Source organism: Mesorhizobium sp. AD1-1 (genome assembly GCF_020164655.1).
GTDB lineage: Bacteria > Pseudomonadota > Alphaproteobacteria > Rhizobiales > Rhizobiaceae > Mesorhizobium > Mesorhizobium ciceri.
In genome coordinates, this window is sequence record NZ_JAIUGP010000008.1 from 1 (window position 1) to 227108 (window position 227108).

Consider the following 227108-nt stretch of genomic DNA (forward strand, 5'->3'; position numbering starts at 1 on the left):
GCTGGCGGCAAGGGTGGCTCCTTCCATGCAGTTGATGTCGCCTGTCAGCGCTTGAACGCCCCCCTCTGTCCTGCCGGACATCTCCCCCTCAAGGGAGATTGGCTGTGTCACCGGCGACACCTTTTCTTTCAACATTTGGGAACTGGCGAAAGCAGGAGGAACAGTCGATCTCCCCCCTTGAGGGGGAGATGTCCGGCAGGACAGAGGGGGGCGCTGTCCCGCCGGCTTTGCCAATCGGCCGATCCCCGCCAAACCCCTACTTCGTCTCGCCAATCCGCTCCGCCTTGTCGAGATTGTCCTTGCCGATGACGATTGGCGTCAGCAGCACCAGCTTCTCCTTCGGCTCGGTCTTGTCCTTGGCAAAGGCCACCGCGATGCGCACCGCAGTGCGCGACTGCTCGCCGGGGAATTGCTCGACCGTGCCCGCAAGCTTGCCGTCGCGCACGGCGACCAGCGCTTCGGGCAGTGCATCGAAGCCGTAGATCTTGACGTCGGTGAAGTTGCGCGCGGCACAAGCCTCCATGGCGCCCAGCGCCATGTCGTCATTGGCGCAGACGATGGCGTCGGGTTTGCCGTTGGCGGCAAGGCCAGCCTCGGTCACCGACAGCGCCTCGGCGCGGGCGAAGTTGGCGGTCTGCTCGAAGACGATCTGATACTTGTCCTTCAGAGGATCGAGCACATTGTGCACGCCCTTGTTGCGGTCGATCGCCGGGCCGGCGCCGGGCTGGCCCTGCAGATGGAACAGCTTGGCACCGTTGGGAAACGCCGCCACCACGGCGTTGGCTTCCGCCTCGCCGCCCTTCACATTGTCGGCGCCAACATGGGCGAGGATGCCCTCGACGCCGTCTACGCGGCGGTCGATCGTCACCACGGGAACGCCGGCCTTGACCGCTTCTTCGATGGCCGGCGCCAGGGCGTTGACGTCGAGCGGCGAGATGACGATGGCGTTGACCTTCTGCACCAGGGCGGCCTCGATGTCGGCGGTCTGCTTGGTGGCCGAGTTCTGGCCGTCGCTTTCGGTCAGATTGACGCCTTGCGTGGCGGCTTCCGCCTTGATCTCGTTCAGCATGTGCACGAAGAACGGAAAGCCGAGACTGGGCACCGAGCCAAGGATAGTGAGCTTGTCCTGCGCAAACACAGAAGGCGCGGCAACCATCATGGCGCCGAAAGCCGCGGACGACAGCAGGAATTCACGTCTGTTCATGGGATCCTCCTCCACAAGAACGCACGACCCGAAAACCGGGATCGGTTTCAGGAAGGATCATGCGTCGGTTCAAAGTGTGGAGCATCCTCCCTGCGCCCGAAAACGCATGCCGCTCCAGCTGGCCGCCGCTGTAAAAAGAGCCTCCCACCGACGCCTGCGCAGGGATGCTAACCCAGGGCCAACCATTTGTGCAACATCGATATAACAGCGGTGCCAGGCAAATTATCGGAATTGTCGGATTTTGGATTTCCGGCGTGGGGGCCGCTTTGTCGGAAGACCTCCAATGCAAGGCCGCCCCTCTGCTTCTCAATCCAGGAACGCCAGAACACGCTGCCAAAGCAGCGCCGCGGCTGTGTCGTTGTAGTCGGGCAGAGCTGGATCCGAGAAATAATGTCCCGAGTTTGGATAGCGGAAGATCCGCACATCGGTTTGCGCGGCCTCGGCGGCGTGCTGCCAGGCGCGGACATCCGGCTCGGGGAAGAACGGATCGGTGTCGGCGACATGCAATTGAACCGGCAGGCCGGGCCGGATGTTCGCAGGCACGGTTGCCAGCCCATGCAACAGCAGCACCTTGGCCGTCAGCGGCCGCAAGGCCCAGACTGACGCGACCACGCCTGCACCCATCGAAATCCCCGCCAGCACCGTATCGCCGGGCGTCGAGGCCAGGGCATCGCGCGCCCTTTGGCAAATGACCTCCCAGCCGATCCGCGCCTTGATCGCGAAGCCTTGCTCGAGATCGTCCGTCGCCACGCCCGCATAGAGGTCCGGCAGCGAAACGGCGTGACCGGCGGCGCCCAGCTTTCCAGCGAGATGCCGCTCGTGCTCGCGCAGCCCCAGAACCGAATGAAACAGGATTATGTTCGCGGACATCCGGTCATGATACCTGCCGGCACATGCCGTCTCAACGGCTGGGTACGTCATGAGGCGTGCGGCTTCCATTCTCCCCGCGTGGCACTACTTTGGACTGAACCCAAAGCACTCGACTGGAGAACAACATGAAGCCGCAAATCATCTGCCATATGCTGGCATCCCTTGACGGCAGCCTCCACCCCAGCCGCTATACCTCGAGCCCCGATGGCACCCGGGCCGAGTGGTCGAGCCTCTATGAGCATATCCATAATGATCTCGCGGCTGATGCCTGGATCGTCGGGCGCGTCACCATGGCCGAGATGAGCAAGTCCGGCGCGCATCCGCCGGCCAATGCCGGCAAGGTCGACCGGCCCTATCATTTCGCGCAAATAGGTGCGGACAGTTATGCCGTGGCGCTCGATGCCTCGGGCAAGCTTCACTTTTCCAAACCCGACATCGGTGGCGACCATGTCGTGGTGCTGCTTGGGCGCGACGTTGCCGACAGCCATTTGGCAGAGCTTGCCGCCGACGGCGTGTCCTATATCGTCGCGGAAACCGCCGATGTCGATCTCGCCGCGATGCTTGAGGTCCTCGGACGCGAACTCGGCATAAGCTGGCTGCTGCTCGAGGGCGGCGCCAGCATCAACGGCTCCTTCCTCGCCGCCGGGCTCGTCGATGAATTGAGCCTTCTCGTTGCACCCGCGATCGACGGGCGGGCCGCCAATCAGGGTTTCGTCGAGTTCGGCGAGAGCGGCCTGGCGGGCAAGACGCAGCTGTCCCTGAAGAGCTGCGAGGCGCTGGCGCATGGGCTCGTCCATCTGCGCTACGCGGTCAGCCCTGGAGCATAATCCCGAAAGGTCGCGGCGTGGCCCAGGGTCTCCGCGACGGAGCTGCGCTCCTGCTTCGTCCAGGGATGACGAAGTCAGAGACTTCGGCTCACCTCGAGCGTTGCTAAGCGCATCAATACCGCATGGCGTCGAGATCGGCGATCAGCGTCGGGCCGGTGGGGTGCCAGCCGAGCCGTGCCTGGGTCAGAGCGCTGGAGGACGGCAGATCCATCGGCGCGAACATCGCCATCCAGCCGAAATGCTCCGCCGCCTTTTCCGGCGCAATGGAAACCACCGGCAATTTCAAACCCCGGCCGAGCGCCTCGGCGATAGCGCGCACTTCGACACCTTCCTCGCCGACCGCGTGATAGCGCGCGCCCGGCTGCCGCTTTTCCACGGCGAGCCGGTAAAGCCGCGCCGCATCGAGGAGGTGGCCCGCGGAGTAGCGATTGCGGCCTTCGCCGACATAGGCCGAGACGCCCCTTTCACGCGCGATCTCGATGAGCGGCGTGATAAGGCCTTGCTTGACCGGATTGTGGACCTGCGGCAGCCGCACCACCGACACATTGATGCCGGCGTCCAGCAAGGCATTGCCGGCCAGCTCCGAGGCGATGCGCGGATTGGGATGACTGGCGTTGAAGACGTCCTCGATCGCCAACTGGCCATGTCCGGGGCTGCCCATGCCGACGCCGGAGGTGATCACCAGCGGCCGGTCGGAGCCGGCGAGCGCGGCGCCCAGTGCGGCGATGACGCGTTTGTCCTTTTCGCAATTCTCGGCAAACCGCGAAAAGTCGTGGTCGAATGCCGTGTGGATCACGCCGTCCGCCTTGGCCGCGCCATCGCACAGCCCTTCGGGCTCCTCGAGCGTTCCGCGATGCACTTCAGCACCGGCGGCGGCCAGCGCCTCGGCGCCGGCGTCGGAGCGGGTCACGCCGACCACCTGGTGGCCTGCCTTGATGAGTTCGGGAACGATCGCCGAACCGATGAAACCGGTCGCGCCGGTGAGAAAGATACGCATGCAAAATCTCCTGTACAGTTGCCTGCGTAATATTGCTGGTCTATTATTCTATTAAAGTAGTGATCTTATCGTGGTATAATGGCTAACAGGATGCCCTCCAATTCCGGCTCACTAGCAGCGTTCCTCAAAGACCGGCGCACCCGGCTTGATCCCGCATCATTCGGGTTTTCCGGACGCAGACGCACGCCGGGGCTGCGCCGCGAAGAGGTCGCACAACGCGCCAACATCAGCCCGACCTGGTACACATGGCTGGAACAGGGCCGCGGCGGCGCACCCTCGGCCGATGTCCTCAACCGCATCGCCAAGGGGCTGCTGCTGACCGAGGCGGAGCGCGAACATCTTTTCATGCTCGGGCTGGGGCGCCCGCCCGAGGTCCGCTACAGGGGCGTCGAAGGCGTCAGCCCCCGGCTGCAGCGCCTCATCGACACGCTCGATGCCAGCCCCGCCATAGTCAGGACCGCCACCTGGGACGTCGTTGCCTGGAACCGTGCCGCGAGGGTCGTGCTGACCGACTACAGCACCCTGCCCGAGGGCGAGCGCAACATTCTGCGCTTCATGTTCCTCAGTCCCCATATCCGCGCCAGGCAGCACGACTGGCAAAACCTCGCCCGTTTCGTGGTGGGCGCGTTCCGGGCCGATGCGGCACGCGCCGGTGCTGTCTCCGAGGTGCGTGAACTCGTCGACGAACTCTGCAGCGCCAGCCCCGAGTTTGCCGCCCTGTGGCGGGAAAACGGCGTGCTCAGCCATGGCGACGGGACAAAGCGCCTGAAGCACCCGGAACTTGGCGATATCGAACTGGAATATTCGGGCTTCGCGGTCGACGGCCGGCCGGATTTGAGCCTGACCGTCTACAACCCGGTCGACAGCGCCGTCGCCGACCGTATTCGCACGCTGGCCCTCACCCGACACCCCAAAGAGTAAGGGCGGGACGACCTATCCGCTGCGATGACTCCCGCCCGCTCTCAAGCGCGCTCGCAGACCGCCTTCAGGATCTGCAAGGTCGGTCCCCAGTAGAGATTGGCGTGCGGACGGATCGCCGGTTCGGCGAAGTCGCTGAGCGTCAGTGTCAACAGTGTTCCCCCATCCGCCGGCGCCAGGTCGAAGCTGACCACGGTGTGATTTTCGGGCACGTCCGCCAGACGCGAGGCCGACAGCGTGCTCCAATAGCTGTAGGCGAAGCTCATTCCCGGCTCAAAAGTGCGGATGGTGCCGTGGTTTTCGAACGGTATTCCGTGCAGCAGTCCGCGCATGACGATCGCGCCGCCGGCCTGCCCTTGCAGGCTGACGGTCAACTCCTCGTCGGACATCCATTGCGGGATCATTTCTGGCGTCGTTAGTATCCGCCAGACCTTGGCCGGCACGGCACCGATGACGACGGTCTTGGTTATCGGCGCAGCGGACTCACTCATGGGGTGCAGATTATAGCGGATGCGGCGGCGACAATATCGCTGTTCCAGGCGGTACGGATGCCGCCATTGCCCCTTGCCCTGTATAGGAAGACAGCACCACGCTTGCGAAGCCATTGCAGCCCGTGGCATCTGTCGGCTCCACCAGCGCAGACGGCACCATGACACCACGGCAGACACGGCAGAGCGGCAGGCAGGGGGCGCCCGGCGTCAGTCTCAACCGGGCGCTGTCGAAGCTCGGCCTGTGCTCGCGCACACAGGCCGAGGTGCTGATCGCCGAAGGCCGCGTGCGCGTCGGCGGCAAGGTGGTGCGCGATGCGGCGCTGCGCGTCGACCTCGACCGCGACCGCATCGTCGTCGACGACAGGCCGGTGGTTGCCGAGCGCAAGGTCTACCTCATGCTCAACAAGCCGCGCGGGCTGGTCACCACCCGCGACGACCCGCAGCAGCGCGACACCGTCTATGCCTGCCTGGAAGGGCTCGATCTGCCCTTCGTCTCGCCGGTAGGCCGGCTCGACAAAGCCAGCGAAGGCATGCTGCTGATGACCAACGACACCCGGTTTGCCAACCGGCTGATGGACCCGGCCTCGCATCTGCCCAAGACCTATCACGTGCAGATCGGCACGGTGCCGGACGAGGCGATGCTGGAGACGTTACGCGCGGGCGTGACCGTCGACGGCGAGACCCTGACCGCCAGCTCGATCGAACTCTTGCGCAGCGGCGGCCGCACCGCCTGGCTGGAGATCGTGCTCGACGAAGGCCGTAACCGCCACATCCGTCGCCTGCTCGCCGCGCATGGCGTCGAGGTCCTGCGCCTCATCCGCATCGCTATCGGCCGCCTGCCGCTCGGCGACCTCGCCAAGGGTACGGCACGGCATTTGACAGCAGAAGAGTTGGCGCTGCTGAGGGGGTAAGCAGGGCGTGCCGCTGGTGCAGGCGCACGGCGATCCTTCCTGACGGAAAGCTGTCAGCAGGCCTGGCCTATAGGTCGGATGGGAGCCGGCCACGGCTTCAACGATCAGGGAGCCAATGCAATGAATTTCGTCTCCGTCCGCATCATCACGTCGGACGTCCAGCGTCTCGTTCACTTCTACGGTGAGATCACCGGCATGCCCGTGACGGTGTACACGGAAGACTTCGCCGAACTGGCGACGCCGACCTGCACGCTGGCGATCGGCAGCACGCGCACCTTGATGCTGTTCGGCGGCGACATCGCCCGCCCCGCCGACAACCACACCGCCATCATCGAGTTCCGCGTCGGCGACGTCGATGCTGAATTCGCCAGGCTCTCGGACCTCCTCAGGAATATCACTGTGCAGAAGCCGACCACCATGCCCTGGGGCAACCGCTCGCTGCTGTTTCGCGACCCTGACGGCAATCTGGTGAATTTCTTCACGCCGGTAACCGCTGAGGCGATCAGGAAATTCGACAGATAGGCGTAAGCGGCGCCGCTGGCCGAAGCTGCTCTATTTCTGGTTCCATTTCCGGATGACCGGCTCGCTCAAATCATGCTCGTAGCCGAGCACGCTGATGCTGGCCGTATCGAGCACGAGCAGCGCGCCGCCCTCCGGCGGCAGCCCGATCCAGCGCGCCGCCAGCACGCGCAGAAAATGCGCGCTGGAAAACACCAATATGCTGGCATTGGCCTCGCGCAGCCCAGCGATAATCCTGTCGGCCCGCGCGCCGACATCGGCCGCCATCTCGCCCTTTGGACACCCATCGCGAAACACATTCCAGCCGCGGCGCTCGGCCAGGATCTGTTTTGTCGTCAGCCCCTCATAGGCGCCATAGTCCCACTCCTGCAGATCGTCCTTCTTGACGCTCTGCGCGCCGAAGCCGGCCAGTACGCTGGTGTTGTAGGCGCGCTGCGACGGGCTCGACCATACGGCCGAAAAAGACAGGCCCTCGAGCCTGTCCGCGAGACCCCGCGCGGCGGCCTCGCCAACCGGGGTCAACGGCATGTCGGTGCGGCCGGTATGCTGCCCCGAAAGGCTCCATGCCGTTTCACCATGCCGGACCAGATGGATTTGCGGATACGGGTTGCTCATGGACTGCCTTTCAATGTCACCGGCACCTTAGGCGACGATGCGGCAAAGGGGAATCCGCTTGGTACAAGACTGCGTGGTCGCCTGGCCTTGATCCGCGGCGGGGCCGGCCCTGTGATCGGCCCGAGGCCGCAACTATATCAAGGCCAGCCCCTCCACAAGGCTCCCGCCACCTCAAGGGCATCGGCCCTTGCGCAACAGGTCATGTCATCATGTACAAACATTTGCTCATCGCCACGGACGGATCGGAACTGGCCGACAAGGGCGTTACCCACGGCCTGACATTGGCCAAGGGCCTCGGCGCCTCTGTTACTTTCATCACCGTCTCCGAACAATTCCCGATCTTCGCCTGGGGCGGCGCCATGGCCGGCTACGCCGCCGGCGATGAACTGGCCGCCTATCAGGAAGAAGCGCGCAAATACGCCAAGGAAGTTCTCGACAAGTGCAAGGCATCGGCCGACGCCGCCGGCGTCTCGGCGGAGGTCGTGCATGTCGAGGACAAAAGGCCCGCCGAAGCCATTCTGGAACTGTCGCAGGCCCTGGGCTGCGACCTGATCGTCATGGCTTCGCACGGCCGCCGCGGACTAGGCAAGCTGCTCCTCGGCAGCCAGACGGCGGAAGTGCTGTCCTACACGGAGATCCCGGTGCTGGTCGTGCGGTAGGGCTACTACGGATCGCATGCTCCATCGAAGCGGGTAATGACAATGTCGTTACGCTGTGCTAGATATGCGCAACGAAGGAGCCGTCCATGCCAACGTCACATCATCCGGTGCCGAAGAGCGTTCCGCTCAACATCCGCGTCAAGCCGGAAGTTCGCAATCTGATCGACCGCGCAGCCGAATTGCTCGGTAAGAATCGCACCGACTTCATGCTTGAAGCCTCGCAACGCGCCGCTGAGGAAGCGTTGCTCAACCGTCTCGTGTTTACCGTCGAACCGGATGTCTACGCTGCGTTTCTGGCACGCCTCGACGCGCCGCCGCAGCCCAACGACCGATTGCGCCGCACGATGACGACAAAGGCTCCGTGGGAAGCTGCGTGACGCTGTCGGTCCCGGTTCCACTCGCGGATCATCACGAACTCGGGGAATTTTCGTCGGGCATTACAGCGCTCGACGATTGGTTGAAAAAACGTGCTCGCACCAATCAAGCGGGCGGTGCATCCCGGACCTATGTGACTTGCAAAGGCAACCGTGTGATTGGCTACTATGCCGTTGCCAGCGGCGCCGTGAAAATGGTCGAAGCTTCCAGCCGTTTCCGGCGCAACATGCCCGATCCGATCCCCGTCGCAGTGCTAGGCAGGTTGGCCGTAGACCAAGCCTATCACGGTCGGGGCATCGGTCGGGCGCTGGTAAGGGATGCCGGTCTACGAATTCTCCAGGCTGCTGAAATACTGGGCATCAAAGGCATAGTGGTGCATGCGATTTCCGACGATGCCCGAGCTTTCTACATCACCATCGGGTTCGAGCCCTCGCCGGTCGAGCCGTTGACACTCATGGTCACGCTCGCTGATCTCAGCGAAAGCATTGGCTGACGACTTCCTGCCAGTGCTCTGGGGAAGTCCGGCGCCTAGAACACCAACTCCCCCACGAGATAGACCCCAAGCGCCAGCAACCCCGCGAAGAACACTTTGCGGAAGGTCTCGACGCTCATCTTCTGGCGCAGCGCCTGGCCGGCGAACATGCCGGCCAGCGCCGGCACAAGGGCTGCGACCGACCCCACCAGTTGCGCACTCGGCGACGCCAGGGCGCCTGCCTTGAACAACCCGATGGCGAGCGCCGCCGTCGACACGGTGAAGGACAGGCCGAGCGCCTGGATCAGGTCTTCTTTCTCCAGCCGCAGCGACTGCAGATAGGGCACCGCCGGGATGACGAAGACGCCGGTGGCGCCGGTGACCAGCCCGGTCGCCACCCCGACCAGCGGTGACATCAAGGCTTCGCGGCGCGCCGGCGTGGTGAAGCCGGCTTTGGCGAGGCCGAGGATCGCATAAAGCACCAGTGCGGCGCCCAGCCCCACTGAGGCCGCGCCCGTATGCGTGCCGGTCAGCAGGCCGGCGCCGGCAACGGTGCCGAGCATCACGCCGGCCATCATCGTCCACAGCCGCTTGCACAGCCGGGCGAAGGACGGGCCGGTCAGCAATTGCCAGAGGTTGGTAACCAGCGACGGGATCAAGAGCAGGGCAGCCGCCTGCGCCGGCGGCATCGTCACCGCCAGCAGGCCCATCGCAACGGTCGGCAGGCCCATGCCGACGACGCCCTTGACGAAGCCGGCGGCGAGGAACACGGCGCCGATCCAGGCGAGGATGCCGGCGCTCAGCATGATCGTATCTTCAGGGCCGGATCAGTCATGCAGCAGCATATCGGTTGCGTCGGCATCCGGGCTGGCGGCCTTTGCCGGCGCCGCATCGCGGCTGGTGGATACGACCGTCGCCGCGCATCCCCGCAGGCCTGATCCCGCTCGCGCCATGGCAAGGCCGGCCACCGCAATGGCCAGCACGATCGCCGTGCTTTCAAGAATGCCGAGCCGGCCTGATGTTCGTTCGTTCATCGCAATTCTCCTTCGAAACTGTTTGACGAAAATCCTGGCCGATCACAATGTGGAAGTTGCGCTGCCAGCCTTCGGCCACGACGAAGGCTGGTTGGCCGACCGCCTTCCCGGCGCTGAATATTCGCAGGAGCAAGAGAATGCGCTTCGATCTGGTCGATCTCCGCCTGTTCCTGCTGGTGGCCGAACGCGGCAGCATCACCCATGGCGCCGAGCTTGCCGGACTGGCCCTGGCGTCGGCCAGCGCCCGCATCAAGGGCATGGAGGAGCGGCTCGGCGCGCCGCTGCTGGAGCGCCGGCGCCGTGGGGTGGTGCCGACGGCGGCCGGACAGGCGCTGCTGCATCATGCGCGCGCGGTGCAGAACCAGATCGAAGCGATGACCGGCGACCTCGCCGCCTATGCCACCGGCCTGCGCGCCCGCGTCCGGCTGATGGCCAACACCGCCGCCACAGCCGAGTTGCTGCGCGAGATCCTGCCCGCCTTCCTTGTCGCGCATCCCGGCATCGACATCGAGCTCGACGAGCGCCCCAGCCATGAGATCGCGCAAGCCGTGGCCAGTGGTGCGGCCGATCTCGGCATCGCCGCCACCTGGGCCGGCCTTGCGCACCTCGAGCAGAAACCGTTCTTCATCGACCGGCTGGTGGTGATCGCCGCGCGAAACCGGCCCGGCCTTGAAGGCCGCACCGTCAACCTCACTGAGCTTCTCGGCGAATCTTTCGTCGGCCTCAGCACCGGCCATGCGCTGCAGGAGCACATCGCCCGCCAGGCGGCCCGCCTTGGCGGCCATCTGCATGTCCGCATCCGCGTTCCCGGCCTCGACAATGTCTGCCGGCTGGTCGCGCAAGGTGCCGGCATCGCCATCGTGCCGGAAAGTGCCGCCCGCCGCTCGGCGCGGACGCTACGCACACTGCGGCTGACCGATGATTGGGCAACGCGCCAGCTCAACCTCTGCGCCCGCCGCTTCGACGAGTTGACACCGCAGGCAAAATTGCTCGCGACAGCGCTGGCGTGAGCCGGACAGCGAGCACCTATCCTCATCAGCGCTGAATCATTGCCTTGCTTTTCAAATATTCGTGACGTAGCTTGTTTGCACATTGGCAAAAAAATCGCCAAACTTTTTTCCTTTTGTGAAAGACGGGGACTTTGCGGGAACATCTCGATCTGACCGATCGGCGGCTGGTCAAACAGCTGTCGCAGGACGCCCAGCCGGGCATCAACCGGATCGCCGAGATATTGGCGATTTCGGTGCCGACGGTGCGCTCGCGGCTGCGCAACCTGCTCGACCGCAACCTGCTCAAGATCGTCGGGCTGCTGAACCTGACCGAGCGCCCCGAGCTGATCTCCGCCATTGTCGGCATCAATGCCCAAGGGCGCGGCCGGGCCCGCGAACTGGCGCAGCGCATTGCCGAACTGCCCTTCGTCAATTCGGCCTCGGTGGTCACCGGACGCTTCGATATCATCGTCGACGTGACGGTGGCCGGTGACGTCGCCGATCTCTACCGCGTCACCAGCGAGCTGATCCCCGGCGCCGGCGAGCCAGGCGAAGTCGTGCGCAGCGAGACATTCGTCGTGATGGCGTCCTGCAACAAATGGGTCAGCCTGCCGGAAGGCTGCTGGTCGGACGATCGCAAGGAGCCGGCATGAAAATCGCGGTACTCGGCGGCCTCGGCCTGCAAGGCCGGGCGGCAATCGCCGACCTCGTCGCCAGTGACGGCGTCGAGGAAATCGTCTGCGTCGATACCGCAGCGGACGGCCCGGCCCGGCTTGCCGGCCTGACCGATCTTGCCCGCGTGCGCTTCGTGGTGCCTGAGGGCGCGATCGGCCAGGCCCTGGCCACTGTGCTTGATGATGTCGACGCCGTCATCGACCTGTTGCCGCAGCCGCTGATGCGCGAGGCGGTAAAGGCCGCGATTGCCACGCGCACGCCGCTGGTCACCACCAACTACGCCAAGTCGATCGCCGACCTGGCGCCGGCCGCCGAACAGGCCGGTGTCTCGATCATGACCGAATGCGGGCTCGACCCCGGCATCGACCTCGTGCTCTACGCGCGCGCCGCCAGGCAGTTCGACTCGATTTCTTCGATCGATTCCTATTGCGGCGGCATCCCCGAGCCGAAGGCGATGGCCAAGCCGCTGTGCTACAAGGTGAGCTGGAATTTCGACATGGTCCTGGTCAGCCAGAACCGCGACAGCGTGATGATCGAGGACGGGAACCGTGTCGCAGTGCCTGCCGGCCAGCAGCACGACAATCCGTTCATCCATGAAATCGAGGTTGCCGGCCTCGGCAGGCTCGAAGCCTTCCCCAATGGCGACGCGCTGCACTATGTCGAGATGCTGGACGCCGCAAAAGGGCTGCGCCGCTCCGGCCGCTACACACTGCGCTGGCCGGGATGGTCGGCCTTCTGGGCGCCGTTGAAGGAACTCGGTTTCCTCTCTGAGGACAAGGTGCCCGGCACCTCCAACAGCCCGCGCGAATTCCTTGGCCGGCTGCTCGGCCCGCAATTGCAATACGGCCCCGGCGAAAAGGATCTTTGCGTGATGCGCAATGTCTTTTCCGGCCTCGAAGGCGGCCGCGCCAAGACGGTGACGTCGGACCTGATCATCGAACGCGATCTCGTTTCCGGCCTGTTCGGCATGAGCCTCGGCGTCGGCTATCCCGCCAGCATCGTGGCGCAGATGCTGGCGAGGGGCGAGATCACCAGACCCGGCTTTTTGAACCCGCTGCTGGATGTGCCCGACATCAGGTTCTTCGATGAATTGGCCAGGCGTGGCATCACGGTTTCCGAGACGGTGGCACGGGACTGAGGCGAAAGATTTTCGAACGGTGGCTGCCGCCGGCAACGGCGCTGCCGCTCAAAAAGGAGCCCAAGGAGAACCGCGGGCACACATTAACGACAACAGGGAGGAATACCGAAATGAAGATTGCCAGACTTTTCATCGCCGGAAGACTTTTCATCGCCGGGCTTGCGCTCGCCGGGCTCACCGCTGCGGCCAGTGCGGGTACGCTCGACGACATCACCAAGCGCGGCGAATTGCGCGTCGCCGTGCAGACCCAGGGACCGCCCTTCTCGCTGGTCGGCGCCAATGGCGAACGCACCGGCAGTTCGGTCGAACTGGCCGAACTGATGGCCAAGGAAATGGGTGTGAAAATCACCTTCCTCGACTTCGACTGGGATGGTTTGATCCCGGCGCTGCTGTCGGGCAAGGCCGACCTGCTGGTTGCCGACATGACACCGACGCTGGCGCGCGGCATGAAGGTCGCCTTCACCACGCCTTACATGTACACGGGCAGCACCGTCTTCACCAAGGCCGACAGCAAGTTCAAGACCACCGAGGACTGCAAGGCCAAGGGCACCAAGATCGCCGTGCTGCTCGGCGCCACCGGCGAGAAGGAAGCCAAGAAAGCCTTCCCCGATGCCGACATCAAGAGCTACAAGGGTGGCGGTCCGCTGCTGCTTGACGCCGTCAACAACGGCCAGGCCGACTGCGGCGTCAACGACGTCTCGGCGGTCAAAGGCCAGTCGACCGCCTATCCGGCCGGCACCTTCACCATCATGCCGGACCTTCTGTCGAAGGAGCCGCTTGCCTTCGCCACCCGCTATGATGAGCCGGACCTGTTGATCTGGATGAACCTGTTCCTCAACCAGGTCACTATCGACGGCCGACTGCAGAAGAACCTCGACTACTGGGTCAATTCCGACGCCTGGAAGAAGGATCACTAAGCAGCGATAAATCCAGGCGGTTTCGCGCGCATCTTAAACGCCGCGAAGCCGCCCGGAATTTCGTTTCATCTGTCGTTGCCTGCGCTCTGGGGATTTCACCCAACGATGCTCGAAAATTTCAGTTTCCGCACCATCGTCGAATACCTGCCGTTGTTCGGACAGGGCCTGGTCACGACCGTTTGGCTGTCGGCGCTGTCCTTTGTCGGCGCGCTCATCGTCGGCATCGTGCTGTGCGCCATGAATCTGCAGCGCGGCTGGCTGTTTCGCGCCCCGGCCAAGGCCTATATCGATGCGGTGCGTGCCACGCCCTTGCTGGCGCAGCTCTATTTTCTTTATTTCGGCCTGCCCCGGCTCGGCTTCGTTCTGCCGGAACTCGTCGTCGGCATCCTCGCGTTGTCGCTGAACAGCGGCGCCTATATCGCTGAAATCATTCGCGCCGGCATCCTGTCGATCCCGCGCGGCCAGGTCGAGGCCAGCGTCGCTTCGGGCATGACCTATGTCCAGCGCATGCGCCTTGTCGTCCTGCCGCAAGCCTTCAAGGTGACGATCCCGCCGCTGCTCGGCCAGGCGATCGTGCTGGTCAAGGATTCCGCCCTTCTGTCCCTGATCTCGGTTTCGGAACTGACGCGCGCCGGCCAATTGCTCGCCTCCGACCGCTTCATGCCGGCGGAAGGTTTCCTCACCATCGCCGCCTTCTATCTGCTGCTCTATTACGGCCTGAAAGGACTGGCTGGGCTCTCCAGCCGCTGGCTCGGCACAGCGGGGGCGCGGACATGATCTGGCAACAACTGCAAAGCCTCGCCGGCTCCTATCCACTGGCCCTGCGCGGCCTCGGCATGACCGTGTTGCTGTCGCTGATCAGCCTGGTGCTCGGCACGCTGCTCGGCTTCGCCCTCGGCATCCTGCGGACCGGCGGCAACCGTCTGATCTCGGGTTTGATCGGGGCCTGGGTCGACCTGATCCGCGGCACGCCGTTCCTGGTGCAGATCTTCCTGATCTTCTTCATCCTGCCTGAGTTCGGCATCGAACTCGATGCCTTCACCGCCGGCATCATCGCGCTGACCAACCTCGCCGCCTGCTTCATCTGCGAGATCGTCGTCGCCGGCATCCGCTCGGTGCCGACAGGCCAGGTCGAGGCGGCACTGGCGTCCGGCCTGTCGCGCTGGCAGCGCATGCGCCAGGTGGTGCTGCCGCAGGCGATGCGCATCGTGCTGCCGCCATTGGTCGGGCAGTATGTGCTGCTGATCAAGGATTCTTCTGTCGTCTCGGCCATCGGATTGACCGACCTCACCCGCGTCGGCTGGCTGGTGGTGCAGCGTGTGCCCAACGGCCTGCTGGTGTTCTTCCTCGTCGGCGTCGGCTATTTCATCGTCTGCTATCCGCTGATCATGCTGGCCCGCCGGCTGGAGCAGCGCATGGGCGCGGCGCATGCCGAGGTGCAGTTGTGACTTCCAACCCCAAAGGTCCAGAAAACATGACCAAAACGGGCCTTGCCAAAACCGGCATGATCGACTTTCGCGGCGTCAACAAATGGTTCGGCTCGCTCAACGTGCTCAAGGACATCACGCTCAGCGTCGAACCGCGCGAAGTGGTCGTCGTCTGCGGCCCGAGCGGCTCGGGCAAAAGCACTCTGATCCGCTGCGTCAACGGCCTGGAGGCGATCAAGAACGGCGACCTCGTCGTCGACGGCCAGCGCCTGGGCGACCCCGCCACCAACATGACCCGGCTGCGCACCGAGATCGGCTTCGTCTTCCAGTCGTTCAACCTCTACCCGCATAAGACGGCACTCGAAAACGTCACGCTCGCCCCCATCCATGTCCGCAAGATCCCGCGTGCCGAAGCCGAAAAGGCCGGCCGCGAATTGCTGGCCAAGGTAGGCCTCGCCGACAAGGTCAATGCCTATCCAGCACAGCTCTCCGGCGGCCAGCAGCAGCGCGTGGCGATCGCGCGTTGCCTCGGCATGCGGCCCAAAATCATGCTGTTCGACGAGCCGACCTCGGCGCTCGATCCCGAGATGATTTCCGAAGTGCTCGACGTCATGGTCGCGGTCGCCGAGGAAGGCATGACCATGATGGTGGTGACGCACGAGATGGGCTTTGCCCGCAAGGTCGCCCAGCGCGTGGTGTTCATGGACGCCGGCGCCATCGTCGAAAGCGGCACGCCCGACGAGTTCTTCTCACACCCCAAGACCGACCGCAGCCGCGCTTTCCTGAGCAAGATTCTGCGGCACTAAAGGCGGGCGGTCAGGTCGCCTCTTCCGCGCTGCCGCCAATCGCAAACGCTGCCTGGCCGCCGCGCCGCCTGAGCAGCGCGATGGCGAGGAAGGCGATGACCCCGCTCGCGGCGACGACCACCAGCACCCACAAGGAATTGGCGACGGATGTTCGTGTCATCATGAAGGCGAGCGCGAACGGCGCGAAGGCCGAGGTGAACTGGCGGGCAGCGCTCGCCCATCCCAGCCGCGCGCCATAGCCTTCGCGGCCGAAGAGTTCGAGCGGCAAGGTGCCGCCGACGATGCTGGTGAGGCCGGAGCCGAGGCCGAACAGGAACACGAACACGAAGGCGCCGGGCAGCCATGGCGTGGTCAGCAACAGCGCACACAGCCCGGCCGTGAGCAGTGACGCGGCAATGACGGCAAGGTGCGTCTGCTGCAGCCGCCCGCCAAACAGCATGTTGATCAACCGGCTGGCGACCTGCGCCGGCCCGAACAGGGTCGAGACGAAGAGGCCTGCGGTGCCGAGCCCAAGGGCCGCCGTCAGCGGCACCATGTGGATGAGGATCGCCGACAGCACGAAGCCTTCGGTGGCGAACCCCGCCAGCATCAGCAGGAATGCGGCCCGGCCGCGCCGCGCATCGAGCGGCATTCCCGCTTCATCGGGAGCGGAACCGCGCTCATGCGGCGTGACCGTTGCGTGGCGACGCGACAGACGCATCAGCCAGGCGTGGATCGGCAGGCATAGGCCGAGATTGAGAGCGGCGAACAAAAGGTAGACCTCGCGCCATGTGAGATGCGCATGCAGCGCCGAGGTCAGCGGCCAGAACAGGGTAGAGGCAAACCCGGCGATCAGCGTCAGATGGGTGATGCTGCGTTGCGGCCGGGGAACCCCGACCTGCACGATCGCCACGAAGGCAGCGCTGTAGAGGACGAAGCTGGAGGCCAGTTCCATCGCCAGCAATCCCAGAACGAAGCTCACGCGGCCGGGTGCGACGGCGCACAGCGCCAGCGCCACAGCCGCCGCGACCGAGCCGACGGTCATGATGCGACCGGCGCCGAAGCGGTCGGCCCACCGCCCGGCAGTCGGCGCGAACAGGCTGCCGGCAAATAGCGAGGCCGACAGGGCTGCGAATACCCAGCCTTCCGTGAGCCCGAACTCGCGTGCCATTGCCGGCGCCAGCATCGAGAAGCTGTAATAGAGCGTGCCGTAGCCGATGATCTGGGTCAGCCCAAGCGCCCAGATCGCCTTGCGCAGGACGGACCGGTCAGGCATCGATGCCGGCCGATACGGCTCTTCTCGGCTCGGCATCGGTTGCGCAGCCGCAACCCGACGCGCCCGTTGCCTTGGCGGCCGCATCCCTGACGCAGCAGGCATCGACAGCGGCGGGGGCAGGCCCGCCACAGCAGCCGGCGCTTTCCGATACCGTCGCGACACCGACGGCGCTGCACACGCCGGTCTCCGGCAGCACCAGCCGCACCTCGCGGGCCGCGGCATGGTCTCCGGCAATATCGGCCACCACCGAGCGGACCTGCTCGTAGCCGGTCGCCATCAGGAAAGTCGGGGCACGGCCGTAGGATTTCGAGCCGACGATGGTGAAACCGGGTTCGGGATGCGCGAGTTCCGCAATGCCATGCGCGGGAACCGTGCCGCATGAGTGGAAGTTCGGATCGATCAGCGGCGCCAGTGCCGGCGGCGCTTCGACGACGGGATCGAGCGCGATGCGGATTTCGCCGAGGAACGACAGGTCTGGCCTGAAGCCGGTGGTGACGACGATGCGGTCCACGGCCATGCTGAACGGCTTGCCGGCGAGGTGGGCGTCGACGGCAAGCTTCTCGCCTTGCGTCTCGATGCGGTCGACGGCGAAGCCCGTCAGCATGTTCAGCCTGCCGTCCGCCATCGCCTGCCTTGCGGCCAGCCCAAGCGCACCACGTTCCGGCAACTGGTCGTTCAGCCCGCCGCCGAGCAATCTCTCGATGTTGGCGTGCCGCAGCGCCCAGAAGATTTCGGTGCCAGGCGCGCCATCCTGCAACTCCATCAGCGCCAGCGCGACGTTGATGGCCGAGTGCCCGCCGCCGATGACCAGGATGCGCTTGCCCGCATAGTCTTCTCTCGCCTTGCCGACCACGTCGGGAATGCCATAGGCGATGCGTGCCGACGCCTTGCCTTCGCCGGCAACCGGCAGCCCGTCGATGCCGATCGGGTTTGGCCGCCACCATGTTCCGGATGCGTCGATGACGGCGCGTGCGAGAAAGCGGTGCTCACCGCCGCCATCGCGGTAGCGGATGACGAAGGGCGCGTCCTTGCGGCCCTCATTGGCGACCTTGTCGTGCCCCTGACGGGTGATCGCGGTGACCTCGGCGCCGAGCTTCAAATTGGCGGCGATCGCCGGAAGCCGGCCAAGCGGCGCCAGATAGTCGCGCACGATCTCGCCGCCGGTCGGCAGGCCCTGGCTGTCCGGCGACGTCCAGCCGGAGCGGTCGAGCAGCGCCCGCCCCGCCGCGTCGATGTTGTATTCCCAAGGCGAGAACACCCGCACATGGCCCCATTCGAGCAGTGCGGCCCCAACACTTTCGCCGCGCTCCAGGATGAGTGGACGGATGCCGCGCTCGACCAGATGCGCCGCGGCGGCAAGGCCGACCGGGCCGGCGCCAATTACCGCGACGGGAAGATCTGTCATCATGTCCATAGGTTCGATCCTTCCGGTATCTTCGAATTATACGCGCAGAAAAATCAGGCCAGTGCTTTGCCGACGGCGGGCGCGCAGGCAGCATCCGCGCAGCACTCGTCGGCGAGATAGCCGATCAGCGCATTCATGCCGGGGTAGTTGGCGCGGCAGATCAGCGTCGTCGCTTGCCGTTCCTGCGTGACAAGCCCGGTATCGACCAGCCGTTTGAGGTGATGCGACAGCGTGGAGGACGGAATGTCGAGCCTGCCCTGGACGCTGCCGACGGCAAGCCCGTCATCACCGGCGCGTACCAGGATGCGATAGAGCTGAAGCCGAGTCGGATTGCCGAGCGCTTCGAGTTGGGCTGCTGCTTTTTCGAGTCTCATGGAAATAAGCTACGCAGCACTTTTCGCGCCGTCAACCCAATTTCGAAAATTATGGAAATAGCGTCAACCGGGGCGCTTGCCCGAGGCGTAAATGACCACCTCGCCATCCTCCTTGGTGAACGCGCCGATCTCCGGGTTGGGCAGGATGTCCAGTACCTTTTCCGACGGCCGCGCAAGGACGACGCCGAGCGGACTGACGACGATCGGCCGGTTGATCAGGATCGGATGTGCCAGCATGAAATCGAGGATCTGCTGGTCGGACCATTTCGGGTCGGCAAGGCCGAGTTCGGCATAGGGTGTGCCCTTCTCGCGCAGCAGGTCGCGCGGTGTGATGCGCATCGCCGCGATCAGGTCGACCAACCTTTGGCGCGATGGCGGCGTCTTCAGATATTCGATCACCTCCGGCTCCTCGCCCGACTGGCGGATCATGGCCAACGTGTTGCGCGACGTGCCGCAATTGGGATTGTGGTAGATGGTGATGGTCATTTCGAGACCCTCTCAACCGATATGGTATTCCGGACGGCGTCGCCCATCTCATACCAGCCCTTGCTGCGGTTCACGATCCACACCACCGACAGCATGACCGGAACCTCGATAAGCACCCCGACCACGGTGGCAAGGGCCGCGCCAGAATTCAGCCCGAACAGCGCGATCGCGGCGGCCACCGCCAGCTCGAAGAAGTTCGACGCGCCGATCAGCGCCGATGGTCCAGCCACGCAGTGCCGTTCGCCGCTGAGGCGGTTGAGCAGATAGGCAAGACCGGAATTGAAATAGACCTGGATCAGGATCGGCACCGCCAGCAGCACGATCACCAATGGTTGCGCGATGATCTGCTCGCCCTGGAAGCCGAACAGCAGCACCAACGTCGCCAGCAAGGCAACCAGCGACAGGGGCTGCAGCGTGGCAAGCAGGGCCTCAAGCCCGGCCTGTCCCCTCGCTGCCAGCAGCCGGCCACGAACCAGTTGCGCGACGATCACCGGCGCGACGATGTAGAGTGCGACCGACAGCATCAGCGTGCCCCATGGCACGGTGATCGCCGACAGGCCGAGCAGCAGGCCGACGATTGGCGCGAAGGCGACGATCATGATCGCGTCGTTGAGCGCCACCTGCGACAGCGTGAAATTCGGCTCGCCGCGCGTCAGGTTCGACCAGACGAACACCATCGCCGTGCACGGTGCCGCGGCAAGGATGATCAGCCCGGCAATGTAGGAATCGATCTGCACGGCGGGCAGCCACGGCCGGAACAACCAGCCGATGAAGAGCCAGCCCAGCAGCGCCATCGAGAACGGCTTCACCGCCCAGTTGATGAACAGCGTCACGCCGATGCCGCGCCAATAGGTGCCGACCTTGGCTAGCGAGGCGAAATCGACGCGCAAGAGCATCGGCACGATCATCAGCCAGATCAGCACGGCGACAGGAATGTTGACCCTGGCGATCTCGGCCGACGCGATGGCGCCGAACACGCCCGGCAGCAGATGGCCAAGCGCGATGCCCGCGACGATGCACAGTGCCACCCACACCGTCAGATATTTCTCGACGAAGCCGATGCCGGGCCGCACCGCCTCAGCTGTGTTCAGAGCATGATCGGTCATGATGGCTTCCTTGTTCGAACGGCGCGCGGCGGACAGTCACAAGCCCCTCAGCAGTCACAGGTCACGGCATTGATGACCGGGCGGCAGAGCTCCGGCGCGCCATTGCAGCAATCTTCCATCAGATAGGCCAGCAGGTCGCGCAAGCCGGTCATGTCGGCGACATAGCGCACGGTCCTTCCGTCGCGTTCGGGACGGATCAGCCCGGCATGGGCGAGCACCTTCAGATGCGCCGACATGGTGTTCTGGACCGTGTCCAGCCTCGTTGCGATCTCGCCGGCTGGAATGCCTTCCGGACCGGCACGCACGAGCAGCCGGAAGACATCCAGCCGCGTCTCCTGGCCAAGTGCGGCCAGCGCGTTCAAAGTGCCCTTCCTATTCATATATCCGAATCCTTGGATTTATGGATTCGTGAATATCGACTCCCCCACGATCTGTAAAGGATGTCCGCCGCTATGATGTGACGGCAAGCACCTTTCCCGTATCGTGCTGGCGCACGAAGTCCACCCGGGCACCGTCCCAGTGGTAGCTGTAGTGGCGGCCCTGCACTGGAACGGCAATGACGTCGGGCCAGAAGATGCCGATGCAGCCGCCGCCCGGCATGCGCACGCTGTTCCACACCAGCCCGTCGCTGCCGGCTGCCCGCAGCGCCCGCCCTTCCGCCTGCGAGGCGGAATAGTCGTCCGGGTCGAGCACGCCGGGCACGGCGTTGACGTCATCGAGATCGCGGTCGACGTTGCCGATCAGCACGCGGAAATCCGCCGTCCAGCCCGGCCCTTCGTCTGTGGCGCGCATGAATTTCTGATGGTGGTGGATGGTCTCGGCAAGCGCCACCTCCTCGCTGTCGCCGGCATAATAGATCCCGTAGCTGCCATCCGAGAAGCGTCCCGGCCGCAGCGTCGAACAGTGCACGAAGGGCGCCATCACGAAGCTGGCGCCGGGGCCGGAAACCCGCCTTGCGGCCGAAACCTTGCCGAGATCGCCAATCTCGAACCTTATGCGCGGGTTGGTCTTCGCCTCGACGGCGGCCAGCGCCTCCCAGTCGCGCGGGTCGGCAATGTCTTCGAACAGGTCGATCGGTGGGTGGATGGAACGGATGATGCGGAAGGTCTTGTGCCAGTCGACGCGGCGACGGACCGCAAGCCCACTCACCATGCACCACGCTCCGCATCGAGCCATTCGCGCATCGCCGAGAGATCGGAGATTTCGCCGCGCAGCATCAGGTCGAGCGCCGACTGGCCGCCAAAGGTGGCATTGGGCTTGCGGATCCAGGCATAGCCGCGCGCCGGCTCCGTGAAAAGGTAGCGCAGGCCCTTGTGGATGCCCATCAGATGCGCCATGCGGGTGCGCAGGTCGCGGTCGATCCTGCCGATGCCACCTTCCTTCGCCCCAGTCTTCCAGCGTGCCCAGGTCCGCGCCGACATGCCGCCGAGCAGGATGCAGGCCTCCAGGTCGGTGAGATTCCAGGCCTTGAACAGATTGACCGTGGTGCGCGCCAGCGCGCCCGCTTCTTCATCCGAGATAGCGGCTCCGAACGTGGCCGGCGTGGTGACGATGGACTGAAGCTGCATTGCGTTCACCTTGCTGATTGGCAGATATATAGCATGTATTTGCCAATTGGCAAGAATGCGGAGATGGCAAGGCTTGGCTGCAAAATGAAAAGGCGCGGCCCACACCGCAGGCCGCGCCCTTTATTGCATCACACTGTACGGTGCCTACTCAGCCGCCTCATATCCCGCGATGCCCTTGATCTCGAGGAAATCCTCAAGTCCGTATTCGGCATATTCGCGGCCATTGCCCGACTGCTTGTAGCCGCCGAACGGCAGGCCGGCGTCCCACTGGGGATAGTTGATGTAGACATTGCCGGTGCGCATGCGCGCCGCGACTTCGCGCGCCTTCTTCATGTCCTTGGCCTGGATGTAGGAGGCGAGGCCATAGACGGTGTCGTTGGCGGTCTCGACCACCTCGTCGACGCTGCCATAGGGCATGATCGCCAGTACCGGCCCAAAGATCTCCTCGCGCGCGATGCGCATGTCGTGGGTAACGTCGGCGAACACTGTCGGCCTGACATAGTAGCCGCGGTTGAGTTCGGCCGGACGGCCGGGGCCGCCGGCGACCAACGTCGCACCCTCGTCGATGCCGGCCTGGATCAGGTCCTGGATCTTGTCGAACTGAACCTGGCTGACGACCGGGCCGAGCTTGGTGCCGGCAGCGTCGGCCGGACCGACGGTGAATTTTTCCGCCGCAACCTTGGCATAGCGGGCCGCCTCGTCATGGCGCTCGCGCGGCACGAACATGCGCGTTGGCGCGTTGCAGGACTGGCCGCTGTTGCTGAAGCAACCGGCCACGCCCTTGCTGACCGCGCTTGCGAGGTCGACGTCGGGGAACAGAATGTTGGCCGACTTGCCACCAAGCTCCTGATGCACGCGCTTGACCGTGTCGGCAGCGGCCTTGGCCACCAGGATGCCGGCGCGGGTCGAACCGGTGAACGACATCATGTCGATGTCAGGATGGCTGGACAACGCCTGGCCGACGCCCGGTCCGTCGCCATTGACGAGGTTGAAGACGCCCTTCGGCACGCCGGCCTCGTCGAGGATCTCGGCGAAGATGATGGCGTCGAGCGGCGCGATCTCGGATGGCTTGAGCACCATGGTGCAGCCGGCGGCGAGCGCCGGACCCACCTTGCAGGTGATCTGGTTGAGCGGCCAGTTCCACGGCGTGATCAGCCCGACGACACCGATCGGCTCCTTGACCACGAGATGATTGCCCTTCACGTGGCGGAATTCGAAAGCCTTCAGCGTCTCGGCCATTTTGGTCAGATGCGCCAGCCCAATGCCGACCTGGCTGTCCAACGCCATCTGGCGCGGCGCGCCCATCTCGCGCGACACGGCAATCGCAAGATCGCCACTGCGCTTCTTGTAGACCGTGATGATGCGGTTCAACAGGTCGAGCCGCTCGCCGACCTCGGTGAAACCAAAGCTGTTGAAGGCGCGCTTGGCGGCAGCCACCGCCTTGTCGACATCGGCCTTTGAGCCGAGCGAAATCTGCGCAAAAGCGTCCTCATTCGAGGGATCGATGACGTCCAATGTGTTGGGCACAACAGGATCGACCCACGCGCCATCGATGTAGAACTGCAGATTGTGTGACATCGTTTTCTCCTTGGCCGCATGGTCGCGCCGGGCCGTCATATCTGGCTGGAGATAACGATGCACAAACGCCGCTGTCAAACACAACCCCCGAAGTGGTTGAGCCAGTGCGGCAGTGATTGAGCCAGAGCGGTTGGGCAGCAACCAGCTTGGTGAGGATGGACTACAGCAAGGTATGCCCGGCCTCGACCAGAAACCGCCTCGCCGCGGCCTGATCCGTGGCTTTCACCAGGAGATGGTCGCCATCGAAAGTGGACACCACGAAGATGCCCAACCCGTTTTCCGACAACGGCCTGATGACCGACAGCACGATACCGGTTTCGTCGAAGGCGAACGGGCCCAGGAGCTTGAAGGCCACCCAGTCGATATCCTGCTTGACGGCATGCGGCACGCGGTCCTGCAGGCAAACGATCGAAAGCTCGTCGTCGGTCCTTGTGATGCTGACGAAGCCTGGTCCGTCCGCCCAACCGGGAATGGTCTCGCCCGCCGCCAGCCGGGAAACCGCGTAAGACCCCGGGAGTTGCTTAAGCCTGACCTTGGCAGCCATTATCGAAATCCTTCCTCAGATCGCCGGTGATCCCGCTAGCCTCTTGCTCATATAGACCGTCATGCCGCCCATGAACGGCTCGTCCCGATCCACGATATAGCCCTGCCTCTTGTAGAGCGATACGTTCGCCTCGAACGCGCCATTGGTCAGCAGGCGAAGCTCGTCGCGGCCCGACTCGATCGCCTTGCGCTCGGCCCACTCCAGCAACAGCCGGCCAATCCCCCTGCCCTGCGCATCCGGTGCGACACACACATTCTCGATCCACAGGTGATCCTCGGCCAGCATGGTTTCAATCATTCCCACGATCCGATCATCCTCGACGGCGAGATCGAACGGATGCTCGGCAACAGCCTTCTCGTAGTCGGCGCGCATCGGCAGAGGCTCGCGGCCGATCACCGCTACCCATTTGGCATAGGCGGCGCGCACGATATCCCGGATCGCGGCGGCGTCAGCGGGCGCGGCCGGCCGAAGCCGGATGGAAGAATTGTTGGTCATCAAACTGCTCCAGACATGAAAAATCCCGCCGGCGGTTTCGCGGGCGGGGCTGGAAACGAAAGAACCGGGTCTATCCTGCCGGTCTTTGTCGTCGCGCAATCAGCTTGCCGCTCCGCACTGTGCAGGGGCGACGTCGCTTGGTGTTGGCGGGCGCGAAAACGAACATGGCGCCAAGTTGGAACAGGAAGCGCGGCGATGTCAAGGCGACCGCTCGATCGACAGTGTCTCGAATGGCGACAAGATTCTGGTCCTCGCGCCGCAGGGCATAGAATCGCTATATGCTTTGTGCCAACGGCAGCTGATCGATGGGCAAACTATGACCGGGACGCTGAACAAAGCGGTGCGGATGGTGGCCATCCTGAACCTGGCCTATTTCGGGATCGAATTTGCCGTAGCCGTTTGGATCGGATCGGTATCGCTGTTCGCGGACAGCATCGATTTTCTGGAGGACGCATCCGTCAATCTCCTGATCATGGTCGCGTTGGGCTGGACCGTCCGCAATCGAGCGCGGCTCGGAATGGCGCTGGCCGGGATACTTCTGATCCCCGCTTTGGCGACCCTTTGGACAGCCTGGGAGAAATTCAACATTCCAATTCCGCCAACTCCCGTTCCGCTAACGCTCACAGCGGCTGGCGCGATGCTCGTCAACCTGTCGTGCGCGCTCATGCTCGCTCGCTATCGCCATCACAGCGGCAGCCTCACCCGCGCCGCCTTCCTGTCGGCGCGCAACGACGTCCTGGCCAATGTGGCAATCATTGCCGCCGGCCTGGTCACGGCATTTGTGTGGAATTCGGCTTGGCCAGATATTGTCATTGGGCTGGCAATCGCCGTCATGAATGCGGATGCTGCCCGCGAGGTTTTCACGGCCGCAAGACGCGAGTTCGCAGAAGGCCAAATTTCAAACTGAAACGCTGCCGCCCGATCCGCGCACGATCCCCTCAACTCCTGCGCCGTCGGCCGGAATGGCTACCCGGTCGTCGAGTGCCCGCAGCCTGCGCCTGGCTCTAGCGATCGATCCTTGCTTCCTGTTGCGGAGAATAGCGCGCTCCCTGTACGGCGATCACCGAGACCGCGTCCTCGATGTCGGCAAGATCGTTCGCCGTCAGCGCGACAGTGACCGATCCGATGTTCTCTTCGAGGCGATTGAGCTTGGTGGTGCCGGGGATCGGAACGATCCAGGGCTGTATCTGCCAAGCGCGGGAGCGATATCGGAGAATGGGCTTTTCAGCCTTGGAACATCGGTCATGTTGGTCTCCTTCGTAGAGTTCGGGCGTTGAACTCGGCGCCACGCGCCGATACCTGGTCAAATCCCGTATTGTTCGTCGCTGACATGCTCCAACCAGTCGACGACCTTGCCGTCGAGCGCTTCGGCGATAGCGATGTGGCTCATCGCCGTGGTCGGCGCGGCGCCATGCCAATGCTTCTCTCCGGGCGCGAACCAGACGATGTCGCCGGGCTGGATCGATTCGATCGGGCCGCCCTCGCGCTGCGCCAGGCCGGCGCCCGACAGGACGATCAGCGTCTGGCCGAGCGGATGCGTGTGCCAGGCGGTGCGCGCGCCGGGCTCGAAAGTCACGGTGGCGCCGCCGACCCGGGCGGGCTCGCTGCCCTTGAACGGCGCGTCGATGCGCACCGCACCGGTGAAATAGTCGGCCGATCCCTTGGCCGAGGCCTGAGAGCCGTTTCGCGTGATGTCCATGGTTTTGTCCCTTCCTGGCAACAGCCATGACACGACCGCCCGGCTTTAGAGACGGCCGGAGGTGCCCGGTGTGATAACGCCTATCTAGGGTCTGCGATTGGTGCCGATTAGGTGCTATATCCAGCATGATCTTATGAAGGGGGCTCATGAATGCCACGTGACAACCTGAATGAGCTAACCGCCTTCCTCGCTGTGGCGCGCGAGGAAAGCTTCACCAGGGCGGCGGCCAAGCTCGGGGTTTCCCAATCGGCGCTCAGCCACATGGTGCGGGCGCTGGAGGAGCGGCTGGGTGTACGGCTCCTGACCCGCACCACGCGCAGCGTGTCGCCCACCGAAGCCGGGGAGCGGCTGCTTCGCACCGTCGGGCCGCGGCTGGACGAGATCGAGACCGAGCTCATTGCCTTGAGCGCATTGCGGGAAAAACCCGCCGGCACCATCCGTATCAGCGCCGGTGAGCACGCCGCCGATGCGGTCCTGTGGCCGGCGATCGCCCCGCTGCTGCCCGACTATCCCGACATCAAGGTCGAGATCATCGTCGACTATGGACTGACCGACATCGTCGCCGAGCGCTTCGACGCCGGCGTGCGGCTGGGCGAACAGGTGGCGCGCGACATGATCGCGGTGCGCATCGGCCCCGACATGCGCATGGCGGTGGTCGGCTCGCCAACCTATTTCGCTACCCGACCAAAGCCGCGCACGCCGCAGGACCTGACCACCCACAATTGCATCAATCTGCGGCTGCCCACCTATGGCGGGCTCTATGCCTGGGAGTTCGAGAAGGCCGGACGCGAGCTGAAGGTTCGGGTCGAAGGCCAGCTTGTGTTCAACACGGCCGCGCTGCGCATGAACGCGGTGCTCGCCGGCCTCGGCCTTGCCTATCTGCCTGAGGAGCAGGTGACGGCCCATCTGGCCAACGGCCGGCTGGTGCGTGTGCTCGCCGACTGGTGCGGGCCCTTCCCCGGCTACCATCTCTATTACCCCAGCCGCCGGCAAGCCACGCCGGCCTTCTCGCTGCTGGTCGAAGCGCTGCGCTACCGGGGCAAGGAGTAAGTCGGTGAGCAGCTTCCACCCGGCTTTGACTCGCCGCCGCCTGCGGTGACTATCCCCGGAAATGGTCGCGGAACCATTTCCGCGGCACCGCGTTCACTGCGGTTAACTGGAACTCCTATACGTGGCGCAAGTGACGAAAACCTCGAGCTCGACCTTTGATCTGCCCCACCAAATCCTCGATAATCTTCCCGTAGCAATCTACACCACCGACACCGAAGGCAAGATCACCTATTTCAATCGGGCCGCGGCAGATTTCGCTGGGCGCGAACCCGAGCTCGGAAAAGACCAATGGTGTGTGACGCACAAGCTGTTCACGACCGACGGTGAAGTGTTGCCGCATGACCAATGCCCGATGGCTGTCGCGCTAAAGGAGAACCGGCCGGTCAGAAACCAGTCGGCTATCTCCCAACGCCCGGACGGCACGCGTGTGCCGTTCCTTCCCTATCCCACACCGCTTCATGACGAGCAGGGCAGACTGGTCGGCGCCGTCAATATGCTGTTCGATCTCACTGACCGCCATCATGCCGACGAGGCCAGGCATCATCTGTCAGCCATCGTGGAGTCTTCCTTCGATGCCATCGTCAGCAAGGATTTGAACGGGGTCATCAGGAGCTGGAACTCAGCCGCCCAACGTCTGTTCGGTTACACCGCCGACGAAGCAATCGGAAGGTCGGTAACTATGCTGATACCGGACGACCATTTGGACGAAGAGCCGCGCATATTGGAGCGCATCCGCAAAGGCGAGCAGGTCGAGACCTACGAAACCATCCGCCGCCGCAAGGACGGCAGCCTTGTGCCCGTATCCCTGACAATCTCGCCGGTGCGCAACGCCGTCGGGCAGATCGTCGGCGCCTCGAAGATCGCCCGCGACATATCAGTAGCCAAGGAGAACGAATATCGCATCCGCATGCTGATGCGCGAGGTCAACCACCGGGTGAAGAACCAGTATTCCGTCATCATCTCGATGATCCGGGAGACCAGCAAGCGGTCATCGACGCCGGCCCAGTTCGAACGTCAGGTGCGCGAGCGCATCATGGCGTTGTCGCTCTCGCATGACCTTCTGGTTTCCGGCGACTGGAAGGGCGCCACGATCTTCGAACTGCTGCTTGCGCAGGCCAAACCGTTCGGCAACGAGGAGCGGATCTCAATGTCGGGCCCTTCCCTGACGCTGAGCCCCAATGCCGTCCAGTACCTCGGCATAGCGTTTCATGAACTCGCGACCAATTCCGCTAAATACGGCGTCCTTTCGGCCGCAGACGGAACGATAACGGTGCAATGGAAGGTAACCGGACTGGTCGGCCAGAAACAGTTCCAGCTGATCTGGAAAGAGAGAGATGGTCCTGAAGTACAGACGATCGGCCATGGTGGTTTCGGCAGCATGGTGCTGCGGCGCGTCGCTCCAGCCGCGGTGAGCGGCACCGGTGTTCTCGAGCATGATAGCCACGGTGTCACCTGGACGCTGCAAGCACCGTTGACCCAACTTGAGGCTTCGGTTGACAGCGAGCACGTTGATCAGCGTGCATTGGACCAGGTGATGAGCGGACACGAATTCGGAATTGTTCCCTGAACTTGGGCACTGGCAACAGGACTACGGCCCGCTACGTGTTGCTTTTATTGTACGTCCTGGCCTTCAGCCCTGTCGCAATATGGCGGGCATCAGCACCGGAGCCATCGCCGTGACCGTGACCGACCTCTATCGAGGCTACATCGCCTGCCTCAACAATCAGGACTGGCAGAAGCTGCATCGCTTCGTTCATGACGAGGTGCACTACAATGGCGACCGCGTCGGACTGTCGGGTTACCAGGACATGCTGGAGCGCGATTTTCGGGAAATCCCAGACCTCTATTTCGATATCCAGTTGCTGATCGCCGAACCGCCGTTCCTAGCCAGCCGGCTTCAGTTCAACTGCACGCCGAAGGGAACCTTCTTCGGGCTCCCTATAAACGGCAGGAAGGTGTCCTTCAGCGAGAACGTCTTCTATGAATTCCTCGACGACCGGATCAGGAACGTCTGGTCGGTGATCGACAAGGCCGCGATCGAGGCGCAGCTTTAATCCAGGTCGCCCAGAAAGCGACGTCTGCGCGGCAGCGTCCGTTGATCGTTCGTAAAAATCGATCATTCTAACGAAAATAATTCGTTGGAAAGATTGGTTTAGGAATGGCATTCTCCCGGCATACTCGCCTGGAGCATTGCATTGTCTTCCGTTTCCCACTTCGCGAACGATATTCCAAAAAGCGCGTTTCCTGCCGATGTCGCGCAAGGGCGAAAATCCCTTAGCTGGAATGGCATCGTCCCCGGCATCGTGCTGGTCACGATGATCACTGCCGTCGCCTTCTCGGCGCGCAATGTTTCCGGCTTCGCGCTGTTCAGTCCAATGATCCTCGCCGTCGTCGCCGGCATGATCTACTCCAACGTGCTCGGCACGCCCGTGCACGCCAAAGCCGGTATCGCATTCTCGCAAAAGCGCCTGTTGCGCTTCGCCATCGTGCTGCTCGGCTTCCAGCTGACGCTCGGCCAGGTGGTCTCGATCGGCGCCGGCGGCGTCGGCATTGTCGCGGCGACGCTTGGCGCCACCTTCGTTTTCACCATCACGCTTGGCCGGCTGATCGGCGTCGACGCCAAGCTGGCGCAGTTGATCGCCGCCGGCACCTCGATCTGCGGCGCTTCGGCCATCGTCGCCACCAACATCGTCACCGATGCGCGCGACGAGGACGTCACCTACGCCGTCGCCTCGATCACCTTGTTCGGCACCGTCGCCATGCTCGGCTTCCCGCTCATGGCGCCCATGCTCGGCCTCGACCAGCACACTTTCGGCCTGTGGGCCGGCGCCTCGATCCACGAGGTGGCGCAAGTCATCGGCGCCGGCTTTCAGAACGGCACCCAGTCCGGCGAGATCGCCACCGTCGCCAAGCTGACCCGCGTCGCCATGCTGGCGCCGACGGTCGTCGCGCTCGGCCTGATGGCGCGCGGCAGGAGCAGCAGTGAGGTGGCGGCGCGGCCGCCCATGCCGTGGTTCGTCGCCGCCTTCGTCGCTGTCGTGGCGTTGAACAGCTTGGTCACGGTGCCCACCGAGGTGAAATCGGCAATGGCGCTCGCCACCACCATCATGCTGACCATGGGCCTGGCCGCCATGGGCCTGCAGGCCGACATCTCTCAGCTGCGCTCGCGCGGCCTGCGCCCGCTGGCGCTCGCCTTCTCGGCCTTCCTGTTCATCGGCTGCTTCAGCCTGATGCTGGTGAAGTTCGCCTGAGCTTGATCGCCGGCACGCAGACGGCACAAGCGAGTTTGGGAATCAAATCACATCGGCTACGGTCTGCCGCGCATCAACACGCGAGCCCGCACCCGATCCATGCCGTTTGTTCCCTTACCCTTCGTCGTCGCCCTGTCGCTGTTCATCCTGCTTTGGGTCGTCGCCAGCCGCCAGGATGAGGCAGCACCGAACCTGCCGTTTCTCGCCCTGATCCTTGTTGCAGCGTTGCAATCGGTGCTCACCGGACTGCGCTGGGGCTATGGCATCAGCGAAGTCGGCTATATCGCCCCCGTATCCGCCGCGATCATGCCGTCTCTGCTCTACGCCGGCGTATCGAGCCTGGTTCGCACCAGCGACCGCCGGTGGCCGGCCCTGCTGGGGCTCCACGCGACACCCGCGGTCATCATCATCATGCTGATAATCTTTTGGCGCGAGGCGATCGACGTGGCGCTGACATCAATCGATTTCACCTACGCCGCCGCCATTCTCTGGCTGCTTCGCTCCGGCGCCGACGGGCTTCGCCTTGCGCCCTTCGACGGCGCGGTCCCGGTCTCCAGGGCCATCCTTTTCGCGGCAGCTACGCTGTGCCTGTCGGGAGCCGTCGACATGCTGGTGTCCTTCGATCTGGCGTCGGGACATGGCGCTCGCGCGGCAACCGTGATCGGCATCGGCAATCTTTTCATGCTCGTCATTGTCGGCGTGGCGGCGGCTGCGGCCAGCCAAAGCCATGTCCCGCTCAATGCCGCCGAGCCCGTCGAGAGTCCGTCCCCACCCGACGCCGGCGAGAACGCCGATGCGATCGCCAGGGTCAACGAGTTGATGCAGGAGAAAAAACTATATCGCGACGCCAATCTCAACCTCAACCGGCTTGCCCGGCGCGCCGGAATTCCAGCACGGCAGATCTCAATGGCGATCAACCGGGCCACGGCCAGGAACGTCTCGCAATATGTCAACGGACACCGCATCACCGAGGCCTGCCGGCTGCTGAGCGAGACCGATCAGTCCGTGACGGAGATCATGTTTGCGGTCGGCTTCCAGACCAAGTCGAACTTCAACCGCGAATTCCGCCGCGTCACCGATATGACCCCGCTCGCCTGGCGGGACCGGAACGCGCCTGACGCGGCGCCCTCGCTTGCGAACCGGCGGGCGGCTGAAATCGGCAGCGCCGTTCCGCACTGAACGGTACTCAATCGCGATAAAGCACGTCCTTGATCGCGATCAAGGTCGCGGACCTCGCTCCGATCCGCTGACATCGGGTCGCTAACACTGCAATCGAACATGACCGCCAGCTTGCCCGGACGCTGTAGCCTCCGGCCTTGCCACCTATAGGGCGCGTTCGACAACGGAGATTTCAATGAAATTCTGGACTATGCTCTGCGCCGTCGCTGTTTCCACGGCGCTCATCCAACACCCCGCAGACGCCGGCGACAATGTCGGCGTTCGTCAGTTGCCTGCCCCATCCAAGGAGCGCGGCATCGATCTCGATGTGACGGTCTGGTATCCCGCGCAACCGGGCGGCGAGATGGTTATATCAGGCGACACCGCGCTTTTCGCCGGAACGGCCGCCATGCGCGATGCGCCTATCGCTGGCGGAAAATTTCCGCTTATCCTGCTTTCGCATGGCGCTGGCCTGGCGGGAACTCCACACGCCCTGAGCTGGATTGCAACGCCTCTGGCCAGGCAGGGATTCGTCGTCGCCGCTCCCACACACCCGGGAAATACGGGGAAAAACAGATCCGCCGCCGAGACGATGAAACTCTGGTTGCGGCCCGCCGATCTCACGGCTGCCCTGACCGCGACGGCGAAGGACGCTTTCTTCGCAGGGCACCTCGAACAAGGCAAAGTAGGCGTCCTCGGTCTTTCCATGGGCGGCAACACGGCGCTGGCGATAGCCGGTGCCCGCATCGATCCGAAATTGCTGGCGGCCTATTGCGATACGGACCTGCTCAATGCCTCGCTCTGCGACTGGGTCAGGCAAAGCGGCGTCGATCTTCACGCCATGGATTTGCAGGCCGCCGGTCGGGACAACCGGGATGAGCGCATTCATTTCGCCATGGCGATCGATCCTGCCCCATCCGATGTCTTCGATGTCAAAAGCTTTGCCGGTATCAAAATTCCGGTCGCTATCGTCAATCTTGGCCGACCAGGAAAGATTCCCGTGACCGCCGACGCATCCGAGATCGCAAAAGCAATTTCAAAGGCGAGCTATGCGACGATCGCGGATGCGAGCCACTACAGCATGTTCGGCGAATGTAAGCCCGGCGCTGCCGGCATCATTGCGGCCGAACAGATCGGCGACCCGGTTTGCGATGACGGTGGAGCACGATCGCGCGGTGATATTCACGCGCAACTGATCGACATGACGATTGCAGCTTTCAATCGCGCGCTGAAGACCGAGCCGTAGGACGCAGCTCAGTCCTCGAACGAACTCGCCGCGGCATAGATCGCCGCCAGCGTCTCGATGCCGGCCTGGTCTGCCTTGTCGAAGCGGCCGGGCAGCGGGCTGTCGAGATCGAGCACGCCGAAGACGCCTTCATCGTCCTCGAGCAGCACCACCAGTTCCGAGCGCGAATCGGCATCGCAGGCGATGTGGCCGGGAAAATCATGCACGTCCTTGATCAGCATCGAGGTGCCGAGTTCGACCGCCGTTCCGCACACGCCCTTGCCGACGGCGATGCGCACACAGGCCGGCTTGCCCTGGAACGGCCCGAGCACCATTTCCTCGTCCGACTGCAGGAAATAGAAACCGGCCCAGTTGAGGTCCGGCACCATCTGGAAGATGAGTGCTGCGGTGTTGGCGGCGTTGGCGATCGAATCGCGCTCACCCTCGAGCAGCGCCTTCAATTGGGTGGCGAGGTCGCGGTAGAACGTGGGCTTGTCTGAGGTGTCGATGGCCTTGGCCGCAAACATGAACGTGTCTCCGTGTCGGGGATGGCGGTTCGTCCGTTCGCTTGCCAAAGTCCGGCGAGCTCCGCAACCAGACGGCCGCCTGGACAGTCTAGCGTGGATTGCGTCCCATCCGAAAGCCGCAAGATCATGATTGCCTCCCGGCACTGAGCCGGGCGACTGCGTCAACTTTGCGATGATCATCTTGAGAATCGTGGGGGCCCCGATCGGGGCCGCCATTCACATCTCCAACAGATCGGACAAGTCCTGGGTTTTAGTAGCCGCCCATGCCGCCACCGCCGCCACCCGCAGGTGCTGCATCCTTGGCCGGAATGTCGGTAATCATCGCTTCGGCGGTGATCAGAAGGGCTGCGATCGAACCGGCATCCTGGAGTGCGGTGCGCACCACTTTCGCCGGATCGACGATGCCTGCCTTGATCATGTCGACATAGACCTCGTTCTGGGCGTCAAAACCCTGATTGTGGTCCTTGCTGTCGGTGAGCTTGCCGACGACGATTGAGCCTTCGACGCCGGAATTCTCGGCGATCTGGCGGATCGGCGCTTCGAGCGCCCGCAGCACGATCGTGATGCCGGCCGTGACATCGGCATTGGCGCCGGTCAGGCCGCCAAGCGCCGAGCGGGCACGCAGCAGAGCCACGCCGCCGCCGGGCACGATGCCTTCCTCGACCGCCGCGCGGGTGGCGTTCAGCGCATCGTCGATGCGGTCCTTCTTTTCCTTGACTTCCGACTCGGTGACGCCGCCGACGCGGATGACGGCTACGCCGCCGGCGAGCTTGGCCAGCCGCTCCTGCAGCTTTTCCTTGTCGTAGTCTGACGTCGTCTCCTCGATCTGGCCCTTGATCTGAGCGACGCGCGCCTGGATGGTCGCCTTGGTGCCGGCACCGTCGATGATCGTGGTGGTGTCCTTCTCGATCAGCACGCGCTTGGCGCGGCCGAGCATCTCGATGGTGACGTTTTCGAGCTTGATGCCGAGGTCCTCGGAGATCATCTGGCCCGACGTGAGCACGGCGATGTCTTCCAGCATCGCCTTGCGGCGATCGCCGAAGCCAGGCGCCTTGACGGCCGCGACCTTGAGGCCGCCGCGCAGCTTGTTGACGACCAGCGTCGCGAGAGCCTCGCCCTCGACGTCCTCGGAGATGATCAGCAGCGGCCCGCCGCTCTGCACCACCGCTTCGAGGATCGGCAGCATCGCCTGCAGATTGCCGAGCTTCTTCTCGTGGATGAGGATGTAGGGCTCTTCCAGCTCGACGCGCATCTTGTCGGCATTGGTGACGAAATAGGGCGAGAGATAGCCGCGGTCGAACTGCATGCCTTCGACGACGTCGAGTTCGGTCTCTGCGGTCTTGGCTTCCTCGACGGTGATGACGCCGTCATTGCCGACCTTGTCCATCGCCTTGGCGATCATCTCGCCGACGCTGGCATCGCCATTGGCGGCGATGGTGCCGACCTGTGCGATCTCGGCCGACGACTTGACCTTCTTGGCGCGCGCCTGGATTTCCTTGACCACGGCGGAAACCGCCTGGTCGATGCCGCGCTTCAAATCCATGGGATTCATGCCGGCGGCGACCAGCTTGGCGCCTTCGCGCAGGATCGAGGCGGCCAGCACCGTGGCGGTGGTGGTGCCGTCACCGGCGAGGTCGTTGGTCTTCGAGGCCACTTCGCGCACCATCTGGGCGCCCATGTTCTCGAACTTGTCGGCAAGCTCGATTTCCTTGGCGACGGTGACGCCGTCCTTGGTGATGCGCGGCGCGCCGTAGGCCTTGTCGATGATGACGTTGCGGCCCTTGGGGCCGAGCGTGACCTTCACAGCATTGGTAAGGATCTCGACGCCGCGCAGCATGCGGTCGCGCGCGTCGGTGGAGAATTTGATTTCCTTGGCAGACATGATTTTTATCCAGTACGTTCGGAGAAAATAAGGTCAGGCAGCTTTCTTGGCGGCCACGGTCTTGTCAGTTGCAGCGGTCTCGCCCTTGTCGATGATGCCAGTCTCGTCCTTGTCGATGACGCCCATAATGTCGGCTTCCTTCATGATCAGAAGGTCCTCGCCGTCGATCTTGACCTCGGTGCCCGACCATTTGCCGAACAGGATGAAGTCGCCGGCCTTGACGTCGAGCGGAACAAGCGCGCCGTTTTCGTCGCGTGCGCCAGGGCCGACAGCGATGACTTCGCCCTCCTGCGGCTTTTCCTTGGCAGTGTCGGGGATGATGATCCCGCCCTTGGATTTGATATCGCCTTCGGCGCGACGAATGACGACGCGGTCGTGGAGTGGCCGAAATTTCATGGGAACTTTCTTTCTGGGGGCCGGCACAGGCGGCCACGCCCCTCCTCTATAGACGCGTTGGCACTCGATAGATAGGAGTGCCAAAAATTATTCGCGTACCAAATTAAATATTCAAAAGTATTATTTCAGCTGGCCGTTTCGTGATATCCGCAGAATGTCAAATAATTCAAAAGATTGAATTTTGCCGATCGAGTGCCTATTTATCGGACAAGTTCACTTTCACGATTTCAGGCACAAGGGAGATTTCTTCGATGGCCGAAGGCAATCAGACGATCATGGAAAAAGCTGAAGCCCGCTTTGTCGACAAGCAGAAGAAGACAGCGGAGAAAAACAAGGCGACCGCCGAATATATGTCCGAGGCAAGAGCCAGGGAGATCAAGACGGCAAGGCTGAGGGAGCTTCGGCTGGCCAAGGAAGAGGCCGATCGTGTCGCCGAGGCCCTCAATCCGACGCCGAAGAAGAAGCGGGTGACCAAGAAAGTCACGGAGGCCAAGACATGAGCCTCACCTTCCCCAACCGCAGCCGCAGCTATGACGAGGCGGGCCAGCGCACTCGTTTCGTCGGCCATGACGGCATGTTCCAGATCTCGTTCTCCGTCGCCGCCGACGCCATGGCCAAGATGCGGCCGGGAACCGCGGCCGATGAAGCCGGTTATCTCCAGACATTCGACACCGAGAGCAGCGCCATCCGCGAAGTGGCGTCGAAGGCCTACGACCGCACCCACAAGAGCATGTATGTGCTGACGGCGTCCGATTTCGGCTGATCAGTCCATTGCATGTCGCTCAAAACGACGATTAAAGATCCATCTCCTCGACCATCGCGCGTATCTTCGCAGCCTTTTCGAAATGGTCGAGGCGGTGGGTTCTGATCCACCATTCGGCGGCTTCCATCAGGAGTTCGGGGTTGTCGTTTCTGTTGGCGAAAAACGCATAGAACGACACGCCGACGCCGGCCCCCTTCTCGGAGATCTTGCGGTCGCAAATCTCCAGTATCTTCTGCTTCAGGCTGGCTCTCACGGGAATCCCTTGATCTGCGATGCGGCAGGCTTCCGCCGGCGGGCCGCTACGGATCAGGCCTTGCGCTCGGCCCGTTCGCGGCGTTTGACATCGCGGACATTCATCTGCACGACCATGTCCTCGGCCTCGCGCGGCCCCATCCCGACCATCACCTTTTGCCGGACCACCGCAGGCTGGCCGGTGAAGACATCGATGATGCTCCAGCTCTGGGGAAGCTCCATACGCAGCGTGTAGCGGTTGGCCATGCCGGTCAGCCTTGCATCGTGAAAAACACGGCGCCCAGGATCAGCACCGTCCAGGCGACGACCGACAGTTTCAGCACCATGCCGCCATGCACGGCCAGAAGCTTCCGCAGGTGCGACACACCTGCCGACGAGGCCGGTGCCGCCGCCAGGGCGGCAGGAGCCTTGAGGCCAAGTTTTCCAAAGACGGGCAGCAGCGACGGTTCACGCACGAAAGGCCTCGAATGTCAGGGAAAAGCGAAGCAAGAACGCTCGGCTCCCTTCCATACCACTCTTTTCGCGCGTGCCGGCATGCCAAATGCAAGACAGGACTGCTTTAACGTCCGGTCCGCACCGCCTTCGTAACGCACAAATCTATTCGTGGGGACTGACTGCCCTTGGGGCAGATTGGGACTGCTGTTCGACGCGAAATTTTGGAGGCCTCGCCTCGGAATCGAACCGAGGCTTCAGAGATTTGCCGTCTCCAGCGTAGCCGCTCCGCCACGAGGCCATGGCTGTTGAAGTAGCGGCCAAATATTTACGGAAAGGTTAATCCCGAGGGACTGTTCAGAATTTTCGGCACGATCTTCAGAACGTTCGCCAGCACATATTGCGGCCAGGTTTGCTGCCCGGCAGCGCCAACCCTTTGCCGGACCTCGCATCCCGCGCACGCTGCGATCCTTCACGCCTCAAGCGGCAGCCCGCCCCGTCTCGACCGAGGGCCTCCAGCACTGCGACTGGCGCTCTTCCCCTGAGCTAAGTGCTGCCGGCGCTGCTTTAACCCGCGTTTGCATTCGAAGGAAGAGAGCAGAGGCCCAACCAGCTTTTCCCTTGAACGGCGATCCAATCTGGTCTAGCCTCAGCTGAGAAAAGGTTTTCTCAAACAATTTCAGTCGGGCTCGGCCACCTGCCGGGCCTCTTTCAGATCGGTAAGAGAAAACCTTTTTCCAACTAAGGACTCTCGGCGCGATGCCATCGGACGATCTGCCTGTTCCGGTCTTTTCCAAGCCAGTCACCTTGCGTGACGTGGCCGCGCAGGCCGGAGTCAGCGTCGCTACCGCATCCAAGGCGCTCAACAGCCAGGGCCGGATGACAGCCGAGACGCGCGAACGCATTCGCGAGACCGCCCGGCGGCTTGGCTTCCGGCCCAACAGCCTGGCGCAAAGCCTGCTCCGACGCCGCAGCTTCACCGTCGGCCTGCTCACCAACGATACCTATGGCCGCTTCTCGCTGCCGCTGATGTCGGGCATTTCGGACGCGCTGGTCGACAATGGCGTCTCGGTGTTCCTGTGCAATGTCGAGGAGGATCCGCGGCTGGGCCAGATGCATGTCGACGCCATGCTCGACAAGCGCGTTGACGGCATCATCGCCACTGGCAAGCGCATCGATCGCCATCTGCCCGTCGACCTCTCCAATCTGCGCGTCCCGGTGATCTATGCCTTCACGCAGCCCGACCCCGACGCCGTTGCATTCGTCTCGGACGATGTTGGCGGCGCCCGGCTGGCCGTCGAGCATTTTTGCCGGCTTGGCCGCAAGCGCATCGCCCACGTCACCGGGCCGGCGAGCTTTGCCGTGGTGCACGCGCGCGTTCAGGCTTACCGCGACGTGCTCGCCGAAAACGGCCTGACGGTCAGCGAGCCGCTGCTCGGCTCCTGGTCGGAAGCCTGGGGTCACCAGGCGGTTGCGCAACTGTTCGACGGCAAAAGCGAAAGGCCGGACGCGGTCTTCTGCGGCAACGACCAGATCGCGCGCGGCGTCATCGATGCTCTGCGCGAACGCGGCCTCGACGTCCCCAGTGATGTCGGCGTCATCGGTTTCGACAATTGGGAGATTGTGGCCGAGGCGACGCGCCCGCCGCTGACCTCTGTCGACATGAACCTGGTCGCGCTCGGGCGCGAGGCCGGGTTGACCCTGCTTTCGCTGGTCGGCGGCAAGCCCGCCGCGCCCGGCATTCGAAAACTGCCGTGCCGGCTGGTGGTGCGGCAGTCATGCGGCCATCCGCCGGGTGGCTGAAAACGAAGCGCCGCGCAATCGGCGCCAAGCCGCGGACCGCGGCCAACCTTGGAGGAGGAGAACATGAGGAACCTGATTGCCAAACTGGCCCTGGCCGCTGCCGTTCTGGGCGGCGGTCTCGGCACTGCCGCCGCCGAGACGGCCAACATATGGGTGCGCGCCGACGGTTCGAATTTCATGCCGAGGATCGTCGATGCCTACAACAAGGCGCACACCAACCAGGTCAAGCTCGATATCATCCCCAATGCCGAGATCATCCCCAAATACGGTGCCGCGGCCGCCGGCGGCACAGCGCCCGACGCGCTGTCGCTCGACCTGATCTACACGCCCTCCTTCGCCGCAGCCGGCCAATTGGAGGACATCACCGACTGGGCAAAGTCCCTGCCCTATTTTGCCAGCCTGTCGCCGGCGCATGTGAAGACCGGCACCTACAAGGACCACATTTACGGCCTGCCCTTCTCCGCCGACGCCTCGGTGCTGATCTGGAACAAGAAGCTGTTCAAGCAGGCCGGCCTCGATCCCGAAAAAGGCCCGGCCAACTGGGCCGAGATCGCGGCCGATGCCGAGAAGGTCAACGCGCTCGGCGGCAACATCAAGGGCTTCTACTTCTCCGGCAATTGCGGCGGCTGCAACATCTTCACCTTCACGCCCCTGATCTGGGCGTCTGGTGGCGACATCCTGAGCGAAGACGGCTCGAAGGCGACGCTGGACAGCCCGCAGCTGCGCGGCGCCATCGATCTCTACCGCTCGATGGTCAAGAAGGATCTGGTACCGGCAGGCGCACAGACCGACACCGGCGCCAATTTCTTTGCCGCCTTCGCCGCCGGCAATATCGGCATCTCGCCGTCCGGCGCCTTTGCCATCGGCGCGCTCAACACCCAGTATCCCGACATCGATTACGGCGTCACCTTCCTGCCGGGCAAGGACAGCGGCTGGTCGTCCTTTGCGGGCGGCGACAATTTCGTCGTCACCAAGGGCACCACGAAACTGCCCGTGGTGAAGGAGTTCCTCGACTTCGCCTATTCGCTCGAGGGCCAGACCATCCTTGCCAAATACGGAAGCCTGCCGGTGCGCGGCGACATCGCCAAGGACGCGTTGAAGGATCTCGATCCGCGCTACCAGATCGCCGCCGAAGCCATGGCCAAGGGCAAGACGCCCTATTCGGTGGTGTTCAACGACCTGATCAACTCCGCCAACGGCCCGTGGACGCAGATGATCAACGAGGTCTTCTTCGGCGACGATGTCGATGGCGCGATAGCCAATGCGCAGGAAACGATGCAGTCGATCATCGACCAGGCGCCGCAGAAGTAGCGGACGCCTGCCGGCCGCCCGCCTGTCTCCCTGGGCGGGTGGCCGGATACCGCATCGCCAACGGCAGGGCTATCGCGTTGAGAAAAGACCCCCTCATCCGGCCGCTTCGCGGCCACCTTCTCCCCGCTGGGGAGAAGAGGCTGGCACCATCCCCGGCAACCTCCTCTCCCCTCGGGGAGAGGTCGGATTGCCCCGAATTGCTCTCTTCAATTGGGTTGGCAATCCGGGTGAGGGGGTTCTTTGCCAATGTCCCAATAGCATCGAGCGCGCAGCCATGACCGTCATCACCGCAGCAACCCCTGCCCCGCCCCGCGCCCGCAGGGTCGCCAGCCGCCACCAATGGATCGGCCTGCTCTATGTCGCGCCGGCTGTCGCGCTGGTCGTCGTCTTTTTCCTGATCCCGCTCGGCATGACGGCGTGGATGTCGCTGCACAACTGGCCCCTGATGGGCGAGCACAGCTTTATCGGCCTCGGCAACTATGTCGCCATCCTGCGCGACACCCGGTTCTGGAACGCGCTGCGCTTCACCGCCTACTACACCGTGATCGTCACCATCGCGATCTTCGTGGTAGCGTTTCCGCTGGCGCTGTTCGTCGAGCGGCCGCGGCCGCTGACCAATCTTTACCGGACGATGTTCTTCATGCCGGCGGTTGTCGGCTTTGCCTCGGCCAGCCTGCTCTGGTCATGGCTATTGAACGTCGATTCCGGCCTGTTCAGCCCGGCCGCCTACGACCTTGGCCTGATCGACAGGAAGTTCAACCTTTTGGCCACCTTCCAGCCGGCCTTCTGGTCGATCATCGCCATGGTCGTCTGGAAGGTCGCCGGCTTCACCATGATCATTCTGATGGCCGGCCTGCAATCGATCCCGCAGGATCTGCAGGAGGCGGCCGTCATCGACGGCGCCGGTCCGTTCGCCAGGTTCAGGGCGATCACTTTGCCGCTGATGCGCCGCACGCTGGCGCTGGCCCTGATCCTGTCGGTCGCCGGCTCGATCCTCGCCTTCGACCAGTTCTACATCATCCTGCGCGGCGGCCCACGCAACCAGACGCTGACGGCGGTCTACTGGATCTTCAATCAGTCCTTCGTGTCGTTCAAGCTCGGCTACGGCGCGGCTTTGTCGATGGTGCTGCTGGTGATCCTGGTGGCGCTCAGCCTCGTCCAGCTGTGGCTGCTGCGCAAGCCGGAGGGGCTCGACTGATGGCGCAGGCCGCTTCCCGCAACCGCCGGCTCTTGAGCCGCATCGGCGAGCATTCGACCGGCATCGTCGCCTCGGTGCTGTTTGCCGCGCCGATCGTGTGGGCGGTGCTGTCGGCGTTCAAGCCAGCGACCGAAGCGCGCCTGCCGCCGCTGCCGCCCTGGCCGACATCAGGCTTCTCGCTGGAGAACTACGCCACGCTCAACAGCTTCGGCGACGGGCTGTGGGTCTCGGCGCAAAACAGCATCTACGTCTCGGTGATGACCGTCGTGCTGTCGGTCGCCGTCAGCGTGCTGGCCGGCTACGGCTTTTCGCGGTTCCGGTTTCCGTTCAAGGACCTGTTCTTCATCCTCATCCTGTCGACGATCATGATCCCGTTCCAGTCGATCCTGACGCCGATCTTCCTGGTGCTGACCAAGCTTGGCCTGCACAACACGCTGACCGGCCTGGTCGGCGTTTATGTGACGCTGCAACTGCCGTTCTCGATCTTCATGATGCGCAACGCCTTCGACGCGGTGCCGCGCGAGATCGAGGAAGCCGCCCGCATGGACGGCGCCGGCAATCTCACCATGCTTTGGAAGGTGATGCTGCCGCTGGTCTGGCCGGGCGTCGTCACCATCGCCCTGTTTGCCTTCCTCGGCGCCTGGAACGAATTCCTCGCCGCCCTCGTGCTGATGACCGATCAATCCAAATTCACGCTGCCCGTGATGATGACCGCACTGCAGTCGGGCCGCTTCGGCGCCATCGACTGGGGCGCGGTGCAGGCGGGCGTCACCGTGATGATGGTGCCGTGCCTCATCCTGTTCCTGGCGCTGCAGCGCTTCTACATCCGCGGCCTGATGGCCGGGGCCGTCAAATAGAATGGAGTAAATTCATGACCGCATCGCCATCCGCAAAAACCGGGAAACCGAAGCTCGCCTTCCGCCCGCTGCCGGTGCCGCAGGTCGACGTGCACGGCTTCTGGGGCGATCGCGCCGACGCTGTCGCCGCCCGCACCGCCGATATCCTTTACGAGCGCTGCTTGGAGGCCCGCATGCTGGAGCAGATCGATCCGGACCGTCCCTCGCCCGGCATAGTCATCCCCTTCCACTCGCCCTCTCCCGACGAAGCCGACCGCCAGGGCGCGGAATTCACCGGATCGACGGTGACCACGCAGATGTTCTGGGATTCCGATCTCGGCAAGACGATCGAGACCGCGGCCTATTCGCTGTACCGGCGCAAGAATCCCGAACTGGAGAAGAAGATCGACGCCGTCATCGACATGTATGGCAGGCTGCAGCAGGAGGACGGCTATCTCTCCAGCTGGTACCAACGCATCCAGCCCGGCAAGCGCTGGACCAATCTGCGCGACTGCCACGAGCTCTATTGCGCCGGCCATCTGATCGAGGGCGCGGTCGCCTACTACCAGGCGACGGGAAAACGCAAGCTGCTCGATATCATGTGCCGCTATGCCGACCACATCGCGTCGGTACTCGGCCCGGAGCCCGGCAAGAAGAAGGGCTATTGCGGCCACGAGGAGATCGAGTTGGCGCTGGTCAAGCTGGCACGGGTGACCGGCGAGCGGAAATATATGGAGTTGGCCAGATACTTCATCGACCAGCGCGGTCAGCAGCCGCATTATTTCGACGAGGAGGCCCGCGCCCGCGGCGCCGACCCGAAGGCCTATCATTTCAAGACCTATGAATACAGCCAGTCGCATATCCCGGTGCGAGAACAGAACAAGGTCGTCGGCCATGCTGTCAGGGCGATGTACCTCTATTCCGGCATGGCCGATATCGCGACTGAATATGGCGATGATACGCTGCGAGCAGCACTCGACCTTCTGTGGGACGATCTCACCACCAAGAGTCTCTACATCACTGGCGGACTGGGGCCGTCGGCGCACAATGAGGGCTTCACCAGCGACTACGACCTGCCCAACGAAAGCGCCTATGCCGAGACCTGTGCGGCGGTCGGCTTGGTGTTCTGGGCCAGCCGCATGCTCGGCATGGGGCCGAACGCGCGCTACGCCGACATGATGGAACGCGCCCTCTACAACGGTTCGATCTCGGGCCTGTCGCTCGACGGCTCGCTGTTTTTCTACGAGAATCCATTGGAAAGCCGGGGCAAGCACAACAGGTGGAAATGGCACCGCTGCCCGTGCTGCCCGCCCAATATCGGACGCATGGTCGCCTCGATCGGCAGCTATTTCTACAGCCTGGCCGACGATGCGCTGGCCGTCCACCTCTATGGCGACTCGACCGCGCGCTTCGATATATCGGGCGTCCCGGTGAGCCTGACACAGGTCAGCAGCTATCCCTGGGACGGCGCCGTCGACATCATGCTCGAACCGCGGGCGCCGGTCGAGTTCACTTTGCACCTGCGCATTCCCGCCTGGAGCGCCAGTGCCGGGTTGAAGATAAACGGCGAAGCCATCAGGCTGGCGGATATCACCAGCGACGGCTACGCCGCGATCAAGCGGACATGGAAAAAGGGCGACAATGTCCGGCTCGATCTCGAAATGCCGATCGAGCGGCTTTATGCCAACCCGCAGGTGCGCCAGGATGCTGGTCGCGTCGCGCTGTCACGCGGCCCGCTGATCTATTGCGTCGAGGCATCAGACAATGACAGCCAGCCGCATCGCCTGACGCTGCCGCGGACGGCCACCATCGAAGCGCAGCACCGGCCGGAACTTCTCGGCGGCGTGGTGACGCTGTCGACCGCGGCACTTGCCGATGTCTCCGACGGCTGGCAGGACGGGCTCTACAGGCCCGAGCCGCCGGCCACCGCCGAGACGCAACTGACCGCCATTCCCTATTTCGCCTGGAACAACCGCGAGCCCGGCGAGATGCTGGTATGGCTCAGGGACGGCTGAACGAGGTCGGTGTATCGGCGATGACCGATCCAAGCTCAGCCGCGGTCGATGCCGCGGTTTCGGGCTTTTGGTCCATATAGCGCAGACGCAGGCGCAGGAATGGCGCCTCGACGCAGGTATAGCTGAGATAGCCGATCGGGATCGTCGCCACGAAGCACAATGCGGACCAGAGGCATGCGACGTAGAAATTGCTGATGCTCATGACATTCGTGTCTATGAACGCTGCCAATTGCATGACGAAGAACAGGTGCAGAAGATAGATCGAATAGCTGTAGGCCCCAGCCTTCTCCAGTACCCTGAATGGCGGGCTTGTTCGCTTTCTCGAAAAGCTCGTGTCGTAGTAGGCGATGCCGAATGAATAGGCTGTCGCCTCCAGGGTCGGCAGGATGATCCATATCCAATGAGGCGACGGATAGCGGCCCAGTTGGTAAAATCCGCCGGCTGCATCGAACCACCAGAAGAACCCCGAAAAAGCCATGAGAACGGCCAGCGCCAGCCAGTGTTGGTTCTTCGCGTGGGCACGCAGGTGAAAGGCAAGAATGCCGGCCAGGAACTGATCCGCATGGCCTATGATGGTTGCGGACGCCGCCGACTGCACTTCGCCGATCTGCACATACAGGACGGACCTCAGCACAATGGCTGCCGCGATGAACAGCAAGGGCGCGAACACAAACCGCCTGGATACCATCAACAAGAACGGCAGCAACAGGTAGAAGTGCGCTTCGATCGTTATCGACCAGCCGCCATTCGGGAGGGTGGGAAAAAGAAACCCCAATCCGACGCCCGTGAAATACCCGTCGAGGGACTGGCCGGCCACGTACCTGCGGCAGGCCTCGATGCATAGCATGGCCAGGAGAAGCGGAAGCAGCCTGAGGGCCCTGTTGGCAAAGAAGGGCAGATAGTTGATCTGCTTTCCATCGAGCAGCTTGGCGAACAGGTAGCCGGAAAGCGCCATGAACAGGGAAACGCCAGTATGCCCTTCATCCAGAACGCTGAAGATAGGAAGAGCCGGCACGAAGTCATAAGGCACGGGGCCTTCAGGAGAAGCATGAAGGAAATGCCAGGTAAAGACAAGAAAGGCCGCCAGGCCACGAACATGATCCAGCGCTGGGTAATGCTCTCCGGTCGAGGATTTCATGATTGGCCCACGCGCACCGTGTCCTGCGCCGGTGTTCAGGTCATCGTTGGGCGAGAACTGTTTTCAATTCATTAAACCCTCACTGCGGAGACTTCCGAAATCAGAGATTTGCTTCGCAAGGTGCTGTGGCCTGCAAGCATCCGGAGCCAAACACGACTGAAGCGTGCCGCGTCTGAGCGGATCACTTCTGGGCGGATCACTTCTGAGCGACGGTCAGCCCGATCTCTTCCGCCACCAGTTCCTGCAGCCGCCACAGATTGCGGTCGCGGATGCCGCAGGCTTCGAGGTGGCGGATCGTCTCGAATAGATATTGCGCGCCCGAGCCCCAATGACCGACGGCTGTCACCAGCGTCGCCGCGATCGCCTGCTTGTCGAGCTTGCCGGCATAACGCGGATTGGCGGGATCGACGACGAAGCCAAGCGCGCGACATGGGCCGCCTTCGGTCCTGACCTGCAGCAAGCGCAGCACGTTGACGGCGGGCAGGATGGTCATTTCGCGGCGCAGCAGCGCTTCGAGGTTGGCCGCCACCGGTTCCGCGATCTCGAACACCACGCCCTGGCACTGGCCGCCGCGATCGAGCGCCATCATCAAGCCGGGCTGCTCGACCGTGCCGCGAAAACGCTGCACCGTGAAGCAGAACGAACGATGCCAGCCGCTGGCCACCGCGCGTTCTCCGCCCCTCACCTCGCCGGCGGGCTTCCACAGCAGCGAGCCATAGGCAAATAGTTTCAGCGGCCCGGCCGGAGCGCCGGCCAGCACCTCGTCGCGGATACGCGCATAGTCGGCATCGGTCATGTGAACCATGCCCGGCGTCGGCCCGGCATCCTCGACAGCACGCATAGTGCGCGCGACCAACGCCTCGGTCAGCGCCATCGGCGTGTTGCGCGGCACGGACTTGCGCGGCGATATGGCAGAAATCGGCTGGTTCATTTCATACCCTCTACCGTCGCCGTCATGTTGCCGAAGGCAGAGGGATTCTCAAGGGTCCATGTGACCGGCGCAAAATTCAACGGCCGATGCCGGGCGGGTGACCCTCCCGCCCGGCATCCAATCATTCTAGTGCTTGGTGCTCTTGCCGCCGATGGGGATGCGCCTCATCTTGTTCTGTGCCTTCTCGGATTTCGGCAAGGTGACGAACAGCACGCCGTTGCGGAAATCGGCAGCGACCTTGTCTTCTTCGACTTCGAAGCCGATCGGAATGCGACGTTCGAAGCGGCCGTAGAACCGCTCGGAGAACTGACGTTCCTTGTCGTCGGTTTCGGCGTGTTTTTCGCCGCGCAACGTCAGGACGCCGTCATCGAGCAACACCTCGATGTCCTTTTCCTCCATGCCAGGTATCTCGGCGGTCACGCGGATTTCCTTGTCCGTTTCCGAGATTTCCACGCTAGGCCAGCCACCGCCCGCTGAAGAGAGCCTGCCCAAGGATGGAAGACGTGAACCGAAACCGCGGAACATGTCGTCAACAAGGCGGTTCATCTCGCGATGCAGGCTCATGAATGGGTCCTGATCGCGGTCGCCTGAGAGGGTCTGAACCTGGTTTGGATCGCGACCCCATGGCATCAGATCACGAATGGTCATTGCATTTGCTCCTTTCTTGATCCTGTCTATCGTTCGTTTGCATGCTCTGGTTGCCATGCTCGGACGATGCGCGTCTGCGCCATTGGCGCTCCGGTCCAGTTGGAAACGCCTGGATCAGTGGCGGGGGCTCGCGCACCTGAGCCTGCCCGAGGGCCACCGCCCCTGACCCGCGCGGCGCCCGTGAAGCCGGCGCCTCGTCGGCACTGGTGCGGAGGATTTTGGACTCCGTCGCGGGTGGGTCAAGACCTCGTAATGTAATGTGATTGGTGCATGCAGGTGCCTGCGTCACCGGTGCTGTCCACATCAGTCGTGCCCTTCGATCGGCACTTCGCGAAACAGTGGTCAACCGCCAGCTTGATGTCTGCTGGACCGGAGCCGCCTCGGCCTCAACGCGCGGCTGGTCGGCTGGATCGGCGGTCTCGAGGACAGGGAACAATGCCGCTGGCAGGCCGTTCTGTTCCTTGCCGGAGGATGCCATGAACGACGCGTCGGCACAGCCCGCTGCCCCCGTGCTTTCATCGGCGGAGCGTGTCAACACGCTGTCGCATTTTCACCGCGCCGAGATCGCTCGCATGGCGGGATGGCGCGACCGGCTGGACAGGACAACCAACTGGGCAATCACGGTGGTGGCGGCGCTGCTTTCGGTATCGCTGTCGACGGCCAGTGCGCATCACGGCGTGCTGCTTTTCGCCATGCTGCTGATCTTGCTGCTGCTATGGATCGAGGCGCGCCGCTATCGGTTCTTCGATTTCTATCGGGCGCGCGTACGCCAGTTCGAGCGCCACTATTTCGCGCAGATCTTTTCCCCACAGCCCGACTTTGCCTCGGACTGGCTGCTCATCGTCGGGGAAGGCCTACGCGCGCCGAAGTTCCTGCTGTCGCAGCGCGTCGCGCTGGCCCGTCGGCTGCGGCGAAATTACATCTACCTGTTCCTGATCCTCTTGCTGGCCTGGGTGCTCAAGATATCCACGCCCAGCCTTCAAACCGTGGGCGTCAGGACCGGCTTTGCCGGTTCGCTTCGCGAAGCCGTAGACAGCGCCGCCCTTGGCCCCGTTCCCGGTGTGGCGATCGTGGTTGTCGTGGCCGCATTCTATGTCGGGTTGCTTGCCATCGTCTTTTTCACGGCCGATAACGACGGCGAACTGTCCTTTGGCGACGTGCATGTTTGACGTTGATGCCCGGCAACACGCCGCTGCAACGCAAACGGCGGCCCGCGCGCTGAGATGGTCGGTCCGCCGAGACGTTTGAGGGAACGGAACTTCGCGCCTAGATGCCGAAGAACTGCTTGCCAACCATGTAACCCAGTGCCGCCACGACCAGCGGAAACAGCGCCGGCGCGGCTTTGCCCAGAAGGGAGACCTGCGGGTCCTTCGCCGGCGTATGACGTGCATTGCCGAGATTCTTGGTCATTGCTTGCCTCAGGTTCGAAAGACTCATTAGCAAATGCTGATTAACAGCATGGCCGCATTAACGGCTTGATAGGAAATCAACTCTGATCAGATGCAAATTCTAATGATCGGCACATGAACGGCAAAGACGCGCTGCCCTATTTGGCGGCGTTCCAAGCATTGACGGGGACGCGCGGCCGTTCGCGGCAATCGACAAAAACACGCCCGAACAACAAGATGGCTCAGGAACTCGATTTAGCAGGTGAGCGCCAGCTCCGAAGCCGGTGCAGTTCATCCGCCGCCTCGCCCGAGCTCGGGGTCGAACGCATGTCCGCGGCGTAGGCAGGCCGCCTCCCGTCAAAAAATTCGCAAACCAATGTCGGACTGGCTAGGCTTCGTCCGTCCTTGGGGTATCGAACAGGCATTCATGAAAGGATCCAGCAATGCCCGGCACCGTACGTTTGCACCGCGTTCTGACGACCAGCCCTGAAAAGGTCTATCGCGCCTTCGTTGAAGCGGACGCGCTGGCCAAGTGGCTTCCGCCAAACGGCTTCACCTGCACGGTCCATAATTTCGAGGCAAAGGTCGGAGGCACGTTCAAGATGTCGTTCCGCAATTTCACCACCGGCGACAGCCACGCCTTCGGCGGCGAATACCTTGAACTCGTTCCGGGCGAGCGCCTGCTCTACACCGACAGGTTCGACGATCCCAACCTGCCCGGCGAGATACGGGTGACCGTGGTCTTGAAAAAAGTGTCGGTCGGCACTGAAATCGACATCACCCAGGCCGGCATTCCGGACGTCATTCCGGTCGAGGCCTGCTATCTCGGCTGGCAGGAATCGCTCAGAAATCTGGCAAAGCTCGTCGAGCCCGAGATCAATCAGTAGGCTGCGGATGGCCGGGAGAACGGCCGTTTCTGGCCTGCCGAAGCCTGAAACTTGGACTGTGGCGGGAACTGCCCTTTGTCGCTAGCAATTCATCATTGCGGCACCCCTGTGCCTGGACGTGTCGATGAAGAATGCAGCGGAGGTTGAAAAAGCATGACTCTGACCAACCGAGACATCGTCGAGTTGACGGCGTGGCGGCGCCAGCTGCACCAGTATCCGGAAATCTCGAATGAAGAGGAGAAGACGGCAAAGGAGGTCGTCGCCTTCCTCGCCGATACGGGGCCGGACAAGGTGCTGACACAGCTCGGCGGGCACGGCGTCGCGGTCACATATGACAGCGGCAAAGCAGGGCCGACGGTGCTGTTCCGTTCGGAACTCGATGCCTTGCCTATCGAAGAACTTTCAGGCGTGCCGCATGCGTCGCGCGTGCCGGGCAAGTCGCATATGTGCGGCCATGACGGACACACCGCCATCCTGGCATCCCTCGGCCGGCAGTTGGGGCGCGAGCGGCCTGCAAGTGGCCGCGTCGTGCTGATGTTCCAGCCGGCGGAGGAAACCGGCAATGGCGCAGCCGGCGTCGTTGCCGATCCCCGCTTCGGCGAGATCGCGCCGGATTTCGCTTTCTCGCTGCACAACCTGCCTGGCGTGCCGTTCGGCGAGGTGCGGCTCAAGCCCGGCGTGGTCAACTGTGCGTCACGCGGCATGCGCATCGTGCTGGAGGGCAAGACCGCCCATTCATCCATGCCGGAGACCGGCACCTCGCCGATGCTGGCGATCAGTGAGCTGATGCCGGCGCTGCCGGCGCTCGGGCGCGGAACCTTCGCCGACGACGACTTCTCCATGCTGACCGTCACCCATGCCGCGATGGGCGAAGCCGTGTTCGGCATCGCGCCTGCTCATGCGCAGGTCTGGGCAACGCTGCGCACCCGGCGTGACGAGCGCATGGCGAATCTTTGCGCTGCTGCCGAAGCACTGGTCGCCAGGATCGCCGGCGAGCATCGCCTTACCGCCCGCTGGGACTATCACGAGATCTTCGTCGCCAGCGTCAACGCGCCGGACGCGGTGGAGCATCTGCGGCGCGCGCTCGATGAAGAGGGCGTATCGCACGGCGAAGAGGCCCTGCCGATGCGCGCCTCGGAAGATTTCGGCCTGTTCGGCCATAGTGCCAAGTCGGCGATGTTCTTCCTCGGTGCGGGCGAGCGGCACCCCGCCTTGCACAATCCCGACTATGACTTTCCCGACGACCTGATCCCGATCGGGTCGAGGATCTTCATGCGCACGGCACGCAATCTCCTGGGCTGACCTCCGCCAACTCCAACGCCGAAAGGAACATGCAATGCCAAAGATACCGAAGAACACGATTTGCCTTTGGTTCGACAAGGACGCCGAGGCTGCGGCGCGCTTCTACGCAGAGACCTTTCCCGACACCAGCGTGGGCGCCGTTCACCGTGCGCCGAGCGATTTTCCGTCCGGCAAGAAAGGCGACGTGTTGACGGTCGAATTTACCGTCGCCGGCATTCCCTGCATCGGATTGAACGGCGGCTCCACATTCAAGCAGAACGAGGCCTTCTCGTTCCAGATCGCCACCGACGATCAGCAGGAAACCGACCGCTACTGGAATGCCATCGTCGGCAATGGCGGCCAGGAGAGCGTGTGCGGCTGGTGCAAGGACAAATGGGGCGTGTCCTGGCAAATCACGCCGCGCACGCTGACCGAGGCCATGGCGGCCGGCGGCGAGGAAGCCAAACGCGCCTTTGATGCGATGATGGAGATGACGAAGATCGACGTCGCGGCGATCGACGCAGCCCGGCGCGGCTGACCTCGATCGCGGCTGAGTTGCTATCTGACCTTGATGACGACCTTGCCCTTGGCGCGTCCTGTTTCGACATAGGCCAGCGCCTCATTGGTCGCCTCGAAGGGAAATATCCGGTCGACGACCGGGCGGATCGCGCCGGATTCGATGAGCGATGCGATCTTGCTCAGCTGCTCGCCCTGCGCCCACATGAAAAGGAACGAGAACGTCACGCCACGGCGCTTGGCTTTCGCTCGAATACCGCGGCTCAGCAGGCGAAGCACCAGCCTCAGCACCACGTTCAGTCCCTTTTCCCTGGCAAATTCCGGATCCGGTGGGCCGGAGATGGAGATGAGCTTGCCACCCGGTTTCAGCACATTCAGTGATTTTTCAAGTGTCTTGGCGTCCTGGCTGTTCAAGACGACGTCGTAGCCCGAAAGGACTTTCTCGAAATCGTCTTTCCTGTAGTCGACGACGATATCGGCGCCGACCCCCTTGACCAGACCGGCACTCGCCGCGCTGGCGGTGGTCGCAATGGTCGCGCCGAGATGCTTTGCCAGTTGGATGGCGAATGTCCCCACGCCGCCGGAACCGGCTTGAATGAAGACCTTCTGTCCCTTCTTCAGCTTGGCCCTTTCGACGAGCGCCTGCCAGGCGGTCAGGCCGACCAGCGGGATCGAGGCCGCCTCCTCCATGCTGAGGTTCCCGGGTTTCAGGGCCACGTCGGCTTCATCCATGGCTATGAACTCGGCGAACGTCCCGATCCGGCCATCGCGCGGCCGCGCATAGACGTCGTCGCCGAGTTTGAATTTGCGGACTTTCGATCCCACGCGCACAACCCTCCCGGCCACGTCGTGACCCAGGATGAAGGGCCGGCGATAGGGCAGGATCAGCTTGAACTCTCCGGTTTTGACCTTGGAATCGAGCAGGTTCACCGCCGCTGCGTGGACCTCGACCAGGACATCGCTGTCCCCGAGTTTCGGCTCCGGCATTTCGGCTAGCCGCAGAGTGCCGTTCTTGCTGTACTTGTCGACGACGAATGCCTTCATGGCAGTGACTTTCTGAGAGTGATTTTGGTGTGTCGCATGTGCGTGAAATCCTCTGCTCGCTGCGTTCAAACGGGCAGGCGGAATTGTTTCCGCAGGCTCTTGTCGAATATCCCCGCGGGAGCAAAGCGACGCAGCAGGCTGACCTGGCGCGCAGCCTTGCCGGCGGTGTAGCGCCGTTGCGGACGGGCATCGGTCGCTGCCTTGACGACCACTTGCGCCACCACTTCCGGCCGGTCGGCGACAGGCATCACGTCGCGAAGCAGCGCTTCCAGCGTAGCTCGGGCTTGATCGTATTCCTGCAACGGCGAATCCGGCTGGATCCCGTTCTGGTCGAAGACAGTACGAACGAATGCCGGCTCGATGACCGAAACGCGGATGTTGAAGGCGCGAACCTCGTGGTCGAGCGATTCCGAATAGCCCTCGAGCGCGTGCTTGACCGCCGAATAATGCGCTGAATACGGCGCCGGCACCAGTCCCAGCACAGAGCCGATATTGATGATGCGCCCCTCGCCACGCTGCCGCATCGACGGCAGCACCGCATTGGTCATGCGGATAACGCCGAACAGATTGACGTCGAACAGGGCCTGCACCTGGGCAATCGAGAATTCCTCGGCGCCTCCAAGCTGGCCGACGCCGGCATTGTTGACCAAGAGGTCGATCCGGCCGGTCTGCGAGAGCACCGTCGAAACGAGTGCGGCAACGGCCTCACTGTCGGTCACGTCGCAGATCAGCATGGTCACCCCGTCCGGATCGTTGCCGGCCTTGCGCCGGCTGGTTCCGAAGACGGTGAACCCGGCCCGCGCAAGAGCTTCGGCACTGGCGCGGCCAATGCCCGAAGAGGCCCCGGTCACAACGGCGGTTTTTCCGGCATTCGTTTTCATTTCGTGCTCCAAACTCATGGGGGGCTAGCTTTTTTTCATCCGTTAAATTACAGTCGTAATATCAGATTATGACCATAATGCAATAGCAGAAAGGAATAGCAGCCATGCGCTACGAAAAGGGCAGGAAGGACGCCTCGCGCGGCCGGATCCTGGAGGTCGCCGCGGAACGCTTTCGGAAAAACGGCATAGCGGCGTCCGGACTGGCAACCATCATGGGCGACGCCGGGCTGACGAACGGGGCTTTCTATCCCCACTTTCAATCAAAGGCGGCGCTTGTCCGTGAAACGGTCGCTGCAGCTCTCGAGGATCAGTCCGACGAGATACGGCAAGCATTGGCCTCCGGCGGCTTGGCAATGGCCATAGACACATATCTGTCGGCGGCGCATCGGGATAACCCCGGGAAGGGCTGCGCCTCTGCCGCCTTGCTGGCGGAAATCGCCCGTGAGCCACCCGAAACGCGTCAGCTTTATACCGAGCGTTTGCTGACCCAGGTGCACCAGGTGTCGGTAGAGCTGCCGCCGCAAACTCCTGATCCGGAGGGCGTTGCGTTTGCTATCTTTGCGACCCTCATTGGCACGCTTCAGCTGGCCCGTGCCGTGGAGGGAACGGAATTGTCGGATCGTATCCTTGCGGCAGGGAAAGCTGCGGCGCGCGCGCTGATCGAGCAGAGTTAAGGGCGTACCACGCGTGGGCACGTCAAAGTCATTCTCATGCGGTATGACGCCCAGCCCCGCATCGGCCCCTTGGCAGGAACAGCACCGCCCGTATGATGGTCAGATGCGCGCCCGCTCTTCAGTGCCCGGTGCCGCGACCGAAGGACCTGGCGTCCTTGGCCAGCACCAGCTCGGCATCGTCGGTAACATAGCTGACATAGCGATAGTCGCGGATGAAGCTGATCTGACCTTCTCGCCACTCCAGCCACATGAAATGACGCGGTTTCTGGTCGGCATGGCTTTCGAACACAGCGATCACCTCGCGGCCGTCGAGCCAGGCCGGCGTCAGCCACACGCGGTCGCTTTTGGCGTAGATCGTGAAGAACACGCCGACATCCGCCGCACCCGAGCGCGGCGCATGCAGGGACTGATGAAGCCTGACGTCGTCGGCAAGCAGGGCGCGCAAGCCGTCCCAATCGCGCTGGTTGAACAGGGTCGCATAACGGACCACGGCGGCCGACGCGATACGCGCATCGGGAGCCGAGCTGGCCTGCGCACTGACTTCCCTAAGCCGGGCGCGGCCGCGCGCCAAGTGCCCTTTCACCGCATCGACCGTGATGCCGAGCAAAGCAGCGATCTCGGCCAGCGGCTCGTCGAGCACATCTCTGAGGATGACGACGCTGCGCTGGAGCAGCGGAAGCTCCGCGAAGCGCGACACTGCGGTCTGTATAGCTTGCCTGCGCATCAGCGTCTCCACCGGGTCGGCTTTGGTGTCGTCGGCAATTTCAAGCGCCGCCTCGATAGGCTCCGCCGCGCGGATCGCGCGGCTGCGCAGCAGGTCAAGCGCACGGTTGTGGGCGACGCGGAACAGCCAGGGCCTGAGCTGCGGCACCTCGCCCAGCTCATTCAGCGCAACGAAGGCCCGCGCAAACGTGTCCTGCACGACATCCTCGCCGTCGATGACCGAGCCCATCAGGCGCGCGCAATAGCGGTGCAGCTCTGGCCGCATGGCGGCGGCAAGGGCAAGCAGCCCTTCCCGTCGGTCGCGGTCCACGGCAGGATCTCGTTCGCTCAAGCCGCAGCCCCCTCCATCACGGTTACGCCCGCGTCGCCATTGAGGCCGAAGACGATGCCCTCGGCATATTGCGGGTCTTCCAGCACGGAAACCACCCTGTCGCCGAAGGTCCGGGGCGGCATCGGCGCACCGAAGCGGGTGACGAATTGTTCGGGCGTGATGCCCATGGATCCGGAATAGGCGCCGGCCGCCGCATCGCCTGTTCCGGTGCCGAGGATCATCTGCCGCGGCACGATCGCCTGAAAGCGGATGCCGAGCTTCTTCTCCAGCGAAACGCCATTGGCGTACTTCGCCATGAACCACAGCATGCGCTTGGCGCCGCCATAGCCCCCCGACATCTGCGACCCGGTGACGGCGGCACCGCTCGATCCCACCAGAACACGGCTGCCCGGCTTGAGCGGCAGGTTGAGCGCCGCCTGCAGCCAGTATAGCCCGGCCTTGACGTCGGTTTCCCAGGCGATTGAAAAATCTTCCCAGCTCAGTTGGTCCAACCGGCCCATCCGGGGCGTGGCACCAGCATTCAGGACCACGACGTCAGGACGAACCTCGCTAAGAATGCGATAGGCCGCGCCCTCCTCCGCAACGTCGGCGCGGATAGTGGCGACCCCAAGCCGCGCACCGACCGCATCCAGCGCCTCGACGCCACGGGCAACGACGGTCACGCTGGCGCCCTGTTCGACCAGCGCCTCGACCAATCCGAGGCCAAGCCCACGGCTGCCACCGGTGACCACGATTTCTTTATTCCTGAGGCTCATCGACCCTGCTCCTTAGCTTCACTGTAGCTAAGACGTTTGAGGGTCGGAAAAAGAGCCAAGGTTTGGCGAGGCGCGCTGTCGCGGCGACGATCCGCGACATGCCGGCAATACTGGCGATCGGGCGGAAAGCTGCCTGTCCGCTTTCGACCTAAAATGCGATGCCCGATATTGGACGCAGTAAGATTAGAGGCTGCCGGCGATGAAAGCGCTGCCGGTCCATGCTGCGGCATCCCAGCCGGATATGTTCAGAAGTCGAGAGCGACCATCATGCCGCGGACTTCGGCCATTTCCAACAGCAGGTCTTGGAGTCTTTCGTCCAGTGCGGCACCGGTCAGCGCCAGAAGCTCGGTGACGCTCTCTCTCATCGATATGACGGCGGCGCCTGTCTTCTCGGCGAGCAGCCGTCCGATGGCAGCTCGGATCAGGTCGTCCTGATCAGACATTGCTTCACCTCCCAACGCACTGCAACCTCCCCTTGCTTTCCATGCCTCACCGCCGCTTTCGACAAAAGGGCGTGATTTCCCATACCGTACGATTTTGATGCGACATCGGGCAGCTTTGCTCATGCCAGCAGATCGTCTCGATGAGCCCGCCAGTCGTTCAAAACCGACAATGAGGGCAGCAGCGAAAAATGGCCGGGCTGGACCGTTTCAACCGCTGCAAGCAGCGCCAGTGGCACTTCGTGCCGATAAAGCCCAATGCATACGTCCCCTTTGGCCGTTGCCGGCAATTCCGTGACGGTGTCGAAAATCGAAAACGTACCCGTTGGCTCTTCCACGATTTCGAAACGCCCCACCCCAAACCTCCCTCTGCACAAAAGTAGCGACCAACGCGGACATCCCCCTAGTGGTTCCCTAGGCCGGCAGTTTTTTTCGCGCCTTGGTTGTAGCGCATGCCGGCAGGACAGTCATGCCCGCAGGGCGCGCAATCAAAAATCGCTACGCACATTTTAAATCTTGACGCGTGTCAATTTTTTATAAAACATGCGCAAATGCCGGCATGGCATCGGCCGGCGCTCTGGGAGGAGCAATGCCTGACATCGAAAAGCGCCCGAACCGGGGCTGCAGTCCGCACATCCGCAGGCCGGCAGCAGTCCGTTGGCGGATCGTCGCGCCAGGGGCCGGGGTCGCTTGCGCGCCGTCGGACATTGCAGTCGCCGGACGGCGACATTGATGCAGCCCATAAACAATCAGGAGGAGGAAAAACCATGCGCATGTTCAATTGCCTGAAACTCGGCACGAGCCTGCTTGGCGCCGGCATGCTTGCAACCATCGTCTCGGCACCCGCCCAGGCCGAGGATACGGCGAAAGTCGCGGCCATCGTCAAAGGCCTCGACAATCCATTCTTCCAGACCATGCAGAAGGGCATCGAGGAGCAGGCCAAGGCCAACGGCGTCAGTGTCAGCGTCCAGGCCGCCGCCAACATGGGTGACGCCACCGGCCAGGCCGACCGCCTGACCGCCATGGCCATGCAGGATTTCGATTGCTACCTGGTCAACCCGATCAGCGTCTCCAACCTCGTCCAGGCGCTGGTGCCGGTCGCCCAGAAGAAGAAGCCGATCGTCAACATCGACTCGACCATCGACCCCGAGCAGGCCAAGGCCGCCGGCTTTGCCGTCTCGACCTATATCGGCACCGACAACGTCGCCGCAGGCGTGCTGGCCGGCGAAGAGATGCTGAAGCTGGTGCCTAAGGGTTCCAAGGTCGCGCTGGTCGCCGGCATCGTCGGCGATGTCGGCTCCAACGCCCGCATCAAGGGCTTCAAGCAGGCCGTCGAAGGCAAGCTCGAAATCGTGGTGATGGTCAGCGCTGACTGGGATCGCGAAAAGGCGTTGACCGCCGCCACCGATATCCTCGCCGCCCATCCGGACCTCGCCGGCTTCTTCGCCGCCAACGACATCATGGCCCTTGGCGTCGAGCGCGCCGTGCGGACGTCGGGCAAGGACGTCAAGGTGATCGGCCTAGACGGCATTGTCGATGCGCTGAAGTCGATCGCATCAGGCGAACTCACCGCCACCGTCGCCCAATACCCCTATGTCGTCGGCGCCATGGGCGTCGAAGCCTGTGCGGTCGCGGCCAAGGGCAAGGAACTGCCGGCCAACGTGCCGGCACCTGTGCTGTTGATCAACAAGGACAATGCCGAAGCGTCGCTGAAGAATTTTCCGCGTCCCGGCGGCGACTATCCCGATCCCTTCCGCGAGATGCTGAAGTGAGCACACCTGCAGACAACGCGCCCGCCGCCCATTCGGCGGGTGCGGAGGAGAGCCGTCCCTCCCTGGCGGCTCTCCTCCTCGATCCCTCCTTCTGGGCCGACTGGGCATCCGTCGTCGGCCTGGTCGGCCTCGTCATCGTCTTCGGCATCGCCCAGCCGGTCTTTCTCAGCGTCGCCAATCTGCAGGCGCTGCTGCTGGCGGCTGCGATCCTGGTCGTGCTGTCGATCGGCCAGACCTTCGTCATCGCCACCTCGGGCATCGATCTGTCGTTGGCGGCAGCCGTCATGCTCGGCGCCATCATCCTCGGCCTCGTCAATGCCGCCGGCTACGGCATCTTCATCGCCTGCGTGCTCGCGATTCTCGCCACCAGCGCGGTGGGCTTCCTCAACGGGCTGATCATCACAGCAGGCAAAATCCCCGATTTCGTGGTGACGCTCGGCACGCTGTCGGGCATCACTGGCCTTGGCCTCATCCTGTCGGGCGGTGAACCGACCATGGTCGGCTCGACCTTCCTGCTCAGGCTCGCTTCCGGCTCGTTCGGACCGTTCGGCTATCCCGTATGGGTGGCGATCGCAGCCGTCAGCGTCGCCCATATCGCGCTCTACCACACGCGCTTCGGCGTGCATCTGCTGGCCACTGGCGGCCAGGCCGAAAGTGCCGGCGCGCTCGGCATCCGCACCAACCGGGTCAAGATCGCCGCCTATACGATTTCCGGTCTCTGCGCCGGCATCGCGGCCATTCTCCTGGTCGCCCGCATCGGCTCGGCCGAACCGCAGATCAACACCAGCCTGCTCTTGAATTCGGTGGCGGCGGTGGTGCTGGGCGGCGTCAGCCTGTTCGGCGGCCGCGCCAGCATTCTTGGGCCCGCCATCGGCGCGCTGATGCTCACGGCACTCGTCAATGGCCTGACCTTGCTCAATGTGTCGGCTTTCTACCAACCGCTTGCCGTGGGAGCCATCGTGGTGCTGGCGGCGCTGATCATGCGGTATCAGAAATGAGCGCTCCCCATCACATCCCCGCCGCTGAGGCGATCATCGCCTGCGAAGGGCTGAGCAAGCATTTCGGCGGCATCCGCGCCTTCACCGACGTCGCCTTCCAGGCCCGCCGCGGCGAGGTCACCGCCGTGATCGGCGACAATGGCGCCGGCAAGTCGACGCTGGTCCGCAGCCTGGTCGGCGTGCATCAGCCCGACGCCGGCGATCTGTTCTTCGACGGCCGGGCGCGGCCCTTCGCCAATCCCGACGAGGCGCGCAAGGCCGGCATCGAGACCGTGCACCAGAACCTGGCGCTGATCGACGAACTGACGGTCGCGCAGAACCTGTTCCTCAACCGCGAGATCGTGCGCCGCATCGGTCCCTTCGCTTTCCTCGACCGCAAGGCGATGAAACGCGAGGCCCGTTCCATGCTGTCGCGCCTGTCGATCAACGTGCCGTCAATCAACCAGCGTGTGCGGCGCCTGTCGGGCGGCCAGCGGCAGGCGATCTCGATCTGCCGCGCTGTCGGCTCCGGCGCCAAGCTGGTGGTGATGGACGAACCGACGGCAGCGCTTGGCGTGCAGGAGACGGCCAATGTCGAGGCGCTGATCCGGCGCCTGCGCGAGCAGTCGGTCTCAGTCATCCTGGTCAGCCACAATTTCGATCAGGTCCGCCGCCTGTCCGACCAGATCTGGGTGATGCGGGCGGGAAAGATGGCGGCGACCGTGCGCGCCTCGGAGACATCAGGCAACGAGCTCGTCGCGCTGGTCACCGGCGCGGCATAGTCCTGCAGCATCAGACTTGAAATCAAAGGGAGTTTGCCGGTGGCACCAATTCGTGTCGGACTTATAGGTCTTGGAGAGGTCGCCCAGTCGATCCATCTGCCGGTGCTGAGCGATCAGCGCGAGCGCTGGGTGATCGCGGGCGTGTACGACGTGTCGCCCAGCCTGGTGGCGCTGTGCACCTCGCAACACCCGACGGCAAGAACCTTCGAGACGGCCGAGGCGCTAATAGCGTCACCCGACATCGACGCGGTGTTCGTGCTGTCATCCGACGACACCCACAGCCGCTTCGTGCACGCGGCGATTGCCGCCAACAAGCACATCCTGCTGGAAAAGCCCGCCTGTCTGACGGTGCGCGAGATCGACGATCTGCTGGCGCTGATGCCGGACTACGACAAGACCCTGTTCGTCGGCTATATGCGCCGCTACGCGCCGGCATATCTGGCCGCCAGGGACGAGCTGCCGGCCTTCGCCGACATCACCCATGTCCGCATCTTCGACCTGATCTCGGAGGGCCGGCATTTCCTCAAGAAGAGCCAGAACGTCCTCTATCCCAACGACATAGACCCGGCCCTGCTGGCGCGTGGCGCCAAGGAGCGCGACGCGCTGATCCGCGAAGTCGTCGGTGCCGACGCGCCGGCCGACCTGGTGCGCGCCTATCGCGGGCTGACGGCGCTTTCCTCGCACCACATTTCAGCGATGCGCGGGCTGATCGGCGAGCCGGCGCGCGTGCTGGCCGCGCACCGCACCAATGGCGGCGCCAACACATCGGTCACCTTCGACTACGGCCATTTCGCTTGTCTCTACGACGCGGCGGTCGACGATCTCGGCCTGTTCGACGCAATGATCGAGGTGCGCTCCAACACCAGGCGCGTGCGCATCATCTACGACACGCCCTACATCCGCAGCCTGCCGACGCGGCTGGAGGTCACCGATGCCGGCCCGCTCGGCCCGGTGACGAAAGCCTTCGGCCCTCTCTACGGCGATGCTTTCTCGAATGAACTCGAGATTTTCCACCGCCACATCGCCGAAGGAACAAAGCCGCTGACCGACCTCGCCGATTCCCGCCGCGACCTGGCGCTGATGGCCGAAATCATCGAGCGTATGAAGGAGAGCGGCCAGCGTTGAGGCGCTCCCTACTGCCCTACTGCCCTACTGCCCTACTGCCTTATTTCCCGCAGTGATGATCGTTGATCTTGTTCAATGCATTCGCGTCGGGTCCAACGCGATGGTAGGAGCACGCGCCAGCCGCCGTCGTCACCAACTGCTGATCGTAGTAGTGCGGGCCGCCGAACAGGATATCGATGAGATCGCCTTCGGCGGGAACGTAGCGTTCGGAGTGGACCCGGCGGTCGTGATGCCGGTCGCCAGCCAAGGCCGGGGCGCAAAGACTCGCGCCCGTAGCAACCGCGAGAGCTAGGATCGCAACGCATTTCGTGGTCATCGGCACACCCTTCTGGCCATTCCGGAATCGCACCATACATCCAAAACCGCCAGCCGGACAAAAGTTCCGAGAAGACCGCGATAGGCTCTTGCCGAAGCCTGCGGCCTCGCTCATCCATGGTGCGTGGAAATGTGGGATCCGTGATGACCGACGCCAGCCTTCACCTCGTCGAAGCGACGATCGACCAACTGCGCCGCGCGCTCGATGACGGCACCGTCACCAGCGTCGAACTGGTCGGGGCGTATCTGAGGCGCATCGCGCATTTCGACCGGCACGGCATCAGCCTCAATGCCGTCCCAGTGCTCAACCCTGACATGTTTGAGCAGGCGGCGGCCTCCGACCAGCGGCGCCGCAACGGCGCCGTGCTCGGACCGCTCGACGGCATCCCCTACACCGCCAAGGACAGCTACAAGGTTGCAGGCCTGACGGTGGCCGCCGGCTCGCCGGCCTTCGAGCATCTCATTGCCAATGAGGATGCCTTCACCATAGCCCGGCTGCGCGCCGGCGGCGCGGTGCTGATCGGGCTGACCAACATGCCGCCAATGGCCAATGGCGGCATGCAGCGCGGCGTCTATGGCCGCGCCGAAAGTCCGTACAATGGCGATTATCTCACCGCCGCCTTCGCATCGGGTTCGTCCAATGGCTCCGGCACGGCGACAGCGGCCAGCTTCTGCGCCTTCGGGCTTGGCGAGGAAACCTGGTCGTCCGGCCGCGCGCCGGCCACCAACAATGCGCTGGTCGCCTACACGCCGTCGCGCGGCGTCATTTCGGTGCGCGGCAACTGGCCACTGGTGCCGACCATGGATGTCGTCGTGCCGCATGCGCGCAGCGTGCCCGACATGCTCGAACTGCTCGACGTGATCGTCGCCGACGATCCCGAGACACGAGGCGATTTCTGGCGCGCGCAGCCCTGGGTCAAGCTGCCGAAAAGCTCCGATGTGCGGCCGCCCCGTTATACCGATCTCGCACTGGCGGGGTCGTTGAAAGGCAAGCGCCTGGGCGTGCCCAGAATGTATATCGGCCGCGACAGCGAGGCCGATGCGCCGATCGAAACCCGCGCCTCGGTGCTTGCCCTGTGGGAGCAGGCAGCGGCCGATCTCAAGCGGCTTGGCGCCGAGGTGATCGAGGTCGATTTCCCCGTCGTCTCCAACTACGAGCGCGACCGCCCCGGGGCGCGCACCATGGTCGAGCGCGGGCTGGTGCCGCAGGACTTCGCCGAGCGCGAACTCTGGGATCTCAGCATCTGGGGCTGGGACGACTTTTTGCGCGCCAATGCCGACCCGGCCGTGCCCGATCTCGTCTCCGTCGACGGCCCAAAGATCTTCCCGCAGCCGCCCGGCACGCTGCCCGACCGCTATGAGGGCGGCTTCGATCTGAGAGAATATGTGGAACGGGCCCGGTCCGGCGTCACGCCGTTCGCAGACATTCCAACGCTGGAAGACGGACTGAAGGGCCTCGAAGCGACAAGGGGGATCGATTTCGAGGACTGGCTGGACGGCCAAGACATCGACGCCGTGGTGCTGCCCGCCGCCGCCGATGTCGGACCGGCCGATGCAGACATCGACGAGGCATCCGCCGCCCTTGCCTGGCGCAATGGCACCTGGGTCGCCAACGGCAATCTGGTCTGGCGCCATTTCGGCATCCCGACCGTCACCGTGCCGATGGGAACCATGGCCGATATCGGCATGCCGGTCGGCCTGACCTTCGCCGGCAAGGCCTATGACGACGAAAGGCTGCTGCGCATGGCCGGCGACTACGAACAGTCGACCCGGCGCCGCACCCTGCCCCCACGCACGCCGGAACTGACTGAAGATGTATTTTCCCGCCGGCCCACGCAAACCGGTAGCGGCAAGGCACCTCCGCTCGTCATTGCGCTTGCCGCCGAGACGCGCACGACCGGCGATCAGGACGAGATCACCATCACCCTCGACCTGCCGATCGACGCCGAGGCGGAACACGCCAGCGTCAAGGTGCATGTCAACGGCGAGCCTGTCGCCATCCAGCGAAGCGGAGCGCGCTGCTGTGGACAGGCATTGGTTCCGGCCGCAGAGCACCAGCGGTTCCACAGCGTCTGGCGTGGCTCGTATGGCTCGATCGTGACGGCTATTGTGCGGCTGGAGGATGGGCGCAGCGCCGGCGCCTATCTGTTTACGGGCGGGATTGGATGAACGCCAGCAGCTAGGAAGGCAGCGAAGTCAGCCATTCTTCCCAAAATTCCTGCTGCATATGGACGAAAACCGGAACCACGTCGACGCCATCATCAAATATGTCGACCAGATCGCTCTCTTGCGGAAATTGCCCCGTCTTCACCTTGCAGGCTATCAATCCGCGACTTTTCTCCATCACGGTATTTTCCGGATAAACATTGGCGCTTGCTCCGTAACAGAAGGGTAGCAGGCCATCGACTTCGAGTGCCTGACGGATTTGGAACAGAGCCTCGAAAAAGTCTTCCTCTTCTGCCTCGATCACCTTGTCCCGATAACTGCATTTCAGATTGCAGGCAGCGCCGTTCACGTGCAGCGTGAACACGGCTTGCTCGTCGTCACCAACGGAACCTGCTCCGATCAGAAAAACAGTACGCTGATGGTCCATCTCATCCCCCTCGCCATGTGACGGGATGGTAGTACGACAACGGCCGCTTTCCAGCATGGCAGGGATTGGGACGCGGCCGCACTCCCTGCCGTCGTCATCCGCTGGCCGGGCGTCCCGCCGCAAAGGCAAGGTCCCGCCGAATGACATCCCGCTTGTCTTGCGACAGACCGGCAAGCAGCTTTTCATCGAGGCAGCCTGCTCGGATGAGATGAGTGAAGACATAAAGGAGCTGCGAATAGCGGTAGTCGAACGTCCGATCGATATCCCGCCGCTGTTCACGCAAATAGGCTTCCAGCTCCCACATCTGGGAGGGAACCGTCACCGCACTGGCCTTGCTCTTGAATTCGGCCATCGTCTTTGCGAGGGCCGCCTCAAGAGCCTTATCGAAGGCGTGGCGGGCGAGCTTCTTTTCGGAAGCGGACCAACTGGAATCGTTCATTGGATATCTCCGTAGATTTCCTGTGAATTCCATCAGATTTTCACGAACTTCGCCTGCTTCTACCCCCGCGCCGCCCAAAGCAAACCCCGCTCCACCATCAGCGCCATTTCCGGCACCGCGAACTCATCCGCCGTGTGACCAAGGGAACTGTAGAAAACCTTCCCCGCCCCATAGCGCCGTTTCCAGACGACCGGCATGACGACGCCGCCTATCCCCGGAAAATGCGCGTCGGTGAAGGTGGTGGTCGCCAGCACCTCATTGCTTGGGTCGACATGCATGTAATATTGCTCCGACCGGTAGGCGAAATCGCTGATGCCTTTTGTGATCGGATCGTCCGGCCGGGTGATCGCGACAGTGTAGTCGATGATGTTGCCGGGATGCGCCACCCATTGGCCGCCGGTCATGAACTGATAGTCAGGCTCATTGCGGAAACTGTCGCCCATCGTGCCGTGGAAACCGCCGAGCCCGCTTCCCCCGCGAACCGCAAGCGTCAGGTTCTGCAACTCGGCCTTTTCGATCGTCGACATCGTGATGACAGGCACGATGAGATCGAAGGAAGCAAGCTCCGGACCGGCGAACATCGCCGTGCCCTCACCCAGCGTGACGTCGAAGCCGTTTCGCTCAAGCAAGGTGCGAACGAGCTTCGCGCTCTGCTCCGGCGTATGGCCCTCCCAGCCGCCCCAGGCGATCAAGGCCTTCTTTGGCATTGTGTACCTCCCTGGAAAACTCGGCCCTGATCGATCCGGCGTCAGCGCCAGCCCAGCGCTGGAGCGACATGGGTCAGGATCGCCTCGATGACATGCGCGTTGTAGTCGACGCCGAGCTGGTTTGGAACGGTGAGCAACAGCGTATCCGCCTCGGCGATCGCCTCGTCCTGCGCCAATTCCTTGATCAGCACATCCGGCTCGGCCGCGTAGCTGCGCCCGAAAATCGCCTTGGTGTTCTCCTCGATGAAGCCGATCTGGTCGCGGCTCTCATTGCCGCGGCCGAAATAGGCGCGGTCGCGATCGTCGACCAGCGCGAAGATGCTGCGGCTGACCGAGACGCGCGGCTCGCGCTTGTGGCCGGCTGCCTTCCAGGCCTCGCGATAGATGCGGATCTGCTCGGCCTGCTGGATGTGGAACGGCTTGCCACTCTCGTCGAATTTGAGCGTCGAGCTCTGCAGGTTCATGCCGAGCTTGGCTGCCCATTCCGACGTGGCGTTGGTAGCCGCACCCCACCAGATCCGCTCGCGCAAACCCTCCGAATGCGGCTCGAGGCGCAAGAGGCCGGGCGGGTTGGGGAACATTGGCCGTGGATTGGGCTGGGCGAACCCCTCGCCGCGCAGCGTCTCGAGGAAGACCTCGGCGTGGTGCCTTGCCATGTCGGCGTCGCTCTGCCCTTCCGGCGGCGCGTAGCCAAAATGGCGCCAGCCATCGATCACCTGCTCGGGCGAGCCACGGCTGATGCCGAGTTGCAGGCGCCCGCCGGCGATGATGTCGGCGGCACCGGCATCCTCGGCCATGTAGAGCGGGTTCTCGTAGCGCATGTCGATGACCGCGGTGCCGATCTCGATGCGGCTGGTCCTGGCGCCGACCGCCGCCAGCAGCGGGAACGGCGACGCGAGCTGGCGGGCGAAGTGATGCACGCGAAAATACGCGCCGTCCGCGCCCAGCTGCTCGGCGGCGACAGCCAGCTCTATGGATTGCAAAAGCGCGTCCGAAGCCGAGCGCACTTGCGATTGCGACGAGGGCGTCCAGTGCCCGAACGACAGGAACCCGATTTTCTTCATAATCATGCGATATAAGGATGCGCGTCAGGCTTCAATGCAAAAGAGATTTTTTGGCGCCCGGATCAAGGCTCATGCATCGCTATTCTCGAAGGCGCCAATGCCTTGTGCGATCAGGTTGGTCGCCATCACCAGCGAGACGATTGCCCCGGAATTGAAGACGACGACCCACCATTTTCCGCCGGTCAGGAAGCCATAGCCGTCGGCGACGGCCAGTCCCCAGTCGGCCGATGGCGGCTGAATGCCGAGGCCGAGAAAGCTCAGCGTCGCGATCGAGAAGAACGCGTAGCCCAGCCTTGTGACGAGTTCGATGAGGATCGTTTCCCTGATGTTGGGCAGGATCTCCAGGAACATGATGGCGAGCGGGCCTTCACCGCCAAGCCGCGCGGCGCTGACATAGTCGCGCTGCTTCTGCTCACGCACGGCGGCGCGAACGGTGCGCGCCACCAGCGGCGCGTAGGCGATGCCGATCACCAGGATGACGGTCAGGTTCGACGGGCCGATCGCCACCAGCGTCATGGTGACGAGAACGATGAACGGAAACGCCATCAGCGTATCGAGCAGCCGCGCGCCGATGGCATCAGTGAGGCCCTCGAAATAGCCGAGCACCAGGCCGATGATGCTGCCGGCGGCAACCCCGGCCAGCGTCGCCAGCGGCGCAACCAGCAGGATGTCGCGCGAACCGACGATGATGCGGGACAGCACATCGCGGCCGAGCTGATCGGTCCCGAACCAGTGCAGCGCATCGGGCGGCGTCAGCGTCGCCAGGAAATCCTCGGCATAGGGATCGTAGGGAACGAAGAGGTTGCCTGCTATGGCGCAAGCGACCCAGAACAAAAGCAGCAGCAATCCGACCACGACCGACGGCGGCAATCCGGCGAAAGCACTGCGAATCCGGCGCACTGCCGAAAAGCCCGCCACGGCGCGCTGCAGTGCGGGAAACTCGGCCAGATCCGTCATGGCGAGGTCCGGCGGCGTTGCCGCGGATCGAGCAGCGCCAGCAAGAGGTCGCCGGCCGCCGCCGACAGCACGAAGATGGCCGCCATCACCAATACGCCTGCCTCCAGCATCGGGAAATCACGGGCCTTGGCCGCGTTCAGGACCAGATTGCCAAGTCCCTGGATGCCGAACAACGCCTCGATCACCACCAGCCCACCCAGCATGTATCCGGTCTGCGTCGCCAGCACCGCGACGGTCGGCGTCAGCGCATTGCGCAGCACGTGCCGAAAGATGATCTCGCGCCGCTCGAGCCCTTTCAGGACGGCGGTGCGCGTGTAATCGGCGGCGATCGCCTCGATCACGCCTGCTCGCGTCATCCGGGCGATATAGCCGGAAAGGTTCAGCACCAGCGGCAGCGCCGGCAGGATCAGATAATAGCCATGCGTCCAGAAGCCCGCGCCATCGGGCGCAACTCCGGAGATCGGGAACCAGTTCAGCCACAGGCCGAAAACGATGAGCAGCATCAGGCCGGAAACGAAATCAGGCACAATGCCGAAGGAGACGCCCGCCATCACGATCAGCCGGTCGATGAGGCGGCCCGCATTGAGACCGGCGATGACGCCGGCACCAACGCCGAGCGGCACGAGGAAGAGCAAAATAATCCCGGCAAGCGCCGCGGAGCGCTTGAGGCTTTCCAGCACGAAGGGCGCCACCGGCCCGCGCATCGACAGCGAGGTGCCGAAGTCACCGGTGACCGCTTTGCTGAACCAGAGCCAATACTGGACGAGAACCGGCTGGTCGGCGCCTAGCCGCTTGTTCAGTTCCGCCACCGCTTGCGCGTCGGCAAAAGGCCCGAGCATGACACGGCCGACATCGCCGGGCAGGACCTGCCCGGCGAAGAACACCAGAATGCTGACCAGCCACAGCGTGAGGACAAGTGTGCCCACACGCGCTGACAGAATGCGACCGGTCAGCATGTCGCGATCATGCCTGGACGAAGGAAACGCGGTCGAGCAGGAGATGCGAAATTGCGGTGAAGCGCACGCCCTCGACCTTGGAGCTGACGATGCGGCTGTATTGCGAGAAGTAGCTGATGATCGCCGGCGTCTCGTCGAGCAGCAAGGTCTGGATCTTGCGGGCAACAAGGCGCTGTGCCTGCAGGTCGCGCGCCTTCGAGTAGTCAAGCAGCAGCGCGTCATAGGCCGGGTTGTTGAAATGTGCCGCATTCCAAGCTCCCGAACTCTTTAGCGTGGCGTTGAGGAAGATGTCGGGCGTGCCGCGGTGGCCATAGTCGGTGATGCCGAGCACCGAATCCAGCCATGGCGAACTGCCAAACGTCGCCGAGCCGTAATAGGCGTCCTGCGGCAGGACATTGAGCTTGACGTCGATGCCGGCCTTCTTGGCGAAGTTCTGGATGATGACCGCATAGTCGGGAATGTCATAGGCGCGTTCGGTGGTCAGCGTCACCTCGAAGCCGTTGGGCACGCCCGCCTCGCCAAGCAGCCGCTTGGCCTCGGCAATGTCCTGCTTGCGCTGCGGCACCGATGGATCGGCCGAGGGGAAGATCGGCGCGAACGGCGTGTCGTTGCCGACGATGGCGCGGCCCTTGAGCAGGCCCTTGACCACAGCCTCTCGGTCGATCGTGAGCGCCAGCGCGCGGCGGATGCGCTTGTCGGTAAACGGCGCCTGATCGGTCCTGAGATGCACCTGGTCGTGCGAGCTCGCCTGCACGCTCAGCAGCTTGAAGTTGGGATTGCCCTCGATCGCCAGCTCCAGCCGCGTCGTGCTTGGGATCACGTCGAGCTGGCCGGCCTGCAAAGCCAGCACCTGTGCCTGCTCGTCGTCGAAGAACTTGATCTCGATCCGGTCGGGCAGCGCCTTGTCGCCCCAGTAATTCTCATTGCGCACGAAGCTGGCGCCTTGCTTGGGGCGGAAGGATTCGAGCTTGAACGGACCGGTGCCGTTGAAAGTCTTCTCGAAATCACCGGCATAGTCGGCAGGCAGGATGACGGCATTGTAGACGTCGGAGGAGACATAGAACGGGAAGTTGCTGTTCGGACCGTCGAGATCGAAGGCGACGGTTTCGTCGTCGACCAGCTTGGCGCCGCCCTTGGACAGGATGCCCTTGTAGGCGGACAACGCCGACGAGCCGCTGGCCGGATCGACCAGCCGCTCGAAGCTCGCCACAACGTCTTTGGCGGTGACCGCGCGGCCATCGTGGAATTTTACCCCTTGCCGCAATTTGAAGGTCCAGCGGCTGGCCGTCTCGTTGGCCTCCCAGGACAGAGCCAGCTTCGGCTGCAGACCATCCTTCGGATCGTCGAGGATCAGATACTCGCCGACCTGGCTGATCACCCCGATGCTGGCCGGATCGGTGACCGAAACCGGATCGATCGCCTTGGTCGGCTGGCCGAGCCCGACGCGAACCGTGCCGCCGCCGGCAGCCGCGGCGCGCGCGCCTCCCAATCCCTGCGAGGCGGCAAAGCCGGTCAGGCCGAGCAGTGCGGCATATCTGAGGAGATCGCGGCGCTTGAGAAAGCCGCCCTGATGTTCGTCGACGGCGACATTCCAGATGTCCCCCGACAGATTGCGAACTGCGTCGATATCTCTGCGTCTGGTCATTTTGAAACCCCTGCTTTGAAATGAAGATTGAAAATCTATGCGACGGGCTCGCCGTCGAGATGGATGCGGTCGACGGCCTGCGGATAGAAGGCGATGAGGCCCTTGATCTTCGGCATTTCCTCAATGGGATCCCGGTAGCTCCAGGCGATATCAGGGCGCACCGAACCGTCGCTCAGCAGGCCGGACCAGTAAGAGGCGATGCCCTTGTAGGGACATCGCGTCGTGGTGACGGACGCCGTCAGCCGCTCCAGCCGGATGTCTTCCGCGGGCAGATAAAAACGCGTCGGCAGATGCGTCTCGAACAGCAGCACCGGGCGGTGGCTGTCGGCGATCGGCTCGCCGTCGAACCAGATCTGCAAATGGCTCGAGCTTTGCAGAACATCGATGCGTGCATAGGGATCGCGGGCGTGGACGAAGACTTCCTCTTCCTCCTCGAACCACTGGTCGACGGCCTTCCAGGTGAATGCAATGCGGCCGGCCAGCGGCGCCAGGTTTTCATCCGGCGGCGACACGAACGACCACGCCGCGTTGGCGCTGCGCCTGTCGCCGCTGTCGATATCCCAATAGGCGGTCTCGCCACCGACCGGATGCGGCTCGCGATGCAGCGAAGGTTTCAGCACCGATGGGTCGACCGCTGACGGCGGGAAGAAATAGATCGGCAGGAAATGGTTGGAGCGCAGCACCAGCACGTTGCGGCTGTCGGCGATGGTGCGGCCGCCGAATTTGACGCGCACACGCTTGGGGCTGTGCAGGACATTGACGAGCTGCGGCGCGGTCGCTTCGCGTGGCTGCAATCTTGGTGCGACGGTCATGATCGTTCTTCCGGTCAGGACACGGCACGCGCATTGTCGCGCTGCTCGGCGAAGCGGTTGGCGGGCCGCGCCAGGCCGAAACGGTCGCGCAGCGTTCCCGGCCCGTATTCGGTCGGGAAGACGCCGCGCCGCTGCAGCTCCGGCACCACCTGTTCGGCAAAATTCACCCAGTCTTCTGGCAGCAGCGGGAACATCAGGTTGAAGCCGTCAGCGGCACCCGAAACGAACCAGTCCTGCAACTGGTCCGCGATCTGTACCGGCGTGCCGGCAACCGTCGGCACCGAACCGCTGTTGGCGAGCTTGCGCGCGATCTCGCGCAGGCTGAGATTCTGCTTCGCCCACTGCTTGACCCGGTTGAGCGATGTGCGCCCGCCATTGAACGTGCTTTCGTCCGGCAGCGGCGGCAGCGGCCCGTCCGGCGGGAACAGCGACAGGTCCAACCCGCTCCAGCTCGACAGAAGGTCGATGCCGACCTGATCCGGCAGCAAGGTCTGCAGGTATTCTTGCTTTTCCCGGCCTTCCGCTTCGGAGGCGGCGACGATCGGCAGGATGCCGGGCAGGATCTTGAAGCTCTCCGGCCGCCTGCCGTGGCGGGCCAGCCGCTCGTTGATGTCCTGACGGTATTTGATGCCATCCTCCTTGGTGCTGTAGATGGCGAAGTGCGCATCGGCCTGGGCGGTGGCGAAGTTCTTGCCATCTTCGGACGAGCCGGCCTGGACGATTAGCGGATGGCCTTGCGGCGGCCGCGAGACGTTGAGCGGCCCACGCACCTTGAAGTGCTTGCCCTTGTGATCGATGGGATGGACCTTGTCGGGGTCGGCGAAATGGCCTGACGCCTTGTCGATCAGCAGCGCCTCGTCTTCCCAGCTGTCCCACAGCGCCTTGACGATATCGAGGAATTCGGCCGCGCGCTCATAGCGGAAAGCATGTTCGATATTGCCGTCGCGGCCGAAATTGCGCGCCTCCTCATCCATGGCCGAGGTGACGACGTTCCACGACGCCCTGCCCTTGCTGATATGGTCGAGCGAGGCGAACATGCGCGCCACATTGTACGGCTCGCTGTAGGAACTCGACGCCGTGGTGATCAGGCCGATATGCTTGGTCACGCTAGCCAGCGCCGATAGCAGCGTCAGCGGTTCGAGGCGGGCATTGGCGTAATGGGCGACGCCGCTCTTGACTGAATCCCAGATCGACACGTGGTCGGCGACGAAGATGGTGTCGATCTTGGCGCGTTCGGCCGCCTGCACGAGATCGCGGTAGAATTCGAAATCCAGCACCTCCCGCCCCGGCGCCCTCGGGTGGCGCCACGACATCCGATGATCGCCCTGCGGGTTGAAGAAGAATGCGCTGAGGATCATGTGGTCTCGAGCCATGCCGGGCCTCCTTCCAGATCTACTCCGGAGACCGTCGCGCTGCCTCGGCAGATGGCGACAATCTCTGCTGATGCGAGAAAGGTAGATTGCGCTCCGGCTTAATCCGAGTAATTTTATAGAGATAATGCATTGCGAAAGCGGAAGCGATTGCCCTCGATGGCGGCGCTGGAAGAAAGTGGTTTCAAGTCCCCATGTCCTCCTCGGTTCTGAACGTAGACCAGCTGTCCGTGGCCTATGACGGGCGCAAGGGATCGCATCCCGCCGTCAGCGGCGTGTCACTGCACATCGGCGAAGGCGAAGCGCTCGGCCTGGTTGGCGAGTCGGGATCGGGCAAAAGCTCGGTGGCGCTCGCCATATTGCGCTATCTGCCGAAAAACGCCTGCATCACTGCGTCGGCGCTGGAATTCCAGGGCCGCGAAATCCGCGACCTTTCCGCCGAGCAGCTGCGCCGGCTCAGGGGAAATCATATCGCCGCCGTCTACCAGCATCCCGGTGCTGCCCTCAATCCAAGCATGACGATCGGCCGCCAGATCACCGAGACGGTCATGCGGCATCGCCCGGTTCGCCTCGAAGAGGCGCGCGGGCGCGCCGCCGAACTGCTCGGCCGCGTCCGGGTCAGCCATCCGGAGCGGGTGCTGGATCTCTATCCGCACGAACTCTCCGGCGGCATGCAGCAGCGCGCCAACATCGCCATTGCCATTGCGCTCGACCCGTCGCTGCTGGTGCTGGATGAGCCGACGACGGCGCTCGACGCCAGCGTCCAGTCCGAGATCATCGCCATCCTCTCCGACTTACGCAAGGATCACAAAACCAGCATCCTGCTGATCAGCCACGACATCAATATGATCCGCCGCTCCTGCGACCGGGTGGCGGTGATGCAGGCGGGAACCGTGGTCGAAAGCGGCGTTGCGAGCGATGTCTTCGACAACCCCTCTCACGCCTACACCAAGGCGCTCATCGCCTCGATCCCGGCGCTCAACTACACCAAGCGGGACGGAAGACTGGCGGAGACGGACGGCGTGCCAGCGCACCCAATGGCCCAAGGCGAAGACGCCGGCCTGCCAAAAGAACGCCGCATCGCGATCGCCTGCAAAGGCATCAGTCATGCCTTCGGCAGCCAGCCAGTGCTGCACCACGTCGATCTCGACATCGGCCAGGGCGAGACCTTCGGGCTGATCGGCGAGTCCGGTTCTGGCAAGTCGACCCTGGCACGGATCGTCACCGGTCTGCAGACGCCAAGCGCCGGATCGGTCGAACTGTTCGGCAGGACGGTCGCGCCGCGCGTCGAGAAGAGAAACCTTGCCGAACGCCGCGACGTGCAGATGGTCTTCCAGTCGCCGGATCGCACGCTCAATCCGCGCCAGCGGATCGGCACGATCCTCGGCCGCCCGCTGCGCAGGCTCGCCGGCCTGCGCCGCAGCGAAGTGAGAGCCCGCGTCGGCGACCTGCTGCAATCGGTTCGCCTCGCCGGCGCCACGGCCGAGCAGAAGTCGCGTTCGCTGTCCGGCGGCCAGCGGCAGCGGGCGGCAATCGCGCGCGCCTTCGCCGGCGTGCCGAAGGTCGTCGTGCTCGATGAACCGACCTCCGCGCTCGACGTCTCCGTCCAGGCGACCGTTCTCAACCTGCTCAACGACCTGCAGCGCGACAAGGACACGACCTATCTGTTCATCAGCCACGACCTCAGGGTGGTGCGCTACATGGCCGACAGGATCGGCGTGCTCTATCGCGGACGCCTGGTCGAAACCGGCTCCTCCGACCAGATTTTTCGCGGCCCCAACCACCCCTATACGGCCCTGCTTTTGGCTGCGTCCTCCGACGAAGCTGCGCCGAGACTATCCGCTCCAATCGAGATCGAGGCAGCCGGCGTCCCGAATACGGGGTGCTCCTTCGCCGACCGCTGCCCGCTGGTCCTGCCCGACTGCCGAAAGGCGGAGCCGCCGGCCCGAGAGGTCGCGGCCGGCCACCGGATCGCCTGCTGGCGGCACGGCCAGGGTTTTTGAGCGGCTCAACAGCAGTCCGAAGGTCCGCCGCGGCGGGGTTTTTGCGGCAAGCAGATGGTCGATGTACGAACCTCTCTGACGGCTGCCGCCAAGTTCACGCGGCTATGCCGGGGTTGGGAGCTTCCTCGCATACAATTACATTCGTTTATGCTAATATATTTCAGCCATGCACATTCGTTCATGGCGAACATGTGGGAGGATGCGATGAAAACCATGAATCGCAGGTCTGCAATTGCTCTCGGTGTGACGGCTGCCGCGATAACGCCTCTGTTCACCCTGGCGGCATCAGCGAAGAAATACGGCCCGAAGGAAGGCAAGGAGATTGCGCCCGGTGTCAGGGTGGTTGAGGTCAGCACCGGCAACTCCGACATTCCCGCCTACAAGAGCATCGCAATTGTCGACGTGGTGTTTCAGCCCGGCGCACACGCGCCTCAGATGGTGATGGACAACGATATGGTCTGCACCATTGCTTCAGGTGCGTTCACGATCAAGAAGGCCGACAAGGAATTCAAGCTCAAGACGGGTGACATGTACACCTGCGCCAAAGGCAAGACCGACGAGGCGACAAATACAAGCAAGGAGGTCGGCGTGCATCGGATCGCCGTCCTGATACCTGCCTAGCAAACCGGATTCCGGCCGGATGGAAGGTCGCATGCCGTCCGGCCGGCGCTTGCGTACAGCCGGGCGCTGGCCTCGTCCGGCCAACGCCCTTCGGCAAGATCGGCAGGATTCCGCCGCTGGTGCCAGCCGGGTCACAGCCGCATGTTCGCTTTCCTTCAGGCACAGTGCGATGCCGGCATTGGCTCTTGAAGGGCCAAGCCAGACCCGCGTAACATAGCGCCAAGTCAACCGCTCACATTGAGTCTGCTTTATTAGTCCGGGCTAACGTCCGGATTGGTTTGGATATTTTCCTTGAACACGCAAGCAACCAGCAGCGCGCCGGAGCGCGGCAAATCGTTTGCTCACGTCGCGGAAGCGTCCTGGGGCAAGGGCCTCAGCACCTTGCTTCGTATCGTGCGCATGACACTGCGCCATCCCTGGCAGGTCGCCATCACCATCGTCTCGACCTTCATTGCCGCGACGCTGCAGCTTTTCATTCCACGCCTGCTGGGACGCGCCATCGACCAGGCGCAAGGTGTGATGGCCGCGGGTGCCGGAGCTGCGGCGGAACAGGCGCTGTGGAACACGGCGCTGACGCTGCTCGTCGTCTCGATCCTGCGCGGCCTCTTCACCATGGCGCAGAACTACTATGGCGAGGCCGTAGGCCACCGCACCGGCTATGAACTGCGCCTGGCTTTCTACGAGAAGATCCAGCGCCTGAGCTTCGCCTACCACGACAGGGTCCACACCGGCGATTTGATCACGCTCGGCCTGCTCGATCTCGACGGCGTGCGCATGTTCTTTTCAACCGGCATCCTGCGCGTCGTCCTGCTCGGCGTGCTGATCGGCGTCGGCGCCTATCTCCTGATCAGCACCGATCTCATGCTCGGGCTGCTCAGCCTGAGCTTCGTGCCGTTTGTTGCCTGGCGGTCCTCGGTCACCCAGCTCAAACTGCGCAGCACCTGGCTGACGTTGCAGGAGCGGCTGTCTGTGCTGAGCCGGGTGATGGATGAGAACCTCGGCGGCATCCGCGTCGTGCGGGCCTTCGCGGCGCAACGACATGAGCTCGACAAATTCGACCGCGCCAAGCTGTCGGCGCTGGAGCTTGCCAATCGGCGCGTCGACATCCGCGTCTCCAACACCAGCGCCATGAATTTTTCCTTCCTGGTCGCCATGGGGCTGGTGCTCTGGTTCGGCGGCCAGAAGGTGATCGCGGGTCAGATCAGCGTCGGCACGCTCGCCCAGTTCCTTACCTTCATGACCATCCTGCAGATGCCGGTGCGCCAGCTCGGGCTGATGGTCAATTCCTTCGCGCGCGCCTCGACCTGCGGCAGCCGGCTATTCGAACTGCTCGACGCCGAACTCGACATCGAGGACGCGCCCGGCGCCAAGGATCTCGTCGTCACCGATGGCGTGCTGCGCTTCCACAATGTCGGCTTCCGCTACGAGGGCGCGGGCGACCGGCCGACTCTGTCGGGCATCTCCTTCGAGGCGAGGTCCGGCGAGACCATCGGCATCGTCGGTCCGCCGGGTAGCGGCAAGTCGACCATCGCGCACCTGATCCCGCGCTTCTACGACGTTACGTCAGGTGCGATTACCATCGATGGCCAGGACATCCGTGACGCGACGCTGCAATCGTTGCGCAAGGCGGTCGGCGTCGTGCAGCAGGACGCGTTCCTGTTCACCACCTCGATCGAGAACAACATCGCCTACGGCAATCCCTGGGCGCGCGAGACCCGCATCGGGCAGGCAGCCGAGTACGCCCAATTGCACAATTACATCATGGGCCTCCCAGCCGGTTACACCACAGTCGTCGGCGAGCGCGGCGCGTCGCTTTCCGGTGGCCAGCGGCAGCGCCTGACCATCGCCCGCAGCCTGATGCTGCGGCCGTCCGTGCTGGTCTTCGATGATTCCACCGCGGCCATCGACGCCGGCACCGAACAGCGGATCCGGGCAGCGATGAAACGCTTCGCCAGGGATCGCGTGACACTCATCATCTCGCACCGGCTGAGTTCGCTGATGCATGCCGACCAGATCCTGTTCGTCGAGGGCGGCCGGATCGTCGAGCGCGGCATGCATGAGGAGTTGCTGGCGCTCGGTGGACGCTACCGCGCGCTCCATGACCTGCAGTTGCGGCCGGACGATGAGCGGCCCGTGGCGGGAGCCGCGTGATGCAGACACCGGCCGACGACGAGGAGGAAGACACCAGCGGGCCACCGACAAAGGCGGTCGTGGGCTCGCACCGCGACGACGAAGAGGTCTTCGGCAAAGCTTATGACCCTCGCATCGTGCGGCGTATCTGGAGCTTCGTGAGGCCGTATCAGAACCGGATTTTCATCTCAGTCGCCGCGGTGCTGGTGTTCACGCTGACGCAACTGGCGATCCCGCTGGTCATCCGCTACGCCATCGACCACGGCATGACGGCTGGCAAGCTCGACCAATCGGTGATGATCGCCGCGATCAGCGCTTTCGCCGTGATCATCCTGATCAACTATGCTGCCAGCTATGTGCAGGAAAGCGTCGTCGGCAAGGTGGCCGAAAACGTGCTGTCGGACCTGCGCCGCGCCATGTTCAGCCATCTGCAACGGGTCTCGCTGAGCTTCATGGACAAGACCGAGGTCGGCCGGCTGATGTCGCGCCTGCAGGGCGACGTCAATTCGATGCAGGAATTCCTCGAAACATCGGTGATGTCGGTAGGCGACATCGTGCTGTTGTTCGGCATTGTCAGCGTGCTTTTGTGGCTCGATTTCCGGCTGGGCCTGCTGACGCTGTCGACCATGCCGGTGCTGTTCATCGTGCGCCTTTTCTGGCTGCCGCGCGCCAAGGTCGCCTTCATGGCCGCGCACGAAACCAACTCGATCGCCAACGGCGCACTGGCCGAAGGCATCCATGGCGTGCGCACGGTGCAGAGCCTCGAGCGCCAGCACGTCAATTTCGACCTCTACGACGAAAAGGTGCTGGCCAACCTCAATGCCCATTTGAGGTCGGCGAAATACGCGCAGGTGATGGTGCCGATCGTCGACACGCTGACCGGCATCGCCATGGCAACTGTCATCGTCGTCGGCGGGTCGATGGTGCTCTCGCACAGCCTCGACATCGGCGTCATGGTGGCGTTCCTGTTCTACATCCAGCGCTTCTTCGACCCGATCCGCTCGCTGACCATGCAATACAGCGTCATGCAGCGAGCCATGGCTTCGGGCCAGCGCATCTCCGAAGTGCTCGACGTACCGGTCGACGTCAGCGACAGGCACGGTGCCGTGGCGCTGTCGCGCGACATGGACGGCTCGGTCGAGTTCAGGAACGTCACCTTCGGCTATAGGCCGAACCAGCCGGTGCTGAAGAACATCTCCTTCCGCGTCAACCCGGGCGAGACCGTGGCCCTGGTCGGCCCGACCGGATCGGGCAAGTCGAGCTCGATGGCGCTGGTGCACCGCTTCTACGATGTCTGGTCGGGTGAGGTTCTGGTCGGCGGCCATGATGTGCGTGACCTGACCCAGGATTCGCTCGGCGATCAGGTCGCGATGGTGCTGCAGGAGCCGTTCCTGTTTTCCGGCTCGGTGCTGAAAAACATCCGCTACCACAAGACATCAGCCAGCCGCGAGGAGGTGGTCCGCGCCGCACAAGCCGTCGGCGCGCACGATTTCATCGAGAACCTGCCAGATGGCTACGATACCGAACTCGAGCAGCGCGGCGGCAATCTCTCGCTGGGCCAGCGCCAGCTGATCAGCTTTGCGCGCGCGCTGGTGGCGGATGCAAAGATCCTGGTGCTCGACGAAGCCACGGCCAGCATCGATTCCTACACCGAGATGCTGATCCAGAAGGCGCTGATCACGCTGCTGGAAGGCCGCACCGGGCTGGTCATCGCCCACCGTCTGGCCACCATCCGCGGCGCCGACCGCATCATCGTGCTGCAGAACGGCGAGATCGTCGAAAGCGGCAACCACGAACAGCTGATGGCAAGAAAAGGCCTCTACGCCCGCCTCTACAACATGAACTACGCCTCGTTCGACGACATTTCGGAAGGCGAGCTGGAACTGGACGCGGCAGTCGGCAAGGCGACGTGATTGGACCTGCAAACGACCGCAGGCGCCTAGGCCATTTCCGGGCGTTTTGAACCCTCGCGGATGGCCTTGTGCACGCCGCGTTGCAGATCCATGAATACAGGGCTTTCCATCACCTCTTCGCGGCGCGGGCGCTCGATATCCACGTTGAATGTCTGCGTGATACGTCCCGGGCCGATGCCCATGACGACGATGCGGTCCGACAGATAGACGGCCTCCTCCACATCATGGGTGACAAACAGGACGGTCAACCTGTGTTCCTCCCAGATCTGGGTCAGCAGTTCCTGCATCTGATGCCGGGTCAAGGCATCGAGCGCGCCGAAGGGCTCGTCCATCAACAGCATCTTGGGCCGGTAGGAAAGCGCACGCGCAATGGCGACGCGCTGTTTCATGCCGCCCGAGAGTTCGGCCGGATAGCGGTCCGCACTACCAGACAGCTTGACGAGTTCGAGATGCTCCAGCGCGATCCTGCGGCAGGTCGGGCGATCGTAACCAGCGGCCTTGAGGGCAAACTCGATGTTCTGCCGCGCCGTCAGCCAGGGAAGCAGCGTGTAGGACTGAAAGACGACGCCACGGTCGAGACCAGGCTGCAGGATCGGCGCGCCATCGATGCTGAGATCGCCCGCGTCGAAGTCCTGCAGTCCGGCCACGATCGACAGCAGCGTGCTCTTGCCGCAGCCCGACGTGCCGACCAGGGAGACGAACTCGTTGTCGGCAAGATCGAGGTTGATATCGCGCAGCACTTCCGTGCGCCGTTCGCCCGTGCCGAAGCTCTTTTGGAGGCCGGCGATCCGCAATTTGGGGCTCATCGGCTGGACCTCATTGCGAGCGGCCCTCTTGCTTGAACAGCACCTTTTCCAGCGCCTTCATCACCTGGTCGGTGATGAGGCCGAGCAGGCCGAGCAGCAGGATGTAGCCGATGATGGTGTTGGTCTGGAAATAGCGCTGGGACACGGTGATGCGATAACCGAGCCCCGAAGTGGCGGCGACGAGTTCGGCCAGCACCAGCCAGGTCCATGCCCAGCCCAAGCTGATGCGCAGCGTATCCCAGATGCCCGGCAAGGCACTGGGCACGACGATGCGCGTCAGGATCTTGCGATCCGGCAGGCCGAGCGTGCGCCCAAGGCCGATGAAATCGGCTGGAACCCGTTTCACATTGTCCATGATCATCAGCACCTGCTGGAAGAACGTGCCGATAAAGATGATCAGGAATTTCTGCGAATCGCCGGTGCCGGCCCACAGGATGGAGAGCGGCACGAAAGCGACGACCGGCATGTAGCGGATGAAATCCACCAGCGGCTCGATGGCCGCTTCCCAGGAACGGAAACTGCCGATCAGCACGCCGATCGGTATCGACAGGGCCGAGGCGATGAGGAAGCCGATGGAGATACGGTACATCGAGGCTTTGAGGTCCAGCCACAACGTGCCGTCGGCCGCGAGCTTGGCGATCTGCATAGCGACGCTGCCCGGCGATGGCAGGAAGATCGGCTTTACCAACCCCAGTCCGGTCGCCGCCCACCAGGCAAGGCCGAGCCCGACGAACACGGCCACCGCGATCACCAGGAAGCGCGACCTGGCGATGGGCACGCCGATGCCGGAGGATCGGCGACGCCTCGCCTGTTTCGTGGGACGAGCCGGATCCGTTTGAGCGGGACGCTCCCCGGGCATCTGCGTCACCACCGCGATCCGGCCTTGGTCATTCCGCCGCCTTGACGAATGACGGGTCGATCATCTGCTCCGGCGTCACATCGGCCTGCAGCAGCTTGGCGTTCTTGGCGGCGGCTTCGACATCGGCGAAGGTCTTGGTGGTGAAATCACCGGTCAGCGCCGCCTTGTTTTCGGCGAGTGAGTAGTAACGCACGCCGTCAAAGGCGGTGTTGAGGTCCTTGACGTCCGAACCGACAGCCTTGGCGATGATGGCGCGCCCACCGGGCGTATCGGCATTGTAGTCCTTGAGCGCTGCGTCCCAGCTCTTGATCATGGCCAGCACTTGGCCGGGCCGCGACTTGATCACCTCGTCACGCACCACCAGCACGTCGCTGATCAGGCCGGGATCCTCGCCGGCGGTGAACAGCAGCTTGAGGTCCTTGTTCTGCGCCATGGCGACGGTGAGGTACGGTTCATAGGTCACCGCGACCGGCACCTGGCCGGCGATCAAGGCGCTGCCGGCGTCGGACGCAGGCATCGGAACCGGCTTCACATCGTCGATCGACATGCCGTTCCTGGTGAGCGCGTATTTGAGCAGGATGTCGCTCGTCGTGCCTTCCTCGAAGGCCACCTGCTTGCCCTTGAGGTCCGCGATGGAGGTGACGTCCTTGCCGGCGATGATCGCGTCGGCGGTCATGGAGACGTCGAGCAGCAGCACGATCTTCACCGGCAGGCCGGCCGCAACCATGCCCATCGCCGTGTGGGTGGCGATGTTGGCGGCGTCGAGCTGGCCGCTTGCAAGTGCTGCATTGATGTCCTTGTCCTCGGCGAAGTTGACGATCTGGACGTCGCTCAGCCCGTTCGTCTTGAACAGGCCCTTGGCCTCGGCGACATGCCACTGGCCATAGCCGAGCCAGGGCTCGATGCCGATCTTGAACGCTCCTGCCTCGGGCGTGGTGGGAATGGCCGCGTCGGCCGCGTAGGCCGCCGGGGCGGCGGCGAGCCCGATGGCGGCGGCCATCACGAGCGCGCGAAATTGTCCTGTTAGGTTACGCATCATCCTTGTTCCCCTTGATGATCGGACCGCTTTTTCTGACTGAGGTAGCCGGTCCGGTGAGACTGCGGGTTTCTGCTCTTGCGGCACTGTGCCTCGGCGTCTTACCTGCCACTTCATGGTGAAGTGCGCGGATATTTCAGCGTCAGCGGGAGCGGATGTCAAGGCTAAAATACATACATGCATATACAAGTTGGAAAGACTCAATTTTTACGCTCTCCGGGATCGATCCGGTCTAGAAAATCGGTCACCCGATCGGTTCCGGCAACAGGTTCGCTGCCGACCATGACCGCCACCGAAAATGCAATAAGGGAAGAAACCGGCGTGTGGCTGCGCGCCCCGGCGCGCAGGTTCATGACCAGCGTCGGCGACAGGAAGAGACCGGCCCGGAGCACCGCGCGCCAATCGGCCGGCAGCATGCCGCGCCGTTTGAGCTCAAGCAGCAATGGCCGCCACAGCGCTGTGGCCTTGACCTCCAGCAGGTCGCGGCGGACGGGGCTCAGGTCCCAGTCCGTGTCGACATGGAGCAGGTTTCCGTCCAGCCGCGCATGGGCGCGAAAAGCCTCGGTCGCGGTCGCCGGATCATAGAGCCAGAACGGGTGGGCGAAGATGTTGTGGAACGTCGCCTTCACCTCCGCCAGCAGCGTCGGGATATGCGAGCCTGCAAAGGCAGGATCGAAGAAGGACAGCTCCGCCCTCCCCGCCTTCGCCGTGTACCAGACATTGGCGTTGTGGGCGTCACCATGCGCGACCACGCCGCCTGCATCGGCAAGCCGGTCCGGCCGCAAGCGCACTGCGGCGGCATCGAAAAGCTCACCGACGCTGTCGGTGTACTGCTCGCCATTGATGACGAATTTCAGCCGGGAAAACCGATCCCAATCCAGCTCGGCACCGGGAAAGACGAACGGCTTGCCGACATAGAAATCGGCCAGCCGGCCGCCTGGCGGCAAGCGCGTGTCGGCATCGATCAGCCGCTCATGAAACAGCCTGTGGATCGGTTCCGCCGCCACGTCCTCGACGGTTACCGGATGCAGCGTTTCGAGATAGACCTTGAGCAGCCTGGCCGACAGGTCGCGCTCGGCAAGAACGGCTTCTCGCCGTTTGCCGGCGTCGTCCTGCGCATCCAGCGCGAACAGCACATCCGAAAACCTCGGATCCGTGCGCCGCCGATAGACAAGGATCTGCTCGCCCGGTTGGGCCGACATATGCACGGGTTGATCAACCGGCAGGCCGGCGCGCGACAGAATCTCGGCGCGGTAATACTCGCCCGTCATCGCCTCTTCCCGCTCCTCCTGATGGAACTTGAAGAAGTAGGCCTTGCCGTCGTCCTCGAAGAAGCCGTTCAACGAATTGAGGCTGTATTTATCGAAGTTGATGCGGACATTGCGGGGACGCATCGCGAACAGGTCGCCCAGCAATGCCGCCAGCGCGCTTTGTGCTTCGGCAACATCATGCTGCGCGAGTGCCCGGATCCGCGCCGTGCGGCTCGGCGCCGGCGTCATCTGTCGCTCTTGCATTCGACCTGCTTCCGTCAGCTGCTTTTTGAAGGGGAATAGCGGCTGCCGAGCGAGTAGCGGCTGCCGGCATAAGTCAGCTTGCTGATCGTCGCCACCACCGCGCCCGTCCATGTCCGGCGGTGCAGGAAAAGGCAGCAGGCGCCGACATCGATGCCCAGATGCCGCGCCGTCTCGGCATCCGCCGGGATGGCGGAAATGATATGCTCGACCTCGGTCACCGGGGTTTTCTGCATGAGGTAGTCATAGGTCGCCGTCTTCGAAAAATCCTGCTTGTCATAGTCGGGGATAAGGCTCGGATTGACGAAGCGCTCTTCGAGCTGCACCGGCAGATCGTTCTCGAAATTGACGACGACGGAATGATAGATCGAGACGCGCTTTGGAAATTCGAACGACAGCGCCAGCTCTTTTGTCGGCATGATGGTTTCGAGGACGAGGACTTCGGAACGATGTCTGTTGCCGCGCTCGACGATCTCGGCTGCGATGTTGTTGATCTCGATCAGCGTCGACTGTGGCCGCGGTGGCGCGATGAAGGTTCCCACACCTTGCAGGCGGATCAGAAACCCGGCCGAGGTCAATTCTCTGAGCGCCCGGTGAACCGTCATCCGCGAGACGCCGAGTGAAGCGACCAACTCATTCTCGGACGGCAGCTTGCGATCTTTGCCCCACCGGCCCGTTCCGATATTTGCCAGGATGTAGTCCTTCACCTTCTCGTAAAGAGGGCTGGCGGTGTCGGGCAAAGTGATCATTTCAAAAGTCCTTTCCGGCGATTCATCGGAAATCACGACTCGACAGGTTGCCGCATGCGGATGATTGTTTTCAAGCCGTCGCTGCGCCCCGCCAACAGCCGCTCATAGGCAGCCGGAATGTCATCCAGGCCGATCTCCTGGTCGATCAGCGCCAGCAGCGGTTCGCTCAATTCACCCAGCATCCGCACGGCCTCGGGCAGTTCGTCGGCAAAGGCATGGCATCCCAGCAACCCGATTTCGCGTTCGACCAGCGTATTGGGATCAATGTCGAGGCGGCCATGGAAGATGCCGACCATGGCGATCGTACCGCCGGGATCGAGAACGCCGAGCAGCTGATTGAGCGCCGCGACGCTGCCGGTCGCCTCGATGGCCGCGAGCAGCGGGGCATTGGCAGTTGCGGCGGCAACTGCGTCCCGGCTCAGATCGACGATCCGGGCACCCGTCACCCGCGCCACCCGGGCACAGCGGCTCTGGTTGCGGTCGGCGATCAGCACGGTGCCGGCGAAGGTCCGCGACAACAGCAGAGCGGCAAGACCGCCGATCGGCCCGCAACCGACGACCAGCACGGAGCCTGTCGTTTTCGGCAGGCGCCGCACCGCGTGCAGCGCCACCGCCAGCGGCTCGGCCATTGCCGCGACCCGCTCGTCGAGCCCGGCACCGATGATATGCAAAAGCCGTGCAGGCAGCACCGCCTGTTCGGCAAAACCGCCGTCGCAGACCTCTCCGACGAAGCCCAGTGACGCGCAGAGATGACGCCTGCCGGCTTGGCATTGCGCGCAGTCTCCGCACCAGAAGCGGGAATCGGCGACAACCCTGTCACCGATAGCGAAGGCGTCGACGCCCGCGCCGGTGGCGGTCACCGTGCCGGTGAGTTCATGGCCGGCCGTCGAAGGCGACCGGCTTATCCACTGTCCCGTGCGGAAATTATGCAGGTCCGAACCGCAGATGCCGGCGGCATCGACCCTGAGCTTCACCCAGCCTGCATCCGGCGCGCCCGGCGTCGCGATGTCTTCGACGCGCAGATCGCAGGGCCCGTAAAGTCGTGCCGCCTTCATCGCGATCGGTTCCGCTCAGCCGGCAAGATAGCGGTCGCGGATCTCCGAGACCGCGTTCTCATGCGAGCTGAAGCCCTCGTAGCGGGCGAGCCTGCGGGCGTGCAGAGCGAGTTCCGGATAGGCCACCGAGGTGACATAGCCGATCGACGAGCGCTTGACGAAATCCGTCACCGAAAGCGGCCCGTAGGTCCGCGCCCAACGGCTGGTCGGCAGCACCGCATTGGGTCCAAGCACGAAATTGGCCAGCGTCACCGGCGTGTGCGGCCCCATCAGGATTTCAGCCGCCTCGGTGATGCGCCCGAGATGCGCGAACGGCTCCTTCGACAGGATCTCGAGATGTTCGGGCGCATAGTCGTTGATGAAGCGGTAGCTGTCTTCCAGCGACCCGGTCAGCACAATGCCACCGCGCTTGCCGGTCAGCACCGCGCGTGAAAACTCGACACGCTGCTCGGTCATCCGCGACCAGTGCTCCGGGATTGCAGCCAATGCGGCTTCGGCGACCTTGCGGCTGTGCGTCACCAGATAGGCCGAAGAATCCGGCCCGTGTTCGGCTTCGATCAACAGGTCGAGCGCAGCAAGCCCGCCGTCGACGCTGTCATCGGCAAAGATGATCGCTTCGGACGGCCCGGCCGGAAGGCCTGTGTTGATGACCGACGACAGCACGCTCTTGGCCGCCACCACCCAGGGGCTGCCGGGGCCGACGATCTTGAGCGCGGGCTTCACCGTCTCCGTGCCGTAGGCGACGGCGGCAACTGCCTGAGCGCCGCCGCATTTGTAGACGGTTCCGACGCCGGCGAGGCGTGCGGCGACCAACGTTGCCGCGTCCACCGAACCATCCGATGTCGGCGGCGTCACGATGGCGATTTGCGGCACGCCGGCAATCACCGCCGGCACCGACGTCATCATCGTCACCGATGGGAAAGCACCCTTGCCGCGCGGCACGTAGAGCGCAACGGAAGCGATCGGCGTGTACCGGTCGCCGGCATAGGCGCCCGGCCGGACTTCCTTGAGCCACATCGTTTCCGGCTTCTGCTCCTCATGGAAATGCCTGATGTTGTCGATGCCGAACTGGATGCTCTCGACGACGTCCTTTTCCACCTTGTCGAACGCCGCGTCGAACTCGGCTTCCGACACCTGCAGCTCGCCCTCGGCGACATTGGCCTTGTCGAGTTCCCTGGCGAAGCGGATCAAGGCGGCGTCGCCTTCGTCCTTGACGGCCTGGATGATCGGCCGGACCTTCTCGACGAAGACCGTCAGATCGGCCTCGGCGCGCTTCAGCAGACTGGCGCGCTGGTCGGCATCGATGGATGACAAATCGTGGAAGCTGATGTCGGACATGGCTGCTCGTTCTCCTGGAACTCTTGGAACGCAATCACGGCTGGCGCAGGCCGGCCATATGCTGCGGGCCGACAGGTCGACCCTGGACAAGGATCAAAGCCGTCGAGAGGCTTCACTCGGCCAAAAGTATATACATGTCTATGTGACGGTCGCCAGCGATTTTTCCGTCATCCTTCCCGTCGAAACTACCGAGACAAACCTGCCTCATCAGATCGAGGCGAGAAAGCCGCCGTCGACCGGAATGGACTGGCCGGTTATGTAGGCCGCCGCATCCGAAGCGAGGAACACGGCGATGCCATGCAGGTCGGAGAGATCACCGAAACGCCGTTGCGGGATCTTGGCCAGCATGGAGTGCTGCCATGCCTCGTTGTTGTAAAAAACGTCCGTCATCGCCGTCCTGAAATAGCCCGGCGCGATGGCGTTGACCCTTATGCCAAGCTCCGCCCACTCGGCCGCAAGCGCCCGCGTCATGCCGAGCAGGCCGGACTTCGACGAGCCATACGGCACCGCGGTTGGGATTCCGACTTCCGACGTCAGCGAGCACAGGTTGATGATGGTGCCGGGACGGCCGGCGTCGCGCATCTGCCGCGCGGCGGCCTGGGCGCAGAAGAACGCTCCCTTCAGATTCGTGTCGACGATCCTGTCCCACAGCGCCTCGTCGACATCGAGCGAGGGCCGCACCTCCTCCATCCCGGCATTGTTGACGAGAATGTCGAGACCACCAAGCAGGCTGGCAGCCTCGTTGGTGGCTGCGCGGCAGCGGCCGACATCGGTGACGTCGAGAGCGACGGCATGCGCCACCCCACCGGCCGCGCGGATGGCGACCGTCGTGTGCTCCAGCGCGGCCAGGCTGCGCGCCGTGACCGCGACGTCGGCGCCGGCAGCGCTCAGCGCTTCGGCGATGCTGCGCCCGATGCCACGGCTGGCGCCGGTGACAAGCGCCTTCCTGCCGGAGAGATCGAAGAGAGAAGCGTTGCGCATGTGATCCTCCTGGTCGGTGTCGGTTTCCGCTTCGGCGTAGAGACTATCAGGTCAGCTTACATATACAAGCATATACAAAGCATTTCAGCTGCGGTACGGATGACGAAATCCACCGCAGAGGAGCCAGCCCGTGTCGAAAGCCTCGGATATGGTCCGCACCGAAGTCAACCGCCTGTCGCCCTACAATTCCGGACTGACCATTGACGAGGTGCGGAAACGATACGCACCGGCCAGAATCGCCAAACTGGGCTCGAACGAAAACCCGCTCGGGCCCAGCCCGACCCTCGCCACGACGATGCATGCCGGCTCCGAGATGTTCCGCCTCTATCCGGACCCTGCCGGGCGCAAGCTGCGCCAGGCGATCGGCGACAAATATGCCGTCGCCGAGGACCAGATTATCCTCGGCAACGGTTCCGAAGATCTTCTCTCCGTCATCAGCCGCGCCGTGTTGCGGCCGGGCGACGCCGTCGTCACGCTCTATCCGTCGTTTCCGCTGCATGAGGACTACACCACGTTGATGGGCGCTACCGTCAAGCGCGTTGTCGTCAACGACGATCTGACCATCAATGTCGATGCGCTGGTCGAGGCGGTGCGCGAACGGCCGCGCATGCTGCTGTTCTCGAACCCGATGAACCCGGTCGGCAGCTGGCTCTCCGGCGGCGATCTGTCGAGGGTTCTGGATGCGACGAGCGACGAGACGCTGATCGTCATCGACGAAGCCTATGCCGAATATGCCAAGGGCGACGACTATGCGTCATCCCTGCCCTATCTGGGAAAGCTCGACCGGCCCTGGATCGTGCTTCGGACCTTTTCCAAGGCGTTCGGCCTGGCCGGATTGCGGATCGGCTTCGGCATCGTCGGCGACCCGGAGCTGCGCGCGCTGCTGGACCGCGTCCGCACGCCTTTCAACGCCAACGGCATGGCCCAGGCCGCAGCATTCGCGGCGCTGGCCGATGAAGAACACCTCGCCAGGGTCGTAGCTCTGGCCAGGGCGGAGAGAAAACGCGTCGAGACTTTCCTGGCAAGCAAGGGCCTCGACGTCGCCGCCTCCAGAGGCAATTTCCTGTTCTTCAACTGCCGGCAGGATGCCTCCGTCTTCGTCGAAGGCCTGCTGCGGCAAGGGGTCATCGTCAAACCGTGGAAGCAGCAGGGCTTTGACACCTATGTGCGTGTCAGCATCGGCTCGACTTCGGAAAACGACCACTTCATGGCCGCTCTGTCGGCGCTGTTATGAATGCACGTCTGGGCGGATCGCTCCGCGCTTGGGAGCCGATCGCTGCCGCCCTATTTCGCCCAAGGCCTTGACCGACGCTTGGCTTGGCTGCCGTGCGGATCGTCGATGACCACAGCGTATTTATTTGGCTTCGGACCAGCCGCAGGCCTTAACTTTCGCAGCGTGGGTTTTTACATCCGGGGGGTCTGCAAACGATCGACGCTTGAGGAGGCTCCCTTGCAGCAGCCAGATGACATAGCCGCCCGCCGATTGGGCATTCTCATCGAGCAATATGTGGAAGCGCGTAAAAAGCGCTATGACTATGTGTCGACCGAGCAGGCCTATCGGGCCATCCGGCAGGTCCTCAAACCCGCCATTCCCGATCGCGAGCTCGACGACATGGTCGCCTCACTTGCCGTCAAGAACGGCCTGGCGGTCGTCTTCGATCGTCAAACCAAAGCATCGGCCGATGATGTTCCGAGGCCAAGCCCCTAGATCGACGCACATCTGCCGGCGCCGGGCGCCATATCAATGCGGGGCCAAACGCATCGTTCGGCCCCGCATCGATGTGCATCGCCGGAGGAACCTGCGACACACCTGCGCCGTGAGCCTGTGTGCCGCAAGCCGACGGGCGTGGCGGCTTCAAGCGGCGGTGCTGACCTGGCCCGGCTCGAGGATCGACTTGACCTTGTCGGCGACGGCGCGTCCCAGATCGGCGTTGTTTGCGGCGGTGAAATGAATTCCGTCGACACCGTCCGTGGTGAGGTAATCGCCGGCATTGAGGAAATCGATCTTCATGAAATCGGCCATCGCCTTGTACTGCCTGGCCAGGTCCCTGGATTTTTCGTGCCCGCCGCCGAACATGCCCTCGAACCATGGATCGGGCATCGGGGTCAGCGGCGGCGGCGCAATGACCAGCGCCTTGGGGGCCGGATAAGGGGTGCCGATGCCGCCGGCACTGGTCAGGATTTGCCCGACCAGTTTCGCCATTCCATTGGCGATCTCATAAGGCGTCCGGCGGAAATAGGACTTGGTGTCGTTGGTGCCGAGCATGACGATGACCAGGTCCAGCGGCAGATGGCTGGCGATGGCCGAGGGCAGGTAGTTCGCCCCGTTCAGGCGCGGATCGTTGGGGTCGTCGAGACAGGTCGTGCGCGCGCTCAGGCCTTCCTCGATGATGTGGTAGCCCCCTCCCAGCGCCGCCGCCATCACACCGGTCCAGCGCTGGTCATAGGGGTAGCGGTAGGTCGGCGACCCCTCCTTGACCGGAACCCAGCCCCAGGTCAGCGAGTCGCCGTAGCACATGATGTTTTTTGGCGGTGACATCCATGTTTCTCCATCTGTTTGCAATTGTCTGAACGCGTGGATTTGTCGGTCCCGGCGAACGCCGGTCGGCTTGCTTTTCGCCGTCTCAGGTCAGGGGTTTCGCACCCGCACTCCGTAGAAGATCGCGGCACCCAGGATGATGACGCCCTGCGCGATAAGCTTGCCGGGCTCGTCGATGCCGAGCACGGTCATCACCACGAACAGCAGAGCAAAGCACAACGCCCCGAAGAAAGGTCCCCAGACGCCACCGTCGCCGCGACCGAAGACGACGCCGCCGAGGATCGTTGCCGCGACCGCCAGGATCGGCAGGTCGAGGCCGACACGGACGCTGCCGACGGCGATCGAACCGGTCTGTACCAGGGCCGCGATCGCCGCGATCAGGCCGGCGAGCGTGTGCGCAAGGATCACCGTGCGCTGGACCGGCACGCCGGAAAAATGCGCGGCTTCGGCATTCTCCCCGACCGAGGCGACGTAGCGGCCAAAGACGGTCCGCGACAGCAGCAGCCACACCAAAGCGGTCAGCAGGACCCAGAACAGCACCGGCGTCGGAACCGACAGGAATTTCGTGTTGTAGAGGTCGTTGAACAGCTTCGGCACATCGCCGGGCGGATTGCCGCTCGACAGGAACTGCACCAGCCCGACCAGGATGATGCTGACCGCCAGCGTGACGATGACCGCCGACACCCGCCGGCTCCCTATCATGAAGCCGTTGAACAGGCCGATGACGAGGCCGGTACCGAGCGCCAGCACGACGAAGAAAGGCATCGACGCGCCGGGGAAAGTGCCTGACGAAATGAAATAGTTGATGAGCAGGATGATGCCGCCGCCGGAAAGGTCGATCGACTTCACCCGCATGACGACGAGCTGCCCCAGAACCAGGATGCCGAGCGGGACGATCTGCCTGACGAAGATACCCATGATGTTGAGGTTGAGCATGTTCGGCCGTGCGACCCACAGCGTGGCCAGCAGCACGAGGAAGACAAAATAGGACGGCGGTATGCGCAGCAGGCGCCGGGCGATCGGATTTGCGAGAACGGCAGCCATCTTTCAGAGCCCCATCTTCTTGCGGGATTGCAGCCCGACCACCGCCAGCAGGATGCCGCCCTTGATCGCGGTCTGGACAAACGGCGAGACGTTGGCGAGGTTCATGCCATTGGCCAGCAGCGCCATGACCAGCGCGCCGATCACGGTGCCGTGCAGGCTGCCTATGCCACCGGAAAGCTGGGTGCCTCCAAGCGCCACGGCGGTGACGGTATCGAGTTCGAAAAGCAGCCCGACATTCGGATCGCCCGACACGATGCGCCCGGCCAGGAAGACACCGGCAACGGCTGCGAAACAGGAACAGATCACATAGGCGAGGATGATGTTGCGGCGGTCGGAGACGCCGAAATTGCGGGCAGCACTCTCGGCGCCGGACGCGATGCCGCCGCCGATCGCAAACAGATGCAGCCCATACCGGGATCCGTAGAGCAGTTTCCACGCTGCCAGGATCACGACGATGCCCCAGAAAACCGGATAGGGAATGCCGAGGAAACTGCCCGAGACGGCATCGATGACGATCTCCGGCACCGTGCCGCCGGAGACGGGCCGCAGGATGCGCGTGATGCCGAGCACGATGTACTGCGTCGACAGCGTCGCGATGATCGGATGGACGTTGAAACGGGTGATCGCCAGACCGTTGATCAGCCCGATGACTGCCGCCAGCACGAAGACCGCCGGGATCAACACAATCGCTGGCTGGTCGAGCGCCAGCACCGCGGTGGTGAAGCTGATGACCGAGCCGACCGACAGGTCGAGCCCGCCGATGAGCACGACGACGAGCTGTCCGATCGCCGCGATGATCAGCGGCATCGCCTGGGCAACCAGGTTGAAGAGGTTTTCGGCCGTGGCGAACTGCGTCGTCTCGACGGTCAGCCACAGCGAAATGAGCAAGGCGACCAGCAGCGGCAGGCCCCACAGGCCCTGCCGCGTGTTCCGGCCATTCAGGATGTTGAAAACCGAACGAACCATGGCAGGCCCCTAATGCTGGCGCGTGGAGCCGCCCATGAGGGCCGCGTCGAGAATCTTGTGTTCGCTCGCCTGCGCTGCCGGCATTTCGGCCACGATCGTGTCGTGATGGACGACGTAGATGCGGTCGCAGAGCCCGATCAGCTCGATCGTCTCGCGCGACAGCACCAGCACCGCGCCGCCCTTCGCGGTGAAGTCCCGCAGAAGATGGTAGATCTCGGACTTGGCGCCGATGTCGACGCCGCGCGTCGGCTCTTCGACCAGCAGAAGATCGAGATCGGCGGCAAGGTAGCGGCCGAGCAGAACCTTTTGCTGGTTGCCGCCCGACAGCGAACCGACCGCAGCCGACAGGCCCGCCGCCTTTATGTTCATGACCTCCATCATGCGGGCGATGACGTTTCGATATGGCCGCGCCGGCGCAAGTTCCGGGCGCCTCGAATGCAATCCGATGGCGATGTTGTGGGCGATCGGCAAAGCGAGGAAGAGCCCCTCTTCCTTGCGGTCCTCGGGAACGAAGCCGACCTTCAGCTGCTGCAAATACCGAACGCCCGCCGACGCCGGGAGCGGCATCTTCAGCGCCTTGCCGTTGATGGAAATCGTCCCGGCGAAGGGATGGTAGCGGCCAATCAGCGATCGCAGGAAGCGCTGCTGGCCCTGCCCTTCCAGCCCGGCCAGGGCGACGATCTCGCCCTTGTGCAAAGTCAGCGAGAGCGGCTGCGATGTCTCGGTGATCTTGAGGTTTTCGACGCGCAGTATCTCATCGCCTACATCGCCCGTACGATCGGGAAAAAGGTCCTGGAGTTCGCGTCCGACCATCATGGCGATGAGTTCGTCGGTGGTGATCTCGGACACCGTCTTGGTGCCGACCAGTGCGCCATCCTTCAGCACCGTCACCGTGTCGCACAACTCGAAGATCTCCTCCATGCGATGCGAGATGTAGACGATGGCTTTTCCCTTGTCGCGCAGCCGGCGGATGTTGCGGTTGAGCACATCGACATCGGCCGCGTTGAGCGCCGCCGTCGGCTCATCGAGGATGAGCACGCTGGCGTCGGCCTGGATGCAATGCGCGATCTCGACGAATTGCCGCTCGGCGATCGTCAGGTTGGAAACGAGTTGCGACGGGTCGAGCGTGAGGCCGAGTTCGCCAAGCGCCCTGGCGGTCTGGCTTTTCATCGCGGGATAGTCGATCGAGCCAAACCGGGTCGTCGGCTCCCGGCCGAGGAACATGTTCTCGGCGATCGACAGATTGGGCAGCAGCGAATGCTCCTGGAAAACGGTCGAAATGCCGGCATCGAGCGCGGCGCGCGGCGACTTCAGATCGAGCTTCTCGCCGCTCATGAAGATCTTGCCGGAATCGGGCTGATGCACGCCCGCCAGAATCTTCATCAACGTCGATTTGCCGGCACCGTTCTCGCCCATCAGGGCATGGACGCTGCCCGCCTTGAGGTCGAGGGAAACGGAGTGGAGCGCCTTGCTCCCTCCGAATGCCTTCGAAATGTGGGACATCTCGACAAGATTGGTCACGAAACCCTCGAACGAACCGGATTCAACACATGGAACGGCCTGCGGGGAATGTTTGTCCACTCCCCGCCAGCCACGGCGCCGTCACTTCTTGCCGTAGTATTCCTTGAGCTTGTCTTCCGGCAGTTCGCTTGGCCACCAGACATTGGCGGTCAGGTCGTCGCGATAGTATTTCTTGGCCTTGTCCTGGTCCCATCCGTCGGGATTGTAGACATAGCGCTTGTAGAGCTGCTTGCCTTCCAGAAGGGCAACGGCGGCGCGCACGCCGGCAGCGCCCTGGGCGGGACTGTATTCCGGAGAGATCGACTTGAACCCATCCGTAATCCACTGGCCGAAATAGCCATTGTTGCCCTCGCCCGAAATCGGCGGAATGGGTGTGCCGAACTGCTTGAAGACATCGACGCAGGCGCGCGTCATGTCGGCACCGGACGACCAGATGCCGTCGACCTGCGGATTGTTCAGATAGAGCGTCTCGCACAGCTTCTTGGCCTTGTCGTACTGCCAGTCGCCATGCTCCTCGGCAATGATCTGCACATGCGTGCCCTTGAGCGATTCCAGGAGGCCGTTGTAGCGGTTGGTGTCTTCCGGATGGCCGGCCAGGCCACGCAGGACCCAGATCTTGCCATTGTCACCGACGGTCTTCACCAGCCAGTCGCCCATCACCTTGCCGAAGTGCTCGGCGCCGCCCTGGATTTCGGTGGTGTAGGCGTCGGAATCGATACGCCCGGTGTGAAGGATGACCGGGATGCCGGCGGCGACCGCCTTGGCGATGCTGGCATTGGCCGACGTGCTGGTCACCGGTTGAACGATGATGGCGTCGACATGCTGTGCGATCAGGTCCTCGATATCGGCCACCTGCTTCTTCTGGTCGAAGCCGGCATCGAGCAGGATGAATTTCGAGATGCGCTTGTCCTTGGCCGCGGCGTTCTCCGCCTCATGCGCCACCTGCACCGTCCAGGTGTTTGCGTTGACACCGAAGTCGCTCATGCCGATGACCCAGGGCGGGTCCTTCTTGAACGCACCGGCGGCGGTCATGCGCGTGTCGTCGGGGCGCGGCGCCACGCCGTCCATCAGCTTGACGTCTTGCGCATGCGCCAAGGACGTCACGGCAAGCGTGGACGCAACGAGCATCCCCAGGCCGACGGTTTTCAGCAATCCTAACATTGAACACTCCTCCTTGTGGTTGCTCCGGCCTACAAATTCGTATGGCCACGAGACGCTCTCCCAATGCATGCCCCCGTCACAAACCGACCGATGCGCGCAATTCTCCCGCCCCCGAACACATGCGTGTCGAAGCCCAACTTCTGCTGGACGATGATGACGGTCGAGAACTCCTCCGGGCACTTTAGAAGCACAGCGGATTCGCCCTGTCAATAGTTAGTCAGGTTGAATGACTATTCCCTTGCTTGCCTTTCACCGCTCCACTATCCATCATGAATGGCGCTCGCCGGCTTCGGCGCGCAGTCTGTCCCGGCGGGAAAAACATGCGATCAGTCTTGTGCTACGGCGACTCCAACACGCACGGCCAGATCCCCGGCAGGGGGCCGCTCGAGCGCTATGGTCCGGGTGAACGCTGGCCGGGCATATTGCGTTCTCAGCTGGGCCCTGACTGGTATGTCATCGAGGAGGGGTTGAGCGGCCGCACCACCGTCCACGACGACCCGATCGAGGGCGCCCACAAGAACGGCCGAACCTATCTTCGTCCTTGCCTGCAGAGCCATGCGACGCTCGACCTCGTCATCATCATGCTCGGCACCAACGATCTCAAGATCCGCTTCAACAAGCCGCCGTCGGAAGTGGCGATGGGCATCGGCTGCCTCGTCTACGACATCAAGGAGCTGGCGCCCGGTCCGGGCGGCACCACGCCCGAAATCATGATCGTGGCGCCGCCGCCGATGCAGGACGACGTCAAGGAATGGAAGTCCATATTCGCCGGCGCGCCGGAGAAATCGCGCCTGCTCGCGCTCGAGTTCGAGGTTCTGGCGGACTCGCTCGAACTCCACTTTTTCGATGCCGGCTCGGTGGTGTCGTGCAGCGAAGCGGACGGCTTTCACATCGATGCCGAGGCGCACAGATTGCTGGGCACCGCGCTCGCCCGCGCGGTCGATGCCATCGGCTGGAGCCGCTCGACATGAGCAACCATACCGCCGCCAGGCAACGCGCTCTTACCGACGGGGCGACCTTTGCCTGACATGAGATTCGCACCACCCAATCCCTTGCGCATCGCCGATCGTGCGAGCGGGCTGAATGCATTGAGCGTCCGCAGCTACAACGAGCGGCTGGTGTTATCCCTGCTGCTTCAGAACGAAGGCATTTCGCGGATGGAAATCGGCGAGAAGACCGGCCTGTCGGCGCAGACGGCTTCGGTCATCGTTCGCTCGCTCGAGCAGGAAGGCCTGGTCTCGCAGGGCGAGGCGCAGCGCGGCCGCGTCGGGCCGCCGACGATCCCGCTTTCGCTCAACCCGGAGGGCGCCTATGCGGTTGGCGTCGGCTTCAGCCGGCGCAGGATCGACATCGCGCTTATCGACTTTATCGGCACGGTGCGCTTCCACACGCAGTTGCCGGCGGATGAAGCCAATCCGTTTCCGCAAAGCAGCGATCTGTTCGGCGCGATCGGGCAAGCCATGACCAGCCTGCCGGTCGAGGCGCGCAGCCGGGTTGCCGGCATCGGCCTGGCGGTTCCCGACGATGTCGACACGATGGCTGCAACCCGCAACGGATCGAGCACCTCGCTCAAGGCCTTGCAGGCCGAGATCGAGGAACAGATCAAGCTGCCAGTTTTCGTGCAGAACGACATCACAGCGGCAGCCGGCGGCGAGAGCATGTTCGGCGTCGCAAAGCCGCTCAACGATTATCTGTTCTTCTATCTCGGAGCACGGCTGCAGAGCAGGCTCATCCTCAACCACCAGATCTACAAGGGAAACTCCAGCGCCAGCTTCGATCACGGCCTGATGCGCCTGGAGAGCGAATTGGCCATGCGCGGGCGCCCGTCCGAAATCATCTGGAGCAGCAGCCCTGAGTGGCCCGATCTGGGCGAGGCCTACAGCGCATGGCTGGGCGAGTGTTCCGACCGCCTGAAAGCGTCGATCTCCGCGCTGACCCAGTTTGTCGAGTTCAGGACGGTCGTCCTGTCCAGCTATGCGCCGCAAAAGATTGCCGAGGCCTTGTGCGACGACATCGGCCGGGAATTCCCCGGCATCGAAGCGCTGCCGGCGCGCGTCACCATCAGCCCGAAGGCCGTCGGCGCGGCAAGCCTGCCATTCAGTTCGCGCTTCATGATCCAGTGATCGAGCTGAACCGGGTTGCCGGTCGGCCGATCATGCCCCTCTGCAGGTCCATCGATGATTTTCAGGTGACCAGGCGAATCCGCTTGCCAGGACGCCCCACTTAATAGCATGTTAAGTGAACCCTGAGATCGCCATGAAAATCGCTGCGGATCACGCACTCAACGACAATGCCGCGACCAGCGCCGAAGCGCGCCGCTCGACGGTATTGGGCGATCGGATCAAGGCCTATCGCACGACGCGGCGCCTGACGCTGCGCCAGCTCGGCGACATGATCGGCACCACCGCCAGTTTCCTGAGCCAGCTCGAGCGCGGCCTTTCCGGCGCCAACGCCAGCACGCTGATGCTGATTGCCAATGCACTCGGCATCAGCCTCGCCGATCTTTTCGACGAATGCGAAGTGTCGCCGCACGCGGTGCTGACACGCAGCGAGCGGCCGGCGCTGCCGACCAGCGAAGGCTACCGCAAGACGCTGCTGTCGCGCCGGCCGATCCGCGAGATGGAAGTCTATTGCGGCGAGTTCGCCGTCGGCGGCTCGACCGGCGACGTGCCCTACACGCACGGCAACGCGAGCGAGATGTTCCTCGTGCTGCGCGGACGCGTGCAACTGACCCTCGGCGAGGAGAGCTTCACCCTCGAAGAGGGCGATAGCATCGAATATTCGACCTCGATGCCCCACCGGACGATCAATGTCGGCGATACGGTGGCCGAAGTGCTGTGGATCATTGCGCCGCCGACCAGCGGCGCCGTCGACCTCGACCAATATGTAGCCCGGAAAACGCTCGCGCCCGGCCTACCAAAATCAAACAGCGAGCCATCGGAGGGTTAGAAAATGGGAAGCAGATCAAGATTGGCCGGGTTCGTCGGCGCCGCCGCACTGGCCTTGCTTGCGGCCGCCGCTCACGCGCAGAACGCACCGCCGGCCGGGACCGTGGTGGACGGCTCGCTGAAGGGAAAGACGCTGACCTTCGTCTCCTATGGCGGCATCTACCAGGACGGCCAGGTCGCCGCCCTCAAGGAATTCGTCGACAAGAGCGGCGTCAAGCTTTTGAATGACGGGCCGACCGAAATCGCCAAGCTCCAGGCGCAGGTCGAATCAGGCAATGTGACCTGGGATGTCGTCGATACGGACGATTTTCCGCCCTTCGTGCATTGCGGAAAACTGTTCCAGAAGCTGGATTTGACCAAGCTCGACATCTCGCACATCCCGCCCGGACAGGTCGGCGAGTGCAGCGTGCCGGCGATGAACTACGGCATGGTCCTGATGTACAAGAACGACACGTACAAGGACAATCCGCCGAAGGACTGGAAGGACTTCTTCGACACCGCGAAATTTCCCGGCACCCGCGCCATCGACGGCAGCGGCAGCCCGCTCGGCGGCCTGATCGAACAGGCCATCCTGGCAGACGGCGGCAAGGTCGACGCCATGACGCCGGCCGACATCGACAAGGGCATCGCCAAGATCAAGGCGATCGGTCCCGACACCATCTTCTGGAAGACGGGCGCAGAATCCCAGCAGCTCGCCGAATCCGGCGAGGCCGACATGATCATCATGTGGACCGGCCGCGCCATGACGGCGGTCAAGAACGGCGCTGCCTACACGCCGGTGTGGAAGGACTGGCTGGTCGTCATGGACCAGCTGACCATCCCGGTCGGCGCCAAGGACACCGACGCTTCCTACGCGCTGATCAACGCCTATCTCGGCAAGAAGTCGCAGGAGATCCTGACCGAGCAGACCTCCTACTCGCCGATCAACAACGAGGCACAGCCGAAGGTCGACGCATCCGTCGCCGCCTTTCTGACCAACACGCCGGACCACGCCAAGCTCGGCTATCAGCAGAACATCAAGTTCTGGGTCGCCAACTTCGCCGCCGCGTCCGACAAGTGGACAGCGCTGATGGCCGGCAACTGAGCCGGCTACCGCTGAGGTGACGGCGTGAGCCAGACATCGCATACGCCGACGGCCGGGGGTGATCATCCTCGGCCGCCAGGTGCCGTGCGGGCGCCGCAGCGGCGCCCGCACCTTGCTGCCTATCCTTCGCTGCTGGCGATGCCCGCCTTGGCTTTGCTCATCGCCGCGATGGGCTATCCCTTGCTGACCGTCACGCTGCGCAGCTTCTCGGACCCATCTTGGGGCTTGCAGAACTATGTCTGGTTCTTTTCCACCCCGGTGAACGTCACCGTCCTGTGGCGCACCTTTTCCATCGCAGCCTGGGTCACCATCGTTTGCGTCATCGCCGCCTACCCCTATGCCTATCTCATGACGGCGGTCGGACCGCGCCTGCGGCTGGTCCTCATCCTGTGCGTTTTGGTGCCGTTCTGGGTCAGCGGCGTGGTGCGCACCCTGGCCTGGGTCATCCTGCTGCAGGATTCCGGCATCATCAATTCGGTCATCAGGCTGCTCGGCTTTGACGGCGTGAAGCTGATCCGCACGCAGACCGGCGTCGTCATCGGCATGGCGCAGGTGCTGCTGCCGTTCATGATCCTGCCGCTCTATTCGGTCATGCGCGGCATCGATCTGCGCCTCGTGCAGGCGGCGCGCAGCCTTGGTGCGCGCCCGGCACGCGCCTTCCTGCAAATCTATCTGCCGCTGTCGCTGCCCGGCGTTTTCGCCGGCGCCATCATCGTCTTCATCCTGTCGCTCGGCTTCTACATCACGCCTGCCCTGCTCGGCGGCCCGCGCAGCACCATGCTGTCGACGCTGGTGCAGAGCCAGGTGCTCAGCCTGCTCAACTGGGGCCGCGGCGGCGCCATGGGCGTCGTGCTGCTGGTCGCGACCTTCGTGCTTCTGGCGCTCGCCGCCCCGCTGATGCGCCAGCGCCACAAGCAGGCGTCCAGATCATGAGACTGGCACCATCCCGCCTTCTGCTCGGTCTGTTCTGCCTGCTTGTCGCCGTCTGGCTGGTGATGCCGACGCTGGTCATCATCCCGATGTCATTCAACGAGAAGAAGTCGCTCGCTTTCCCGCCGTCCGGTTTCTCCTGGCAATGGTACGAGAATTTCTTCACCAACCCCGATTGGCTGTCGAGCTTCTTCAATTCGCTGAGGGTCGCGGGCCTCGTCGCCGTCGCCGCCACGCTGATCGGCACGCTGGCGTCGCTCGGCCTCAGCCGCATGAAACATTCCGGCGCCGGCCTGCTGCGCGCCATCCTGATCACGCCGATGATCGTGCCCGGCGTGGTGTTGGCGATCGGCATCTATGCCGTTTACCTTGATTACCAGCTCGTCGGCACCACCACCGGCTTCGTAATCGCACATACGATGCTGGCGATCCCCTTCGTCATCATCGCCGTGTCGGCAAGCCTCGAAGTCTTCGACGCGCGGCTGGAGACGGCGGCGGCAAGCCTCGGCGCCAACCGCTTCACCACATTCCGCACCGTGACCTTGCCGCTGATCGCGCCCGGCATCCTGTCCGGGCTTTTGTTTGCCTTCGTCACCTCCTTCGATGAGATCATCGTCGCGCTGTTCATCACCAGTCCCTACCTGAAGACCTTGCCGGTGCAGATCTTCACCAGCATCACCCGCGACGCCGATCCGACGGTGACGGCCGTCGGAACCATCATCTTCATTGCCACGACGCTGATTATCAGCGCCGGGCTGATCATCAGCTCGAAATCGACGAGGAGTTGAGATGACTGCGAGGAAACGCGGCGCGGCCATCGACATCAAGGGCGCAACCAAGCGCTACGGCAATTTCACCGCACTCGACGATGTCAGCCTGCATATCGAGCCGGGCGAGTTCATGACGCTGCTCGGCCCCAGCGGCTCGGGCAAGACCACGACGCTCAACGTCGTGGCGGGCTTCACCGACCTCACCTCCGGCGACCTCGCCGTTGGCGGCAAAAGCATCGTCGCCCTGCCGGCCCACAAGCGCAACATCGGCGTTGTCTTCCAGCACTACGCGCTGTTTCCGCATATGACGGTCGGCAAGAACGTCGCCTATCCCCTCACCTTGCGCGGCATGGACAAGCAGGCGCGCGACCGTCTCGTCGTGCGCGCGCTGGACATGGTCAAGATGTCCGACTTCGCGCATCGCTATCCCTCCGAACTTTCCGGCGGCCAGCAGCAGCGCGTGGCGCTGGCGCGCGCCATCGTCTTCGATCCGCCGCTGCTGTTGATGGACGAACCGCTCGGCGCGCTCGACAAGAAATTGCGCGAATGGCTGCAGCTAGAGATCAAGCGCATCCACCGCGAACTCGGCACCACCTTCGTCTATGTGACGCACGACCAGGAAGAGGCGCTGGTCCTGTCCGACCGCATCGCCGTCTTCAATCAGGGCCGCATCGAACAGGTCGGAACCGGCCGCCAGCTCTACGACGAGCCAACGACCCTGTTCGTGGCCAAGTTCATCGGCGAATCGACCAGTTTGCGTGGCACCGCCCAGACGTCCGGAAGCGAGACCAGCCTGACGATCGCCGGCCAGAAGATCGTGGCCAACGGCAAGCTCGCCAGCGGCCGCAAACCGGTGGTCCTGCTGCGGCCGGAGAAGCTTTTGCTTGCCGGCACCAACACGCCTCCCGCCGCCGGGCAGAACAGCCTCACCGGTCAAATCAGCGAGGCGATCTATCTGGGCTCCGGCTCGAAATACCAGGTGACGCTGCGCGACGGCTCGGTCGCCATCGTACGCTCGTCGCTGGAAGCCACACCGTTCTCGATTGGTGACACGGTCGATCTGCGCTGGTCGGTCGTCGATGCAAAACTTCTTGCCGACGACGATCGCGCCGACATGACGATGACCTGATCGCTCTTTCCCCGCAGGATTTTTAGACATGGACGCCAAAGTCAACGGCAACGTCTCGTTCTGGTATGCCGACATCGGCCTGCCGGCCTATCGCGCGCCGCTTCCGGGCGATCTCGAAGCCGATGTCTGCATCGTCGGCGCCGGCTACACCGGCCTGTGGACGGCTTATTACCTGAAGAAGGCCGATCCATCGATCCGCATCGCCATCGTCGAGCGGGAGTTCGCCGGCTTCGGCGCGTCGGGCCGCAATGGCGGCTGGCTGTCCGGCGGCTTCAGCTGGTCGCGCGAGAAATATCTGCAGACCTCGACGCGCGGCGCTGTCATCGACATGGAAACGGCCATGCATGGCACGGTCGACGAAGTGATCAAGGTGACCGAAGCCGAAGGCATCGATGCCGACATCCGCCGCGTCGACAATCTGACGGTGGCGACCAACCCGCCGCAGCTCGAACGGATCAACGCCGCCTATGCCGATGCGATCGGCTGGAGCGTGCCGAGCGAGCGTGTCAGCCTGATCGGCCAGGCAGAGGCCAAGGCCCGCATCAACATCAGGAATGTGCTTGGCGGTTATATCCACCACGGCACCGCGCGTGTGCAGCCGGCCAAGCTGGTGCGCGGCCTGTCCGAAGCCGTCGAGCGGCTCGGTGTGCCGATCTACGAGCAGACCACCGTGACCGGCATCGAGAAGGGCAAGGTCACGACGAACCGCGGCACCGTGCGCGCGCCGATCATCATCCGTGCCACGGAAGGGTTCACGGCCGGCATACCAGGCAATGAACGGCTCTGGCTGCCGCTCAACAGCGCGCAGATCATCACCGAGCCGCTGCCGCAATCACTGTGGGACGAGATCGGCTGGGAGGGCCATGAGCTTCTGGGCGACTCCGCGCACGCCTATTGCTATGCGCAGCGCACCAGGGAAGGCCGCATCACCATGGGCGGACGCGGCGTACCCTATCGTTACGGCTCGCAAACGGATGTGCGCGGCCAAACGCAGCAGGCCACGATCGAAAGCCTGCACGCGATCCTCACACGGCTGCTGCCGCAGACTGCGAAGCTTCGCATCGACCACGCCTGGTGCGGCGTGCTGGGCGTGCCGCGCGACTGGTGCACGACGGCAGGGCTCGATCCGCAAACCGGCATCGGCTGGGCCGGCGGTTATGTCGGGCTCGGCGTCTCGAGTTCCAACCTTTCGGGCCGCACGCTGCGCGACCTTATCCTGCGCCGCGACACCGAACTGACCCGCCTGCCCTGGGTCAACCGAAAGGTCAGCAAATGGGAGCCCGAGCCGATGCGCTGGCTCGGCGTCCACTCGATGTATCAGCTCTATCGCGTCGCCGATGAGCGCGAGGAAGCCGGCCTCCAGCACACGTCGAAACTGGCCGCGATCGCCGACCGCATCACAGGACATTGAGAGACTGCCATGACCGACTTCCAGACCTTCGCCCACCTCGCCTCCATCGACCTCGGCGAGGCTGAGCCCAAGCCGACCTCGATCAGCGGCGATCAGTTCGAAGCCTCGACGACGCTGTGGACCTCGCCGGATGGCGCACTGGAAGTCGGCGTCTGGGAGTGCACGCCGGGCCGCTTCACGGCCTCGCGCGAGACCAATTCCGAAACCTGCCACATCGTGTCAGGCCGGGTCTCGCTGCATGGTCCCGATGGCCGCAGCGAGGACGTTGGTCCGGGCGAAATGCTGGTGCTGCCGAAAGGCTGGAAAGGCGAATGGACGATCCACGAGAAGACGCGGAAGCTCTACATCCTGCACTTCGAAGCGTGAGCCGGCTGGAACAGCCGCTACTCGTCGTCTGAACGATCACCCCCGGTAACGATCGGCTTGCCTTCTATCACACGCCGCAAGGCGTCGTTGATGCGGTCCTGCCAGCCGGGTCCATCCTCCTGGAAATGGTCCAGCACGGCGCGGTCGATTCGGATCGAAACAAGCTCCCTGACGCCTGGAGCGGCCGTGGGCTCTCGGACCGGGGCAGCCGGCTTCTTCACCGGCTTGAAAGCCGCCTCGGCGGCCGCCATCGGATTTGTCGGTCGGCGCGGGGGATTTGCCATTGGATGACCCTGACTGAGGATGATTCGTGCGCGACGTAGCACGCCTGAGCCACCATAGCCCAACCAGCACCGTCGCGCAGGCCCCTTTTGGTCAGGACGATCACTCGGCTGCTTGGAGGCTCTGTGCGTCGATGATGACCCTGATCTCGGCGCGGCAGGAGCCGCAATTCGTGCCGGCATTCAGGGCCGCGCCGATTGCCGCGACGCTGCCGCAGCCGCGGCGTACCGCTTCCGTGATCTGGTTGGCGCCAACGCCGAAGCAGGAGCAGACGATGGCGCCGCGATCGACGTCGACCCCGCCCGGCCGCCCGGCCACGATCGCCAGCCTGTCGCGCCGGTCGACATGATCGACACTCAACTGTTCCGCCGCCCAGCCGCGCGACACGGCGACCGGGCCGGGTGCGACGAACAAGGCCCCGGACAGTTGGTCGCCGTCGAAGGCGGCGATGCGATGCTGGCCGGCGTCGCGGTCATGATAGGCGAGGATTTCGGCGCCCACTGGCGCGCCGAACAGTGATCCGGCAAAGCCGGCCCAGTCGATGTCGTCTTCGGCAAAGGCAAGTTCGACCCGCCAGCCGCCCTTGCATTTGGCCACGGCCCAGTAGGCCGCGGTATCGGGCTCAGGCCTGCGCCGCGTCACCGCGAAGCCGAAGGCCTTGGCCGCGAATTTCTCGATACGGGCGGCGACATGTTTCAGCGCCGGCTGACCGGAAATGGGATCGGTCAGCGGCGCGGTCAGCGTGTCGAGCCGGCCCTTTGCCGAGAACTGATCGGTCCAGTGCATCGGCGCAAACAGGCTGCCCTGGCGCTGGCGCGCCGTCACCAGCGCGCGCACCAGCACATCACCGCGCGGGCTGGAAACGCGCGCTATGTCGGCGTCACCGATGCCGAAGCGCTGCGCATCCGCCGGGTGGATTTCGACGAAGGGCTCGGCGATGTGCTGCGAAAGCCGCGGGCTTTTCCCCGTCCGCGTCATGGTGTGCCAATGGTCGCGGATGCGGCCGGTGTTGAGGATCAGCGGATAATCGGGGCTGGTGCGGATTTCCGTGGTGGGACGGATGGCGATGAAGCGCGCCTTGCGGTCGGGTGTGAAGAAGTTGCCGTTGGCGAAGAAGCGAGCCTGGAGCCCAGTCGTGCCGACCCCTTCTGGCCAACCTCCAGCTTGAGCGCCCCCCTCTGGCCTGCCGGCCATCTCCCCCTCAAGGGGGGAGATTGGCAGCTTCGCCGACTGCTTTCGCTTTGCGACGTTGTGAATTGGCGAAGACGGCCATGACAGCCGATCTCCCCCCTTGAAGGGGAGATGGCCGGCAGGCCAGAGGGGGGCGCCTTGGCTCGGCGCTGGCCATTGGAACGGCTCAAGCGCCTTATATCCCTCCGCATCAACCCCGGCATAAGCCCCGATGTCGAAATCCCGCGCACCATCATTCTCGAAACCCGACAGCGCGGCATGCTCGGCAAACACCTCCGCCGGCGACGCGTAGGAAAACGCCTCACCAAACCCCATCCGTTTGCCCACCTCGGCAATAATCCGCCAGTCAGGCAGCGCATCTCCGGGCACGCACAAAAAAGCGCGCTGGCGCGACACACGGCGTTCGGAATTGGTGACGGTGCCATCCTTCTCGCCCCAGGCGGCGGCGGGCAGCCGGACATGGGCGTGGCGGACGGTATCGGTCCGGGCCAGCACGTCCGACACCACCACGAACGGGCACGCCTTGATCGCCGCTTCGACGGCATCGGCGTCCGGCATCGAATCGACCGGGTTGGTGGCCATGATCCACAGCGCTTTGATGTGCCCGTCGGCAACCGCCTTGAACATCTCGACTGCCTTCAGGCCGGGCTTTCCGGCAACGGCCGGCGCGTTCCAGAAGCGCTGCACGCGGTCGCGATGATCGGGGTTTTCGATCTCCATATGGGCAGCCAGCATGTTGGCCATGCCGCCGACCTCGCGCCCGCCCATGGCGTTGGGCTGGCCGGTCACCGAAAACGGCCCTGCCCCTGGCTTGCCGATGCGGCCGGTGGCCAAATGGCAGTTGATGATGGCATTGACCTTGTCGGTGCCCGAAGACGACTGGTTCACCCCTTGGCTGTAGACGGTCACGGTCTTGGAGGTCGCCGCGAACAGGCTGTAGAACCGGTCAAGCTCGTCCTCGCTCAGGCCCGTGGCGGCGGCGACGCCGACCAGGTCGAGCGCCGATGCGGCGAAAAGCGCTTGCCCGAAGCCGGTCGTGTGCGTCGTGATGTAGGCGCGGTCGAGCGCGTTGTGCCGGCCGAGATAGGCGAGCAGCCCGGTGAACAAAGCGACGTCGCCATCGGGCGCGATCGCCAGATGCATATCGGCAATGTCAGCGGTCATGGTGCGGCGCGGGTCGACCAGAACGACTTTCATCTCCGGCCGCTTTTCCCGCGCCGCCGCGATGCGCTGGTAGAGCACGGGATGGCACCAGGCGAGGTTGGAGCCGACCAGCACGATGAGATCGGCGAACTCCAGATCGTCATAGGTTCCCGGCACGGTGTCGGAGCCGAAGGCACGGCGATGGCCGGCGACCGAGGAGGCCATGCACAGGCGCGAATTGGTGTCGATATTGGCCGATCCGACAAAACCCTTCATCAGCTTGTTGGCGACGTAATAATCCTCGGTCAGCAATTGGCCGGAGACATAGAAGGCAATCGCATCGGGTCCGTGTTCGGCAATGGTTTGCGAAAAGGTCGAAGCGACGAGGTCGAGCGCCTCATCCCAGCCGGCGCGGCGGTCGTGGATCTCGGGATGGAGCAGCCTGCCGTCGAGGTCGATGGTCTCGGCCAGCGCCGAGCCCTTGGAGCAGAGCCGGCCGAAATTGGCCGGATGGTCGGGGTCGCCGCGGACGGACACTTGCCCGTCCGCAGCGACCTTCGCCAGCACGCCGCAGCCCACCCCGCAATAGGGGCAGGTGGTCCTCACCTCGCGCGCTTCATCGATCTCCATGGGTTCAGGCCGCGCGGCTGGCCAGCGCTTCCAGCGCAATGAACAGATGCTCGCCTTCGATCCGCACCGGAATGGTGCGCACCGCGCCCTCGTCGGCGCCGAGCGCCTTGCCCGTTTCCAGCGAAATCACCCAATTGTGCAAGGGACAGGTCACCGCCGTGCCGTGCACGATGCCCTGGCTGAGCGGTCCGCCTCTGTGCGGGCAATGGTCGTCGATGGCATAGACCTGATCATCGGCGGTGCGGAAGACGGCGATCTTGCCTTCCGGGGTGGCGACGCAGCGCGCGCCGCGGCGAGGGATGTCGGAGATAGAGCCTATTGATACCCAGTTCATGATGGTCACTCCGCCGCCTGCGCAAATCCGACCGAAGCCATCGGCCGGAATTCGTGCTTGTCCTTGCCGGAAACGCGTTCCGACCACGGGTCGACCTGGGCGAATTTCTGGCTGAAGACGAAGCGGTCGTAATAGGCCTTGCGCTTCTCGCCATCGTCCATGATCTGGCGCTTGATCTCGGGGATGCCGATGCGCTTGGCCCATTTGTAAATGCGCTCGAGATAGCGGCCCTGCTCGCGGTACATCTGCGTCAGCGCCACGATGTGCTCCAGCGCCTCGTCCTCGGTCTTGACCATGCCCAGCACCTCGGTGCCCTTGATGTCGAGGCCGGCCGCGCCGGCGAAATGTATCTCGTAGCCGGAGTCGACGCAGATGACGCCGACATCCTTGCAGGTCGCCTCGGCACAGTTCCTCGGACAGCCCGACACCGCCATCTTGACCTTGGCCGGCGTCCACGAGCCCCACATGAATTTTTCGATGCGCACGCCAAATCCCGTCGAATCCTGCGTGCCGAAGCGGCACCAGTCCGAGCCGACGCAGGTCTTCACCGTGCGCAACCCCTTGGCATAGGCGTGGCCGGAGACGAAGCCGGCCTGGCCGAGATCGGCCCACACCGCCGGCAGGTCTTCCTTGCGGATGCCGAGCATGTCGATGCGCTGGCCGCCGGTGACCTTGACCATCGGGATTTCAAACTTGTCGACAACGTCGGCGATGGCGCGCAGTTCAGCGGCATTGGTCACCCCGCCCCACATGCGCGGCACCACCGAATAGGTGCCATCCTTCTGGATGTTGGCGTGGACGCGCTCGTTGATGAAGCGCGACTGGTAGTCGTCGGCGTAGTCGTCCGGCCAGTCGCAGACGAGATAGTAATTGAGCGCCGGCCGGCATTTGGCACAGCCGCAGGAGGTCGTCCATTCCAGTTCCTGCATGACGGCGGGAATGGTCTTCAGGCGCTTGGCGATGATCAGCCGGCGGACCTCGTCATGACCGAGCGTCGTGCAGCCGCACATCGGCTGCACCGCCGCTGGATTGTATTTGTCGCCGATGGTCAGCACCATCAGCTTCTCGACCAGCCCGGTGCAGGAGCCGCAGGAGGCCGAGGCCTTGGTGTGGGCGCGCACGTCGTCGAGCGAGGTCAGGCCCTTGGCCGTGATCGCGCCGGTGATCTTCCCCTTGCAAACGCCGTTGCAGCCGCAGATCTCCGCATCATCCGGCAAGGCTGCAACGGCCGCCATAGGGTCCAGCGGGGCACCCCCCTGGTAGGACTGGCCGAAGATGAGCGTATCGCGCATCTCGGATATGTCGGTCTGCTTTTTCTTGAGATCGTTGAACCAGGCGCCGTCCGCCGTCTCGCCATAGAGCACGGTGCCGATGATGCGGTCGTCCTTCAGCACAAGTCGCTTGTAGACGCCGGCCGCCGCATCGCGCAGCACGATCTCCTGGCGGTCCTCGCCCTCGGCGAAGTCGCCGAGCGAGAACAGGTCGATGCCGGTGACCTTGAGCTTGGTCGGCGTGTCCATATGGACGAAGGCCGCCGCTTCGTTGCCGGCAAGCTGGCTGGCTGTGACGCGCGCCATCTCGTAGAGCGGCGCGACGAGGCCATAGACCTGGCCGTTGACCTCGGCACATTCGCCGAGCGCGTAGATGTCGGGATCGTTGCTGCGCATGCCGGCATCGACGACGATGCCCCTGTTAACGGCGATGCCGGCCTGTTTGGCCAGCGCCGAATTCGGCCTGATGCCGACGGCCATCACCACAAGCGTTGCTGGGATAATGGTGCCGTCAGCAAGTTCCACCTGCCCGACCTTGCCGTTGCCGGTGATCGCCTGGGTGTTGGCCTTGGTGATGACCTTGATGCCGCGCTGCTCCACCGCACGCTGCAAGAGATAGCCGGCGGCCGGATCGAGCTGGCGCTCCATCAAGGTCGGCATGACATGCAGCACGGTGACGTCCATGCCTTGCGCGTTGAGGCCCGCCGCCGCCTCCAGACCCAGCAGGCCGCCGCCGATGACCACCGCCTTCGCGCGCGACTGGGCAGCGAGCATCATCGCCTGCACGTCATCGAGATCGCGATAGGTCAGCACGCCCGGCAGGTCATGGCCCGGCACCGGAATGATGAACGGTACCGAGCCAGTGGCGATGACGAGCTTGTCGTAGGGCTCGGTGACGCCGTGATCCGAGGTGACGGTCTTCGCCGTCCGGTCGATGGCAACGATCTTGTGGCCCTTGTAGAGGGTGATGTTGTTGGCGATGTACCAGCCGTCGCCATGGATGATGATCTCCTCATAGGCCTTCTCGCCCGACAGCACCGGCGACAGCATGATGCGGTCGTAATTGACGCGCGGCTCGGCGTTGAAGATGGTGACGGTGTAGCGGCCCGGAGCCTGTTCCAGCAGGTGCTCCAGCATGCGCCCGGGGGCCATGCCATTGCCGATGATGACAAGTTTTTCGCTCATGGTGCTACTCCGCGGCTTCGACGAAGCGGTGGCGTTCGTAGAGGAACTTCAGAACCGCCTCGCGGCAGCGCAGGAAGGTCCGGTCGGAAGAGAGTTCGACGCGCCGGCGCGGCCGCGCCAGCGGCACGGCAAGCACTTCGCCGATGGTCGCCGCCGGACCGTTGGTCATCATGACGATGCGGTCGGAGAGCAGCACCGCCTCGTCGACGTCATGGGTGATCATGATCGTCGTCGAGCCGAGCCTGGAATGGATGTCCATCACCGCGTCCTGCAGATGGGCCCGCGTCAGCGCATCGAGCGCGCCGAACGGCTCGTCGAGCAGCAGGATCTTCGGCTCCATCGCCAGCGCCCGGGCGATGCCGACGCGCTGCTTCATGCCCCCGGAGATTTCCGCCGGGCGCTTGTCCTTGGCATGCGCCATCTGCACGAGGTCGAGATTGCGCATGATCCAGTCATGCCGCTCGACTTTGCTCTTCGAACGGCCGAAGACCTTCGACACCGCCAGGTTGATGTTTTCGTAGACGGTCAGCCACGGCAGCAGCGAGTGGTTCTGGAACACCACGGCGCGTTCCGGTCCAGGGCTGTCGACCTCCTTGTCCTCGAGCAGCACGGCGCCGGCCGACACCTTGGTCAGCCCGGCGATCAGATTGAGCAGGGTCGACTTGCCGCAGCCGGAATGGCCGATGATGGAGACGAATTCGCCCTTGTCGATGGTCAGCCTGATGTCCTTCAACACCTCGCTGACCTGAGCACCACGCGTGAAGGATTTGTCGATATGGTCGAGCTTCAGATAGGCCGTCATCGCCCCTCTCCTCACTTTGCCGTTGTGCCGCGGGTGACGAAGGCGCCGACCGCCGCGACCAGCCGGTCGAGGCAGAAGCCGGTGACGCCGATATAGGCGAGCGCGACGATGATGTCGGGCAGCCGCGACGAGTTCCACGCATCCCAGATGAAGAAGCCGATGCCGACGCCGCCAGTCAGCATTTCAGCGGCGACGATGGCGAGCCAGGACAGGCCGATGCCGATCCTCAAGCCGGTGAAGATGTAAGGCGCGGCGGCCGGCACCATGATCTTGACGAAGAATTCGAACTGGTTGAGCCGCAGGATGCGCGAGACGTTGCGGTAGTCCTCGGGAATGTTGCGCACGCCGACCGCGGTGTTGATGATGATTGGCCAGATCGAGGTGATGAAGATGACGAAGATCGCCGACGGGCTGGAATCACGGAACGCCGCCAGCGACAGCGGCAGCCAGGCCAGCGGCGGCACCGTGCGCAGGATCTGGAACACCGGGTCGAGGCCGCGCATCGCCCAGATCGACTGGCCGACCAGCGCACCGAGCGCGACGCCGACGACCGCCGCCAGGCCGAAGCCGACGGCGACGCGCTGCAGCGAGATCAGCACGCGCCAGGCCAGACCTATATCCTGCGGGCCATTGTCGAAGAACGGATGCGCTATCAGGTCGTAAGCCTCGTTCCACACCTGGGTCGGCGGCGGCAGGCTCGATGTCGGCGACGAACAGGCGATCTGCCAGACGACCAGCATCAGCGCGATGACGATGATGGGCGGCACCAGCGCGCTCGCCAGTTTGCCGGCGATGGCGAGCGGCTCGAAGCGGCGCCGTGCCTTGGCAGTGAAGGCGATGACCTCCGCCGGCTTGGCGGGAAAGGCCTTCACCTTGGTGTCCTCGATAGTCTGGATCGACATGTCTGGGGAAAACTCCTTGGGGGCAGGTAGTGATCGCAAGCGGCGCATGCGCGCCGCTTGCGATCAGGCTACGCCGATGCCTTGATCTTCAGGCTGTCGAGATAGGCGGACGGGTTGGCCGGATCGAAAATCTTGCCGTCGAAAAAGGTCTCGACGCCGCGCGACGACGACGCCGGAACGTCGGCTGCCGCGACGCCGAGATCCTTGGCCGCCTCGCGCCACAGATCCTCGCGGTTGACCTGGTCGACCAGCGCGTTGATGTCGGTGGTCGGCGCGAACTTGCCCCAGCGGATGTTCTCGGCAAGGAACCACGCATCATGGCTCTTGAACGGATAAGAGACGCCGCCCTTCCAGAACTTCATGGAGAGATCGGTGCCGTTGGCGACGCGGCCATTGCCATAGTTGATGTCGCCCTTGAGGCGGCCGATGATGTCGGCGACGGGCACGTTCATCCATTGCCGCTTGCCGATGATAGCGGCCATCTCGTCCTTGTTCTCGGTGGCCTCGCACCATTGCTGGGCTTCCATGACGGCCATCAGGATCGCCTTGGTGGCGTTCGGATATTTCTCGATGAATTCGGCGCGCAGGCCGAGCGCCTTTTCGGGATGGCCCTTCCACAATTCGCCTGTCGTGGCGGCGGTGAAGCCCACGCCCTGGTGGACGAGTTGCTCGTTCCACGGCTCGCCGACGCAGAACACGTCCATATTGCCGACCTTCATGTTGGCCACCATCTGCGGCGGCGGCACGACGATGGTCGAGACGTCCTTGTCGGGATCGATGCCGCCGGCGGCCAGCCAATAGCGCAGCCACAGATCATGCGTACCGCCCGGGAAGGTCATGGCGGCCTTGATTTCCTTGCCGGTCGCCTTCTTGGCAGCGAAGGCGTCTTTCAGCTTCGAGGCGTCGAGGCCGACACCGGTGCCGGCATATTCCTGGGCGACCGAAATGCCCTGGCAGTCGTAGTTGAGCCGAGCCACGATCGCCATCGGCATCGGCTGGTTGTTCTGCGTCACCTTGCCGGTGTGCATGAGGTAAGGCAGCGGTGTCAGGATATGAGCGCCGTCGATGCCGTTGGCCGCGCCGCCGAGCATCAGATTGTCGCGTGTCGCACCCCAGGAGGCCTGCTTGAGCACCTCGACATCGGGCATGCCGAACTTGGCGAACAGCCCCTTCTCCTTGGCGATCATCAGCGGGGCCGCATCGGTGAGGGCAATGAAGCCGAGCTTGGCGCCGGTGACCTCCGGAGTGGCGGTCGCGGCATAGGCGCCGGAAGGGAAGAGCTTGCGGGCCGCCACGAACAGGCCGGCCGTCATCGCGCTGCTGACCAGAAAATCGCGGCGCGTCATGTCCTTGAGGGTCGTTCCAGTCCTGATCCGTTTCGTCATCGTCGTCTCCGGTTGGGCGCGGCTTGGGATCCGCGTCGTCGATTGCGTGTTGATCAAAACAAAAAAGCCGCCAGCCAGGTCTTCGCGTCCGGGTGACCGGGAGCGCGCTTTAACCTGAGCGGCAGCTTTGCCTGTGGCGCCCGCCATTGGACGCCTGTTCCGTGACCCGCGAAGGGCCTGTCTATTTCAAAGCAGGAACCGTGCCAGTTTTGAGAGAGGTGAAAAAGGCCAATGAAATCAGCAGCCCGCGCTGATCGCCGGCGCATCGAACCCTATGGCCGGAAGGCCAAAGATTGTTCATTAGGGCAATCGCGCGCACAATTTTTGTGCAATGCACAAGGATGGCGCGGAAATGATCAGGCCTGAATCTCGGCAGATTTCTGGCCGGTAATGTACGCATCGATCTCGTCAGGATCGAAGATCTGACCGTCGAAGAAACCGTCCGGACCGAGCACAAGGCCGGCGCCTGTCGCGCCGACCGCGGTGGCAATTTGGAGCGCACCCTCGACTTTCGAATTGGCGCCGGGAAGCGCGACGCCGAGCGGCTTCAGCGCCGAACGGTAGAGGTCGGGACGGTAGCAGTCGCGGGCGATGGCAAGGCTTTCAGGCGTGTGCGCCACGTGCCCCCAGCGCACCATCTGCGTGTAGAACCACAGCGCATGGCTCTTCCACGGAAAGTTCGCCGCCTTATCGAAGGGGAGGAAGAAGTCGTCGATGGTCCGCTCCGCACCGCCGCCCAGTTGGAGATGGCCGGTCAGGATCGGCATCTGCACGGTCGGCGGCAGGCCGAGGAAGCCGGCCTGCGCCATCACCCCGGCCAGTTCGCCATGGTTGGCCGGATCCTGGCACCAGCGCGCCGAGTGATGCAGCGCGCGCAGCAGCGCCGCCAAGGCCTCGGGGTTTTCGTCTGCCCAAGCCTTGCGCACGCCGATCACCTTCTCCGGGCTGTTGCGCCATATCCGCGCCTTGACGGTGACGATGTGGCCGGTGCCGGCGGCCACCGCAGCGCTGTTCCAGGGTTCGCCGACGCAGTAGCCGTCGATACGGCCGGCGGCCAGCGCATCGGCCATGAAGGGCGGCGGTACGATGACGATCTCAATCTCTTGGCTCGGATCGATGCCGCAGGCGGCGAGCCAATAGCGCAATTCGTAATTGTGCCCGGAATGCGGATGCACCACGGCAAAGCGCAGCGGATCGCCACCGGCCGCAGCGCGCTCGCGAATGAGCGCGCCAAGTGCGGCACCGGCGCGCGCCGGGTCTAGGTCGGCCTCGGCGCCGTGTGCCGCCATACCGGCCCAAACGGCATTGGAGATGGTGACGCAATTGCCGCCGAGGCCGAGCGAGAACGGCACGATGGTTTCCGAGGCCAGCGGCGTCAGCCCGAGATTGCAGGCGAGCGGCATCGGTCCCAGCATATGCGCGAGATGGAAGTGGCCGATGGCGATGCGGTCGCGGATGTTGGCCCAGGATGTCTCGCGGTGCAGCTTCAGATCGATGCCTTCTTGCGCGGCGAAGCCAAGCTCGCCGGCCGCGACCAGCACGGCGCTGTCGAAAAGCGGCATGAAGCCGGCGGTGATCTGGTGCTCGGCAGTCATGCTCATTCGTCCTCCGCCGGTCCCAGCAGCCCCGCGGCAGTCACCAGGCTTTGGGCGATGTCGCCGATCTTGCGGTTCTGGTTCATCGCCGTCTTGCGCAGCAGCGTGTAGGCCGCCTCTTCGGAGAGGCCGCGCGATTTCATCAGGATGCCCTTGGCACGGTCGATCACCTTGCGGCTCTCGAGCTCGCCGCGAACCTCTTCCAGTTCGCGTGCCATGCGCGAAAAGGCGTTGAAGCGGCTGACCGCCATGTCGAGGATCGGCTTGACGCGCTCTTGCCGCAGACCGTCGACGACATAGGCCGAAACGCCGGCATCGACCGCCGCCTCGATCGAGGCCTGGTCGGAGCGGTCGACGAACATCGCGATCGGCCGTTTTACGGCACGCGACAGCTGGAACATGTTTTCCAGCATGTCGCGATTCGGGTTTTCGAGATCGATGACGATGACATCGGGTTCGATCTCGGCGATCCGCCGCGCAATGCCGGTCACATCATGGATGACGGTGACCCGCTCATGGCCGGCCTCGCGCAAACCCGCCTCGATGATCGCGGCGCGGATGCGGTTTTCATCGATCACCAGGACGGCGAGTGCGGTTCGAACCATGCCTGCATTGTGACCAAGCGAAGCAATTGTGCAATGCGGTATCGAGAGAGAGCGGTGCTCGCTACGCCTTGGCAGGCCTATAGAGGCGGACGCTGGAAATGGATAACTGTGATTTTGGCGGCAGTAGGACCGACTGCGGCTAACGCATTCACTACGTCAATCGGTTTGAGACGACCGGAACAGCAACTGGAACCAAGGCAGAGATCAAGCAGCCTATGGCGCTGATCGCGTTGAGATTACAACGGCGGCAACGGCACCAGATCTGAGGACGAAAAATGATCGACAAGAAATCTGAGACTGAAGCTGAAAAAGAGATCTGTGAAGTCGTGGGCCGAATCGTACTCATGGCTTCACTCTTAGACAATCAGTTAAATGCCGTCTTGGTGGCAGCTCTATCTCTTGGCGGGAAGGCGCTGACACTCGCGGTTGTCGCTGCCCTGGACCCGGCCCGAAAAGTTGAAATCCTGAAGGCATTTGTCACGCAGATATCCAACGACGAATGGAAGAAGCCAGTCCTGCGTTACGCAGACGGCGTTGAAAAAGTAAACCGGGCTCGGAACCTCGCCGCCCACAGTATGGTTATCGACAGCGGTGGAGAACATGTTCTAGCGACCAATAGCGTTGCGAAATTATTGAAGGCTACTGATCGTAAAAGCCGAGCGATCAAACGTGTGCCGCTCAACACGCTGAGCAATGCTTCAGATCTCGCGCTGAAAGTCTATAAAGAGGGTGAGAGCGTTATCGCCAATTTTGGTCGAGTTGAGTTGGAGAGAAATCGACGGGGAGCAGCGGCGCAACGCTAGATCATTCGGAATCCAATTGTCTGCGGCTTCGTTGGATGCCAATCAGCCGATCATGAAAAGAGTCGCACTACCGATATCCTAGATCGGCCGAGGCTTATGTGCGTCGCGCCGACCGCTAAATAATCATGCCGGGAAATGAGCTTCTTTGATGAGTTGGAATATTCTCGCTGCGCTTCCGAACATCGTCGTCACAGACCCGATTGAGGGAGAACAATTCTCCATGATCGGCAGCGATGACGCGCGCCTGTCCGATAATTTTGGCCTGCAGCCAAATCTAAAAGCATTCTTCCGAAGGTTTACAAACAGCCACGGAGTGAGGATTACGCCCGCAGCGCTCGTTGCGAGATCTGATACGCCCGCCGAGTTTCTCAACAGCGAAGCTGTCTCGGGTTTTCGAGATGCCGTTGCCGCGTCCATCATCCCATTTGCACGCGCTGCGGCCATAACTCATCGCAATTATTCCCGACCGATGTACTCTGACTCTTTCGATCTTTATCCTTGGATGGTCGATCGGAATGGCGAGCACCTCATCGCGAACACTCCGGCCGTAAGCGCACTTCATCAGATCAAAGGATTTAGGGGGCTTTCCTCGCCAGGACTTTCGGTCGTCCAGATTCGCGATTGGGACATTGATGAAGCGTTACTAAAAGTTTTGCTAGACTGGTGGAGGAAGAGATTTTCCGGCGGAACGCCACACTGGGAACAACTTGCGCTATTTCGCTCTCTGAACGCTGCTAATGCCGCAATGCAAATGCCGCAAAGCGCGGGCGCCACGATATATGACTGGGGCCGATCCCTGTCGCTTTGGATAAGCGCATTTGAGATACTCGTGCACCCTGGCCCTGGCGGTGAAGCCAACCGCGCGAAAGTATTTGCATTGATTGAACGCGGTGAATGGGAGCGTGAAGCAGTTCGCGAAAAAGTCCATGATGTGCGGTTGAGCAAAAAGAGCGTCGTAAGAAAAGCATTTCCCAGCTATCTGTATGCTCTCGCTTACCAAGCGAGAAACAATTTTCTCCATGGCGAGCCAGTTGGACGGGAGCACTTGGTTTTACCTTCCGGTCAGCCCGTTGGGTTTTTGGTCTCGGCGCTTTATCGAAACGCAATTGCGACATTTGTAGATCTGACAGCTACCGTAAGCATCGACGGAAAGGCGTCTGTTGGAGCAATCGCACAGGCAATATCTGAAATGTCCGACCGTCGAAGAGTTCCGCGCACTGTAGAGGATGCCTTCATTAAGGCCATGGCTCCTAAGCCGGAAACCGAAGACGACGATGAGTAGCGACAACAGCCATTCCCGCAGCTATGCACTTTAAAAGAACCTGCTGGTCGAGCACTGCCGCGGCGCTGAAATCCGCCCTTCACGCGATGACCCTGTCGCCTGCAGCGAACCGCAGGCGCCCTATTCCGCGGCCAACGCCGTGACCTCGCGGCGGAAGGGCAGTGCGTCGCCGATATCGGCTTCATCCAGCTCGCGCGCGAAGCGGTGGCCGGCATAGGTTGCCCAGGCGATCGGACCCGGCGCCTCGGCATCGCCGATGATTTTGATCGAGCGGATTCCGCTGTCGGCCCATTCGTCCCGCCGCGCCTTCAGGCCTTGCCAGACGCCATCGTCCTGCTGGCGCGATGTCACCAGCACCACCGCGTCGGCAATGATGTCGCTCCGGGCGCCTGTATAGGCGCAGACTGTGATAACACCGCCCGGCACGATGCGCGTCACAGTCCGGTTCAGCACGATCTCGACGCCGCGTTCGGCCAGCCGGCGATGGATGGCGCCCTGCTCCAGCGTGTTGCGGGTCCAGTCGGATACATAGGCCGACGGCGTCACCAGCGTCACCTTCGCGCCCTGGCGCGCCATCAGCTCGGCCAGAACGCCACCCATGTAGTAGTGGTCGTCGTCGAACAGCACGACACTGCCGGTCGGCACAGTGCCGGCCATCAGATCGTCCGGCGTGTAGACCGGCATGGCCGGGTCGATCGGCATCGACACGACATGCGCGCGCGCCACGCCGTCTCGGCGCCATGTCGAGCCGGTGGCAAGCGCAATGTTCTGAAAGCCGAAGTCCAGTATCTCCTGCGCCGACAATCGGCTTTCGAAATAGACGTCGACATTGGACATCTGGCTGATCTGGTACTGGCGGTAGTCGCGCACGCGTCCCCATGCCGAGAGACCAGGCAAGCGGCACTCGCGCGCCACGCGGCCGCCGAGTTCGGTGCCGGCTTCGGCGATGGCCACCTGATAGCCGCGCAGGCCGAGCGCACGCGCCGCCTCCAGCCCGGCCGGGCCGGCGCCGACGATCAGCACGCTGTCGCTATCGCCCTTGGCCTGCATGCGTTCGGGATGCCAGCCCTTGCGCCATTCCTCCATGAAGGTTGGGTTCTGCGTGCAGCGCGAGATCGACATGGTCATGTCGCCGGTGATGCAGATGTTGCAGCCGATGCATTCGCGAATGTCCTCGATGCGCCCCTCCTCCACCTTCTTCGGCAGGAAGGGATCGGCAATCGATGGGCGCGCGCAGCCGATGAAATCCAGCGTGCCGGACTTGATCATCTTCACCATCACATCCGGCGAGGTGAAGCGACCGACGCCGACGACCGGCTTCGAGGTCAGTTTCTTGATGCCGGACACCAGGCTCTCCTGCGCGCCCTCCTCCTTGAACCGCGACGGCCCGGAGCAGTCCTCCCAAGCGCCATGCGCCAGGTCCCAGAGGTCGGGCAGATCGGCATGCATCTCGATCATGTCGCGCACTTCGGAATTGGCAAAGCCGAGCTCACCGATCATCTCGTCCAGCGACAGCCGCAGCGTCAGGCCGCACGTGTCGCCGATAGCGTCCCTGCCCTCTTCGATCAGCTCACGCATCAGCCGCGAGCGGTTCTCCAGCGAGCCGCCATATTCGTCGCTGCGCTGGTTGGTGGCCGTGGACAGGAAGTGCTGGATGATGCCGAAGCCATGCGCGCCGTAGAGGCACACCAAATCGAAGCCCGCGAGCCTCGCCCGTTTGAAGGCATTGCGATGCCAGCGGCGCAGGTCGCGAATATCCTGCTTGTCCATGGCGCGCGCCTGCACCGGATCGTTGGTGAAGGTGCGGATCGGCAGGGCCGACGGCCCGCGCGGCACTTCCTTGGTGTAGAGGTTCGGCCCGTTGATGCCTGAGTAGGCCAGCTGGATGCCGGCCAGCGCGCCATGCTGGTGCATTGCCTTGGCCATCTTCGCCAGCGCCGGAATATCGGCATCGTCCCACAGCCTGAGCTCGATGAAGGGCGTGATCTCCGATGTGTGGTGCATCTCGGTTTGCTCGGTGAAGATGACGCCCCAGCCGCCTTCCGACTTGATGCGGCGCATCTCGGCCGCGGCCGAAGGGTCGCGATAGCCGCCGCCATTGCAATGCGGCACCTGATAGAAGCGGTTCTTGGCGGTCACCGGACCGATCTTCACGGGCTCGAACAAAATATCATAGCGCGGATCGCGCATGGAACGTGCCTTCCTGCCAGCGTCGCCCTGCAGCACGCCCGATCATGGTTTCGAGGCGTGACGCAAGCCGGCCAGCCCAGTGGGTTGATGCCGTGAGACCATTCATAAGTTGCGGCAAGCGCCGGAAAACAACAGATTTCTTCTGTGCCGGTTAGGCCGCGCCTAATCGCACACATCCGGATTAGCATCCGCTGAATCCCGACTGAGCCAAATGCGACTTCAAGGCCCCGGCCACGCGATGCTAGAAGTACCGACGGCCAATGAGACACAAGACGCATGGACAGCATCCAGACCCTTGAAAAGCTGCTCGCATTCCCGACGGTGAGCCGCGACTCGAACCTCGCCCTCGTCGGCTACGTGGCGGACCTGCTGGACGCGCACGGCATTGCCAGCCGGGTCATCCACAGCGAGGACGGCCACAAGGCCAACCTCTTTGCCACCATCGGACCGACTGATGCTTCCGGCATCATGCTGTCCGGTCACACCGACGTCGTTCCCGTCGACGGCCAGGCCTGGACGCTGCCGCCCTTCGAGATGACGAACCGTGACGGCAAGCTTTACGGACGCGGCGCGGCCGACATGAAGGGTTTTGTGGCCTGCGCGCTCGCCGCGTGCCTCAAGGCCGCGAAAATGACGCTGAAGACGCCTCTGCACCTGGCACTCTCCTACGACGAGGAGATCGGCTGCATCGGTGTGCGCAGCCTAATCGACATGCTGCAAGCGGCCCCGCATCGGCCGCTGCTATGCATTGTCGGCGAGCCGACCGATATGCAGGTGGCGACGGGGCACAAGGGCAAGCTTGCCGCACGCGCGCTTTGCAAGGGGCGCGAAGGCCATTCGGCGCTGGCCCCGCTGGCGCTCAACGCCATCCATCTCGGCTGCGACTTCGTCGCCGCCTTGCGCCGCGAACAGGACCGGCTGGTGCGCGATGGCGCCCGCGACGGCGACTACGACATATCATACACGACCGTCCATGTCGGCAAGATCAACGCCGGCGTGGCGCTGAACATCGTGCCGAACCTTTGCCAGGTCGACTTCGAGATCCGCAATGTCGCGGCCGACGACCCGCACGAGATTCTCGACCGCCTGCGCAAGGAGGCTGCTCATATTGCTTCCGAAGCCTCGACTATCGCGCCCGAGGCAGCAATCGACATCGACATCACCAACACCTATCCCGGCCTGGACACGCCAGCCAGTTCGCAAGCCGTCGCCTTCGTCAAATCGCTGACCGGCGCCAACAACACCATCAAGATGGCCTTCGGCACGGAAGGCGGCCTGTTCAGCCGCGATCTCGGCACGCCGACGGTCGTGTGCGGACCGGGGTCGATGGCGCAAGGGCACAAGCCGGACGAATTCGTCAGCGTCGAGCAGATGCGCCGCTGCGACAACATGCTGGAAAAATTGCTGAAGCGGCTTGCCGACCAGCAACTGGCGTAAGCGGGCGCTACTTCTGCGGAAGCGCTGCCTGGCCGACGGCCCGCTCGGCGCCGAACACACCTTGCTCGACGACAAAATGCCGGCAGTGGTCGATGAACGCCTGGGCGGATTGCGTACGATGTTCGGAATTGGGCAAGGCGACGCCCATGGTCAGCGGCCGCAGGTCACCGTCCAACGGCACGAAGACGAGCGGCTTGCCGTCCGGCGCCAGCGTGTTGAGCGGCCGCATGTTGGCGATGCCGTAGCCGAAGCCGTTGGCCACCATGGAGCGCATGACCGCAATGTCGCCGGTGCGCTCGGCAATATTGGGCCGGATCCCTCGCTGGTGGAATGCCGACAGGAAATATTCGCGGCTGTACGGCAGGTCGAGCAGCACCATCGGCTCGTCGGCCAGTTCCTCCGTCGTGATCGACGCCTTGGTCGCGAAACGATGGCCCGCCGGCAGCATGACATAGGCCGGCACCAACATCAGCGGCTCGAAGGTCATATCCTGCGACAGTTCGAGATCGTAGGTCAGGGCAAGGTCGATTTCACCGCGCTGCAGCATCTCAAGCAATTGCCCCTGATTGCGCTCGAACTGGCGCACGCGCACATCGGGATAAGCGCGCTCGAACCGCATGCGCAGCGCCGGCAGCACGATCTGCGCAAAGGTCAGCAGGCATCCCACCGCCAGCGGGCCGCGCACCTTCTCGGCAAAATCGCCGGCGACGTCATGCAAGGCATCGGCATCGTTGAGCAGCCGGGCGGCTTCCTTGAGGAAGATGCGGCCACCGGCGGTGAGCGAGAGGCCGTGCGAATGCTTGCGGACAAAAAGCTGGACACCGAACTCGGTTTCCAACTGCGCGATCGAGGCCGAAATCGATGGCGGCGACACATTGACCTGCTCGGCCGCCTTGGCGATGGAGCCGGCTTCGCCCACGGCAACGAAATATTCCAGCTGTCTGAGCGTGAAGCGTAGCGGCATGGCTGGCTATGTTGCCGGTTTGAGGGCTTCGATCAAGCCTAATGCATGTCGCGCAAAAGTGGCCCCGGTTTTGCGCAAACGACATGCATGGAGCAAAGGCCTAAAGCGCATCGCTTGAATCCGTTCGATCGCGATGCGCTCTAGGCGCCCATCAATATTTGATCCATGTCGTTTTGAACGCGGTGTACTTGTCGAGCGCATGCAGCGACAGGTCGCGGCCGAAGCCGGATTGCTTGAAACCACCGAACGGCGTCATCGGGCTCAGAGCGTCGACCTTGTTGACGGAAACCGTGCCGGCCTGCAGCCGCCCGGCGATGCGGTGCGCGCGCGACAGGCTGTCGGTCCACAGCGATGCGGCGAGCCCGTAGGGGCTGTCATTAGCGATGCGGATCGCGTCGGCCTCGTCGTCGAAGGCAATGACCGAAAGCACCGGCCCGAAGATCTCGTCGCGGGCAATCGGATCGGCAGGCGCGACATCATCGAAAATGGTGGGCTGGACAAAGCTGCCGCGCCCATTGACCGTGACCAGGTCGCCGCCCGCGACCAGGCGCGCGGTCTTTTTACCGGCCTCGACGAAGCGCATGACGTTGGCGGCGTGGCGACTATCGACCATCGCGCCCATTTTCGAAGTCGGATCGAGCGGATCGCCGGGCTGCGTGGCCGCCGCACGCTGCACCAGTTTCTCCACCAGGGCATCCTTGATGCCGCGCTGGACGAGCAGGCGTGAATTGGCGGAACAGACCTCGCCCTGGTTGAAGAAGATGCCGAAGGCCGCCATATCGGCCACCACATCGAGATCCCCGCAGTCGGCAAAGACGAGGTTGGGGCTCTTGCCGCCGGTCTCCAGCCAGACCTGCTTCATGTTCGACTGCCCGGAATATTGCAGGAACATCTTGCCCACCGCGGTCGAACCGGTGAAGGCGAGGCAATCCACATCCATATGGCGGCCAAGCGCCTGGCCGGCGGTTTCGCCAAGGCCGGGCACGACATTGAGCACGCCGGCAGGCAGGCCCGCCTCCATCGCCAGCTCCGCCAGGAGCAGGGCCGACAGAGGCGACTGTTCGGCGGGTTTCAGCACCACCGAATTGCCCGCCGCCAGCGCCGGTGCGCATTTCCAGGTTGCCATGTCGAGCGGGAAGTTCCACGGCACCACCGCGCCGACCACGCCAAGCGGCTCGCGCCGCACCAGCACCAGATCGCCTTCGCCGGTCGGCGCCACCTCGCCATAGATCTTGTCGATGGCCTCGCCATACCATTGGAAGATCGCCGCCGAACCGGGGACGTCGACCGAGGCCGCATCCCTGACCAGTTTGCCCATGTCCAGCGATTCAAGCAGGGCCAGTTCATGCAGGTTGTCGCGCAGCAGCTGCGCCAGCCGCAGCAACACCTCCTTGCGGTGCGCCGGGCTGGTGCGCGACCAGACGCCGGCGTTGAAGCTGCGCCTAGCGGCGGCAACCGCCAGATCGATGTCTTCCTCGCCGCAGGACGCCACTTCGGCCAGCACCTCGCCGGTTGCCGGATTGACGCTGGCAAAGGTCCGGCCCGAACGCGCAGCGACCGTCTTGCCGTCGATGAACGCCTTGTCACGAAAACGGATCGCGGACGCCTTGCCGATCCAGTCCTTGTGGCTGAGTTCACTCATCGCAGGTGACCCCTGTCTTGACTATTCGTCGCCCGGCACGCCGTAGCTCGGCGCATCGGATGGGTTGATCGCGCGGGTCACATAGGCATCGAGCTGTGGCTTGTAGAGTTGCCACAGCGCCGCCAGTTGCTCGATAGGACAATCGTCGGTCCAGTCGCAGCGCAGGTCGGCGACCGGCCACGCCACCTCACGCACCAGCTTCATGCCGGCGGAATGGACAGGGCCAGCCTCGCCGCCGGCTGTCAGCGCCGCGCGCATAGTCGCGATGAGGCGGTCGCCGAGATGCCCCTCCGACGCCAGGAAGGCCTCGACCATCGCTTGCGGCACGCCATCATGGGCCAGCATGTTGCCGCCGCAGGCGACATTGTCAGCTCGCGCCTCCGCCCAGATGCCAAGAGCTTTGGGACCCGAATGGATCGCGGTCGCTCCAGCGGCGTCGACAGCCAGCACCTGCCGGTATTCGGGATAGGCACCGGTGCGCTTCAATATGGCAATCGCCTCCGCCGCGGACGCGCCGCGCGCCAGCAATTCGAGACCGCGCAGTCCAAGCGTAGGATCGGTGACGTTCTGGCTGGCAATGGCCCCGGCGCCCGCCTGCGCATAGGCGCAGCGCGCCGCAACAGCAGGCGACGAGGAGGACACCGCGACCCCGAACATGCCGGTGCGGCCGCACCGCGCGACAATGGAAAAGGTCATCGCAATCAGTCCGGAATGACGGCGGTGCCGTCGATCTCGACCAGCCAGTCCGGCCGCGCCAGGGCCTGCACGACAAGGCCGGTCGAGACGGGATGCACGCCTCTGATATACGCGCCCATGGTACGGTAGACCGCCTCACGATGGCGCACATCGGTGATGTAGACCACCACCTTGACCAGGTGTTCCATGGTGCCGCCGCACTCCTCGATCAGCTGGCGGATGTTCTGCATGACCTTGTGCGTCTGCTCGACCGGATCATGGCTGTCGATGTTCTTGGCCGTGTCGAGGTCCTGCGGACACTGGCCGCGCAGATAGACGGTCCTGCCGCCCCGCGTAACGACCGCCTGGCACAGATCATTGTCGAGCTTCTGCTCGGGATAAGTGTCCTTGGTGTTGAACTTTCGAATTCTTGTATGCGCCATCTTGGTCTCCGTCGGATCAGGCTCGAGGTCGGGGCATCCCGTTTGAGGTGCCGTGTCTATGCCACCTTGGTCTCGCGCTTCGCGGACGCATGGTAGGCCAGGTATTTGCGCTGCGTGGAAATATGGTCGGCCACATGCTGCGCGTCGTGCCAGACGCCCCAGATGAAGCTCGACCCCCTGCGCGATTGCCAAGGCAGTCCAAGGAAATAGATGCCGGGCTCGGTCGACACACCGCGCTGGTGCTTCGGCTTGCCCCTTTCGTCGAACACATCGACCTTCAGCCAGTTGTAGTCGACGGTGAATCCCGTCGCCCAGATGATCGAACCTATCCCGGCTTCCGACAGGTTCAGCTCGAGAATGGGATCGGTCATGCATCGCGGGTCCGGGCCGATCTTGCGGGCCTCGGGCTCTGGGGGAAGGTCGAGGCCGTTGCGGGCGACATAGGCATCTGCCTCGTCCAGAACCGACATGTAATTCGCATCGCCGCGCGCGATATTCTTGGCCAGATCGGGTGCGAAGGTCATCACACCGTGCCTGTAGGATTCGGTCCGGCCAACCAGCGTCATCCCTTGCGCGGCAAGGCGCCGGAAGTCGATCGTCTGGCCGCCACGCGCGCCGCTGACCGCGATGGTGACATGTTCGGTGCCGGGCGCCGGCGCCGGCGCGTCCCACTTGCCCAAAACCCCCAGCCACCAGCAGAAGTCACGTTCGCGATAGGCCCGCGGCGGCCGATCGTGCGGCCCGACCGAGAGATAAACCCGCCGTCCCGCACGCTGGAGTTCGTCGGCGATCTGCACCCCCGAAGACCCGGAGCCGACCACCAGCACCGCGCCTGCGGGCAGTTGGCCGGGATTGCGATAGGCGCTGGAATGTATCTGCATAGGTCCGGCGTCCCCGGGAACGACGGCCGGGATGACCGGATGCTGGAAAGCGCCGGTGGCGGCAACCACGCTCCTGGCTTCGATCACGCCATCCGAGGTTTCGATCCGGAAGCCGGGACGGCCGACAAGCCTTTCCACTTTCCTGACCTCCACGCCGCAGCGGATGGGGGCAGCGATCATGTCGGCGTAAGCGACAAAATAGTCGGCGACCTTCTCCTTGCCGATAAAGGCATCCGGACCGGCATTGGGAAATTCCATGCCGGGAAAACGGTCATGCCAGGCGGGACCATTGGCGACCAGCGAGTCCCATCTTTCGCTACGCCAGCGTTCGGCGATGCGGTCCCGCTCTAGGACGAGATGGGGCACGCCGCAGTTGCTCAGATGCTCGCTCATCGCCAGCCCCGCCTGGCCGCCGCCAACAACAAGCGTGTCTACTGTTTCGACTGGCATTCAGCGGCCCTTTCTGGCTCTCCCCGAGAGTTTCTGCGCATGCGGCGGAGGTCTGATCGTTGGTTTACTGGAGGGACCGGGCAGCGAAAATTACGATTTCATGTGGCAGTGGTTAGCTTGTTCCTAAATGCTGAATTGGCCGCGCGCAGACGGTTACGCCAGTATTGCCATAGCCGCCTTTTCGCCAATCATCATGGATGGCGCATTGGTGTTGCCACCGATCAATGTCGGCATGACGGAGGCATCAGCGACGCGCAGATTGTCGAAACCGCGCACCTTAAGACCGGCGGGATCAACCACCGCCATGGCGTCGTTGCCCATCCTGGCCGTGCCAACCGGATGATAGACGGTAAGAGCCTCGGCACGCAGATAGGCGAGAATCTCGTCATCGGTGTTCACGTCGGGCCCAGGCAGGATTTCCGGTCCGCGGATGCCGCCGAAAACCGGCGAAGCCAGGATCGAACGCGCGACCTTTATGCCCTCGACGAGGGTCAGGGCATCCTGTTCGTCACTGAAGAAGCGATGGTCTATGAGCATATTGCGGCGGGTGCCGTCGCGTTGAAGCGTGATTTCGCCGACGCTCCCGGGTCTCAACACACAGGTGTGCACGGCATAGCCGTGGCCATATTCGACGAGCCGACCGCGATGGCTGCGATAGCCCGGCACGAAGTGGAACTGAATGTCGGGTATGCTCCCGGCATACTTCGTCCTGGCAAAGCCGCCGGCTTCGACATAGTTGGTCGTCAGCATGCCTTTGCGCCGGGCGAAATACTGGAACGGCGCCGCCAGCATCGCCGGAAGATTGGCAAGTGAAAGGCCGAGCGTCTTGCGGCTGTTCGATCGCACCGTGATCATGCCATCGACATGGTCGCGCAAGTTCTTACCGACGCCTGGCAGGTTCGCGACCGGTTTAATCCCCGCTGCTTTCAGCTCCCCGGCCGGGCCGACGCCGGAAGCAAGCAGAATGCGCGGCGATCCGATCGCACCCGCGCTGAGGACGACCTCCGCTCGGCACCCCAACCGTTGGGTTGCGCCTTCCCTGATCACGTTGACGCCGGTGACGCGCTCACGCTCAATCGCCAGATCAAGAACCTCGCCGCCTGACAATATCCGTAGATTCGAGCGGCCGAGAATCGGCCGGACAAAGGCGCTGTAGGCCGAGAAGCGCTCGCCTCTGTTCTGGGTGACGTTGTAGATGCCGAGGCCGAGTTGGCCACCGGCATTGAAGTCGCGGTTCTCGGGCAGGCCTACGCCTCTGCCCGCCTCAACCCACAGGCTGGATACCACGTTGGGATCGCGCGGATTGTCGACCAGCAATTCGCCGTCGAATCCATGATAGGCGGGGCTCTGCAACAGGCAGTTCCGCTCCAATTTCTTGAAGACCGGCAGGACATCGGCATAGGACCACCCGGCGCAGCCAAGCGCTGCCCATTCATCGTAGTCCTGCGCGGCGCCACGAATATAGACCATCGAGTTGATCGAACTCGACCCGCCAAGAACCTTGCCGCGGTTGACCGGTATGCGGCGGTTGTTGAGCAGCGGCTGCGGCACGCCCTTGTAGCCGTAGTCGAAGTTCGGATTGCCGTAGAGCGAGAGAATGCCGGCCGGCACGCGCACCCTGGTGCGGTCGTCGCTGCCGCCCGCCTCGATCAGGCAGACACGAACTGCCGGGTCTGCGCTCAGCCTGTTTGCCAAGACACAGCCGGCCGAGCCCGCGCCAATGACGATATAGTCAAATTCCGCCGCCTCGATGCTCATGCCTTGCCCGTTTCGTCATCCACACCGAAGACTGCCGATGTCTGTTTCATGCATGTCGTCTGCCCAAAACCGAGGTCACTTTTGAGCGACATGCATTAGTGCTCGTCGTCTTCGTCGTTCTTCAGGAGCTCGAGGATCTCCCGCTTCATGGCGATGAAGTTCGGCTCCATGACCAGATCCATGCTGCGTGGACGCGGGAGGCCTACGCGGATTTCCTTCTTGATCTGACCGGGCCGGCCGGACATGACGAGCACCCTGTCCGCCAGCAGGATCGCTTCGTCGATGTCATGGGTAACGAATAGGACCGTCTTCTTGGAATGATCCCAGATCCTCAGCAAAAGCTTCTGCATGCTGTGACGGGTTTGGCTGTCGAGCGCTCCAAAAGGCTCATCCATCAGCAGCACGTCCGGATCATTGGCGAGCGCGCGCGCAATCGCAACGCGCTGCTTCATGCCGCCCGACAGCTGAGACGGGTAATGGTTGGCGAACTTTGCCAGACCGACCTCGTGGAGAAAATGCTCGACAATGACCCTGCGCTCGGCCGGCGCAATGCCCTTCCGCTTCGGGCCATATTCGACGTTCTGCGCCACCGTAAGCCAGGGAAACAGCGTATATGCCTGAAACACCATGCCGCGATCCGGGCCCGGCTCGGTAACAGGCTTGCCGCCGACTACGATCATGCCGCCGGTCCGCTCCTCAAGACCGGCGACGAGATAAAGCAGGCTCGACTTGCCGCAGCCGGATGGGCCGACGATCACACAGAATTCGTTGGGCACGACGTGAAAGGAAATGCCATCCAGCGCCAGCACCGCATTGTCACCCTTGCCGTAGCGCAGGACCACATTGTCGATGCCTATGTCGGAACTCTTTGGTTTCGTCGTAAGATTCAGGGCGTCCATGTGTGCGTGTTCCTCAATTGGCCCAGGGAGCGACGAGGCGGCGGATGCCCCGGAACAATTGGTCGGTGCAAAGACCAAGGATGCCGATCATGGCGATGGCCATGAAGATCACGTCGACCTGAAAGCCGCGCATGGCTTTGAGCGAGATGTAGCCAAGTCCGCTGCGGGCGGCGACGAGTTCGGCCACGACGAGATAGGTCCAGGCCCAGCCCATGGTGACGCGCAGCACATCCAGCACGCTCGGAAGCGTGGCCGGAAAGACGATGTGGAAGACCGTGTCGCCTCGTTTCGTGCCGAGCGTATAGGCTGCGTTGACAAGGTCGCGCTGGACGCTGCGAGCGCTGTCGGCGATCATGACGAGCTGCTGGAAGAAGACGCCGAAGACGATGACGGCAACGCGCTGCTCGATGCCGATGCCGATCCACAGGATGAAAAGCGGCACGAAGGACGTCACCGGCAGATAGCGTATGAAATTGACCAACGGTTCGAGAACGGCCTGGACGATGCGATAGGTGCCCATCGTCAATCCAAGCGGCACCGCAACGATGCTCGAAAGGACGAAGCCGATCAACACCACCTGGACGCTGGCGAAAACATGCTCCCACAACGACCCGTCAAGCGCCATGCTGATGGTGGTGGACAACACGGATTCGGGGCGAGGCAGGAACATTTCCTTGACCGCTCCGGAATAGGTCAGCGCGAACCAGCCGCCGATGACGGCGATCCAGACCATGAAGCCGAGCGTAATGGAGAGAGAGCGCGGCACAGCCCGAAACGGTGTGGCGATGACTTTCAGGACGGATCGACCGGCCTGACCTTCTTCAACTCTCGCGGTCACGCCATTGCTGACCAGAGAGCTCGTGTTCGGTGCTAGTGTCACGGGATACCCTTTTGGGCCGCTTGGACCGGAGGCGCGAGGTCCGCCTCCGGTTCAGCCAAATCACTTTGCAACGTCAAATTACTTCGCAGGCCAAGCTACTTTGCAAGGCCAAGCTACTTCCAAGGCCAAGCTACTTTCCAAGGCCAAGCTACTTCCCAAGGAAGGACGTATCGACGAGGTCGTCATACTTGACGTCCATTTTGAGCTTGCCGAAGCCGCCCCAGATATCGCCGCCCAGCTTGATCAGCTTGCCGGCTTCGCCAGTCTCGCCACCGGCGAAGAATTCGGCATTGCGCTGCTTACCGTAGAAGTTCACGCCAGCGGCCGAGGAAGCGAAGTCCTTCGGATCCTTCAGCCAGCCGCCGACGCCTTTGGCCATCACCTCATACGCCTTCTCAGGATTCTCCTTGATGAACTCGTTGGCCTTGTAGAGGCCCTTCACCAGCGCCTCGACATCTCCGGGGTTCTTCGTGATGTAGTCGCAGTTGAGCGCCACCACATCGACGATCAAGCCGGGTGTCTTGGAGGAGTCGATCAGCACCTGTCCCTTGTTTTCCTTTTTGGCCAGCGTCAGATGCGGTTCCCAGGTGACGGCAACGGGAATGCGGTCGGCCATGAAGGCGGCGGCGGCATCGTCTGCCGTCATGTTGGTGATCTTCACATCGGCCTGGGTGAGACCGGCCTGCTTGAGCAGGATATTGAACCAGAACTGCGACACTGAACCCTCGTTCAGCGCTACGTCCATGCCTTTGAGGTCGGCGATGCTCTTGACTCCGCTGGGCGCGAGCACGCCATCGCCGCCATGGCTGTCATCCAGCGCATAGACCGACTTGAAGCAAACATCCTTCGAACGATACTTCATGATCTCGTCGACGGTCGAGGCGCTGCCGTCGAGCTCGCCGGCGGCAACAGCCGCCATATACAGCGATGCTTCCTCGATGATCTCAAGCGAGACATCGAGCCCACCTTCCTTGAAGTAGCCCATGTCACGGGCAAGGAAGAGCGGTCCGTACCCCACCCAGGTCGTCATGCCCAGTTTCAAGCTGCCAGCTTCGGCGTGGAGGCTCACCGATATGGCGCTGAGCGCAATGCCGGCCACCAGCGCGGCCCGGCGAAACTTCGAGATTATTGTCGTCATCACGTTCCCCTGTTTTTCTGAAGTCGGGCGTTATCCCGGCCCGAACGAAACCCGCTCCGGAGGCATCGCCGAAGCCTGTCGCCTGACATTCTTTTCTTGTTTTCTTTCAGCCGATGGCGGAGCAAAGCACGTTGGGTGCGCTGCACAAATTATGATTTTCAGTAGTTCGGCTTAGGCTAGACCTAACCAGACTGCGTTGCGTCTGCGCCATCGCGATTTCGCCATCAGCAAGCTGCACCATTTCTTCCTTTCTCGGCCAGCCCGAGGCCACACCATTTTACGCGCCATCTATTGGCCGGGGCTGAGAGAGAGGGAACTGGAGTCGAGCTATTGTGGGCTACGGCCTAACGAACGGGTTGCAGTTCGGCGATTTCGACATTCTGGCAGATCCGTCCGGACGGCTGATCCGTCTTTTCGGAATCGAGTCACCTGGCCTGACAAGTGCGCTGGCGCTGTCGGATTGGGTTGTCCAATTTGTCGGAAAGACGAACTTCTTCTTGCTTTAGCCCTTGACCGCCCCAGCGGTCATGGATCCCGATATCTGCCGATACATCACAAGACCCAGCAGTGCCGGCGGCAAGGCGCCCAGCATCATGACGGCGGAAGCGGTTCCCCATTTTACGCCACCGCCGCTCGCGGCGAAGAAGAAGGATGCGCCGACCGTCATCGGCACGGCACGACTGGTTGTCAGCATGAGGCCGAAGAGGAATTCGTTCCAGGCGGTGATGAAGCCGAAGATGGAGGTTGTGACGAGCGCCGGTCGGATGACGGGCCGGACGATCATCATCATCACCTGCAAGGAATTTGCGCCATCGACTTTCGCCGCCTCGTCGAGTTCGACTGGTACATCTGAAATCGCGTTTACCAGGATGACGAGTGCAAGCGGCGCGTTGACGATGGTCAGGATGAGCCCGAGCCCGATCCGCGTATCGAGCAGGCCCAGCCACTGGTACATCATGTAAAGCGGGATCGCGAAGATGATCAGCGGCACGGCGCGAAGATTGATGACGATCGGCAGGACCAAGCGCTTTCCCGCCTCGCTGCGCGCGATCGCATAGGCAGCCGGGAACGCGAGCATGATCGCAAGGCCGGTTCCGATCAGCGCCGCCACGGTGCTGTTCAGCAGATAGGCATAGATGTTGAAGCGGCTGGTCTGCGTCAGGACCTCCAGATAGTTGTCGAGCGTCGGCTGGCTGATCCACAAACCGGGGTTCGTCGAAAGCTCGCGCTGGCTTTTGAGCGATGTGATCAGCGTCACGATAATGGGGAAATTCATCGCCAGCACGGCGATGGCAAAAACGATCCAGCGCAGTGCCCCGGCCATCGTCAACGCTTCCTGCGGCCGGCAAGCCGGTTAAGGCAGTGGAGAACGATGAACGACGCCATGAACAGGACAACCGAGGCGGCGACCGCCTTGCCAATAGCCCCTTCCTTGAAGAAGGCTTGGTAGATGTAGATCGACAAGGACGTCGTTGAACCTCCTGCACCACTGCCGGTCAATGCATAGACATTGTCGAACACCCGGAAACCGTCGATGAAACGGATGAAAAACGCGATGACCAGCGTCGGCTTCATCAATGGCAGGTCGATCCACCGGACGATCTCAAACGGTGATGCGCCATCGAGCGAGGAGGCTTCGCGCACGTCGAGCGGTATGGCCGAATAGGCCATGTAGAAGAGCAGGAAGGCGAAAGGCGTCCATTGCAGCGTCTCCACGACGACAAGGGTGCGGAAGGCATTGTTGATGTCGAGGAAGGCCGGGCTGTCACCGAACCATTGGAAGAGATAGTAGGGGACGGGTCCCGCGAATTCATGCAGCACCAGCCGGTACATGAGACCGACCATGGCCGGCGCGACCATCAGCGGCAGCATCAACGGCGCCATCAGGACTGGTCGCTTGCTCAGAAGCGGTGCCAGGAAGATGGCAAGGAAAAGACCGATCAGACATTCCGCTGATGCGGTAAGAATACCGAATCGCAGAGAGAACCAGGCCGAGCTCCAGAATTCGCGGTCGTTCAACACCGCGACATAGTTGCTGAAACCGCTCAACACCGGACTGCGCAGCGTCTCGAATGTGACGGCCGAAATGGAATAGATCAGATTGACGATCGCCGGAAAGCCGAGGAACAGCAGCAGGAAGCCGACCAGCGGCGTCAGATACATCCTGCCTTCGGCACGTGTCACAAGGGCCATGTCGATCCGCCAAACGCGCCGGACGCCGAGCTCGACCCGGCGTCCGGCAAATGGTTCATTTCTTGAGAAGGTCCTGCATGCCCGCCTTGGTGTGGGCGAGCGCATCCTCGAGGCTCTGCTGGCCGGACCAGTAGCCGGTAAACTCCTTTGCCTGCAGCTCATAGACCGGGAGCGCACTCGCGGACGTCGCTCCGGTCATGACATAGCCGTACTTGCTGGCGAATTCGCCGAGCTTGACGAGATCGGGACGTTCCTTCGCAACCTTGGCGACGACATCGGGAGACAATGCCGGCGAACCGCCGCTGCGTGCATAGAGCAAGGCCGCATCCTCGGTGGCGAGCCACTTCAGGAACTTGACGGCGCCTTCCTTGTTCTTGGCGTTCTTGTTGAGGCCCAAACCAAGGCCGTGGATATGATCGGCGCGTCCGTCGGGACCTGCCGGCGGCGCGACGATCCCGGTCACCTCGGCGACCGCCGGAGATTTTTCGGTGCTGGTCAGATCCGCCGCCGCGGCATTCCACTGCAGTGCCGTCGCGGCCTGACCGGATGCGAAGGCCGCGTTGGTTTCCGCATATTCGTAGCTCAGCGAATCCTTGGGCGATGACCCGGCATCATAGAGTTTCTTGTAGAGCTCGAGGCCGGTCTTGTAGGCATCGGAATCCACCGTGACATTGCCGTTCTTGTCCATCCAGTCGCCGCCGTAGGAGCGCGGCAGGGACTGGAAGACCATCATGTTGAACAGCAGGTTCTTCATCTGCAGGACCGTGCCGTAGCGCACCGGGCTGTCCGGGTTCACCTGCTTGGTGAAATAGAGGGCGGTGGCCGCCCAGTCGTCCCAGGTCCAGCTGTCCGGGTCCTTCGGCTGCAGCGGCTTGCCGAGATATTTCTGGGCGATTTCACTATAGGTCTTCTTGGCGGCGTCATCCCTGTTCAAGGCGTCGACGAGATCCTTGCGGTAGTACATGAAGTGCAGCGAAAGGTCTGTCGGCACGCCGTATTGCTTGCCGTCGAACTGCATCGTCTTGAGAACGGATTCGCCGAAAACCTTGGCCGCATCCGCGCCAAGATCGACCGGCTCCATATAGGGCGCGTAGCGACCGAGCGAGTAGGTGGCGACGAGGTTCACGTCGAAGGCGTTGGATCCGGCCGCCATGTCGGCCTGCAGCTTGTCGTAAAAGCCTTCGCGGTTGAAGAACAGCAGCTCCACCTTGTCGGCATCACTTGCCTGCTTGTTGTAGGTTTCCACGGTTGCCCGCAGTGCGGTTTCCTCGGACCCGCCAGGCCAGCCGAGCACGGTCACGGTTGCGTTGGCAAAGGTCGGCAAAGCTGTCCCCGCGAGGAGGGTGGCCATAAGCGCAAAAGACGTCCTGCTCAATTTCATGATCGTTCCCTTCTTTTTTGATGATTTTTGCATGGCATGACCGGCGGCGCCGCTACCTTGCCCATTCGGCAAGATCGGCAACACCGATGACGCCGGCGTGGCCCGCGAGCTTCGCCGCAACGAGATTGGAGGAAAGGCGCGGTGGAACCTCGCCCAGATGCGCGCGCACCCGGTCGAGATAGCCATCGGCAAGACCGATGCTGCCGCCGATGACGATCGATTTCGGATCGAACATCATCTGAATGTCCCGGCACAGCGTCGCGACCCGCGAGGCGCTCCGCGAGACGATGGCGTCGGCCCAGGCCTCGCCCTTCAGCGCACGCCCGAACACATCGGCGGCATCGGCCTTGAAGCCGGCCTTGAGGGCCTGCGAAGCGATCCAGCGGCCGGAGGTGCTGTCTTCGAGTGGGGCATGGTCTGCAGACAAACCACGGATCAGACCGAAGTGACCGGCAAGACCGGACAGCAATCGGCCGTTGCAAACGATGCCGCCGCCAATTCCGGTCGAGATGGTCAGAAAGACGATGTCGCGACCTTGCCCGGCGCCGAATTTGTATTCGCCCCAGGCGGCTGCCTGGGCATCGTTGAACGCACAGACGGGCTTGCCGAAAACAGCGGATGCCCTTTCGACCAGCGGGTAGCCGTCGGGAATGCCAAGCGTCGCCGGATTCAACGCCGACCAGCGTCCATCGTGCACCAGCCCCGTCACCGCAATACCGATACGACTGAAGCGGCTTGACCAGGCTGACGTGCTTTGCGCAAGGGATGCCAGCCAAGCGTCGGGTCCAGCCTCTCGCGCGGTAGGCACGATCATGTCCTCGACCACCTTGCCGCCGCTGACCAGCGCGGCCATGGTCTTGGTTCCCCCGATGTCGATGCCCAGCACGGTTGGGCCAAGCACGGTTTGCGTGCCTCTTGCCGCATAGGCCTCGGAAATCGCCTGGTGGAACCACGAGGTGACGTGCTCGGTACGGGTGATCGCCGATCCGACAACCACGGCACAGGCGCCGGCGCGCGCGGCGGCGGCCGCCTGCTCCGGCGACCGGATACGCCCTTCGGCGATGACGTAGGGGGTCAGGGTTCGCATTTGAGCGATGAGGGCAATGTCCGGATCCTCCGGCTCCGGCCCGCCGACATAGCCGGAAAGCGTCGTGCCGACGAAATCGACACCCGCGGCAAGGGCCCGGCGCGCATCGTCAAGGCAAGAGCAATCGGCCATGGTCAGCTTGTTCCTGGCCTTGACGGCTTTCACAAGCGCTTCGACAGGAACGGGACGGACACGGTCCGTCGCATCGAAAGCGATGATATCGGCGCCCGCCTCGGCCAGCGCCTCGACATCGGCCAGATAGGGCGTGATGCGCACGGGGCTGTCGGTCAGATCGCGCTTGACGATACCGATGATCGGCTCGCGGACGGCCAGGCGGGCGGCCGCGACATAGGGCACGGATTCGATGCGCAGGGCCTTGGCTCCGGCTTCAAGAGCGGCCCTGGCAAAGCCCGTCACGAATTGCGCACTGTCCATCGGGCCGCCGGGAACCGGCTGGCAGGACACGATGAGACTGTTGGCGATGTCTTCCCGCTGCACGTCGGCACTCCCCTGTCGCCATCACGATAAATGGAAAATACCAGATTACAACCAGTTCATAACTGGTATTATCTTTGCAGCTCGAAGACGAAGTCGTAGACGTCTCCCTTGTAGCGTGTCTCGCAGTATTCCACGATCTGTCCGTCGGCGAGAAAGCAGCGGCGCTCGGTCATCAGCAGCGGTGCGCCCATCTCGCAATGAAGGTGTCTTGCATCCTCCAGCGATGCGCCGCGCGAGCGCATGCGCTGGATTGCCCTCTGAGGCAGGAAGCCGCGTGCATCTAGCGCTTCATAGAGGGAGTCCTGAACCATCTCGGGCGAAGGAAGGAAGCGAACCGGCACGGCCGAGACCTCGACGGCGATCGGCGCGCCATCGGCCGTCCGCACGCGGCGCATGCGGATTACATTGGTGTTTGCGGCAATACCCAAAGCCATCATTTCGGCTGGCGATGGACGGCTTATCTGTTTGGAAAGCCATAGGCATCCAGGCTTCAGGCCGCGCGCCAGAATGTCCTCCGAAAAGCTCGTCAGCGTCGAAAGCGATTTTTCGACCCGCGACCCGATCTCGGTTTTGGAACCATGCCGGCGATTGAGCTGCCCTTCCTCTTCGAGCAACGCCAGAGCTTTTCTCACAGTGACACGCGAGATCGACAGGGCTTCCGCCAGAACCCGCTCGCCCGGCAGAACCGCGCCGGCCTTCAACGCATTGGAGCGGATCGCTGCCTCGATCGCCGATTTCAACCGTCTGTAAAGCGGCACATCGGAGGCTGTCGCTTCCATCTCCCGACTGACAAGCCCGATCAGGTTCACGGTTGTCATTGCTCTTCCTCCCGCGCGAGAAGCACCCAGGATCAAAACATTCCTGACTGGACCCATACTGGTATTATCAATCCGGTGCAAACGTCCCGCGGGCGGTGCCTCGTCCGCGCCGTCAGCGCACCACGACCCCCTCAGCGAACCTTCGGTGACAGCTTCATGGAGATGCGATCGCAGGCAGCACGCAGGACCTCCAGAGTAAAGGCATGGCGGCTTTCACGCGTATGGCGATTGATATAGGCGACGATAATGGAGGCGACGGCGCTGCCGTCCGGTCCGATGACCGGACAGCAGATATCGGTGATGCCGACGAAATCACGGCTCTCGCGCATCCAGTAACCGTCCGCGCGGATGGTACGAAGCTGCTTTTCCAGCGCCTCTCGATCCAGCGGCGCCGGCGAATGTGCCGCACATTCGTCGATCATCCGCGTCGCGACCTTTGGCGGCTGGAAGGCAAGGATCACATGGCCGGAGGTCGCGTCGGTGGCCAGGCGGCCGTAGCCGAGGCGCAGCGTGAACGCCATGTCCTCGCCGCCGGGAACGGCCGCGGTCACGACAGTCAAGCCATGATTGAAGACGACCAGGTGCGGCGACTGATTTGAGTCCCCGGCAATCCGCGTCAGCTCGGGCATTGCGGCGGACATGAGATCCTGAGCGCTCGGCGTGTGCAGCCCCAGCTTGAAAAGCTTGTCGGTCAACGAATAGGCGTCGGTCTCGGCGTTGCGCTCGATATATTGACGCTCCTGGAGCGCGATCAGCATCCGGAAAATCTCATTCTTCGAACGACCGAGGCCTTCCGCGATCTCCTTCATCGTCAAGGGCGCCCGCGCCTCCGCCAGCAGCTCCAGGACATCCAGACCCTTCGTCAGCGCCGGGGCCGAATAGGTCGGTTTGCCACTCTCTTTTGCGTCATCTGCCATTCGAAGAATCCCCGGTGGTCCACGCACGATAGAGACAAGAAATCGGAATTGCCATTGGTTTTATATCCAAACTTGACACCATATATAAAACTGACATGATGACGGGGACAATGAATTTCGAGGCCGAGCCGATGACCGTCCAGAGACCAGCAAACACTGTCCGCGCGACCATCACGCCCCGAAACAACAGTGTTTACACGTCGGTCGATTTCGATCGCGAGGGCAAGCAGATCGGCTTCTTCCATGTGCCCCAATCGCCGCACGACGATGCCTGGGGCACGGTCCGCGTTCCGCTGGCCGTCATCAAGAACGGAGACGGTCCGACGGTCCTGATCGAGGGTGGCAACCACGGCGACGAATATGAGGGGCCGATCGCGCTCGGCGAGCTTCTGCGCGAGATCGATCCACGGGATATAGCCGGTCGCATCATCGCGATTCCGGCCATCAACATTCGGGCCGTCGAGGCCGGCACCCGCACCTCCCCGGTCGACGGGTTGAATTTCAACCGCAGTTTTCCAGGCGATTTCAACGGCACGCTGACAAGCCAGATAGCGGCCTATGTGCATGACATCCTGTTTCCGAAGGCCGACTATTTCCTGGATCTCCACTCCGGCGGTTCGTCCCTGATGATCCTGCCGAGCGCGATCATCGAGCCCTCCCCGACCGCGCAGGGGCATCGCAAGAACATCAAGGCGACGCTCGCCTTCGGGGCGCCGACCGTTGTCATGGTCGACAATCTCGGTGAAACCCGGACCTCGACCGCGTCCGCCAATCACCAGGGGCTGATCGTCATCGGCAGCGAGATGGCCGGCGGCGGCCTTGTCAGTCCGGATGCGTTGGCCATCTGCCGCAGGGGCATCCGCAATGTGCTGAAACATGCAGGCGTCCTGAAGGGTGCGCCTGACATTGCCCCTGGCGCCAACGCACGCGTGCTCAAAGTGCCCGGAAGCGAAGGCTATCTGCTTTCCGAGGAGGACGGTGTCTTCGAACCCTTGAGCCCGCTCGGCAGTGCCGTCAGCAAAGGCGACCTTGCCGGACGCATTCACTTCCTCCACACGCCGTCGCGCGCGCCCATCGATCTCCTTCACCCCATCGACGGCATCGTTTTCGCCAAGCGTCAACCCGGCCGCGTGCGCCCGGGGAATTGCTGTTTCGTGCTGGCCAACGAATATCCGGAGGCACTGACCGATGAGCCATGAAGACATCATGGCGGCTGCCCGGCGCATTGCCCCCTTCATACGGCGCACCCCGGTCGTCAAGCTCGACCATGCCACGGGCGCGAACCTCCAAAATGATGTCTATTTGAAACTCGAATGCCTCCAGGTGAGCGGCTCCTTCAAGATCCGGGGCGCCACGAACCGGGTGAAAACGCTCGAGCCGGGCCGGATCGAAAACGGACTGGTCGCCGCATCCGGCGGCAATCACGGCCTGGCCACCGCCTATGTGGCTGCCCGGGCCGGCGCTCCCGCCACCATCTACCTGCCGAACAATGCAAGCCCGCTGAAGGCGGAAAAGCTGCGCAAATGGGGCGCTGACGTTCGCTTCGAAGGCAAGGTCTGGGATGAAGCGCATGAGGCTGCATTGGCCGAGGCAAAAGCGCGCGGCGCCTTCTACATGCATCCCTTCGCCGATGCGCAGATCGTGTCCGGCCAGGGAACCGTGGCGCTGGAGATGGTCGACCAGATTCCCGATGCCGACATCTACATCGTCGCGATCGGCGGAGGCGGCCTCATCAGTGGCATGTCCGAAGTCCTGAAGCACGTCAAACCCGACGCCAGGATCGTTGGTGTCGAGCCGACCGGTTCACCGACCCTTCACGCCTCCCTGACTGCCGGCCGTGTCGTTCGCTTGCCCGAGATAACGACGAAGGTGGCGACCATGGCCTGCGGCCGCACGGACGAAAGTATCTACGAGATCGTCGCCAAGCACGTCGACGACATCGTCCTTGTCGAGGATGCGGACATGCAGAAAGCCGCTGAATTGCTCTGGTTCGAATTCGGCATCGCCGCCGACCTCAGCGGCGCGGCATCGCTGGCCGCGTTGATGAGCGGAGCTTTCAAGCCACCGCGCGGCGCCCGCATCGCCGGGCTTGTCTGCGGCGCCGGTGTCGAAGGCCTGAACGGCTGAGGTCGAGAAAGGCCGGTCCACGCAAGACGCGGCCCGACATGGATACGGCACGAGTGCCGCGGAATACCGCCGGAATGCCTGTCGCTGGGACGGTCGTCGTGCGGGACATGAAAAAGAGGCGAAGAATCGTCCTGTCGCAACAAGAGGAGAACTGAAACATGCGCATTTCCCTGAAAGCATCCATTGCTCTGCTTGCACTCGCCATCGCAACGCCCTCGCTTGCCGCGGAAAAGGTTCTTGGACTTGCGGCAATCGACTTGCAGAACTCCTTCTTTGTCCGCATGAAGGAAGCCGGCGACGTGGCTGCCGCCGACTATGGGGTGAAATCCACCTGGCAGAGCGCCGAGGGTAGCCTGGAAAAACAGGTCAGCATCATCGAGAATTTCATCAATCAGGGCGTCAGCGCGATCCTGATCGATCCGATCGACAAGAACGCGGTCATTCCGGTGATCCAGAAAGCCACTGCCGCCGGCATTCCGGTGATCACCATGGGCAACAAGGTCGAGGCAGGCTCGAACTATTCGACGCTCTATCCGGACTACGACAACATGTCGATGGTTGCCCGCGCGCTCGGCAAGTCGCTTGGCGGCAAGGGCGAAGTCGCCCTGCTCGTCGGTTCGCGTGGCAACTTCGTGTCCGACACGCGCGAAAAAGGCTTTGTCGAAACCCTGAAAAAGGAGTTTCCGGACATCAAGGTCGTCGGCATCGAGCCGACCGGCTGGGACGCAGCCAAGGCAACGAATGCCGCCCAGACATGGCTCACCACCTATCCGGACCTGAAGGCCATCGGCTGCATCTCCGACAGCCTTTGCCTGGCAGCCGATTCCGTTGCCAGTTCGATGGGAACCCAGCTGCTCTACGGCGGCTATGACGGCGACGCCGAGATGAAGCCGCTGATCGACGACGGCAAGATGGTGATGGACGTGCTGACCGGCGCCTATCGTGTCGGCTACTGGAACATCGCCGTTGCCGCTCGCCTGGCCAACGGCGAAAAGCTGCCGCAGGATCTCTACATGCCGACCTATTTCGTGACCTCGGATGCGACGGCGGCGAAGCTCAAGGCGGATGGCCTCACCTTCGAATACATCAACACCGACAAGGAGGCGGTGGAAGCCAAGAACTATACCGAGCAACTCGGTCCCAAGGTTCCGGCGACCGCCATGACCCTGGCAAAGTAACAGCCTAAAGCGGCTCAAGCGCCGGATGACGTATCATCCGGCGTCCCCTTTTCCTGACGATCGCCGTCGCCGCTTCCGTGGTGACCGCGCATGATGCTCGATAAGAGGACCGACCCATGTTCCAGTCCTGGACCTCTCCGTTACTACGGCGCAACGAACCGGTTCTCATCGCGGTGCTGCTGGTCGCCATCGCCGTCTTCGGCTGGATCGATCCGCGTTTTCTGTCGACCGGCAATCTTGTCAGCATCGCGCAGCAGAGTGCGGTCATCGCCCTCATCTCTTTTGCCATGACGGCCGTGATCATCGCGCGCGGCATTGATATTTCCGTCGGCAGCAATCTCGCCTGTTCCGGCATCGCCGCGGGTCTTGCCTACACGGCAACCGGGTCGGCGAGCCTGAGCCTTCTCGCCGCGATCGGTGGCGGTGCCGCGATAGGTCTGCTCAATGGAGCGCTGATCGGCTTTGCCGGCATCTCTCCCTTCATCGCAACGCTCGCCACCATGGCGTTCGCGCGCGGCCTGGCGCTCAGTCTCTCCGGCGCATCCAGCATCGCGGTCGCCGATCCGGTCCTGCTTTTCGCCGGACGCGAGACAATCGGCCTGCTGCCGGTCTCCGTCATCATCGCCGCCATCTGCCTGAGCCTCTGGTGGTTCGTGCTCAATCGAACGGTATACGGGCGCTGGATCTATGCGATCGGCGGCAATGCGGGGGCGGCGCGGGCCTCTCTGGTTCCCGTCGACCTCGTGCGCATCTCCGTCTACGTGATTGCCGGTGCGACAGCCGGGCTCGGCGCGATCCTCACCATCGGCCGCCTTGGTTCGGCACAGCCGCTTGCCGGCACCGGCCTTGAATTTACAGCCATCACAGCCGCGATCATCGGCGGCACGAAACTCTCCGGCGGCCAGGGCTCGATCTGGGGAACGGCGATCGGGGCGCTGCTGCTGGGCGTCATCAACACCGGCCTGTCCTTCCTGCAGGTGCCGCAGATCCTGATCTATTTCGTGACCGCGAGCCTCATTCTGGTGGCCGTTCTCACCAGCCAGCCGGAGAGTGTCGCCGCCTTGTTCAAGACCGGTGGCCGCAAGTCCACCCCGTCGCCCCGCAACACCGCCGCAACACCGGTCGGCAAACACAGCATCGCCTTGCGCGGGCTTGGCAAGTCTTTTCCGGGCGTCAAGGCACTCGACGGTGTCAGCTTTGCCGTCTCGGCTGGCGAGGTGGTGGGACTTGCCGGCGAGAACGGGGCCGGGAAATCGACGCTGGTGAAGTGCATTTCTGGTCTGCATCGCCCGGACGAGGGTGAGATCGTCATCGACGGCAACGCCGTCCAGTTCCACTCCCCCAGCGATGCCAAGGGCATCAGCGTCATCCATCAGCATTTCAGCCTTTCGCCGGACCTGACGGTGGCGGAGAATCTCTTCATCGGCCGCGAACCGCACACCCGCCTGGGATTTCTCGACCGGGCCCGGATGCGGCGCGATGCGAAGGCCATCATGGACGAGCTGTCGCTCGATATCGACATTGCCGCGGAGCTGCGAACGCTTTCCGTCGGGCACCGGCAGATGGTGGAAATTGCCCGTGCCGTTCTGTCCGATGCCTGGTTCTTCATCATGGACGAGCCGACCAGCGCGCTCTCCAACCGCGAGCGCGACCAGCTCTACGACCTGATCGACAGGCTGAGAGCTCGCGGCGCCGGCATCCTCTACATCTCGCACAAGATGGAAGAGATCTTCAGCCAGTGCGACCGCGTCGTCGTTCTGCGTGACGGACGCTTCATCGGCGAGCGCCAGACCAGCCAGACCAGCGAGGCCGAGATCGTCGCCATGATGGTCGGGCGCGATGTCGGCGACATCTTCCCCTATCTCGAAGCGCAAGTCGGCGAAACCGCGGTCGAGATCAGCAACATTTCCGATGGCAAGCTCTTGAAGTCGGCCACGCTCAGCGTGTGCAGGGGCGAAATCGTCGCGCTCGCCGGCCTGATGGGCAGCGGCCGCTCCGAAGTGCTCAGGCTGATTGCCGGCCTCGATCCCATGCATGGCGGCACCCTCAGAATTTTCGGCGGGCAGCAGACCGGCGGCGACACCAAGACCGCCAATCGCGCCGGCATCGTCTACATACCGGAAGACCGGCATCTGGAAGGCTTTGTCGGCACGATGTCGATCAGGGATAACCTGTCCCTCGCCTGGATTCGCGACAACAGTCACTTCGGCCTGCTGAGACCTCGCCACATCCTGGCTCTCGCGCGCGATCTCATCGGCTCACTCGGCGTGCGGCCGGCCCAGCCCGACAAGATGGCCATCGAACTCTCGGGCGGCAATCAGCAGAAGGTCGTCATCGGCAAATGGCTTGCCACCAAGCCGAAGATCATCCTGCTCGACGAGCCGACACGCGGCGTCGACGTCGGCGCAAAGTCCGAACTCCATCACCTGATCGCAAGATTGAAGGCCGAGGGCGCGGCGATCCTCATGGTGTCGAGCGAGTTGCCCGAGGTCCTCGGCGTTGCCGACCGCATCGTCGTCATGCGCGAAGGCCACTCTGTCGGCACGCTGGCGCGTGGGGCGACGGAAGAAGATGTGATGACGCTGGCCTTCGGTGATCGCACGATCACACCACCAGCCTGCGCACCCCGGCCAGCATCCAACCTTGCACCATGCCTGTAAGGAGGACCCTTTGAGCAAATTGAAGATCGCCATCGTCGGTGCCGGCTACATGGGTCTCCTGCATGCGCAGGTGGTTGCCGAGAGCCCTGTCGCGGAACTATCGGCATTCGTTGATCCGAACGCTGCCTCGGGAAGCAAGGCCGCGTCCGATTTCGGCGTCCGGCATTTCACCGATGCCGCCGCCGCGCTGACTGCCAATGCCGCCGACGCCTACATAGTGGCGGCACCCGATACGCTGCATGAAGACGTCTGCCGCACTCTGCTCGATGCCGGCAAGCCGGTGCTGCTCGAAAAACCGATGGCTCATGATCTTTCCGCTGCCAAGGCGATTGCGAAAGCGGCGGAGAGAAACGGCGCGCGTCTGTTGGTCGGCCACATCCTGCGGTTCGACCCGCGCTATTGCGAAGCCGCGGCAGCGGTGAAATCCGGGCGGATCGGCGAGCCGATCCACGGCAGCAGCGGCCGTTTCACCAATCGCGAAGTCGGTCTTCGCATGAACGGAAACTCGAGCGTCTGCTTCTACCTCGGCGTGCACGACGTGGATGCGCTGCAATGGATCTCAGGTTCAGACATCATCGCCGTCTACTCCCGATCGGTCGCCAAGCTCATGCCTTCGCTCGGAGTTCGCTCCGAAGACGCGATCTTCTCCACCGTCGAGCTGTCGAACGGAATGAGCGGACAGCTCTACTTCGGCTGGACGCTGCCACCGACCGTTCCGACCGGCATCTGGGCGCGCACCGAAATCATCGGCACCGAAGGCATGATCGACCTCGACGTGCGCGACCACGGTCTACGTATCCTATCGCATGGACAGTGGTCGCAGCCCGACGCCTTGCACTGGCCGACCGTCAATGGCCGCATCACGGGGGATCTCTTCGAGGAGGTCCACCATTTCATTTCCGCGGTTCGCGACGAAACCCCTTTCGTGATGCCGCTCGACGACGCCCTGCGCGCCGTCGCCGTCAATGATGCAATCCTGCGCAGCGTCAAATCAGGCCTGCGCGAACCGGTCGAAGATTGGCACATCCGATGAGAGAACCCTCATGACCCGCCAACAGAACATTTGGTGCAGGCGCTTTCTCGACCTCTCGCCGTTGATCCTGCTGGTCATCCTGCTGGCGATCTTCGCGCTCATCGACGCCCGCATCGTTTCAACCGCCAGCCTCATCAACATCGTCGCCCAGGCGACCCCGATCGCCATACTGGCGCTTGGCGCCCTGATCGTTCTGCTGACGGCAGGCATCGACCTGTCCGCCGGCGTCGGCGTCGCCTTCTGTGCCGTCTTCATCGCCAGCCTGATCGACGGCGGCGCCAGCCTGCCGCTTGCCTTGCTCGTCGGCTTTGCCGTGATGGTGGTGATCGGCCTCGCGAACGGCGCCGTTATCGCACTGTTGAAGATACCGCCCTTCGTGACGACATTGGCCACAATGGTCGCGCTGCAGGGCGCAACGCTTGCCGTTGCCTCCAAAGGCGTCCTGATGCTGAAGGATCCGACGCTTCGCGCCGTCGGCATCGAGCGCAGCTTCGGCATTCCCAACGTCATCTTCGCAACGCTCCTGATCGTCGCTGTAGCAGCGATCCTGATGCGGCACAGCCGTTTCGGGCTGCGTACCTATGCGCTCGGGTCGGATGCCGGAGCCGCGGAACTTGCCGGCATCCCGGTGACGAAACACACGATTCTCGTCTATTGCGCCTCCAGTATCTTCGTCTTCCTGACGGCTGTGATCATGATCAGCCGGGTGCCTGTCGTGACGCCCAATATCGGCGGGACCTCGCTGCTCCTGGACGCGATCGCCGCGGCCGTGCTTGGCGGCACCAGCATTTTCGGCGGACGGGGAACGGTGTGGGGAGCGGTCGTCGGCGCCCTGATCGTCAGTCTGCTGACGACGGCGCTTCGGGTGTTCGGCACGGATCCTTCCAGCCTCGAACTCTACAAGGGGGCAATCATCATGGTCGCTCTCCTGGCCGATTCCGGCATGACCTACGCCAAGGCGCGGCTTGTCGAGGCAGCACGATGAGCGAGCCAGTTCCGGCCTTGCCGATCCCGCCCAGGTCCAGCTTTGCGCTGATGACCTCGCCGGATACGGAAAAACACGCGACAGCGGGCGTGCATAAACCCGTCGTCATTCTGCCGCTCGGCGCTGTCGAGCAACATGGCCCGCATCTGCCGCTCGGCGTCGATTGCTGGCTTGCGGAAGCGGTTGCGCTCGCCGCGGCGGAAGGACAGGCCTCCATCCGTGTCGCCGAACCTGTCGCCTATGGCTCGTCCGAGCATCATCGCTCCTTCTCCGGCACGATGAGCCTCAGCCCGCAGACCTTCATCGCCGTTTTCGTCGATCTCTGCACCTGCCTTGCCGAAGACGGCTTCCTGCCGGTCATGCTGAACGGCCATGGCGGAAACCGCGCCGCCATCCAGGTGGCGATCACCACCCTTGGCAAGCGTGGCATCGTCACGGCGGGTTTCTCGTATTTCGATCTCATCGCCGACGTGGCGGCGGAGGCCCTGCCCGATGCCGCCACGGGCACCGGTCACGCTTGCGCGCTTGAAACGTCGTTGATGATGCATGTGCTTGGCGACAGCGTTCGCCGCGATCTCATCCCGCCAGGCGGCACCCCGCCATCCTGGCCGGATCCTCACCTTTACGCCGCGCCGGCCGTCACCGTCTGGCGCCGTTTCGAAGCCATCCGCGACAACGGCGTCATCGGTACGCCGTCGCAGGCGAGCGCGCAGGCCGGCAGCAGACTTTTCATCGCAGCCGTGGAGCGCAGCCGCGCCGCCATTTTGAACATCCAATCCGAATTCGGCCAAAGGAACGCATGATGACAGTCCATTTCAAATCTTCTCTCGAAGGCCCCAACCTGCGCGGCATGGCGATCGTCTCGGAGCCGGAAGCAGCCGCCCGTATCGGCATCAACCGCATCGGCGGCGAGTGGATTGCCGGCAGCTCCGGCAGATTCCTGAAAATCGATAGTCCTTCGACGGGCGAGCATCTCGGCTATCTCTCCCTTTCCACCCGCGCCGATGTCGGTCGCGCGGTGAAAGCCGCCGAAGGCGCACGCGAGACCATGCGCAAGATGGGAACCTTCGCACGCGCTCAATTGTGCATGCGCATCGCCGACGCGATCGACAGGCGCGCCGAAGAGCTTGCCCACCTGCTCTGCCTGGAACAGGGTAAGCCCTTCCACAGCGAGGCAAAGGCCGAAGCATCGGCGGCAGCTCTCGGTTTCCGCAATGCGGCAGAGCAGATGAAGTGGCTGGAGACGGCGGCGTTTCCCCTGGCCGATGCCAACAAGCGCGCCTTCAGCTTCCTGCAGCCGAAGGGCATCTTTGCCATCATCACGCCGTGGAATTTCCCGCTCGCCCTGCCCTGCCTCTACTATCTCGGACCGGCCGTCGCAACAGGCAACACCGTTGTCTGGGTGCCGGCGCCGACGACATCGCTGATTGCCACGGCACTTGTCGAATGCTTCATCGAGGCGGGCTTGCCGGACGGCGCCATCAATCTCGTTCTGGGAGATGGTGCGGAGGTGGGCGACGAGGCCGTCGTTCATCCGGGCACCCATGCCATCGGCTTCACCGGCAGTTCCGCCACCGGCGCGACGATCGCCCGGCGTGGCGCGGGCAAGCCGCTTCTGCTCGAAATGGGCGGCAACGGTCCGACCATCGTGCTAGCCGATGCCGATATCGACATGGCCGCCGCCCAGGTGGGGGGCGGCTGCTTTGCCAATGCCGGGCAGATCTGCACGGCCACCGAACGCGTGCTGGTGCATAAATCCGTCCACGACCGTTTCATCGAAGGTCTGGTGAAAGCGGCCGCGAAGGTGAAAATGGGCGACCCTTTCGATCCCGCGACGACGATGGGTCCGATCAACAATGCGGTGGCCATCGACAAGGTGCTCAGCCACATTGCGGACGCCCGCGCTCGTGGCGCCGAGATCGTCACCGGCGGCAATGTGGCGTCGGGTTTTGCCACCAATCTCTATTTCGAGCCGTCGATCGTCACAGGACTGACCCGGGAAAGCCTGCTCAACGTCGAGGAATCCTTCGGGCCGGTTGCACCCGTGCTGACCTTCGAGACCGACGAGGAGGCGATGGAACTTGCGGCGTCCAGCCCCTACGGCCTGTCGGCCGCGGTCTTCACCAGCACCATCAAGAACGCCTTTGCCTTTGCTGAAAGCCTGAGGGTCGGCATCGTCAACATCAACGAGATGAGCTGCTATTGGGAGCCGCATATTCCTGCCGGCGGCGCCGCCGGGACGCAGAGCGGCCTCGGCCGCACCGGGGGGCGGCACACGCTGATGGAAATGTGCGACCTGAAGACGATTACCGTGGACGTCACTCGCTGACATTCAAGGCCCGCGCCTTTAGCGCGGGCCTCCCGTGCGACCGTATGCCGTTCGGCAGCAAGCTGTCAGATGGACCGGCGCAGGCTGTCGGCCATTTTCTCGCCAATCATGATCGAGGTCAGATTGGTGTTTGCCTGGCAATCGAGCGGCATGATCGACGCATCGATAACCCGCAGCCCTTCAAAACCGTAGACCCGGCATTCCGGATCGACCACGGCCTCACCGGGCCTACCCATGCAACAGCCGCCGATCCCATGCTGCGCATCGGAAGACTGCGCCAGCAGGAAATTGTCGACCTCCTCGTCGCTTGCCATTTCGAGCCATGACAAAGGCAGATCGGAATCCCCCAGCAGGACGCGCTCGGCGATCGCCTGGATCGGCGCTTGCCGGGCAATCTCGCCAAGGTGGCGATAGGCGATACGCATGCGCTGAAGATCCATCGGATCGTCCAGCATGTTCTCTTCCACGATCGGCTGGTCGAAGGGATTGGCGGAACGCAACTGCACGGTGCCCCGGCTCTTGGCCTCCATCAGGATCAGATTGACCATGGCCTCGCCGAACTGGGCGCTGTCGGACTCCACGCCGATACCGCCATGGTTCATGGCGACGTAGAGGATGTCGTCGCGCTCGGCACCCGGCACGCCGGAACTCATCCGCACACAGCAGTTGGTATGCCGCGCGTCGACATCGGTCGCCTTGAATTCCGGCTTCAGCTTCAGTTCGATGCGGCAATAAGGATGGTCGAAGAAACCTTCGCCGACCGGCAGGTCGGCAAGCACCTCGATGTCCTTTCGATTCAAGAGAGCCGCCGGACCGATGCCCGAGCGCTGCAGGATGACTGGAGAGTGGATGGCGCCGGCCGAGACGATGACCAGCGGCGCCTCGAATTTGCGAACCTGACCGGCCACGATGGCCAAAACGCCGATCGCTTTCTTGCCATCGAAAAGCACCTTGTCCACCGTCGCCTGCCCGATGATGGTGAGGTTCGGCCGGTCGCGGGCAGCTTCCAGATAGCCGTCATTGACCGACACGCGCTTGCCGGCTCGACTGTTGATGGGATAGGTGCAAGCCCCTTCGGCATCCGGAGCATTGAGATCGTCATGCCAGGGATGGCCGAGGGCCATCGCGCTTTGGCGCATGGCCTTGTCGACGCTTCCCCAGCTTTCGACAGGCGCGCGGTAGATCGGAATCGGGCCATCGCTGCCGTGAAAATTAGCCGCGATCGGGTCATCCTCCAGCCGGCAGAAGAAGGGCAGCACGTCGGCTCCCGACCAGCCCTTGCATCCGATTTCCTCCCAGCGGTCGAAGGCATGGAGCACGCCGCGAATGGCAATCTGCCCATTGACGGCCGTCGAACCGCCAAGCCCCTTGCCGCGCCAGTAGACCCGGTGTTCCTGCCGCTTGGTGCGGCGAGCCATCAGGTCGGGGTACATATACTGTTGCTGAAAATGATCGGGAAGCAGCAGGTTGAAGGGATTTGGACTCGCCATCTCGGCAGGTTGCTCGCCGCTCCGGTAGTCCGGCCCCGCTTCCAGTAAAAGCACGTTCGTGCCCGCATCTTCGGTGAGCCGGGCGGCAAGGACAGCCCCGGCTGCGCCGGCTCCGACAACGATGACATCAAAGGGCATGCCGCACTCCCTACATCCGACCAATGCACGGCTCACTCGACCGCGACATCATCTTTGATTTCATTGTGCACGATCATCTGCTGGCATTCAGGCTCGGCGACGGACGCCGGAACCGACCACCTTAGCCGCCGTTGCACGACAGCAAGATCATCATGATTTGTTTTATATGTAAATATGATTTCGTATATGAACCCATCGGAAGTATCTCTTTTCACCATCTACTCCATACAGCGCGACGAACCCCGGTGCTTTCCGTCCCCCCTGCCGGCGGCTCTCACACCGTCATCGTCCATCGCCTTTTGATGTCGATCGGCCCTCGATAAAAGCGGTGTTCGACGCGCTGCCCTTCCACGTCGCCCCCAGGGAACAACTGCTTCCATGGAAAGTTAGTCCATGGCTACACCGCCGGTGAGCTTTCACGACAATCCAAGGGAGACAAATCATGGCGACTGCAAAAAGAGCGACGACCAAGGGACTGGAGGCTTTGTTCCTCGATGGGCTGAAGGACATCTACTACGCTGAAAAGAAGATACTCAAGGCCTTGCCGAAGATGGCAAAGGGCGCCGAATCCGAGGAGGTGGCTGCGGCCTTCGAGAAACATCGCATGGAAACCGAAGGCCAGGTTGATCGGCTCGAGCAAGTGTTCGAACTTATGGACAAACCGGCGCGCGGCAAAACCTGTCCGGCGATCGACGGCATTCTTGAGGAAGGGTCGGAAATTCTCGACGAATACAAGGGCGACCCAGCCCTGGATGCTGGGCTGGTCGGCGCGGCACAGGCCGTCGAACATTATGAAATCGCGCGCTACGGCACGTTGGTCGCGTGGGCTGAACAGCTTGGCAAGAGCGACGTGGTCAAGCTCCTCAACGAGACATTGAAAGAGGAGGTCGCGACGGACGAAGCGCTTTCCGGGCTGGGCGAAGGCGGTGTCAATGAGCGCGCCCTGGAGCAAGCTGCCTGACTGGGCGTCCTGACTGATGTCGCCCCGGCAAAGCCGCCGGGGCGACTTTCGCAACCCAAACCGCGGCGTCGTCGATAGCACCTCTTTCAGATGCAATCGGACCCACCCCGATACTTCGGGGTGGGTCTGCTGAAATCACCCGCGATCAGCGGTTTTTGTGACTTTGTTCGCCAGCTTTCACGTGCTGTTCGTGGGTTCCACCACGCATGCCGGATCCATCGCCCTGCTGCCGTTGACCACCACCAGCGGCCTGCTGTTGCTGACGGTTTTTATTGTCGGCATTCTTGTGGCTCTGCTGGCCTGCCTTCACATGCTGTTCGTGGCTACCACCTTGATTGGGCATTCTTCTTCTCCTTCACAATGCACGAGGCGACAACCGCCTCGATTGCCTAAGAAGAGTCAGGCGCGAACGTTCCCTTGCGTAACATTTTGTGAAGACCCTCAGACAAGCCGGGCGTTCGAAGGAGCTTGAGATGGATGCCGACCCGGAGAGCATTGCGCCAACCTCGGAAGTAAGGTGCGTTGCACTGCCCCGCTGAATTGAAATGGGTGGTCTCGAAAGCTTGCTGGATAGCGAGATGCGCACCTTGCCACCATAATATTTCATCGAACCGCAAACGCCGTTTATGCATTTGCGCGGAACGGTGGTGCTGTTCGCGTAGGCCGCATTGGGAGTCATCAGAGGTGCCATGAGAACGGCGATTGTCGAGATGGCGGTGAATGTTTTCGTCAAGCTGCGTAGCATGATCGAATTCCATCCTTGGATTCAGTTGAGGTTCAGGTTCGACCGCTCAGCCTTTTGCGGATGTCAGTCTGGCGTTGCGGCTGTGATGTTGGGCAACTCAGCGTAATTCAGCGTGAAATAACGATCATCGTTCCCCGGTGTCTTCGCATGATCGTCGAGAGATGATTTCCGGTCTTCGCGGCCCGTGCATCCGGATGGCTGTCAATGGAGGCTCGGCAGGCGATCCGCTTAGACAATGTCGTCGGCCAGGGCTGCAAGGCCCCGCCGACACAGAAGCTCGCCGCGGGATAAGGCTGGCCGAGGCAATTGAGAGAAGTAGATCAACCGTCACCTTGCAGGAACCGCCAATGCGATCTGCCTGTTAGCCTGGACGGACCCATTCCAGCGCAATTCACGTTGAGATCACGCGGAGCACTGCAAAGCATGCGTCATAAGGGAGGAACCCGACATGACGCTCAACATCAATAAGCCGCTGCGTGTAGCCCCAGTCGAAATTTCAGCTCGCGAAACAGCCTCATCCTTCACGGTTCGGTCTCCGCGCCTCCTTGCTTGGCGCAGCGCGTTAACGGCACGGATGTCTGGCCCTGGGGGAGCCTACAATGTCGGCAACCTCATTGGTCTTTGTCAGGGGATTACGGCGCAGATTCTCGTATCCGGCGATCTGAACCAACTCCTCTGGACAGGCGCGCCGGCCGCCATCAGCCATTATTTGACGGGCAATTTCGCTGCGATCGCAATGACCTCGGCGACGGCGATCTTCTTCGCCAGCGGCGAGATCTACCATCGCGCCTGGAACGGGCGTCTCAAGCCTAGGGAAAATCTCAACCGCCTGGGTGATTTCCTGTCCGGCGTTGGTGCCGTTTGCCTTGGCCTGGCCCTGTTTGAACTTGGCCATCCGTTGCTGGCGTTGACATCGGGCCTGCTTCATTCTGTTGGAAAATTCGGCAGTGCTTGCCACCGACCCGGTGTCCGGATCCTCAACTTGTCGGAATACGGCCCCGACCCGTTTCGCGTCATGGTCCTTCTCAGCCGGCTGCCGGCCCTCATCGCAGCCGGGACAGGACTCTGTGCATCGCTGTTCAAATTCGAAGTCGAACAGCCACAGCATTGGTCCACGCCCGCCAGCCTTCTCGTTTGTTACCTGCTCTGGTCCTGGGCTGACCTGCTTCTGTTCCGATCGAGCCAACCTCGCGCAGCCCGCGATCATTCCGCCGGCTGATCAAGCTTCGCTATTCCAACCTCATTGGAGAGAACCATGTTTGGATCATCATCCGACAATTCCGCAGAACAGATCGGCCGCTCCTATCCCTTGCAGCGACGCATCGGCACGATCTGCGTTTTCGGCGGCGCCATGCTTGGCAACGATCCCGACCACGCCCGTTGCGCCACCATCCTTGGCGAGACGATAGCCGCAGCAGGTATTCGCCTGGTCTATGGCGGTGGCTGTGATGGCCTGATGGGCCAGGTGGCTATTGCCGCAGCAGAAGGGGGTGGAACCGTGATCGCGATCACACCGCAGTTCCTGATCGAGCGGATGAGAATGCTATTATCGGGGTGCCAGACGATTTCAGTTCCCGACATGAGTATCCGCAAACAGCTCATGTTCGACTACGCGGATGCATTTGTAGCCTTGCCTGGCGGCATCGGAACCGTTGAGGAACTGACCGAGGTCATGACGCTTCGCAAGCTGGAAAGGCACTGCAAGCCGCTGGTCCTGGCGAATTTCAAAGGCTTCTGGTCACCACTTCTCGGCGTCTTCGAGAGCATGTCTGAGGCTGGCTTCATGAACTCGTCAACCCGATGCACGCAAATGGTTTCGGCAACCCCGGAGGCCATCCTTCCGCTTCTTCAGCGCAGCGTCAGTTTCGAGCAGAACGAACCGCCAAAGCCCGTCCTGCTGCCCACCATCCCCGTCTTGCGCAGATCACATATATCGAGTGCTGGCCCCGGATAGATCGCGAACCAAAAGACGCGTTCTTCCGCGCAACACCAGCCACCTCGACGATGACGGGGTGCGTCGGCCCCGATCATCGCTTTCAAACCCGATCACAAATCGTTGGAGCCATTGCCCGCTGTGGTGATGCGATCAATCATGTCCAGATTCAAGGCAAATTCCTTGCTAATGCTTGCTGCGCTCATTTGGGGAGTGGGCAATGTGTCCCACAAGACCATACTGGCCCACCTCGATCCCATGGCGGTTGTTTTCCTGACCAGCGTGATCGCCGGACTGGTGACGTTGCCATTCGCGGTGCGGGAGCGCGACCCCGAAACCAACACCGGCTGGTTTCCAAGTGTGGCGAGAGTGGTTCTGCTTTTTGCCCTCGGCTGTGTGGTCCAGCAATTGTCCTATGTCAGCACGACGGTGACGAACTCGAGCCTCCTTATCAGCGCTTCCACTGTTATCACGCCGATCGCCGCGTGGCTGATCATGAGGGAGCGTCCAAGTGCACTGATTCTGTTCGTCGCAATTCTGACGGTCGTGGGATCGGCTCTCCTGGCGGGCGGCTTCAATGGTTCGGCAACCGCCGGCGACGCTTTCGCCGTCCTGACTGCAATCTGTTTTGCAGTGTGGACGGTCGAACTCGGGCGGCATGTGCAGGCATATGGCCACCCCTTCGCGACGGCGGCCGCACAGTTCATCGGCACGGCCGTTGCCACGCTACCTTTCGCCCTGCAGGGCACAATGACATTTCAGGCAATTATGGCAGCATGGCCAGAACTCATCATGCTTGGTGTGTTCTCGACCGCTGTCGGCTTTTGCCTGCAGACTTCTGCACAGCGCTACACCACTTCGTCCCATGCGGCGGTGATTTGCAGCGGAGAGGGTGTGTTCGCCGCCATTTCCGCTGCCGCTCTGCTTGGTGAACGGCTTTCGCCCGACGGCCTTCTGGGTGCGGGCGTCATTCTGTCCTGTGTGCTGTTCACCGCCGTCTCGGCGGGCCCGAAGCTCGATCCGTCAGTGTCATGATCGCCTCGGCAATGTCGTTCTGCTCTGGGGCCGCGCCATTCAAACCACCGACGGGCAAGTCTGTTTCTACTCCCGGATTCATGCCAAGCTACTCGCCTGGCCGCATTCATCCTTCTGGAAAACGAGGTCTACTTCGATGCTCCACGGCGAAACGTCCTCCTTCGAAGCCGCCAACATACCGAACCGGTCAAACCAGAATTCAGACGACGGCCTCAACGACAAGCCGACCTTGCGAGGCATCAGGCTCTTCCCGTCCCTGGCGGACATGCCGATCGCCTTGTTTGACGCAACCGAAGACGAGAGCGCCATCGACCGCACCAAGGCGGGCTTGCTGGACATCACGGCGGAAATGGTCGGCCCGACCGATGGACTTGAAGGCAGTGATCTCAGCCCTACACCAGCCGGCTTTACCTATTTCGGTCAATTCGTGTTCCATGACATCGTCTTCAGCCAAATATTCGGATTGCCCAAGCCGACAGGCAAAACCCATCATTTGAAGAACGCGTCCTCGCAAGGCCTTGACCTTTCGGGGCTCTATGGGCGGGGGCCAATCGTCGACGCCCATCTCTACGATGTTGCGGATGGGGCGGACCTGTCGGCTTGCCGCTTTCCGATCGGCTTGCCTTGCATGAAAGGCAGTATGCTTCCGGTCGACGGTAAGACCATGCAAGGCCGTGATTTGCCGCGCATCGACTTCTCGGGCAAGTTTATCAGTGTCGAGGGTCGGCGATCGCCTTATCGGCCCTTGGTGGCGGATCCGCGAAACGACGACAATCTTGTCCTGTCGCAACTGCTCTGCACACTCATGGGCATCCACAACAGGATCGTGGATCTACTGCTTGGCATCGGCACCGACCCAGCAGAAGCTTACAAGCGTGCCAGGATCTATCTGACCTCGGTTTACCGCACTGTGATCATCAACGACTATCTGAGAAAAGTTCTGGCTCCGGAAATATGGGACCATTTTTTTGCCAGTGACGATTTTCTTGGCGCCGGAGTCTCGGCACTTGAGACTTTCAATGCGCTGCCTTTGGAATTCACCTTCGGTGCGTCGCGCTTTGCCCACGCCATGGTCCGGCAGTTCTATGTCGTGAACGACAGGTCGGTCGAAGAACCAGCCAATCTGCGCAAAATGCTGTCCTTTTCCAGCCTGCGCCCGGGTGGGGAGATTCCAATACCCGAGAACTGGATTGTCGACTGGAGCCGGTTTGCCTCAGCCGACACCCCGTCGAAAGCTCAAAGTGCCCGGCGCATAGGACCATTCCTGTCGAAAGAACTGACGATTGCCGGCCTGAGTGCGGAATTGAACGGCACAGTCCGGCCGGTTGCCTTCATGGATTGCTGGCGCTGTTACGACCTTGGTTTGCCATCCGGGCAGGACGTGGCCGGTGCGGTGAAGACCGCCCTGGGCGACAACAGTATCGATGTGCCGGTCCTGGCGGGCAATGACATGCTTCCCACGGCCGCTTGCGCCAAACGTTACGTCTACAACGCCGGCCGACTTCGGGCCGCTTTGCAACGGTACCCGGAGTTCCTGAGGCAAACACCTCTCTCCTACTATATCATCCAGGAGGCGTCCGTTCTTGGTAATGACGGCAGCCATCTTGGCCCAGTTGGCTCCTATGTGGTGGCCGCCACGATCGCATCCGCACTGTTCAAGGCTGCCGATACGGATATCACCTCTCGCAGGCTCATTCCGGACGTGGAGCCAAAAACGCTGGCAGGACTGCTCGATCTCAATGATACTGCGAAGGTATCGGATGAAGTGCTTGGCGGCCTGCTCGGCAGTCAGGGTTTTCAATAGCGCTGATAACGGCAGCGCTACAGTGCTCAATCTGGTTTAGCGGGGGAAGTGGACATGGTGAAGTTCAAAGATGTGCAGTTCGAGGCGCTTGGCGAATTCATCCGAGACCTGATCAAGGATCCGGCCAAGCAAGCGATCTTCAGAAGTGGAGATCAGGAGGCGATGAAGGACCTGCTGCGTGGGTTCATGACGCCCAGGGACAAAACCTGGGAGGAGATCACCATCCAACCATACTTCGACCAAGACCTGATCGTGAACATCGCCTTTCCTTTCACCGGCGACGTCGAGCAAACGATCGCCACCATTGCGCCGGCGGATGGACCCGGTGAGGACTATACATTTCCCGATCACTACAATCTCGACCCGAACGCCGGCCCGCCCGATCAAATAAAGAAAAACCGTTTGAGCGCATATCATAAGCGCCTCGGCGACTACGTGATGTCACGCTGCAAGTGAAACCCGGCGCAATTGCGAGCAACGGTTCGGCCGTGTCAGCCCGACTGGGCTGCCAATTCGATGCCACGGGCCAGCTTCTCCTGATCGACTGGTAACCGGATCGGAAAAGCGGTCTTGAACCACTCCACGGCGACAGCGCGGTCAAGCCTACCCGGCCCTTGCCACGCCGCCGTTAGGTTGCGTAGAAAACGTCTGAACTCATCCCCGGCCTCGCGGTTGCGTTTCAGCAACGCAAGTGCCGCCGCCGACCAGCCGTGGATGTCGGCGAACAGTTGATCGCTCTTGACCGCAGCGGCCACGCACCCCTCCAGATCATTGGCGAGAAAGGCAATGGTCGCCTGGTAGCCATGATAGTGAGCGTCGGGCATGGGATTGAGGTCGAAACTGCGCTTCGAAAGCTCCGATGCCCGTTGATGATCACCCATGAAGGAGCTGGCCAGCGCGTAGGCAATCAACGTCGCGGGGTTCCCGGCATTTTGCTCATGTGCAAGGCTGAAGTGAAAATCGGCCAGCTCCCAGCGTCGCGCCAGAAGGTGGCTCCAGGCCAGATTTACCTGGTTGCGGTGGTCGAATGGGTCGAGCAGGACCGAACGCTTGGCCAGTTCGAATGCGCGCTTTAGATCCTGCTCGATCGACGATGCACCCGGAACGACGATCCAACGCGAGTTGAGCACCGCAGCGAGGCTGGAATAGGCGCAGGACAGATCGGGATCAAGCCGGATGGCTTCCTCGTAGCGGGCGATGGCAGCTTCTTCGGTGTCCTTTCGCCACATGATCGAAAGCCGCTGTCCGTCCAGCCAGCAATCATAGGCCGAGAAATGGTTCGGGGAAGCTTGCGATATGCGATGCAGCCTGGCACTGGACAAGGCAATCTGCAGGCGCGCGGAAAAGCGTGCGCAAACTTCATTGAAGGCCGAGCGCCAGGAAGACGGATCCGACGGAACGGTGAGAACGAAGGCTTCTTCTTCTTGCAGGAAGTCATAGCAGGTAATTTGGAATACTGCTGGTCCATCCGTGTCGATCAGACGGATGAGGACGCCGATATCCACGTGTTCGCCTGCCGCCTGATGCATCTGATCCAGTGAGAATTCACCGGCTTGCAACTCCGTTGACACGGCTGTCCAATGCCTAAATCGGGAAATCGAAGCCAGAAGCTCTGTCGCCAAGGCAAATTGCAGGTGTTCGTTCTCTGCTTCGCGCCTGGCAATGATGATGGCGATTGTCGGCTTCCCTGGGATGCGGCTGTCGTGATCGCTTTGCGCAAGGTCGGGGTCAGCCGCCCGCTTTTCACCGTCGTTGCCCGGCTTGAGCGCCTCTAGAAGGTGGAGGATTTCTGCCGGTGGTCGCAGATCCATGTCCGCTTTGAGTTCGGCCGCGTAGCGGTCGAAGAACGCTAGGGCGCGGGCATAACCGCTTTCCTCACAGACCCTCCGAATGGTCTCCACCACGGCATCGTCGAAAAACGGATCAAGTTGCAGGATGCACGCAGCGATGGATTTGCGCTGTCTCGGGTCTGTCTCGGCCGCCAGCCACGCTGCGAGCCGTGTCACCAGCCTGTCGGTTATCATCGTCGACTGCATTCTCAGCCAGTTGTCGAAGACAGGATCGCAATCGTCCAACCCGGCGCAAAGTCCATCCCTGGCTTTGGCCAGCAGGAGCAGCGCACCGTCATAATTGCGGTCGTCGAGCGCACGTTCAAGCTCATCGATGTCGGAACGGATTGCAGTCGGATCGATTCCCAGGACGAGCTTGTCGACTGCGAGGTAATTAAGCCTGGTCTCGCTTGCCAGGCGTCGGAGATCCTTTATGCACTGGCGCAGTGATCCGCGCGCATGCTCCTCGTCCTGCTCGCTCCAAAGCAATGCCGCCAGTCGCCCGCGCGTCTCGCGTGACCTGCCGCTCAGTAACAGATAGGCGAGAATCGCGCAGGCCTTCCGCTTGCCCAACGAGAACGTCTCCGAGCCCTTGCGAAGCTCGAAACCGCCGATTAGCCTAATCGCCAGACCGTCTGTGGAAATTGTCAACTCCGCCGGCTATCGTCTCGGTCGCCAACGGGCGCCCACCGCTTACCCTACGTAAACAGCAGAAGCCAAGATATTGAAAGAGCCAACATGCTGTTGCGCGGGTCGCATTGGACAACGCTTGCTCTGCTGATGCATCACGACCGGCCGATGACGGTGAACCAAGACGACCCGACCTGGGACCGCCAGTCGAGTGAAGATGATTTGGATGTTTTGGAGAATCTGGCTGCGACCCTTGTCGCTGCGCCCGAGAATGGGCTGCCCCTTTTGCACTTCGCGACACGCTACGACATTGGCGTTGAAGTGTTCGATGTTCCGGGTGGATTCCTGGCTATGTCCAACATTGCTCCATTCGAAGGGAATGAGAAACGATTCACAGCAAGTGGCAAAGGCTTTGATGCCGGCACGGCCGTGCTGTCTTGCCTCGGAGAGGCCGCGGAGATTTCCAGCTGGGCCTGCAGAGCCGAAGACGTCACGGCGTCAGCACGCATCGGCTCTCCAGGCGATGGAATGAGGATCGATGCGATTCAAGTGTTGGGCTTTTCGCTGGAACAGATCCGACATCGCGATCGGCTCAACAGAGTGTGGCGTGGCTGGGACAGTATCCCTTCAACGGATCATCTGAACAATCCCCAGCTATGGGCGTCCGTTCGCAGCTTCCATGACGATAGGGTCGCGCTTTGTCCGGCGTTTCTCTGCTATGGCCGCTTTGGTGACGTCGCATATGGCGATTGCAGCTTGAACGTCGACACCAATGGTTGCGCCGCTGGCACAACGCGGGCCGATGCAAGAACCCGCGCCTTGCTTGAACTCGTCGAGCGAGACGCCACAGGGATATGGTGGCACCGAGGCTCCCTGAGAAAGCGGCTGGATATCGCGCGGCTTGATGACCAAGGCTTGGCGTCTCACATCCAGCAGCATCGCCAAGAAACGGGACGCAGGCTCTGGCTTCTCGATATCTCGTCCTTCCGCACGGCCATCGTGACGGCGGCGATCAGCTGCGAAGACAGTGGCGAGCATATGGCGGTGGGTTTCGGGTGCAGCTTCGATATGGTTGCTGCCGCCCGGTCCGCGTTTTTGGAATTGATACAATCCGAAGCTGCAATGCAGGCCCATGCCGAAAGGGCAGAACGGCCCCGTAATAAAACGATGAGCGATGACGATCGTCGGATGACCCGCTGGAAGCGTTTCGCTGACGTGCGCAACTTTCGTTTCGCCATCGGCAAGCCTGCCGACGGCCTGGAAAGCGCTGGCGAAAGCAACGTCACCGACCTGCTGAATGAAATCGGCGAAGTTTGTGGTTCGCAGGTCTGGTTCGCCGATCTTTCGCGATCCGAGATTGGTATCCCCGTTGCAAAGGCGATCTGCGAGGGATTATCCCATTTCAAAGCGCGCTGGGGCTGCCACCGAAACGCCGCACCTTCCATCGCAAGTGATTCGAGCAAAACAGCAGGCCGCCTCTCGCAGGCCAGAAAACTTTTGATCTAATTGTTACAGGCAATGACGACACGGTCACGTTGGAGACCCGCCGCCGGTTACAGGACGCTGATGAGGAAGCCGGCGTTACGATGGTGGGGCGGGGCCAGGACTTCGTGTACGTCGGGATTTGCTCAAGCAGGGGCTCCGAGTTCGCCGGGATCTCGTACAGCGGGGAAGTTGAGTGAACCCCTGTTGACTTGAGGGCGCGAACGCTGCTGTTTTGGGTCGCAAAGCCGCCCGACGGCTAGCGGTGCAAGAAGGGCGAAAAAAGCGGACTTTTGTCGAGATATCTAGGGCAAACTGAAGCAATCCGTGGGACCGCACACCGCCGACCAATGTCTGGATCTCTTAAGACGCTGGTGCGCGCGAACTCGGCAGATGCAAACTTGTATCTCCAGATCGGTGTTCGACTATCCGGCTAAGGTTGCGCCCAGTCGCTTGGAAATCGAAACAATCCAGGCTCGCAGCTCAGGACCAAAAGGCTTCTCAAGAATGGCCCGATCCCAAGCCAAAAAATAAGGTTCCGGCAGCCTGATCCGCTTGTCGAACGGGGCGACGAGCCTGCCCGACGCGATATCGTCGGCAGCCATCGACAGTTGCGCCAGCACAAAGCCCCTTCCGTTGGCCGCCGCATCGATCGCCGCGCTCGACAGGGAAAAGGCCACTTCGCCGGATGTTCTGCGGTGCACCGCGCCGATGCTTGCGGCCCATTCCGCCCATGTCGGCGGCGAGCGGTGATCGCGGGCCCATTCGATGCTGAGAAGCGGCAGATCGAGAATATCGGCGGGCTTGCCGACCGGATGTTTCGCCAGCAGCGTCGGCGAGCAGGCCGGCACCACCCAGTCGGTGAACAGTTCGGTGTAGTGCTCGAAATCACGATATTTCGTGCCGTACGAAATACGGAAATCAACTTGTTCGGCGCCCAGCCTTGGCTCCGTCTCGGCGCCCACCAGCCGCACGGTCGCGCCGGGGTGGTCGACCTGCCAATCCAGGAGCTGCGGGCCGATCCATTTGCTGGCCAACGACGGCAGGCAGGAGATGGTCAAAGTGTCCGCGGACCGGGCCTGTTCGATGAGATCCTGGGCGTCGCGAATGTGTTCGAAGCCGACGGCAACCGCTGCGTGGTAAACGCGGCCCAGCGCGGTAAGGGCGACACTCCTGCCGCGCCGTTCCAAAAGCCGCGCCTCCAGGGCGTCTTCGGCCTTGCGGATCTGCTGGCTGACCGCGCCGACGGAGACGCCGAGTTCGTTGGCGGCCGCCGTCACACTGCCACGCCTCCCGAAAGCCTCGAAGGCCTGTATCGCACGCAGTGGGGGCGTCTTCTTCACCTGGGCAACGATCCTGGGGTCAGCTTGATTTAGTTTTTCTAAAATAGAACGCAGATGCAAGCCCTATGTCGTCCCAGGCCCGCAAGATATTCGTTTAGGCGTCACAAGCTCGGGAGGACGCCATGTTTCTTCGAAACTGCTGGTACGTTGCCGCATGGGACCATGAGGTCGCCGACAGGCTGGTGCCGACCCGGATACTTGGCGAGGATATTGTCCTCTACCGCCGGACCGATGGCGTGGTGGCGGCGCTCGAGGATGCCTGTCCCCACCGCAAGCTGCCGCTGTCCATGGGCCGCATCAAGGGCGACACTGTCGAATGCGGCTATCACGGGCTGACCTTCGACAGCACCGGAACCTGTACGCGCGTGCCCGGTGCTGAAAAGATACCGCATGTGGCATGCGTTCGTTCCTATCCGATCGCCGAACGTTACGGGCTGCTGTGGATATGGATGGGCGAAGCGGCAAAGGCCGACCCCGCGCTGATTTTCGCGGTCGACCACTGGGGCGATCCGGCATGGGGCGTCAATCGCGGCGAGTCCATGGCGCTCGATTGCAACTACCTCTACATGACCGACAACCTGCTCGACCCCTCGCATGTGTCTTGGGTCCACCAGTCCTCCTTCGGCGGCGTTCAGGCGATGGAGGATGCGCCACTCGAAACCACCGTAGGCGCGGACGGCGTGACCGTGTGGCGCTGGGTGGTCGATGCCGCGCCGGCGCCCTTCTATGCGCCTTTCCTCAAATTCTCAGGCAATTGCGACCGCAAGCAGCACTACGAAGTGCGCTACCCCTCCAACGCCATCATCAAGGCGATCTTCGTGCCGGCCCGCACGGGCGGCGAGGGCAAGCCGCTGCACGAGGACGTGTTCCTCATGGACAGCTACAACTTCATGACGCCGGTCGATGAGAACCAGACGAAATATTACTGGTTCCAGATGCGCAATTTCGCCCCCGACGATTTGGAGGTTTCCCGCCAGTTCGCCACCTCTGTGCGCGGCGCCTTCGACGAGGACCGCACCGTGCTCAATGCCGTGCACAAGGGCATGGCAAACAAGCGCACGCCCAATCTCGATCTGAAGATAGATGTCGGACCGCTGCGCTTTCGCCGGAACCTGGCCAAGCTGATCGCCAGCGAGAGCCAGCAATTGGCAGCTGCCGAATGAATGCATTCACCGCTCGCGACACCATCGCAAGAAGCGGATTTCGCGACCTGAAAGTGGTCGCGAAGGTGCGCGAAAGCGCCCTCATCACTTCATTCCATATCGAGCCGGTCGATCCACAGGACTGGCGCGACTTCCAGCCGGGCCAGTTCCTGGTGTTCCGGATTCCGGTAGCGCGGGAGGCCGCCGGCGAAAGGGGATATGTGCTGCGCAACTACAGTATCTCCTGTTCCCCAGACAGCGCTTCCTATCGGATCAGCGTGAAGCGTGAGGCAGCACCCGGGCCGGGGCTTCCCGATGGGATAAGCTCGTGCTTCCTGCATGACCGTATCGACGTCGGTGATGTGCTTCAGGCGGAAGGGCCGCGCGGCGATTTCGTGCTCGACAAGGCCAGCAACCGTCCAGTCGTGCTGCTCAGCGGCGGCGTCGGGCTGACGCCGATGGTGTCGATGCTGCATGCATTGGCTTCGTTGCCGGACCGCCGTGCCGTCTTCATTCACGCCTGCGACAACGGCGATGTGCATGCCTTGCGCGATGAGGTGACCGGCCTGGTCTCGACCCGTCCCGGCCTGACCGCACACTTCTGCTACCGGCACCCGTCCGAGCGCGACAAGGCCGAGCAGCGCTTCCATAGCGAAGGCATGATTTCGCGGGACGTGCTGCAGCGTTTGCTGCCGATCGATGACTATGATTTCTACCTCTGTGGCCCGCCGCCGTTCATGCAGGCGATCTACGTCATGCTGCGCGAGCTTGGCGCGCCAAGGTATCGCATTGCCTACGAATTCTTCGGCCCGGCGACGGTGCTTGAGCCCGATGCAGTGCGAGTTCCCGCGGTTCCAGCGCAGCCGGCAAGGATCGAGCCGGCCGGGGAAGCGACAACCGTGGAATTTCGGAAGTCGGGCCTGACGGCCGTCTGGGATGGCTCGGCCGTATCGTTGCTCGACTTCGCCGAGAACCAAGGTCTGTTGCCGGAATTCAGCTGCCGGGCCGGCATCTGCGGCACATGCAAGTCGCGGCTGATCTCGGGCGACATCGCCTATTTCGAAGAACCGCTGGACGAGCTTGGAAGCGGCGAAGTGCTGTTGTGCTGCTCCAAGCCGCGCGGATCAGTCGTCCTCGATATTTGACAAGATTGCCGCGCGTGGGCGCGGGGAAACGGAAGTCGGGATTTGGAACAGTCGGTCAAACCAGCGTCGAGCCTGCCGCTCAATCCGCATATCGCCGCCTTGCCGCCCTACAATGCCGGCATGAACATCGCGATGGCGCGGGCGCTGAGTGGCCGCAACGATGTCGCCCGGCTGGCCAGCAACGAGAACCCGGATGGGTGTTCTCCCGCCGTCATGGCCGCATTGGCCTCCTCATCCTTCGAGCCATGGCGCTATGCCGATCCGGCCTGCACGGCGCTGCGGGCGGCGCTTGGCGAAAAACTGGCGATCGATCCTGGCATGATCGTTGCCGGCAATGGTTCCGAGGAGATGATCGCCGCCATCTCGCGCGCCGTCCTGGTGCCGGGTGCCTCGGTCGTCACCACGGTGCCGAGCTTCGGGCTGCATGAGATAGAGCCGCTGGCTGCCGGTGCCGATGTCGTCAAGATTGCGATGATACCCGAGATGGGGTTCGATCTTGCCGCGCTCGAAGCGGCGATCGCCGTTGGGCCACGGATCGTTTTCATATCCTCGCCGTGGAATCCGGTCGGGCCGGGTCTCGACCACGCTGGCCTGCGACGGCTGATCGGCGCCGTGCGGCCCGGCACGCTTCTTGTCCTGGACGAGGCCTATTTCGAATTCGCCGATCCCGGCGCGCCCGACGGCATCGAGGTCCTGCGCAACAGCAGCATCGACCATGTCGTGCTGCGCACATTTTCGAAGGCTTATGGCCTGGCGGGGCTGCGCGTTGGCTATGCCGTTTGTTCGGGCTTCGAACTGGCAAGAGTGATCGCGGCCGCCAAGACGCCGTTCAACGTCAATGCGGCAGCACAGGTCGCCGCTATTGCGGCACTGGCCGACGAAAGTTGGATGAAGGCGTCGGCGGGCCGCGTCAGAGCCGAGCGCGTGCGCACCGCCGCCGCACTTGAGGGCCTTGGTTTCCGGGTTGCCCAGTCGCAGACAAACTTCCTGTTCTTCGACTGCAAGGGCGACAGCTCCAGCGTTGCCGCCGGTCTCCTGAAGCAGGGGATCATCGTCAAGGCGTGGCGCGAAACCGGCTACGAGCACTATCTGCGCGCCACCATCGGCTTGCCGGCCGACAACGACCGGCTGATCACGGCGCTTCAGGGATTGGCGGGGCGATGAGCGGCCACGCGTCTCCCAGGCAAACGAACTGGATCGAGCAAGCGGTGCCGTTGTCGGTTGTCGACGCGATCCGCCATGTCGTTGGCGCCTCGAATGTGCGGACCGGTGATGATGCCCGGGCGATCGACCTTGGTTCGAACGGGACGGATTGCGCCGCCGGCATCGTCGTTGCGCCTTCATCGACCGGTGAGGTCGCGGCGGTGGTGCGCATCTGCAGCCAAAATGAGATTCCGATCGTGCCGCAGGGCGGGCGGACCGGCCTGGTCGGCGGAAGTGTCTCGCGGCCGGGCGACATCGTTCTTTCCCTGGCACGCATGAACCGGATCGAGCGGCTCGATCCGGTCGAGCGCGTGGCGGTCGTCGGTGCCGGTGTTACCCTCGAAGCTTTGCAGTCTGCCGCATTTGAGCACCGGCTGGAGCCCGGTATCGATCTTGCCGCGCGCGGTTCGGCGACGATCGGCGGCATGGTGTCCACGAATGCGGGTGGAGTGATGGCCTTTCGCAACGGGGTCATGCGCCACCGCGTCCTTGGCCTGGAGGCCGTGCTGGCCGACGGATCGGTCTATTCCGATCTGACGCGGGTGGTGAAGAATTCCGCCGGCTACGATCTGAAGCATCTCTTCATCGGTGCGGAGGGCACGCTTGGCATCGTGACCCGCGTGGTCGTCAAGCTCGACCCTTCGCCCCGAGCCACCGCCACCGCGCTTTTCGGGCTGCCGTCTGTCGAAGCGGCGCTGCAAGTCATTCGTCTGGCGCTTGAATCGGATGCGGGACATTTGCGCGCGGCGGAGGCGATGTGGACCTCGTATTTCAGCCTGGCCGCAGCCGCGCATGAATGGTCCGAACCGAGCGTGCCGCTCGACCAGATACTGTTCCTGCTGCTGTCGCTTGGCGGCGCGCGCGAAGAGGCGCTGCGCGAAGATTTCGAGCGGATCTATTCGGAAGTGATGGAGCGCTATCCTGAAGCCACCGGCATCATTGCCGGCTCGCGGCGGCAAGAGGAAGACCTGTGGCGGTTGCGCGAGGACACCGGCGTGCTCTATCGCGCTCATCCCCAAGCGCCTTCCTTCGACGTGTCGGTGCCTCTGTCGGAAATTCCGGCCTATCTCGACAGAATCCTGCCCCGGCTCGCAGCGATCGAACCGGGTCTGGCGCCCTATGTATTCGGTCACCTGGCCGATGGAAACCTGCATATCATCCTCAACCGTCAGGGTCCGCTGGCGCCTGACGTAGCGGAGGCTGCCGAGAGCGTCCTGTACCAACAACTGCGGGAGATTGGCGGTTCTTTTTCCGCCGAGCACGGTGTTGGGTCCAAGCGCATCCATTCGCTGCTGGCGACGGTTGACCCGACGAAGCTCGCCGCGATGGAGCGGGTGAAACGAGCGCTGGACGATCAGTCGATCATGAACCCCGACAAGGTGCTTCCCTCCGACGCCTGGTTTGTCCGGTCCTCCAGACCGCTCCTTTCCGGCAATGAGGGCCGATTGCCACCTCAGAACACGAGCGATCACAACGATGAATAGCCCCACGGTGGAACGACAGGGAATGAACGGATTGACCGCAACCGCCAGCGATCCGGTGGGATCGACCATGCGCCATGATGAGCCAGTCCCAGTCTATGCCTGTGATTTCGCGATCCTTCGCAGGAGATTTCGCGAAGCCGCCGAGCGGGCCGGCGCGGAACTGTCTGAATATGTTCATCCGCTGAACGGCCCGGATGGCGAGACGCTGGCGACGGATGTGGCGCTGCTTGGCCGCCGCGATGCGCGCAAGCTGATCGTGCTCATCTCCGGTACGCATGGTGTCGAGGGCCCGTTCGGCTCGACTTGCCAGACCGCCTGGCTCGGCCGGAAGAACCTGGGGCGCCTGCCCGGCGACACAGCCATCCTTGCCATTCACCTCATCAATCCCTGGGGTACGGCTTGGTCGCGGCGCGTCAACGAGGACAATGTCGACCTCAACCGCAACTTCATCGACTGGTCTTCAAGTGCTCCCGTCAACAACGGTTATGCCGGCCTGCACGACGCCATGGCGTATCGCGAGTGGGAGGGACCGGACCGCATAGCGGCCGACGAGAAGCTCGCCGTGGCGCGCAAAAGGCTTGGGCATGCCGGGCTGGCGGCAATCGTCGAAGCCGGCCAGTATGAGTTCGCCGACGGCATGTTCTACGGCGGTGGCGGCCCGGTCTGGTCGAACCGCACCTTGAACGAAATTCTGAAGACCTTTGCCGGCGCGGCGCGCCAGGCCATCGTCTTCGACCTGCATACCGGCGCCGGGCCTTACGGTTATCCGGCTCTGCTTTCTGTGGCGAGTTCCGAGCATGACGGCCTTGCCTGGGGCAAATCCATCTTCGGGCCGGCGCTGGCGACAGTCCTGACAGGCCAGGGCGCCAAGACCGATACCGGCATCACGGCAACGGCGACCGGCTATGTCTCCGATGCCGTCCGCAAGGCAATGCCGAACGCGCGCGTGCTGCCGCTTGTCGTTGAATGCGGCACGTTGGATGGGCCGGCTGTCATGGAAGCGGTCCAGGCCGACAACTGGCTGCATCTGTTCGGCAAGCTCGATTCGCCGTTGGGCAAGCGGATCCGCGACACTCTGCGTTGCGCCTTCATCCCGGATGACCCAGACTGGCAACGCACCTGCCTGTCCAGCAGCCTGCGCTATTTCGATCGTGCGCTGGCGGACCTGCGAACCGTCGAGATAACCCAGGACACCAGCAGCGAACAGACGCCGCCAACCCTTCCTGCCGTCGCGGCCGATCCGGCGCCCGCTGACAAGGCAAAGATCACCACGCCGGCCGTGCAGATCGACGAGCTTCACAAGAGCTTCGGCTCGCTTTTGGTGTTGAAGGGCGTCAATCTCACCGCCCATGCCGGTGAGGTCATTTCCATGATCGGCTCGTCGGGCTCGGGCAAGAGCACGTTCCTGCGTTGCATCAATCTTCTGGAGCAGCCGGATGGCGGCAAGATCGCCATCGATGGCGAGGTGATCAAGATGAAGCCGCTGTCGAGCGGCCGTCTTGGGCCAGCCGATATGGCGCAGGTCGAACGCATCCGCGCCCGCGTCGGCATGGTGTTCCAGAACTTCAATCTGTGGCCGCACATGACGGTGGCGGAGAACATCATCGAAGCGCCCCGGCACGTCTTGAAGGAGCCCCGCGAGAAGGCCATCGAACATGCGCACGCCTTGTTGAAGAAGGTCGGGCTCGCCGACAAGCACGCTCATTATCCGGGCCAGTTATCAGGCGGCCAGCAGCAACGCGCCGCGATCGCCCGAACGCTCGCGATGCGTCCCAAAGTCATCCTCTTCGACGAACCGACATCGGCGCTCGATCCCGAGTTGGTCGGCGAGGTGCTGCGCGTGATCCGTCAACTGGCGGAGGAAGGCAACACCATGATCCTCGTAACGCACGAGATGCAGTTCGCGCGCGAGGTCTCCCACAAGGTTCTGTTTCTCCACCAGGGAAAGGTGGAGGAAGAGGGTGCGCCCGCGGAGCTGTTCGGCAGCCCGCGCTCGGAGCGTCTGCGCCAATTCCTGGCTCGGACACTGTGAGGGAAGCATTCTCGAAGCGTCCGGTTCGCACCGGACAACGGCAATGAAGACCAACAACAAGGGGAACTGATATGAAACTGAAAGTCTTGACGCTGCTCGCATGTCTCGCGGGAAGCATGGGAAGCGCATTGGCGGCCGAAGGCGAGTTGTCCATCGGAACGGAAGGCGCCTACCCGCCATGGAGCATGTCCGACGCCAGTGGCAACGTCACCGGTTTCGACGCCGATGTCGGCGCGTTGCTGTGCACCAAACTCGCGGTGACCTGCCATTTTGTCGTGCAGGCGTTCGACGGGTTGATCCCGGCGCTGAAGGCCAAGCGCTTCGACGTCATCATCTCGGGCATGTCGATCACCGCCGATCGCAAGAAGGAGATCAATTTCAGCGTCGGCTATGCCGAACTGGCCAACATGTTCGTCGCGGCCAAGGGTTCTGATCTGGCCGCGATCACCGACGTCGACACGCTGCTGAAGTCGCTCGACGGCAAGAAGGTCGGCGTGCAGGCTGGCACGACCCACGCGCATTTCCTCGAGAAGCGTGCACCGAATGCCGACCTGAAAACCTACGACACGCTTGACCAGATGCAGATCGACCTGGCGAGCGGCCGTATCGACACGGCTTTCGCCGATCAATCCGCCTTGCAGGATTTTCTGGACAAGCCTGACGGCAAGAACTTCCAACTGGTCGGTGTTGAGATCAAGAGCACATACGACCCGACGCTTGGCGAAGGCATCGGCGTCGGCATCGCGCAGGACAACACCGAACTCAAGGCCAAGATCGACAAGGCGCTTTGCGAGCTGATCGCGGACGGCTCGGTCGGCAAGGCAAGCCAGAAATGGTTCAAGACGGACATTTCCCGGCCCTGCAAATAACGCCTTGGAACCCTCGCATGCGCCCGGAGCGCCGGGCGCATGCGCTTCGCTGGCACGACAAGACTAGGGCAACTCAGATGGAATTCGGTCTCTGGCAGGTTTGGGAAGCGGGTTGGGTGACCGCCATCCTGCGTGGCGCGTCGATAACGATCCTGGTGGGTCTCGTCAGCATGGCGGCCGGGCTGGTGATCGGCATTGTCTGCGGCTTGATCAAATGGGCCCGGATATTTCCGCTCTCGCTGCTCGTTGATGCCTATACCTCGCTGGTGCGCGGCGTGCCCGAGCTGCTCATCATCTACCTCCTGTTTTTCAGTTCGGTTGAATTCGTGACCAAGGTCGTGACCGCTTTCGGCTATGCCGGGGTCGCGGAGAGCGGCTATGCGTTCGTCATCGCGGTCATCGCCATCGGCGCGATCTCCGGCGCCTATTCGACCGAGGTCGTGCGCGGAGCCCTGGGGGCGATCCCCAATGGGCATATCGAGGCCGCGCGCGCGCTCGGGTTATCGGGCGGCCGGATCTTTCGCCGCATCATCGCGCCGCAGATGCTGCGCATCGCGGTTCCCGGAATCAACAATGTCTGGCAGACGACGATCAAGGACACGGCCCTGGTCTCGGTGGTCGGCCTTCAGGAGCTGATGCGCATTTCTTTCATTGGCGCCAATTCCACCCGCCACCCGTTCATCTTCTACCTGATCGCGGCTGTGGTTTATCTGGCCATTACGCTCGTCAGCCAGGCCGGGTTCGACGGCATCGAACGCCTACTCAGGGTGAGGACGAGAAAGTAGTTATGATGGATCTCATCCAGCTAGCGGTTCCCGTCCTGCTCAAGGACCTGTGGGTCACAGCGGCACTAACGTTCGTCTCGGTGCTGATCGGCTTCAATCTGGGCCTCGGTTTGGCGCTGATGCGGCTGTCGTCGAACCGCTTCCTGTCAGGCTTTGCCAAATATTATTCCAATGTCTTTCGCGGGACGCCACTGCTGGTGCAGATTTTCCTGTTCTATTACGGGCTTGGCCAACTTTCCCTGATCAAGGACAACGCAGCTTTGTGGTGGTTGATCAGCGACGGCGCGCGCTGCGCCGTGCTGGCGCTTGCGCTGAACACGGCTGCCTACACGTCGGAGATCCTGCGCGGCGGATTGATGTCGGTTCCGGTTGGCCTCGTCGAAGCGGCGCAGGCATGCGGCATGTCGCGCATGCTGCGGTTCCGGCGCATCGAGTTTCCGCTCGCCATCCGCCAGGCGCTGCCGGCCTATGGCAATGAGCTCATCCTGGTCGTCAAGGGGACCAGCCTTGCCTCGACGATCACGGTGCTCGAGATCACCGGCTACGCCAAGCGGCTGATGAGCCAGACCTTCGCAATCTTCGAGATCTTCGCCATTGCCGGCGTGCTCTACCTTGTGATCAATCTGCTGTTGATCGCCATCATCCGCGCCATAGAGCGTTTCCTCATGCGCCACGAGGCGTCCTCTGGCCGAGATCTGGCAGCGCCGCAACCAAATCGATCGACCGTGGGTTCGTGACGCCCCTGCTAAGATAGAGCGATCCGAAACCAATTGTCACTGACGGTCGAGTGGCTACTCGTCAGTCGTTGGAAACAAGCCCGGCGAGAAGCGAGTAGTTTTCACGACGTCTCTGACTAAGATGCAATTTCATTGGACGCTGAATGCCCGAGATAAAATGGGGGACCGATCGTCTCGCTTTAGATCACTGCTTCCTCGAGAAACGGCTCGTTGCGATCTATGCGCTCGTAACAGAACGGCGAAAGATCGAGCGTCTGGAAAGCCCCGTGAACGATAAGTTCTGAAACGGCCCGGCCCACGGCTGGCGACTGTTGCAGCCCGTGCCCCGAGAAGCCGTTGGCAAACATGAAATTGGTCACCTGCGGGTGAAAGCCGACGATGCCGTTGTGGTCGAGCATGTTGTACTCGTAGTGGCCGGTCCAACTGGTCTGGACCTTGAGTGCGTCGAAAGACGGAATGCGGTGCCAGAGTGCCGGCCAGATGTAGTCGTCGAACTCTTCATGGTGCATTTCAAAGTCGTCGTAGCCGGCCGGTCCGTCGCCTTGCGGCGTGTTGCCGGTGAGAAAAAGCTCGCCTTCGGGACGCACGAATGTTCCGGAAAGGTCGATGACATTGGGCATCCGGCCGGGGATCGGGTTGGCGCTGGCGAAGACGAAGCTGTAGCGCTTGTAGGGCGCGACCGGGATCGACAGGCCGGCCATGGCGGCCACCTGCTGAGCGCGCGGGCCCGCGGCGTTGACCAATGTTCCGCAGGCAACCGTCTGTCCGGTCGCGAGGCGCACCGAGATGACCCGCCCATCGGCGATATCCAGCCCTGTCACGGCATTGTCGATATACTCGACGCCGCTGGCGCGGGCTGCGCGGCGGAAACCGTTCATCAGCCCCACGGAATCGAACCAGCCCTCTTCCCTGGCCCCCCAGGAACCGCCACCGAGATCCTCCACATTGAGCCAGGGGAAGCGATCCTTCAGCGGGCCCGGCTCAAGAAACACCGTGTGGGCCCCAAAACTGCGCTGCAGATCGACGCGCTCGCGGGCCGCTTTGACGCCGTCGGGTGAACAGCAGTAAAGATACCCATGCTCCTTGAAGCCGAGGTCGGGCGCCGGTTCGTCCTTGTAGAAAGGTGCCATACGCTCCTGAAATCCGCGGATGACCTCGATGCCGAACTGGCTGATCTTCACATTGATCGGATTGGAATATTGCTGCCGGATCGCACTGGTGGAGAGCGCCGTCGACGAGAATTCGTAGCTCGAGTCGCGTTCGACCACGAGGATCGAGGCGCCGCTGCCCAGCGCCTGGCTCAGCCAGTAGGCCGTGGACGAACCGATGACGGCACCGCCGACGATGACGATGTCGTAGGCGGTCCGTGACGGCGCTTTGTACCGGGGGATCGGCATGGCTGTATCTCCGGTCTACTGAGTGAACGAAGCGACCAAGGCATCCGAGCCCCGCGCCAGCAGGCCGAGGTCGGAACCAACGGCAACCATGGTGAAGCCGTCGGCGAGGTAGCGGTCGGCATCGGTCTTTGCGGGAGCCAGGATCCCGCTGGCCTTGCCTGCCGCCGTTGCCGCCTTGCGCACCGAGGCGATCGCTTCTTGAACGTGTGCGGCCCCGGGATTGCCCATCGCACCCATATTGGTGGAAAGGTCGCCGGGCCCGACGAAGAGAACGTCGACGCCGTCCACTGCCGCAATTTCCGCGGCATTGGCGACGCCCAATTCATCCTCGATCTGTACGGCGAGAAGCTGCTGCTCACGCGCCTTGGCGTGGTAACCGGCGATGCGACCGAAGCCGTTGGCACGGTGACCGACCGAGAAGCCGCGAAATCCACCAGGCGCATATGTCATGGCCGCGACAATGGCGCGGGCCTGATCGGCCGTCCGCACATTGGGGATCATCAGGCTGCGCGCACCGATATCCAGGGCCTGCTTGATCAGATTGGGATCGTCGGAAGGCAGCCTGACGACGGCCTCGCTGTCAAAGCCGCCCATGACCTGCAACTGGGCCATGATGCTGCGCAGATGATTGGGGCTATGCTCGCCATCGATCAGCAGCCAGCCGGCGCCGGAGCCCGCGACAATTTCCGTCGTCAGGGCCGAAGCCAGCGAGCACCAGATGCCGATATGGGCCCGGCCGGCCGACACGGCAGCCTTCAGCGTGTTGAGGCGCTCTTGCATTTTGCGGTCGGTCTCCGATGAGCGAAAGGACGTTGAAATTTGTATGATGTCCTATATCATACGGCAATAATTTGCTGCAAGATGCAATACGCACCAACCTTCGTACAGGGGTTCAAGAATGAAGATCGGGTTCATCGGGCTCGGTGTGATGGGAGCACCGATGGCGCACCATCTCGTCGACGCGGGACATGAGATCTTCACGGTCCTGAACCGCTCCCCTCTGCCGAAGGACCTTAGGGCATCGGTCGTCGCCTCTCCTGGCGATGTGGCGCGGATGTCCGAGATCATCGTGACCATGCTGCCCGACACGCCAGATGTGGAGCGTGTCCTGCTTGGAGGAAACGGCGTCCTGGAGGGGCTGTCGGCCGATAAGCTGGTCATCGACATGAGCTCGATCAGCCCTATCGCCACTGCGGAATTCGCAGCGAAACTGCGGCAAGCGGGAGCCGGCTACCTCGACGCCCCGGTCTCGGGCGGTGAGGTCGGCGCCAAGGCGGCGAGCCTCACCATCATGGTCGGCGGGCCGACCGCAGAGTTCGAGCGCGCGCTGCCGATCTTTCGGACGCTGGGCAAGAACATCACCTTGATCGGCGAGCACAATGGCGCCGGCCAGACCTGCAAGATCGCAAATCAGATCATCGTCGCGCTCAACATAGAGGCCGTGGCGGAAGCGCTCGTCTTTGCCAGCAAGGCCGGTTGCGACCCGGCAAAGGTGCGCGCCGCGCTGATGGGCGGCTTTGCCTCGTCCCGCGTGCTGGAGGTGCATGGCGAGCGCATGATCGCCCGGACCTTCGCCCCGGGCTTTCGCATGCGGCTTCACCAGAAGGATCTCAACCTCGCGCTCGAAAGCGCCCGCGCGCTTGGCGTCTCGCTGCCGAACACCGCGATGGCGCAACAACTGATGAGCGCCTGCTCAGCCCGACCAGGCGGCGCGGAGGCCGACCACTCGTCCCTCGTCCAGGCGCTGGAGATCCTCAGCGGCCACGAACTGTCAAAAGAAAAGGAGTAAAACCGATGCGCGGAACCGGCAAGGCCGAGATCTTCGTGATGCTGGCCCATCCCGTGGCCCATGCCAAGAGCCCCGGCATATTCAACGAGATCTTCGAGCAGAAGGGCCTCGACAGCCTCATGGTGCCCTTGAGCTGCCGCCCGGAGGATTTCGAGGCCTTCTGGGCCGGCATCACGGCAGCCGAGAATATCAGAGGCGTGATCATCTCGGTGCCGTACAAGGTTGCGGTCTATCACAAATGCACCGCCGCTCACGACCGCGCCGCGAGGGTGCAGAGCGCCAATTCCGTGCGCCGGCTGCCCGATGGCAGCTGGTACGCCGACAATTTCGACGGCGTCGGCTTTATCGATGGCCTCAAGGCAGGCGGACATGAGATTGCCGGCCGCCGCATCCTTCAGGTCGGCGCCGGCGGCGCCGGCGCGTCCCTGGCCTATTGTCTTGCGGAAGCCGGCGCCGAGGAAATCCGCTTGGCCGACATCGATACCGGTCGCGCCGAAAAACTGGCGGCGCTGGTCGCGCAGGTCTTCCCGAAATGCCGCATCCAGGTTGGAGCGGCCGAGCCTTCCGGCATGCATATGGCGATCAACGCCACGCCGGTCGGCATGCACGCCGGCGACCCGCTGCCGCTGGATGTGAGCCGGCTGACCCCGGATATGACGGTCGTCGACATCATCATGGAGCCCGCCGAGACCCCCCTGCTAAAGGCGGCGAAAGAGATTGGCTGCCGCATTCAGCCGGGGCGCCCGATGATGGATTTCCAGGTCCGGGCCATGTCCGAATTCTTCGACATCGAAGGCAAGGGTCGCGGCAATGGCTGAGACATTGACGGCCGTCGTCATCGGCGGCACTTCCGGCATCGGACGCGCGATAGCGCTGCGCTTTGCCGAGGACGGCTACCATCTGGTGGTCGCCGGCAGGGATGCGGCACGGGGCGATGAGGCGGTTGGCGCCTGCGCGGCGGTTGGCGCACCGCGCGCGCTGTTTGTCCAGACCGATGTCGCCGAATCCGGCTCGGTGGAAGCGCTGGCGCAGGCCGTCAGCGACGCGTTCGGTGCCCCGCACGTCGTCGTCAATTGCGCCGGCATCCTGCAGAGTGGCAAGCACGTCCTCGACCAGGATCTGGACGAAGACGAGAGGATGTGGCGAGTGAACTATCGCGGCACCTTGCTGGGTTGCCAGGTGTTCGGTCGGCTGATGTCGGCTGCCGGGCGAGGCGCGATCCTGAACGTCGGCTCGCTTGCCTCCTTCGCGCCGCTGTCCCTGCCCGCCTACACGCCCGGAAAGCATGCCGTCCTGGCCTTGACCCAGATCCTGGCCGCCGAGCTCGGTCCGCACGGCGTACGCGTCAATGCGGTGGCCCCCGGCTACACGCTTTCGGACGGTCTGAAAGCCAGGATCGCCAAGGGTGAGCGCAATCCCGAAGCCATCCAGGCGACCACCGCGCTGCGCCGCTTCGTCGAGCCGCGCGACGTTGCCGAGGCCGCACTGTTCCTCTGCTCCGACCAGGCCGCATCGATAACCGGCGTCACGCTGCCCGTCGACGCCGGCTGGCTCGTTCAGGCGCCCTACGCACAATATCTGCAGGGAAACCCCATCCGCCAGACGCCGGCAATCTGAGTCCATCCGGCGGAGGCCGGAAATCTGACCAATCCGGCGGAGGCCGGAAATCTGACCAATCCGGCGGAGGCCGGAAATCTGACAAGGACAATCCAATGAGTGACATCAAGCGCTTCGACTTCGACACCCGCATCCACCACGGGGTCATCCACAATGGCACCCTCTACCTCACCGGCCAGGTCGCAAAGCCGGGTCAGTCCGCAGCCGACCAGATGCGCGAGGCGCTTGGCAAGGTCGACGTCCTGCTTGCCAAGGCCGGTACGGACAAGACACGCATCCTTCACGTGCAGATGTGGCTGGACGACATCAGGGATTTCGACGAGGTCAACACGGTCTGGGACGGATGGATGCCGAAGGAGCATGCACCCGCGCGCTCTTCCGGCGAAGGACGGATGGCCAAACCTGGAATGCTGGTCGAGCTGATCGTCACCGCGGCGGTTTGAATGGCCTTGCCGGTTCGGGCATCATCGCGAATCTGGCTAAGGGGAGACTGATGACGAAGCGCAAACCGCTTTCCACTGTCGTGGCGGAGAGTCTGTCCGAAAAGATCCGTTCCGGATCTCTGCTTCCCGGCGCGCAATTGCCGACCGAGGCGGAGCTTTGTGCCGAGTACGACGTCAGCCGGACGGTGGTGCGGGAAGCGGTGGCGCGATTGCGCTCCGAAGGGATGGTGGTGCCGCAGCAGGGCCGCGGCATGTTCGTCAGCGAAACGCCGGCGCCGCGCAATTTCTCGATACCGGACGAGGCGCTGAGGACCTTGCCGGAAACCATTGCCCTGCTCGAACTGAGATTGAGTGTCGAGGTGGAGTCCGCCGGGCTATGCGCGGAACGGCGCACCGATGCGGAGGCGAACGGAATCCGAGCCCTGATGGAACAGGTCGACGCCCAGCAAGCGGATCCCGCTGTCGTCCAGATCCACTACGACTATGATTTCCATCTGGCGATCGCCAAAGCCGCGCGCAACGAATTCATCCACGGCTTCCTGAGCTATCTCAGGCCGATGATCGTTCCACGCTTTCAACTGGGCTACGTGGTCACGCCGGCGCTCAAGGACAGCTATTACGCACGCATTCACAACGAGCACAAAACCATCGTGGATGCCATCGAAAGGCAGGATGGTCGTGCTGCTCGCCAGGCCATGCGCAAGCATCTGCACAACAGCCTCGGGCGTGTGCGCGCTTTGGCACGGGCTTCGGGCGTCGCGGCGACAGAGGCAGAGCAGCAGGCGGCTGCGGCCTCGCTCTTTACCGATATGAAGAGGCCTGCTCCGACAGGCGGGTAAGGCCCCCGGCTTCGATCACCTAAGGCATTCGCACTCACCCAGATTAGCCACCGCATTGCGAAAGCCATGTTTTGGCTCCGCCAGCTGACCTGAACCGTTTCCCGCAGGTTGAGAACATCGTTTTCCCATCATTTCCTTCGATTTTCAGCCTCGGCGCCGAAGTGACCACCTGCCCGGTTTTCGGGCGAGAAAAGAGAATTCGAAAGTTTATCTTTCCTTTTTGCTGGTTTTCTTGGTTTCGCGGCATCGGCCCAGGCCGCAGACTGAATCAGGCAATCAGGGAAGCCAACGTGACGACAGCCTTCATCACAGGTGCAACAAGCGGCATAGGGCGGGCCATGGCGATCGCACTGAGCGACGCCGGCTACGATGTCTATGCGGTCGGGCGCAGCCAGGCCGCGCTCAAGGCGTTGCAGGCCGAGCGATCCGGCATCGTGCCCATCGCCGTCGACGTGACCGATCGCGAGGCGCTGGAAGCTGTTCTGGCGGATCTGACCATCGACGTGCTGATCAATAATGCCGGGATCATGCCACCGTTGGGCAATTTCGCCGACATGAAAATCTCCGACATCGACACCACGCTGGAGGTCAACCTCGGCGCGGCAATCCTGCTTACCCGCCTCGTCGTTCCGCAGATGCGCGAGCGGCAGGCTGGCCACATCCTGTTCACCGGCTCCACCGCGGGCCACGCGGCATATTCCAACATTGCCGTCTATTCGGCCACCAAGGCGGCGATATCAGGCTTTGCCGCCGCGTTGCGCGCCGACCTCTCCCCATCAGGCGTCCGTGTCACCGAGATCGTCGCCGGCCGTGTCGAGACGCAGCTCTACCAGGACATCCTCGACGCAAAGGCGCGCGCGGCCATGTACGCCAGCAAAGTGGTGCAGCCGGATGACGTGGCCAGAATGGTGGTCGCGGTACTCGGCCTGCCCGCATGGGCCGACGTTACCCGTTTCGACATCATGCCGACATGGCCAACCTCGCCAAGCGGCACCAAGTAAGGAAAAACTGGAATGAAGGATCTTTCCGTTCTGATCGTAGGCGGCGGCGCTGGCCTCGGCGCGCTTTTGGCCAGGATGGCTGTAGAGGCCGGGGCTGCAAAGATCGGCATCATCGACATCAACCAGGACGCCGCCGAAGCCGCTCTCGCACCGGCAAAGGCCAACGGCCTGCCGACCGCGGCCGCCCTGTGCGACATCCAGGTCGGCCCTCAGTGCCACGCCGCCTTCGACGCCATCGTTTCGAAGCTCGGGCGTATCGACACGCTGATCAATTGCGCCGCGATCTACCCTCGCCGCCCGCTCCTCGAGATCAGCGACGCCGATTGGGATGCCTCCAATGGCATCAACATCAAGGGCACTTATCACATGATGGTGGCAGCCGTTCGCCACATGCAATCGCAGGAGCCGAAGAGCCATGTGCGTGGCCGGATCGTCAACCTGACCTCTGTCGATGCCTTCAAGGCGCATCCGCAGAACGCCCACTATGCGGCAACCAAGGCCGCCGTGGTCAGCCTGACGCGCTCCTTTGCCCATGACGTCGCAAAACACGGGATCCTGGTCAATTCGGTGGCCCCCGCAGGCATGGCCACGGAGCGGGCCAAGGCCCTCGGCTTCCTCGAGGAACTGGCCAAGGCGAGCCCGCTGGGTCGTGGCGCCGAGCCTGCGGAGATTGCCGAGTGGGTTCTCATGACCGGCGGCCCCAAGAATACCTACATGACGGGAGAAAATGTAATTGTTTCAGGTGGTTATATATACGCCTGAGCTATTTTTGCAGCGCCGGCGGCGCTGAATTGTCCAACAGGAACGCAAGCGAAAGGAGGTGGAATAGACGATGACCGGCAAGCTTCGCCTTCCCTCGCTGAATGCGCTTCGCGTCTTCCACGCCGTCGCGCAGCACAAGAGCTTCCGGCAGGCGGCGGATGAATTGCTGGTCACGCCGCAGGCCGTCGGACAGCAGATCAAGCTACTGGAGGACACGCTTCAGGTGACACTGTTCGAACGCAAGGGGCGGTCGGTCGAATTGACCGAGTCTGCCATCCTTCTCTCGCACTATGTCAAAGCTGGGTTCGACGAGTTTTCCGAAGGTGTTCGCCGCGTCACCAAGTCGAATTACCGGGACCGCATCAACCTGAATGCGAGCCCCTATTTCGCGACCCACTATTTGCTGCCTCGCCTATCTCTGTTCCGGGAGATATTGCCCGGTGCGGATCTGCGCCTGACGACGATGGTCGATCTGCCCGATTTCGGACGCGACGACATCGATATGACCGTCCAGTGGGGCTACGGCAATTGGCCGGACTACGAGACCATACTGCTGGTGCCTGATCCGAAGGTCATCTGCTGCACTCCGGCCATCGGCGAGAGCATCAAATCGGCGCAGGACCTGACGTTGTTCACGTTGCTGGACACCGTCAAGTCGAAGCGCCTTTGGCCAGACATTTTACGCCACCTTGCCATCGAGCAGACGGACGGCAACCGAAGCATCAGCTTCGACGATGCCGCGACCATGCGCCGTGCAACCCTGCAAGGCATCGGCGTCGGTCTCGTCTCCGTCATCGACGCCGAGGAAGATTTGAGGTCGGGCGCGCTGGTCGCTCCGGTCGGGCGCGACGCCCTTGCCGATATGCGGCCGGAAGAAGTTCCTGGATTCTACCTGATCGTCCCGCGCGGGCACCTGCGCGTGAAGGCGGTCGCCGCCCTTCACCGATGGCTCGCCCAGCAGGACTGGGGCAGCGATCTGAAGATTTCCTCCGTGCCGAAACCGACCCCGCTTTCCGACTAGGAGCGGCTTTGAGACCGAGCTCCGAAAGAGAACTTTTGGGCCTCCAACAACAAGAAACCAAACAACCTCAACAGTGGAGACGGAACATGAAGACGATGAAATGGGGGGCCGCAGCCATGGCCCTTGGACTTGTGCATTTTGCAGCGCCGGCAGAAGCCGCCGGCGGCAAGACGCTGGAAGCCGTCAAGGCGCGCGGCGTGCTCAACTGCACCGGCCATGACGGGTCTTACCTCGGCTTCGCCGAAGTCGACGACAAGGGCAACTGGAAGGGCATGGACATCGATCTCTGCCGGGCGGTGGCCACGGCCGTGCTCGGCGACCCGGCAAAACTGAAGGTCGTTCCGATCAGCTGGGCGCAGCGCTGGCCGTCCCTGCAATCGGGCGATGTCGACATCATCATCAAGGCGTCGGGCGGCACGCTCAGCCGCGACACCGAGCTCGGCCTGCAATTTTCCATGTCCTATTACCTCGGAACGACCAAGGTGATGGCGCACAAGGAGCTAAACCTCAAGTCGCTCAAGGATGCGGCCGGCGGCACGATCTGCATTCCCGCCGGCACGTCGCAGGAACAGCAGGTCGCGGCCTATACGGCCAAGCTTGGCATCAAGCTCGAACCCGTGCTCATCGAAAAGACCGAGGAGCTCGAGCAGGCCTATTTCTCCGGACGCTGCGATCTCTATGCGCAGTGGGGCCCGACGCTCGCCATTGCGCGCATCGCCAAGAGCAAGGTCGACGACCATGTCATCCTGCCCGACGTGCTCGCCGTCGAGCCTGAAGTCATGATCATGCGCCAAGGCGACGACAATTGGGTTGACATCGCCAACTGGACGCTGAGCACGCTGATCTTCGCCGAGCAGGAAGGCATCACCTCCAAGAACGTCGACGAGGTCAAGGCCAAGCCGACCTCGCCGCAAGTCGCCAAGTTCCTCGGCGTCACGCCAGGCATGGGCAAGGGTCTCGGTCTCGATGATGACTGGGCCTACAAGGTGATCAAGAACGTCGGCAATTACGGCGAAATCTTCGAGCGCGACCTCGGCAAGGACTCGCCCTACAAGATGGACCGCGAGTTGACCAACCTTTGGAACAATGGCGGTGTCCTGTTCCCGCTGGTGATCGACTGATCCGTCCTTAACTCACCCGCTCCAGGCCCCGCCCGGCACAGCTGGGCGGGGTCGGCGACAATTCGGCAAGGATCTTTGGATGGTCAGCCTGCTGAGAAATCAAAAGGTCCGCAACGCGCTGTTGCAGGTCCTCTATGTCGGCTCGATCGCCGCGATGGTGCTTGCCGGCATCGTGATCGCCCGCCGCAACCTGGCTGATCAGGGGATCACCTCCGGATTCGACTTTCTGTTCAAGTCGACGGGTTGGGATGTGAATTTCTCGCTGCTGCCCGCCACGGCCAATGATCCCTATTGGTGGTACTTCCTCATCGGCATCATCAACACGCTGTTCCTGGGGAGCGTCGGCCTGATTCTGGCGACGATCGTGGGAACGATCGTCGGTCTGGCGCGGACGTCTTCGAACGATTTGGCGCGGCTGCTCGGCCGTACCTATGTGGACATCTTCCGCAACATTCCGCTGATCCTCCAGGTTTTCTTCTGGTATGCGATCATCACGCACCTGCCGACGCCGCGCAGCGCGCACGAAGCCTGGGGCTTCCTGCTCACCAGCCGAGGACTCTACATCCCATTCCCGAACGTCGGCAGTGCCGCGTTTGCCGCAGCCACAGTGGCTGTGATCGCGGCCATCGTGCTGCCAGCCTGGCTGGGCAGGACGTCGCTCCTTGCCCAGCCGATCGGCCAGCGGCGCACCATCCAGTTTGCCGCTGCCGCAGCGGCACTGGCCTGCGCGACCATCATTCTGGCTCTCGGACGTCTGCCGGATACGCCGCTGCTGGACTTCCCTGCCCTGCAAGGCCTCAATCTGAGAGGCGGCCTGCGTATCCCTCCGGAGTTCGCCACCCTCGCTATCGCCATCGCCATCTATGGCGGCTCCTACATTGCGGAGATCGTGCGCGGAGGCTTCAAATCTGTCGGCACCGGCCAGGTCGAGGCAGCCCTTTCCTTGGGCCTTAGTCCCTGGCGGGTCTTCACGCTGGTGCGGCTGCCGCTGGCGCTGCGTGCCATGCTGCCGATCCTTGCCAATCAGTATGTCTGGCTGATGAAGGCGACGACGATGGGCATCGCCGTGGGCTTCACCGACTTCTTCATGATTGTGGCGCTGACGATCAACCATTCCGGGCAAACCCTCGAAGCGATCGGCATCCTGATGGCGGGCTTCCTCGCCATCAACCTCAGCCTTGCCGCCGTCTTCAACCGCATCAACAAGGCAATTGCCCTCAAGGGCAATCAACTGAGGGGCTGAGAGATGGAGATGGTCATTGTCGCTCCACCCGCTCCCGGCAGGCTTGAGGATCTGAGGCGACGCTTCTTCGCGACGCCGCTTCAGGCGGTGGTGTCGCTGGCCTGTCTGACGATCATGGTCTTCCTGGCCTGGAAGCTGCTGAATTGGGCGGTTTTCTCGGCTGTCTTCACCACCAGCGGCGGGCCGGAAGCCTGCCAGGCGGCAGCGGGAGCCTGCTGGTCGGTCATCGCAGCGAGATGGCGGATCATCTTCTTCGGCCTCTATCCCTACGAGGAACAATGGCGCTCGGCGCTGGCCTGCGTCGCCGTTGTGGTGATGACGGTGCTGAGCTGTATCCCGGCGTTCTGGACGGGCCGCCGGATCGCGCTGGTATGGGGAGCCGGAACAGGCCTTTTCTACCTATTGATGAAAGGCGGCGTGCTTGGCCTTGCCCATGTGGGCGAGGAAGCCTGGGGCGGGCTGGCGCTGACCCTGTTCATCTTCGTGACCACCTGCCTGATCGGTTTCCCCTTGGCGATCTGCTCGGCCTTGCTGCGCCGGTCGGAGCTGCCCTGGATTTCGCGGACCACCGGCCTCATCATCGACGGGGTCCGGTCGCTTCCGCTGATATCGATCCTCTTCACCTTTGCAGTGGTTCTGCCGTTCGCGCTGCCGCAATGGCTCCAGGGCGACAAGCTTTACCGCGTGATCCTCGGCTCCGCTCTGTTCTTCTCCGCCTATCAGGCTGAGATCGTGAGAGGCGGCATGCAGGGCGTTGCGACAGGACAGGAGGAGGCTGCCATGGCGCTCGGCATGCGCTATTGGCAACGCATCAGCCGCATCCTCCTGCCTCAGGCCATGCGCAACGCAATGCCGGCCACGATCAACCAGTTCGTCATCTCGTTCAAGGAGACCTCGCTGGTGGTCATCGTCGGTTTCTTCGAGATCCTGGCTTCCGGCAATGCCGCCTATGGCACCGGCGAATGGCGCTTCGCCTATGTCGAAGTCTATGCCTTCATCGCCTTCATCTACTTCATCTTCGTCTTCAGCCTATCCCGCTATGGCGCCTTTCTCGAGCGCCGCATGTCGGTCAGCGAACGGTAAGGAGGCGTGCAGGTGATCTCAACCAATTCGACCGGTGAGCCGGCGCTCCGCATCGAAAACCTCGACAAATACTACGGCACGTTCCAAGCACTGCGCGGGATAAACCTTTCCGTACAACGGGGCGAAAAAATCGTCGTCTGCGGACCCTCCGGCTCCGGCAAATCGACGATGATCCGCTGCATCAACCGCCTCGAACAGCACAATGGCGGCCGCATCGCGGTGCTCGGGACCGAGCTCAACGACGATGTCGGCAATATCGACGAGATCAGGCGTGAAGTCGGCATGGTGTTCCAGCACTTCAACCTGTTCCCGCACATGACGGTGCTGGAGAACTGCATGATCTCCCCGATGATCGTGCGCAAGCAGCCGCGGGCGCAAGCCGAGGCAACCGCCCGCCACTACCTGGAGAAGGTGCGCATTCCCGAGCAGGCCATGAAATATCCCAGCCAATTGTCCGGCGGTCAGCAGCAGCGCGTCGCCATTGCACGCGCTCTTTGCATGCAGCCGCAGATCATGCTGTTCGACGAACCGACCTCGGCGCTCGATCCGGAAATGGTTTCCGAAGTGCTTGACGTCATGGTCACGCTTGCCTCGGAAGGCATGACGATGATCTGCGTGACGCATGAGATGGGCTTTGCGCGTCGCGTGGCGGACCGGGTGCTTTTCATGGACGGCGGCGAGATCCTCGAAGAAGCGCCTCCGGACGAGTTCTTCACCTCTTCCCGCAACGAGCGCACTCGACAATTCCTGTCGCAGGTGCTGGGTCATTGATTGGAAAGCAACGATCCGGACGTGTCGCTCGGCACGCCCTCAGCTAACTCGGGTAGATCAGTGACCGATCACGCCACCGCGCTGCACGAGATTCTCGGGCCGAAAGGCTGGCTTTCGGGCCGGGATGCCGAGCCCTACCGGCGCGATTGGCTCAATCGCTATGGCGTCGCACCTCTTGGCGTTGCCAGGCCCGCAGATACGCCGGAGGTTGCCAGTGTCGTCAAGCTATGTCGCGAGGCAGGGCTGGCGGTGGTGCCACAGGGCGGGAACACCGGGCTTTGCGGCGCCGCCGTCGCCGAGCAGCCGAATGCGGTGATCGTCTCGCTGTCACGCATGACGGCGATCGGGAAGCCGGATCTGGACAGCGGATCGATCGTCGTCGAGGCGGGTGTCGTGCTGGCAACGCTGCACGAGACGCTGGAACCGAATGGCCTGATGTTTCCAATGCGTCTGGGCGCCGAAGGCAGCGCCAGGATCGGCGGCCTGATCGGCACCAATGCCGGCGGCAGCCAGGCTTTCCGATACGGCATGATGCAGGATCTCGTCCTGGGTCTCGAAGTCGTGACGCCTGATGGCGGGATTTGGGACGGACTGCGCGCGGTGCAGAAGGACAATGCCGGCTATCAACTGCGCAAGCTGTTCTGTGGCGCTGAGGGCACGCTCGGCATCGTCACGCGCGCGATCCTGCGGATCTACCCCAAGCCTCGGCAGCAAGCGAGCGCCCTTCTGGTCCTGCCCGGCTTTGCAGCCGCCGTTTCGTTCGGCGCCTTCCTGCGCGGCGAGGCCGGGGAATTCCTGACTGGCCTCGAGTTCTTCTCCGATGTGGGCCTGCGATTGGCGCTCAAGCACGTGCCCGACCTTGCCTACCAACTGGAGACACGGGGCGACGTCTATCTGCTGGTCGAACTGGCATCGGGGTCGTCACGCGTTCCCCTGGACGAGATCCTGGCTTCGGCTCTGGAATGGGGCATGGAACAGAGCCTGGTTAGCGACGGCGCGCTGGCGGCGACAGGTGCGCATCGGGCACAATTCTGGCGGCTGCGCGAGGAGCAACCGGAGGGACAAAGGCTGGAAGGCGAGCAACTCAAGCACGACATCTCCGTCCCTCCAGGTGCAATCGCCCGTTTCGTCGAGGCTGGCGCGAAGATCTGCGGCGGCATTCTTCCCGGTGTGCGGATAAACCCGTTCGGGCACCTCGGCGACGGAAACATCCATTACAATTTGTCTCCGCCGGAAGGTCGTGCCGATTTCGACGGCAAGGCCGAGCTGTTCGCAGAGGCGCTGTCATCTCTTGCCACTCAGATGGGCGGCAGCTTTGCCGCCGAGCATGGGCTTGGCCGGGCAAAGGTGGTCATGGCCGACCGCAATCGCGGCCTGGTGGAGCGAGAGCTCATGGCGCGGCTCAAAGGCGCGTTCGATCCGCTGGGCACGATGAACCCGGACGTCCTGGTGCGCGCCTCTCGGGAAAGAAAAACTTTCGAATAGACGGCATTTCTTGGTTTCGTCTCGATGTGCCAGCGTGCACGTATGAATCCGAAAGGCAGGCTCGATCCGCTTGCCGCCTGAATGAAGGATGTCGCAGCATGATCCGCAATGGCGGTCGCCTCCTTGTCGAGTGCCTGATCGCGCTCGGCGCGACCAAGAGTTTCGGTGTGCCGGGCGAAAGCTATCTGGCCGTGCTGGACGCGCTGCACGACACTCGTGGAAAGCTGGACTACGTGCTGTGCCGCAACGAGGGCGGCGCGGCATTCATGGCCTCGGCCTATGGCAAGCTGACGGGTTCGCCGGGCATCTGCTTCGTGACGCGCGGACCGGGTGTCGCCAATGCGTCCATCGGCGTGCACACGGCGATGCAGGACAGTTCGCCGATGATCCTGTTCGTCGGCCAGGTCGGCACCGACATGCGCGGCCGCGAAGCGTTTCAGGAAATCGACTACCGCGCGGTGTTCGGCACGATGGCGAAATGGGCGGTGGAGATCGACGCTGTCGAGCGCCTGCCGGAAATCATTGCCCGGGCCTGGACCACGGCGCTCACCGGGCGGCCCGGCCCGGTGGTGATCGCCCTGCCCGAGAACATGCTGACCACGCCGACCGATGTCGCGGCGCTCAGCGGGCCTGCCAGGGTGTTCGAGGCCGCGGCCGATGCCGATGCGCTGGCCGAGGCCCGGTCCATGCTGGCCGCCTCCAGCAGACCGGTCATCCTGATCGGCGGTGCCAACTGGTCAGCTGACGGGCGTGCCGTGCTCCAGGCTTTCGCCGAAACCTCCGACATTCCGGTGGTCGCGGCGTTCCGCTTCCAGGATCAGTTCGACAATGGCTCACCGGTCTTCGTCGGCGAGGCCGGTGTCGGCATGGTCCCGCATGTCAAGAAGCTGATCCGGGACGCCGATGTGATCCTGGCGATCAATGTGCGCTTCGGCGAGATGACCACGGATGGCTACACGCTGCTGTCCGTGCCCCAGCCGAAGCAGAAGCTGATCCATGTCCACGCTTCGGATCGCGAGATCGGCAAGATCTATGTGCCGGCGCTTGGCATCCATGCCGGGCCGAACGCCTTCGCCAAGGCGCTCTCGCCGGTCAAGGGCGACTGGGGCGCGTGGCGGTCGCAGGCACGCCAAAGCTATGAGGGCACGTTCACCGCGCCTGCCCAGCCGGGCCCGGTCGACATGGTCGAAGTCAGCCGCTGGCTGCGCGAAACGCTGCCCGACGACGTCATCCTGACCAACGGCGCCGGCAATTTCACCGTGTGGCCAAACAAGTTCTTCAAATTCGGGCCAAAGGCGCGGCTGCTTGCACCGCAATCCGGCGCCATGGGCTACGGCCTGCCGGCGGCCATCGCGGCCAAAGTGGCCTTTCCCTCACGCACGGTGGTCTGCTTTGCCGGTGACGGCGATTTCCAGATGAACTGCCAGGAGTTGGGGACGGCGATGCAGGCCGGGGCGCAGCCGATCGTCCTCATCCTGAACAACGGCATCTACGGGACCATCCGCGCGCATCAGGAGCGGCACTATCCGGCGCGCGTGTCGGGAACGAACATCGAGAACCCGGATTTCGTCGGCATCGCCCGGGCCTATGGCTTCCACGCCGAGCGGGTCGGCGCGACCAGCGATTTCGCCGGCGCTTTCGGCAGGGCGCTGGCATCCGCGACCGGCGCGGTCCTGGAGCTGGATATTTCCCCGGAGGCGATCACGCCGCGTCAAACCCTTTCCCAAATGCGCGACGCAGCGCTCGCTTCGCATAAGGCCAACGCATGACCAGTACGGCAAATGACATCCGTCTCGGCGCGGATATCGGCGGCACGTTCACCGATATTGTGGTCGATGTGCGCGGCACGATCTTTTCGACCAAGATCCTGACCAACTATGCCGCCCCCGAACAGGCTATCCTCGACGGGATCGAGATCGTCGTGCGCGACGCCGGCATCACGCTGGCGGACCTCGACATCGTCATTCACGGCACCACGCTGGCGACCAACGCGCTCATCGAACGGCGTGGCGCCAAGACGGCATTGGTCACCACCGAAGGGTTTCGCGATGTCATCGAGATGCGCACGGAAAACCGGTTCGAACAGTATGATCTGAACCTGAAGCTGCCGCCGCCGCTGATCCCGCGCGAGCATCGCTATACGGTCAAGGGGCGCATCGGCGCGGACGGAAAGGAATTGCAGCCGCTGGACGAAGCAGCGCTCGACGAGATCGCCGACAGCATCGCCGCGGGCGGCTTCGGCGCCGTCGCCATCGGCTTCATCCATTCCTACATGAACCCGGTGCATGAGCAGCGGGCACGCGCGATCCTCGCCAGAAAGCTGGACATACCGATTTCCATCAGCGCCGAGGTCTCGCCGCAGATGCGCGAGTTCGAACGCTTCAACACGGTTTGCGCCAATGCCTATGTCCGGCCGCAGATGGCCGACTATCTGGTGCGCCTCCAGGTGCGGCTGAAGGAGATGGGGGCGAACTGTCCGGTGTTCATGATCCACTCGGGCGGCGGACTGATCTCGGTGGAAACCGCGTCCGAATTTCCGGTGCGCCTGGTCGAGTCCGGTCCGGCCGGCGGTGCCATTTTTGCGGCCGACGTGGCGCGGCGCTTCGACCTGGACTCCGTCGTCTCCTACGACATGGGCGGAACGACCGCGAAGATCTGCCTGATCGAGGACTATTCGCCGCGCACGGCGCGGACCTTCGAGGTCGCCCGCACCTATCGCTTCTGCAAAGGCTCCGGCATGCCGATCTCGATCCCGGTCATCGAGATGATCGAGATCGGCGCCGGCGGCGGCTCGATCGCCTGGGTCGACGCCATGGGCCGCATCCAGACCGGCCCGGAAAGTGCCGGGTCCGAACCCGGTCCCGCCTGCTACGGGCGTGGCGGCAGCCGCCCGGCCATCACCGATGCCGACCTGGTGCTGGGCAAGCTCGATCCCGACAATTTCGCCGGCGGCGCCATCAGGCTCGACACGCAGGCTTCCGAGCAGGCGATCACCCGCGATGTCGGCACCCGGCTTTCGCTCAATTCTGTTTCCGCCGCTTTCGGCATCTGCGAGGTCGTCGACGAGAATATGGCCAATGCCGCCCGCGTCCACGCGGTGGAAAACGGCAAGAACATCTCCGACAATGTCATGATCGCCTTTGGCGGTGCAGCGCCCCTGCATGCGGCGCGGCTGTGCGAGAAGCTTGGCGTCGAACAGTGCCTTGTCCCGCAAGGCGCCGGCGTCGGCTCGGCCATCGGCTTCCTCAAGGCGCCGTTCGGCTACGAGGCGCTGGCTTCCAAGCTGATGCGGCTGTCGCGCTTCGATGCATGCGAGGTGAATGCGCTGCTCGACGGGCTGAAGACGACCGCCGAGAGCTTCGTGCGAGCCGGCACGAACAATGCCATCACCCGCGAGATCACCGCCTTCATGCGCTATGCCGGCCAGGGATGGGAAATCCCGGTGCCGCTGCCCGACAGGGCGTTCAAGCCCGGCGACGAGGTGAGCCTCAAGGACGCCTTCCGGGACAATTATGCGCGCTTCTTCGGCCGTGCCATTGATGGCCTCGACGGATTGGAAATCGAGATCGTCACCTGGTCGGTCAAGGCGCAGGACGTGCGGCCGGCGCCCGCAAGGCACGAGATCACCATGGGGACCAGGACCGTCGCCGCTTCGCAAACGCGCGAGGTTTTCGATCCGGCGACCGGAACGGTCCAGGTTTCAGCCATCATCGAACGCGCCGACCTTTCGCCAGGGGATCGCATCAGCGGTCCGGCGGTGATCGTCGAGCGTGAGACGTCGACGGTCGTCACCACTCTCTTCGATGCCGCGCTACAGAGCGACGGTTCGATCCTCCTGATCCGCAAAGGGGTCCAGGCATGAGCGACATCTTGGAAATCCGCATGCAGGTGATGTGGAATCGCCTGATTTCGGTGGTCGAGGAACAAGCGCTGACCCTGTTGCGTACGGCCTTCTCCACGTCGGTGCGTGAATCGGGCGACCTGTCGGCCGGCGTGTTCAATCCGCGCGGCGAGATGCTGGCGCAGGCCGTGACCGGTACGCCCGGGCATGTGAACACCATGGCCGAGGCCGTGCTGCAGTTCATGAACGAGATCCCGCGCGAGGAGATGTACGAGGGCGACACCTATGTCACCAACGATCCCTGGAAAGGCACCGGCCATCTCCATGACATCACCATGGTCTCGCCCTCGTTCCTGAACGGCGAACTGGTGGCATTCTTCGCCTGCACCGCGCACGTGGTCGATGTTGGCGGACGTGGCTTCGGCGCCGACGGCAAGTCAGTCTACGAGGAAGGGATCCAGATCCCGATCATGAAGTTCGCCGAGCGCGGCAAGGTGAACCTCGATCTGGTGAAGATCCTGCGCGCCAATGTGCGCGAGCCGAACCAGGTCGTCGGCGACTTCTATTCGCTGGCCGCCTGCAACGAGGTCGGCCATCGCCGCCTGGTCGACATGATGAAGGAGATCGGCCTGGCATCGCTGGACAGGCTGGGAGAGTTCATCTTCACGCGCACGCATGACGCGACGCTGGAGCGCATCAAGGCGCTGCCGAAAGGCACCTGGTCGAACGAGTTGGTGACCGACGGCTACGATACGCCGGTCAAGCTGGTGGCAGCTGTCTCGATTGAGGACGACCATTTGAATGTCGATTTCTCCGGCACCGATCCGACAAGCCGATGGGGCATCAACGTTCCGATCATCTACAGCAAGGCCTATGCCTGCTACGCCCTGAAATGCGTCGTGGCGCCGGAGATCCCGAACAATGCGGCCTCGCTTGCTCTGTTCACTATATCGTCGCCGACCAACATCCTGAACGCCCCGCGGCCGGCGCCGGTCTCCCTGCGGCACGTCATCGGCCATATGGTGCCCGATCTGGTGCTGGGCGCGCTGGCCAAGGCGCTGCCGGGCCAGATCCTTGCCGAAGGGGCGGCGGCACTATGGAACATCCACATCTCGGTCAGGCCGGTCGCCGGGAGCAATGGACGCCGCGCCGAGGTGCTGATGTTCAATTCCGGCGGCATGGGGGCCCGCCCGACGTTGGACGGGTTGTCCGCCACCGCCTTTCCGTCCGGTGTCCATACCATGCCGATCGAGGCGACCGAGCACACCGGGCCGATCATCATCTGGCGCAAGGAACTGCGTCCCGATTCCGGCGGCGACGGGGAATTTCGCGGCGGCCTCGGCCAGATCCTCGAAATCGCAGCCACTGAAGGCCACGAGTTCGATTTTTCCGCCATGTTCGACCGGGTCAGGCATCCAGCCAAGGGGCGCGATGGCGGCAAGGACGGGATAGCCGGCATCGTCAGGCTCGACGATGGCACGGTGATGCGCCCCAAGGGCTGGCAGCACGTTCCGGAAGGGCGTCGCCTGGTGCTGGAACTTCCTGGCGGTGGCGGCTATGGCGATCCCTCCAGGCGCGGTACGGAGGCGCGGGCACAGGACGTGTCCAGGGGCTATATTTCGGAGAAAAGCCGATGAGCTACATTTCCTCGCGCCTGTCCGTGGTCAAGCCGTCGGCTTCGATGGCCGCCTCGCAGGCGGCCAAGGCGCTACGGGTCAAAGGCGTCGACGTCATCGACCTTGGCCTTGGCGAACCTGATTTTCCGACGCCTGCCCACATCATCGAAGCGGCCTATGCAGCCGCCAAAGCGGGCCAGACCCTCTACACCGCCGCAGCCGGCTCGCCGGAAGTGCGCGAGGCCGTGGCCGGGAAGTTCAGGCGCGAGAACGGACTGGACTACACGGCCGACGACATCGTCGTGGCCAACGGCGCCAAGCAGATCATCTTCAACGCGCTGATGGCGACGCTGGAACCCGGCGACGAGGCCATCCTGCCCGCGCCCTATTTCGTCTCCTATCCTGAGATGGTGAAGCTGCTAGGCGGCACGCCCGTCACGGTCGAATGCAGGGAAAGCGGCGGCTTCAGGCTGACGCCCGAACTCTTGGAAAAGGCGATCGGGCCGAGAACCAAGTGGCTGTTCCTGAACATGCCCGGCAATCCATCCGGAGCGGTCTACTCGGCCGACGATCTCAAGGCGCTTGGCGCTGTCCTTGCCAGGCATCCGCAGGCGCTCATCCTGTCGGACGAGATCTATGAGCACATCATCTTCGATAACCGCGAATTCGTATCCTTCGGCAAGGCCTGCCCTGACCTCAAGGACCGAAGCCTCATCGTCAACGGCGTGGCCAAGGCCTATGCGATGACCGGCTGGCGTGTCGGTTATGCAGCCGGCCCGGCACCACTCGTCAAGGCGATGTCGATCATCCAGAGCCAGTCGGTCACTTCGGTCTGCTCGATTGCCCAGGCGGCGACGGTCGCCGCACTGAACGGCCCGCAGGACGAGGTGGCTCGTTTCCGCGATGCATTCGAGGCGCGCAGGAACCTGGTCGTCGATGGCATAAGGCGCATCAACGGCCTGACGCTGCCGCCGCCGGAAGGCGCATTCTATGCCTATATCGGTTGCGCCAGCCTGATCGGCCGCAGGACCCCAAAAGGCGTCATGCTGGAGGACGATACGGCGGTGGCGACCTATCTTCTGAACGAAGGCCGCGTGGCCTCGGTGCCGGGCACTGCCTACGGACTTTCACCCTATTTTCGTATCTCCACCGCCACCAGCGAGGAGGTGCTTGCCGAGGCGATCGCGCGGATCAACGCCGCCGTCGCGCAAGTGGAGTAGACCATGCCGCATTACGAACGCATCCTGATCACCGGCGCCGCCGGCCGGCTTGGCTCGGAACTGCGAAAGGGGCTGGTGCCGCTGGCAAAAACGATCCGCCTGGCGGGTCGCGAACCGTTCGGCGATCTTGCTCCTCACGAGGAAGAAGCGGTCTTCGATCTCGCCGACATGGAGGCTACACTTGCGGCCACCAAGGACTGCGACGCGATCGTGCATTTCGGCGGTGCGCCGCTTGAATGCGAATGGCAAACGATCCTGGATTCCAGCATTCGCGGATCCTACCACATCTACGAAGGCGCCCGGAAACACGGCGTGAAGCGGATTATCTATGCTTCCTCGGTGCATGCCATCGGCTATCATGAAGTCGAAGCCCATATCGGCGTCGATGCGCCGGTGCGCCCCGACAGCCTCTACGGCGTGTCGAAGAATTTCGTCGAAAGCCTGAGCCGGCTCTACTGGGACAAGTTCGGCATTGAGACGGCTTGCCTGCGTATCTTCTCGTCCTTTCCCGAACCGGCCGACCGACGCATGCTGTGGTCGTATCTTTCCTTCGCCGACTGCGTTCGTCTGGTCGAAGCAGCACTGACGGCGCCGCGCGTCGGGCACACAATCTCGTTCGGCATATCCGACAACAAGCTGAAAATGGTCGACAACAGCGGCGCCAACCATCTGGGGTTCATCCCGCAAGACAGCGCCGAGCCATTCCGCGCAGCGGTCGAGGCGAAGACGCAGATTCCGGATCCCAAGGCGCCATCGGTGAAGTATCTGGGCGGGTGGTTCTGCGAGCTTGGCCATCCGGACGACAAGCGGGCGTAACTATCAAAAAACCAATCCGCTAGATGGCGAAGACGAAACATCCACCAACACCCCTACGGCTCCCTGCAATTCACGGCGACAGCCGAATAATGATCATGAAGCGCTTCCGGGACGTTCAGGCCAGGGCGACACCGGCGATCGTGCAAGACCGTAGGCTCCGGCGATCACCCCCATGCCTCCGGTGTGCTTCTGGGGTTCGGTGCCGTCTGCCATCTAGGCTTACGCGATCACCTGTTCTGATGCAGGATCGTCTCGGCCGCAATGAAGCCCCAGGTTCCCGGCAGGGATTCGCATCTGGAAGAAGAAGCCCGAGTCTTTGCGCCATAGATACGTCGCCCGCTCCAGGTGTGCGTTTCTGGATAAAGGGCGATAATTACACAATATAATAAAAGACTTAGGTAATGGTGGGCCCGGAGGGTGGTCATTTTCAACAACAAGTCAATACCTTGGCGGATGGTTCGCCAAGCCGTTTCCTTCGTATTCTCTCGTATGGTCTGGCGAACCTAAGGACGACGAACGCGACTAGTTACGGGCTTCGAGATGTCGCCAATGTAGGCGCAGGTCGCCAGGAACTCCTGGTAGTGAATGACCGAAATGGAGCCGTCTGCTGACCGTCAGGTTTCATCCGCAAAGTCGTTGAAGCGGACAGCTATTAGAGCAACCTCACCTTAGTGTTCGGCCCGTGGCCGCCGTTCGTCCCTTCTATATTGTACGTCCGCTGTGATCCGCGACTGAAGCTATCGCATTCGGCTTTCGTCTCTTGCTGCTATTGTATAGAACCCGCACCGCTTCGCTCATCGACGCTGATATCTGCGGAGACCTAGTTGACGACGCCGTTCAGTTCCGTCGTCACGCGTTGATTGAACTCCGAGGGCTTTAGCGCCACGTCCTGATCGAACGAGAGCTGATCGATCAAAGGGCGTCGCTGCTCCAAGTGGAGCGCCTTTTCGTTGCTAATCGATGGTCACGGCGATCCCTTGGGACGTGCGGCAACACTGATTTTGTTGTTTTGAAGGACGGTCGGAGATCTTCTACGCAGTCACCTGTTCTGATGCAGGATCGTCTCGGCGGCGATGAAGCCCCAAGTCAGGTTGGGGCCGAGCGTGGTGCCGGCCCCTACGGCGCGCGTGCCGATGGGATTGGCCATGGCAAGCCCGGCCGCATAGAGGCCGGGGATGATCGAACCGTCCGGCCTCAACACCTGCCCTCGCTCATTGGTGCGGGCGCCGCCCTTGGTGCCGAGGATCGAGCGATTGATCGTCATGCCGACATAGGGCGCCTTGTCGATCGGCTTCAGCCGGTTCTCGGGTCCATGCGCCTTGTATGCCTCCCACCCATTGTCGCCGCGTTGGAAGTCTGCATCGTGTCCCTTCGCGCAAAAGCTGTTCCAGCGCGCGATCGTCTCCTCGAGCGCCGCTGCCGGCAGCCCGAGCTTGGCGGCAAGGCCAGCGATCGTATCGGCCTTCTTGATCCAGTCGCCCTCGTAGGAGGCATACCAGCGGAAAGGCAGCGACGTTTTCAGGAAGCGATGATCGCCGACGAGATAGCAGGGCAGATGGATCGGCGCGCCATCCGGCCCGCGCGCATCGATCGCCTCGCCAATGTTGAAGGCGTTTTCGCTCACAAATCGCTTTGCATCGCGATCGACCACGATCGAATGCGGTTCGGCCTGGAAGGTCATCGGCAAGCCGTGCGACTTTCCCTGGTAGCGCGTCGGCAGGCAGGGATAGACGTTCGCCTGATCCATGCGGTCCAATTGCGCGCCGACGGAAGCCGCAAGCTTCTGGCCGTCGCCCTCATTGCCGCGCGGGCTGCCGATCCGGTCGAAGGCGCCGGGGAAGTGGCGTGCGCGCATCTCGGCGTCCCATTCGAAGCCGCCGGTTGCGATGACGACGCCGCGGCGCGCGACGATCTTCGTGCGTCGGCCCTTGCTCTCCACCTCCGCGCCGGCGATGCGTGAGTCCGGATCCTGAAGCAGGGTGACGGCGCGCGTTCCCGGCTGAAAGGTGACGCCCGCATCGAGGCAGCCCTTGATCAGCCCGGTCATCAGTGCCGTGCCCTGGCCGCCGGAATTCGTCAGCCATCGCCATAGAAGCTTCGGCCAGACCTTGAACCCGGCGCGGATGGGATGGTGATAGAGATCGAGGTCGACGATCTCCTGGTAGGTAAAGCTGTGCGGCAAGGTGGAGCGGCGCAGGCTCCGCGCAAACTTGCCGAGGAGACGGCGGCTGAGCGGCCTCGGCGATAGCATGCGGCCGTAGAGCTTGCCGCCAGGCGCTTCGGCAAAGGGGTCCGGCTCGTTGATCAGGCGGAAGTCGAGCGGCGTGTTGACGGACAGGAAGTGCAGCATGTCCGGCGCGGCCTTGGCGAAAGCGCCCCAGAGCGCATCTTCCTTCTGCTTCCATCCTTCGGGCGCGACCGCACGCAGATAGGCGAGCGCATCCTCGCGGCTGTCTGCAATGCCGGCTTCGGCCGCGACATGGTTGGCGGGTATCCAGACCCCGGCCCCGGACATGGCCGAGGTACCACCCAGCCATTCGCTCTTTTCGATGACGAGCACCTTGAGGCCACCCTTGGCGGCCCGCAGCGCTGCCGAGCAGGCCGCCGATCCCGAACCGATCACCAGAACATCGTACTCGCCCATCGGCATTCCCCTGCCATCATCGACACAGCACTATAGAGGCACGAAATTTAATCTGTCTACTATTGTGTCGACACTTTTTGCGCTGTACCCTCTCCAGGTCAGCAACGCGCCCGAACGACCTTCGCAGCTCCATTCGACAGGCAGAGCCATGGACGACACCAACCTTCCACCCGCGCCCTCTGGCATCCATGTTTCCGGAACCGAAACGCGCGAAAGCTACTGGCAGCCGGTTCCCGCAAACGGCCATATCGACGTGGCGCTCGCGCCGCACATCGTCGGCATGGAGCACCCCTTCGCGCTGGGCACGCAGTCGGTAGCGCCCGGCGGCTATGTGCGCGAACACACGCATGACCGCAACGAAGAGACGGTCTATGTCATCGAAGGCCGTGGCCGCGCCGTCATCGAGGGCAAGGAATATCCACTGGAGCCGGACAGCGTGGTGTTCCTGCCGAAGAATGTCCGGCACATGTTCATCAATGATGGCGACACGCGCCTACGCTGGATCTGGTTGATCGTGCCGAACGGGCTCGAGGACTTCTTTCGCCTGATCGGCAAGCCGCGCAAGCCAGGCGACCGTGTGCCGTCCAATTTCCCGCGCCCCGAAAACGTCCTGGAAATCGAGCGCAAGACGGTGTTCGGGGCAGACCTCGCCGACAAGTTCGATCCCCTGAAGCAGAATCCCTGAAGAAGCCTCGGATGGTGACGCTCGGCCTCATCGGCTTCGGCACGATCGCGCGCGAGATCGTCTCCGCTTTCTCAGTGGACTCGGTTTGCTGGGTGGCGCTGATGCGCGAAGGTACCCGCCGCGACTTGCCGGCGAATGTCAGCACTGTCACGCAGCTTGACGCGCTGATCGGTCCGCGCCCCCGGGCGGTGGTGGAGGCGGCAAGCCAGGAGGCGGTGGCCGCTTATGTGCCCGCGCTTCTCGAAGCCGGCATCCCGACCATCATTGCTTCGATCGGTGCATTCGCCGATCCGATCCTTGCCGCGGGGCTGACCGATGCTTCGCGCAATAGCGGTGCGCGCTTGGTCCTGCCGTCAGGCGCGTTGGGCGGCCTCGACTATCTCAGGGCGATAGCCGCACTTCCTGAGGCGCGGGTCCGCTACACCTCGCGCAAGCCGCCGACAGCCTGGACGACGGAGTTGTCCTCCGCCGGCCTTTCAGCGGACACTGACGCCATAACCCTCTTCGAAGGCACGCCGGCGCAAGCGGCAAAACTCTATCCGAAAAACCTCAACGCCGCCTTCGCCGTGGCGCTCGCTGCAGGTATCGACAAAGTCACCGTGAGCGTGGTTGCCGATCCGAAAGCTGCCGGCAACACGCATGAAATCGAGGTCGAGAGCACCGCCGGCACCGCCTCCTTCCGCCTCGTCAACGCACCCTCGCCCAACAATCCGAAAACCTCGATGCTCACGGCGCTCAGTCTCGTCGCGGCGCTTGGCGAGTTGCTCGACAGGGAGGGCCTCAGCTGATGCCCTTCTTCACCGCCGCCGATGGCTGCCGCATCCACTACGAGACATCAGGCAGCGCTGGCCCACGCCTCATCCTCATCCCCGGGCTCGGCGGTGATGGGAGGTTCTGGACTGGCGTGGTACGCCTGATCGGGGCCGACCATCGCGTCATCGTCACCGACCATCGCGGCGCCGGTCGCAGCGATCGCCCCGAACGCCCCTATTCCATTCCCCTGATCGCCAGCGACATTGCCGGCCTGCTGGCGCGGACGGGCGGTCCCGCCCATATTGTCGGGCATTCCACTGGTGGCGCCATCGCGCAGGTGCTGGCGCTCGATCATTCGCAACTTGGCCTGAGCTATACGATCAGCAGTTCCTGGGCGCGAGCCGACGGCCGTTTCCGCACGCTCTTCAGCGCTCGCGCCGAACTGCTGGAGGCCGGCCTGGCCGAGACCTATCAGCGCCTCGGCCATGTGCTCTGCCACGAACCGTCCTACCTCGAAACGCATGCCGGGGAGCTCGACGCAGCCGTCGCCGCCGCCCCTGGCACCCTGGCGCCGCTGACAGTCAGTGCTGCGCGCGTGCGCATGCTGCTCGACCATGATCGCCTTGCCGATCTGCCGCGCATCGACGCCCCGGTTCAAGTGATTGCGGCCACCGGAGATATCCTGACGCCATCAGCCCTTTCAGAGGCGATCGCCGCTTCGATACCGGATGCCCGGTTTGTTTCAGTTCCCGGTGCACATTTTCATCCCCTCGCCGACCCCCAAGGTTTTGCCGCCATCATTCGCCATTTCATTCCCAAGGCCGACAGCTAGTATCATGACCGCTGAAATCGCTCCCGCCCTCCTCGACCCGCGCCTCAAGCCTGGCGTCGATCTCCTCGCCGAAGGGCGCGCCATGGCGCGCGAGTGGCGCCTCGGCGGCTGCCGCTTCCTTACCGAGACTGGGATGTCGTCCGAAGCCGCATGGAAGCGCAAGGCAGCGGCCGAAAAGCGAGTCATGCAGCACGCCCATATCGGCTTCAGAAGCGTCGACCGCACCGTGGCCGCGATCGGCGAGGTGCATGAGCAATGCCGCAAGGCAGGGGTGACGGTCGACCGTTTCGGCATCACACTCGACTGGTCGATGGGATATCCCCAAGCCATGCGTGCAAAGGCTGCGCGCGGTACCGGCATCGTGCTCACCGGCCCAGAGGATTTCGCCCGCATCACCAACGCCGCGCCCGCTGCCGCGCATTTCGGCGACTTCATGCTCGGCCTGCCGGGCGCGGTGGAAAACACCCGCGCCGCCATCGCCGCCGGTGCAACGGCCATCGGCAATCTGGGGCAGTATTTCACCTTCCGGCTGCCCTACTGGGACGATGATGTGGCGACCACCGAAGCGACCGTCACCGCGCTCGGCCTGATTGCCGCGCAGGATGCCGAAATCCTGGTCCATTCCAATCTCGACGACGGCTTCGCCGGGCTGTTCATCGACATGGCCTGCGCGCTCGGCATGGTGCTGGTCGAAAAGCACATCGTCGAGGATCTGATCGGCGCGCGGCTCGGCCATTGCTACGGCCACCACTTCAGCGATCCACTGTCGCGCGCTGCCTTCCATGCCGCGCTGGTGCGGGTCAGCGATACGCCGGGCACCATGATCTTCGGCAACACCGTTTCCTACCAGTCGACCCCGGCAGGCAATTACGCAAGCCTGGCGAGTTATCTCCTGGCCGACATACTGGCTGTCGGGCGATGGCCCTCCGGCCATGCGATCAATCCGGTACCGGTAACCGAGAACCAGCGCATTCCCGATGTCGACGAGATCATCGACGCACAAACCTTCGCGCACCGGCTCACGCTACACGCCCCCTTCTACGACCCCGTCTTCGACTGGGCCAGGGTGGAGGCGATGGCCGATGTGCTGGTCGAAGGCGGGCGTCGCTTTGCCGGTGCCGTCATGAAAGGGCTGGCCGCGCGCGGGGTGGATACCGAAGACCCGGCCGCGCTGATGTTCGCCATCCGCCGCATGGGGCCGAAGCGCATGGAGGCGCTATTCGGCCCGGGCGCGGACGGCATCCGCGGACGCACGCCGCTGATCCATGCCGAATGGGCCCGCGAACTCAACCACAAGGCCGTCGCCTGGGTCGCGACGCAAAAGCCGCTGGAAAGCCCTAGACCCCTGACCGTCTGCATCGGCACGACCGACGTGCATGAGCACGGAAAATATCTCGTCGAACAGGCGCTCGAAGGCCTGGGCATCGTCATCGCCGATGCCGGTGTGGCCGTCGACCCGGAAACACTCGTCGCCCGCGCCGCCGAAACCGGGGCCGATGCCATCGCCGTCAGCACTTACAATGGCGTGGCGCTGCGTTATGCACAGGCGGTGAAAGCAGCGATGGCGGCACGCGGACTTGCCTTGCCGGTGCTCATCGGCGGACGATTGAACGAAGTGCCCAAGGAGTCCAATTCGGGCCTGCCGGTCGACGTGACCAAGGATATAGCAGACCTAGGCTGCCTGCCCTGCGCCGACCTCGACGAGATGCTGAGTGCCCTGCGTTCCATCCGGCCCGTTGCCTGAAACGGGCAGGCTTCGTTTCCGCCACCGACAGGCGCGCGCCTCACCAGGCGCTCATGCCGCCGTCGACTGTCAGGATCGAGCCGGTGGCGAAAGAGGATTCGTCACTGGCGAGCCACAGGATTGCATTTGCGATTTCAACTGGCTGCGCGACGCGATTCATCGGTGAGCGCGCGTTCAATGCCGCGACAAACCCCTGAGGATCGGGATGGGTTTCCAGCATGGTTTCGAAATAGCTCGACCAGGTCACACCCGGTGCCACGGCGTTGACGCGGATCTTGTCCGCAACATGGTCAAGCGCCATGGCACGCGTCAGCGCCGCGACGCCGCCCTTGGAGGCGACATAGGCCGCCCGATCGGCAAGTCCGACATGTGCCACGTTGGAGGCGGTGTTCACGATCACCCCGCCGCCGCCCGCGGCCATGACGGGAATGACATATTTGGAGCAGAGAAAGACGCCCTTGAGGTTCACGGCCATGAGCGCGTCCCAATCCGCCGCCGCAGTGGTGACGACCGAGCCGCGTATGCCGTAACCGGCATTGTTGACCAGGATGTCCACCCGACCGAAAGCCTCTTGCGCGCGGCGCACCATCGTCGCCACCGAGGCTTCGTCCGAGACGTCGGCCTCCGAGGCCAGCGCTCCGGTCCTGCCGGCCACCTCGCCGGCCCGCGCGCCGTCGCGATCGACGACCAGAACGCGCGCGCCCTCCTTCACAAACAGTTCCGTGACGGCCGCGCCGATACCGGCGCCGGCTCCGGTGACGATGGCCGCCTTGCCCTCCAAACGCATGATCGATCCCCTTTTCACAAACTTGTTTTGCCCTATCTTGCAGAAGCGCTTGCAAAGTGTCGACACTTTTGTATTTAATTTCGGCACGAACTCGGGGATTATCGGTGAAAAACACTCCTTCCGTCGATCAACATCTGGCAATCTATCGCCGGATGCTGCTGGTGCGGCATCTCGAAGAGGGCCTTGGGGCGCTTCACAAGGAAGGACGCACGCGCGGTCCGATCCATCGCTGCGACGGCCAGGAAGCCGTCGGCGTCGCCGCGACCGCCGTGCTGGAGGCCGGCGACAAGGTCGCCACCACCCATCGCGGCCACGCGGTCTATATCGGCAAGGGCATGGCCGTGCACCCTGTGGTGGCCGAGATCTTCGGGCGAGCCACCGGTGCCTGCGGCGGGCGCGCCGGCCACATGCTGGTGGCCGATGCCGAAAAGGGCGTGATCGGCGGCAACGCCATTGTCGGCGCGGGCATTCCGGCCGCCGCCGGCATGGCGCTGTCGATGCAGATCCTCGGCACCGGCAATGTCGCCATGTGCGTCTTTGGCGACGGCGCCGCGCAAACCGGCATCTGCCACGAAGCCATGAACATGGCGGGGCTGTGGAAATTGCCGGTCGTCTTCGTGCTCGAACACAACCAGTTCGGCCTGACCGTTCCCTCAGAAGTCCAGTCGCCGGTCGAGGACCTGTCGATCCGCGCCGCCGGCTACGCGATGCCGGCCGAGATCGTCGACGGCAATGACGCGGTGGCTGTCTACCGCGCCGTGTCGGCCATGGTCGAGCGCGCCAGGCGCGGCGAAGGCCCCGGCATGGTCGAATGCAAGACCTACCGCGTCGAAGGTTTCTCCACTTCCGACATGGGCGGCTATCAGAAGCCGGAGGATATTGCGGCCTGGAAGGAACGTGACCCGTTGCTCGTCTCGCGCAAGGCGCTTTTGGGCGACGTCGGCGAGGCGAAACTCGCAGGGATCGAGGCTGCGGCCAAGGCCGAGGTGGACGAGGCATTTGCAGCCGCACTCTCCGACCCGATGCCCGAATTCTCGCTCGACGAAGCCTGCAACCCCTACAGCGAGGCACACTGACATGGCCATGATGCGGTATGCCGAAGCGCTCAATGCGGCACTGCGCGAAGAGATGCAGGCCGACCCCTCCGTCTTCGTCTTTGGCGAGGACATCGGACGCTATGGCGGCGTCTTCAAGGTAACGAAAGGGCTGAGGGAGGAATTCGGCGGAACGCGGGTGCGCGACACGCCGATCTCCGAACAGGCGCTGACCGCCATGGCGGTGACCGCGGCGATGACCGGCACGCGGCCGGTGCTTGAAATCATGTATGCGGATTTCGTGCCGCTGACGCTCGATGCGCTGGTCAACCAAGCATCGATCTACAATTACATCTGGAACGGCCAGGTCAAGATGCCGTTCGTGCTGCGCACGCAGGGCGGCGGCGGCGCCGGCGCCGGCGCGCAGCACTCCAAGTCGCTCGATTCCATGCTTGCCCACATACCCGGCATCAAGGTCGTTGCTCCTTCGACGCCCGCCGACGCCAAGGGCATGCTGAAGGCCGCGATCCGCGACGACCAGCCGGTGGTCTTCCTCGAACACAAGCTGCTCTACAACACCCGTGGCGAGGTGCCGGAAGGCGACGTGACGGTGCCGCTCGGCAAGGCGGCAACCCTGCGCGAAGGCAGCGATATCTCGATATTCGCCACCTCCAAGATGGTGGTCGAGGCACTGAAAGCCGCGGATCTTCTCGCAGCCGACGGTGTTTCGGCCGAGATCGTCGATCTCCGGTCGCTGCGCCCGCTGGATGTCAACGCCATCGTCGCCTCGATCGCGAAAACGCACCATGCCGTGGTGGTCAACGAGGGCTGGCGTTTCTGCGGCTACGCCGCCGAGCTTTCGGCAACGATCATGGACCACGCCTTCGACGAGCTCGACGCGCCGGTCGCGCGCGTCACGCTGCCGGATATGCCGATCCCCTATTCCGAACCGCTGGAAACGGCGATGCTGCCAAGTGCCGAGAAGATCCGCACGGCCGCGCTGAAGACGCTGAAGTGACGGAGGCGGCGGCGATGGCGACCCATCCGATCAGCATCGACAGCGCCGGCGGCGAATACATGGAAGCCGTGCTGGTGATCGCCTGGGCGGTGAAGCCAGGCGATCCGGTCAAGGCCGGCGATCTGGTCGTCACCGTCGAGACGGCCAAGGCGGCGACCGAAATCGAAGCCGACCGCGACGGCTGGCTGGCGGAAATCTTCTTCGGCGAGGGACAGGAAGCGCCGGTGGGCGCCGTACTCGGCACGATCGCGGATGAGAAACCTATAGTTGGCGAGAAGCCGATCGCTGGCCGATCCGCTTCGATCGCGTCGGCCACGGCGACCACTACGGAACCCAATCCGCGAGAGCATCTGGCCAGCGAAACGCCTCCCTCCATCCGGCCGCCCGGCAGCCGTGCAGTCGCAAGCCCGCTGGCCCGGCGGCTTGCCGCTGCGGCCGGGCTCGACCTTGCCACCATTTCGGGAAGCGGGCCGCGCGGACGGATCAAGAAGCGCGACATCGATGCCACCCTTGCCGCTCGCACGAACGAACAGGACGGTGCAGGCCAGCGGGCGCCAGCCGCAGTCCAGGCATCGCCTGTCGCCGCGCCGGCCCGGCAGACGGTGCCGGTGGTCCTCATCCACGGCTTCGGGGCGGATCGCTCCGTGTGGCGGCAGGTTGTCCCGTTGCTCGGGCCGGGGATCGAGACGATCAGCCTCGACTTGCCCGGCCATGGTACGGAAGCGGCAAGACCTGCAAACAGCATCGAGGAGATCGCCTTCCTCCTCTCCGACCGGCTGGAGGGGATGGGCGTCGGCAATGCCCATCTCGTCGGCCATTCCCTGGGCGGTGCGGCGGCCCTCGCGCTCGCCCGGCTGGGCCGTCTTACGGTGCGCTCTGTGACGCTCCTTGCCCCTGGCGGGCTTGGCCCCGAGATCAATGCCGGCTTCATCGCCGGTCTTGCCCGCGCGACCACGGTGCAGGCCTTGGAGCGGTGGCTGGCGGTGATGGTCGGCGACCCCTCAGCCTTACCGACCGGCTATGCGCAGGCCGCACTCAGACAGCTGGAAAAGACCGGCAATCGCGACGCGCTCACTGCGATGGCCGAAAGCCTGTTCCCGGACGGCACGCAGGGTTTCGATCTCGCGGGCGCGCTTGGCGAACTCGCCGTCCCGACGCGGCTCATCTGGGGCAGGCTCGACCGCGTCATTCCGGTCGCCCATGCGGCCCGCGCGCCGGGCTTCACTGCCGTTCATCTTCTCGATGGCGTCGGCCATGTAGCGCAGATAGAGGCGCCGGCGCTCACCGCCCGGCTGATCGCCGAGACGGTGCGAAGTGCCGGCTGAGCCGGCAAGACCATCACGCCCGCGTCAAGGGCGCCACGACAGAATGTCAGAAGGAGTGCCCGATATGATCTTCGACCATCGCACCTACACCGCCCGCCCCAACAAGCTGTCGCATTTCCTCAAACTCTACGAGGACGTCGGCCTGCCGATGCAGCGGCATTATCTGGGCGAGCCCTTCGGCTTCTTCCAAACGCATATCGGTGACCTCTCGCGCACCGTGCATCTGTGGAGATATGAAAGCCTTGCCGACCGGGAGGAGCGGCGCGACCGCATGGAGGCAGACCCGGAATGGCAGGCCTACCGGCGCAAGGTGATCGAGACCGATTATCTTCTCGACATGCGCAACCAGATCCTCAAACCCGTCTCGTTCTTCAATCCGGGAAAGTAAGATGGACCTGATTTTCTCTGCCGAGGGGCGCAGCTGGCCGCTGCGCCTGACTGGCGATGCCGAGCGCACGCGCCGCGCGCTGCTTTCGGCCTTGCCGATGCGTCTGCAGCTGCACACGCCGAAGATCGCCGGCAGCCATATCTATTGGCATGCTCCCTTCGTCGAGGATATCGAGGGTGCTACGCATGTGCTTTCCGCGACCGCCGGTGCCTTCATCTACTGGCCGGTGCGGCAGTTCCTCGAAATCACCTTCGCGCCGCTTCAGGCGGAGAATGCCGAGATCACCGTTCTCGGCCATCTCGACGCGCCGGTGGAAGGCATTGCCGAACTTGCCGCGACACTGAAACAGGACCAGGGCCGCCGCATCCTGGAAGGCACGCTTGTCCGGTCGGATGGCGGCACGCCCGAGCCGTGGGCGCCGTCGCCGCTGCCACAGGACATTATCGCCGCGCGAAAGGCGCTGTGGGCGGCCTGTCCCGCCGACATCAGCCGGGTCACCGCGTCACGCGCCATCATGCACCCGGCAGGGCCTGTCTTCACCGCGGAATCAGAAGCGCGGGTGCTGCACGAATTCCTCTGGTGGATCCGCGCCGAGCGCGGCCGGAAGGACGAATTGGTGCTGCGCCAGGCGGCAGCAATCGCGCTCGACAAGACCGCGACCCGGCTGCGCGATTTCTGCCACATGGAGGAAACGCCTGCCCTGCTTTTCCGGCTCAAGGCGGCGATGGAAGACGACTATCCGTTCGATGCGCTGATCGACGAGGCGATCCTGGCTACCGGGCGGATCGGCGCCTGGCTCGATCTTCTCATCCCGTGGAACGACCTCAACGAGGCCTTCCGCGCAGCGCTTGACGGCAGGAAGGCCGGGTGATGCAAAAACTGACCATCGGCATTGTCGGTTTCGGCGTCATCGGGCAGCGCTGGACGGCTTGCTTTGCCCATGCCGGCCACGCGGTGCGCGTGTTTGATCCGACTGAGCGGCGCGAAGCGGCTTTCAATGAGGTGCTGCCTGAACTCATGGCCGACCTCGATGCGTTGAAAGGATCCTCGCACGCGCCCGGCGAGATCCATCTTTTTCCGACGCTCGCCGAGACGCTCGAAGGCGTCGATTTCGTGCAGGAGAACGGTCCGGAAGACCTGGCCCTCAAGCGCCGGCTGCTCGCCGAGATCGAAGATCATGTCGGTGACGAGGTCGTGATTGCTTCATCCTCCTCGGCCCTTCTGGTGTCCGACATGCAGGGTGATTGCCGCCTGCCCGGCCGCGTCGTGCTCGGCCATCCCTTCAATCCGGCGCATCTGATGCCGCTGGTCGAGATCGTCGGCGGCAAGGCATCGGATCCGCAGGCAATCGCCCGCGCACACGCCATCTACGAGGCCATCGGCAAGAAACCGGTGACGCTCAACCGGGAAGTGACCGGCCATATCGCCTTGCGCCTGATGGGCGCCATGTGGCGCGAGGCGATCGCGTTGGTGCGCGACGGCGTCGCTTCGGTCGAGGATGTGGACCGTGCCTTCATGTATGGACCGGGTGCGAAATGGACCCTGCAAGGTTCGTTCATTTCCAACAGCCTCAACGCCGATGGCATCGAGGACTTCCTGCGCAAATATGGCCCGACATACCGGGCGATCTGGGACACGCTGCTCGACGCAAAGCTCGACAACGAGACCATCCGCGCGATCACGGCTTCGACAAATGCGGCGGTGGACGGGCGCAGCCACGAGGACCTGAAGGCCGCGCGCGAGGCAGGCCTTGTCGGCATTTTGAAAACGGTGGCCGAACACGGCGCGCTCTAACTCTTTGTTTTGACGCAATTCCGGACGGAAAACCGTCTCACACTTTTCCTGGAATTGCTCTGATCATCACGGTTCAGGAGAATGGTCATGACCTATCGCACCGCCCTCGTCACCGGCGCCTCGAAAGGCATCGGCGCAGCGATCGTCGAGAGCTTGATCGCGGAAGGGTTGACCGTCCATGCGCTGGCGCGCAACCGCGACGCGCTGCAGGCCCTGCAGGCACAGCTGGGGCCACACGTAAAATCGCTTGTCGCCGATGTGCGCGACCACGAAGCGATCGCCGCTGCGCTCGGTGCGGCGGAAATCGATGTGTTGGTCAACAATGCCGGCGGTCTGGCGACAGTGCGCCCTCTGCATGAGCAGAGCGCGGAGGAAACAGCCGAGGTGGTGGCGCTGAACCTCACCGCGCCCTTGCAACTTATCCGCCTGTTGCTGCCGGGCATGACCGCGCGCAAGCGTGGCCACATCTTCAACCTGACCAGCACGGCAGCCAGTGGCGTCTTTCCCGGCACGGCGACCTATGGTGCGGCAAAGGCCGGCCTTTCCCAGGCCGGCCGCATCCTGCGCTATGATCTCGCGGGCACCGGCGTGCGGCTGACCGAGATCGCCCCCGGCCGCGTGGAAACGGATTTCTATCTGAAGGCCTTCGACGGCGACCGCGAGGGCCTACGCAAGCGCATGTACTCGCAACAGCGGCCGCTCGGCCCGGCCGATATTGCCGCCGTGCTTGTTGCAGCGCTGCGGATGCCGGACCATGTCGACATCGCCGAGCTGGTCGTTGCGCCAAGCGAACAGGCACCCGGCGGCCACACCTATCCGCCCGCGCCGCAACGATGAGCGCGCGTGGCGTCAGCGACGCCGCGCCTCAGTCCGGCTCGGTCAGTTTGTCGAGCACGGCCCTGCAAGCCTCCTCCCAGGCGGCTGGCACACCGCGCGCCGAAAGCACCTGCAGACCCCGCTCGGTGATGCCGCCCGGTGTCACCAGCTCCTCGAGCATCTGATCCATCGGCTGGTCTTTCTCCTCAATCAGCCGCCCTGCGGCCACGAATGTCATCGCCGTCAGCCGGCGGCCGATTGCCGGATCGAGACCTTGCGTGCTCGACCATTCCGCCGTCTTGCGGATCAGATCCTGCACCCAGCCATAGACGGCTGCATTGACCGTCGCCACCTCGAAGTCCGTTTCGCTGGGGAGCGCAATCGAGGGGCCGAGCCGGTCGAGAACCGCCCGCGCCTGCTCAATGTCGGGGAAATAGATCGTCGGACTGGCACAGATTTCGGAAGCCGTGAACGGCATGGCGCGCACCGGGCGCGCAGGCGCGACAGCAAACCGCGACAGCGCTACGCCGGCGCAAACCGAAACCATTGTTTGATCCGTGCGCCATGGCAGGCCGGCGACCGCGTCCGGCGCATGCGCTGGCCGCACGGCGACAATGACGACATCGGACTGTTCGACGAGATCGCGATTGTCGATCGCCAGCCGAAAACCGTGCCGGGCGGAGAGTGCCGCCGCCTTGCCGCGCGGCGACAGCACGATTGCTGCGGGATCGAGCCCGGAACGCAGGAAACCAGCCAGCATGGCCGTTGCCAGATGCCCGACACCAAGAATGCCTACAATCATTGTTGTCCCCCGGATTTGAACCTGCTGCTTGCCATTCAGACGAGTTTGGGAAAGAAAGGCGCTCTACAAAGTGTAGACACAGCCTGCATACAAATCAGATGAGAATCGCCGTGACCGAACGAGCCGATACCAGTGCCGATAGCGATCCGTCCCTTGCCAACGAGGCCGAAACGCGCCGCGCAGCCGACAGCAGCGAACGCGCCTACAACACCATCCGCAAGCTTCTGGTCGAGTTCAAGCTGAAGCCCGGGGAACGCATCAATGAGGTCCAGCTTTCGCGCAGCCTCGGCGTTTCGCGCACACCGATCCGCGAGGCGCTGAACCGGCTCGCCTCCGAGGGTTTCGTTTCGCTCACGCCCAATCGCGGCTTTTTCGTCAGGAGCCTCAGCACCGAGGGCCTGCTCGACCTCTACGAGTTCCGCTCGATCATCGAGTGCGCTGCTTTCAAACTGATGTGCGAGCGCGCCGACGACAGCGAAATCGACCGGCTGCGGAGCTACTGGGAAGCGATCGTCGACGCCTACCCGGACCAGCCGCCGGATGTCATCCTGGCCGAGGACGAAGGCTTCCATCTGCTCATCGCCGAACTCTCCGGAAATCCGGAACTTGTAGGCCAGCTCAGCTCCATCAATGCGCGCATCCGCTTCATCCGCCGCATCCAGATCGAACATCCTTCGCATGACAAGGCACAGATCACCTCCCATTCGGCCATCGTCGATGCCGCCGTCAAGCGGGATGCCGAAAACGGCATGAAACTGCTGCGCGAACATATCGAAATGACCGTCTCCGCCACGCAACAGGCGCTCAAGGACGCCTTGCTCAAGGTGTTCGCGCCCGGCAACGGCGCCGATCTGAAGCGCCGCCGAAGGGCTCGCGACGCATAATCGATATCTGAGCACAAAATTGAACGCAATAGTGTCGACACTTTCTTGACGACGATCTCTTTGTCTGCTTCGATAGGCTTACACGGGGAAGAAGACCGCAACGGCCTCCCCCTGTCGTAGTCAGCAGCTAAGGGGAACCATGATGAAAAAATCTATCGCCACACTTCTTCTCGGCGCCTCGCTTTTTGCAGCGCCGGCCATGGCCGAGCAGATTACCGTCGGAATGTCCGCGCCGCTCTCGGGCGCGCAGGCCTATTTCGGCAGCACCTGGCACAATGGCTTCAAGCTCTACGTCGACAGGCTGAACGCCGATGGCGGCGTCAATGGCGTCACCATTGCCTATGACCAGCAGGACGACAAGGCCGACCCGCGCGAGGGAACGCTCGTCGCCCAGAAATTCTGCGACAATGACAAGGTCGTGCTTGGCCTGGTGAACTTCAATTCCGGCGTCGCCCAGTCGACGCTGCCGATCTATGAAGACTGCACGCTGCCGACCATGACCTTCGGCTCCAATCCGTCTCTCACCAAGCAGGGCTACAAGTTCATGGTGCGCCCGGTGGCCAACGATCTGGCCGGCGCATTGTTGCCAGCCGAATATGCGCTGGGCAAGCTCGGCGCCAAGACTGCCGTGATCGTCAACGACAAGCAGGTCTTCGGCCAGGGCATTTCCGAAATCTTCGCCAAGAACTTCGAAACCGGCGGCGGCAAGGTCCTCGATACCATTGCCGTGGCGCCGTCCGACGTGGACTTCACCGCTGTGCTGGCCCAGATCAAGTCCAAGAACCCCGATGCGATCTATCTCGGCGCCGTCATGCCGCAGCTTGCGCTGTTTGCCAAGCAGATGCACGAGCAAGGTATCGCCGCCGTGCTAATGGTGCCGGACGGCGGCTACACGCCGGACCTCATCAAACAGGCGGGCGAAGCCAATATCCAGGGCACGCTTGTCGCGATCCAGGTGCCGCCGATGGATGCCTCCCCCGAGATCGCCGATTTCGCCAAACTCTACAAGGCGAAGTATGGTGAGGAAGCCGGCCCGTATTCGATCTACGGCTATGTACAGGGCCAGATTTTGGAACAGGTGCTGAAAACGACGAAAGGCCTCACGCGTGAGGACCTCAACGCAGCATTGCATGCAGTCAAGGCGAAGACCGTCGTCGGCGAGCTGGAATTCGACGAAACCGGCGAACTCAAAGTCGCCCCATCCTACCTCTACAAGGTGGAGGGAACGGGCTTCCATCTCGTCGGTTCGAAATAGCAGCCAGACCGCCGGAGCCGCATCGCTACGCGCGAAGCGGCTCCTTCACCTGTTGACGGGCGTGCCTGCCGCAAGTACGGGCGGCCACGTCGACCATTCCCCTTCCCGGTTCGACCGGTCCATGGGGTTGCAGGCACAGGACGCCGGCCCATGCTGGGAAATCTTATTCAACAAACGGTAAATGCCCTGACCATCGGCTCGATCTACGCCCTGATCGCGCTCGGCTACACCATGGTCTACGGCGTGTTGCGCATGATCAACTTCGCCCATGGCGAGATGTTCATGCTCGGCGCCTATGTAGCGTTTCTGGCGCTCAGCCTGCTGGTCGGCGATGTCGGGATGTCGGGCGCGCTGGCGCTGACCGCGGCCTTTCTCGTGGCGATCTTCCTCGTCGGGCTCATTGGCGTCGGCATCGAAAGGGTCGCCTACAAACCGCTGAGAAGCTCCACCCGGCTCGCGCCGATGCTGTCCTCGCTCGGCGTCTCATTGTCGCTCGTCACCGGGGTGCAGATCCTGGCCGGCCCACAGCCGGTCGCCTTTCCCAGCTTCTTCCCCGTCGTCCGGTATCAGGTGATGGGCGGCACCATCACCTTGATGCAGATCGGCATCCTGATCGCCGCCTTCGTGCTGATGTTCGGCCTGCATGTCCTGGTCAACCGGAGCCGTATCGGCATCATCGTGCGCGCCGTATCGGAAAGCCGACCGACCGCACAACTGCTTGGCATCAACGTCAACGGCGCCATCTCGATGGTGTTCTTCGTCGGGCCGCTTCTCGGCGCTGCCGGCGGCATCCTCTATTCCAGTTACTATGGCATCATGTCGCCCAGCATGGGCGCCGTCATCGGGCTGAAGGCCTTCACCGCGGCCATCCTCGGCGGCATCGGTTCAATCCCCGGCGCCATGCTCGGCGCCTTCATCCTGGCTTTCATCGAAGTGTGGGGAACCGCGCTGCTGCCCATTGTCACAAACGGCGTGCTCGGCACCGAGTATCGCGACGTTCTCGCCTTTGCGATCCTCATACTCGTGCTTCTGGTCCGTCCTGCCGGTATACTTGGCGAGGCCGTCTCCGAGGAAAGCATCGTGTACAAGAGGGAATTCTGATGGCCGCCGCCGACACTCTCGCCGCGGCCCGGCCGCGTGCGAACCGGACCATCTCCTGGCTCGTCTTCGCCATCGCGATCGCGCTGATCATGACCACGCCCTTCCTGCCCAACTACCATATCCGTGTCCTCAACAGCCTGCTGATCTACATCCTGCTCGGCATTGGCCTGAACATCGTGATCGGCTATACCGGGCTGCTGGATCTCGGCTTCGTCGCCTTCTACGCGGTCGGCGCCTACAGCTATGGGCTGCTGGCAAGCCCGCAGCTCGGCCTGCATATGCCGTTCCTGCTCATCCTGCTCGTCGCCGCCTGCCTGGGTGCGGTCACCGGCATATTGCTCGGCATTCCGGTGCTGCGATTGCGCGGCGACTATCTGGCCATCGTCACACTTGGCTTCGGCGAGATCATCCGCATCATCATCAACAATCTCGACTGGCTGACCGGAGGGCCGCAAGGCATTGCCCGGCTGGACAAGGCGTCGATCCTCGGCATACAGATTGCCCGGCCGATCGACTTCTTCTGGCTGCTGCTGATCACCGTGCTCATCGTCGGCACCGTGGTCTGGCGGCTCGAGCGCTCCATCCTCGGCAAGGCGTGGGCGGCGATCCGCGAGGACCAGGACGCCGCGCGCGGCATCGGCATCAACACCACCAATGCCAAGCTTGCCGCTTTCGCCACCTCGGCCACGATCGGTTCCATAGCCGGCGCGATCTTCGCCGCATCGCAGCGTTTCGTCAGCCCGGAAAGCTTCACGCTGCAGGAATCGGTGCTGATCGTGCTGATGATCGTGGTCGGCGGCATCGGCAACATCTTCGGCATCGTCGCCGGCGCGGCAATCCTGATCCTGCTGCCGGAGCTGCTGCGCGAGTTCGCCGAATGGCGCATCCTCTTCCTCGGTCTTTTGATGATCTCGCTGATCATCGCGCGCCCGGCCGGCATCGTGCCGCGCAGCTTCGGGCCGGAGAAACTGATCCGAGGGCTTTTCGGAAAATGACGCTGGTCTTTCAGAGCCTTCGCAAGGTGTATGGCGAGGTCGTCGCCATCGACGACGTGTCGACCGACTTCGCTCCCGGCATGATCCACGGCGTGATCGGACCGAACGGCGCCGGCAAGTCGACGCTGATCAACATGACGGCTGGTTCCTACACAGTGTCGTCGGGCTCGATCACGCTCGACGGCAAGCGTCTCGACAAACTCAAGAAATACCAGATCGCCAATTCGGGAATTGCCCGCACCTATCAGAACATCCGCCTCTTCGACCAGATGTCGGCGATCGAGAACCTTGAAGTCTGTTTCTATCCCGCCGAGGTTGCGGCCGCCTGGAGGGAAGTGATCTGGCCACCCTATGCCAACACCCAGCGCCGGCGCCGGCGTGAGAAATGCATGGAAATCCTACGGTTTTTTGACCTTCAGGGCTACGCCGACGTCGATGCCGGGGGCCTGCCCTATGGCCGACAACGCATGCTGGAGATCGCCCGCGCCTTGGTCGCCAATCCGCGCGTCCTGCTGCTCGACGAGCCCGCCGCCGGATTGAACCACCACGAGACGGCGGAGCTGACGGCAAAACTCACCGCGTTGCGTTCGCCCGACCGGATCATGATCGTCGTCGAGCACGACATGGATCTCGTCATGACGCTCTGCGACAGCATCATCGTCATGCATCACGGAAAGCTGCTCTTCCGGGGCACGCCCTCCGAAGTGCAGGCAAGCACCGACGTCCAACTCGCCTATCTGGGAACCGCCAATGACATCGACGACATCCGGGCCGCTGCTCAGGATCGCCGGGCTCAGCTCGGGATACGGGCGCGTCGGCGTTCTTGAGGCCATCAGCATTGACGTCGATCGGCACGAGATCGTCGTCATCCTGGGTCCGAACGGCGCCGGCAAGACGACGCTGCTCAATTCCATCTCCGGCGTGGCGCGGCCCACCGCTGGCAGCATCGCGTTCGAGGGCCGCGACATCACCGGGATGCGCCCCGAACAGGTCGTGCGTCTCGGCATCACCCACTGCCCGGAAGGCCGCCAGATCTTCCAGCGCCTGACGGTGGAGGAAAACTTGGTCGCGGCCCATATCGGTCGCGGCGGGAAGAGTTTCGAGGCGTTGCGCGCCGAGGTGTTCGAGCTGTTTCCTGTGCTCAAGGAACGGCGCAACGGCATGGCAAGCCGCATGTCCGGCGGCCAGCAGCAGATGCTGGCGATCGGGCGCTCGCTTATGGCCGAGCCGAAGCTTCTGATGCTCGACGAGCCGTCTCTCGGCCTTGCCCCGAAGATCGTTCACCAGATCTTCCGCATCATCCTCGACCTGTCGCGCAACGGCATTTCGATCCTGCTCGTCGAGCAGAACGTTCAGCTGGCGCTCGAATGCGGCGACTACGCCTACCTGCTCAACACCGGCAAGGTGAAACTGCATGGCCCGGCGCAGGAAATGGCCGCGCATTCGGCCCTGAGGGAACACTATCTCGGCGGCGCCAGCGAGAACGTCCTTCATGTTTGAGGTCGACTGGAAGACGCCGCATCTGTGGCGCAAGACCGCGAACAGACGCCCGGCCGCACCGGCGCTGCAAGGCGACCTGAAGACGGACGTGCTGGTGGTCGGCGGCGGCTTCACCGGCATGGCCGCGGCACTCGGCGCGCACGACAGCGGCGTCAATGTCATCCTGCTTGAGAGCAACGAGATCGGATCGGCAGCGTCGGGCCGCAACAACGGCCTTGTCATCTCTCACCATTCCAAAGCCTCGCCGGCGGAGTTCGAGGCAGTCTACGGCAAGACGATCGGTGAGCGCTACAATCGCATGGTTGCGGATGCGGCCGGCGTCGCCTTCGGCCTGATGCAGCGCTTCAACATAGACGCCCACCAGGTTCAGGAAGGCTGGATCCAGCCCGCTCACACCGACACCACGCTTGCCCGCGCGCGCCAGTTCTACGAAGAGTGGAAAGCCTTCGGCGCCAATGTCTCCTGGCTTGACCGGGCCGAAGCCAGCGCGCGTATCGGCAGCCCCTATCTCGGCGGCTGGATGGTGCACAATTCCGGCCACATCAATCCGTTCGCCATGACCATTGGCCTTGCCGGCGCCCTTGAGCGCGAAGGCGTGACCATCTTCGAGAACGCCGCGGCGTCTCGCATCGAGAAGGTGGAAGGCGGCTGGCGCGTCTTCACCGCAACGGGAAGCGTCACGGCGCCAGAAGTGGTGCTTGCCACGAATGCGCTTACCGGCGACCTCTGGGCTGGGCTGAAGAAAACACTGATGCCGTTCAAGGTTTTCCAGGCCGCGACAAACCCGCTGCCGGAAGGCCTGCGCGCCAAGATCCTTGTCGGCAACCCCGCGGTGTCCGACATGCGCAACGACATCCGCTATTTCCACTATGACGTCGACGGCCGGCTGGTGAGCGGCGGCACGCATACATTCTGGTTCGACGAGGCCGACCGCGGTCGCGCCAAGGTCTCGAGCATGCTGGGCAAGGCTTTTCGCGCATTCGGCGGCGAACCGCCGATCGTGGAATACTGGCATGGCACCTTTGCCGTGGTGCCTGATCGCAGACCTCGCCTCTATCGCCTGGCACCCGGCCTCGTGTTTGGCGGCGTCTATTCCGGCCGCGGCGTGGCATTGGCAATGTCACTTGGCCAGGAAATCGGCCGCTGGGCGGCAGGCCGGCGCCGGGACGAGCAGATGCCTTTGCCGGTCACCAACATGAAACCGGTTCCGTTCCATCCGGTCGCCGTGCAAGTCGCGAACCGCATGCATCTCTGGAACCGCTTCAAGGATCGAAGCTCTTGATGACATTATAGGCCGACGATACTGATTTTTGTGCCGGCGGCTTGATGGTCCAGCCAAGGTGTTGTCTTGGCACTTCATGTCATGGGGCGGCGGCAGCCCCTCTCCAGGATTTGAACCAATGCGCGCGGCACTGTGAGCACCGAGCCCCCAAGCCCCGCCGAAAACTCGTCGCGCCGGAGTCCTTCAAGCTCCGCCACCAAGGCTTTCAGGCTGCGTGTCAGCGTCTCCCTGTCCATGCCAGCGTTCAGCCCCGCGAGCGTCGTCGCCCGCCGCTGCGTCTCGCGCTTTGTCAGTGCCCCGAGCCATACCCGGAGAGGGGTTGATCCAAGGTTGCGACCTGCCCGGCAGGGATTCGCATCTGGAAGAAGAATCCCGAGTCTTTGCGCCATAGATACATCGCCCGCTCCAGGTGCACGTTTAGGTGTGCGCTTCTGGATAAAGGGCGATAATTACATAACAGAATCAAATACTTAGTCTATGGTGGGCCCGGAGGGCGCGTTAAGATCGCTGACCTTATTGAGTTTTTCGTGGGCCAAAATCAGTGATCTTCCCATATCGTTCCGCATGATCCCGTCACGCCATATGGACGGCATTATGTAGCAACAACCGTCACGAGCGGATGCGCCGCTCCGCTATTCCGTTGTCTCCGGTGTTAGGCGGGAAAGTAGGCCGCTAATCGAGAAACGCAGCCCATCCGTCGCGAAGACGAGATCCGGAGCCTCTCCGAAGAGGCTGCTCAATGCGGCGCGCATATAGCGGGTTCCATATCCTACTCGCGAGGGTTCGACTACCGTCGGTCCTCCTGTTTCGGTCCATCTCAACGTCAGCGTTGGTTCCGAACTCGACACGATATTCCATTCCAGGCGTATCCGGCCGTCTGGTTGAGACAAGCCGCCATATTTGATTGCGTTTGTCGCGAGTTCATGTAGGCATAGGGCGAGCGTTGTGCCGGCATCGCGCGAAAGCAGCACCTCAGGTCCCTCAATTGTGATGCCGCTTTGTCCCTTGGCAATGTATGGCGCGAGGACCGATTTTACGACCTCCGTTAAAGCTACGGCCTCGCCTCCGGCATCGAAGACTGCGGAATGAACGTTCGACAGGGCCCGCAATCGCCCTTTGAAGTCTTGGGTGAGGCCGTCCATCGAAGTTGCCCCGCGACGCGTCATGTCAAAAATGGATATCACGGTCGCCAGGATGTTTTTCACTCGATGATTGAGCTCAAGGCGCAGTTCCGTCTCCCGCTCGAGATAGTCGCGCACGTCGCGCTGTCGTGCCCTGGTGAGGAGTGCCGACTGGATCCCGCTTATCAGCTCAAGCGCGGCCACGGGACGCTGATAGAATATCTGCCGTGAACGTGGCCAAGCAGCACTCAGGGTGGCCTGGATGCGTGACTGCTGTGCCGCGCGGTCCAGCAGAACAACTATTGGGATTTCCGACCAATTCGGCTGGGCCTGAAGGAAACCGCCAACTGTTGCGATAGCCTTCGGGTCAAGGGCTTCATGGGTGACAACCAGCACTCCGGGGGATAGTGCAAGCAGATCCTCTAAATCCTCAGGGCTCGCCGCTTGAGCCTGTAGACCACGTTCTTGCAGCAGCGATGCCGTGTAGGCAGCATCCTTGCGGTAGGGCGCCAAAATGAGCACCCAATCCAGTGTTCCCAAACCGTTGCGCTCGGCGTCGCTCACGTCTCGGGCAGAGGATTATAGGCTACGACGGAAACACCGGAACTCGCGATGAACAGTTCGCGGACGTCAAGATCGTGCGGGCCGTGGCGCTTTTTGACGACCGTGATGTTGCGCCTCAGGCGGCCTTCATGCTCGGACATGCGCAGCAGAAGCACGGTGTCTCCGAGGAAGCTGACGTCCACGTCGATCCCAACATTCTGTCCGAGCAACCCGTGCTGGGCGACGATGAGCATGGTCAGCACGTCCGCGCGCGCGAGATGTTTCAGGAGAGACTGAATGTCCAGCACCGCCTTTTCGCGGTGGGGAAGAGAATTCAAATAGCCGGTGAAGCTGTCAATCACCACAACGCGGGTGTTATTGCGGCTGACGACTTGCTGCACGATCTGCCCGAACTCCCCCGGCGAGATTTCGTTCGGACTAAAATCATAGATGACGAGTTGCCCATCCTTGTAGAACTGCCGAAGGTCCATCCCCAACCCCTCGGACCGGCGAAAGAAAGTCTCCAGCCGCTCCTCGAACAGGAACAGGGCAACGCTTTCGCCCCGCTGAAGGGCTGCGGTGGCGTAAAGCGACGACATCGTCGACTTGCCAGTCCCCGACTGCCCAATCACAAGCGTTATCGTGCCCGATTCCTGGCCGCCGCCGAACATCTCGTCGAGCGCGTCGACCCCTGACTTGATCAACTGCGGCTTGCTCACGTCGGGAGGCGACCCGGGAACGAGCCTGGGAAACACCACAACGCCTTCGCCCTCGCGAATGGCCATGTCGTGATAGCCATCGGCAAACGGTACGCCCCGCATTTTGCTGACCTCAATACGCCGGCGCACGGCACCGTAGTCCTCCAGAGATTTATCGAGCCGGATGACGCCGTGGGCGATGCCCTCGATCTCCTCGCCATTGTGATCGCCGCCGCTGGTCTGGGTGTCGAGCAAAACCGCCACAATGCCCCGCTTGGCCAGGAAGGCCTTGAAGCCAATCAGTTCGCGCCGGAACCTCGGCGTGTCGCCGGTAATCAGCCGGATTTCGAGGAGCGAGTCATAGACCAGCCTGTGTGGTTTGTGTTCTTCGATCGCGTGTTCGATCGCCTTGCGCGTCTCATCCAGGCGAAGGTCGGCAGTCTGGAAAATCGTCTGATCGGCCGCGCCGCTTATTGTCTCGGAAGCTGAGAGCTCCTCGACACGGATTCCATCCAGGGTCCAGCCATGTGAAGACGCAATCGCTTGCAATTCTGCGGCGGTTTGGGAAAGGCTGACATAGATGCAGCGCTCGCCGGCCGCAACCCCGGCGCGCAGAAACTGCAGCGCCGCGGTCGTCTTGCCTGCCCCCGGATCGCCTTGAACGATGTAGAAATTCGAAGCGGGCAGTCCACCACGGAGGATTTCGTCCAGGCCGACAATACCGGAACTTACAACGGGCTGCTTCTTTCGCTCGGCCATCACGCTCTCGTCTCCAAACGGGATCGCGAGCCCGTCGTCCGAAGTGAACCGGGGCAGACCGACCAGCGGCCAGACCACAGCAATCTGAAATTATAGAATTATAGTTTGTGTAGTCGCCGCGCTTCTATCAGGCAAGTAGCTCGTTGTAAGCCACGGCAGTCTCGGCCTGCGCCGCACAAGCGCATATGCCTTCGCGCCACTTCGTCCGCTCCTCGTGGAACCATCCGGGACGACAGCGGTTTCACAGAGCTAGCAAATAGATTGGATGGGGGAATGATTCACGGGACCTTCAATCAAGCCGATGAGGATCGCTACCGCGTTCTCGTAGAGGCCGTTACCGACTATGCAATCTATATGCTGGACCGCTCGGGAACCGTGACGAGTTGGAATGCAGGGGCCGAGCGGTTCAAGGGCTATTCCGCGAGCGAGATCATCGGCCAGCATTTCTCTTGCTTCTACACTGAGGAGGATCGGGAAACTGGGCTTCCCTCGCGGGCCTTGGAGACAGCCGTCCGAAAAGGCAAGTTTGAGAGCGAAGGCTGGCGGGTTCGCCGCGATGGGACGCGTTTTTGGGCTCACGTTGTCATCGCTCCGATCCGCGACCCAAGCGGCAATCTGACGGGCTTCGCCAAAGTCACGCGTGATCTTACCGAACGCAAGAAGACCGAGGAAGAACTGCGCCAAAGCCAGGAGCAGTTTCAACGTCTGGTCCAAGGCGTGACGGATTACGCGATCTACACGCTCGACCCCGAAGGCGTAATCACGAGCTGGAATGCGGGTGCGGAACGCATCAAGGGTTATTCGGCAGAGGAAATAATCGGCAGACACTTTTCGCAATTCTATACTCTCGAGGACCGTGAGCGGGGCAGTCCGCAAAGCGCCTTGGAGATCGCCGCCCGTGAAGGGCGGGTTGAGCGCGAAGGCTGGCGAATACGAAAGGACGGAACCGCCTTCTGGTCCCACGTGGTTATCGACGCCATTCGGCACGAGGACGGGAAGCTCCTCGGTTTCGCGAAGGTCACGCACGACATTACCGAACGAAAGAAGGCGCAGGAGTCGTTGGACCAGGCCCGTGAGGCCCTTTTCCATTCACAAAAAATGGATGCGATCGGCAAGCTAACGGGCGGCGTCGCCCACGATTTCAACAATTTGCTGATGGCGATTCTGGGAAGTCTCGAGCTGCTCCGCAAACGACTTCCCGACGATCCACAATTGCTGCGTCTTCTCGACAACGCGGTGCTCGGGGCGCGACGGGGAGCGTCCTTGACGCAGCGCATGCTGGCTTTTGCCCGGCGGCAGCAACTCAATCCAAAGCCTGTCGACCTAATTGGCCTAATCCAGGGAATGAGAGAATTGCTGGAGCGGTCGCTTGGCTCAAGGGCGATCATAGAAACGAAATTTCCGCTCTCGCTCGATCATGTAATGATCGATGAAAGTCAGATCGAACTTGCCTTGCTCAACCTGTGTGTCAACGCCAGGGACGCGATGCCTGGCGGCGGAACGATCGTCATCTCCACTCGGATGGAACAGGTCGGCGAAAGCAATGGTGCTGGCTTGGCTCCCGGCCATTATGTCTGCCTCTCGGTAGCCGACAGTGGCGAAGGAATGGACGAAGAAACGCTGGCTCGGGCGACGGAACCGTTCTTCACCACAAAAGGCGTTGGCAAAGGTACGGGTCTCGGTCTGTCCATGGTGCATGGGATGACAGAGCAAATGGGCGGGTGCCTAGTGCTCAAGAGCTCCAAGGGAACCGGAACCACAGCGGAACTATGGCTGCCGATCGCAACCGCGAGCTCAGAAGTCGCGCGCGGGCCGGATGTTCTGACCGAGGAAGTCATCGAGGCGGTGTCTCTGCGAATTCTGGCGGTGGATGACGACGCCCTGGTCCTGTTGAATACCGCTGCGATGCTCGAGGATCTCGGCCATACCGTTGCGGAGGCGCATTCTGCGGCCGCCGCCCTTGCGCTGTTGGAGGAGCACCGGTTCGACCTCGTTATAACGGATCACGCGATGCCGAAGATGACTGGCCTACAGCTGTCGAATGCGATCAAAGACAAGTGGCCGAACGTCCCCGTCATTGTAGCAACAGGCTACGCCGAACTCCCTGGCACTCCCGAGATCAAGATTCTCAGCAAGCCATTCACGGAAGAGGAGCTAGCGAGCGCGATAACATCTGTTCGCTTTATTTAGGCCGCCGGCCCGGCCAATGTTCCGTCGAGCCAAACGAAGTACCGTCGCTCACGGTTGCTTGACTCCGGCCTGACTGCAACAATATCCCGACTGTGGCGCTCTGGCCTTGCACGATCGCCATCGCGGCGGGTTGATCCATTTACCTGGGGTCTACCGCCAGCCGCGCAACCTTACATAATTCGGACAAACTCACTTCCAATTGCAGAGTTATACTATGATGCCAATCTACATCGGGTACGACCCACGCGAAGCCCGAGTCCTCGAGGTGGCGCGATGGAGCGCCTTCCGCCGGACAAGCACGCCGTTGCAGATCCGCCCACTGGTGCTCAAAGACCTTGAAGCCCAAGGAATCATGAAGCGACCGATGGAGGTACGTGACGGTAGGCTCTGGTGCCCGATCTCCGAGGCACCGATGGCGACCGAGTTTGCCATATCGCGCTTTGCCGTTCCGTTTATGCGGCAAGGCGGCTGGGCCATGTTCTGCGATTGTGACGTTCTTTTTCTGCAGGATCCCGTCAAGCTGCTCGACCTGGTCGATCCTTCCTACGCGATCATGGCGGTTAAGCACCGGCAACGCGAGTCTGAAGCCGTCAAGATGGACGGACAAACGCAGACGTTCTATCGGCGCAAGAACTGGTCGTCGGTCGTTTTGTGGAATCTAGATCATCCCGCCAACAAACGACTGACGAACGAAATGCTTAATACGTGGCCCGGACGTGACCTCCACGCCTTCAAATGGCTCGAGGATCATGAGATCGGGGAGTTGCCTCTGGCATGGAACTACCTCGTAGGGGCGTCGGCTTCCGAACTCGACCCCGCCGAGGTGTCGCTGGCGCACTACACGCTCGGCGGTCCCTGGTTTGCCGGTTGGTCGGGCGCCACACAATGGGACGAATTGTGGAGCCGAGAAGAAAGCATTCTGCGTGCGTTTGAGGAAAATGCGGTTCAGATCCCCGCATGAAACCTCCGCTTTCGGATCTCTTGCCCGTGCTCTCAAAGCCCATCCTCCGCTTGCCCAGGCTCACGGGTCCCGCCTTGGTCATGGGATCGGCGCCGAATTTTCGCCTCCCGTACGGACATGATGCCGGTTGGGCGCTTGTGACCGTCAACGCTTCCCAGATTTTGGCGGAAACCTTTGGCCTCGCCGCTCCTGATATGGCGCTGATGCGTCGCGGCATTCTGGTTGGCCAAGGTGAGCAGGACTTCTACAAGCGTGACTTGCTAAAAGGGCGGCAGGCAAAGCATCTGATCGTCCCGATTTGGCCGGACGTGGAGGACAAGCTGAAAGCCGGCTGTCGCACCTTCGATTATCGTTACGACACCTTGCAGGCGCTTACCAGGTGGCAGCTTGCCAACATCGTCTGGCGGCTTAGCGGCAAATTTCACGTATCCCGCGGCTGGCACCGGAACATCTCCACGGGGGCTTTCGCTGTCATGCTTGCGCGTTTCGCCGGCTTCGCTCCGGTTGTGGTCAGCGGGTTTTCCCTGTCTCAGGCCGGGCATGGATACGATAGCCGAAACGCCTTCCGATATCATGCCGACGAAGATGCGGATTTGCTTCGGCGGGTGGCGAGAAGAGGCGAGCCCATCTACGCGGAAGATAGAGACTTCGCCAGAGAAAGCGGATTGCCGCTTTGGCAGGGACAGACGCCATGACCACGGCATCCGCAGACCGACAGGCCCCGGTTCCGCTCCTCCCAGGCAGCGAGCGCTGCGTGGGATTGCCTTTTTGTTTGTGGAACAAACGAGAGGTGCATCGGTTGGAGGTTCCAAGGCTGCCGATCCATCGATCACCACAAGCGGCACATGAGCTCTCTTGGACGTTTGTGCGCGCCCAATGACCAACATCCTGCCCCATCGTTTTGACGTGCTGAATATCTCGATGGCTGATCGGCTGGCTGTTAAATCCATTCTGGTTATCCAGGCGAAGTACATCGGGGACGTCATGCTCGGCGTCAGGCGACCGGGGGTTACCATTGCGCTGCAGACATTGGAGGGAAAAGGTCTAATCCGGTCAAATCGAGGTGAGGTCGTCATCCTTGACAGAACGAGTCTTGTCGCGCTGGCTGAGGGCTCATATGGCAGGGCTGAAGCCGAGTACGATCGGTTGATCGACCACCTGCATTGACCGCCTTCCGCGGCGCGCCGCGATCGCAATCCTGCTGGCCCGGCAATAAGGTGGCGTCGGTCTCAACATGTAGGCTCCCGCTCGGACGACCGGTTGCAGGCCCTCGCACCAACCACGCTGGCAACGAAATCCTGAGGCAAACAAAGCCCCCTCTCGGGATGCTGGAGCGGCGAGTGAAGGGTTCGAGCCCGTTGGGTTGCTGCGCCCCCGAAAGATGTGCCAGATCTCGGATCAATGGACAGTGACCAGCGAGACCACGGCGGCAGCCACCGTCATCGCCGCGAGACACAAGACCGCGATCATATTCTCTCCAGTTCCTCACCCGATATAGCGCTTTCGGCCCTCGATGACTGTGAGGCTCATGGGATTGTACGGCATCAGGCTACTCGGATACGCTCAGCGCCGATACCCCTTAACCAGCCTCCATGCACCAACGCCCTCGCCAGCTCCCCAATGTCGGAACGGAGATGAGTCTCGACATCCTGGCCTACACTCTCAAGGGTGCCATCCTCATTCTCGGTGCACCCGCATTAATGAAGGCGATGAGAGCCTGCCCCTCAGACCCCGTGAACATCATCCAAACACGACGCCGAAGTGCGTCATTGCCCTAATCTCGCGGCAGATCCAATGCTCACGCAAGAAATCAGCCGTCGGCGGCCGCTCAAAATTTACCATTCTCATGAATAGTCCAAATGTTTAATACCTACCGATATCTTCGCGGCTATAGTACGAGCCGCGCTGGTGGACTTGGAAATATCTCGGCATGTGCGGTTTTAGCGGTTATTTCGGCACTGTCCGGGACGGGAGGGCGCTCCTTGAAAGGATGACGGCTGCCATTGCGCATCGCGGCCCCGATGAGCAGGGGTTCTTCACCACAAAGGCGGCCGGCCTCGGCCATGCGCGGCTGTCCATCGTCGGCCTGGGGGACGGCCAGCAGCCCATGTCCGATGCGACGGGCGATCTGACGATCGCCTTCAACGGCGAGATCTTCAACTATGTGGAACTGCGCGAGCAGCTTCGCGCCAAAGGCCGCCATTTCCGGACAGCCAGCGACACCGAAGTGATCCTGCATCTCTATGACGAGATGGGCGAGGATTGCGTCTCCGCGCTCAATGGCGATTTCGCCTTTGCGCTCTGGGACGGCCGCCGCCGCCGCATGGTTCTGGCGCGCGACCGCATAGGGGTCCGGCCGCTCTTTTATACAAGGCAGGGCGAACGGCTTTACTTCGCCTCGGAGGTCAAGGCGCTCCTCCAGGCCCCGGGCGTCGCGGCCGAGATTGATCCGGTCGCACTCGACCAGATCTTCACGCTCTGGGCCCCGATCGCGCCGCGCACGGCCTTCCGCAATATCTACGAGCTCGAACCCGCAAGCCTGATGATCGTGCAAGAGGGCAGCGTCTCGACGCGGCCCTACTGGAGCCTGGAGTATCCCGACCGGGACGCGCCGCCCCGGCACCGGGACGAGCGTGCCGCGGCCGAGGAACTGCGCGCCCTCCTGACGGAGGCGACCCGCATCCGCATGCGCGCCGATGTGCCAGTCGGCGCCTATCTCTCTGGCGGCCTCGATTCCTCCATCACATCGGCGCTGGCGGCGCGCATGGCGCCGGGTGGCCTCAGGACCTTCTCGGTCACCTTCGATAGCGCCGACCATGACGAGAGCCGCTTCCAGCTCGAGATGGCCCGTGCGCTCGGCACGCATCACAGCGCCGTCGCCTGCGGGGAAGGCGATATCGCCGCCGTCTTCCCTGACGTTATCCGCTTCACGGAGCGGCCGATCCTGCGCACTGCCCCTGCCCCGCTCTACAAACTCTCGAGCCTCGTGCGCGAGGCCGGCTTGAAAGTGGTGCTGACGGGCGAAGGCGCCGACGAAGTCTTTGCCGGCTATGATATTTTCAAGGAGGCCAGGGTTCGGCGCTTTTGCGGGAGACAGCCCAGCTCCCGCATCCGGCCGCATCTGTTCCGCAAGCTCTACCCCTATCTTCCGGGCCTGAGGCAGCAATCGGCCGAGTACCTGTTCTCCTTCTTCGGGGCTTGCGGCGCGGCGCTCGACGATCCGCTGTTCTCCCATCGGCCGAGGTTCGACGGCACGGCGGCGACGAAGCTGTTCTACTCGGGCGATCTGCGTGCCACATTGTCCGGATATGACGCCGCCGAGGAGCTCGCCGCGCGGCTGCCCGAGGCGTTCGCCCGCTGGCATTCCTTGCATCAGGCGCAATATCTGGAAGCCCGCTTCCTTCTCCCTGGCTATATCCTGTCCAGCCAGGGCGACCGCATGGCGATGGCCCACGGCGTCGAGGGCCGCTTTCCCTTCCTCGACCATCATCTGGTCGAGTTTGCCGCCGGCCTTCCTCCCGAGATGAAGCTGAAGGGGCTCGTGGAGAAGCATATTCTCCGGGAGGCGACCAAAGACCTGCTGCCGGCCGCCATCGGCCGGCGGACCAAGCAGCCCTATCGCGCACCGGATAGCCAGTCCTTCGTTGGGCCGGGCACGAGGGACTATGTCCAGTCGGCCCTGGGCGATGCCGCAGTCAGCGCCGGCGGGCTCTTCAATCCGAAGGCAGTCGCAAAACTACATGAGAAATGCAGCCGCCGGCCGGCCTCCGGCTTTCGCGACAACGCGGCCTTTGTCGGCATCCTGTCGACGCAGCTGTGGCTGACGACTTTCACCGGCACAGGCATTTGCAACGCAAAGGCCGCCTGACACCACCAAGGAAAGCGAACGACATGACCGATACGATCCAAGACGCAGTGAAGGCCTTTGTCATCGAGAACTTCCTGTTTGGCGACACCACCCACGCCCTCGCCGATACGGACTCGCTGATCGAGAACGGCATCATCGATTCGACCGGCGTTCTGGAACTGGTGGCCTTTATCGAGGACCATTGCGGACTCACAGTTGCGGACGCCGATATCGTGCCGGCCAACCTCGATTCCCTGGCGCGCATCACGGCCTTCATCACAGCGAAGACCGCATCGCTCGTCGCGGCGTGACGGCTGGCAGCGGAAGGCCCGAGCTCATGCGGGTCGAGCAATTCCTCATCACGAACGCGGCCGCACATGGCGCGAAGACGGCGCTTGTCACCGACCGAAAGCGGTTGCGCTATGACGAGCTCGACGATCTGTCGAACCGACTCGCGACCGCTCTCGCGGCGAATGGCGTGCAGCGCGGCGACCGCGTTCTCGTCTTCATGGACAATTGCTGGGAAGCCGCCGTCTCGATCTTCGCGGTTCTCAAGGCGGGCGCGACCTTCAGCCCGATCAACGCCTCCACCAAGACCGACAAGCTCGCTTATGTCATCGACGATTGCGAGGCTGCGGCGATCCTGACCCAGGCCAAGCTGATGCCTGTCGTGATCCAGGCGCGTGCGCTATCGGGCCGACCGCTCTTCGTCGCGGCTACGCAAGCGCCATCCAGCAATATGCCGGATGGCGCTGCCTCCTTCGAGGATTGTCTCAAGGTCGCGCCCGTGCCCGCTCCCCATGGTGGGATCGACATCGACCTCGCCATGCTGATCTACACCTCGGGCTCCACCGGCCGTCCCAAGGGCGTGATGATGACGCACCGCAATGTCGATGCCGCGGCCGAATCCATCACGACCTATCTGCGCAACACCCCTGACGACATCATCCTCAATGTCCTACCCCTGGCTTTCGACTACGGCCTCTATCAGCTGCTGATGGCGATAAAGCTCGGCGCGACCCTCGTCCTCGAAAAATCCTTCGCCTTTCCGCAGGCCATTTTCGAGCGCATCCGCGCCGAGAAGGTCACCGGTTTCCCGCTGGTGCCGACGATGGCGGCGCTGATCCTGCAGATGCGCGATTTGGCGCCGGGTTGCCTGCCGAGCCTGCGCTATATCTCGAACACCGCCGCCGCCCTGCCGCCGGTGCATATCGCCCGGCTGCGCGAGCTGTTCCCCGGCGTGCGGCTCTATTCCATGTACGGACTGACGGAGTGCAAGCGCTGCACCTACCTGCCCCCGGAGGAGCTGGCCCGCCGGCCGGGTTCCGTCGGCATCGCTATTCCCAACACGGAAGCGATCGTCGTCGACGATGAGGGCAACCGCGTGCCGCCGGGCGTGGCGGGCGAGTTGGTCATCCGGGGCCCGCATGTCATGCAGGGCTATTGGCGCAACGACGTGGCCACGGAGCAGATGCTGCGTCCCGGGCCGCATCCCTGGGAAAAGCGGCTCCACACCGGCGACCTGTTCCGGACGGACGAGGACGGCTTCCTCTATTTCGTTGGCCGTAAGGACGACATCATCAAGACGCGCGGCGAAAAGGTCGCCCCGAAGGAAGTCGAAACTGTGCTGCACGCCCATCCCGGCATCGCGGAAGCGGTGGTAACCGGCGTGCCGGATCCGATGCTCGGCCACGCCATTGCCGCCTTCGTCGTTCTCTCGGACTCGACCCTGAGCGAACGGGACATCATTCGCTACTGCGCCGTTCATCTCGAGGACTTCATGGTGCCGAAGCTCATCGAGTTCCGCCGCGAGTTGCCGAAGACCGATACCGGAAAGGTCAGCCGAAGGCTGGCGGCCGAAACGTTGGGGACTGCAGAATGAACCTCTCCCTCGCCCCGAGCCGTCCTGCCTTCTCGGCCGACGCGCTGACGCTCGACAGCGCTGCGGAAACCGATCGTATCGTCGTCGGGTTGCGCGAGCAGCTACGTGGCATGCGCAAGCGCGGGCTCGTGCTCGGCCTCTCTGGCGGCATCGATTCCAGCGTCTCGGTGGCGCTCGCCGCCCGCGCTGTCGGCGCGAAGAACGTCTTCTGCCTGTTCATGCCGGAAAGCGACTCCGATCCCGACAGCCTCCGCCTCGGCCGGCTGGCCGCCGAAACCTTCGGCGTCGAAGCGATCGTGGAGGATATCGGCCCGACGCTGCACGCGATGGGTTGTTATGAGCGGCGGGATGCCTTCATCCGCGAGCTGGTGCCGGAATACGGGCCGGGCTGGGCCTCAAAGATCGTCATCGCCAATTCGCTCGCCGGCGAGGGCTACAACATCTCCTCGCTGGTGGTGCAGGACCCCGAAGGCCGGCAGACGAGGCTGCGCATGTCGCCGGCGGTCTATCTCGGCATCGTCGCCGCCACCAACATGAAGCAGCGCACGCGCAAACAGATCGAGTACTATCACGCCGACCGGCTGAATTTCGCCGTGCTCGGCACGCCGAACCGGCTCGAATACGACCAAGGCTTCTTCGTGAAGAATGGCGACGGCGCGGCTGACGTCAAACCAATCGCCCATCTCTACAAGAGCCAGATCTATGCGCTTGCCGCCCATCTCGGCATTCCCGAGGAAATCTGCCGCAGGGCGCCAACGACCGACACCTATTCCCTCGAGCAGACGCAGGAAGAGTTCTACTTCTCCCTGCCCTATGACCGCATGGATATTTGCCTCTTCGGGCTGAATACCGGCCTTTCAGCCGTTGAGGTCGGCGCCGCCGCGAAGCTGACTACGGTCGAAGTCGAACGCGTCTGGGCCGATATCGCCGCCAAGCGCCGGGCGACGCGCTATCTGCACCTTGGCCCGCAGCTCGTCCGCCCCGTCGAGGAAATCGCCTGCTGAGATCGGCGCGACCATCGGGATTATGTCGCCGCTTGCGCAATGACGGCCTATTCGAACCGCTCCCCGGCCAGGCGATTCCAGTGCTCGCCGGCCAGCCCGTTGAAGAAGCCTTGCGAGCTCAGGAACGCGTTCACCAGCTCCTCGTCGCTCGAATGCACCACGGTCGAGGCCGGTTGAGTGAAGGCGACCCGTCGACCCAGCATCGCCGCGAGCAGGGCGGGTTGCGTCCGGCCGCGCAGGCCGGCCGCGCCGCGCAGCGCTGCATCGCCAATCAAGCAGTCGACGACGGAACCAGCTTGCCCCGGCAGGGCCAGAACCTGCAGCACGCGCGCCATCCTGCCCGGGCGGGTGTGATAGAGGAAGGCGCCGACCAGCGCCCCGCTGGGGGAAGAGACGGACGCGAACACGGCCTCGCCATAGTCCGGCTTCTGGGAAGCCTCCGCGAGGATATGCGCAAGCTGCTCCGCGCTCCAGTCGGGGCGGAGCGGAAACTGTCGCATCAACGGGTCCAAAAGAGCCGCAAAACCGGCATGATCGATTTCGGCAACCTTGAGGCCGCCCTTGCCATTCCAGAGTTCCGGGACCCCGGACCAGCGCATCTCGTTCTCCTGCATCCGTCCGCGAAGATAGCGATCGAGTCCGCGCGCGAGCGGGTCAAGCAAGCGCACGGCGCCGGCTCGCCGCGAGGCTAGATCGAGCAGGAAGGCTGAAGGCCGGATGACCCGGATCCAGTCCAGGCTGTATTGCGGCAGGGCGACCCCGCGCAGTTTCGTCCACATCTGCGTCGAGAGGGCATTTGCGGTTTCGCTGAAGGAGATATCCTGCGGCCCGGCCAGGAATGTCCTGAGCAGCCTTGCGCCGGCCATCGGGTCATTCGCCCGCGGTTCGACCATGAGCGAACCACAGACGGCGGCGCGCAGCTTGCGCTGGCCATGCCTCATCGGCAGCACATTTACGCCGACAAAGCCTGAAATGTCGCCTTCGCTTGCAATATGGACGAGAGACGCGATCTCCGGATCGCAGACCGGGCCTTCGAGATAGTGCCAGCGCAGATAAGTCTCGAGGGCCGGAGGCGGCGGCTTTCCACCGTCCCGGAATGTTCTTTGAAAGAGCCTGACGACGGCCGGAATATCCGCAGCCTGCAGGGGACGAATCTGGCTCATG

Annotated in this window: 220 protein-coding genes, 1 tRNA gene and 1 pseudogene (1 of these 222 running past the window's edge); 124 read left to right on the top strand and 98 right to left on the bottom strand. The window is 63.0% G+C overall.

Translation table 11 applies throughout. The annotated features are described in order from the left end of the window. Positions 1-256: 256 nt before the first annotated feature. Both LB519_RS16435 and LB519_RS16440 read right to left on the bottom strand, forming a co-directional pair. Complete coding sequence (locus LB519_RS16435; protein ID WP_013530574.1) at positions 257-1204, bottom strand: substrate-binding domain-containing protein; 948 nt, start codon at positions 1202-1204, stop codon at positions 257-259. Positions 1205-1510: 306 nt separating this feature from the next. Further along, positions 1511-2074 (bottom strand): dienelactone hydrolase family protein, encoded by a 564-nt coding sequence (locus LB519_RS16440; protein WP_024501764.1) that lies wholly within the window; start codon positions 2072-2074, stop codon positions 1511-1513. Positions 2075-2199: 125 nt separating this feature from the next. Here LB519_RS16440 and LB519_RS16445 point away from each other — a divergent pair, with 125 nt between their 5' ends. Beyond that, the gene (locus LB519_RS16445) at positions 2200-2901 is read left to right on the top strand and encodes a RibD family protein (protein WP_224620619.1); all 702 of its coding nucleotides are present in this window, start codon (positions 2200-2202) and stop codon (positions 2899-2901) included. Between the two features lie 112 nt (positions 2902-3013). Here LB519_RS16445 and LB519_RS16450 read toward each other — a convergent pair whose 3' ends face one another. Continuing rightward, positions 3014-3898: an SDR family oxidoreductase gene (locus LB519_RS16450; protein ID WP_024501766.1), complete on the bottom strand. Its 885-nt coding sequence runs from the start codon at positions 3896-3898 to the stop codon at positions 3014-3016. A 78-nt stretch (positions 3899-3976) separates the two neighbouring features. Between LB519_RS16450 and LB519_RS16455 the strand changes: the two genes are divergently transcribed. Continuing rightward, a complete protein-coding gene (locus LB519_RS16455; protein ID WP_063168648.1) occupies positions 3977-4819 on the top strand; it encodes a helix-turn-helix transcriptional regulator in 843 nt (280 codons plus the stop codon). Between the two features lie 41 nt (positions 4820-4860). Here LB519_RS16455 and LB519_RS16460 read toward each other — a convergent pair whose 3' ends face one another. Then, positions 4861-5307, bottom strand: a complete 447-nt coding sequence (locus LB519_RS16460; protein ID WP_063168649.1) for an SRPBCC family protein — start codon at positions 5305-5307, stop codon at positions 4861-4863. 158 nt (positions 5308-5465) lie between these two features. Between LB519_RS16460 and LB519_RS16465 the strand changes: the two genes are divergently transcribed. Then, positions 5466-6218: a pseudouridine synthase gene (locus LB519_RS16465; RefSeq protein WP_063170295.1), complete on the top strand. Its 753-nt coding sequence runs from the start codon at positions 5466-5468 to the stop codon at positions 6216-6218. Between the two features lie 120 nt (positions 6219-6338). Then, a complete protein-coding gene (locus LB519_RS16470; RefSeq protein WP_013530567.1) occupies positions 6339-6740 on the top strand; it encodes a VOC family protein in 402 nt (133 codons plus the stop codon). Between the two features lie 30 nt (positions 6741-6770). On the opposite strand, the gene LB519_RS16475 is transcribed toward LB519_RS16470, so the two are convergent. Further along, positions 6771-7352 carry a histidine phosphatase family protein gene (locus LB519_RS16475; RefSeq protein ID WP_063168650.1) on the bottom strand — a complete coding sequence of 194 codons (582 nt, stop codon included), beginning with the start codon at positions 7350-7352 and terminating at the stop codon, positions 6771-6773. A 209-nt stretch (positions 7353-7561) separates the two neighbouring features. Between LB519_RS16475 and LB519_RS16480 the strand changes: the two genes are divergently transcribed. From LB519_RS16480 to LB519_RS16490, 3 genes are all read left to right on the top strand, one after another. After that, on the top strand, positions 7562-8011 hold the full coding sequence (locus LB519_RS16480; RefSeq protein WP_027160859.1) for a universal stress protein: 450 nt from the start codon (positions 7562-7564) through the stop codon (positions 8009-8011). Positions 8012-8097: 86 nt separating this feature from the next. Then, positions 8098-8388 carry a DUF1778 domain-containing protein gene (locus LB519_RS16485; RefSeq protein WP_013530564.1) on the top strand — a complete coding sequence of 97 codons (291 nt, stop codon included), beginning with the start codon at positions 8098-8100 and terminating at the stop codon, positions 8386-8388. Further along, positions 8385-8879 carry a GNAT family N-acetyltransferase gene (locus LB519_RS16490; protein WP_063168651.1) on the top strand — a complete coding sequence of 165 codons (495 nt, stop codon included), beginning with the start codon at positions 8385-8387 and terminating at the stop codon, positions 8877-8879. Before LB519_RS16485 ends, LB519_RS16490 begins: the two co-directional genes overlap by 4 nt. Positions 8880-8914: 35 nt before the next feature. Here the strand turns inward: LB519_RS16490 and LB519_RS16495 are convergent, their stop codons facing one another. Together LB519_RS16495 and LB519_RS16500 are read right to left on the bottom strand one after the other, a co-directional pair. After that, positions 8915-9664, bottom strand: coding sequence for a sulfite exporter TauE/SafE family protein (locus LB519_RS16495; protein WP_063168652.1), 750 nt, complete (start codon positions 9662-9664; stop codon positions 8915-8917). A 21-nt stretch (positions 9665-9685) separates the two neighbouring features. Next, the gene (locus LB519_RS16500; RefSeq protein ID WP_063168653.1) at positions 9686-9892 is read right to left on the bottom strand and encodes a hypothetical protein; all 207 of its coding nucleotides are present in this window, start codon (positions 9890-9892) and stop codon (positions 9686-9688) included. A 137-nt stretch (positions 9893-10029) separates the two neighbouring features. Between LB519_RS16500 and LB519_RS16505 the strand changes: the two genes are divergently transcribed. The 7 genes from LB519_RS16505 to LB519_RS16535 all read left to right on the top strand — a co-directional run bounded on the left by LB519_RS16505 (position 10030) and on the right by LB519_RS16535 (position 15844). Further along, positions 10030-10902 (top strand): LysR substrate-binding domain-containing protein, encoded by an 873-nt coding sequence (locus LB519_RS16505; protein ID WP_224620620.1) that lies wholly within the window; start codon positions 10030-10032, stop codon positions 10900-10902. 131 nt (positions 10903-11033) lie between these two features. After that, positions 11034-11534, top strand: coding sequence for an Lrp/AsnC family transcriptional regulator (locus LB519_RS16510; protein ID WP_024501775.1), 501 nt, complete (start codon positions 11034-11036; stop codon positions 11532-11534). Then, entirely contained in the window at positions 11531-12694 is a 1164-nt protein-coding gene (locus LB519_RS16515; RefSeq protein WP_224620621.1) for a saccharopine dehydrogenase family protein, read from the top strand. Before LB519_RS16510 ends, LB519_RS16515 begins: the two co-directional genes overlap by 4 nt. Positions 12695-12804: 110 nt before the next feature. Beyond that, complete coding sequence (locus LB519_RS16520; RefSeq protein WP_064994007.1) at positions 12805-13611, top strand: ABC transporter substrate-binding protein; 807 nt, start codon at positions 12805-12807, stop codon at positions 13609-13611. Positions 13612-13716: 105 nt separating this feature from the next. Next, positions 13717-14388, top strand: coding sequence for an amino acid ABC transporter permease (locus tag LB519_RS16525; protein WP_013530557.1), 672 nt, complete (start codon positions 13717-13719; stop codon positions 14386-14388). After that, positions 14385-15059, top strand: coding sequence for an amino acid ABC transporter permease (locus tag LB519_RS16530; protein WP_063168655.1), 675 nt, complete (start codon positions 14385-14387; stop codon positions 15057-15059). Before LB519_RS16525 ends, LB519_RS16530 begins: the two co-directional genes overlap by 4 nt. 56 nt (positions 15060-15115) lie before the next feature. Further along, on the top strand, positions 15116-15844 hold the full coding sequence (locus LB519_RS16535) for an amino acid ABC transporter ATP-binding protein (RefSeq protein ID WP_224620746.1): 729 nt from the start codon (positions 15116-15118) through the stop codon (positions 15842-15844). Between the two features lie 10 nt (positions 15845-15854). Here LB519_RS16535 and arsK read toward each other — a convergent pair whose 3' ends face one another. The 11 genes from arsK to LB519_RS16590 form a co-directional block, all read right to left on the bottom strand. Continuing rightward, positions 15855-17099, bottom strand: a complete 1245-nt coding sequence (gene arsK, locus LB519_RS16540) for an arsenite efflux MFS transporter ArsK (protein ID WP_224620622.1) — start codon at positions 17097-17099, stop codon at positions 15855-15857. Further along, a complete protein-coding gene (locus LB519_RS16545) occupies positions 17092-18513 on the bottom strand; it encodes an NAD(P)-binding domain-containing protein (RefSeq protein WP_224620623.1) in 1422 nt (473 codons plus the stop codon). The genes arsK and LB519_RS16545 overlap by 8 nt, the downstream gene beginning before the upstream one ends. A gap of 44 nt (positions 18514-18557) precedes the next feature. Then, positions 18558-18878 (bottom strand): ArsR/SmtB family transcription factor, encoded by a 321-nt coding sequence (locus LB519_RS16550; RefSeq protein ID WP_224620624.1) that lies wholly within the window; start codon positions 18876-18878, stop codon positions 18558-18560. Positions 18879-18941: 63 nt separating this feature from the next. After that, positions 18942-19364, bottom strand: coding sequence for an arsenate reductase (glutaredoxin) (gene arsC / locus LB519_RS16555; RefSeq protein ID WP_224620625.1), 423 nt, complete (start codon positions 19362-19364; stop codon positions 18942-18944). Next, the gene (gene arsB, locus LB519_RS16560) at positions 19361-20470 is read right to left on the bottom strand and encodes an ACR3 family arsenite efflux transporter (protein ID WP_263484808.1); all 1110 of its coding nucleotides are present in this window, start codon (positions 20468-20470) and stop codon (positions 19361-19363) included. Before arsB ends, arsC begins: the two co-directional genes overlap by 4 nt. Before the next feature lie 47 nt (positions 20471-20517). Further along, on the bottom strand, positions 20518-20850 hold the full coding sequence (locus tag LB519_RS16565) for an ArsR/SmtB family transcription factor (protein WP_013530549.1): 333 nt from the start codon (positions 20848-20850) through the stop codon (positions 20518-20520). 70 nt (positions 20851-20920) lie between these two features. Beyond that, complete coding sequence (locus LB519_RS16570; RefSeq protein WP_224620626.1) at positions 20921-21622, bottom strand: RES family NAD+ phosphorylase; 702 nt, start codon at positions 21620-21622, stop codon at positions 20921-20923. Then, positions 21616-22038, bottom strand: coding sequence for an MbcA/ParS/Xre antitoxin family protein (locus LB519_RS16575; protein WP_013530547.1), 423 nt, complete (start codon positions 22036-22038; stop codon positions 21616-21618). Before LB519_RS16575 ends, LB519_RS16570 begins: the two co-directional genes overlap by 7 nt. A 144-nt stretch (positions 22039-22182) precedes the next feature. Next, positions 22183-23616 (bottom strand): aldehyde dehydrogenase family protein, encoded by a 1434-nt coding sequence (locus LB519_RS16580; RefSeq protein ID WP_224620627.1) that lies wholly within the window; start codon positions 23614-23616, stop codon positions 22183-22185. A gap of 160 nt (positions 23617-23776) precedes the next feature. Continuing rightward, positions 23777-24160 carry an ACT domain-containing protein gene (locus tag LB519_RS16585; RefSeq protein WP_063172670.1) on the bottom strand — a complete coding sequence of 128 codons (384 nt, stop codon included), beginning with the start codon at positions 24158-24160 and terminating at the stop codon, positions 23777-23779. A 15-nt stretch (positions 24161-24175) separates the two neighbouring features. Beyond that, positions 24176-24655: a GNAT family N-acetyltransferase gene (locus LB519_RS16590; RefSeq protein ID WP_024501788.1), complete on the bottom strand. Its 480-nt coding sequence runs from the start codon at positions 24653-24655 to the stop codon at positions 24176-24178. A gap of 316 nt (positions 24656-24971) precedes the next feature. Between LB519_RS16590 and LB519_RS16595 the strand changes: the two genes are divergently transcribed. Beyond that, a complete protein-coding gene (locus tag LB519_RS16595) occupies positions 24972-25562 on the top strand; it encodes a cation transporter (protein ID WP_224620748.1) in 591 nt (196 codons plus the stop codon). Between the two features lie 97 nt (positions 25563-25659). Here the strand turns inward: LB519_RS16595 and LB519_RS16600 are convergent, their stop codons facing one another. Together LB519_RS16600 and LB519_RS16605 are read right to left on the bottom strand one after the other, a co-directional pair. Then, positions 25660-25944 (bottom strand): hypothetical protein, encoded by a 285-nt coding sequence (locus LB519_RS16600; protein ID WP_224620628.1) that lies wholly within the window; start codon positions 25942-25944, stop codon positions 25660-25662. A gap of 14 nt (positions 25945-25958) precedes the next feature. After that, positions 25959-26354: a cupin domain-containing protein gene (locus LB519_RS16605; RefSeq protein WP_027160872.1), complete on the bottom strand. Its 396-nt coding sequence runs from the start codon at positions 26352-26354 to the stop codon at positions 25959-25961. A gap of 150 nt (positions 26355-26504) precedes the next feature. Here LB519_RS16605 and LB519_RS16610 point away from each other — a divergent pair, with 150 nt between their 5' ends. The 6 genes from LB519_RS16610 (at position 26505) to LB519_RS16635 (ending at position 33059) form a co-directional block, all read left to right on the top strand. Further along, a complete protein-coding gene (locus tag LB519_RS16610; RefSeq protein ID WP_224620629.1) occupies positions 26505-27404 on the top strand; it encodes a LysR family transcriptional regulator in 900 nt (299 codons plus the stop codon). Between the two features lie 121 nt (positions 27405-27525). Then, entirely contained in the window at positions 27526-28971 is a 1446-nt protein-coding gene (locus tag LB519_RS16615; protein ID WP_224620630.1) for a sensor histidine kinase, read from the top strand. Between the two features lie 109 nt (positions 28972-29080). Further along, positions 29081-29458 carry an ester cyclase gene (locus LB519_RS16620; protein ID WP_024501791.1) on the top strand — a complete coding sequence of 126 codons (378 nt, stop codon included), beginning with the start codon at positions 29081-29083 and terminating at the stop codon, positions 29456-29458. A 141-nt stretch (positions 29459-29599) separates the two neighbouring features. Further along, positions 29600-30655, top strand: coding sequence for a YeiH family protein (locus tag LB519_RS16625; protein ID WP_224620631.1), 1056 nt, complete (start codon positions 29600-29602; stop codon positions 30653-30655). Between the two features lie 99 nt (positions 30656-30754). Then, entirely contained in the window at positions 30755-31834 is a 1080-nt protein-coding gene (locus LB519_RS16630) for a helix-turn-helix domain-containing protein (protein ID WP_224620632.1), read from the top strand. A gap of 175 nt (positions 31835-32009) precedes the next feature. After that, positions 32010-33059: an alpha/beta hydrolase family protein gene (locus LB519_RS16635; protein WP_013530536.1), complete on the top strand. Its 1050-nt coding sequence runs from the start codon at positions 32010-32012 to the stop codon at positions 33057-33059. A gap of 8 nt (positions 33060-33067) precedes the next feature. On the opposite strand, the gene LB519_RS16640 is transcribed toward LB519_RS16635, so the two are convergent. The 3 genes from LB519_RS16640 to groES all read right to left on the bottom strand — a co-directional run bounded on the left by LB519_RS16640 (position 33068) and on the right by groES (position 35843). Continuing rightward, positions 33068-33565, bottom strand: coding sequence for a GAF domain-containing protein (locus LB519_RS16640; RefSeq protein ID WP_013530535.1), 498 nt, complete (start codon positions 33563-33565; stop codon positions 33068-33070). 250 nt (positions 33566-33815) lie between these two features. Beyond that, the gene (gene groL / locus LB519_RS16645) at positions 33816-35447 is read right to left on the bottom strand and encodes a chaperonin GroEL (protein ID WP_224620633.1); all 1632 of its coding nucleotides are present in this window, start codon (positions 35445-35447) and stop codon (positions 33816-33818) included. A gap of 33 nt (positions 35448-35480) precedes the next feature. Next, a complete protein-coding gene (gene groES, locus LB519_RS16650; protein WP_013530533.1) occupies positions 35481-35843 on the bottom strand; it encodes a co-chaperone GroES in 363 nt (120 codons plus the stop codon). Between the two features lie 251 nt (positions 35844-36094). Between groES and LB519_RS16655 the strand changes: the two genes are divergently transcribed. After that, entirely contained in the window at positions 36095-36343 is a 249-nt protein-coding gene (locus tag LB519_RS16655) for a hypothetical protein (protein WP_013530532.1), read from the top strand. After that, positions 36340-36606, top strand: coding sequence for a DUF1488 domain-containing protein (locus LB519_RS16660; RefSeq protein WP_224620634.1), 267 nt, complete (start codon positions 36340-36342; stop codon positions 36604-36606). The genes LB519_RS16655 and LB519_RS16660 overlap by 4 nt, the downstream gene beginning before the upstream one ends. 31 nt (positions 36607-36637) lie before the next feature. On the opposite strand, the gene LB519_RS16665 is transcribed toward LB519_RS16660, so the two are convergent. The 4 genes from LB519_RS16665 to LB519_RS16680 form a co-directional block, all read right to left on the bottom strand. Further along, a complete protein-coding gene (locus tag LB519_RS16665) occupies positions 36638-36859 on the bottom strand; it encodes a DUF6500 family protein (protein ID WP_013530530.1) in 222 nt (73 codons plus the stop codon). Between the two features lie 53 nt (positions 36860-36912). Next, positions 36913-37104, bottom strand: a complete 192-nt coding sequence (locus LB519_RS16670) for a hypothetical protein (RefSeq protein WP_027160878.1) — start codon at positions 37102-37104, stop codon at positions 36913-36915. Positions 37105-37109: 5 nt separating this feature from the next. Further along, on the bottom strand, positions 37110-37313 hold the full coding sequence (locus tag LB519_RS16675) for a hypothetical protein (protein WP_027160879.1): 204 nt from the start codon (positions 37311-37313) through the stop codon (positions 37110-37112). Between the two features lie 202 nt (positions 37314-37515). Then, positions 37516-37591: transfer RNA gene (locus LB519_RS16680), tRNA-Cys, on the bottom strand. Between the two features lie 458 nt (positions 37592-38049). On the opposite strand from LB519_RS16680, the gene LB519_RS16685 reads away from it, so the two are divergent. The 5 genes from LB519_RS16685 to LB519_RS16705 all read left to right on the top strand — a co-directional run bounded on the left by LB519_RS16685 (position 38050) and on the right by LB519_RS16705 (position 44453). After that, the gene (locus LB519_RS16685; RefSeq protein ID WP_063172678.1) at positions 38050-39093 is read left to right on the top strand and encodes a LacI family DNA-binding transcriptional regulator; all 1044 of its coding nucleotides are present in this window, start codon (positions 38050-38052) and stop codon (positions 39091-39093) included. A gap of 63 nt (positions 39094-39156) precedes the next feature. Continuing rightward, positions 39157-40404, top strand: coding sequence for an ABC transporter substrate-binding protein (locus LB519_RS16690; RefSeq protein ID WP_013530526.1), 1248 nt, complete (start codon positions 39157-39159; stop codon positions 40402-40404). Between the two features lie 274 nt (positions 40405-40678). Next, on the top strand, positions 40679-41602 hold the full coding sequence (locus LB519_RS16695) for a carbohydrate ABC transporter permease (protein WP_224620635.1): 924 nt from the start codon (positions 40679-40681) through the stop codon (positions 41600-41602). Next, positions 41602-42459 carry a carbohydrate ABC transporter permease gene (locus LB519_RS16700; protein ID WP_127366280.1) on the top strand — a complete coding sequence of 286 codons (858 nt, stop codon included), beginning with the start codon at positions 41602-41604 and terminating at the stop codon, positions 42457-42459. Before LB519_RS16695 ends, LB519_RS16700 begins: the two co-directional genes overlap by 1 nt. A gap of 14 nt (positions 42460-42473) precedes the next feature. After that, positions 42474-44453 (top strand): glycoside hydrolase family 127 protein, encoded by a 1980-nt coding sequence (locus LB519_RS16705; protein WP_224620636.1) that lies wholly within the window; start codon positions 42474-42476, stop codon positions 44451-44453. Here the strand turns inward: LB519_RS16705 and LB519_RS16710 are convergent. From LB519_RS16710 to LB519_RS16720, 3 genes are all read right to left on the bottom strand, one after another. Then, positions 44440-45591 (bottom strand): acyltransferase family protein, encoded by a 1152-nt coding sequence (locus LB519_RS16710; protein ID WP_224620637.1) that lies wholly within the window; start codon positions 45589-45591, stop codon positions 44440-44442. The two genes, LB519_RS16705 and LB519_RS16710, sit on opposite strands and share 14 nt — an antisense overlap. A 196-nt stretch (positions 45592-45787) precedes the next feature. Continuing rightward, positions 45788-46522: a gamma-glutamylcyclotransferase gene (locus LB519_RS16715; protein ID WP_224620638.1), complete on the bottom strand. Its 735-nt coding sequence runs from the start codon at positions 46520-46522 to the stop codon at positions 45788-45790. Between the two features lie 126 nt (positions 46523-46648). Continuing rightward, positions 46649-47170: an Hsp20/alpha crystallin family protein gene (locus tag LB519_RS16720; RefSeq protein ID WP_013530520.1), complete on the bottom strand. Its 522-nt coding sequence runs from the start codon at positions 47168-47170 to the stop codon at positions 46649-46651. 476 nt (positions 47171-47646) lie between these two features. On the opposite strand from LB519_RS16720, the gene LB519_RS16725 reads away from it, so the two are divergent. Beyond that, complete coding sequence (locus LB519_RS16725; protein WP_224620639.1) at positions 47647-48339, top strand: DUF2270 domain-containing protein; 693 nt, start codon at positions 47647-47649, stop codon at positions 48337-48339. Between the two features lie 97 nt (positions 48340-48436). Here LB519_RS16725 and LB519_RS16730 read toward each other — a convergent pair whose 3' ends face one another. Next, positions 48437-48580 (bottom strand): hypothetical protein, encoded by a 144-nt coding sequence (locus LB519_RS16730; RefSeq protein WP_013530518.1) that lies wholly within the window; start codon positions 48578-48580, stop codon positions 48437-48439. Positions 48581-48693: 113 nt separating this feature from the next. Between LB519_RS16730 and LB519_RS16735 the strand changes: the two genes are divergently transcribed. The 4 genes from LB519_RS16735 (at position 48694) to LB519_RS16750 (ending at position 51264) form a co-directional block, all read left to right on the top strand. Beyond that, positions 48694-48900 carry a hypothetical protein gene (locus LB519_RS16735; protein WP_224620640.1) on the top strand — a complete coding sequence of 69 codons (207 nt, stop codon included), beginning with the start codon at positions 48694-48696 and terminating at the stop codon, positions 48898-48900. A gap of 101 nt (positions 48901-49001) precedes the next feature. Beyond that, on the top strand, positions 49002-49445 hold the full coding sequence (locus tag LB519_RS16740) for an SRPBCC family protein (protein ID WP_013530517.1): 444 nt from the start codon (positions 49002-49004) through the stop codon (positions 49443-49445). A 153-nt stretch (positions 49446-49598) separates the two neighbouring features. Next, on the top strand, positions 49599-50747 hold the full coding sequence (locus LB519_RS16745) for an amidohydrolase (protein ID WP_013530516.1): 1149 nt from the start codon (positions 49599-49601) through the stop codon (positions 50745-50747). Positions 50748-50790: 43 nt separating this feature from the next. Continuing rightward, positions 50791-51264, top strand: a complete 474-nt coding sequence (locus tag LB519_RS16750) for a VOC family protein (RefSeq protein WP_027160885.1) — start codon at positions 50791-50793, stop codon at positions 51262-51264. Positions 51265-51284: 20 nt separating this feature from the next. Here LB519_RS16750 and LB519_RS16755 read toward each other — a convergent pair whose 3' ends face one another. Together LB519_RS16755 and LB519_RS16760 are read right to left on the bottom strand one after the other, a co-directional pair. After that, positions 51285-52286, bottom strand: a complete 1002-nt coding sequence (locus LB519_RS16755) for an NADP-dependent oxidoreductase (RefSeq protein WP_224620641.1) — start codon at positions 52284-52286, stop codon at positions 51285-51287. Positions 52287-52351: 65 nt separating this feature from the next. Then, positions 52352-53167, bottom strand: coding sequence for an oxidoreductase (locus LB519_RS16760; RefSeq protein WP_013530513.1), 816 nt, complete (start codon positions 53165-53167; stop codon positions 52352-52354). Between the two features lie 104 nt (positions 53168-53271). Here LB519_RS16760 and LB519_RS16765 point away from each other — a divergent pair, with 104 nt between their 5' ends. Then, on the top strand, positions 53272-53841 hold the full coding sequence (locus LB519_RS16765) for a TetR/AcrR family transcriptional regulator (RefSeq protein ID WP_013530512.1): 570 nt from the start codon (positions 53272-53274) through the stop codon (positions 53839-53841). Positions 53842-53959: 118 nt separating this feature from the next. Here LB519_RS16765 and LB519_RS16770 read toward each other — a convergent pair whose 3' ends face one another. The 4 genes from LB519_RS16770 to LB519_RS16785 all read right to left on the bottom strand — a co-directional run bounded on the left by LB519_RS16770 (position 53960) and on the right by LB519_RS16785 (position 56446). Next, complete coding sequence (locus tag LB519_RS16770; RefSeq protein WP_064992517.1) at positions 53960-54895, bottom strand: sigma-70 family RNA polymerase sigma factor; 936 nt, start codon at positions 54893-54895, stop codon at positions 53960-53962. After that, the gene (locus LB519_RS16775; protein WP_224620642.1) at positions 54892-55650 is read right to left on the bottom strand and encodes an SDR family oxidoreductase; all 759 of its coding nucleotides are present in this window, start codon (positions 55648-55650) and stop codon (positions 54892-54894) included. The genes LB519_RS16770 and LB519_RS16775 overlap by 4 nt, the downstream gene beginning before the upstream one ends. 245 nt (positions 55651-55895) lie before the next feature. Further along, on the bottom strand, positions 55896-56093 hold the full coding sequence (locus tag LB519_RS16780) for a hypothetical protein (protein ID WP_013530509.1): 198 nt from the start codon (positions 56091-56093) through the stop codon (positions 55896-55898). A 119-nt stretch (positions 56094-56212) separates the two neighbouring features. Continuing rightward, entirely contained in the window at positions 56213-56446 is a 234-nt protein-coding gene (locus LB519_RS16785; protein ID WP_224620643.1) for a hypothetical protein, read from the bottom strand. Between the two features lie 411 nt (positions 56447-56857). Between LB519_RS16785 and LB519_RS16790 the strand changes: the two genes are divergently transcribed. Genes LB519_RS16790 through LB519_RS16805 form a run of 4 tightly spaced genes read left to right on the top strand, consistent with a single transcriptional unit; the run spans position 56858 to position 60746 of the window. Continuing rightward, positions 56858-57862 (top strand): substrate-binding domain-containing protein, encoded by a 1005-nt coding sequence (locus LB519_RS16790; protein ID WP_224620644.1) that lies wholly within the window; start codon positions 56858-56860, stop codon positions 57860-57862. Then, positions 57859-58860, top strand: a complete 1002-nt coding sequence (locus tag LB519_RS16795; protein WP_224620645.1) for an ABC transporter permease — start codon at positions 57859-57861, stop codon at positions 58858-58860. The genes LB519_RS16790 and LB519_RS16795 overlap by 4 nt, the downstream gene beginning before the upstream one ends. Continuing rightward, positions 58857-59621 (top strand): ATP-binding cassette domain-containing protein, encoded by a 765-nt coding sequence (locus LB519_RS16800; protein ID WP_063168679.1) that lies wholly within the window; start codon positions 58857-58859, stop codon positions 59619-59621. The genes LB519_RS16795 and LB519_RS16800 overlap by 4 nt, the downstream gene beginning before the upstream one ends. 39 nt (positions 59622-59660) lie before the next feature. Further along, positions 59661-60746, top strand: coding sequence for a Gfo/Idh/MocA family protein (locus LB519_RS16805; RefSeq protein ID WP_224620646.1), 1086 nt, complete (start codon positions 59661-59663; stop codon positions 60744-60746). Positions 60747-60786: 40 nt separating this feature from the next. On the opposite strand, the gene LB519_RS16810 is transcribed toward LB519_RS16805, so the two are convergent. Beyond that, on the bottom strand, positions 60787-61062 hold the full coding sequence (locus LB519_RS16810; RefSeq protein ID WP_013530503.1) for a hypothetical protein: 276 nt from the start codon (positions 61060-61062) through the stop codon (positions 60787-60789). A 143-nt stretch (positions 61063-61205) separates the two neighbouring features. Here LB519_RS16810 and LB519_RS16815 point away from each other — a divergent pair, with 143 nt between their 5' ends. Continuing rightward, positions 61206-63230 (top strand): amidase, encoded by a 2025-nt coding sequence (locus LB519_RS16815; protein ID WP_224620647.1) that lies wholly within the window; start codon positions 61206-61208, stop codon positions 63228-63230. 10 nt (positions 63231-63240) lie between these two features. Here LB519_RS16815 and LB519_RS16820 read toward each other — a convergent pair whose 3' ends face one another. The 9 genes from LB519_RS16820 to LB519_RS16860 all read right to left on the bottom strand — a co-directional run bounded on the left by LB519_RS16820 (position 63241) and on the right by LB519_RS16860 (position 71607). Next, on the bottom strand, positions 63241-63654 hold the full coding sequence (locus LB519_RS16820) for a hypothetical protein (RefSeq protein WP_063168681.1): 414 nt from the start codon (positions 63652-63654) through the stop codon (positions 63241-63243). A gap of 94 nt (positions 63655-63748) precedes the next feature. Then, positions 63749-64093: a hypothetical protein gene (locus LB519_RS16825; protein WP_013530500.1), complete on the bottom strand. Its 345-nt coding sequence runs from the start codon at positions 64091-64093 to the stop codon at positions 63749-63751. 59 nt (positions 64094-64152) lie between these two features. After that, a complete protein-coding gene (locus LB519_RS16830; RefSeq protein WP_013530499.1) occupies positions 64153-64800 on the bottom strand; it encodes a ThuA domain-containing protein in 648 nt (215 codons plus the stop codon). Between the two features lie 41 nt (positions 64801-64841). Beyond that, positions 64842-65864, bottom strand: coding sequence for an LLM class flavin-dependent oxidoreductase (locus LB519_RS16835; RefSeq protein ID WP_063168683.1), 1023 nt, complete (start codon positions 65862-65864; stop codon positions 64842-64844). A 69-nt stretch (positions 65865-65933) separates the two neighbouring features. Next, positions 65934-66821, bottom strand: a complete 888-nt coding sequence (locus tag LB519_RS16840; protein ID WP_013530497.1) for an ABC transporter permease — start codon at positions 66819-66821, stop codon at positions 65934-65936. Beyond that, complete coding sequence (locus LB519_RS16845) at positions 66818-67777, bottom strand: ABC transporter permease (protein ID WP_013530496.1); 960 nt, start codon at positions 67775-67777, stop codon at positions 66818-66820. Before LB519_RS16845 ends, LB519_RS16840 begins: the two co-directional genes overlap by 4 nt. 7 nt (positions 67778-67784) lie before the next feature. After that, positions 67785-69422 (bottom strand): ABC transporter substrate-binding protein, encoded by a 1638-nt coding sequence (locus LB519_RS16850; protein WP_024503938.1) that lies wholly within the window; start codon positions 69420-69422, stop codon positions 67785-67787. A gap of 35 nt (positions 69423-69457) precedes the next feature. Continuing rightward, a complete protein-coding gene (locus tag LB519_RS16855; protein ID WP_024503939.1) occupies positions 69458-70234 on the bottom strand; it encodes a DUF427 domain-containing protein in 777 nt (258 codons plus the stop codon). A 14-nt stretch (positions 70235-70248) separates the two neighbouring features. Then, on the bottom strand, positions 70249-71607 hold the full coding sequence (locus LB519_RS16860; protein WP_224620648.1) for an LLM class flavin-dependent oxidoreductase: 1359 nt from the start codon (positions 71605-71607) through the stop codon (positions 70249-70251). Positions 71608-71798: 191 nt separating this feature from the next. Here LB519_RS16860 and LB519_RS16865 point away from each other — a divergent pair, with 191 nt between their 5' ends. The 4 genes from LB519_RS16865 to LB519_RS16880 all read left to right on the top strand — a co-directional run bounded on the left by LB519_RS16865 (position 71799) and on the right by LB519_RS16880 (position 78271). Further along, the gene (locus tag LB519_RS16865; RefSeq protein ID WP_013530492.1) at positions 71799-73607 is read left to right on the top strand and encodes an ABC transporter ATP-binding protein; all 1809 of its coding nucleotides are present in this window, start codon (positions 71799-71801) and stop codon (positions 73605-73607) included. Positions 73608-73811: 204 nt separating this feature from the next. Next, a complete protein-coding gene (locus LB519_RS16870; RefSeq protein ID WP_024503942.1) occupies positions 73812-74228 on the top strand; it encodes a hypothetical protein in 417 nt (138 codons plus the stop codon). A 291-nt stretch (positions 74229-74519) separates the two neighbouring features. Beyond that, positions 74520-76379, top strand: a complete 1860-nt coding sequence (locus LB519_RS16875) for an ABC transporter ATP-binding protein (RefSeq protein WP_224620649.1) — start codon at positions 74520-74522, stop codon at positions 76377-76379. Then, positions 76379-78271 (top strand): ABC transporter ATP-binding protein, encoded by a 1893-nt coding sequence (locus tag LB519_RS16880; RefSeq protein ID WP_224620650.1) that lies wholly within the window; start codon positions 76379-76381, stop codon positions 78269-78271. Before LB519_RS16875 ends, LB519_RS16880 begins: the two co-directional genes overlap by 1 nt. Positions 78272-78297: 26 nt before the next feature. On the opposite strand, the gene LB519_RS16885 is transcribed toward LB519_RS16880, so the two are convergent. The 8 genes from LB519_RS16885 to LB519_RS16920 form a co-directional block, all read right to left on the bottom strand. Further along, entirely contained in the window at positions 78298-79077 is a 780-nt protein-coding gene (locus LB519_RS16885) for an ABC transporter ATP-binding protein (protein WP_224620651.1), read from the bottom strand. A gap of 10 nt (positions 79078-79087) precedes the next feature. After that, on the bottom strand, positions 79088-79936 hold the full coding sequence (locus tag LB519_RS16890) for an ABC transporter permease (protein WP_013530487.1): 849 nt from the start codon (positions 79934-79936) through the stop codon (positions 79088-79090). A 28-nt stretch (positions 79937-79964) separates the two neighbouring features. Continuing rightward, a complete protein-coding gene (locus tag LB519_RS16895) occupies positions 79965-80972 on the bottom strand; it encodes an ABC transporter substrate-binding protein (RefSeq protein ID WP_013530486.1) in 1008 nt (335 codons plus the stop codon). Between the two features lie 200 nt (positions 80973-81172). Next, the gene (locus LB519_RS16900; protein ID WP_224620749.1) at positions 81173-82471 is read right to left on the bottom strand and encodes a hypothetical protein; all 1299 of its coding nucleotides are present in this window, start codon (positions 82469-82471) and stop codon (positions 81173-81175) included. Between the two features lie 29 nt (positions 82472-82500). After that, complete coding sequence (gene hutC, locus LB519_RS16905; protein WP_013530484.1) at positions 82501-83232, bottom strand: histidine utilization repressor; 732 nt, start codon at positions 83230-83232, stop codon at positions 82501-82503. Between the two features lie 32 nt (positions 83233-83264). Continuing rightward, entirely contained in the window at positions 83265-84287 is a 1023-nt protein-coding gene (locus LB519_RS16910) for a zinc-dependent alcohol dehydrogenase (protein WP_224620652.1), read from the bottom strand. A 15-nt stretch (positions 84288-84302) separates the two neighbouring features. Further along, positions 84303-85625: a histidinol dehydrogenase gene (hisD, locus tag LB519_RS16915; protein ID WP_224620653.1), complete on the bottom strand. Its 1323-nt coding sequence runs from the start codon at positions 85623-85625 to the stop codon at positions 84303-84305. A gap of 207 nt (positions 85626-85832) precedes the next feature. Then, positions 85833-86606, bottom strand: a complete 774-nt coding sequence (locus tag LB519_RS16920) for an SDR family NAD(P)-dependent oxidoreductase (protein ID WP_013530480.1) — start codon at positions 86604-86606, stop codon at positions 85833-85835. Between the two features lie 130 nt (positions 86607-86736). Here LB519_RS16920 and LB519_RS16925 point away from each other — a divergent pair, with 130 nt between their 5' ends. Next, positions 86737-87840, top strand: coding sequence for a histidinol-phosphate transaminase (locus tag LB519_RS16925; protein ID WP_013530479.1), 1104 nt, complete (start codon positions 86737-86739; stop codon positions 87838-87840). 105 nt (positions 87841-87945) lie between these two features. Further along, positions 87946-88314, top strand: a complete 369-nt coding sequence (locus tag LB519_RS16930; RefSeq protein WP_224620654.1) for a hypothetical protein — start codon at positions 87946-87948, stop codon at positions 88312-88314. A gap of 147 nt (positions 88315-88461) precedes the next feature. Here LB519_RS16930 and LB519_RS16935 read toward each other — a convergent pair whose 3' ends face one another. The 5 genes from LB519_RS16935 to LB519_RS16955 form a co-directional block, all read right to left on the bottom strand. Then, positions 88462-89145 (bottom strand): SGNH/GDSL hydrolase family protein, encoded by a 684-nt coding sequence (locus LB519_RS16935; protein ID WP_013530477.1) that lies wholly within the window; start codon positions 89143-89145, stop codon positions 88462-88464. Between the two features lie 90 nt (positions 89146-89235). Then, positions 89236-90189, bottom strand: a complete 954-nt coding sequence (locus LB519_RS16940; RefSeq protein WP_013530476.1) for an ABC transporter permease — start codon at positions 90187-90189, stop codon at positions 89236-89238. Positions 90190-90192: 3 nt separating this feature from the next. Further along, positions 90193-91155 (bottom strand): ABC transporter permease, encoded by a 963-nt coding sequence (locus LB519_RS16945; RefSeq protein WP_013530475.1) that lies wholly within the window; start codon positions 91153-91155, stop codon positions 90193-90195. A 9-nt stretch (positions 91156-91164) separates the two neighbouring features. Further along, complete coding sequence (locus LB519_RS16950) at positions 91165-92676, bottom strand: sugar ABC transporter ATP-binding protein (RefSeq protein ID WP_127365995.1); 1512 nt, start codon at positions 92674-92676, stop codon at positions 91165-91167. Between the two features lie 81 nt (positions 92677-92757). Further along, on the bottom strand, positions 92758-93804 hold the full coding sequence (locus tag LB519_RS16955) for a substrate-binding domain-containing protein (RefSeq protein WP_395316698.1): 1047 nt from the start codon (positions 93802-93804) through the stop codon (positions 92758-92760). 353 nt (positions 93805-94157) lie between these two features. Between LB519_RS16955 and LB519_RS16960 the strand changes: the two genes are divergently transcribed. The 9 genes from LB519_RS16960 (at position 94158) to LB519_RS17000 (ending at position 102475) form a co-directional block, all read left to right on the top strand. Next, positions 94158-94808, top strand: a complete 651-nt coding sequence (locus LB519_RS16960) for an SGNH/GDSL hydrolase family protein (RefSeq protein WP_063173756.1) — start codon at positions 94158-94160, stop codon at positions 94806-94808. Between the two features lie 57 nt (positions 94809-94865). Then, the gene (locus tag LB519_RS16965; protein ID WP_013530471.1) at positions 94866-95960 is read left to right on the top strand and encodes an ROK family transcriptional regulator; all 1095 of its coding nucleotides are present in this window, start codon (positions 94866-94868) and stop codon (positions 95958-95960) included. 133 nt (positions 95961-96093) lie between these two features. Further along, positions 96094-96786 carry a helix-turn-helix domain-containing protein gene (locus LB519_RS16970; protein WP_224620655.1) on the top strand — a complete coding sequence of 231 codons (693 nt, stop codon included), beginning with the start codon at positions 96094-96096 and terminating at the stop codon, positions 96784-96786. 3 nt (positions 96787-96789) lie between these two features. After that, positions 96790-97869 (top strand): extracellular solute-binding protein, encoded by a 1080-nt coding sequence (locus LB519_RS16975; protein ID WP_023809407.1) that lies wholly within the window; start codon positions 96790-96792, stop codon positions 97867-97869. A 24-nt stretch (positions 97870-97893) separates the two neighbouring features. Further along, a complete protein-coding gene (locus LB519_RS16980) occupies positions 97894-98802 on the top strand; it encodes an ABC transporter permease (protein ID WP_224620656.1) in 909 nt (302 codons plus the stop codon). Further along, a complete protein-coding gene (locus tag LB519_RS16985) occupies positions 98799-99587 on the top strand; it encodes an ABC transporter permease (protein WP_027160917.1) in 789 nt (262 codons plus the stop codon). Before LB519_RS16980 ends, LB519_RS16985 begins: the two co-directional genes overlap by 4 nt. A 1-nt stretch (position 99588) precedes the next feature. Further along, the gene (locus LB519_RS16990; RefSeq protein WP_224620657.1) at positions 99589-100698 is read left to right on the top strand and encodes an ABC transporter ATP-binding protein; all 1110 of its coding nucleotides are present in this window, start codon (positions 99589-99591) and stop codon (positions 100696-100698) included. Positions 100699-100726: 28 nt separating this feature from the next. Then, on the top strand, positions 100727-102109 hold the full coding sequence (locus LB519_RS16995; RefSeq protein WP_064992541.1) for an NAD(P)/FAD-dependent oxidoreductase: 1383 nt from the start codon (positions 100727-100729) through the stop codon (positions 102107-102109). Positions 102110-102118: 9 nt separating this feature from the next. Then, positions 102119-102475, top strand: a complete 357-nt coding sequence (locus LB519_RS17000; protein WP_024503961.1) for a cupin domain-containing protein — start codon at positions 102119-102121, stop codon at positions 102473-102475. 17 nt (positions 102476-102492) lie between these two features. On the opposite strand, the gene LB519_RS17005 is transcribed toward LB519_RS17000, so the two are convergent. From LB519_RS17005 to LB519_RS17045, 9 genes are all read right to left on the bottom strand, one after another. Further along, the gene (locus tag LB519_RS17005; protein ID WP_024503962.1) at positions 102493-102759 is read right to left on the bottom strand and encodes a BrnA antitoxin family protein; all 267 of its coding nucleotides are present in this window, start codon (positions 102757-102759) and stop codon (positions 102493-102495) included. 100 nt (positions 102760-102859) lie between these two features. Continuing rightward, positions 102860-105721: a nitrate reductase gene (locus tag LB519_RS17010; protein ID WP_224620658.1), complete on the bottom strand. Its 2862-nt coding sequence runs from the start codon at positions 105719-105721 to the stop codon at positions 102860-102862. Between the two features lie 4 nt (positions 105722-105725). Then, positions 105726-106055: a nitrite reductase small subunit NirD gene (gene nirD / locus LB519_RS17015; RefSeq protein WP_063173757.1), complete on the bottom strand. Its 330-nt coding sequence runs from the start codon at positions 106053-106055 to the stop codon at positions 105726-105728. 5 nt (positions 106056-106060) lie between these two features. Further along, positions 106061-108511, bottom strand: coding sequence for a nitrite reductase large subunit NirB (gene nirB / locus LB519_RS17020; protein ID WP_224620659.1), 2451 nt, complete (start codon positions 108509-108511; stop codon positions 106061-106063). Positions 108512-108515: 4 nt separating this feature from the next. Beyond that, on the bottom strand, positions 108516-109313 hold the full coding sequence (locus LB519_RS17025; protein WP_013530459.1) for an ABC transporter ATP-binding protein: 798 nt from the start codon (positions 109311-109313) through the stop codon (positions 108516-108518). Between the two features lie 11 nt (positions 109314-109324). Beyond that, the gene (gene ntrB / locus LB519_RS17030) at positions 109325-110215 is read right to left on the bottom strand and encodes a nitrate ABC transporter permease (RefSeq protein ID WP_013530458.1); all 891 of its coding nucleotides are present in this window, start codon (positions 110213-110215) and stop codon (positions 109325-109327) included. A gap of 68 nt (positions 110216-110283) precedes the next feature. Next, a complete protein-coding gene (locus LB519_RS17035) occupies positions 110284-111600 on the bottom strand; it encodes a CmpA/NrtA family ABC transporter substrate-binding protein (RefSeq protein WP_013530457.1) in 1317 nt (438 codons plus the stop codon). 356 nt (positions 111601-111956) lie between these two features. Further along, positions 111957-113195, bottom strand: a complete 1239-nt coding sequence (locus LB519_RS17040) for a CmpA/NrtA family ABC transporter substrate-binding protein (RefSeq protein WP_064992545.1) — start codon at positions 113193-113195, stop codon at positions 111957-111959. A gap of 2 nt (positions 113196-113197) precedes the next feature. Then, a complete protein-coding gene (locus tag LB519_RS17045) occupies positions 113198-113800 on the bottom strand; it encodes an ANTAR domain-containing response regulator (RefSeq protein WP_013530455.1) in 603 nt (200 codons plus the stop codon). Positions 113801-114075: 275 nt separating this feature from the next. On the opposite strand from LB519_RS17045, the gene LB519_RS17050 reads away from it, so the two are divergent. Beyond that, positions 114076-114603, top strand: coding sequence for a hypothetical protein (locus LB519_RS17050; RefSeq protein ID WP_063168699.1), 528 nt, complete (start codon positions 114076-114078; stop codon positions 114601-114603). 148 nt (positions 114604-114751) lie between these two features. After that, on the top strand, positions 114752-115885 hold the full coding sequence (locus LB519_RS17055) for a hypothetical protein (RefSeq protein WP_224620660.1): 1134 nt from the start codon (positions 114752-114754) through the stop codon (positions 115883-115885). 120 nt (positions 115886-116005) lie between these two features. Here the strand turns inward: LB519_RS17055 and LB519_RS17060 are convergent, their stop codons facing one another. Next, complete coding sequence (locus LB519_RS17060) at positions 116006-118075, bottom strand: NAD(P)-binding protein (RefSeq protein ID WP_127369731.1); 2070 nt, start codon at positions 118073-118075, stop codon at positions 116006-116008. 276 nt (positions 118076-118351) lie between these two features. Between LB519_RS17060 and argE the strand changes: the two genes are divergently transcribed. After that, the gene (gene argE / locus LB519_RS17065; RefSeq protein WP_224620661.1) at positions 118352-119512 is read left to right on the top strand and encodes an acetylornithine deacetylase; all 1161 of its coding nucleotides are present in this window, start codon (positions 118352-118354) and stop codon (positions 119510-119512) included. A 7-nt stretch (positions 119513-119519) separates the two neighbouring features. On the opposite strand, the gene LB519_RS17070 is transcribed toward argE, so the two are convergent. The 15 genes from LB519_RS17070 to LB519_RS17140 all read right to left on the bottom strand — a co-directional run bounded on the left by LB519_RS17070 (position 119520) and on the right by LB519_RS17140 (position 136136). Next, a complete protein-coding gene (locus tag LB519_RS17070; protein ID WP_013530452.1) occupies positions 119520-120476 on the bottom strand; it encodes a LysR family transcriptional regulator in 957 nt (318 codons plus the stop codon). 151 nt (positions 120477-120627) lie between these two features. After that, positions 120628-122118, bottom strand: a complete 1491-nt coding sequence (locus LB519_RS17075) for an aldehyde dehydrogenase (protein WP_224620662.1) — start codon at positions 122116-122118, stop codon at positions 120628-120630. 21 nt (positions 122119-122139) lie between these two features. Next, on the bottom strand, positions 122140-122814 hold the full coding sequence (locus LB519_RS17080) for a DUF1028 domain-containing protein (RefSeq protein WP_013530450.1): 675 nt from the start codon (positions 122812-122814) through the stop codon (positions 122140-122142). Between the two features lie 5 nt (positions 122815-122819). Then, the gene (locus LB519_RS17085) at positions 122820-123236 is read right to left on the bottom strand and encodes a RidA family protein (RefSeq protein WP_063168704.1); all 417 of its coding nucleotides are present in this window, start codon (positions 123234-123236) and stop codon (positions 122820-122822) included. 56 nt (positions 123237-123292) lie between these two features. Then, on the bottom strand, positions 123293-124567 hold the full coding sequence (locus tag LB519_RS17090; protein WP_224620663.1) for a flavin-containing monooxygenase: 1275 nt from the start codon (positions 124565-124567) through the stop codon (positions 123293-123295). Between the two features lie 153 nt (positions 124568-124720). After that, entirely contained in the window at positions 124721-126325 is a 1605-nt protein-coding gene (locus LB519_RS17095; RefSeq protein WP_224620664.1) for a GMC family oxidoreductase, read from the bottom strand. Positions 126326-126420: 95 nt separating this feature from the next. Next, positions 126421-127224, bottom strand: coding sequence for an ABC transporter ATP-binding protein (locus tag LB519_RS17100; RefSeq protein ID WP_013530446.1), 804 nt, complete (start codon positions 127222-127224; stop codon positions 126421-126423). A 13-nt stretch (positions 127225-127237) separates the two neighbouring features. After that, the gene (locus LB519_RS17105; RefSeq protein ID WP_024503974.1) at positions 127238-128104 is read right to left on the bottom strand and encodes an ABC transporter permease; all 867 of its coding nucleotides are present in this window, start codon (positions 128102-128104) and stop codon (positions 127238-127240) included. A 148-nt stretch (positions 128105-128252) separates the two neighbouring features. After that, the gene (locus LB519_RS17110; RefSeq protein WP_013530444.1) at positions 128253-129242 is read right to left on the bottom strand and encodes an ABC transporter substrate-binding protein; all 990 of its coding nucleotides are present in this window, start codon (positions 129240-129242) and stop codon (positions 128253-128255) included. Between the two features lie 502 nt (positions 129243-129744). Next, positions 129745-130566, bottom strand: a complete 822-nt coding sequence (locus LB519_RS17115; protein ID WP_224620665.1) for a carbohydrate ABC transporter permease — start codon at positions 130564-130566, stop codon at positions 129745-129747. 2 nt (positions 130567-130568) lie between these two features. After that, positions 130569-131435, bottom strand: a complete 867-nt coding sequence (locus LB519_RS17120; RefSeq protein WP_224620666.1) for a carbohydrate ABC transporter permease — start codon at positions 131433-131435, stop codon at positions 130569-130571. A 55-nt stretch (positions 131436-131490) separates the two neighbouring features. Beyond that, positions 131491-132786, bottom strand: coding sequence for an ABC transporter substrate-binding protein (locus LB519_RS17125; RefSeq protein ID WP_224620667.1), 1296 nt, complete (start codon positions 132784-132786; stop codon positions 131491-131493). An 82-nt stretch (positions 132787-132868) separates the two neighbouring features. Beyond that, a complete protein-coding gene (locus tag LB519_RS17130; RefSeq protein ID WP_224620668.1) occupies positions 132869-134401 on the bottom strand; it encodes a putative N-acetylmannosamine-6-phosphate 2-epimerase in 1533 nt (510 codons plus the stop codon). 68 nt (positions 134402-134469) lie between these two features. Continuing rightward, complete coding sequence (locus tag LB519_RS17135; protein WP_027160933.1) at positions 134470-135219, bottom strand: GntR family transcriptional regulator; 750 nt, start codon at positions 135217-135219, stop codon at positions 134470-134472. Between the two features lie 131 nt (positions 135220-135350). Further along, positions 135351-136136, bottom strand: a complete 786-nt coding sequence (locus tag LB519_RS17140) for an IclR family transcriptional regulator (protein ID WP_024503981.1) — start codon at positions 136134-136136, stop codon at positions 135351-135353. Positions 136137-136231: 95 nt separating this feature from the next. On the opposite strand from LB519_RS17140, the gene LB519_RS17145 reads away from it, so the two are divergent. The 8 genes from LB519_RS17145 (at position 136232) to LB519_RS17180 (ending at position 146448) form a co-directional block, all read left to right on the top strand. After that, positions 136232-137335: a succinylglutamate desuccinylase/aspartoacylase family protein gene (locus LB519_RS17145; RefSeq protein ID WP_224620669.1), complete on the top strand. Its 1104-nt coding sequence runs from the start codon at positions 136232-136234 to the stop codon at positions 137333-137335. Continuing rightward, the gene (locus LB519_RS17150; RefSeq protein WP_013530436.1) at positions 137325-138263 is read left to right on the top strand and encodes a threonine/serine dehydratase; all 939 of its coding nucleotides are present in this window, start codon (positions 137325-137327) and stop codon (positions 138261-138263) included. Before LB519_RS17145 ends, LB519_RS17150 begins: the two co-directional genes overlap by 11 nt. Positions 138264-138421: 158 nt before the next feature. Beyond that, positions 138422-139441: a sugar ABC transporter substrate-binding protein gene (locus LB519_RS17155; protein WP_013530435.1), complete on the top strand. Its 1020-nt coding sequence runs from the start codon at positions 138422-138424 to the stop codon at positions 139439-139441. A 116-nt stretch (positions 139442-139557) separates the two neighbouring features. Continuing rightward, positions 139558-142101, top strand: a complete 2544-nt coding sequence (locus LB519_RS17160; RefSeq protein WP_224620670.1) for an ATP-binding cassette domain-containing protein — start codon at positions 139558-139560, stop codon at positions 142099-142101. Positions 142102-142111: 10 nt separating this feature from the next. Continuing rightward, positions 142112-143134 carry a Gfo/Idh/MocA family protein gene (locus LB519_RS17165; protein ID WP_013530433.1) on the top strand — a complete coding sequence of 341 codons (1023 nt, stop codon included), beginning with the start codon at positions 142112-142114 and terminating at the stop codon, positions 143132-143134. 10 nt (positions 143135-143144) lie between these two features. Beyond that, positions 143145-144119, top strand: coding sequence for an ABC transporter permease (locus LB519_RS17170; protein WP_024503985.1), 975 nt, complete (start codon positions 143145-143147; stop codon positions 144117-144119). After that, positions 144116-144922: a creatininase family protein gene (locus LB519_RS17175; RefSeq protein ID WP_224620671.1), complete on the top strand. Its 807-nt coding sequence runs from the start codon at positions 144116-144118 to the stop codon at positions 144920-144922. The genes LB519_RS17170 and LB519_RS17175 overlap by 4 nt, the downstream gene beginning before the upstream one ends. Continuing rightward, positions 144922-146448 carry an aldehyde dehydrogenase family protein gene (locus tag LB519_RS17180; RefSeq protein WP_224620672.1) on the top strand — a complete coding sequence of 509 codons (1527 nt, stop codon included), beginning with the start codon at positions 144922-144924 and terminating at the stop codon, positions 146446-146448. The genes LB519_RS17175 and LB519_RS17180 overlap by 1 nt, the downstream gene beginning before the upstream one ends. A gap of 65 nt (positions 146449-146513) precedes the next feature. On the opposite strand, the gene LB519_RS17185 is transcribed toward LB519_RS17180, so the two are convergent. Next, a complete protein-coding gene (locus tag LB519_RS17185; RefSeq protein WP_224620673.1) occupies positions 146514-148076 on the bottom strand; it encodes a GMC family oxidoreductase in 1563 nt (520 codons plus the stop codon). Between the two features lie 442 nt (positions 148077-148518). Here LB519_RS17185 and LB519_RS17190 point away from each other — a divergent pair, with 442 nt between their 5' ends. Beyond that, complete coding sequence (locus tag LB519_RS17190) at positions 148519-149037, top strand: ferritin-like domain-containing protein (protein WP_013530428.1); 519 nt, start codon at positions 148519-148521, stop codon at positions 149035-149037. 145 nt (positions 149038-149182) lie between these two features. Here LB519_RS17190 and LB519_RS17195 read toward each other — a convergent pair whose 3' ends face one another. Further along, positions 149183-149380, bottom strand: coding sequence for a hypothetical protein (locus LB519_RS17195; protein ID WP_013530427.1), 198 nt, complete (start codon positions 149378-149380; stop codon positions 149183-149185). 850 nt (positions 149381-150230) lie between these two features. Between LB519_RS17195 and LB519_RS17200 the strand changes: the two genes are divergently transcribed. The 5 genes from LB519_RS17200 (at position 150231) to LB519_RS17220 (ending at position 155010) form a co-directional block, all read left to right on the top strand. Beyond that, positions 150231-151001: a hypothetical protein gene (locus LB519_RS17200; protein WP_224620674.1), complete on the top strand. Its 771-nt coding sequence runs from the start codon at positions 150231-150233 to the stop codon at positions 150999-151001. A gap of 36 nt (positions 151002-151037) precedes the next feature. Further along, complete coding sequence (locus LB519_RS17205) at positions 151038-151736, top strand: TIGR00730 family Rossman fold protein (protein ID WP_063172726.1); 699 nt, start codon at positions 151038-151040, stop codon at positions 151734-151736. Positions 151737-151874: 138 nt separating this feature from the next. Beyond that, the gene (locus tag LB519_RS17210; protein WP_224620675.1) at positions 151875-152750 is read left to right on the top strand and encodes a DMT family transporter; all 876 of its coding nucleotides are present in this window, start codon (positions 151875-151877) and stop codon (positions 152748-152750) included. A gap of 136 nt (positions 152751-152886) precedes the next feature. After that, positions 152887-154554: a peroxidase family protein gene (locus LB519_RS17215; protein WP_224620676.1), complete on the top strand. Its 1668-nt coding sequence runs from the start codon at positions 152887-152889 to the stop codon at positions 154552-154554. Positions 154555-154608: 54 nt separating this feature from the next. Next, entirely contained in the window at positions 154609-155010 is a 402-nt protein-coding gene (locus LB519_RS17220; RefSeq protein ID WP_013530422.1) for a hypothetical protein, read from the top strand. Between the two features lie 35 nt (positions 155011-155045). Here the strand turns inward: LB519_RS17220 and LB519_RS17225 are convergent, their stop codons facing one another. Next, positions 155046-156956 carry a hypothetical protein gene (locus LB519_RS17225; protein WP_224620677.1) on the bottom strand — a complete coding sequence of 637 codons (1911 nt, stop codon included), beginning with the start codon at positions 156954-156956 and terminating at the stop codon, positions 155046-155048. A 165-nt stretch (positions 156957-157121) separates the two neighbouring features. Between LB519_RS17225 and LB519_RS17230 the strand changes: the two genes are divergently transcribed. Beyond that, positions 157122-158519 carry a YcaO-like family protein gene (locus LB519_RS17230; RefSeq protein WP_224620678.1) on the top strand — a complete coding sequence of 466 codons (1398 nt, stop codon included), beginning with the start codon at positions 157122-157124 and terminating at the stop codon, positions 158517-158519. 401 nt (positions 158520-158920) lie between these two features. On the opposite strand, the gene LB519_RS17235 is transcribed toward LB519_RS17230, so the two are convergent. Beyond that, positions 158921-159838, bottom strand: coding sequence for a LysR substrate-binding domain-containing protein (locus LB519_RS17235; protein ID WP_013530419.1), 918 nt, complete (start codon positions 159836-159838; stop codon positions 158921-158923). Positions 159839-159960: 122 nt separating this feature from the next. On the opposite strand from LB519_RS17235, the gene LB519_RS17240 reads away from it, so the two are divergent. The 8 genes from LB519_RS17240 (at position 159961) to LB519_RS17280 (ending at position 169235) form a co-directional block, all read left to right on the top strand. Further along, positions 159961-161001, top strand: coding sequence for an aromatic ring-hydroxylating dioxygenase subunit alpha (locus tag LB519_RS17240; RefSeq protein ID WP_013530418.1), 1041 nt, complete (start codon positions 159961-159963; stop codon positions 160999-161001). After that, positions 160998-162125 (top strand): 2Fe-2S iron-sulfur cluster-binding protein, encoded by a 1128-nt coding sequence (locus tag LB519_RS17245; RefSeq protein ID WP_224620679.1) that lies wholly within the window; start codon positions 160998-161000, stop codon positions 162123-162125. The genes LB519_RS17240 and LB519_RS17245 overlap by 4 nt, the downstream gene beginning before the upstream one ends. A gap of 42 nt (positions 162126-162167) precedes the next feature. Continuing rightward, entirely contained in the window at positions 162168-163289 is a 1122-nt protein-coding gene (locus LB519_RS17250; protein WP_224620680.1) for an aminotransferase class I/II-fold pyridoxal phosphate-dependent enzyme, read from the top strand. Beyond that, entirely contained in the window at positions 163286-164812 is a 1527-nt protein-coding gene (locus tag LB519_RS17255; RefSeq protein WP_224620681.1) for an FAD-binding oxidoreductase, read from the top strand. Before LB519_RS17250 ends, LB519_RS17255 begins: the two co-directional genes overlap by 4 nt. Before the next feature lie 67 nt (positions 164813-164879). Further along, complete coding sequence (locus LB519_RS31330; protein WP_411909255.1) at positions 164880-166844, top strand: DUF2817 domain-containing protein; 1965 nt, start codon at positions 164880-164882, stop codon at positions 166842-166844. Between the two features lie 71 nt (positions 166845-166915). Then, on the top strand, positions 166916-167713 hold the full coding sequence (locus tag LB519_RS17270) for a transporter substrate-binding domain-containing protein (protein ID WP_224620682.1): 798 nt from the start codon (positions 166916-166918) through the stop codon (positions 167711-167713). 77 nt (positions 167714-167790) lie between these two features. Further along, positions 167791-168498, top strand: coding sequence for an ABC transporter permease (locus LB519_RS17275; protein ID WP_063168719.1), 708 nt, complete (start codon positions 167791-167793; stop codon positions 168496-168498). Positions 168499-168503: 5 nt separating this feature from the next. Beyond that, the gene (locus LB519_RS17280; RefSeq protein ID WP_224620751.1) at positions 168504-169235 is read left to right on the top strand and encodes an ABC transporter permease; all 732 of its coding nucleotides are present in this window, start codon (positions 168504-168506) and stop codon (positions 169233-169235) included. 179 nt (positions 169236-169414) lie between these two features. Here LB519_RS17280 and LB519_RS17285 read toward each other — a convergent pair whose 3' ends face one another. Beyond that, on the bottom strand, positions 169415-170632 hold the full coding sequence (locus LB519_RS17285; protein ID WP_024503251.1) for an NAD(P)/FAD-dependent oxidoreductase: 1218 nt from the start codon (positions 170630-170632) through the stop codon (positions 169415-169417). A gap of 15 nt (positions 170633-170647) precedes the next feature. Continuing rightward, positions 170648-171412, bottom strand: coding sequence for an HpcH/HpaI aldolase family protein (locus LB519_RS17290; RefSeq protein WP_224620683.1), 765 nt, complete (start codon positions 171410-171412; stop codon positions 170648-170650). Positions 171413-171530: 118 nt separating this feature from the next. On the opposite strand from LB519_RS17290, the gene LB519_RS17295 reads away from it, so the two are divergent. From LB519_RS17295 to LB519_RS17380, 18 genes are all read left to right on the top strand, one after another. Further along, the gene (locus LB519_RS17295) at positions 171531-172421 is read left to right on the top strand and encodes a 2-hydroxy-3-oxopropionate reductase (RefSeq protein ID WP_064992566.1); all 891 of its coding nucleotides are present in this window, start codon (positions 171531-171533) and stop codon (positions 172419-172421) included. 5 nt (positions 172422-172426) lie between these two features. Beyond that, on the top strand, positions 172427-173239 hold the full coding sequence (locus LB519_RS17300; protein WP_224620684.1) for a shikimate dehydrogenase family protein: 813 nt from the start codon (positions 172427-172429) through the stop codon (positions 173237-173239). Continuing rightward, positions 173232-174038: an SDR family NAD(P)-dependent oxidoreductase gene (locus LB519_RS17305; RefSeq protein ID WP_224620685.1), complete on the top strand. Its 807-nt coding sequence runs from the start codon at positions 173232-173234 to the stop codon at positions 174036-174038. Before LB519_RS17300 ends, LB519_RS17305 begins: the two co-directional genes overlap by 8 nt. Before the next feature lie 95 nt (positions 174039-174133). After that, complete coding sequence (locus LB519_RS17310) at positions 174134-174481, top strand: RidA family protein (RefSeq protein ID WP_013530405.1); 348 nt, start codon at positions 174134-174136, stop codon at positions 174479-174481. Continuing rightward, positions 174382-175320 (top strand): FadR/GntR family transcriptional regulator, encoded by a 939-nt coding sequence (locus LB519_RS17315; protein ID WP_224620686.1) that lies wholly within the window; start codon positions 174382-174384, stop codon positions 175318-175320. Before LB519_RS17310 ends, LB519_RS17315 begins: the two co-directional genes overlap by 100 nt. A gap of 290 nt (positions 175321-175610) precedes the next feature. Next, entirely contained in the window at positions 175611-176321 is a 711-nt protein-coding gene (locus LB519_RS17320; RefSeq protein WP_224620687.1) for an SDR family oxidoreductase, read from the top strand. Between the two features lie 12 nt (positions 176322-176333). Further along, positions 176334-177083 (top strand): SDR family NAD(P)-dependent oxidoreductase, encoded by a 750-nt coding sequence (locus LB519_RS17325; protein WP_063168723.1) that lies wholly within the window; start codon positions 176334-176336, stop codon positions 177081-177083. A 70-nt stretch (positions 177084-177153) separates the two neighbouring features. Continuing rightward, entirely contained in the window at positions 177154-178104 is a 951-nt protein-coding gene (locus LB519_RS17330; protein ID WP_013530401.1) for a LysR substrate-binding domain-containing protein, read from the top strand. Between the two features lie 86 nt (positions 178105-178190). Continuing rightward, positions 178191-179225, top strand: a complete 1035-nt coding sequence (locus LB519_RS17335) for an amino acid ABC transporter substrate-binding protein (RefSeq protein WP_013530400.1) — start codon at positions 178191-178193, stop codon at positions 179223-179225. Between the two features lie 79 nt (positions 179226-179304). Further along, complete coding sequence (locus LB519_RS17340) at positions 179305-180468, top strand: ABC transporter permease subunit (protein ID WP_013530399.1); 1164 nt, start codon at positions 179305-179307, stop codon at positions 180466-180468. Positions 180469-180471: 3 nt separating this feature from the next. Continuing rightward, positions 180472-181551 carry an amino acid ABC transporter permease gene (locus tag LB519_RS17345; RefSeq protein WP_224620688.1) on the top strand — a complete coding sequence of 360 codons (1080 nt, stop codon included), beginning with the start codon at positions 180472-180474 and terminating at the stop codon, positions 181549-181551. Between the two features lie 12 nt (positions 181552-181563). Next, on the top strand, positions 181564-182322 hold the full coding sequence (locus LB519_RS17350; RefSeq protein ID WP_027161621.1) for an amino acid ABC transporter ATP-binding protein: 759 nt from the start codon (positions 181564-181566) through the stop codon (positions 182320-182322). A gap of 60 nt (positions 182323-182382) precedes the next feature. Continuing rightward, positions 182383-183807 carry an FAD-binding oxidoreductase gene (locus LB519_RS17355; protein ID WP_224620689.1) on the top strand — a complete coding sequence of 475 codons (1425 nt, stop codon included), beginning with the start codon at positions 182383-182385 and terminating at the stop codon, positions 183805-183807. A 98-nt stretch (positions 183808-183905) separates the two neighbouring features. Then, entirely contained in the window at positions 183906-185576 is a 1671-nt protein-coding gene (locus tag LB519_RS17360; protein ID WP_127367401.1) for a thiamine pyrophosphate-binding protein, read from the top strand. Next, the gene (locus LB519_RS17365) at positions 185573-187669 is read left to right on the top strand and encodes a hydantoinase/oxoprolinase family protein (RefSeq protein ID WP_024503264.1); all 2097 of its coding nucleotides are present in this window, start codon (positions 185573-185575) and stop codon (positions 187667-187669) included. Before LB519_RS17360 ends, LB519_RS17365 begins: the two co-directional genes overlap by 4 nt. After that, the gene (locus tag LB519_RS17370) at positions 187666-189285 is read left to right on the top strand and encodes a hydantoinase B/oxoprolinase family protein (protein WP_224620690.1); all 1620 of its coding nucleotides are present in this window, start codon (positions 187666-187668) and stop codon (positions 189283-189285) included. Before LB519_RS17365 ends, LB519_RS17370 begins: the two co-directional genes overlap by 4 nt. Next, entirely contained in the window at positions 189282-190484 is a 1203-nt protein-coding gene (locus tag LB519_RS17375) for a pyridoxal phosphate-dependent aminotransferase (protein ID WP_224620691.1), read from the top strand. Before LB519_RS17370 ends, LB519_RS17375 begins: the two co-directional genes overlap by 4 nt. A gap of 3 nt (positions 190485-190487) precedes the next feature. Further along, positions 190488-191300: an NAD-dependent epimerase/dehydratase family protein gene (locus LB519_RS17380; protein ID WP_063172742.1), complete on the top strand. Its 813-nt coding sequence runs from the start codon at positions 190488-190490 to the stop codon at positions 191298-191300. A gap of 1039 nt (positions 191301-192339) precedes the next feature. Here LB519_RS17380 and LB519_RS17385 read toward each other — a convergent pair. Further along, a complete protein-coding gene (locus LB519_RS17385) occupies positions 192340-193944 on the bottom strand; it encodes an FAD-dependent oxidoreductase (protein WP_224620692.1) in 1605 nt (534 codons plus the stop codon). A 148-nt stretch (positions 193945-194092) separates the two neighbouring features. Between LB519_RS17385 and LB519_RS17390 the strand changes: the two genes are divergently transcribed. Genes LB519_RS17390 through LB519_RS17405 form a run of 4 tightly spaced genes read left to right on the top strand, consistent with a single transcriptional unit; the run spans position 194093 to position 197958 of the window. Next, complete coding sequence (locus LB519_RS17390) at positions 194093-194629, top strand: cupin domain-containing protein (RefSeq protein WP_024503990.1); 537 nt, start codon at positions 194093-194095, stop codon at positions 194627-194629. Positions 194630-194640: 11 nt separating this feature from the next. Further along, a complete protein-coding gene (locus LB519_RS17395) occupies positions 194641-195417 on the top strand; it encodes an aspartate dehydrogenase (protein ID WP_224620693.1) in 777 nt (258 codons plus the stop codon). Further along, on the top strand, positions 195417-196214 hold the full coding sequence (locus LB519_RS17400) for an alpha/beta fold hydrolase (protein ID WP_224620694.1): 798 nt from the start codon (positions 195417-195419) through the stop codon (positions 196212-196214). The genes LB519_RS17395 and LB519_RS17400 overlap by 1 nt, the downstream gene beginning before the upstream one ends. 4 nt (positions 196215-196218) lie before the next feature. Then, on the top strand, positions 196219-197958 hold the full coding sequence (locus LB519_RS17405) for a cobalamin-dependent protein (protein WP_224620695.1): 1740 nt from the start codon (positions 196219-196221) through the stop codon (positions 197956-197958). A 40-nt stretch (positions 197959-197998) separates the two neighbouring features. On the opposite strand, the gene LB519_RS17410 is transcribed toward LB519_RS17405, so the two are convergent. Next, a complete protein-coding gene (locus tag LB519_RS17410; protein ID WP_224620696.1) occupies positions 197999-198745 on the bottom strand; it encodes an SDR family oxidoreductase in 747 nt (248 codons plus the stop codon). 104 nt (positions 198746-198849) lie between these two features. On the opposite strand from LB519_RS17410, the gene LB519_RS17415 reads away from it, so the two are divergent. The 7 genes from LB519_RS17415 (at position 198850) to LB519_RS17445 (ending at position 205141) form a co-directional block, all read left to right on the top strand. Continuing rightward, positions 198850-199821 (top strand): thiamine pyrophosphate-dependent dehydrogenase E1 component subunit alpha, encoded by a 972-nt coding sequence (locus LB519_RS17415; RefSeq protein WP_224620697.1) that lies wholly within the window; start codon positions 198850-198852, stop codon positions 199819-199821. A 1-nt stretch (position 199822) separates the two neighbouring features. Beyond that, positions 199823-200797 carry an alpha-ketoacid dehydrogenase subunit beta gene (locus LB519_RS17420; RefSeq protein WP_224620698.1) on the top strand — a complete coding sequence of 325 codons (975 nt, stop codon included), beginning with the start codon at positions 199823-199825 and terminating at the stop codon, positions 200795-200797. A gap of 14 nt (positions 200798-200811) precedes the next feature. Further along, complete coding sequence (locus LB519_RS17425) at positions 200812-202122, top strand: acetoin dehydrogenase dihydrolipoyllysine-residue acetyltransferase subunit (RefSeq protein ID WP_224620699.1); 1311 nt, start codon at positions 200812-200814, stop codon at positions 202120-202122. Positions 202123-202186: 64 nt separating this feature from the next. Beyond that, positions 202187-202510, top strand: coding sequence for an NIPSNAP family protein (locus LB519_RS17430; RefSeq protein ID WP_063168741.1), 324 nt, complete (start codon positions 202187-202189; stop codon positions 202508-202510). 1 nt (position 202511) lies between these two features. Beyond that, a complete protein-coding gene (locus LB519_RS17435) occupies positions 202512-203381 on the top strand; it encodes a hypothetical protein (protein WP_224620700.1) in 870 nt (289 codons plus the stop codon). Continuing rightward, positions 203381-204304, top strand: coding sequence for a 3-hydroxyacyl-CoA dehydrogenase NAD-binding domain-containing protein (locus tag LB519_RS17440; RefSeq protein WP_224620701.1), 924 nt, complete (start codon positions 203381-203383; stop codon positions 204302-204304). The genes LB519_RS17435 and LB519_RS17440 overlap by 1 nt, the downstream gene beginning before the upstream one ends. Positions 204305-204391: 87 nt before the next feature. Next, the gene (locus tag LB519_RS17445; protein WP_224620702.1) at positions 204392-205141 is read left to right on the top strand and encodes an SDR family oxidoreductase; all 750 of its coding nucleotides are present in this window, start codon (positions 204392-204394) and stop codon (positions 205139-205141) included. A 28-nt stretch (positions 205142-205169) separates the two neighbouring features. On the opposite strand, the gene LB519_RS17450 is transcribed toward LB519_RS17445, so the two are convergent. Further along, entirely contained in the window at positions 205170-205922 is a 753-nt protein-coding gene (locus LB519_RS17450; RefSeq protein ID WP_224620703.1) for a pyrroline-5-carboxylate reductase family protein, read from the bottom strand. A 110-nt stretch (positions 205923-206032) separates the two neighbouring features. On the opposite strand from LB519_RS17450, the gene LB519_RS17455 reads away from it, so the two are divergent. The 7 genes from LB519_RS17455 (at position 206033) to LB519_RS17485 (ending at position 212939) form a co-directional block, all read left to right on the top strand. Continuing rightward, a complete protein-coding gene (locus LB519_RS17455) occupies positions 206033-206806 on the top strand; it encodes a GntR family transcriptional regulator (RefSeq protein ID WP_224620704.1) in 774 nt (257 codons plus the stop codon). A 142-nt stretch (positions 206807-206948) separates the two neighbouring features. Beyond that, positions 206949-208061: a branched-chain amino acid ABC transporter substrate-binding protein gene (locus LB519_RS17460; protein ID WP_224620705.1), complete on the top strand. Its 1113-nt coding sequence runs from the start codon at positions 206949-206951 to the stop codon at positions 208059-208061. 150 nt (positions 208062-208211) lie between these two features. Further along, positions 208212-209162 carry a branched-chain amino acid ABC transporter permease gene (locus LB519_RS17465; protein WP_224620706.1) on the top strand — a complete coding sequence of 317 codons (951 nt, stop codon included), beginning with the start codon at positions 208212-208214 and terminating at the stop codon, positions 209160-209162. Further along, positions 209162-210157: a branched-chain amino acid ABC transporter permease gene (locus LB519_RS17470; protein ID WP_224620707.1), complete on the top strand. Its 996-nt coding sequence runs from the start codon at positions 209162-209164 to the stop codon at positions 210155-210157. The genes LB519_RS17465 and LB519_RS17470 overlap by 1 nt, the downstream gene beginning before the upstream one ends. Next, entirely contained in the window at positions 210154-210984 is an 831-nt protein-coding gene (locus tag LB519_RS17475) for an ABC transporter ATP-binding protein (RefSeq protein WP_224620708.1), read from the top strand. Before LB519_RS17470 ends, LB519_RS17475 begins: the two co-directional genes overlap by 4 nt. After that, positions 210908-211657, top strand: a complete 750-nt coding sequence (locus tag LB519_RS17480) for an ABC transporter ATP-binding protein (protein ID WP_224620709.1) — start codon at positions 210908-210910, stop codon at positions 211655-211657. The genes LB519_RS17475 and LB519_RS17480 overlap by 77 nt, the downstream gene beginning before the upstream one ends. Beyond that, positions 211650-212939 carry an NAD(P)/FAD-dependent oxidoreductase gene (locus LB519_RS17485; protein WP_224620710.1) on the top strand — a complete coding sequence of 430 codons (1290 nt, stop codon included), beginning with the start codon at positions 211650-211652 and terminating at the stop codon, positions 212937-212939. Before LB519_RS17480 ends, LB519_RS17485 begins: the two co-directional genes overlap by 8 nt. A 632-nt stretch (positions 212940-213571) precedes the next feature. Here the strand turns inward: LB519_RS17485 and LB519_RS17490 are convergent. After that, a complete protein-coding gene (locus LB519_RS17490; protein WP_224620711.1) occupies positions 213572-214624 on the bottom strand; it encodes a sensor histidine kinase in 1053 nt (350 codons plus the stop codon). Beyond that, a complete protein-coding gene (locus tag LB519_RS17495) occupies positions 214621-216060 on the bottom strand; it encodes an ATPase domain-containing protein (RefSeq protein WP_224620712.1) in 1440 nt (479 codons plus the stop codon). The genes LB519_RS17490 and LB519_RS17495 overlap by 4 nt, the downstream gene beginning before the upstream one ends. Before the next feature lie 273 nt (positions 216061-216333). Here LB519_RS17495 and LB519_RS17500 point away from each other — a divergent pair, with 273 nt between their 5' ends. The 8 genes and pseudogenes from LB519_RS17500 to nadE all read left to right on the top strand — a co-directional run bounded on the left by LB519_RS17500 (position 216334) and on the right by nadE (position 225944). Continuing rightward, positions 216334-218250 (top strand): PAS domain-containing sensor histidine kinase, encoded by a 1917-nt coding sequence (locus LB519_RS17500; protein WP_224620713.1) that lies wholly within the window; start codon positions 216334-216336, stop codon positions 218248-218250. Positions 218251-218467: 217 nt separating this feature from the next. Beyond that, positions 218468-219211 (top strand): hypothetical protein, encoded by a 744-nt coding sequence (locus LB519_RS17505; protein WP_224620714.1) that lies wholly within the window; start codon positions 218468-218470, stop codon positions 219209-219211. Between the two features lie 137 nt (positions 219212-219348). Continuing rightward, the gene (locus LB519_RS17510) at positions 219349-219906 is read left to right on the top strand and encodes a hypothetical protein (protein WP_224620715.1); all 558 of its coding nucleotides are present in this window, start codon (positions 219349-219351) and stop codon (positions 219904-219906) included. 286 nt (positions 219907-220192) lie between these two features. Then, positions 220193-220378 (top strand): annotated as a pseudogene (locus LB519_RS17515) (helix-turn-helix domain-containing protein); the annotation flags it as partial. 763 nt (positions 220379-221141) lie between these two features. After that, entirely contained in the window at positions 221142-223079 is a 1938-nt protein-coding gene (gene asnB / locus LB519_RS17520; RefSeq protein ID WP_224620716.1) for an asparagine synthase (glutamine-hydrolyzing), read from the top strand. Between the two features lie 23 nt (positions 223080-223102). Next, positions 223103-223369, top strand: a complete 267-nt coding sequence (locus tag LB519_RS17525) for an acyl carrier protein (RefSeq protein ID WP_224620717.1) — start codon at positions 223103-223105, stop codon at positions 223367-223369. 26 nt (positions 223370-223395) lie between these two features. Then, positions 223396-224940, top strand: coding sequence for a class I adenylate-forming enzyme family protein (locus tag LB519_RS17530; RefSeq protein WP_224620718.1), 1545 nt, complete (start codon positions 223396-223398; stop codon positions 224938-224940). Continuing rightward, complete coding sequence (gene nadE / locus LB519_RS17535) at positions 224937-225944, top strand: NAD(+) synthase (protein WP_224620719.1); 1008 nt, start codon at positions 224937-224939, stop codon at positions 225942-225944. Before LB519_RS17530 ends, nadE begins: the two co-directional genes overlap by 4 nt. 47 nt (positions 225945-225991) lie before the next feature. Here the strand turns inward: nadE and LB519_RS17540 are convergent, their stop codons facing one another. Further along, complete coding sequence (locus LB519_RS17540) at positions 225992-227107, bottom strand: hypothetical protein (protein ID WP_224620720.1); 1116 nt, start codon at positions 227105-227107, stop codon at positions 225992-225994. Continuing rightward, positions 227104-227108: the 3' end of a N5-glutamine methyltransferase family protein gene (locus LB519_RS17545; RefSeq protein ID WP_224620752.1), read on the bottom strand. It continues 739 nt past the right edge of the window; 5 of the gene's 744 nt are visible here — the last part of the coding sequence; the start codon falls outside the window, past its right edge; its stop codon occupies positions 227104-227106. Before LB519_RS17545 ends, LB519_RS17540 begins: the two co-directional genes overlap by 4 nt.

Excerpts from the sequence above, each read along its gene's own strand:
- LB519_RS16835 (WP_063168683.1), bottom strand. The coding sequence starts at position 65,864 with ATGAAGAAAATCGGGTTCCTGTCGTTCGGGCACTGGACGCCCTCGTCG.
- LB519_RS17525 (WP_224620717.1), top strand. The coding sequence starts at position 223,103 with ATGACCGATACGATCCAAGACGCAGTGAAGGCCTTTGTCATCGAGAAC.
- LB519_RS16655 (WP_013530532.1), top strand. The coding sequence starts at position 36,095 with ATGGCCGAAGGCAATCAGACGATCATGGAAAAAGCTGAAGCCCGCTTT.
- LB519_RS17435 (WP_224620700.1), top strand. The coding sequence starts at position 202,512 with ATGGACCTGATTTTCTCTGCCGAGGGGCGCAGCTGGCCGCTGCGCCTG.
- argE (WP_224620661.1), top strand. The coding sequence starts at position 118,352 with ATGGACAGCATCCAGACCCTTGAAAAGCTGCTCGCATTCCCGACGGTG.
- LB519_RS16930 (WP_224620654.1), top strand. The coding sequence starts at position 87,946 with ATGACCACAGCGTATTTATTTGGCTTCGGACCAGCCGCAGGCCTTAAC.
- LB519_RS17465 (WP_224620706.1), top strand. The coding sequence starts at position 208,212 with ATGCTGGGAAATCTTATTCAACAAACGGTAAATGCCCTGACCATCGGC.
- LB519_RS16710 (WP_224620637.1), bottom strand. The coding sequence starts at position 45,591 with ATGAAATCCTCGACCGGAGAGCATTACCCAGCGCTGGATCATGTTCGT.
- LB519_RS16740 (WP_013530517.1), top strand. The coding sequence starts at position 49,002 with ATGCCCGGCACCGTACGTTTGCACCGCGTTCTGACGACCAGCCCTGAA.
- LB519_RS16480 (WP_027160859.1), top strand. The coding sequence starts at position 7,562 with ATGTACAAACATTTGCTCATCGCCACGGACGGATCGGAACTGGCCGAC.
- LB519_RS17175 (WP_224620671.1), top strand. The coding sequence starts at position 144,116 with ATGAGCGAGCCAGTTCCGGCCTTGCCGATCCCGCCCAGGTCCAGCTTT.
- LB519_RS16720 (WP_013530520.1), bottom strand. The coding sequence starts at position 47,170 with ATGACCATTCGTGATCTGATGCCATGGGGTCGCGATCCAAACCAGGTT.
- LB519_RS16530 (WP_063168655.1), top strand. The coding sequence starts at position 14,385 with ATGATCTGGCAACAACTGCAAAGCCTCGCCGGCTCCTATCCACTGGCC.
- LB519_RS17000 (WP_024503961.1), top strand. The coding sequence starts at position 102,119 with ATGACCGACTTCCAGACCTTCGCCCACCTCGCCTCCATCGACCTCGGC.
- LB519_RS17190 (WP_013530428.1), top strand. The coding sequence starts at position 148,519 with ATGGCGACTGCAAAAAGAGCGACGACCAAGGGACTGGAGGCTTTGTTC.
- LB519_RS16630 (WP_224620632.1), top strand. The coding sequence starts at position 30,755 with ATGCCGTTTGTTCCCTTACCCTTCGTCGTCGCCCTGTCGCTGTTCATC.
- LB519_RS17060 (WP_127369731.1), bottom strand. The coding sequence starts at position 118,075 with ATGCGCGATCCGCGCTATGATATTTTGTTCGAGCCCGTGAAGATCGGT.
- nirB (WP_224620659.1), bottom strand. The coding sequence starts at position 108,511 with ATGAGCGAAAAACTTGTCATCATCGGCAATGGCATGGCCCCCGGGCGC.
- LB519_RS16850 (WP_024503938.1), bottom strand. The coding sequence starts at position 69,422 with ATGACCAGACGCAGAGATATCGACGCAGTTCGCAATCTGTCGGGGGAC.
- LB519_RS17360 (WP_127367401.1), top strand. The coding sequence starts at position 183,906 with ATGATCCGCAATGGCGGTCGCCTCCTTGTCGAGTGCCTGATCGCGCTC.
- LB519_RS17195 (WP_013530427.1), bottom strand. The coding sequence starts at position 149,380 with ATGCCCAATCAAGGTGGTAGCCACGAACAGCATGTGAAGGCAGGCCAG.
- LB519_RS16800 (WP_063168679.1), top strand. The coding sequence starts at position 58,857 with ATGAGCGCTCCCCATCACATCCCCGCCGCTGAGGCGATCATCGCCTGC.
- LB519_RS16845 (WP_013530496.1), bottom strand. The coding sequence starts at position 67,777 with ATGCTGACCGGTCGCATTCTGTCAGCGCGTGTGGGCACACTTGTCCTC.
- LB519_RS17070 (WP_013530452.1), bottom strand. The coding sequence starts at position 120,476 with ATGCCGCTACGCTTCACGCTCAGACAGCTGGAATATTTCGTTGCCGTG.
- LB519_RS17370 (WP_224620690.1), top strand. The coding sequence starts at position 187,666 with ATGAGCGACATCTTGGAAATCCGCATGCAGGTGATGTGGAATCGCCTG.
- LB519_RS16790 (WP_224620644.1), top strand. The coding sequence starts at position 56,858 with ATGCGCATGTTCAATTGCCTGAAACTCGGCACGAGCCTGCTTGGCGCC.
- LB519_RS17160 (WP_224620670.1), top strand. The coding sequence starts at position 139,558 with ATGTTCCAGTCCTGGACCTCTCCGTTACTACGGCGCAACGAACCGGTT.
- LB519_RS17005 (WP_024503962.1), bottom strand. The coding sequence starts at position 102,759 with ATGGCAAATCCCCCGCGCCGACCGACAAATCCGATGGCGGCCGCCGAG.
- LB519_RS16640 (WP_013530535.1), bottom strand. The coding sequence starts at position 33,565 with ATGTTTGCGGCCAAGGCCATCGACACCTCAGACAAGCCCACGTTCTAC.
- LB519_RS16940 (WP_013530476.1), bottom strand. The coding sequence starts at position 90,189 with ATGGCTGCCGTTCTCGCAAATCCGATCGCCCGGCGCCTGCTGCGCATA.
- LB519_RS16775 (WP_224620642.1), bottom strand. The coding sequence starts at position 55,650 with ATGAGCCTCAGGAATAAAGAAATCGTGGTCACCGGTGGCAGCCGTGGG.
- LB519_RS16880 (WP_224620650.1), top strand. The coding sequence starts at position 76,379 with ATGCAGACACCGGCCGACGACGAGGAGGAAGACACCAGCGGGCCACCG.
- ntrB (WP_013530458.1), bottom strand. The coding sequence starts at position 110,215 with ATGTCGATCCAGACTATCGAGGACACCAAGGTGAAGGCCTTTCCCGCC.
- LB519_RS17495 (WP_224620712.1), bottom strand. The coding sequence starts at position 216,060 with ATGGCCGAGCGAAAGAAGCAGCCCGTTGTAAGTTCCGGTATTGTCGGC.
- LB519_RS16730 (WP_013530518.1), bottom strand. The coding sequence starts at position 48,580 with ATGACCAAGAATCTCGGCAATGCACGTCATACGCCGGCGAAGGACCCG.
- LB519_RS17085 (WP_063168704.1), bottom strand. The coding sequence starts at position 123,236 with ATGGCGCATACAAGAATTCGAAAGTTCAACACCAAGGACACTTATCCC.
- LB519_RS16495 (WP_063168652.1), bottom strand. The coding sequence starts at position 9,664 with ATGCTGAGCGCCGGCATCCTCGCCTGGATCGGCGCCGTGTTCCTCGCC.
- LB519_RS16500 (WP_063168653.1), bottom strand. The coding sequence starts at position 9,892 with ATGAACGAACGAACATCAGGCCGGCTCGGCATTCTTGAAAGCACGGCG.
- LB519_RS16970 (WP_224620655.1), top strand. The coding sequence starts at position 96,094 with ATGAAAATCGCTGCGGATCACGCACTCAACGACAATGCCGCGACCAGC.
- groES (WP_013530533.1), bottom strand. The coding sequence starts at position 35,843 with ATGAAATTTCGGCCACTCCACGACCGCGTCGTCATTCGTCGCGCCGAA.
- LB519_RS17150 (WP_013530436.1), top strand. The coding sequence starts at position 137,325 with ATGAGCCATGAAGACATCATGGCGGCTGCCCGGCGCATTGCCCCCTTC.
- LB519_RS17230 (WP_224620678.1), top strand. The coding sequence starts at position 157,122 with ATGCTGTTGCGCGGGTCGCATTGGACAACGCTTGCTCTGCTGATGCAT.
- LB519_RS17285 (WP_024503251.1), bottom strand. The coding sequence starts at position 170,632 with ATGCCGATCCCCCGGTACAAAGCGCCGTCACGGACCGCCTACGACATC.
- LB519_RS16715 (WP_224620638.1), bottom strand. The coding sequence starts at position 46,522 with ATGAACCAGCCGATTTCTGCCATATCGCCGCGCAAGTCCGTGCCGCGC.
- LB519_RS16745 (WP_013530516.1), top strand. The coding sequence starts at position 49,599 with ATGACTCTGACCAACCGAGACATCGTCGAGTTGACGGCGTGGCGGCGC.
- LB519_RS17025 (WP_013530459.1), bottom strand. The coding sequence starts at position 109,313 with ATGACGGCCTATCTGAAGCTCGACCATATCGACAAATCCTTCACGCGT.
- asnB (WP_224620716.1), top strand. The coding sequence starts at position 221,142 with ATGTGCGGTTTTAGCGGTTATTTCGGCACTGTCCGGGACGGGAGGGCG.
- LB519_RS17255 (WP_224620681.1), top strand. The coding sequence starts at position 163,286 with ATGAGCGGCCACGCGTCTCCCAGGCAAACGAACTGGATCGAGCAAGCG.
- LB519_RS16550 (WP_224620624.1), bottom strand. The coding sequence starts at position 18,878 with ATGAGACTCGAAAAAGCAGCAGCCCAACTCGAAGCGCTCGGCAATCCG.
- LB519_RS16960 (WP_063173756.1), top strand. The coding sequence starts at position 94,158 with ATGCGATCAGTCTTGTGCTACGGCGACTCCAACACGCACGGCCAGATC.
- LB519_RS16755 (WP_224620641.1), bottom strand. The coding sequence starts at position 52,286 with ATGAAGGCATTCGTCGTCGACAAGTACAGCAAGAACGGCACTCTGCGG.
- LB519_RS16900 (WP_224620749.1), bottom strand. The coding sequence starts at position 82,471 with ATGACGCCGGCGCCGAGCCGCACGGCGCGGATCCGGGCACTCGCGCAG.
- LB519_RS16985 (WP_027160917.1), top strand. The coding sequence starts at position 98,799 with ATGAGACTGGCACCATCCCGCCTTCTGCTCGGTCTGTTCTGCCTGCTT.
- LB519_RS17345 (WP_224620688.1), top strand. The coding sequence starts at position 180,472 with ATGGAGATGGTCATTGTCGCTCCACCCGCTCCCGGCAGGCTTGAGGAT.
- arsB (WP_263484808.1), bottom strand. The coding sequence starts at position 20,470 with ATGACCGATCATGCTCTGAACACAGCTGAGGCGGTGCGGCCCGGCATC.
- LB519_RS16535 (WP_224620746.1), top strand. The coding sequence starts at position 15,116 with ATGATCGACTTTCGCGGCGTCAACAAATGGTTCGGCTCGCTCAACGTG.
- LB519_RS17090 (WP_224620663.1), bottom strand. The coding sequence starts at position 124,567 with ATGCCAGTCGAAACAGTAGACACGCTTGTTGTTGGCGGCGGCCAGGCG.
- LB519_RS17475 (WP_224620708.1), top strand. The coding sequence starts at position 210,154 with ATGACGCTGGTCTTTCAGAGCCTTCGCAAGGTGTATGGCGAGGTCGTC.
- LB519_RS17095 (WP_224620664.1), bottom strand. The coding sequence starts at position 126,325 with ATGAGCATCGAGGCGGCGGAATTTGACTATATCGTCATTGGCGCGGGC.
- LB519_RS17135 (WP_027160933.1), bottom strand. The coding sequence starts at position 135,219 with ATGACAACCGTGAACCTGATCGGGCTTGTCAGTCGGGAGATGGAAGCG.
- LB519_RS17450 (WP_224620703.1), bottom strand. The coding sequence starts at position 205,922 with ATGATTGTAGGCATTCTTGGTGTCGGGCATCTGGCAACGGCCATGCTG.
- LB519_RS16780 (WP_013530509.1), bottom strand. The coding sequence starts at position 56,093 with ATGTCTGATCAGGACGACCTGATCCGAGCTGCCATCGGACGGCTGCTC.
- LB519_RS17010 (WP_224620658.1), bottom strand. The coding sequence starts at position 105,721 with ATGGAGATCGATGAAGCGCGCGAGGTGAGGACCACCTGCCCCTATTGC.
- LB519_RS17125 (WP_224620667.1), bottom strand. The coding sequence starts at position 132,786 with ATGGCCACCCTCCTCGCGGGGACAGCTTTGCCGACCTTTGCCAACGCA.
- LB519_RS17500 (WP_224620713.1), top strand. The coding sequence starts at position 216,334 with ATGATTCACGGGACCTTCAATCAAGCCGATGAGGATCGCTACCGCGTT.
- LB519_RS16520 (WP_064994007.1), top strand. The coding sequence starts at position 12,805 with ATGAAGATTGCCAGACTTTTCATCGCCGGAAGACTTTTCATCGCCGGG.
- LB519_RS16565 (WP_013530549.1), bottom strand. The coding sequence starts at position 20,850 with ATGAATAGGAAGGGCACTTTGAACGCGCTGGCCGCACTTGGCCAGGAG.
- LB519_RS17420 (WP_224620698.1), top strand. The coding sequence starts at position 199,823 with ATGGCCATGATGCGGTATGCCGAAGCGCTCAATGCGGCACTGCGCGAA.
- LB519_RS17045 (WP_013530455.1), bottom strand. The coding sequence starts at position 113,800 with ATGGTTCGAACCGCACTCGCCGTCCTGGTGATCGATGAAAACCGCATC.
- LB519_RS16610 (WP_224620629.1), top strand. The coding sequence starts at position 26,505 with ATGCCACGTGACAACCTGAATGAGCTAACCGCCTTCCTCGCTGTGGCG.
- LB519_RS16505 (WP_224620620.1), top strand. The coding sequence starts at position 10,030 with ATGCGCTTCGATCTGGTCGATCTCCGCCTGTTCCTGCTGGTGGCCGAA.
- LB519_RS16515 (WP_224620621.1), top strand. The coding sequence starts at position 11,531 with ATGAAAATCGCGGTACTCGGCGGCCTCGGCCTGCAAGGCCGGGCGGCA.
- LB519_RS16910 (WP_224620652.1), bottom strand. The coding sequence starts at position 84,287 with ATGAAGGCGGCACGACTTTACGGGCCCTGCGATCTGCGCGTCGAAGAC.
- LB519_RS16475 (WP_063168650.1), bottom strand. The coding sequence starts at position 7,352 with ATGAGCAACCCGTATCCGCAAATCCATCTGGTCCGGCATGGTGAAACG.
- LB519_RS17330 (WP_013530401.1), top strand. The coding sequence starts at position 177,154 with ATGACCGGCAAGCTTCGCCTTCCCTCGCTGAATGCGCTTCGCGTCTTC.
- LB519_RS17280 (WP_224620751.1), top strand. The coding sequence starts at position 168,504 with ATGGATCTCATCCAGCTAGCGGTTCCCGTCCTGCTCAAGGACCTGTGG.
- LB519_RS17530 (WP_224620718.1), top strand. The coding sequence starts at position 223,396 with ATGCGGGTCGAGCAATTCCTCATCACGAACGCGGCCGCACATGGCGCG.
- LB519_RS16590 (WP_024501788.1), bottom strand. The coding sequence starts at position 24,655 with ATGACCAACAATTCTTCCATCCGGCTTCGGCCGGCCGCGCCCGCTGAC.
- LB519_RS17540 (WP_224620720.1), bottom strand. The coding sequence starts at position 227,107 with ATGAGCCAGATTCGTCCCCTGCAGGCTGCGGATATTCCGGCCGTCGTC.
- LB519_RS17335 (WP_013530400.1), top strand. The coding sequence starts at position 178,191 with ATGAAGACGATGAAATGGGGGGCCGCAGCCATGGCCCTTGGACTTGTG.
- LB519_RS16545 (WP_224620623.1), bottom strand. The coding sequence starts at position 18,513 with ATGGACATGATGACAGATCTTCCCGTCGCGGTAATTGGCGCCGGCCCG.
- LB519_RS16580 (WP_224620627.1), bottom strand. The coding sequence starts at position 23,616 with ATGTCACACAATCTGCAGTTCTACATCGATGGCGCGTGGGTCGATCCT.
- LB519_RS16885 (WP_224620651.1), bottom strand. The coding sequence starts at position 79,077 with ATGAGCCCCAAATTGCGGATCGCCGGCCTCCAAAAGAGCTTCGGCACG.
- LB519_RS17385 (WP_224620692.1), bottom strand. The coding sequence starts at position 193,944 with ATGGGCGAGTACGATGTTCTGGTGATCGGTTCGGGATCGGCGGCCTGC.
- LB519_RS17315 (WP_224620686.1), top strand. The coding sequence starts at position 174,382 with ATGGATGCCGAAGGAGCATGCACCCGCGCGCTCTTCCGGCGAAGGACG.
- LB519_RS16965 (WP_013530471.1), top strand. The coding sequence starts at position 94,866 with ATGAGATTCGCACCACCCAATCCCTTGCGCATCGCCGATCGTGCGAGC.
- LB519_RS17145 (WP_224620669.1), top strand. The coding sequence starts at position 136,232 with ATGATGACGGGGACAATGAATTTCGAGGCCGAGCCGATGACCGTCCAG.
- LB519_RS17425 (WP_224620699.1), top strand. The coding sequence starts at position 200,812 with ATGGCGACCCATCCGATCAGCATCGACAGCGCCGGCGGCGAATACATG.
- LB519_RS16995 (WP_064992541.1), top strand. The coding sequence starts at position 100,727 with ATGGACGCCAAAGTCAACGGCAACGTCTCGTTCTGGTATGCCGACATC.
- LB519_RS17270 (WP_224620682.1), top strand. The coding sequence starts at position 166,916 with ATGAAACTGAAAGTCTTGACGCTGCTCGCATGTCTCGCGGGAAGCATG.
- LB519_RS16955 (WP_395316698.1), bottom strand. The coding sequence starts at position 93,804 with ATGCTCGTTGCGTCCACGCTTGCCGTGACGTCCTTGGCGCATGCGCAA.
- LB519_RS16765 (WP_013530512.1), top strand. The coding sequence starts at position 53,272 with ATGCGCTACGAAAAGGGCAGGAAGGACGCCTCGCGCGGCCGGATCCTG.
- LB519_RS16945 (WP_013530475.1), bottom strand. The coding sequence starts at position 91,155 with ATGGTTCGTTCGGTTTTCAACATCCTGAATGGCCGGAACACGCGGCAG.
- LB519_RS17275 (WP_063168719.1), top strand. The coding sequence starts at position 167,791 with ATGGAATTCGGTCTCTGGCAGGTTTGGGAAGCGGGTTGGGTGACCGCC.
- LB519_RS31330 (WP_411909255.1), top strand. The coding sequence starts at position 164,880 with ATGCGCCATGATGAGCCAGTCCCAGTCTATGCCTGTGATTTCGCGATC.
- LB519_RS17295 (WP_064992566.1), top strand. The coding sequence starts at position 171,531 with ATGAAGATCGGGTTCATCGGGCTCGGTGTGATGGGAGCACCGATGGCG.
- LB519_RS16700 (WP_127366280.1), top strand. The coding sequence starts at position 41,602 with ATGGCGCAGGCCGCTTCCCGCAACCGCCGGCTCTTGAGCCGCATCGGC.
- LB519_RS17390 (WP_024503990.1), top strand. The coding sequence starts at position 194,093 with ATGGACGACACCAACCTTCCACCCGCGCCCTCTGGCATCCATGTTTCC.
- LB519_RS17400 (WP_224620694.1), top strand. The coding sequence starts at position 195,417 with ATGCCCTTCTTCACCGCCGCCGATGGCTGCCGCATCCACTACGAGACA.
- LB519_RS16830 (WP_013530499.1), bottom strand. The coding sequence starts at position 64,800 with ATGCCAAAGAAGGCCTTGATCGCCTGGGGCGGCTGGGAGGGCCATACG.
- LB519_RS17215 (WP_224620676.1), top strand. The coding sequence starts at position 152,887 with ATGCTCCACGGCGAAACGTCCTCCTTCGAAGCCGCCAACATACCGAAC.
- LB519_RS16595 (WP_224620748.1), top strand. The coding sequence starts at position 24,972 with ATGACCGGGACGCTGAACAAAGCGGTGCGGATGGTGGCCATCCTGAAC.
- LB519_RS17140 (WP_024503981.1), bottom strand. The coding sequence starts at position 136,136 with ATGGCAGATGACGCAAAAGAGAGTGGCAAACCGACCTATTCGGCCCCG.
- LB519_RS16635 (WP_013530536.1), top strand. The coding sequence starts at position 32,010 with ATGAAATTCTGGACTATGCTCTGCGCCGTCGCTGTTTCCACGGCGCTC.
- LB519_RS16455 (WP_063168648.1), top strand. The coding sequence starts at position 3,977 with ATGGCTAACAGGATGCCCTCCAATTCCGGCTCACTAGCAGCGTTCCTC.
- LB519_RS16890 (WP_013530487.1), bottom strand. The coding sequence starts at position 79,936 with ATGCCCGGGGAGCGTCCCGCTCAAACGGATCCGGCTCGTCCCACGAAA.
- LB519_RS17200 (WP_224620674.1), top strand. The coding sequence starts at position 150,231 with ATGACGCTCAACATCAATAAGCCGCTGCGTGTAGCCCCAGTCGAAATT.
- LB519_RS17245 (WP_224620679.1), top strand. The coding sequence starts at position 160,998 with ATGAATGCATTCACCGCTCGCGACACCATCGCAAGAAGCGGATTTCGC.
- LB519_RS17035 (WP_013530457.1), bottom strand. The coding sequence starts at position 111,600 with ATGACGAAACGGATCAGGACTGGAACGACCCTCAAGGACATGACGCGC.
- LB519_RS16840 (WP_013530497.1), bottom strand. The coding sequence starts at position 66,821 with ATGACGGATCTGGCCGAGTTTCCCGCACTGCAGCGCGCCGTGGCGGGC.
- LB519_RS17180 (WP_224620672.1), top strand. The coding sequence starts at position 144,922 with ATGACAGTCCATTTCAAATCTTCTCTCGAAGGCCCCAACCTGCGCGGC.
- LB519_RS17505 (WP_224620714.1), top strand. The coding sequence starts at position 218,468 with ATGCCAATCTACATCGGGTACGACCCACGCGAAGCCCGAGTCCTCGAG.
- LB519_RS17445 (WP_224620702.1), top strand. The coding sequence starts at position 204,392 with ATGACCTATCGCACCGCCCTCGTCACCGGCGCCTCGAAAGGCATCGGC.
- LB519_RS17205 (WP_063172726.1), top strand. The coding sequence starts at position 151,038 with ATGTTTGGATCATCATCCGACAATTCCGCAGAACAGATCGGCCGCTCC.
- LB519_RS16895 (WP_013530486.1), bottom strand. The coding sequence starts at position 80,972 with ATGCGTAACCTAACAGGACAATTTCGCGCGCTCGTGATGGCCGCCGCC.
- LB519_RS17040 (WP_064992545.1), bottom strand. The coding sequence starts at position 113,195 with ATGACTGCCGAGCACCAGATCACCGCCGGCTTCATGCCGCTTTTCGAC.
- LB519_RS16920 (WP_013530480.1), bottom strand. The coding sequence starts at position 86,606 with ATGCGCAACGCTTCTCTCTTCGATCTCTCCGGCAGGAAGGCGCTTGTC.
- LB519_RS16725 (WP_224620639.1), top strand. The coding sequence starts at position 47,647 with ATGAACGACGCGTCGGCACAGCCCGCTGCCCCCGTGCTTTCATCGGCG.
- hisD (WP_224620653.1), bottom strand. The coding sequence starts at position 85,625 with ATGTCCGACATCAGCTTCCACGATTTGTCATCCATCGATGCCGACCAG.
- LB519_RS16810 (WP_013530503.1), bottom strand. The coding sequence starts at position 61,062 with ATGACCACGAAATGCGTTGCGATCCTAGCTCTCGCGGTTGCTACGGGC.
- LB519_RS16660 (WP_224620634.1), top strand. The coding sequence starts at position 36,340 with ATGAGCCTCACCTTCCCCAACCGCAGCCGCAGCTATGACGAGGCGGGC.
- LB519_RS17410 (WP_224620696.1), bottom strand. The coding sequence starts at position 198,745 with ATGCGTTTGGAGGGCAAGGCGGCCATCGTCACCGGAGCCGGCGCCGGT.
- LB519_RS17305 (WP_224620685.1), top strand. The coding sequence starts at position 173,232 with ATGGCTGAGACATTGACGGCCGTCGTCATCGGCGGCACTTCCGGCATC.
- LB519_RS16815 (WP_224620647.1), top strand. The coding sequence starts at position 61,206 with ATGACCGACGCCAGCCTTCACCTCGTCGAAGCGACGATCGACCAACTG.
- LB519_RS16695 (WP_224620635.1), top strand. The coding sequence starts at position 40,679 with ATGACCGTCATCACCGCAGCAACCCCTGCCCCGCCCCGCGCCCGCAGG.
- LB519_RS17115 (WP_224620665.1), bottom strand. The coding sequence starts at position 130,566 with ATGGCCGGGGCACTGCGCTGGATCGTTTTTGCCATCGCCGTGCTGGCG.
- LB519_RS16690 (WP_013530526.1), top strand. The coding sequence starts at position 39,157 with ATGAGGAACCTGATTGCCAAACTGGCCCTGGCCGCTGCCGTTCTGGGC.
- hutC (WP_013530484.1), bottom strand. The coding sequence starts at position 83,232 with ATGATCACTTTGCCCGACACCGCCAGCCCTCTTTACGAGAAGGTGAAG.
- LB519_RS16525 (WP_013530557.1), top strand. The coding sequence starts at position 13,717 with ATGCTCGAAAATTTCAGTTTCCGCACCATCGTCGAATACCTGCCGTTG.
- LB519_RS16990 (WP_224620657.1), top strand. The coding sequence starts at position 99,589 with ATGACTGCGAGGAAACGCGGCGCGGCCATCGACATCAAGGGCGCAACC.
- LB519_RS16485 (WP_013530564.1), top strand. The coding sequence starts at position 8,098 with ATGCCAACGTCACATCATCCGGTGCCGAAGAGCGTTCCGCTCAACATC.
- LB519_RS17100 (WP_013530446.1), bottom strand. The coding sequence starts at position 127,224 with ATGGACGCCCTGAATCTTACGACGAAACCAAAGAGTTCCGACATAGGC.
- LB519_RS17485 (WP_224620710.1), top strand. The coding sequence starts at position 211,650 with ATGTTTGAGGTCGACTGGAAGACGCCGCATCTGTGGCGCAAGACCGCG.
- LB519_RS16605 (WP_027160872.1), bottom strand. The coding sequence starts at position 26,354 with ATGGACATCACGCGAAACGGCTCTCAGGCCTCGGCCAAGGGATCGGCC.
- LB519_RS17120 (WP_224620666.1), bottom strand. The coding sequence starts at position 131,435 with ATGGCCCTTGTGACACGTGCCGAAGGCAGGATGTATCTGACGCCGCTG.
- LB519_RS17405 (WP_224620695.1), top strand. The coding sequence starts at position 196,219 with ATGACCGCTGAAATCGCTCCCGCCCTCCTCGACCCGCGCCTCAAGCCT.
- LB519_RS16470 (WP_013530567.1), top strand. The coding sequence starts at position 6,339 with ATGAATTTCGTCTCCGTCCGCATCATCACGTCGGACGTCCAGCGTCTC.
- LB519_RS17340 (WP_013530399.1), top strand. The coding sequence starts at position 179,305 with ATGGTCAGCCTGCTGAGAAATCAAAAGGTCCGCAACGCGCTGTTGCAG.
- LB519_RS16435 (WP_013530574.1), bottom strand. The coding sequence starts at position 1,204 with ATGAACAGACGTGAATTCCTGCTGTCGTCCGCGGCTTTCGGCGCCATG.
- nirD (WP_063173757.1), bottom strand. The coding sequence starts at position 106,055 with ATGAACTGGGTATCAATAGGCTCTATCTCCGACATCCCTCGCCGCGGC.
- LB519_RS17080 (WP_013530450.1), bottom strand. The coding sequence starts at position 122,814 with ATGACCTTTTCCATTGTCGCGCGGTGCGGCCGCACCGGCATGTTCGGG.
- LB519_RS16670 (WP_027160878.1), bottom strand. The coding sequence starts at position 37,104 with ATGGCCAACCGCTACACGCTGCGTATGGAGCTTCCCCAGAGCTGGAGC.
- LB519_RS16705 (WP_224620636.1), top strand. The coding sequence starts at position 42,474 with ATGACCGCATCGCCATCCGCAAAAACCGGGAAACCGAAGCTCGCCTTC.
- LB519_RS17210 (WP_224620675.1), top strand. The coding sequence starts at position 151,875 with ATGTCCAGATTCAAGGCAAATTCCTTGCTAATGCTTGCTGCGCTCATT.
- LB519_RS17480 (WP_224620709.1), top strand. The coding sequence starts at position 210,908 with ATGACATCGACGACATCCGGGCCGCTGCTCAGGATCGCCGGGCTCAGC.
- LB519_RS17220 (WP_013530422.1), top strand. The coding sequence starts at position 154,609 with ATGGTGAAGTTCAAAGATGTGCAGTTCGAGGCGCTTGGCGAATTCATC.
- LB519_RS16585 (WP_063172670.1), bottom strand. The coding sequence starts at position 24,160 with ATGGCTGCCAAGGTCAGGCTTAAGCAACTCCCGGGGTCTTACGCGGTT.
- LB519_RS16465 (WP_063170295.1), top strand. The coding sequence starts at position 5,466 with ATGACACCACGGCAGACACGGCAGAGCGGCAGGCAGGGGGCGCCCGGC.
- LB519_RS16820 (WP_063168681.1), bottom strand. The coding sequence starts at position 63,654 with ATGGACCATCAGCGTACTGTTTTTCTGATCGGAGCAGGTTCCGTTGGT.
- LB519_RS17240 (WP_013530418.1), top strand. The coding sequence starts at position 159,961 with ATGTTTCTTCGAAACTGCTGGTACGTTGCCGCATGGGACCATGAGGTC.
- LB519_RS16460 (WP_063168649.1), bottom strand. The coding sequence starts at position 5,307 with ATGAGTGAGTCCGCTGCGCCGATAACCAAGACCGTCGTCATCGGTGCC.
- LB519_RS16825 (WP_013530500.1), bottom strand. The coding sequence starts at position 64,093 with ATGAACGATTCCAGTTGGTCCGCTTCCGAAAAGAAGCTCGCCCGCCAC.
- LB519_RS17460 (WP_224620705.1), top strand. The coding sequence starts at position 206,949 with ATGAAAAAATCTATCGCCACACTTCTTCTCGGCGCCTCGCTTTTTGCA.
- LB519_RS17050 (WP_063168699.1), top strand. The coding sequence starts at position 114,076 with ATGATCGACAAGAAATCTGAGACTGAAGCTGAAAAAGAGATCTGTGAA.
- LB519_RS17110 (WP_013530444.1), bottom strand. The coding sequence starts at position 129,242 with ATGACGACAATAATCTCGAAGTTTCGCCGGGCCGCGCTGGTGGCCGGC.
- LB519_RS16870 (WP_024503942.1), top strand. The coding sequence starts at position 73,812 with ATGAAAACCATGAATCGCAGGTCTGCAATTGCTCTCGGTGTGACGGCT.
- LB519_RS16975 (WP_023809407.1), top strand. The coding sequence starts at position 96,790 with ATGGGAAGCAGATCAAGATTGGCCGGGTTCGTCGGCGCCGCCGCACTG.
- LB519_RS16440 (WP_024501764.1), bottom strand. The coding sequence starts at position 2,074 with ATGTCCGCGAACATAATCCTGTTTCATTCGGTTCTGGGGCTGCGCGAG.
- LB519_RS16450 (WP_024501766.1), bottom strand. The coding sequence starts at position 3,898 with ATGCGTATCTTTCTCACCGGCGCGACCGGTTTCATCGGTTCGGCGATC.
- arsK (WP_224620622.1), bottom strand. The coding sequence starts at position 17,099 with ATGCCTGACCGGTCCGTCCTGCGCAAGGCGATCTGGGCGCTTGGGCTG.
- LB519_RS17155 (WP_013530435.1), top strand. The coding sequence starts at position 138,422 with ATGCGCATTTCCCTGAAAGCATCCATTGCTCTGCTTGCACTCGCCATC.
- LB519_RS17395 (WP_224620693.1), top strand. The coding sequence starts at position 194,641 with ATGGTGACGCTCGGCCTCATCGGCTTCGGCACGATCGCGCGCGAGATC.
- LB519_RS16760 (WP_013530513.1), bottom strand. The coding sequence starts at position 53,167 with ATGAAAACGAATGCCGGAAAAACCGCCGTTGTGACCGGGGCCTCTTCG.
- LB519_RS17430 (WP_063168741.1), top strand. The coding sequence starts at position 202,187 with ATGATCTTCGACCATCGCACCTACACCGCCCGCCCCAACAAGCTGTCG.
- LB519_RS17185 (WP_224620673.1), bottom strand. The coding sequence starts at position 148,076 with ATGCCCTTTGATGTCATCGTTGTCGGAGCCGGCGCAGCCGGGGCTGTC.
- LB519_RS16865 (WP_013530492.1), top strand. The coding sequence starts at position 71,799 with ATGTCCTCCTCGGTTCTGAACGTAGACCAGCTGTCCGTGGCCTATGAC.
- LB519_RS17290 (WP_224620683.1), bottom strand. The coding sequence starts at position 171,412 with ATGCAAGAGCGCCTCAACACGCTGAAGGCTGCCGTGTCGGCCGGCCGG.
- LB519_RS16570 (WP_224620626.1), bottom strand. The coding sequence starts at position 21,622 with ATGGTGAGTGGGCTTGCGGTCCGTCGCCGCGTCGACTGGCACAAGACC.
- LB519_RS16935 (WP_013530477.1), bottom strand. The coding sequence starts at position 89,145 with ATGTCACCGCCAAAAAACATCATGTGCTACGGCGACTCGCTGACCTGG.
- nadE (WP_224620719.1), top strand. The coding sequence starts at position 224,937 with ATGAACCTCTCCCTCGCCCCGAGCCGTCCTGCCTTCTCGGCCGACGCG.
- LB519_RS17075 (WP_224620662.1), bottom strand. The coding sequence starts at position 122,118 with ATGAGTGAACTCAGCCACAAGGACTGGATCGGCAAGGCGTCCGCGATC.
- LB519_RS17470 (WP_224620707.1), top strand. The coding sequence starts at position 209,162 with ATGGCCGCCGCCGACACTCTCGCCGCGGCCCGGCCGCGTGCGAACCGG.
- LB519_RS17300 (WP_224620684.1), top strand. The coding sequence starts at position 172,427 with ATGCGCGGAACCGGCAAGGCCGAGATCTTCGTGATGCTGGCCCATCCC.
- LB519_RS17055 (WP_224620660.1), top strand. The coding sequence starts at position 114,752 with ATGAGTTGGAATATTCTCGCTGCGCTTCCGAACATCGTCGTCACAGAC.
- LB519_RS17375 (WP_224620691.1), top strand. The coding sequence starts at position 189,282 with ATGAGCTACATTTCCTCGCGCCTGTCCGTGGTCAAGCCGTCGGCTTCG.
- LB519_RS16685 (WP_063172678.1), top strand. The coding sequence starts at position 38,050 with ATGCCATCGGACGATCTGCCTGTTCCGGTCTTTTCCAAGCCAGTCACC.
- groL (WP_224620633.1), bottom strand. The coding sequence starts at position 35,447 with ATGTCTGCCAAGGAAATCAAATTCTCCACCGACGCGCGCGACCGCATG.
- LB519_RS17440 (WP_224620701.1), top strand. The coding sequence starts at position 203,381 with ATGCAAAAACTGACCATCGGCATTGTCGGTTTCGGCGTCATCGGGCAG.
- LB519_RS16575 (WP_013530547.1), bottom strand. The coding sequence starts at position 22,038 with ATGCAGCTTCAGTCCATCGTCACCACGCCGGCCACGTTCGGAGCCGCT.
- LB519_RS16855 (WP_024503939.1), bottom strand. The coding sequence starts at position 70,234 with ATGACCGTCGCACCAAGATTGCAGCCACGCGAAGCGACCGCGCCGCAG.
- LB519_RS17325 (WP_063168723.1), top strand. The coding sequence starts at position 176,334 with ATGAAGGATCTTTCCGTTCTGATCGTAGGCGGCGGCGCTGGCCTCGGC.
- LB519_RS16735 (WP_224620640.1), top strand. The coding sequence starts at position 48,694 with ATGAACGGCAAAGACGCGCTGCCCTATTTGGCGGCGTTCCAAGCATTG.
- LB519_RS16445 (WP_224620619.1), top strand. The coding sequence starts at position 2,200 with ATGAAGCCGCAAATCATCTGCCATATGCTGGCATCCCTTGACGGCAGC.
- LB519_RS17170 (WP_024503985.1), top strand. The coding sequence starts at position 143,145 with ATGACCCGCCAACAGAACATTTGGTGCAGGCGCTTTCTCGACCTCTCG.
- LB519_RS17310 (WP_013530405.1), top strand. The coding sequence starts at position 174,134 with ATGAGTGACATCAAGCGCTTCGACTTCGACACCCGCATCCACCACGGG.
- LB519_RS16860 (WP_224620648.1), bottom strand. The coding sequence starts at position 71,607 with ATGGCTCGAGACCACATGATCCTCAGCGCATTCTTCTTCAACCCGCAG.
- LB519_RS17365 (WP_024503264.1), top strand. The coding sequence starts at position 185,573 with ATGACCAGTACGGCAAATGACATCCGTCTCGGCGCGGATATCGGCGGC.
- LB519_RS17380 (WP_063172742.1), top strand. The coding sequence starts at position 190,488 with ATGCCGCATTACGAACGCATCCTGATCACCGGCGCCGCCGGCCGGCTT.
- arsC (WP_224620625.1), bottom strand. The coding sequence starts at position 19,364 with ATGACCATCACCATCTACCACAATCCCAATTGCGGCACGTCGCGCAAC.